Here is a 230686-nt window from a genome sequence, read left to right as displayed (position 1 = left end):
CATTGTGCAAAAAGGGCAGCACGTAATAGCCATAGACCCGCTTATCCTGCGGCGTATAAATCTCCAGCCGATAACGGAAATCGAACAACCGCTCGGTGCGGCTGCGTTCCCAAATCAGTGAATCGAAGGGCGACAGCAAGGCGCTGGCCTCGACCTTGCGCGGGACCTTGGGCTCGGGCAGGCAATAGGCTGGTTGGCGCCAACCCTCGACTTCGCAGGTCAGCAATTCACCAGCCTCGACCAGTTCCGCCAAACGCGGACGGGCATCCCCGGGGCTCAGGCGAAAATAGTCCCGCAGGTCTTTTTCCGTCGCCACACCCAAGGCATTCGCGGCGTGCAGCAACAGCCCGCGCAGGGCTTCGGCTTCCGTGAGCAACGGCTGTTGGAGAACGACCGAAGGAATAACCCGCTCTGGCAAATCGTAAAGCCGTTCAAACCCGCGTCGGCCCGCGACGGTGACTTCACCGGCGGCAAACAACCACTCAAGCGCATGCTTTTCGGCGCTCCAGTCCCACCACGGCCCCGCCCGTTCCTGACGGGTCGACAGACTCCCGGCGCCCAGCGCGCCCAGCTCCTGAACCGAACCCAGGACCCGGCGAATCGTGTCCTGTTGCTCACGACCAAACCGCGCCAATTGTTGATAAATGTCTTCGCCGCGAGTCGCGCGCAGCATGCGCCAGCGCATCAACGGGTACATGGACAGCGGCAATAACGACGCTTCATGACCCCAATATTCAAACAACGTACGGTGCCGACCCTGACTCCAGGCAGCCTGATCGAGAAGGTCGGAAGAGTAGTTACCAAGACGGGAAAACAAGGGGAGGTAGTGCGAGCGCACCAACGCATTGACCGAATCGATCTGCAAAATGCCCAGCCGTTCAATCAACCGATTGAGCTGGACCGCTTTGATCGCCGCTGGCGGCTGGCGCCCGTTGAATCCTTGGGCAGCCAGTGCCAGACGTCGAGCCTGTTTGATGGAAAAGGACAGCGTTGCGGGCATGAGCATCTCCTTGTCTGCTCGCAACCTACCTCACCAGAGAGGGGTTTGTGTAGCAATGGCCTCATCATTTATGCATCGGATCGTCCCAGAACGGCCGGACCGATTCGTGCTCGACATCCGCACGACTGACGCCGATATCTTTCAGCGCTTCATCGCTCAGGCTCGCCAAAAGCTCACGTTCGCGGTGAAGTTCGTACCAGCGACTAAACTTGTGCAGCAAATCGGAAACCGCGTGGATTGAGAATTTTTCTGCCGTTACATGCTCGTGTTGACCTTTCATCATGTCGCCCTCCTTTAGGGATGGCTCAAGTCTCGCCCCGGAGCTAAGATCAATCCAACGAATGTTTCTGATGGTATGCATCTCGGAGATTGATGAATGTCGGCGTTCCCCAGTATCGATACCGATGTACTGCGCACTTTTGTCGCCATCGCCGACTTGGGCGGTTTCACCCGCGCCGGCGAAATGGTCAACCGCACGCAATCGGCGGTGAGCATGCAGATGAAGCGCCTGGAAGAAGACGTGTTGCAGCGCCAGTTGTTCGAGCGCGACGGGCGTCAGGTCAAGTTGACCGCCGAGGGCCAGGTGCTGCTCGGCTATGCGCGGCGCATCCTCAAACTGCACAGCGAAGTCTTCAATACCCTGCGCGAACCGCACATGGTCGGTACCGTGCGCATCGGCACGCCGGATGATTATGTGATGCGGTTTCTGCCGGGGATTTTGTCGCGGTTCGCCAAGTTCTATCCGCTGATCCAGATCGAAGTGCATTGCGAGTCGACCAGGCAGCTGTTGCAGCGCCAGGACCTCGACCTGTCGATCGTCACCCGCGAGCCGGGCACCGAGATCGGCCAGTTGCTGCGCAAGGAGCGTTTTGTCTGGGCCGAGGCGCAATGTTTCAGCGCCCACGAGCAGACGCCGTTGCCGCTGGCGATGTTCAACAGTGATTGTTTCTGCCGGTTATGGGCATGCAATGCCCTCGATGCGATGGGCCGCGATTACCGGATTGCCTACAACAGCTCGAGCCTGTCGGCATTGATGGCCGTGGTCAGCGCCGGCCTGGCGGTGACCGCGCAACTGGAAAGCCTGATCACCCCGGACATGCGCATCCTCGGCGCCGCCGAAGACCTGCCGCTGCTGCCCGAGGCCAGCATCATGCTGGTGCGCAACCTGCACAACCCGTCGCCGATCACCGAGTGCCTGGCCGAGCACATCGTCGAAGGCTTCAAACTTTAAAAGCGAGCATCACCGCGCAGAACACCAGGAAACCGCAGAACAGCCCGCGCAGCAGCCGCTCCGGCATGGCGTGGGCGATTTTCACGCCCCAACTGATGCTCATCAATCCGCCAATGGCCAAGGGCAAACCGATCATCCAGTTCACCTGATGATGCACCGCGTACGTCACCAGGGTGACGCCGGTGCTCGGTAATGCCAGGGCCAGCGATAAACCTTGAGCAACCACCTGGGAAGTACCGAACAGGCTGGTCAGCACCGGCGTCGCCACCACCGCCCCGCCCACGCCAAACAACCCGCCCATGGTCCCGGAAGCCGCGCCAAGCACGCCCAGCCATGGCCAGGAGTAATGCATTTGCGAAGATGCCGGGGCGTTGGCGGTAAACATTCGCACGAGGTTGTAGGTCGAGAGCGCCACCAGGAATGCGACAAATCCCACGCGCATGGTTTGCGCATCGATGCCCACGGCCCAGATCGAACCGATCCAGGCAAAGCAGAATCCCATCGACGCCAGCGGCAGTGCGTGGCGCAATTCGATGCGATTACGCTGGTGATAGCGCCACAGCGCCAGCATCACGTTCGGTACTACCATCACCAACGCCGTGCCTTGGGCGATCTGTTGATCGAGACCACACAACACGCCAAGCAACGGAATGGCAATCAGGCCACCGCCGATGCCAAACAAACCACCCAGGGTGCCCAAGGCAGCGCCAAAGATCAGATACAACAAAAACTCAAGCACAGGCCCATTCCCTCTTGTCAGGCATTTCATCCTACGCAGTCGGCTCTGGCAGGGAAACGCACAGCAACGCACAATGGCTGTGCCGATTTCGCACAAGCGCTGGTAAAACCATGAACCCCAATCAATTGACCGACCAACTCGGGCTGTTCCTCGATGTGCTGGAAACCGGAAGTTTTTCCGCCGCATCCCGGCGCCATCCGCTAACGCCTTCGGCCGTGGCCCGACGGATCGACAGCCTGGAAAGCGCGGTCGGAAGCCAGTTATTCCTGCGCAGCACCCACGCGGTGCGGGCGACGCCAGCCGGTCTGGCGTTTGCCGAGCGGGCGCGGCGGATCGTCGCCGAATTGCGGTTGGCCCGGGCGGAGGCGGTGTCCCTCAGCAGCGCGCCCGAAGGCTTGATCCGGGTGGACGCGCCCGCCGCGTTTGGCCGCCGACATCTGGCGCCGGTCATTGCCGATTTTCTGATGCTGTACCCCGGCCTCGATGTGCAATTGCACCTGATCGACAGTTTTGTCGATATGCAGGGTTTGAACCTGGGCAAGGTCGATCTGGTGCTGCGTGCCGGGCAAATGGCTGATACCCGGCTGGTGGCCACGCCGCTGGCGAACATGGTGCGCATCGCTTGCGCCAGCCCCGCCTATTTGAAGCGTCGGGGCGTGCCGACCGATCCGTCCCAGTTGAGCGAACACGATGGCCTCGACTGGGACGGCCTCGCCCCGCCCTTCGCTTGGCGCTTCGAACAGGATGGGCGCATGCAATTGCACCGGCCGGCGCGGATCCGCATGAGCGCCAACAACGCCGAGGCGTTGGTCTGCGGCGCGCTGGCCGGGCTCGGCATCGCGCATTTGCCGACCTGGCTGGCCAGCGAATACCTGTTGCGCGGCGAACTGCTGCCGCTGTTCTGCGAAAACGGCCTGCCAAAACCGGAAACCGCCGGGATCTACGCCTTGCGCCTGGAGCAGCAGGCCAGTTCCCGCAGTCGCCTGTTGCTGGAATACCTAAAAACTCGCTTCAGCCCGATTGCGCCGTGGGATCTGGCCCTGCAAGGCAATCTAACCGGCTACTGAGCCATAATTATCTGGCGCATTAAAGATTCGCCCGCTAGATTCATGACGATTACTGATCAAGGCTTTGACATGACCACCGACCGCAACACCCCGGACACCTGCGACCACCTGCTGCTGGACAATCAGGTGTGCTTCGCCCTGCATTCCACTTCGCTGCTGATGACCAAGGTCTATAAACCGCTGCTGCAAGCGCTGGGCCTGACCTATCCGCAGTACCTGGCGATGATGGTGTTGTGGGAACGGGATGGTTTGACCGTAGGCGAAATCAGCACAAGGCTGCTGACCGATCCTGGCTCGTTGACGCCGCTGCTCAAACGCCTGGAAGTTGAAGGACTGCTCAGTCGTACTCGTAGCCGTGAAGATGAACGGGTGGTGATCGTCGAGCTGACCGAACAGGGTCGCGCGTTGCGGGACAAGGCTCGGGATATTCCGCAGTGCATCCTGGGGGCCAGCGGGCAGACGATCGAGCAGTTGAAGAAATTGCAAAATGATCTTCAAGCGCTGCGTAGCCATTTGCAGGACAGTCTCTAGGGCATCTGCGAGACCGCGTTATCGTTCTTCGCGGGCAAGCCTCTCCTGCAATTCGCATTCGCAACATCTCTCACAGACCAAACTTTCTCAAAAATTTATCTTGCGCGCTAAATATTAGCGCGATACATTCATCTCGCACTTACTTGGCGCGCAAACATTTAGCGCAAAACACCCAAACCCGAATGAGGCTCACACCATGCAAACTCTCTACACCGCAATCGCAACTTCCACCGGTGGCCGTGATGGTCGCGCGGTTTCCAGCGACAACATCCTCGACGTCAAACTCGCCACCCCAAAAGAACTCGGCGGTGCCGGCGGCGCGGCGACCAACCCTGAGCAACTGTTCGCAGCTGGCTACTCCGCCTGCTTTATCGGCGCGCTGAAGTTCGTTGCGAGCCAGACCAAACGCACCATCCCGAATGATGCGTCGATCACTGCTCATGTCGGCATCGGCCAGATTCCCGGTGGTTTCGGCCTGGACATCGACCTGCACATCAGCCTGCCGGGTCTTGAACAAGCGGATGCGCAAACACTGGTCGATGCGGCTCACCAGGTGTGCCCGTACTCCAACGCCACCCGTGGCAATGTCGAAGTGCGTTTGCACGTGACCGTTTAACGTCAGGCTGCGATCTTTTGATCTTCAAATCCAAGGCGAAAAAAAGCCCGACTCAATGGTCGGGCTTTTTCATTCCTGAAGCTGTGCTTATTTAGCACGGCCTTTGTAGGAACCGCCTTCGCGGGTGTCGATTTCGATGCGGTCACCGATTTCGATGAAGTCAGCAACTTGCAGCTCAGTGCCGTTGCTCAGCTTCGCAGGCTTCATGACTTTGCCGGAAGTGTCGCCGCGAGCGGAACCTTCGGTGTAGTCGACTACGCGCACGATAGTGGTCGGCAGTTCTACGGAAACCAGACGCTCTTCGAAGAAGATCGCTTCGCAAACATCGGTCATGCCTTCTTCAACGAAAGGCAGAACGGCTTCGATGTCTTCAGCGTTCAGTTCGTACATGGTGTAGTCGGTGGTGTCCATGAACGTGTAGGTGTCGCCGCTGATGAAGGACAGGGTCGCTTCTTTGCGGTCGAGGATTACGTCGTCCAGTTTGTCGTCAGCGCTGTAAACGATCTCGGTCTTGTAACCGGTCAGCAGGTTCTTCAGCTTGGTCTTCATGATCGCGCTGTTACGACCGGACTTGGTGAATTCAGCTTTCTGAACCAGCCAAGGATCGTTTTCGAGACGGATCACGGTACCGGGTTTCAGTTCTTTACCAGTTTTCATTGCGAATATCCGAATTTGGATGGGATTTACAAAAATCTAGGCCGCGTATCATATCCAATTTACATAAAACTGTACCAGCGCCGCGGCAAGATCGGCCTGCAAGGCTTGTTCCAGACACCACGTCTCGGCGTGTTTTTCCAGCTCAGGCCAGTGTTTGCGGGTCGCGAGCCACTGGTCGGCCATGTCGTCGCCGGCGTTCCATGCTCGCCAAAGACCGCTGATCGCCGCGCTGGCGGCTGCCGAAAGGCCTTTTGTATAGAGCGCGAGGAAGGCTTCGAGCTTGTCGAGGTGGATGTCTTCGTCCTGCTGGTAGATGTGCCACAGCAGCGGCCGCCCCGCCCATTGAGCCCGGACAAAGGAGTCTTCACCGCGTACAGCATTGAAATCGCAGGACCAGAGCAAGTGGTCATATTGGTCCTGACGGACGAATGGCAGCACCTGAACCGTCAGGGCAGCGCGCACATGCAACGCACCCGCCGCGAGATCACTGACCCCGAGCCAGCGTTCAACGTCACCGAGAATCCGCCCTTCCGGCACCAGCAGATGCGTAAGCGTCGAATCGCTGGCCAAGGTGTCGAGCCAACTCGCCAGCCCGGCGTTTTCATAGGCAAACAGCGAGATCAACTGCGCGCCTTGCGCACGATCGATCCCTAACCCTTGCAGGAATTCACGCTGGGCCTCGGGGCTTTGTTGAAACTGCCGACGCCGCTCCAGCAATTCATGTTCACGCAGCAAGCCGCCAGTGCCCTTCTGGAACCCCGGGAAGAAGAAATACTTCTGCACGTTTTTGTACTTCACCGACGGCAACCCGTGGCAACCGATGACCCAGTCCTCGGCGCTCAGGTAGTCGAGGTTCATCCACAGCGGCGGTTTCTCGCGCTCGGCCATGGCTTCCATATAAGCGCTGGGCAGTTGGCAGGCGAAGGCGGCAATCACCACATCGGCGGCAGCAACGGGTTGCCACTCGGCCGGCCAGTGGCACACCTCGACACCTTGCTGCCATTGCCGGGGCGCGTGGATATCGATCTCCGGGCACAGGCGTTCGAAGGCGCGCAGGTCGTCGACCCACAAGCGAACGTCTACCGAGTGTTCGACCACCAATTGCCGGGCCAGACGCCAGGTCACGCCGATGTCGCCAAAATTGTCGACCACGGTGCAAAAAAGATCCCAGCGGGTGTTCAGTTCAGGCATTCCAGATTCCCGTTGGCAAAGGCGCTGATTGTCCGCATAAATTACCCCGTGCAGAAGAGCCGACGACGATTAATCTTCGTGCGACAATCGCCATCCGCCCGCGACCACCCGCCAGGAGGCAGCCATGCCCTACCGTCCCAACCCGCGCCGTCCGTTGCCGGTCCGCCTCAATGCCCTGCAATTGACCGGCAGCATTGCCTTGGGGCTTTGGCTGGGGTTCCTGGCCATCGCCCTGACGTGCTGGCTCGCCTCGCGCTTTTTGTTCCCCGAGCAATTGGCACCGGTGGCCCAGGCTGTGCAGCAACTGGCGAAACCGCCGGTGGTGGTGCAGCCCGCCCCTGAAAGCCCGATGTTCGAGCAGTACAAGGAAAACCTGCGCAAGAACGAGCAACAGCAAACCCTCGATCAGGCCCGCACCAATAACCGTAACCTGTCGAACCCCAAATGCCAGTTCTGGCTACAACAGGACCAGACCGCACCCAGCGAAAAAAGCCGCGCCAACGTCCTGCAATTCTGCGATTGATCATGAACAAACTCATCGTCCACCAACTGATTCTCGACAAGCTGCGCATCGATCTCGACATCGCCGAACGCGCGGCGCAAACCGCCTATGAAACCGCGACCCACGAAGAGAACATCGCCGAAAACAAGTACGACACGTTGGGGCTGGAGGCTTCTTACCTCGCGGCCGGGCAGGCGAAACGGGTCGAGGAAATCCGCCATTCACTGACGCTGTGCCAGAACCTGGCGTTGCGCCCGTACGACGATCAGCGCGGCATCGAAGTCGGCGCTTTGCTCGGCCTCGAAGACGAAAAGGGTCGGGAACAATGGCTGTTCCTGGCGCCTGATGCGGCGGGTTTGAAGGTCGATGTGGTGGGGCAGATGATCACCGTCATCACCCCCCGCTCGCCGCTGGGCAAAAGCCTGCTGGGCAAGTTCGAAGGGGACGAGGTGGAGATTCTGGTGGCGGGCGCTCGGCAACAGTTTGCTGTCACCGAGGTTGTCTAAAGAAGTTTAGTGGACAGGCAGTTCAACGCCGTCGAACAGCTCTTCCAGTTCCTGCTTGTTGTGGCACTGGATGGCCTTGGCCATGACTTCGCGGGTCAGGTGCGGGGCAAACTTCTCGATGAAGTCGCACATGAAACCGCGCAGGAAGGTGCCGCGACGGAAACCGATTTTGGTGATGCTGGATTCGAACAGATCGCTGGCATCGAGCATCACCAGGTCGCTGTCGAGCTTGGCGTCGACCGCCATTTTGGCGACGATGCCCACGCCCAGACCCAGGCGCACGTAAGTCTTGATTACGTCGGCGTCGGCGGCGGTGAACACCACTTTCGGCGTCAGGCCGCGATGGCTGAACGCTTCGTCGAGTTTCGAACGGCCGGTGAAACCGAACACGTAAGTCACGATCGGGTATTCGGCCAGGGCTTCGAGGGTCAGCTTCGGCAGCTTGGTCAGCGGATGGCCCTGGGGCACGACCACGCAGCGGTTCCAGCGGTAGCACGGCATCATCACCAAGTCACCGAACAGCTCCAGGGCTTCAGTGGCGATGGCGAAATCCACGGTGCCGTCAGCAGCCATTTCGGCGATCTGCATTGGCGAACCCTGGTGCATGTGCAGGGCAACGTCCGGGTACTGCTTGATGAAATTACTGATCACCGGCGGCAACGCATAACGCGCCTGGGTGTGGGTGGTGGCGATCGACAGGGTGCCTTTCTTCTCGTTGGAGAATTCCTGGGCGATCTGCTTGATGCTTTCAACCTTGCGCAGGATTTCGCCGGCGGTGGTGATGATGCGCTCGCCGGCCGGGGTGACGCGGGTCAGGTGCTTGCCGCTGCGGGCGAAGACCTCGACGCCCAATTCGTCTTCCAGCAAACGGATCTGTTTACTGATGCCCGGCTGCGAGGTGTAGAGACTTTGGGCAGTAGCGGAAACGTTGAGGTCGTGGTGCGCCACTTCCCAGATGTAGCGCAGTTGTTGAAGCTTCATATGAATCCCTCAAAGCAGGTAGACGCCACGGGCATCAGCGACGGTATATAACTATATTAATGGTTTGAAGAATAAATCTAGAACTTTTTTGTCAAAACGCCATTAATCGTGTTCTAGCGATCTCCCTGACGCCGACGCTCCACCAGCGGCACCAGATAGACCGGGACCCTGGCCAACTGCAACACCCGCGCGGCCGTGCGGCCCAACGGCGTTTCCGCCCCGGCCCGATGGCTATGACTACCTACGATCAGCAAATCCACGGAGAGTTTCTGCGCCTGGTCGAGAATCACCTGCGACGGATCGCCCTGCAGCACGCGCACCGCCTGAATCCGCTGCAGATCCTGTTCCCCCTCATCCCCCAGTTCTTCACGAAAGCTTTCCAGCACCCGACGCTCGATATTGGCGATCACCGTGTTCAGGCCCTGACTGTGAAACTCGTTCAACGCCTGCTCGTCGAGGTAGCTCTGCAGCACCGATTCGGCAAACAAGCCCATGGGTTCCACTGCGTGCACCACATACAAATCGGCATTGAACGTTCGCGCCAGCGCCAAGGCATGCTGCATCACCAAAGGTGCATACAGGCCGAGGTCGGTGGCATACAGCATGGAACGAATCATATGACCTCCTTGCGTGCCGACATGGCGGAGATTGATTCAGCTTAGCAGTGCCTTGCCGAGTACGACGTGCCGCGTAACACCTTGACGCAGGAGCTTAAACTTTCTGCTCGTTGCTTATGCCGTGGGGCACGTGCCCGGTGGCGACGACTTCGCGCGCCAGTTCGCAATGGCCGGCCTGATCGTCGAAAAACACGTCGGCGGCAAAAGCCTCGAGAAACGCGGCTTTGGTCAGGCCGCCGAGGAACAGCGATTCGTCCAGGCGAATGTCCCACTCGCGCAACGTGCGGATCACGCGTTCATGAGCCGGCGCCGAGCGCGCGGTGACCAGCGCCGTGCGGATCGGGCAAGCGTCGTCGGGGAACTCACGCTGCAACAAATTGAGCGCTGCGAGGAAGCCTTTGAACGGCCCACCGCGCAATGGCTCGCGGGCGGATTCGCGCTCGCTGGCCTGGAACGCTTCCAGCCCGCCGGCCTGATAGACCCGCTCCGACTCATCGGAAAACAGCACCGCGTCACCGTCGAAGGCAATGCGCAATTCGTCACTCGCGGCCCGGCTCGCACCGCCCGAGAGAATGGTCGCCGCAGCAAAACCGGCGTCCAATGCGCTGCGCACATCCTCGGCATGGGTTGAGAGAAACAGGTCGCAACCAAAGGCCTTGAGGTAGGGATACGGACTGCGCCCACCGACAAACGCGGCGCGGGAAATCGCCAGGCCGTAATGGTGAATCGAGTTGAAGACCCGCAGGCCGGTGTCCGCACTGTTGCGCGACACCAGCACCACTTCGACCCGCGCGCGGCCGAGACTGGCATTGAGCTTCAGCAGTTTTTCCACCAGCGGGAAAGCATCACCGGGCTCGAGGATTTCGTCTTCGTGTTCGATCTGGTACTGCCGATAGGCTTCGACGCCGCTCGACAAATACACCTTGTGGCTCTCGCTCAAGTCGAACAACGCGCGCGATGAAATCGCCAGCACCAACTTGTCATCTATGTCTTTCGCCATGCCCTTCCCCTCTGGTGGATCGACTCAAACGTTACGTCGATCGATAAAACCGAGCGCCCGATACAAGGCCTCGATGCGTGGCAATTCACAGCCCGCCGCTTTCGCCGCCGCCAGGGGTCGGGCGTAGATCGCCTGCAGTTCCAGCGGGCGTTTGTGCAGCAAATCATGGTACATGCTCGGCCAATAGTCGGGCATTTTCTCGGTCATCATGAACAGGTAGTCGGCGTAACCGGGTGGTATGGCGTGACCGCAGGCCTGGGCGCCCTGCACCACTTCGGCCATCAACGCCTGGATCAGCGCGCGGCTGTCGGTATCGGCCATCAATGGCGTGGTACTCGCCCCCAGCAGTACCGACAGACCGTTGTAAGGAATATTCCACACCAGTTTTTGCCAGCGCGCCTGATGCAGGTTGGGCATGGCTTGCGAGTCGATGCCGGCCTTGCGGAACAGCCCGGCGCCCTCCTCGACCAGCGCCATGCGCGTCGCCTCGTCGTTGGCCGGGCCACTGTGGTAACCGACATTCACCGCGCCAAGGGCCTGGTGGGTGATCACGCCGGGGCCTTCACGATGGACGCAAATCAGGCACAGGCCACCGAGCAGGTGCAGCGAATCGGGCAGCACCTCACGCAGGCTGTCTTCGACGTCCAGGCCATTTTGCAGCAGCAACACTTTGGCGCCAGGCGCGGCGGCTTCAATGATGATCGGTGCCAGACCCGAACTGGTGCTCTTGGCCGCCACCAGCAGCCAGTCGCACTTGGGCATGTCTTCAGCCGCTGAATAAGCCTGGACCGGGTTCAGGCTCAGTGCGCCATGCACCGCACTGTTCACTTGTAACCCGCGCTCGGCGACGGCGGAAAACTCACTGCGCAGCAGAAAATGCACATCGAAACCGGCGCGCGCCAGCATCACCCCGTAGAAACCTCCGATTGCGCCGGTCCCGATAATGCCGATTGTCGGCTTGGCAACTGCTTGCATCATGGCAACTCCTCAGCAATTCGATTCAGCGCCTGCCCCACCGCTGCATTGAGTTCGGTGCCGGTCAGACGCGACTGTAGCGCCCCGAAGAACTCACCGTCGCGCACCACAAACAGCGCCGGCAAATGAAAGACCTCATAGCGCTCGACCAAGCCACCATTATCGGCGGCGTCGATCCAGCACAGGCGATCGACCGCCAGCTCGATCCTTGGCAACTGCTCGCGGGCAAACCGGCAACTGGCGCAGCCGACGCTGGTGAAAATCACCAGGGAAATGCCGTTCATCGCCAGCAGCCGTTGGTCGGCGTCGAAATCTGTCAGTTCCGATTCGACCACTATACTGGGGGAAACAATGTCAAATGGGCGACACAGGGAGTCCGTGTTCATGGGACGTTTTCTTCCTCATCCTGACGATGTGCCCGTGGAGCTGACGCTACTCAAACATGAGTGCATTTCACGGCAACGGCTGCACACTATCAGCCTCGGCGGCATGGCTTGCAATTACCACCGCGCCTGGCGTCACGGTACGGCGCTGGAAGTGCGCATGCCGACCTTGAACCCCGACTTGCGTTACTTGGGCTATGTGGCCTGGTGCCTGCGCCGCAAGCGCGGCTATCTGGTGGGCATTGCGTTTGTCGACGAGCAGATGCTGTTCAGTGCGCGGATGGGCGAACAGGTGTGCCAGATCGAACGTTATTGCCGCCTGCATGAGGCGCACGAAGACCTGCAGGATATTCAGGCCCTTGCCCTCGAATGGGTCCAGCAGCATGCCGACGAGTTCTCCCACGACACGGTTCGCAAGGCTTTTGCTCAGCCTGTGCTGGATTAAACCCGTGTGTGCCCATTGTCGAACAGGCGCCTAACGCGCTAAGGTTCCGCTCCCCGACGCGCTTAATTTGCTGTGCTCCGCCGCGCGGGTTCGCTGGCGGATGGCACCCGTGACCTGACGAGTAAACGATGGCTGATTTACCGATCAACGACCTAAACGTCGCTTCCAACGAAACCCTGATCACTCCCGATCAGCTCAAGCGTGATATCCCTTTGAGCGACGCTGCCCTGCGCACCGTGACCAAAGGCCGCGAAGTTATTCGCAACATTCTTGATGGCACCGACCACCGCCTGTTCGTGGTGATCGGGCCGTGCTCGATCCACGACATCAAGGCTGCCCACGAATACGCCGAGCGCCTGAAGAACCTGGCCGCCGAAGTGTCCGATACCCTGTATCTGGTGATGCGCGTGTATTTCGAGAAGCCACGGACCACCGTTGGCTGGAAAGGTCTGATCAACGACCCGTACCTGGACGACTCGTTCAAGATCCAAGATGGTTTGCACATCGGTCGCCAGTTGCTGCTGGACCTGGCCGAGATGGGCCTGCCGACCGCCACCGAAGCCCTCGACCCGATCTCCCCGCAATACTTGCAGGACCTGATCAGCTGGTCGGCCATCGGCGCGCGCACCACCGAATCCCAGACTCACCGTGAAATGGCCTCCGGCCTGTCCTCGGCTGTCGGCTTCAAGAACGGCACCGATGGCGGCCTGACCGTGGCGATCAACGCCTTGCAGTCGGTGTCCAGCCCGCACCGTTTCCTGGGCATCAACCAGGAAGGTGGCGTGTCGATCGTCACCACCAAAGGCAACGCCTACGGTCACGTGGTGCTGCGCGGTGGCAACGGCAAACCGAACTATGATTCGGTCAGCGTCGCGCTCTGCGAGCAAGCGCTGAACAAGGCCAAGATCAAGCCGAACATCATGGTCGATTGCAGCCACGCCAACTCCAACAAGGACCCGGCCCTGCAACCGCTGGTGATGGAGAACGTCGCCAACCAGATCCTCGAAGGCAACCAGTCGATCATCGGCCTGATGGTCGAGAGTCACCTGAATTGGGGTTGCCAGGCGATCCCGAAAGACCTCGCCGACCTGCAATACGGCGTGTCGATCACCGATGCCTGCATCGACTGGTCCGCCACCGAAAACACCTTGCGCAGCATGCATGCCAAGCTCAAGGACGTGCTGCCGAAACGCGATCGCAGCTGATTCACCGTCTTCGGAAATAAAAAAATCGGGCACAAAAAAACGCCGGGCTGTTAACCCGGCGTTTTTTTATGCGTTGCGTTTACTGGCTCAGCTTGGCGGCGTGCCGCTGATGACGCTCCATGTAGCGCTCCACGTAGGAGCACGACGGAATCACCGTGTAGCCCATTTCTTCGGCGTACTGCAGCGCCTGCTCGGTCAATGCCGCCGCAATGCCACGGCCGCGCAATGCGTTGGGCACGAACGTGCGATAGATATCCAGGGTCTGTTTCCCCAGATCCATATAGGTCAGGTAGGCACGATGACCGTCCACATTGGTCTCGAACTGATGACCAGCCTGGTCATGGTGGATGGACAACGCCTCGCTCATCACTACTCCTCGCGGGTCTTGGATTCTGACCCCTACCTTACCGATGTTTTTCCGGCGAAGGAACATCTACGCCACCCTGTGCCTGAATGGACACCGAGAAGAGCGACACCGATCTCGCGTAACCTGGCACGTATCAAATAGTAGGCACCATTGGCGAAAATGCTCAAGGTACGCTCGTCATCACGTTGAGGTGGCGGGTGCTGCTCCGGGTTACGCAGGGACGGCTCGACCAAAGATCTTCCCGGGTCGAAGCCTGAACATTGCCGGATATTGAGACTTGAGACGAGCGCCCGTTGTTAAAGTCACCTCAACATGCACAAAGATATGAGAGGCGCTGCGCAAAATCCGAACAAAAGAGTAGACGAAACCATGTAGACAGACTTTAACAAAGACCGGAAATACTGCCGGTGGGATAGGGAACTTTTCGCATGCGGCTCGCTCATCTCGGGCCTTGCAGCTGAGTATTTTTTATACAGTGCAGTTAAAAGTTGCTCGAAAAAGAATCAACGCCTACAATTTTTTTTGCTTCTTGCTTTACGTCAGTTTACTTACGACAAGTAATGGGTAGTATGTACGCCGGCTATTTCCTCACTCTGAGGAGACAGCTACTTAATAGAAAGTCCTTGAAGGGGAACACGATGAACAACGTTCTGAAATTCTCTGCTCTGGCTCTGGCCGCAGTTCTGGCTACCGGTTGCAGCAGCGTATCGAAAGAAACCGAAGCACGTCTGACCGCTACTGAAGACGCAGCTGCTCGCTCCCAGGCTCGTGCAGACGAAGCTTACCGTAAAGCTGATGAAGCTCTGGCTGCTGCTCAAAAAGCACAACAGACTGCTGACGAAGCTAACGAGCGTGCTCTGCGCATGCTGGACAAAGCTAGCCGCAAGTAATAGTCCTTCGGGATTGTTATCAAGCCGATCCATTCATGGGTCGGCTTTTTTTATGACCGGCGTTTAGTACCGGCCATAAAAAAACCCGCCGACGGCCAACGTCGGCGGGTTCTTTTTAGTGCTTACTGCTGCAGGTCGACCGGCACGCTCGACACCATCGGTGCGGAGGTATTCGGTACGGCGATTTCCACCGGCAGGCCATCTTCGGCAGCCACCACGTCACGCACCACATCCCAGTTCATGCGCAGGTTGTTGGTGATGTCTTCACGCTTGAGCATCGCGTTGATCACTGCGGTGTGCTTGTCGACCACCGACGGATTGCCGTTGTCGTCCAGCGGCGTGTGCGCTTCGAGGTAGACCTTGCCGCCACTCACGCCGAACTTGTACGGGTCGTTGATAATCCGCACCGACGTACCGACCGGCACCATGCCCGCCATTTCCAGCACATTGTTGTTGAACATGCGGAAGCAACCGTGGCTGGTGCGCATGCCGATGCCGAATTTCTTGTTCGAGCCGTGAATCAGGTAGCCCGGGGTGCCCAGGTTGAACTTGAACGGCCCCAGCGGGTTGTCCGGGCCGGCCGGCACCACATTCGGCAACGGGTCACCGTCGGCAAGATGCTCGGCCTTGATCGACGCTGGAGGGGTCCAGGTCGGGTTGGGCGTTTTCGCGGTGATAGTGGTGTGGGCGATCGGCGAACCCCAACCCTCACGACCGATGCCCAGCGGGAAGGTGTACACCACGTTCCGGCCTTTCGGGAAATAGTAGAGGCGGTACTCAGCCAGGTTGATGACGATCCCTTCGCGCGGACCCGGCGGCAGGATGAAGCGGGTCGGCAACACGACTTCAGTCCCGGCGCCCGGCAGCCAGGCGTCGACGCCCGGGTTGGCCGCGACCATTTCCGAATAGCCCAGATCGTACGTGGTGCCAAGGTCGGCGAAGGTATCTTCGTACTTGGCCTTGATCACTTGCACCTGACCGATGATGTCTTCACCAGGTGGCGGTAGAGGCAGCTCTAGTGCTGAAACTGGACCGGCTGCACAGAGGGCGGCAAGGGTCAGGCAGCGGGTGACGGCAGGAAAGCGCGGCAACATCCGGAAAATCCTTCGCAGGGTCGACAAGGGTATAAGAACGCGATTGTACACCGACACCCGTAAATTCGGGGAGATCGAGACGCTGCAGGCGATACATGACGTTTTTTTCATGTACAGCCTGTATGGCGAGGGGACTTAAAGCTCGAAACGCAGTTCCGGCCAGATCGGCGAGGTGCCGCGTTTTTGCGACTCCAGGATCGCCCGGCACAACGAACACAAACGCTGATCCTGGAACACCCTGCGGTCCACACTCGACCAACGCGGCTGCGCCGGCAGCAGGCTGCCACACAAGGTCCGGTCCGCCGAGCCGCCGAGCTCCAGCTGACGGGTCACCAGATGCACCCGCACTTCCTGGCAGGCGAACAGATCCAGCTGTTCGTCAGGCTCGATCAGTTGGTAGGCAAAAAGGGACCAGGCAGGACGCGGCATCGGGGGCTCCAAATCGGGGGCGCCACCTTAGCCGAAACACCGCCACTAGAAAAGCGTCAAAGCAGCGGTTTCAGCGTCGGCCAGACATTTTCCAGCAACTTGTCCTGAGCCGCTGCCGCCGGGTGCAGGCCATCGGCTTGCATCAGGTCGGGGTGGCCGCCGATTCCATCGAGTACCAGCGGGATTTTTTCCCGGTGGGTTGGTGTTCGTAGGCCTCGAAATCAGATGGTAGTGGTACGTCTGTCGGATTTAGGAGATAGAAAGCGCCCCGCAACTAATTCCACATTGACATCATGGCCATCCGCCAGTGAGACTCCACAAATACCCACACCAATGATAAGGAAATCCAATAATGAAAAAGCGCTCCTTTCTGGTACCAATGGCAACTCTGGCCGCAGCTGTAGCCACCGAACAGGCTTCTGCCTTAGTCATCCACAAGGTTGTGGAGCCCAGCAAAGACACCACTATCTCATTCCAATCGGCTACTCCGAGCGAGAACCTTTCAGTTCGCGGCGGCAATGATCTCTTTGCGTTTGTCTTGAAACGTGGCGATCAAGGTCAATTCATGGCTTACCACAGCTCCCATAGCTCGCACGCGTCGCATAGCTCACATAGCTCACATCACTCGGGCTCCTGAAATGGAGCGCGCGGCAACGCTCGTCTTTGATGAGCGGCTTTATGACGGACAGGTTCTGCAAAAAGCCGCTTATCGCTCGATGAACTCACTGACAGCCGATATCACATGCGCTGATGGGAAATTTATCTGCGCCTTGTCCTCGAATATTGGCATCGATGAACCTTCGTTTCTGACAGCCATTCAAGAATTCAAGAAGGATGCACTCGATTACCAGCTGCGGCACCGGCTGAACGCTGAGACCCTTCCGATCAGGAATCTGATCCTTGGGCTGGCGTTCTCAAAAACCGGACTGATCAGTGAGTAAATTCCAAGAGCAGGGATTTTATGTACAGCAACGTCCCTACGAGTTGCTTCCATTCAAATTTGATCGACTGAATGACGACGAGTACGTCATCACCAACATGGCGGGCGAGTATCACGTCATACCGACACCGATGCTCGAACCACTGATCAGCAAGACGCTTGCGATCTCGTCCGAACTGATCCCTACACTCAGGTCGAAACAATTCATCCGATTTACCGATGAGCAGGCGCCGCTTCAGCTTTTGGCACTGAAGATTCGCACGCGATTGTCCAGATTGGCCCAATTCACCAACCTGCATATCTTTGTCGTAACCCTTCGCTGCGACCATAGCTGCCCCTATTGCCAGGTATCTCGGCAATCGGAGAGCAAAGGCGAATTCGACATGACGATGGAGATGGCTGAAAAGTCGCTGGACTTCGTTTTCAGGTCCCCCAATCCCGCCATCAAAATAGAATTTCAGGGTGGCGAGCCACTGCTGAACTTCGAGATGGTGAAGTACGTCGTTCTTGAGGCAAAAAAACGCAACCTCAAGGAGGGCCGTGACCTTCAGTTCGTCATTGCAACCACGCTATCGCTACTGACCGACGACGTGCTCGATTTCTGCAAGCAACACAACATTGTGCTTTCGTCTTCTCTCGACGGACCAATGGATCTCCATAATGCGAACCGTCCAAGACCCGGACGAGACAGCCATCAGCGCTTCGAAGAAGGCCTGAAAAAGGCCCGCACAGCCCTTGGCTACGACCAGGTTTCAGCGCTGATGACAACGACGGACAAGAGCTTGCCGCGAGCAAGAGACATCATTGATGAATACTTGCGCCTAGGCTTTGATGGAATCTTTCTCCGTACCCTTTCCCCATACGGCTTTGCAATCAAAACCAAGAAATTCATGTCATATGACACTGAGCGCTGGCTGGAATTTTACAAGGAAGGTCTCGAGTACATCATTGAACTGAACAAGTCCGGCGTACGATTTGTCGAGCAGTATTCCTCGCTCGTACTGACAAAAATGCTGACCTCTGGCGACCCGGGATTTGTTGACTTGATGAACCCTGCTGGCGCTGGCATCGCTGCCATAGTGTTCAATTACGATGGGGCCGTCTATGCCTCGGATGAGAGCCGGATGCTTGCCGAGATGGGCGATCATACGTTCAGGCTGGGCAATGTTCTTGAGCATTCCTATGAGGAGATCATCCTTTCCGACCAGCTTCTGGATGCACTGGAAAACTCCTTCACCTTAAGCGCACCCATGTGCTCTGACTGTGCGTTCGAACCCTATTGTGGTGCAGAGCCCGTTTACCATCACGCCATGCATGGGGATCTGGTCGCGAGAAAACCTGAATCCTCGTTCTGCAAGCGCAACATGGCGATCTTCAAGCACCTCATTGAACTGATGAGCCGCGACGAACATACGAAACGGATTTTTATGGGGTGGGCCAATCGATGCTGAAGCTCAGTGGAAAGGTTATCCGTATCCACGCGGTTAATGTTTATAAAGATCTCACCCTGATCAAGGTTTCCACCAATCGGAATCTGCCTGAAATCCTGCGACGGGAATTGGCTTTTTTGGTTTGCGATCACCAGATCCCCACAGGCTTCGCCCACTATTTACTGACTGAGCAACATCAGGCGCTCGTGGAGGAACTGCCCGTCGGCTCCGACTATTCCATCCTGGCGAATGACTTCAGCTACATTGGCGACAATGACGTTATCCGACTTTCGGCGGATCGTCAGAGCATCCGGGTATTGTTTCGGGCTTCGTCACCGAACAACAGCATCCTGCTCACGGAGCAGTGCAATAACTACTGCCTGATGTGTTCTCAACCACCTAAATCAGCTGATGATTCATGGATACTCGATGAAATCGAGAGCTTGATTCCGTTGATCCCAAAAGAGACCAGAGAGCTGGGGTTTACTGGGGGTGAGCCAACGACCAACAAAGATCGTTTTCTAAAGATCATCAGCCTGACCAAAAGCTATCTGCCTAGAACCGCTATCCACATCCTATCGAACGGTCGAAGCTTCAAAGATCCTACGTTCGCAGAAAAATACGCCGCAATTGAATTGTCCGACGCGATGACCGGAATCCCCGTCTACTCAGACGATCCGACACTGCATGATTACATCGTCCAGGCTCAAGGTGCTTTCGACGAAACCATTCAGGGCATTCTCAACCTCAAGCGTTTGGGCCAGAGGGTTGAGATCAGAGTGGTCATACACAAGCTCTCGGTGCAACGGCTTCCTGAGTTGTGTGAGTTCATTGCCCGCAATCTTCTTTTTGTTGATCAAGTAGCACTGATGGGCCTTGAAATGATGGGCTTCACCCGAGCTAATCTTGACGAGCTATGGATTGACCCCATCGAATACAAGGATACGCTCAGCAAATCGGTTGGCATTCTCGCCAAGTACGGCATGAATGTCTCGGTCTACAACCATCAGCTGTGCCTAGTGAACCCGGATATTCTTCCCTACTACAAAAAATCGATCAGTGATTGGAAGAATGAGTTCGCCCCCGAATGCCAAACCTGCAAAAAGCAGCGCGAGTGCGGGGGCTTTTTCGCATCAGGCGTCAAGTTCGGGTATAGCAAACAACTTTCTCCGTTCTAAGCCCTCCGAGAAAATATTTCAAAGCAGCGGTTTCAGCGTCGGCCAGACATTTTCCAGCAACTTGTCCTGAGCCGCTGCCGCCGGGTGCAGGCCATCGGCTTGCATCAGGTCGGGGTGGCCGCCGATTCCATCGAGGAAAAACGGTACCAGCGGGATTTTTTTCTCCTCGGCCAGCGTGCCATAGACCTTGGCAAAGGCCTCGGTGTAACGGGCACCGTAGTTGGGCGGCAGTTGCATGCCCAGCAACAACACCTTGGCACCGCTGGCCCGGGAGCTGTCGATCATCGCAGCAAGGTTTTGTTGCAATTGCGTTGGCAGCATTCCGCGCAAGCCGTCGTTGCCTCCCAATTCGAGGATCACCAGCTCCGGTTTATGCTCTGCAAGCAGCGCCGGCAGGCGTGCCTGGCCTCCGGCACTGGTGTCGCCGCTGATGGAGGCATTGATCACTTTATCGTCGAAACCTTCGCGCTTGAGCCGTTGCTCAAGCAGCGACACCCACCCCAAGCGGGTATCCAGTCCGAAACCGGCGCTGATACTATCGCCAACGATCAGGACTGTACCCGCCGCTGCGTTCTGGGCCATGCACATCAAGGCCAGGCCAGCACTCAAAAACCAAACACGCATCGGATTCTCCATGGGCGCAAGTATTCTCACCGCGAAGAACCTCAGCAAAGTGGTTCCCAGCGCGGAAGGTGAACTGACTATCCTGCACGAACTCAGCCTGGAACTGAACAAGGGCGACAGTCTGGCCATCGTCGGCGCCTCCGGTTCGGGCAAATCCACCCTCCTCGGTTTGCTGGCCGGCCTCGACCTGCCGAGCAGTGGCGAAGTCACCCTCGCCGGGCAAGCCCTGAGCAATCTCGACGAAGATCAACGGGCGCGCATCCGCGCCGAGCATGTGGGTTTTGTCTTCCAGTCCTTCCAACTGCTCGACAGCCTCAACGCCCTGGAAAACGTCATGCTGCCGCTGGAACTCGACGGCCGCAAAGACGCCCGGGAGCGCGCCACCGAATTACTGCAACGGGTGGGCCTGGGCCAACGCCTGACCCATTCGCCACGCCAACTCTCCGGCGGCGAACAGCAGCGCGTGGCGATTGCCCGGGCGTTTGCCGCCGAGCCCGACGTGCTGTTCGCCGATGAACCCACGGGCAACCTCGACAGCCACACCGGCGAGCGCATCAGCGACCTGCTGTTCGAATTGAACAAGGAGCGCGGCACGACCCTGGTGCTGGTGACCCACGACGAACGCCTGGCACATCGCTGCCGGCGCCTGATCCGCCTTGAAGCCGGCCTGCTGGTCGCCCCTCTGGAGCCTTGATGGCACGCTTGCCGCTGTTGCGCCTGTTCAGCCTCGCCATCCGCCAACTGCTGCGCGACGCCCGCGCCGGTGAGCTGCGGGTGCTGTTCTTCGCCCTGCTGGTGGCTGTGGCGGCGAGTACCGCCATCGGTTATTTCGGCGCCCGCCTCAACGGCGCCATGATGTTGCGCGCTACTGAGTTTCTTGGCGCCGACCTGTTGCTCGAAGGCAGTTCGCCGGCGCGGCCCGAACAGATCAGAAGCGGCACCGAGCTGGGCCTGGAACATGCCCAGGTGGTGGAATTTTCCAGCGTCATCGCCACGGATAACGGCATTCAACTGTCGAGCATCAAAGCCGCCGACGACGTTTATCCCTTGCGCGGCGAACTGAAAAGCGCCCCGGCGCCCTTCGCTGCGGAAGAATCCGGCGGCGGGCCGAAATCCGGCGAAGCCTGGGTCGAAGCGCGCCTGCTGACCGCGCTGGACCTGAAGATCGGCGACAGCATCGACGTTGGCATGAAAACCTTGAAGCTGTCGCGGGTGCTGACCTATGAGCCGGACCGCGCCGGTAATTTCTACAGCCTGACCCCGCGGGTGCTGATCAATCTCAGCGACCTCACGGCGACCGGTGTGGTGCAGCCCGGCAGCCGCGTCAGTTACCGCGAACTCTGGCGGGGCAAGGCTGAAGCGCTGGAAACCTATCGCCAGTTGATCAAGCCAGGTTTGGCCGCCAACCAGCGCATCCAGGATGCGCGGGATGGCAACCGACAGATCGGTGGCGCCCTGGGCAAAGCCGAGCGCTACTTGAACATGGCCAGTCTGGTCGCGGTTTTGCTCTCTGGCGTGGCGGTGGCGCTGTCGGCGACACGCTTTGCCACGCGCCGCTTCGATGCCAGTGCCCTGCTGCGCTGCCTGGGTCTGTCCCGGCGGGAAACCATGGTGCTGTTCAGTTTGCAGCTGACGGTGCTCGGCCTGCTCGCCAGCCTCAGCGGCGCCCTGCTCGGCTGGCTGGCGCAGCTTGGGCTATTTGCGTTGCTGCATGACTTGTTGCCCACCGACGTCCCACCGGGTGGCTTGCTGCCAGCCGTTGCCGGAATCGGCACCGGTCTGGTGGCACTGGCCGGTTTCGCCCTGCCACCGCTGGCCGCTCTCGGGCGGGTACCGCCATTGCGTGTATTGCGTCGGGACATGCTGCCGATCCCGTCCAGCACCTGGATGGTCTATGGCGCCGCGCTGGGCGCGCTCGGGTTGATCATGTGGCGCTTGAGTCTGGACCTGGTCCTGACCTTTGCTCTGCTCGGTGGTGGCGTGATTGCCGCCGTGGTGCTTGGCGGTTTGCTGCTGTTGTTGCTCAAAAGCCTGCGCCGGATGTTGGCTCGTGCCTCGTTGCCGTGGCGTCTGGGCCTGGGTCAACTACTACGTCACCCATTGGCGGCGGCGGGCCAATCCCTGGCCTTCGGTTTGATTCTGCTGTCCATGGCATTGATCGCATTGCTGCGGGGCGAGTTGCTCGACACCTGGCAGAACCAGCTGCCGAAAAACGCGCCGAATTATTTCGCCCTGAACATTCTGCCAGCGGACAAGCAGGCGTTCACCGATCGCCTGATCGAACTGTCGGCGCAATCGGCCCCGCTGTATCCGGTGGTGCCAGGTCGTTTGATCAGTATCAATGGCGAAGCGGTGCAAGACATCGTCAGCAAGGATTCTGCCGGCGACCGGGCGATCCAGCGTGACTTGAGCCTGACCTGGGCGGCGGACCTGCCGGCGGGTAACAAGCTCACCTCGGGCAACTGGTGGAGCGAACAAAGCCCGGATGAGATTCCCGGCGTGTCGGTCGAAGGCAAGGTTGCCGAGAGTCTGAAGCTCAAGCTGGGCGATCACTTGGTGTTCACCGTCGGCGGGGTCAATCGCGAAGCGAAAGTCACCAGCCTGCGGGAGATCAACTGGGACAACTTCCAGCCGAACTTCTTCATGATCTTCCAGCCCGGCACTTTGAAGGATCTGCCGGCGACCTACCTCACCAGCTTCTATCTGGCGGCCGGCCACGATCAGCAGATTGTCGATCTGTCCCGGGCATTCCCGGCGGTGACCATTCTGCAAGTCGAAGCCTTGCTGGAGCAACTGCGCAGCATCCTCGCCCAGGTCACCCTGGCGGTAGAGTACGTGTTGCTGTTCGTGTTGGCGGCGGGGATGGCGGTGCTGTTCTCGGGTCTGCAGGCCACCCTGGATGAACGCATTCGCCAAGGCGCGTTGTTGCGCGCCTTGGGAGCTGAGCGGCAATTGCTGGTCAAGGCCCGGCGCATCGAGTTCGGCTTGCTCGGCGCGGTCAGCGGTTTGCTGGCGGCACTGGGTTCGGAGTTGGTCAGCCTGGTGCTTTACCGCTACGCCTTCGACCTGCCCTGGCATCCGCATCCGTGGCTGCTGGTGCTGCCGCTGATTGGTGCGGTGCTGATCGGTGGTGCCGGTGTGTTCGGCACGCGTCGCGCGTTGAACGCCAGCCCCCTGACAGTCTTGCGCGAGGGTTGATAGACTCAAGCACTCTCTACCACAAGAAGTCACCATGAGCCGTTATCGCCCTCCCCGCACTGCTGGTACCGCGCTGATCACCCCCGAAGGTGAAGCGCGGATGCGTGCCGAGTTTCACGAACTCTGGCACGTGCGCCGACCGCAGGTGACGCAATCGGTCAGCGAAGCGGCGGCCCAGGGTGATCGTTCGGAAAACGCCGAGTACACCTACGGCAAGAAGATGCTGCGCGAGATCGACAGCCGCGTGCGTTTTCTCACCAAACGCCTGGAAGCCCTGAAAGTCGTCAGCGAAAAACCCAGCGATCCGAACAAGGTGTACTTCGGCGCCTGGGTCACGATTGAAGACGAGGACGGCAAAGAGTCGCGCTATCGCATTGTCGGCCCGGATGAACTGGACCTGAAACTGGGACTGATCAGCATTGATTCGCCGCTGGCGCGGGCATTGATTGGAAAGGCGCTGGATGCCGAAGTTCGCGTTCAAACCCCCACCGGCGAACAACTAGTTTATATCGTAGACATCCGCTACCCCTAAACCTTCACTACCAATAATAAAAGCACAATCTATTCATCCAGCAACATTCCGCGAAAGTTATAACCAGCACAAGCTTTGACAACGTCAAAGTCTTGCGCGAGATTAATAGCGCGCCACAACAAGCGCGCAACTTTAATCACATCTATTCACGGATGAATAAAACATGACCAATAACATTCAAGGTCTGGACTGTTGGATGGATAACGTCCCCGACTTGTATAAACTGCGTATTGATGAACTTATTCTGCCAGGGACCCACGACTCCGGCGCAGACAAAAAAGCATCGACCCTCAACTTCCCTCAGGAAATTACACAGGATGTTCCGGCCTCCGAGCAAATCAAGGCGGGCTTCAGGGTCCTGGATCTGCGCGTGAGGTTCCTGCCCGGCAAGGCGGCCAACGATCCCAAGCGCTTCCAGCTGTACCACTGGCATGACCTGAACCGCTTTGTCAGCACAGACATTCTCGACATATTGAACAACTTCTACGACGGTTCTTCGTCCAGAGCAAAAGAACTGATCATCCTGAACTTCCATCAGTTCGACAACTTCACTGAAGCTGCCCATGATGAACTGCGCTTGTTGATTAACGAAAAAATCGGCAAGCGCCTCATTCCATCGAGTTTCAGGTATTCGACCATTGACGACATCTGGAAAACCATTCCCGGTCGAACTGTGGTCATCTCTTACAACAAATACACCAACAACTCTGATTACTGGGATGGCGTCCAGCAACAATGGAGTGGCGAGAACTATATCTCTACCGACAAACTTAAAAAGTTTATGGACGAGGTCTCCCTCGAACCGAAAAGAGCGTATTCACTGCGCTCGATTCAGTGCGCTAAATACACCGGCATCTTTGTCCCGGACGATTTCAGCGACAAAATTGATAAGTGGTTCCACTCAGAGGATGGCAACAGCTACATCCAGCGCTTCCACATCATCAATACCGACTGGTCAACCCGCAGTCGCATTGTGCAAAACTGCCTCCACGCCAACCAGTTCCGGGCAGCAGCCAAGCACTGACGCGGTCTCAGCGCCGCGTAATCAGCCCTTGTCGAGCAACACGAGTCAATTGCCTGATCACCTCGGGCGCGTCTTCGAGGTTCGGCGATTGAATCACCGCCAGGTCAAAACTGTCGTTGGCAAATCGCGCCAGGGACTCGCCGTCTTCGACAAACTGGATCAGGAACGCGGCGGGACCGCCGGTGCGACGTGGCCAGCCATCGAGATAACGCAGGAGCGTCGGCTGATGTTTGCCGCCAAGCAGGATTTTTGGATTGCGCTGGGTGAGGTGTGCCGTGATCGGCGCGGGGCGTACAACGGGGCTTAGTGCGTTCATTGGGTCGTGTCTCTGCCTCAAAAGTCTGCATGGCAGGTGAGAGGCAACACCGAACCAGCGCTTTAGCGGTATTTCGAAGCCTGTTCCAGGCTTCTATCGGCAACTGAATGAGTCACCTGGCGCCCCGCAAGTAGCTGTTTAAATCGGCGCATGGGCAGCATCCTAGAGAACCTGACCGGACAGTGTCAAGAATGACGCGCAACAAAAAAGGCCCGCACAATGCGGGCCTTTTCGTTGAGCCAGAGCGGTCAGCCGGCGATGGCGCGGTCTGCCGAAAGCTTGCCGGCACCTTCGATCAGCACGGCAATGCTGCCACCCAGCAAGGCCAGGGCGAACTCGTAACCGTTGTTAGCCATGAACAGACCGTTAGGCAAGTGCACGGTGAAGATCGCCACCAGCGAGAGGAAGGCTAGCCCCAGAGCGGCCGGACGAACCAGCAAGCCGATGATCAACGCCAGGCCAGCGAAGAACTCGGTGCCACCGGCCAGGATCGCCATCAGGTGACCCGGCGCCAGGCCAAGGCTTTCCATGTACTGCGCGGTGCCGGCGATGCCGTAACCACCAAACATGCCGAAGAGTTTCTGTGAGCCGTGGGCCGCGAAAATGATGCCGACCACGATCCGCAGAACAGTCAGGCCGTAGCCAGCGCGGGTAAACAGGACCTTGTTGATCAGTGAGCTCATGCTGTGTCATCCATTGAGTGTGTGTGTTGGTTGGCCGCTATATTAATCAGTAAATCAAATGTTAAAAGCGCAAATATTTCGCCATAACAATCAGTTTAGTCGATCATTTCCGTGAGGCCACTTTTTGCCCCGGGGGCTCCAACGACTCCCGCTCCCGATCGAACGCCAAGTAATACTTGTTCACGCTATTAACATAGCTGACCGCGCCCATTCCCACCTGCTCCATGGCGATACGCTCGACCTGGAAGAACCACTGGTTCGGATTCAGGCCCCGGCGCCGGGCCTCGGCGCGCATGCCCTGGACCCGCTCCGGCCCCATGTTGTAGGCCGCCAGCACGAACGCCATGCGCTCGCGCTCATTGAGTTTGGGGCTGGAGAAGAATTTGCGGCGGATCATCGCCAGGTACTTGGCCCCGGCCTGCACATTGGCGTCGAGGTTCTGAATATTGTTGACCCCGACCCGCTGGGCTGCGGACGGCGTGATCTGCATCAAACCAGTCGGGCCACTGCCACTGCGGGCCCCGGGTTGCAGCGCCGACTCCTTGAACGCCAGCGCCGCCAGGTTCAGCCAGTCCATGCCTTGGGCGTCCGCGTGTTTCTGCAACACCGGGCGGAGTTTTTCCAGACGCTGTCGGTCGGCCTTGGCCAGTGGATAGTGCACTTGATACAGGCGTCGGTAGATGCGCAGGAACGCCACGTCCTCATCCGACGGCTTTTTGTAGGTGGTGAGGAAGCGATCGATGCTCGCCCGCAGCATCGAGGCATCGCGGCGCACGAACCAATATTCCTCGCCGGGCTCGCTGATCAGCACTTGTCGATCGATTCGCAACTTGGGCAGGATCTTGCCCCAGCGCTCGGCAATCGGTTGCTCGACGATGGTCAGGTGGAAGATGCCACCCTGGACCATCTCCAACACATCTTCGACCGCCAGGCTCGGGTCGACCCACTCGACCTTCACCGGCGCCAGTTTGTGCAGGGCGAGTTTTTGATTGATCTGGCTGACCGCATCCCCGGCGGCACTGCCCGTGGGCAGCGCCAGGGTTTTGCCGGAGAGTTGTTCGAGTTTGGTGTAGCGGCGTTCGCCCTTGATGCCGACCAGAATCAGCGGCACGTTGCTGGCAATCGGTTCACTGGTACTGATGGCGTGCCCCGATTGCGGATCGAGGAGTTCCCCCGGCGCCACCAGATCGCCCTCGCCGCGCTGCAAGGCGCCGAGCAGTTGATCCTTGGCCTTGGGGATGATCTTGAGGGTGATTTCCTGGCCGTCGCGCGCATGGCCGTTGAGGTATTGCTCGAAGGCTCGCAGGCGATGGTATTCGACACCGATGGCCTGGCCCTGGACTTCGCCGGAGCTGTTGCGGCTCTGGTTGACCAGGACTTTCAGCACACGGCTGCTGCGGATGTCCGCCAGGTCGCGCACTTTGGTCGACGGCACGGCTTGCAGCGGTCCGGCCAGACGCGCGACCGCCGGCATCGGCAGCAGCAACGAACAACACAGCAGTAGCAAAACCGAGGGACGTGTCATCCACTCTCCGGAAAGAATACGGGTCGATTTCACGAAAATTCATGACATCGAACGTCGGAAACAGAGCGCCTTGAGCGCTGGCAAAGTGCGAAAGACTGGCACAGTGATGGCATTTTCACCAACCCGACCTGTCTCGCGGCATCAAGAGACAGCTTTAACTCGTTGTAGTTCTTGGCTTTTCTTATAAATCTACAGCTCTGATATGCTTTCCGGCCTTTGGTCCGAGGTAGCACCATGCAACTCATCGATATCGGCGTCAACCTGACCAACCCCAGTTTCGACGATAAACACCAGGCTGTACTCGACCGCGCCTATGCCGCCGGGGTCTGCCAATTGGTGCTCACCGGCACCAGTGTCGAGGGCAGCGAACAGGCCCTGGAGCTGTGCCGGCGACTGGATGAAAGCGCGCAACGGCTGTTCGCCACTGCCGGCATTCACCCCCACTCCGCCAGCGACTGGAACGCTGACAGCGAGCGTAGCCTGCGCAGTTTGCTCCAGGAGCCGAACATGGTGGCCGTGGGCGAATGCGGGCTGGATTTCAATCGCGACTTCTCGCCGCGCCCACAACAGGAAAAAGTCCTCGAGCACCATCTGGCCATGGCGGTCGAACTGCAATTGCCGGTGTTCCTGCATGAGCGCGACGCCAGTCAGCGTCTGCTGGAAATCCTCCGTGACTACCGCGATCAATTGCCGGCCGCCGTGGTGCATTGCTTCACCGGGGAAAAGAAAGCGCTGTTCAGTTACCTCGACCTGGATTTGCACATCGGCATCACCGGCTGGATCTGCGACGAGCGTCGGGGCACGCATTTGCATCCTTTAGTGAAAGAAATCAAACGCGGCCGCTTGATGCTGGAAAGCGATGCGCCTTATCTGCTGCCGCGCAGCCTGCGGCCGAAACCGAAGAACGGGCGCAATGAGCCGGCGTACCTGACCGAGGTCTTGCGCGAAGTGGCGTTGCATCGGGGCGAGAGCGAGGAAGACTTGGCAGCGCATACCACGGCGTGTGCGCGAGCATTCTTTGGGCTGCCTTCAATCGATTGAAACCGTGCCGACGCTATCGCGGGCAAGCCTTGCTCCTACGGATTGATGGCGTCCTTGCGCCAAACCCACACTCAAACTTGACCCATATCAAAACCGCCTGACCTGCATAGCGGCACAATGCTGGCACCTTGCCAATGCTGTTTCCGCTATCAGAGAAGACCTTCCTATGGGTGCCTGGCTTAGCAACATCTCGCTGAAATACAAATTCTGGGCGGTCAACGCGGTCGCCTTCGTCACCACCCTGCTGTTGGTGTTGTACGCCGTGCAGCTCGAACAACAGGCCCGCAGCCACGCGTCCCAGGCGTCGGCCCAGGCCCAGGCGCGCTTGCTCAGCGCCTGGCCCGCCGGGCAACCGCTGCCCAAGGCTGACAACGTGCTGACTTTCAGTCACGGCCAGGCGCCACGGTTGAACGAACAACCGATATTGGAGCTGACAGACACCAACAACGGTTGGGTCGAGATCAACGCCATGCCGCTGTTCGGCGACAACCCGTTGATGGGCGCCGAGGTGTTCAGTCGCGCCGACGGCCAGCAAGTCGCGGTGATCGCTTACGGCCCGAGCCTGAGCCAAGTGTTCAGCGAACGTTTCCTCAACTATGCGATGGCGGTGGCGATCCTGATGCTGGCGATGCTCGGCGCGTCGCAATTGCTGATCCGCTTCCTGCTCAGCCAACTCAACACCTTGAAAGACGTGATGCTGCACGTTGAGAAAACCGGCGACCTGTCGGCCCGCGTGCCTTTGGCGTGCAAAGATGAAGTCGGGCAGATGGCCAATGCCTTCAACGCGATGCAGGCCGGTTATCAGCGGGTGGTCAACACCGTCGCCAACACCGCGCGGCAACTGGACGTCGGCGCGGCACGTTTGGCGGCGAGCATGAATGAGGTGCGTCACGGCATGCTCGGCCAGCAAAGCGAAACCGATCAGGCGGCCACGGCGATCAATGAAATGACCGCCACGGTTTATCACATCGCCCAGCACGCCGGCGCCACCCGCGACCTGTCGCAAAGCGCCGACACCCTGGCTGGCAGTGGCCAGGAAGTGGTCAGTCGGGTGCAGAAGTCGATTGCCGGATTATCCAGCGGCGTGCAGCAGACCGCCGAGATGATCCAGCGCCTGGCCGAGGACAGTCAGAAGATCAACGGCGTGGTCGGTGTGATTCACAGCATCGCCGAGCAAACCAACCTGCTGGCGCTCAATGCCGCCATCGAAGCGGCGCGAGCCGGGGAAATGGGTCGCGGCTTTGCGGTGGTCGCCGACGAGGTGCGCAACCTGGCCAAGCGTGTGCAGGCCTCGACCGATGAAATCACCCTGATGGTGTCGGCCTTGCAGGCCGGGACCCGGGACGCGGTGGACTTCATGCAGGAAAGCTCGTTCAAGGCTGACGATTGCGTGCAGCAGGCTCAGGAAGCCGGCGCGGCGTTAGCGCAAATCACCAGCGCCGTGGCGCAGATGCGGGAAAGCAATACGCAGATCGCCGTCGCCGCCGAACAGCAGAGTCATGTGGCGGAGGAAATGAATCGGTCGGTGGTGAGCATTCGCGACGTGACCGAAAACACCGTGCAGCAGACCGTGGATTCGGCGAACACCAGTAATGAATTGGCGACGTTGGCAGGGGAGTTGAGCAAGGCGATCGGGCAGTTGAAACTCTGAGGGCCTCTTCGCGGGCAAGCCCGGTCAACATCAATCTTGACCATTGCCCCTATCGTTCCGATAGCCAACCTCGATTCGCCGCCCGCCCCCGCCACGCCTATTCTTCAACCATTGTGTTCAACATGGATTGAGGAGTTTCATCATGGGCAAACGTCACCCCAACCTTCCGGCCTGGCAATGGAAGTCCTACCCGAACAATCACCAGCACCCGACCAATCTGGCCTTGCACCTGATTGCCGTGCCGCTGTTCATCATCGGCTTCCTGCTGATTGTCTCCGGGGTGTTCAGCCTGAGCCTGGTGAACATCGTGATTGGCGTCATCGGCGTGATTGCCGGCCTGGGTTTGCAGCGCCACGGTCACAGCCTAGAGGCACAAGCCTCCGAGCCGTTCAGTGATCGCAAGGATGCCATGTCGCGCTTGCTGGTCGAGCAGTTCCTGACCTTTCCGCGGTTCTTCCTCAGCGGCGGCTGGTGGCGCGCCTGGCGCAAGCGCCACCGGCGCTGAGTCAGGCGAATATCGTCACGGTCTGCCGGCTCATGGCGATCAACTGACCGTCGGCGCTCCACAGCTTCGCCGCTGCATGACCGTAGCCGTCCGCGGCGTGTTCGATCTCTACCAGGTACTTGCACCAGTCGAGAGTGCTAAGCGCCAGCAACGGCTGGACGAATTCGATGGTCCAGGTCAGCGTACTGCCCATCGCCGGTTTGTTCAGGTGCGGCAACAGGGCCGGTGGCCAAGCGTCGACCAACGCCAGGATATGCGCCTCGCTCAGCGCCTCTTCCTTCACCTCCCCACGCAAGCGCACCCAACCACCCATATCTCGGGATTTATTGCCGGTGAACGGCAGCCCGCCAACGCTCCAACGCATCGCCAGGTGCTTCATGAATTCCGGGGTCACGCCTTTGATGTAAGGCAGTTCCTGGCAGTCGTCCCAGTGTTTGAACTCGGGCGCCGGTAGCGCCGCAACGGCTACTTCGGAAGGTCGCGAGGCACCGAAACTGCCCTGGATCAACGTCACCACCTGGCCTTTCTGCATCGCCCGGCCCAGCACCTGGCTGACGGCCTTGCCTTCGCGCAACACATCCACTTCAAAACTCACCGGCACACCGGGTTCGACCGGGCCGACAAAGGTGATCGCCAACGAGCGCACCGGACGATCCGCCGGGACTTTCGCGCGCATGGCTTCGTACTGCAACGCGGCGACCAGGCCACCGAAACTGGCGCGGCCCTGACCCCATTCGGCGGGAATGGACAGATCCTGCGGCTGGCTGCGGACAGCGTCGAGCAGATCGGAAAAGCGCATGGAAACCTCAAAGATGCAGGAAAAGGATGAAGGGATGTTAACCAGCCTGCGCGGGCGATACAGCGCTTATTCCGGCCAAATTGACTGACAGATAGGACGCGCTGCTCCCGGAGCTGCCGAAGGCTGCGATCTTTTGATCTTGATCGTTCACTCTGCGTGGGAATGCCGCCATGGACGCTCTGCGTCCGCTTCAAAAGTGACGCGGAGCGTCACGGGATGCATTCCCACGCGGAGCGTGGGAACGATCAATCACAGGGAATCACTGCTGAATTCAGGATTTGAAGCAGGCGGCGCTGAGTTTGTCGAGCACCCGGTCGGCACGACCTTCAGCCTTGGCCATGGTGGTTTTCCAGACCGCGACACAGGGCAGCAAATCCGCTTCCTGTTCGGCCCGCAGCAGCCACTGCCAGCAATCGTGCCAATCGCCCAATGCGGCCTGGGCCGATTTGAGTCGCGGCATCGCTGATTTGGGCAAACGGTCCAGTTCGGGATAAGCCTCGATGCCATAGCGCACGCGCTTGATCAACAATCGCAGCAGATGACGATCATGGGCCGGATCGTGCAGGGTCTGATCCAGTTTCTTCCATTGCTTGGCCAGGCGTTTTTCGATGCGCTGACGCAGGCCCTTGAGCAACCCCTGACGCTGGGAGGCCCGCAGGAAGCGTGGAAACGCGTCGAGGATCATCAGCAATTGAATGACTTCCGGGCTGGTCGCCACGGTCGGATAGGCCACGTCCATTTGCGCCATGCGTCGCTGCGCCGCCTCGGGTTGGCCGTGCTGGAGCAAGTACGCCGCCAACACTTCGCGATCACGCAGCGGAGTGGTCAATTCACCGACCCCGGACGCCGCCACTTCCAGTTGCTCGACTCCAGGCAACCCCCGCAACGGCCGCAACAGACTGCGCAAACGGCGAACCGTGGTGCGCAAATCGTGCAGCGCTTCCGGATCGGTGCGGGCACTCAAGCGTGCCTGACAGGCCAGCAATCGAACTTCAATGCTCAATACCTGAGCCACTAACCGGTCAACCAAGGCAGACATCACTTGCTCCTTGAATCAAATAGGGATGATCCCACTCGACGCCATCGTGCCCGCATCGAAACGCGCAGTCCTTGCGCTACATCATGCGCTTACCGACCGGCGCGGGACTCGCGAATATAGAATCGCGCTTTCTCGGCCTTGCTGGTGCAGCCTTCGTAGGCTTCGAATTGCTGCTGGGTCTTGGCGCCGGTCAACAGCGACAGGGCTTTGGAGTAGCTGACGGTGCCGGCAAAACCTTCGGCCTTGGCCAGGTCGAGCTCATGCCAGGCCGCATCGATCTGGGTGCCGCAGCTATCACGGTACGCAGTTTTCCCGGCACAACCGGCCAACGCCAGGGCAATCAAAGGCACACAGATCCAGGCTTTCATCGATAACACCTCAAAGATAGGTAAACAGTCGTGCAGGTAAGACGGTGCGGCGCGCAAAAAGTGCCTTGCCCCGCCTGCACAAACTATAGCGCTCGCGAGCATACCCATCTGTCGCCATGCAGTGTCGAAAAAACGACGCCCCTGCCTCGGCAAACGACCTTAGCGATTGAAGCGTCACCCTCGATGGGTGCATTGTTGAACCTTGTCAGACGAGGGCGATTCATGAAAAAGCGTGTCGCACTGGTGCTGGGCTCGGGTGGAGCCCGGGGTTATGCCCATATCGGTGTCATTGAAGAGATCGAACGGCGTGGCTACGACATCGCCTGCATCGCCGGTTGCTCCATGGGCGCGGTGGTCGGCGGGATTTATGCCGCCGGCAAACTCGATGAATATCGCAACTGGATCGAAAGCCTGGATTACCTCGATGTGTTGCGTCTGGTGGATGTCAGTTTTCGTTTGGGCGCGATTCGCGGCGAGAAAGTCTTCGGCCAGATCCGCAAGATTGTCGGCGAGATCAACATCGAAGACCTGCGCATTCCCTACACGGCGGTGGCCACCGACCTGACCAACCAGCAGGAAATCTGGTTCCAGGCCGGCTGTCTGCACCAGGCTATTCGCGCCTCGGCGGCGATTCCCAGTTTGTTCACGCCAGTGATGCAGGGCAATCGCATGTTGGTCGATGGCGGTCTGTTGAACCCGTTGCCGATCGTGCCGGTGGTGTCGAGCCATTGCGATTTGATCATCGCGGTCAACCTCAACTCGACCAACCAGCGGCATTACCAATTGCCGGTGATCCAGCGTCCGGCGGCGTTCAAGTCGCGGTTCAACAGCCTGATCAACTCGCTGGGCTCGAAGATGCCGTTCCGCCGCAAACAAGCCGAACAGTTATTGTTGCTGGAACAGGAAGCGCTGAAGGCCGAAGCGGCGGAGATCAACCCGTGGATCGAATCCGCCGAACCTGAAGCCCAGCAACCGGCCGCCGCCCCACTGGGCGAGGGCGCGCCGAAGTCGGCCACCGGTTCGTTCATCATTGATAACGTCGGGCCGGCGTCTTTACTGGACTTGATCAACCAGAGTTTCGAGGTGATGCAGACCTCGCTGGCGCAGTACAAGATTGCCGGGTATCCGCCGGATGTCCTGATCAACGTGCCGAAGCGCGTGTGCCGGTTTTTCGAGTTCTACAAGGCGCCGGAGTTGATCGCGCTGGGACGCGAGATTGCGCGGGATACGATGGATCGGTATGAGAATGAGCAGAATTGAGCATTTGAACGTTACCTGATCGTTCCCACGCTCCGCGTGGGAATGCATCCTGTGACGCTCCGCGTCACGACCTCAAGAGCGGACGCGGAGCGTCCATGGCGGCATTCCCACGCAGAGCGTGGGAACGATCAGCGCGTGGGGACGATCAGAGCCCACCCTCATTCAACAACCGATACCCCACCCCCGCTTCGGTCACGATAAACCGCGGCTGGGTCGGATCGTCCGCCAGTTTCTGGCGCAAATGCCCGACCACAATCCGCAAATAATGACTGTCCTCGGTATGGGTCGGCCCCCAGATGTCCTTGAGCAATTGCTGCTGGGTTATCACCCGCCCCGGATGCCGCGCCAGTTGCGCCAGCACTGCGTATTCCTTGCGGGTCAGCGCGACTTCGGCGCCATCAAGCAACACTCGGCGATAGGCCAGGTCCACGGTCAACGGGCCGAACGTGAGCGCTGCTTGCTGGGCTTCACCGGCCGGCGCCTGGCGCAATAACGCACGCACCCGAGCGAGGAACTCCTGAATACCGAACGGCTTGGTCACGTAATCGTTGGCGCCGCCATCCAGCGCTTCGACCTTCTGCCCTTCACTGGCGCGCACCGACAGCACCAGCACCGGCACCGTCGACCATTCACGAAACTCGCGCAGCACTTGCTGGCCGTCCATGTCCGGCAGGCCGAGGTCGAGCACCAGCAGATCCGGTTTATTCAGTGCCGCTTGCGCCAGGCCTTCAGTGCCGGTGCCGGCCTCCAGCACTTTGTAGCCTTGGGAAGCGAGGCTGATGCGCAGGAACTTGCGGATCTGCGGTTCGTCGTCGATGACCAAAATGGTCGCGGTCTGGCTCATGAATTCACATCAACACAAAGAAGTGGCAAGAGAGTAGCGCAAGCGCGATCAGGCTTCACTTTCAAAACCCGGCTGTTCCTGCAGTGGCAAATGCAGCGTGATGCAGGTACCGCGACCCTCGATGCCATCGCCGACGCTGATCCGCCCGCCATGGGCGCCGACCATGCCCTGACAAATCGCCAGCCCCAGCCCGGTGCCCTGCCCGCCGCGATCACCGCGGGCGGCGGTGTAGAACATGTCGAAAATCTTCGCCCGCTCGTCCTCCGGAATCCCCGGCCCTTCATCGCTCACCGAGAAAAACAGCTCGCTGTCATCGGCACCGGCGCGCACTTGCAATCGTCCGTGAGCCGGGGAAAACCGCGCGGCGTTTTCGATCACGTTGACCAGCGCCTGTTCGATCAACGCCGCATGCACGTACAGCAACGGCAGCTCGGCCGGCACTTCGGTGCTGACCTGCAACGGCGCCAGTACCGCGCGCAGCCGATTGAGCGAACTGCCGACGATATCGGCCGGCGACACCCAGTCTCGCGCCAGTTTCAAGGCGCCGTGGCCGAGGCGGGTCATGTCCAGCAGGTTTTGAATGTAGCGGTCGAGGCGTTCGGCTTCATCGCGGGTGCCTTCGAGCAGCTCGCGGCGATCCTCCAACGGGATTGCTTCGCCGAGGGCCAGCAGGCTGTCGATGCTGCCGCGCATGGAGGTCAGCGGCGTGCGCAAATCGTGGGACACCGAGGCCAGCAAGGCACTGCGCAATTGCTCGGTTTCGCCGTGCAGCCGCGCTGCTTCGAGGTCTTCGGCCAGTTGCGCACGGGCCAGGGCCTGGGCCAGCGGTTGGCTCAGGGCGGTCAACAAGCGCCGGCGCTGGCCGCTCAAGGTCTGGCCTTCTTTGGCGCAGACACCGAGCAAGCCCAGCGGCCCGTCCTCGACCGACAACGGCCACCACCACCAACGCCCGAACGGCAAAGTGCCGGTGCCGGCGCCCGCTGGTTGATCGTGTTGCCAGGCCCAGTCGGCGGCGGCGCGTTCGGCTTCGGAGAATTCCAGCGGGCCACCGGTCTCGACTTTCCAGCCGCCCTGGCCATCCTGGTTGAGCAGGCACAGTTGCAGATCGCTCCAGCCGTTCAAGTGCTGGGCGGCGGCGCTGACCACGGCTTGGCGGTCGGTGGCGGCGGTGAGTTTGCGCGACAGGTCGAGCAGTTCGGTGGTTTCTTCCTGGGTGTCGCGCAACGCCTGCAATTGCCGGCGTTGCCGCGCAGCGAGGTTACCGGTGAGCGCCGCCATCAGCAGGAAGAACAACAAGGTCAGCACGTCTTCTTCGCGCTGGATGCTGAAGGAGAAATTCGGCGGGATGAACAGAAAGTCATAGGTCAGGAACGACAGCGCTGCACAGGCCAGCGCCGGGCCGAGGCTGCTGCGCACCGCCACCAGCAACACGGCGGCGAGGAACACCAGGGAGATATTCGGCAGCGGCAAAACACTCGCCACTGCCCAGGCCAACGCACTGGCCAAAACCGTTGCCACCAGCGCCAACGCGTAGTCGAACCAAACCAGTGAATGAGCTGAACGCTGACGGGGCTGATGCACTTCATGGTCGCTGTCGAGGACGTTGATTTCCAGGCCACGGGCATCGCGCAACAAACGAGACGCGAGACCGCCGCCGAACAAGCGCCGACGCAAACGCTGGCGGGACTGCCCGACCAAAACCAGACTGGCGCGACGTTCGGCGGCGTGCTGGATCAGGGTTTTCGCCACCTCGCCGGCGCGCAGCAACACCACTTCGCCACCGAGGCGTTCGGCCAGTTGCTGGGCGCTTTGCAGGCGCAGGCGAGATTGCTCGTCGCGCACGCTGCCGTTGTCCACATGCACCAGGCTCCACGGCAGATGCCGGCGCTGGGCGACGCGGCTGGCGTGACGCACCAGGCGCTCGGCCTGGGCATCGCCATCAATGCCCACCAACAAGCGACCGCGGACCGCCGGGGCGGATTGACCGAGTTGACGATAACCCTGGGCCAGGTCATCGTCGACCTGGGCCGCAGCGGTTTGCATGGCCATTTCCCGCAGGGCGGTGAGGTTGGTCTGGGTGAAAAACGCATCGATCGCCGCCCGCGCCTGCTCCGGCACGTAGACCTTGCCGTCGCGCAGGCGCTCCAGCAATTCACGCGGTGGCAAGTCGATCAGCAGCAGTTCGTAGGCTTCTTGCAGGACCCAGTCCGGCAACGTTTCGCGGACCTGGACGCCGGTGATGCCGCGCACCTGATCGTTGAGACTTTCCAGGTGCTGGACGTTGACCGTGGTGTACACGTCGATGCCGGCGGCGAGCAGTTCCTGGATGTCTTGCCAGCGCTTGGCGTGACGACTGCCCGGGGCGTTGCTGTGGGCCAGTTCATCGACCAGCACCAGTTTCGGCTTGGCGGCGAGCAGGCCGTCGAGGTCCATTTCTTCGAGCATCACGCCACGGTATTCCGAGCGCACCAGCGGCTGTTGCGGCAGGCCGCCGAGCAGGGCTTCGGTTTCGGCGCGGCCGTGGGTTTCGACCACCCCGGCGATGATTTTCACGCCTTGGCGCAGTTGGGTGTGGGCCGCTTGCAGCATGGCGTAGGTCTTGCCGACACCGGGCGCGGCACCGAGGAACACCTTGAGCCGGCCACGGCCGTCCCGGGGCAGGTCTGCTAACAGCGCATCGGCGCGGCCGGAGTCACTCATGCTTGAAGTTCTCTTGATCGTTCCCACGCTCCGCGTGGGAATGCAGCCCGGGACGCTCTGCGTCCCAACAGCGGACGCAGAGCGTCCATTTGATGCATTCCCACGCAGCGCGTGGGAACCATCTCTTACAATTTTTCCAGCGCCACATTCAACTCAAACACATTCACCACCGGCGGCCCCACCAACGGCTGCTCGATATGCGCATTCATCAGTTGTTCAACCGTTGCCACTGGCAGGTTACGTGCCTGCGCAACACGCGCCAGTTGATAGGCAATCGCCGCCGGAGGCAAGTGGGGATCGAGGCCGCTGCCGGAGGTGGTCAGCATCGCCAACGGCACCGGACCTTGCCCCGGCACTTGCAGTTTATTGGCATCGTCGATCACCCGCGTGGCCAGCGCCGGGTTGCTCGGCGACAGGTTGCTGGCACTGCTCGATACCGTGGCAAACGCACCGGCCGAGGGCCGTGGGTGGAACCAGGCGTCGCCGACGAAATCCTGGGCAATCAGCGACGAACCCCGGACTTTGCCGTCGGCGTCGCGCACCAGGCTGCCGTTGGCCTGGTCCGGGAACGCGACTTGCGCGACGCCGGTGACGACCAGGGGATAGGCGACACCGGTGATCAGCGTCATCAGGACCAGCAGGCTCAGGGCCGGACGTATCATTGTGGACATTTCAAAATCCTCGAATTCAGGGAACAAATAGCGCGTTCAGTCAGGTAAGCCGTGGTGCAATCTTCGCGAGCAAGCTTTGCTCCTACGGTTTTGTGCGACCTGTAGGAGCGAGGCTTGCCCGCGAAGGCGGTGTATCTGACACACCGCCCAGCACGGTCAAACCAAATGCAACGCCGTCAACACCATGTCGATCGCCTTGATGCCCACGAACGGCACCAGAATCCCGCCCAAGCCGTAGATCAGCAGATTGCGCCGCAACAACGCCGCCGCACTCGCCGCCTGTACCCGCACACCGCGCAGCGCCAGGGGAATCAGCACGACGATGATCAAGGCGTTGAACACAATCGCCGAGAGGATCGCGCTCTGTGGGCTGCTCAGGTGCATGACGTTCAGCACGCCGAGTTGCGGGTAGATCGAGGCGAACAGCGCCGGCAGGATCGCGAAGTATTTGGCCACGTCGTTAGCGATGGAAAAGGTCGTCAGCGCGCCGCGGGTTACCAGCAACTCTTTACCAATTTGCACCACGTCCAGCAGCTTGGTCGGGTCGCTGTCGAGGTCGACCATGTTCGCCGCCTCGCGTGCCGCTTGCGTGCCGTCGTTCATCGCCATGCCGACGTCCGCCTGGGCCAGCGCCGGGGCGTCGTTGGCGCCGTCGCCGCACATCGCGACCAGGCGACCGTCGTTCTGCTCGTGGCGAATGCGCGCCAGTTTTTTCTCCGGGGTGGCTTCGGCCAACACGTCATCGACGCCCGCTTCAGCAGCAATCGCGGCAGCAGTCAGCGGGTTGTCGCCGGTGACCATGACCGTGCGAATCCCCAGTTTGCGCAACTCGGCAAAACGTTCGCGAATGCCTGGCTTGACCACGTCCTTGAGGTGGATCGCACCGAGCAATTTACCGTCGGCACAGACCAGCAACGGGGTGCCGCCGCTCTGGGCAATCTTGTCGATTTCCCGGGACAGGGACGGCGCCAGGTCGGCGCGCTTCAGGCCGACGAAGGCCAACAGTGAATCCACCGCGCCTTTGCGGTACACGCGGCCCTGATAGTCGACACCGGACAGGCGCGTCTCGGCGCTGAACGGCACGGCGGTCAGCAGCTCAGGACTTGGTTCTGGTTGCGGATGCAGGCCACGCAGGTATTCGACGATGGACTTGCCTTCAGCCGTGTCATCGGCCAGCGAGGCAAACAACGCACCTTCAGACAGCTCTTTAGCGCTGACACCCGGCGCCGCATACACGGCGGTGCAACGACGGTTGCCGAAGGTGATGGTGCCGGTCTTGTCCAGCAACAGGACGTGCACGTCCCCCGCCGCTTCCACGGCGCGACCGGATTTGGCAATCACGTTCAAGCGCACCAGACGATCCATCCCGGCGATACCGATGGCCGACAACAAGCCGCCAATGGTGGTCGGAATCAGCGTCACCAACAGCGCCACCAGGAACACCAGCGGCAGGCTGCCATTGGCGAAGTGGGCGAACGGTTGCAGGGTCACGACCACCAGCAGGAAGATCAGGGTCAGGCCGATCAGCAGGATGTCGAGCGCCACTTCGTTCGGGGTTTTCTGGCGTTTGGCGCCTTCGACCAGGGCGATCATACGGTCCAGGGTCGACTCGCCCGGGTTGGCGGTGATGCGCACCAGCAGCCAGTCGGACACCAGGCGGGTGTTGCCGGTGACGGCGGAACGGTCGCCACCGGATTCGCGGATCACTGGCGCGGATTCACCGGTAATCGCCGCCTCATTGACCGCCGCAATGCCTTCGATCACCTCGCCGTCACCGGGGATCATTTCCCCGGCTTCGACGCGCACCACATCGTCCTTGCGCAGGCTGGTGGCGGGCACCACCTGGAAGGTGCCATTGGAGGTCCGGCGGCGAGCGCTCAAACCTTCGCTGCCAGCCTTGAGGCTGTCGGCGCGGGCCTTGCCGCGACCTTCGGCCAGGGCTTCGGCGAAGTTGGCGAACAGCACGGTAAACCACAGCCACAGCGCAATCTGCGCCGCGACAAAGGTCGGCACGCTGCCGTCGGGAATGAAGCACAGCACGGTGGTCAGCACGGCGGTCAGTTCGACCACCAGCATCACCGGCGCACGCTGCAATTGCCGTGGGTCGAGCTTGACGAAGGCTTGCACCAGCGCCGGGCGCCACAGGGCCGAGATCGCGGTTTTCGGTTGTTCCGGGGCTTTTACGGTAGCCGGTTTAGTTGCGGGCATATTCATCATCAGATCCTCAGAAGCCCATGCTCAGATGTTCAGCAATCGGGCCCAACGCGAGCGTTGGCAAGAAGGTCAAACCGCCCACGAGCAGAATGGTCACGGTCAACAGAGTCACGAACAGCGGGCCATGGGTCGGGAAACTGTTCTGGCCGATCGGCGCGGTTTTCTTCATCGCCAGGCTGCCGGCCAACGCCAGAACCGGGAGGATGTAACCGAAGCGACCGATCAACATGCCCAGCCCCAGCATCAGGTTGTGGAACGAGGTGTTGGCACTCAGGCCACCGAACGCTGAACCGTTGTTCGCACTGGCCGAGGTGTAGGCATAAAGCAACTGACTGAAACCGTGCGGGCCAGGGTTACTGATCGCCCCGGCAGGGCCAGGCAGGCTGGCAGCAATCGCGCCCAGCACCAGCACGCCGACCGGCATCACCAGCAAGGTCACCACCAGCAGTTGCACTTCTTTCGCTTGCAGCTTCTTGCCGAGGTATTCCGGAGTGCGGCCGATCATCAGCCCGGCGAGGAACACCGCGATCAGCACGTTGAGCAACATGCCGTAGAGCCCGGCCCCGACACCGCCGAAGATCACTTCGCCGACCATCATGTTGACCAGCGCGACCATGCCGCTCAGCGGGTTGAGGCTGTCGTGCATGCCGTTGACCGAACCGTTGGACGCCGCGGTGGTGGTCACCGACCACAGCACGGTGGCGGTGGTGCCGAAGCGTGCTTCCTTGCCTTCCAGCGGTGCGGTCTGTTCGACGGCAGCGTTGGCCAGGGTCGGGTTCGGTTGGTATTCAGCCCAGAGCGATGTCGCGCCGCCGATCAGGAACAGCGCCAACATGCAGGCGATGATCGCGCGGCTCTGACGCAGGTCTTTCACGTAGTGGCCGAAGGTGAACACCAGGGCGACCGGGATCAGGATGATCGACCCGACTTCGAACAGGTTGCTCCACGCGGTCGGGTTCTCGAACGGATGCGCCGAGTTGACGCCGAAGAAGCCGCCACCGTTGGTGCCCAATTGCTTGATCGCAATCTGGCTGGCGGCCGGGCCGAGCGGAATCACTTGATCGACGCCCTGCAGGGTTACCGCATTCACATACTGCGCGAAGGTTTGCGGCACGCCCTGCCAGACCAGGTACAGCGCCAGCAGCAGGCACAGCGGCAGCAGGCCGTAGAGGGTGGCGCGGGTCATGTCGACCCAGAAGTTGCCCAGGGTCTTGGTCGACTTGCGCCCGATACCACGGCACAACGCAACCAATACGGCGAGGCCGGTGGCGGCGCTGACGAAGTTCTGCACGGTGAGGCCGGCCATCTGACTCAGGTAGCTCAGGGACGCTTCACCGCTGTAGGCCTGCCAGTTGGTGTTGGTCATGAAACTGATGGCGGTGTTGAACGCCAGCGTCCACTCCTGGCCCGGCAGGTTTTGCGGGTTGAGCGGCAAGTGGTCCTGGAACAACAGGATCGCGAACAACAGCAAGAAGCCCGCCAGGTTGAAGGCGAGCAAGGCCAGGGTGTATTTCTGCCAGCTCTGTTCATCCTGCGGATTGACGCCGGCCACGCGATAACAGCCACGCTCGACCGGACCGAGGATCGGTGACAGCCAGGTGCGCTGGCCTTCCATCACCTTGTAATAAAAACGCCCCAGGAACGGTGCCGGAATCAGCACCAGGGCGAAGAAGGCCAGGATCAGCCAATAGTCATAACTGTGCATAGCCGCTCCTAGTTCCGGTCCGCGCGCAACAGCGCAACCAACAGATAAATGAACAGCCCCACTGCCAGTAGCAGTGACACCCCGTCCAGAACGCTCATGGAAGTTCTCCGTGTTACGGCGTATTGCCGCTTGTGCAGTCATTGTCGGCAGGGAGGCTGTAAAGGAACGAGAGCGAGGGGGTTGGCTGGGCATAAAGAAAGCGTAAAGAGTGGGTTTATGCGGGCGTTACAGGTGGGTTGGTGGGGTTTGTGCTTGCCCGCGAAGACGGCAGAACAGCCGCCACCGCCCCCAACTGGCGCACAAAAACCGCACATCCGGCAGCGATCATCCCCGATACGACAGCTTTCAGCGCTTTACGACGCGCAAATACAAAATGGCACGCCCGCTGCACGCGCCCTCCCCCGAGCTTTCCAAACCGTTCAGGGAGCAACGCATGAACACACAACTCAAACCCACGCTGGGCACGCTGCACCTGTGGGGCATCGCGGTCGGGCTGGTGATTTCCGGTGAGTACTTCGGCTGGAGTTATGGCTGGGGCGTGGCCGGGACACTGGGCTTTCTGGTGACGTCCTTTATGGTCGCGACCATGTACACCTGCTTTATCTTCAGTTTCACCGAACTGACCACGGCGATTCCCCACGCTGGCGGCCCGTTTGCCTACAGCCGCCGCGCCTTTGGCGAGAAAGGTGGATTGATTGCCGGGCTGGCGACGCTGATCGAATTCGTCTTCGCCCCGCCCGCCATCGCCCTGGCGATTGGTGCGTACCTGAATGTGCAATTTCCGGCGCTTGATCCAAAACACGCGGCGGTCGGCGCCTACATCGTGTTCATGGGCCTGAACATCCTCGGAGTGAAACTCGCCGCAACCTTCGAGTTGATCGTCTGCGTATTGGCCGTGGCCGAACTGCTGGTATTCATGGGTGTGGTCGCTCCGGCATTCAGCTTCAGCAACTTCGCGCTCAATGGCTGGGCCGGTTCCGATGTGTTCGGCGCACCGGCAATTGCCGGGATGTTTGCGGCGATTCCGTTTGCGATCTGGTTTTTCCTCGCCATTGAAGGCGCCGCCATGGCGGCCGAAGAAGCCAAGGATCCGAAGCGGACGATTCCGAAGGCTTATATCAGCGGCATCCTGACCCTGGTGCTGCTGGCCATGGGCGTAATGTTCTTTGCCGGTGGCGTCGGCGACTGGCGCACTTTGTCGAACATCAACGACCCGCTGCCGCAAGCGATGAAAACCGTGGTCGGCGAAAGCTCCGGCTGGTTGCACATGCTGGTGTGGATCGGGTTGTTCGGCCTGGTGGCGAGTTTCCACGGGATCATTCTTGGCTACTCGCGACAGTTCTTCGCCCTCGCCCGGGCCGGATACCTGCCGAAATCGTTGGCCAAGTTGTCGCGTTTCCAGACGCCGCATCGGGCGATCATTGCCGGTGGCTTGATCGGTATCGCAGCGATCTACAGCGACGGTTTGATTAATCTTGGTGGCATGACGCTGACCGCGGCGATGATCACCATGGCGGTGTTCGGCGCGATCGTGATGTACATCATGAGCATGCTCAGCCTGTTCAAACTGCGTAAAACCGAGCCAAACCTGGAGCGCACTTTCCGCGCGCCGTGCTATCCGTTGGTGCCGATGATCGCGCTGGTGCTGGCGGTGGTGTGCCTGGTGGCGATGGCCTGGTTCAACGCCTTGATCGGGCTGATCTTCGTCGGCTTCATGGCGGTGGGTTTCGTGTACTTCATGCTCACCGCGCAATTGCGCGCCGATGCGCCGGCGGATGCGATGTTGACCGGGCTTTAAACAGCACAGGTGCGGCTGTCATAACAGGCATAGAATGGAACCACTGCGAAAACTAATCGCTCAAAGTGGTATGCACGATCGGTTGGCGAAATCCGCCAACCGGCCTGCCCTCAAGGAGAGCCCTATGCCCTGGTATGCCTGGTTGATTCTGGTCGTTGCAATCGGCTCGATCGTTGGCGGTCTGATGATGTTGCGTGACACCGCCACCAAGGTCGATCTGACCGAAGAGCAACGTAAACGCGTCGCCGAACGCAATGCGGAAATGGATGCCAAGGAAGCGCAGGACCGCTAAATAAAAAACCCCATCATTCAACTCGAATGATGGGGTTTTGCGTTTCTATTTCTCCCAATCGGCCTTGGCGATGTGCAAGCCATGCAGCCCTTTGTACGCCGCACGCTCCGGCTGGCTCCAGCCTTCGAGCAATGAATCTTCCAAGCGATAAATCTCCACCCCCAGCGGGCGGCACACGCTCAGCGGATCTTGCGCATCCGGCCCCCACATGGCCAATGACAGGTCGCCGCCGGGGCAGGTCGACAGCGCACACAGCAAATCTATTTCGGCAAAGAATTCCAGGTAATCGCCCTTCTGCGCCGGGCACGCCTTCATGAAGTACATGTCGTCATGGTTCAGGCCGGTGCACTGGAAAATATTCAGTACGTCGTGCACGTCGAACTCGGTCAAGCCATGGGGCAGCACGGCGCGGGTCAGGTTCGAGTGGCAGTGATGATGGAAGTCTTCGCCGGTGAGCATTTTGTTCACGTATGGATCGCAACGCGTGCCGAGCAGATCGTGCAAACGGCCGCCGTGCTCGTCGATGCCATAACCGGCCAGGCTGTCATCGGTGATGGTCACCAGTGGCCGCAGAAACGGCAGGTTCGACCACAGACGGTCATGGGTGCTGACATGGGCGCCCTGCAACTGCCGGGTGCGCGCAGCCCACAGGCGTTCGCGCGGGTCATGGGCATTCCAGACGTTGAAATCCCCGACCTGAGGCCCGACCGGGGTGGTAACTCGAAATACGTGCCCGGCCGGGACGTTCCAGGCACGGCCAGTGCGGATTGGCACTTCGAATTGCTCGATCAGCGTGCGCCCGTCCCTGCTGTCGCGAACCCGTTCATAAAACGCCTTGTCCACCTGCAAGGCCGAGCCTTTGCTGACTTGATAGGCCGCCGGATAGTCTTTGTACATGGCACGAATCCTCGATCAGTGATGGGGAACAGGGGTCAACAGCTGCAACAGCAGTTGCTCGGAATCGTCGAGATACAGGCTCAGCGCATCCAGCGCCCCAGCTTTGTCGCCCTCGGCGAGCAGGTCGTGGATCAACCGGTCGCGGGCCAGCCACGGCGCCTGAAAGCGCGACTCATCCGGCGCGCTGCAAAACACCAGGCGCAGTTGCGCGACAACGTTGGTGAAGAATTCATCGAACAACGGGCTGCGCATCAACCCGACGATATGTTGATGAAACGCCAGGCTATGGGTGCCGACCGCGCGCCAGTCTTCGCGATCCCGCGCCAGTTCCGTGGCTTCCAGGGCTTCGAGCATTCGGTCGGACTGGTATTCGCGCAGCGGCTGGCTGCTGCTGATGGCTTGCAATTCCAGGGTGCGGCGAACCTTGAACAGGTCGCGCACGTCGTCGACACCGACCCTGCGCACCATCACGCCTTTATTGCGCACATAGCGGGTCAGGCCTTCCTGCCCCAGCCGATGCAGCGCTTCGCGAATGGTGTTGCGCGAGGCGTTGTAAGCCGACACCAGATCGTTTTCCACCAGTGCCATGCCCGGCAGCAAACGACCACCGATGATGTCGGCGCGCAACTCCAGGGTGATGTGATCGGCCAGGGACAGTCCGCTGCTCATGGGTATCGCCTCGTGATTGTTCAACAATCGTTAGCGAATGAGTAATCACTATTCATGCCAATTCCAAGCCACGCCGCAACCGAGTTGCACGCATCTGCATGCTTTTTAGAAGTAGAAGTACAGTCACCATCCAACGTTCATTGGTTAATATGGCGCATTGTCGCGGAGATCAGAGATGCGTTACTCGCAAGACCATAAAGCCCAGACCCACCAACGCATCATCAAGGAAGCGTCAGCACGTTTCCGCCGCGACGGAATCGGTGCTACCGGCTTGCAACCACTGATGAAAGCGCTGGGGTTGACCCATGGCGGCTTTTATTCGCACTTCAAATCCAAGGATGAACTGGTGGAAAAGGCCTTGGTGGCCGCGGGCGAAGAAGTTGAAGGGTTGTGCGCCGAGCTGTTCGCTTCCGAGCGTCCGCTGGACGCCTTCATCGACACCTATTTGTCCGAATGGCACCAGACGTCACCCCATCAAGGATGCCCACTGCCGACCATGTCGTCGGAACTTGGGCTGCGCGGGCAACCGAGCCCTACCAGCGATGCGGTGCTCAATGCTCGACTTGAACAAGTGCAAGGCACCCTGGAAGGCGAAAACGCCGCCGAGCGCAGCATCGTCATCATGTCGACGCTGATCGGGGCGCTGCTGTTATCCCGCAGTGTCGAGAACCCTGAGCTGGCTCAGCGGATTCTCGACGTCACTCGTAATCACCTCAAGCAAACCAAAGACTAGCCCTGCCAGCGCTTGAACAGCACACTGGCATTGACCCCGCCAAAGCCGAAGCCGTTGGACAATGCGTATTCGATCGGCATTGACCGCGCCTGGCCGTGAACGATATCCACCCCCTGCGCGGCCGGATCCGGGTTTTCGAAGTTGAGGGTCGCGGGCACGATCTGATCGCGGATCGCCAACAACGTGAAGATCGCCTCAATCCCGCCAGCGGCGCCGAGCAGGTGCCCGGTGGCGGACTTGGTCGACGTCACGGCAATTTTGTTATCCGTGCCAAACAATGACTTGATCGCCGCCAACTCCCCCAGATCTCCAACGGGAGTCGAGGTGGCGTGAGCGTTGAGGTGCTGGACCTGCGCCGCTGAAATACCCGCCTGCGCCAACGCCAGCGACATCGCCCGTCGGGCACCGCTGCCATCTTCCGGACCGGCCGTCAGGTGATAGGCGTCGGCACTGGTGCCGTAGCCGACCAACTCCGCGATGGGCTGGGCACCACGGGCCAAGGCATGTTCCAGGGATTCGATTACCAACAGACCGGAACCCTCGCCCATCACAAAGCCATCGCGATCACTGTCGAACGGCCGCGAGGCGCGCTCCGGGGTTTCGTTGAAACCGCTGGACAAGGCACGGGCAGCCGCAAACCCGGCCAGGCTGACGCGATCGATTGCCGCCTCCGCCCCGCCGCACACGGCAATATCGGCTTCGCCGCAGCGAATCAACCGCGCCGCATCACCAATCGCCTGGACCCCGGCGGCGCAGGCGGTGACCGGCGCACCCAACGGACCTTTAAAGCCATGTTGGATCGACACATGGCCAGCCGCGAGGTTGACCAGAAACGATGGGATGGTGAACGGTGACAAACGTCGCGGCCCGCGGGTATCAGTGGTGCGCACCGCATCGGCTATCGCACCGAAACCACCTACGCCGGAACCGATAATCGTGGCGGTGCGTTCCTGGGCGTTGGCGTCCTGCGCTTGCCAACCGGCCTGCTCCAGCGCCTGGCGTGCAGCCTCCATGGCAAACATGATGAAGCGGTCCATCTTCTTCTGTTCTTTGGGCGGGGTGGCTCGGTCCGGGTCGAAACCTGCTTCGGCATCTTCAGCCAGGCTCGGCACGGCGCCACCGACCTTCGCCGACAAATCGGCGACCACTTCGTCCGGCAACGCCCGCAACCCGGAGCGCCCGGCCAGCAGGCGCGCCCAGACGGCTTCGACGCCACTGCCCAACGGCGACACCAGGCCCATACCCGTAACAACGACTCGACGATCACTCATACCGCTTTCACCTCAAACCGATTCATGGCGCCTCACTTATAGCGTGCGGCGGCTTTGTCTCGAGACAAGTTCGGCGCCATCACATGACGGGCCGCAACAAAGGCTTCCCACTCGGACGCTTCCGGCAACGAAGGAATGGTGACCAGTTCACCCTGGTCCAGACCGGACAACGCCGCGTCGACCATCTCCCCTGCATCCATGATCATTTCCGCCGGGATGCCACTGGCGTCGATGCCGGAGCGCTCCCAGATTTCAGTGCGTGTCACCCCTGGCAACACGGCTTGAACCTGGACCCCGGTGCCGTTCAATTCAGCATCCAACGATTGGGTCAGACTCAGAACATACGCCTTGCTGGCGCTGTACGTCGCGTTGAACCGTTCAGGGAACAGTGCCACCACGGACGCGATGTTAATGATCGTGCCGCGACCGGCCTTGGCAAAACTGGCTGCTGCCGCCGAAGCCAGCCGCGTGACGGTGGTGACGTTGAGCTGAATCAAGCGCTCCAACTGGTCCAGGTCGGCGTTGGCCAACAATCCATCGGCGGCAACGCCTGCGTTGTTGAGCAGCAGGCTGATACTGGAATCGCTGCGCAGACGCTGCTCAAGTTTCAACACTTCTTCTTTTTGCGTCAGGTCAGCCTTGAGCACTTCAACTCGAACGCCATGCTCGGCGCGCAATACGCTCGCCGCCGCCTCCAGCCGCTGCTCGTCGCGAGCAACCAACAACAAATCAAAACCACGGGCCGCCAACCGCTCGGCGTAAACCGCCCCGATACCGGAAGAAGCACCGGTGACGAGGGCTGTACCTTGAGACTGGGTGGAATTCATGACGGTGCTCCTGAGTATGCTTGAAGGAAAGCGAGCGCCAGAGCGCTCCTGTCTTTTATTATAGGCATAATCCTAACGCAATATGATAGCCGTAATTTTTTATGCGCCGACGGAAGGCCTATCAACAAACGCTTGGCCCGAACGTAAAAAAGGCCGGTCAATGACCGGCCTCTTGGCGTTGATCTACAAGCTTAGTTCACTTCGAGCTTGTCGCGATTCCTGTCCAGAATCGCTTTGCCGATCCCTTTCACTTCCAGCAACTCATCCACCGATGCAAACGGCCCATTCGTCTCACGATACGCAACAATCGCCTTAGCCTTGGCTTCACCGACACCCGCCAGTTCACGCTGCAGCGTCGGGGCATCGGCGCCGTTCAGATCGATTTTTTCGCCCTGCGCCTTGGCGGCGACGTCCAGCACCAACGGTGCATTGATCGCTTCAGGCTTGGTTGCAGGTGCAGCAATGGCAGCGATAGAGGCGCTGGTGAGCAGGGCAAAAACCAGGGAGGAGAAATAACCTGTACGCATAAATGAAGCTCCATGACATCGATTGGGAAAGCAGCTTTTCCGAAGCTGCTCTCCAAACTTAGGCGATGGGGTGGAGCTGTCAAAAGTGTGTACGTTACAGAATGTGAAACAATCAGGGTTCGAGACGGCGTTGCTGGTGAATCCAGTCGACGATCTCGCCGTCGGGGTAGCGGCTACTCTCCTCATGAGACGTCGCAATCGGAGGAATTCCCCCTATTTATAGCTGTGAGTTTACAGCTTCCGGCCATATCGATCTCGTGAGCACCCCGTGACCAAAACATGATGTAAGAACCAGCAGAATCTAGTTAAAATGGCACGAAGACTCATTTCTATTTTTATGAGGAGAAAGTCATTCAATCTTCCGATATGCCCCAGACTAGCTACAACAAACAGAATAATGAAGATCGAATTCCGAAAAAAAATACAAACCGAAATATTAAATCGGATACATCTGTGATAAAACGATTTTTGCCTCCACTGCTAATTATTACAGCAACGCTTCACCTTATTACCTCTAATGGCTATGCAGGTGAGGCAGAACACGGATACTCGCTGGAGTTCATCGGTCTCCTACTGTCCTGCATATGTATAACTTTGGCGCCCGGAATTGCAATATCCGCTTGGCTAACTAAATCAAACTCAAACACCATCCTTCCACTTACCATATTACTAACAACTGGAGTACTTGGCTGGATACAGTTCTGGGCGTGGTTTATCAACCCTGCCACTGGATATATTTTTAATCTGACAATATTAACTGCATGCATTTTTTCACTTCTAGCAAGGCCGATAACCCTATTAAGCAATCGGCTTTGGCGGCCCCTCTTGGTTTTTGTGCTGGTTACTACCACCTACGCCACGATAGTAGTGGATCATGGGGCAGTGAATGAAGGGGCGCAGTTAACACAAAAAAGATACTGGCTAACACCAGACAATATGATACCAAAGCTGTTTGCAGACCACTTGCTTAAAGATAGATCCGAGCTTTTATCAGACTTTCAAGGTGATTGGCAATCCAGTGATCGCCCTCCACTGGAAACAGGTATTATTCTGAGTGCATACGGTTTGGTTAAACCAGAGGTTAGAACATTCGCCTACCTCTGCTTGGGAATTATTAGTAACTGCCTGTGGATTTTCGCTTTATGGCCATTACTTCGCGTTCTAAAAATCCCACAAAAAAATATCAGCTTAATAGTTCTAACCATTGCATGTGTTGGAGCGGTTTTTGTAAACTCAGTCTTTGCCTGGCCAAAAATGTTAGCCGGTGCAATGTTACTAGGTGCGATGTCATTTGTAATTCTAAAAAAATATAGAAAAGTTAATCTCAGTTTGACCGCCGCCGGAATAATGGCCGCACTTTCGATGTTATCCCATGGTGCAGCACTGTTTGGATTATTGGGTTTTTCGATCTATCTACTTATTACCAGAACCACACCGAAGCCTTTCACATCACTTATCTGCGTCGTAACTGCGATACTAATTTACTCACCGTGGGTAGCATACCAAAAACTCTACGACCCTCCAGGCGACAGACTATTAAAATGGCAATTGGCCGGCATAATAATAAGGCAAGATACGCTTCCTCCATTGACCGCCATTCTCGATGAGTATGCAAAAATCGGGTGGCAAAAAACAATAAGCAACAAAGTATCCAATATTCGATTGTTTATAGGCGAACCTACGATTGATGTGACCGCAAACTCGGATTTCAACCTTCTAAACAATCTAAACACAGGGTCACTGAGGTGGTTCACCGTATCAAAAATGGGACTGGCTCCATTTATCCTTTTACTTGGAATTCCATTTCTATTTCTAAAGAAATTTCATAAAACAGACTTTGGAAAATTTGCATTAATCAATGTCGGCATTTCCAGTTTGGTTTTCACAATGCTAATATTTGGGACCTATCCAGATTCTAGCGCCTGGTTATTCACCGCGCCTTACTCCATACTTTTGCTTTGGTGCGCTATTTTCCCTGCGGCAATCTCTAACTACAATGGCTCTTGGCTTAACATTTTTGTTGTCATAAACGCTATAGTTTTCACGTTCTTTTGGAGCGTGGACGTACCCAATGGTACGGCCCTTGGCCCAGCATCAAATGAAATACCAAACGGTGAGATTTTAAAAGAGTTCAGAATATGGTCATTAGTACTTATAGCGAGCCTTATTGCTATATCCTTGAACTGGACGAGGATTCCCCGACAGAAAAATGAAATCAGGTAATAAGACCCATCATCTTGTTACCTTTATCAGATCAAGTCACCAGAGTGTTAACATATCTTTTTCTAAGAGACAAAAACGGACGCTCAATAACTCTGTAAGTTAGCATCGAAAAAACCAACACAATGGGGAGAATCACGGCAAAAGTCATAAACATCAGATCCAACTTCGGATCGCCCGTCGGATGAAACACGAGATCTTTTCGAGTCGCAAATAATAGGACAATTGAAAAATGCAATAAATAAATAGAAAAGCTACACTCTCCCACTTTACATAGACCACTTGAGATGAGTGCGGGGAAAATATTCTTACTCCCTACATACCCAACTATGAATACAGCGTAAACGACTCCTTCTATCGTCGGCCACAATATCTTCCACCACTCTTGAGATACCCAACCGCCATGGTGATTTAACCAAAAAAGCATATATATCACCACTCCGGTGCCGCTCAAAAACATGGAGAGCAAAAGATACTTAAACTCACGCAACACCCTAAGTAATACAGCCGCTCCCATACCCAACACGAATTGATCAATACGCCCAATCAACTGCGAATACGACATATCCCTCGCATCTGCCCCCAACCCTATCGCGAGCAACCTGAACGCCAAAGCAACCGCTAGAATACTTACTATAGTTTTTGCTGGGGCCTTATTTAACGCCGACAAGATAAACGGGAAAATCAGATAAAATTGAAACTCCACAGCAACCGCCCAAGACATCCCGACGGCTCCATTTGTTTGCATCAAGCCGACATTAGCTAACGGTAAAACTGTAGAAACAAATTCAGCAAGAACAAACTTCTGAGGACTAATCGATATGCTGAAGAAAATCACCATTAGGTACAACGGATAAATTCTTAATATTCGATTCAGTATAAATTTTGAATAATTTACTTCCTTCCCATATGTACCGTACGCAAAGATAAAACCACTCAACACCATAAATAATGCAACTGCAGAATGCCCTTCGATTATAAATGCGGAAAAGGGTGAAGACGCGACCGGCCAAGCCCCCCCAAACCACTGCCCTGTGAGCATAACCGAACCTACCAGTTGTTGCACATGATACAAAACGATCCAAATAGCCGCGAAAGCTCTCAAGTGGTCGACCTGCGGCAAAAATTTAATATTTGAACTTTGCAACCGAGTAAATCCCTAAATGCAATTTGAGAATCGGAGGGATATAACCAAGTAAGCCCTTTGCGACTTTCTTACTATACCCCTCCCCAAACCAAGCATACTTGTTTGCGAGAGCCTCTATCAATTTCAACTAGCTGGACAAAACGGATAGCATCGCAATTTTGAGAAACAACCCAGACCGTCCATACCTTAAAAAAGCAAAATCAAACATAAACGCAACGGCCATCAGGTTATTTCTTTTGTATCACAAACACCTCAAAACTATCACCATCGATACCTCGAGACGGATCTGGGGAGGCTCGCGTAACGACTTTATATCCACTCCAACTTTCTAACAATGACTCTAGATCCTGCCCCCAATCAAATGTGACCAGAACACGACCATCGCCAATTGGACTGCCATGATAGGCCGGATCTAATAAATGAACGACTGCTCCATTTTCGAGCTTGGCTCGCTGAACACTCTCAGGTAAGTGATGATGTCGGGGAGTAGTGAAGATATACCAACCTCCTGGGCGTAGCGTCCGCATAACTTCCCTCACGGATTCTGCAGGATCAAATACATGCTCTAGTACATCTTGTGCTATAAAAACATCAAGAGACTCCGTTGCGATAGACAAATCCTCTAGATTTTCACTGGTCCCGCCATTCGCTAACGCGGCACCGGACAGTACATCCGGCTCATAAAAAGAATAAGTATAGTTACTGGCAAGCATTTTCAATCGCATGTTACTAGGCGAAGACTCATGTATAAGTTTTTCAGTCCATGCTGGAACCTGTTCGTCTAATGCCCTCATCAGATTTCTCTCGCGAGGCACAGAGCCACATTCCGAGCAGACGTAATGATCTCGAAGCCAGCCGTCTGATGAAGAAAAAACGGCTTGCGATCTGCAGCAATGGCAGTAGCCAGTGCTCCGGGCTATCGTCGTGCCTATAGTTGGCTCCAAACCATGAAAAACCTGCCAATCTTGAGCAGATTTGACGAGCGCTCTTAGCACCCAAGTCTGCTCATCGGGACGCATCACATTCCAATCGATATTCTCTAGCGCTTGAATCAATGAAGCGACCTTGTTGACCTGATCCACATCCATAGAAACACACCTACCCTTTTAAGATAGCTATACCTAACAGAATATGAGAAAAATTTGAATAGCTCACAACTGAAAAAACGTTAAAAAAATCAGAAAATGCGATGCGACCAGCAAGGAAAATAGAAGCATAAGCTCGAAAAATAAAAAAAACTGTTATTCACACACATAGAATTCTGGAAAAACAATATCAAGATGGCATACAATACCAATCTAAAGTAATAGTTGTACAGAACCTAAAATCTCGAATCTAATTTTAAGCGCTGACTTTCTACGGAAATTATTAGACCCAAAGGCCGCGAGTCAAAAAATGAATTCTAATAGCGAAACACATATTCCGTTGGTAGTGGACTTGGATGGCACTTTGCTCAAGTCAGACATGTTGCATGAATGTGGAATGCAATTTATCCGAACGAAACCGCTTAAGACATTAACACTACTATCATGGTTGCGCCTAGGTAAGGCCAAATTCAAAGAGCGCTTGGCTGATAGTGTTGAAATTGATGTATCTGTACTACCTTACGATATTGAAGTAATAAATTTTATTAGTGCTGAGAAGAAAAAAAATCGCAAGATAATCCTTGCCACTGCCACTCATCATTCCTTAGCGCAACTTATTGCAGATCACTTAGGTTTATTCGATCACGTTTTCGCAACAACCACCGACCGCAATTTGAGTTCGCATCGAAAGCGCGACCTCATGGTCGAGACCTTTGGGCACAAAGGTTACGATTACGTAGGCAACTCTCAGGACGACGTTGAAGTGTGGGAAGCCGCAGCCAAAGCCTATGTTGTTAATCCTGAAAGGGGTGTAGTTGCCAAAGCTAAAGCTCTAGGCAATGTAGAAAATATAACATTTTCAAATAAAGCAACATTGAGGGACTGGCTTAAAGGCATTCGGCTCCACCAGTGGATGAAGAACTCGCTAATATTTGTTCCCTTGCTTGCCGCACACCAGGTAACAGACGTTTCACTTCTCGCACAATGTCTTTTAGCTTTTGTTTTCTTTGGATTATGCGCATCCAGTGTGTACATTCTTAACGACCTTCTAGATTTATCAGACGATCGTCACCATCGGACAAAAAAGAATAGGCCATTTGCGTCAGGTAAAATATCAATAGCCGGCGGGTTGTTGTTATTCCCAACTCTTTTGATCATAGCCTTGGGTGGGAGCGCATTCTTGCTTCCGCCAGAGTTCTGCGCAACGCTCCTTCTCTATTACGGCTTGACGCTCACATATTCACTTTGGTTAAAACGTCATATGACGATTGATGTAATCGCGCTGGCGTCACTTTACACACTGCGAATAATCGCAGGAGCGGCGGCACTGCAGCTCAATCTTACTTTCTGGTTATTAGCCTTCTCAATGTTTATATTTTTAAGTCTTGCTCTTGTTAAGCGTTACGCGGAGTTGAATGACGCCAGAGCTAAAGGTCAAACATCCAAAACGCGAGGACGAGGATACTATCCAAGTGACCTAGAGATGGTGTCATCTTTAGGCGCAGCTTCCGGTTATCTCTCCGTAATGGTGTTAGCGTTATATATCCATGACAATACGACCACGACGATGTATTCACACCCACAGATAATCTGGCTCGCCTGCCCCTTGCTGCTGTTTTGGATTACCCGTATGTGGATGTTAACCCACAGAGGGCAAATGAATGACGACCCAGTGCTCTTTGCAGCACGAGACAAGGTTAGTATCATTACTGGGGCTCTTTTCGGCGCTGTTTTCTGGATTGCAGCATGAGCAAAAAAACATTATCTTGGGGGAATTATCCCCACCACCCCCAACAACTTCATAGCGTGTCATGGCGCGATGAGATCCCTCAGTTGATAAATGCAGTCACCGTGTGCAATGGTGGAACGTTGGCTTTCGGTAACGGCAGAAGTTACGGCGATAGTTGCCTCGCCGTTAACTCGCATTTAATTCACACGAGAAACGCCAACCGCTTTATCCATGTCGATTGGAAAACCGGAAGGCTTATAGCAGAAGCAGGTACAACGCTCGCTGAGATTGCGGATTTAGCGATCCCTAATGGATGGTTCTTGAGCGTTACCCCAGGCACAAAGTTTGTAACGCTTGGTGGCGCTGTAGCGAACGATGTTCACGGTAAAAACCACCATATTAGAGGAACCTTCGGAAATCACGTCATTCAATTCAGTCTTGTCAGGAGCGATGGAGAAACGCTCTTATGCTCAAAAGACAATAATTCTGAATATTTTTCTGCAACCATCGGAGGGTTAGGGCTAACGGGAATTATTGAGTGGGTAGAAATACAACTACTCCCCATAAGATCAACTCAAATAAATACTGTTACTGAACGTTTTAATGCAATAGAAGAGTTTTTCAATTTGTCGTTTGAATTGGATCATAAACACGAATATAGCGTTGCCTGGATTGATTGCCTTGCCAAAGGTAAAAATACAGGACGTGGTGTTTTAATTCTAGGTGACCATTCTCAATATGGAAAGTTAACACCGGACAATCGCCGCAGTATTACGTTTCCTGTAACCACGCCGACTTCGCTGGTTAATAAATTTACATTGCGTTTAATGAACGAAACGTATTGGCATAAACAACCCGCCAAACGGACGATTGGCCATTCAGAATATGCACCATTTTTTTACCCTTTAGATGCTATAAATTTTTGGAACCGTGCATATGGGCGACGTGGTTTCCAACAATACCAATGCGTTATTCCAGAAAAAAATGCTGAGATTGCGATAAAAGAACTACTTCGTGTAATCGCTCAATTTGGAAGAGGTTCGTTTTTAGCCGTACTAAAACGTTGTGGCAATATAGCCTCTCCCGGGCTTTTGTCATTCCCGATGGAAGGAACTTCCCTTGCATTGGATTTCCCTCAACATCAGGATTTAGCAGATAAATTATTTCCTGTACTAGACCTTATCGTAAAAGACGCAGGGGGCCGACTCTACCCTGCCAAAGACGCCCATATGAGCGGCGCTGATTTCAGACAGGGTTATCCAGACTGGGAAATCATAGAGAACTATCGAGATAAAAAACTAAACTCTCTCTTTTGGAAACGAGTGACTTCATGAAAAAAATACTGATTGTCGGTGCAACCTCTGCGATTGCCCGAGAATGTGCTCGTCTCTGGGCGAAGGAACGAAGCGAGTTTTTTCTAGTGGCTCGTAATGCCAACCAACTGGAACAGACTTCCAATGATTTAATCGCACGAGGAGCCACAAATACCACTTCCTTGATAATGGATGTCACTGACGTTGATCAACATCAAAGTATGCTGAATAGCTGTATGGACATTCTCAAGCAGATTGATATCGTACTGATCGCTCACGGAACGTTGCCTAATCAAACGGAATGTCAAACAGATGCGCAGGTCGCAATTAAAGAATTCGAAATAAACGGGCTTTCTACTATTGCGTTGATGACAACGATCTCCAACCAATTGGAAGCCCAGCGACATGGATCATTAGCTGTGATCTCTTCCGTAGCCGGCGATAGGGGCCGACCATCAAACTATCTGTACGGAAGCGCGAAGGCCGCTGTTACAACTTTCGCTGAAGGTCTTCAAGCACGACTATTCAAAATTAATGTTAACGTCCTCATTGTCAAACCGGGCTTTGTCAATACCCCCATGACCGCAGGGCTGAATCTACCTCAAGTCTTGGTGGCACAACCAGAAAACGTGGCTAAACAGATAATCAAGGCAATTGAACGTAAGTCAACGTCAATTTATACGCCTAATTTTTGGTTATTGATTATGACAGTGATTAAGTTGATCCCTACGGCCATCTTCAAAAGAATCAATCTATGACTGGAACAGATCAAAAAAAAATCGAAATAGCTCTGCTGTTTGTCGTATTAGGGCTCACGACGGCAATAATAGTTCTTGCTGTTGTAGGTGCGCTTACTAATTATTCCCCAGTTCCTTTCTGGGACATGTGGAACGGCTATCTAGAGTTTTATACTAAGCTAACTAGCGGTGATATAAGTGCAATCTGGGCTCAACACAATGAGCACAGAGTAATTATATCGCACTTATTATTTTGGTTCGACTTGAGTGTATTTGGTGGCCGAGGTGGATTTTTAATTGCGTGCAACTATATTTTAGTCTCCATGAGCGCCTACATATTCTGTCGATGGCTGAGCCTTAATTCCGGCGGTACAAACAAAACTATTAATACACTTGCATGTTCTCTTCTTTGTGCCTGGCTTTTCTTTTGGTGCCAGGAAAACAACCTGACATGGGGATTCCAAAGCCAGTTTTTCCTAGCGCAACTTTTGCCGCTCTGTTCTTTTTTTTGGTGTTATAAAACACACACATCTGATAAACCCAACATCGCATTTGCTATAGCATGTCTATTTGGGGTTGTCTCTGCGGGCACGATGGCAAATGGTATTGTCGCATTGCCGCTGATGTTTTTTTATGCAATCGCGACCAAGATCAGCCTAAAACGAACTGCGGTACTGGCACTACTTTCAATTACAACGCTATCACTTTACTTTACAAACTATCATTCCGTCATCGGTCATGGCTCTCTACAGGAAACCATAAAAACGAATCCAATAGGGCTAATCCACTTTATTCTATTATACGTCGGTAGCCCATTCCATTATTTCACTGAAAGCGGGAGCATTCTTGGCGCGACATTGGCAGGTCTCATTTTAATCCTGAGCACCTTCTATTATTTTTGCTCTAGTATCTTAAAAAGAGATAAAGTGCCATCACAACTCGCACTGGTTTTTTTTATAATTTACATAGGAGCTACAGCATTTGGTACGGCCGGAGGTAGATTACTATTTGGCCTGGAAAGTGCTTTTTCCAGTCGATACACCACCCCGGCTCTGATGGCTTGGGCGGCACTATTCCTTCTTGCCTATCCTCTGCTCTCAAAATATGCCAACAGGTTTAAAGTCACAGCATTAATAGGAACCAGTCTTTTTATATTAGCAATGCTGCCTCAGCAGATGAAAGCTCTTCAGTCACCCGATGATAAGAAGTTTAATCAGGAGGTCGCCGCGCTAGCGCTGGATCTTCGAATTGAAGATCAACTACAGATAGGCGTAATTTTCCCTTCTGCTAAGTGGGCACTCTCTATCTCGGCGATTCCGGTGCAGCAACAACTCTCGGTATTTGGACTTTCATATATGAAAGGATTGTACGAGCAATTGGGGAGCTCGTCCCATCACAGCAACAGTCCTGTTTGTATAGGTGCCATTGACGAGTCAGCCTCATTTGAAGAACCGGGTTACGTACGGGTAAGAGGCTGGATGTTTGATCCAGCCAGTCAGCACTCTCCGAAAAAATTAACCTTTATTGACTCTTCCGACAAAATAGTGGGGTTTGCGTTAAGCGGTCAACCTAGAGATGATGTTGCCAATGCAATATCCCCAAATGCAAAAAAGTCCGGATTCAAAGGCTACATAAAATCTAGCCAAAGGGGTTTCCCGGTGACCATTTTAGGAGATGATGGAGTCTGCATTCTATCTGCTCTTACCCCTCAGACTCCCTTCACCGTTTCTACAGTGTCTCAGGAGGACTATTTACCCGAAACTCTCGCTGGGTTTTCACAACTGAAAAGGTCGCAACCCTACAGTACGATCATCGGCCCAGACACGACCATTACAGTTAAATCCCCGAAAGACGTTCTGCTCACACTCAAACGTGGTCAATCCATCTACTACCGGTCTAGTGCATTAACATCTGGATTAAACTTCAAACTCCCCCTGGATCAGGGCTACTCATTCACTCTCCCCCTGTCAATGGAGTGGACACAGCTTATCTTTGACAATCCATCCCTACCTGATATTTTTGACCTGGAACTCATCAATCAAGAACCTAGCGATACAACATGGTTCGAGATAAAATTGAAAGATAAATGATATTTTTGTACTAGATCCAAAATTAAGGATAGGAAAAAATAATGAAAGATAAAAAAATTGTCCTCCCGGGTGGGGCAGGATTGGTAGGGCAAAACCTGGTTGCCCGCTTGATCGAGAAAGGCTATACAAATATTATCGTGCTCGACAAACATGTAGCTAACATAAAAATATTAAAAGGCGTCCAACCTAGCATTACCGTTGAGTATGCAGACCTTGCAATAGAAGGTGAATGGGCCAAACATTTTATCGGTGCAGACACCGTTGTTATGCTACAGGCGCAAATCGGTGGGACTAATTACGATGAATTCGTTCGCAACAACGTGAACTCAACTTCAGCAATACTAAAGTTAATAAAAGAACTGAATATCCCACAATTGGTCCATATTAGCTCATCAGTAGTTGAGTCAAAATCAAATGACTTCTATACAGTAAGTAAAAAAGCACAAGAAAAGCTTGTGATTGATAGTGGTATACCCTGCCCGATTCTAAGACCTACCCTAATGTTCGGATGGTTTGACCGAAAGCATTTGGGTTGGCTATCTCGCTTTATGAAAAAGGTTCCGGTTTTTCCAATTCCTGGAAACGGCCGTTACATGCGTCAACCACTGTATGTGGGAGATTTCTGCAATGTAATCATCAGCTGCATTGAAAACACAAATCACAATAATATATTTAACATCTCAGGTCATGAGAAAATCGATTACATTGACATAATCAAACAAATCAAAAAAACCAATAAGCTCAGCACCGTCATACTCAATATTCCTTATAGTCTATTCTACGTATTGCTTTGGACATGGTCGCTATTTGATAGAAATCCTCCATTTACCACTCAACAACTTGCGGCCCTAAGTGCTAAAGATGAATTTGAAGTCATCGATTGGCCTACCATTTTCAATGTCAAATCTACTTCCTTTAAAGATGCAATTGACGAAACATACAATCATCCTATTTACGGAAAAATAGTCCTGGAGTTTTAATATGAAATATCGCGTCGCCGTAATCGGCGCCGGTCCTATGGGATTGGCCACTGCTTATCAATTGATAAAAGATGGTCATACTCCAATAGTATTCGAAGGGGATGACCGCGTAGGTGGAATGACCGCGACTTTCGATTTTTCCGGCCAGAGCATAGAGCGATATTATCATTTCCATTGTACTTCTGATCGCGACTTCATCTTGGTATTGAATGAGCTTGGCATTGCTGATCAATTACAATGGACCAAAACGAAGATGGGGTATTGGTATCAAGACCGCCTGCAGTCATGGGGTAACCCACTTGCATTGTTGAAGTTCAAAGGGTTAAGTTTACAAGCGAAATTTCGCTACGGCCTTCATGCCTTCGCCTGCACCAAGAGAAAGAACTGGGCCCCGCTTGATCATGTCGAAGCAACCGGATGGATACGCCGCTGGGTCGGAGAAGAGGCTTACGATGTGTTGTGGCGTCGCTTGTTTGATTTCAAATTCTACAACTATAAAGATAATCTTTCTGCGGCTTGGATATGGAGTCGAATTCGGCGCATAGGCACTTCACGCTACAATATCTTTGAGGAGAAATTGGGATACTTGAACGGAGGCTCAGATACGCTGTTAAACGCGCTTAAAGATTTCATCGAAAAAAATGGTGGTGAAATTCGTCTTTCGACACCGGTGGACAAGGTTGTTGTCGAGCAGGGCCGTGTTCAAGGAATACAGAGCAATAATAAAACTGAATCATTTGACAAAATTATAAGCACGATTCCGTTACCGCTAGTACCAAAAATTATTCCAGACCTACCAAGTTCTGTGCTAGACCAATATAAAAATCTGAAAAACATTGCCGTGGTTTGCGTGATAGTGAAATTAAAAAAACAAGTTTCGGAAAATTTCTGGCTTAATACGAATGATCAGGAAATGGATATACCTGGGCTAGTCGAATATACAAACCTTCGAAAGCTTAAAAATCACATAGTTTACGTACCATTTTATATGCCGCGAGAACATGAGACGTTCCAAGAGCCTAACCAAAATTTCATCAGCAAAGTGAAGTCTTACCTCAAAAAAATAAACCCATCTCTCGTCGATGAAGATTTTCTTGATGTTAAAGCCAGTCGATATCAGTATGCGCAACCCATTTGCGATCCTGGTTATCTGGATAACCTTCCGCCCGCTAAATCTTCGATACAAGGCTTATGGGTTGCTGATACATCTCATTACTACCCAGAGGACAGAGGTATTTCAGAAAGTATTGGCTTCGGTAGAAAACTAGCGAAAGATGCGACGCATTAATGAATGACTTTAAATCAAGGCAGTTTTTACTGTTTCTTCTTACGGGAGGAGCGGCGGCAGCAGTGAACTTTTTTTCCAGAATATTATATAGCCTCTGGCTGGGATTCACTTACGCTGTAATATTGGCCTATTTGACTGGAATGATTACTGCGTTTTTACTCGCAAAGAGGTTTGTATTTAAGAATAGTCAGCAGAAAATTAGTACGTCTATAGTTATGTTTACCGTGGTTAATGGTATCGCAATAGTTCAAACGATAGCGATTAGCACCGGTCTTTATTACTATATCCTTCCTAGCCTTGGGTTAACGACCTTTTCCGCCGAAATATCTCATGGTATCGGAGTGGCAATTCCCGTCTTTACCAGTTACCTCGGGCACAAGTACTGGTCTTTCAAATAGCAACGACGTCTTATTAACGGAGTAGGGCTACTTTTAGCCCTACGACTCTCAGAGCACCGGCACTTTATTATTCTTTGTTTCTGTATTATCTATCTCAGCGCCTGCCAGTTTTAATGAGGTAGTGCTGTATCCTTCAGCCCGCACTATCGGACAAAAAACACGCTCCAATGCATGAGCCAGCGTTCCATCCTGCATTCCATTTTCAGGTACAAAAAACAGTTCACTTATGGGAATTAATTTTAAACGGCTGATGGCTAAAGGAGAAAACCAAAACATTGAACCGGCAAAAAAGCCCAATACCACCTCCTCCTCTTTAGAAACGACCCCCGTTTTCAATAGAAGGTTATTAACTGTTGCTCGGTTAGCCCCCCAGAAATTATCATTGCTTAAATAATATGGGTGTGGCCCCACCAAACCAACATGATCATGCCTTATTAATTGAAGAATCTTCCTAACGGTGAAAGAGTCTTTCATTAACGCATCATAGATACTTTTCCGCCACTCCTCACCTAATTGGCTGTACTTACTTTTCTTGGAGTGAAGCTTGAGAACAGCGTCATAACCGTCTAGAGCACCATTTAAGTACAGAGCCAAAAATGGACCAATATCCCTTCCCCGATTTTCACTGATATGCACGGTGACACTGGCAGCTAGATATGCACAATCATCTATGATTTTATGAACATCACCTTCAAAAGGTGTCGTCACATACAAATCGAAAGGTTCGACAATTGCGCCAAGATACTGCCTAATTTCTTTAAGAAGATCGTAGTAATACAAATGCACCACTACGGCAATCGAGACGCCTTTCTTCTTTGACACTCCAAAGCGCACGGAGCGGTAACTAGGCAATGCTCCCTGAGCATGTACTAGTTCAGATAAACCATCGTCAGTGACTTGGTAATGACGACTGGATCGATTAATAGAAGCTCGTATAGATTCAACACGCTCTAATACTCCCCCCTTCAAAACTAAATCTTTATCGATGCTATGAGGATTTGTCCTTAAGACTTCGGCCTTCACCACCCCATACTGCTGCGCGATTTTTGCCGCGGCAAAGTGGGTCCAATTTATATCTTTAACCCCCCTGAACACCTTTAAGCTCATCCAGTCATAAACGGAGGCGTTTCGTACGATCTTGCTGAACCAATGTTTATATGCAGTTTTCTTTAGTGCAGCATCAGGCTGAAAAAGTACTTTGGGACTTATATCCTCACTCAATATTTTTTGAGAAAGTCCGACCTCATAATTCAATATAACTTCAAATTTCGTATTATGAGGCTGAACATCTCTCATGAATTTTGTAAACCATCCTTTGGCTGAAAGAGCGCCAGAGATCAGCAACAGATACGATTGCACGTGCCATGCGATTTGTTCCGATGAAGTCAACCCGACAACGTCGTATTCACCACCTGCCCGCTGCATTTCAACCAGCAGACTGGTGAACTTAGCATCATCAGTGACAAAATAACTAGAGTTAGTAAATAGGATACTTTCCACAACGAAATTCGTAATAGCGTACTCATATCCAACTCTATAACTGTAAAAATCGTACCCTACGTTAGGTCTTCTAATTAGTTTAACTTTTACAAAGTTAGCGATGTCTTCTTCTGCAATGGCGCTGGTCGTGATCAGCAACACTACATCAAATACCTTTTCCAGGCAGAACAACACCTGAGCAAAATTCTCGTCGATCTTGTCATCCGCATCAAAATGAGCAACAACAACTATATTTTCGCTCATGTCAGCCCCTCAAACGGCGAACTATTCTGTAAAAAAACCTGGCTACCTTATAAAAGAAAGGCCACTTAAGCAAATAAGCTGCCGTCTTATGTGCAAAGTTACCAACGGGCTTATAGTTTCTTAGCTCAACTTCTACCGCATCTATATCGTCCTGATTTGCTCCCTTTTTCGAACGACTCAGAACATCCTTGGCCACCGCGTCGTACAACGCATCTCTGACTCCATCCAAGTCATCAGGTGATCCGTCATAAAAGGAAGATCCCAAGGTCTCCTCAAGATATTTCAGACCCCATTCGTGATCTGGCTCTAAGTGGCAACCCTCACCCCATTCATTCCAGGCATTAATAAAGATAAAATTATCCGACTCACTCTTATGGTTTTTCCTGGTATAAGCACGGAGATACTTTAACCAAATTCCGTACAAGGTTGGGGTTGCGTTAATTATTGTCGTTGGCGTATTTTGCCTTCTAGCCGTGTTATCCCAACTAGGAATAATACCTCTATATAATTTGAAGGGTGGCAATTCACGCTTCGCGCTTTGTGCAATAACTTTTACATAATCCACGATTCCTCCGGAAAAATCCGGATTCGTAAAGGTCGGCATTACAGAGGGAATGCTTTGCGGCCCATTAAATTTGTGCGGAGGAAACTCTACCAGCGCATCAGCTTCCACTTCATTAGGACTGGTAATATCATAAAAATCAACAACTGCGATATGTAACCCCGGGAAGCCATGCTCTACTGCTAAAGCGCGCCATTTAGCAAAAGAAGCTGCAGGATTAGGAATATCTTTTGCTCGATATACAACGAGCATTGGTTTACCGTCCACGAGAATATAGCGCGGATCTTTGAAATACATCAGGAGAGACAGAATAAATTCTTCATCATCTCCTTCTGCATAATTTTGTCCCAACAAAACGCTTTTTTCGTCCCCGGACCACGTACGTGTCCAGTTTTCGTTAGCCCAGCAAAGGCAAAAATTTATATCGATGTCTGATTTTAGAAAGTTTTCAACAGGGCGCTCAAGGATGCGCCGACCACTAAACCAATAGTGATAGAAACAAAAGCCGTGAACACCGTAGAGCTTCGCCAATTCAGCCTGTTCGTACATGACGTCGGGATGTGTCAGGTCATAAAACCCCAATTCACGTGGAATGTGCGGCTGATAGTGCCCGTCAAAGTTTGGTTTACCACGCGCGACGTTGGTCCACTCCGTGAAGCCTGGGCCCCACCACTCAGAGTTCTCTGGAGTCCTATGGTACTGTGGCAAGTAGAAAGTCAGTAACTTACTACTGTCTTTCGATATCTCAGATGTGGTCGTTTTTTGATCTTGACTGCCAGAAAGCGCATCAAAAGAAGCTGCGATTTTAGTCATTTTACTTAACTCAAAAAAATAAAATAAAAAGTTAAATTAAGAAAACCGCTTCTTAAATCCATCAATCATCGTAGCTAATCTCCAAAGCCGGGAACTCTTTATACTTTCGAGCTCATTATTAAGCTTTTCTTTCTCGGCAAGTAAAACGCTTTTTTCAATATCCGCGTCAGATATTTTTGAAAGATACTCAGGAATTAACGTACTTTCAAACTTAGAAATTATGTCTTCTTTTTCGCGCACTATCTGTTGTAACCATAGTCTTTCTGCCAATCTTTCTACCAAGAGGGACACATCTTTTATGCGAATTAACAACGTGCTTTCATGCTGGTAGTCATCGCCAACCAGCAATACGCCCAGACCATTACTGTGTGAAAAATTAAAAGAAGGGAAATTCTTACTAACTTCGCCCCAGAACGTATTAACTCCGAAACCCTCTTTCTCCACGGTAGTATCGTGAAAAAGAATAATTCCTCGGGATGACATTTTTGGAAGCCAAGTCTCAAAATCGAGTTTCACCGCATCATAAGTATGTAACCCATCAATATGAAGCAGATCAACGCTAGCACTTTGAAATGAGGGATTAGCGTCCTCAAATCTCATTCGCAAATAGGTCGAAAACTCTTTAAAGTTCGCATCGTTATAATCAACAAATCCCTGATAAACACTTTCTCCATATCCACCTGTATGGTCGTCACCTTCCCAAGTATCAATCGCAAAGCACTTTGTTTCAGCCTGAGAGGCCAATACAGCTTGGCAGAACGAAAAATAAGAAGTCCCTGAATAGCTACCAAGCTCCACAAACACACCTGGCCGTGCAACCTCTATAAGCCACGCTGCGAACGGTATATGCCCTAACCAGGATAGCGGATAAGATATATAACGCGGGTTGATCGCCAGTTGACTCAACGAGTGCGAATACTCAGAGGAACTCATATTAATTGCCTGTCTTTAAGTTTATATCCAGCATAGGAATACCTACTATGCCTGTCGATAATGGATCGTGATGAGATCTGAACAGTAGAGCATCGTGTATCCACTGGTGATGCACATGATCAGACTGTGTCCCTTCTGCTACAGCTACAGCAATTGAATAGTCTCCTTGCGCTAACCAGGGCATTGGAAACTTAAATTTTGCCGTAAGCTGCTCGCCCTTCTCGGTGGTCACTGGAGATTTCGCATAGTTAATATACGTATTATCACCAAATAGCGTTTGCCCAAGCCTGTCTTTGATGTAGAACCCAACTATCGGGCTTTTTAATTTAGTTAAAGCCAGAGCCACTACCGTTAAGGTCACGGTTTCGCCTCCAACGACCCAATGCAAGGCAGTATCATCAATATCGTTAAGCGTCACTCCGAGCACCTTTACCCCACCATGCCCAAACTCTTCTTCATTTAGGGGGTTAAAACGAAATATTTCAACATCATTACGATGAGCGCTGTTGTTTATAATATCCTGTCTCTGATCTCGCCAGATAACAGGTTCGACACTGCGATGATCGTACTGACTGGTGTCTACTATCTGCTCTTCAGAAGGTTGGTTATCAAATAGCGTCGCCAGATATAACTCTGAAATCGCTTTTGCTGGTCCATAGCCTTTGACTTGCCCCTTGTCCAACCAAATTGCGCGGTCACACAAATTGATAACCGAACTGGTATCGTGACTGACAAACAGCAGCGTTCCCTCTTCTTTAAACTTCCGTAAAAACCTCATGCATTTTTGGGTAAAAAGTGCGTCCCCTACTGCAAGGGCTTCATCAATAATGAGTATATCCGCGTCTACGTTGGCAATAATTGCGAATGCCAACCGAACGAACATACCACTCGAATATGTTTTTACCGGTTGATCAACAAAATCTCCAATATCGGCAAAACGAGTAATTGCCTCAAATTTTTGCTCTACTTCAGCCCTACTCAAGCCATAAAGTGCAGCAGAAAGAAATACGTTTTCTCTTCCTGTAAACTCTGGATTGAAACCCGCCCCCAGCTCCAGCAGCGCTGCAACTTTACCCTTGACCGATATATCGCCTTCCGTTTGATTAAGCGTACCGCATATCATCTGTAACAGGGTCGACTTACCGGAGCCATTTTTCCCGATAATACCGATTGTTTCGCCTTTTTTTAACTCAAACGAAACATCTTTCAACGCCCAAAATTCACGATAGTATTTCTTTCTCGACCCTGTAAACATCTGCAACAATCGTTGGTGCGGGCTATTATAGATGGTAAAACACTTACCGAGGTTATTCACACTAATTGAAATTGGCTCAGATGACATCTGCGAAACCTCTACGTGTTTTTTGAAACCAAGCAAATCCTAACCACGCAATGCACATGCTAATTAGTACACTAATCAGCATATGATACATATTCGGAACCACACCCAGGATAAGGACGTCTCGAGTGTGTTCAATTATCGAGGTCAAGGGATTGAACCTCAAATATAACTGATACTTTTCCGGCAACGAAGAAAGCGGATAAAATACAGGAGACAAAAACATGAGAACGGTCGTAAATATTCCAACCGTTTGTCCCACATCCCTTAGGTAGACACCTAGCGAACTTAAGAACCACGAAAGCCCCATAGACAGGAAAATCAATGGGAGTAATACAATCGGCAAATAAAATGCAGATGAGGTCAGTGAGTGCCCCGTTATCAGAAAAAAGACAATCAAAACGAAAAAACTTATCAATGCATTGAAGATCGCCGTACCTAAAACTATCCAGGGCAATATATGCAAAGGAAACACGACTCGCTTTACATAATTGGGGTTACCCAAGATAAGTGCAGGAGCTCGGTTTATACATTCGGCAAAAATCCCGTAGACGATCATGCCCGTGAATAACATGATGGCAAAATCAGCTTTGTTTTGATCGTCCCCGCCCCCGTGCCATCGGGCCTTGAAAACAACGCTAAAAACAAAGGTATAGACAGCCAGCATCAAGATCGGAGTAAAAAAGGCCCATAAAAGACCAAACACCGAGCCTTTATAGCGACCAATGATCTCTCGGTGCGTCATTTGATAAATCAGTTGCCGATACTTTCTCAAGCTGCGATATATTTCTACGGGTGATAAGCTAAATCTTTCCATTTTTTGACCTTCAAATAAGTGCGTAATTATGATTATCATCCTGCGCTTTAACAGAACGCCGACGACCTCACTTATCAGCTATTAATTCGAAACACATTTTGGTTCCCGGCGAAGATCAGTTGTCTTCGACAGCTGCGCTGCCACAAGCTTTATTACGATTTTTTTACAATCGAATGGAATAACGGCGGGGAAGGAATCACTCAAGAGAGCGTCAAGCAAACAAACACCAATATGATTGCTCGCATCGAATGCTCTGAGGATTAGTTCGCATTGGTTTATTTGAGACGTAGATCTTCGAAGCGATACTTGCGAAGGCAGTCGATTAGCTTTAATGAAAATCACGGAAATCAATAAACCATAGAAAGTTGATTGGTTCTTCGACTGCAATCCAATTTAAACAACACAGCCTTATTCGAAATCGTTGTGATATTCCTGTTCAAGTCATTTTCGATACTTGAGAAACAGAGAAAAACAGACATCCAACGCATGAAAATCACCGGACCTTGAACAAGGTAAAGGAGAGCGTTTAATGCAATATTTTTCATATCAATCCACGATGACTTTGATGCTTTACGATACGCCATGTTGCTAGTCAACAAGGTGAGCCGAGCATACCTCAAAATGCGCAGGAAGAATACCTGCGAGCCCCGCGTGGCGGGCGACTGCGGCATGGCCTATACGGCGCAATTGGTTGTATCGCACGATGAGAAATCTGGACATCGAAGAAATCCGGACCTCATCGCTCATCAAGGCTCAAGCCCGCGTTGCTGGTAGATCCAATCGACGATATCGCCATCAGGCGTGTATCCGCTGACCGTTCCACGGAGCAACTGGCGAACTCGGGAATAATCATCTCTGTCGACTGCGTCCAGGAGCTCCGTAAGTCTCGCCTTGAGCACATCCCAAGGCAGGTGATCCTCGTTCGCACTCATAATCATGGAGTGCTGAGTAGCGGCTACATTGTCACCAATCAGCAATTCTTCGTAGAGCTTCTCCCCTGGACGAAGCCCCGTGAACTCAATTGAAATGTCACCGTGCAAATTTCTTTCCGAGCGAATACTCAAACCGGACAGATGGATCATTTTCTCAGCCAGCTCTACGATTCGCACCGGCTCGCCCATATCCAAGACAAACACTTCCCCTCCTCGCCCCATTGAACCGGCTTGAATCACCAGTTGAGCCGCTTCGGGGATGGTCATGAAATACCGGGTCATTTTGGGATGGGTGACAGTCAGCGGCCCACCTGATTTTATCTGCCGATGAAATAACGGGATGACCGAGCCCGACGAGCCCAATACGTTACCAAAACGAACCATAGTAAATCGGGTTTTATTGACTCTAGATACGTTGGCCTTATCGCCAAACAAAACCGGAGCAACTTCGCCACTTAACGCTTGCAAGACAAGTTCTGCTAAACGCTTAGTGCTACCCATTACATTCGTAGGACGTACAGCTTTATCTGTAGAAATTAGTACAAAATTTGCCACACCTGTTTGCAACGCCGCCTGTGCAGCATTCAGCGTACCTATAACGTTATTTAATACCCCCTCTGCGATATTGTGCTCAACCATGGGCACGTGCTTATAAGCAGCGGCATGGTAAACCGTATCTACACGCCAGGCGCTCATTACATCTAACAGTTTTTCTCGATTGCGGATTGAACCTAATATCGGCAACAAACGCACAGGCAAAGACTCTCGGCATATTCGCTGCTCAAGTTCGGACAGAATGCTGTAAAGATTAAACTCACTATGGTCAAATAGTAAAAGAGTGGTCGGCCCGAGCGAAAATATTTGCCTGCACAATTCTGCACCGATCGAGCCTCCCGCCCCAGTCACCATCACAGTCTTGCCCTTAATACAACGCTCGAGCAGCTCAGGTTGCGCAGGTACCGCGTCCCGCCCTAGCAAATCTGCAATGTCGACTTCCTGAATATCATCAACCTTCACCCTACCGCTTGCCAGATCGGTGAAATTAGGAACGCTCCTCACATGTAAAGGAAAATCTTCAAGCAGATTGAGAATCTCTCTACGCCGAGCACGAGTAGAGGAGGGTAAAGCCAGAAGTATTTCCTGAGCTCCCGTCACATCAATCATCTGCTGTATGTGTTTAGGCTTATAAACCTGCAAACCAGAAATCGAGCGATCCGCAATGCTGGCGTCATCGTCAATAAATGCGACCGGACGCATCACCCGGCCCATCCTGAGCGCCGCGACAAGCTGATTGCCCGCAACACCCGCACCATAGATAGCGACTTTGGTCATACCATCGTCACGGTTGGTGAACGGTACGTGTTGGGCAGCGTTAAACCAGTCACCCATAAAATATTGACGCATGAACAATCTTAGCCCGCCAATAATGACCAGACTTAGCCACCAATAGTTGAAAATGATGGAGCGAGGAACGACCGTCTCGTGATTGCTGTACCAATAGACGATTACCGCGAGAATCAACGACGAGAGGCTAACGGCCTTGATGATTGCAATGAGGGCGTCATTGCCAAAGTAGCGCATAACAGCCCGGTACATTCCAAAGCGGATAAAGAGTGGAATCGCAACCAAAGGAGCGAAGGCAAAAAGCCATAAGTGCACCTTAAGCGGGTTGTACATATCATCGATGCCAAGACGAACGATGAACGCCAACCACAAGGCGACCCACACCAATACAATATCAGTGGCGACTTGCAGCAGCCGCTTTTGGCGACGCGGTAAGCCCAACAAAATCGATCTAACCTTATCCATCGAATCGCCCGAACACAATCTCCACTCCTTGAACTGACTAACCCTTGGCATTGTATCCTCCTTCACGAGGCGATTACGACTCCAGAATCGCTTCAGATTCACCCTGCCCCTGTGCATCAGACTCCAAGCGCCCCGCGCTCGTCAACGAGAGCGCCCCCTGTTAACATCTCTGCTTCTGCATAGATCTGCATCATCATCTCAGAAGCACGATAAAGCCTGATCCTGCAGCCCCCTCCTTTGCGTAAACCCGCTTCAGTATTGGCTTGCAAGAGATCAACATCATGGAAATGCAACACACCGCCGCCTCCAAAGCGACGTCGAGCCTGAATCACATACCTGTTGCCGAAGCGCCAAAAGTGGCGATACTAGTGTGCACGTATAACGGAGATCGTTTTTTAAAGGAACAGCTAGACTCGTTTATCAGACAGACCCATAAAAACTGGATTATTTACGCTTCGGATGATGGATCTAGCGATAAAACGCTTCAGATTTTGCAGCAATATCAAAGCAAACTGGGTGATGATCGATTATCTATTCTAAGAGGCCCACGCAAAGGCTTTGGTAAAAACTTTTTATCTTTAGTTAACAATCCTGACATAGCCGCCGACTTTTTCGCCTTTAGCGACCAAGACGACATTTGGCACGAGGACAAGCTAAAAAGAAGTATAGCCAGCTTAAACCCCTGCGAAACAGAAACTCCATCTCTTTACTGCTCGCGAACACGACTGGTTGATACCAATGGCCGGCCAATAGGTTACTCGCCTCTATTTTTAAAGACACCCGCTTTTCGCAATGCATTGGTACAGAGCATAGCCGGCGCAAATACCATGTTGATAAACAACGCTGCGAGAAAACTTATGCAGCAAGTAAGCAGTCACGCGACCATCGTCGCTCATGACTGGCTGGCTTATCTTTTGGTGAGCGGTTGCGGCGGTGAGGTCATCTATGATGCGGTGCCTACATTGGACTACCGCCAACATGACGGGAATCTCATTGGCGCTAATGCCAACTTAAAAAATCAGATTTCAAGATTCCGCAAAATGCTCACAGGCAGACTCAAGGTATGGACTTCAAAAAACCTGGAAGCTCTGGACTCAATCAAACACCACCTCAGTATTGAAAATGAGCAACGACTCCGCGACTTTGAACTAGCCAGACGAAGTGGATTACTCACTCGATTTCGGCTTATGAAAAAAACTGGAGTCTATCGGCAGACACTCAAGGGAAATATTAGTCTGGTGGTAGCGATTGCCTTTAACCAAATCTGAATAATCAATCTTGCGATCACCTCAAGAGCGCCATGTAACTACCTATTTGGTATTCCCGCCTTGAATTTCCACACCAAAATCATGAGAGGGCAATAAGCGAACAGGACACCCCAAGCACCTGCCAACCAACCCAGCCCTACCAATAAAGCCAAGGGAAGCAAGAACAAAATATTTATCAACACAATACCCAACGTTACCACCGCGTGGCGCTTAAACCGATCGGCGGCATGTTGATAACCATGACTGCGATGGGCCTCATATACCTTGTCTCCGCGTATAAGACGCTGAATTAAAGTCCATGTCGCATCCACAATGAATACACCCAGCAAAATAATCCAACTCCAGAGGAACTCAGGAAAACTCCCAGCCACTTGAATAGTCAAGCCGCCGAGAATAACCCCTAAAAAACCACTCCCCGCATCCCCCATAAAGATCCGCGCCGGAGGAATATTCCACCAAAGGAACCCTGCAACAGCAGCCGCCAAAACCAACGGCAACCATATCAATTCCGTATTCCCACTAAACCAATACACTAGGCACATGCCCATACAGACGCTTATCGCCTCTGCACTGGCTAAACCATCAATGCCGTCCATAAAATTATAGAGATTGAGCATCCAGACCAGATACAGCAGCGCCAGGATGTTACCGAACCATCCCAAATTAACCGCATAGCCAAACAGCTCAATCGGCGCTAGCCCGTTCATCCAATACAACGCCCAAGCTGCGGCGATGAAATGCCCTAATAACCTCCACCTGGCCGCAATATGCCCATGGTCATCGGCGAACCCGATAACCGCAACGAGTAAACCCGAGCCAAACAGCCCAACCAAGACCGGGAGGCTTATCAGATCCAAACTCGCAAGCAGAGGCAGCGCCAGTAGAAAGGACACCACAATGGCTACCCCTCCGCCCCGAGGAGTTGGGATCGAATGGGAACTGCGCTCATTGGGTATGTCCATCAAGCTTTTCGCCAAAGCGTAGCGACGCAAGACGAGAGTCAAGACCCAGGAAACAACGAACACTGCGACCAGAAACCACCAAACACTCATTTCGCCTGTTTATCCAAATAGTGGCCAGCGGTCTGACGCATGGCTTTGTCGATGTTTATGGGTGGCGCCCACCCCAGCAATTCACGATTCTTACTTATATCAACTTGCAGCGAACCACATATGCGCTGCACCGCAGCCTGCCTGCCCAAGCTTGAGGCTGCGAGCTTCAACATCCACTCGGGCACCGGCAGGAGTCGCGCAGGCTTGCCTAACGCACTCGATAAGCGCCGCAGCAGTTGAGTTGTAGACAGGTCTACTCCATCGCTGACCAGAAAGGTCTGATTGGCTGCTGCGGGATGATCAATGCAAATGACTATGAGGCTCGCCAGGTTTCCAATGGCCACCAGGCTACGGTTATTCCGAATCGCCCCAAGAGGCAAAGGAATGCCCTTGTTAAGCCAATTCAACATAGTCAAAAAGTTAGCTTTAACACCAGGTCCATAAACCAGCGGGGGTCGAATGATCACGACTTCCATTCCTGTTTCGCGGCCTAGCAGCTTCAATGCCTCTTCAGCTTCGTATTTGGATAGGCCGTACGGGCCATCTGGTTTGGAAGGATCATCAGCCTTGAAGGGGTTGCCCGGGAGTGTATTTTCGCCATTAACCTTGATCGAGCTAATGAAGATAAAGCGTTTTACCCCCGATTCGGCGGCACGCTGCGCCAATTTGAGAGTGCCTTGCACATTAACCTTACGAAACTCGGCTAACGCGTCCACGGCAACTTCATTCATGACATGCACTCGAGCAGCGGCATGAATGACTACTTGAACGTCATCAAGTATCGGCAAGGTCTTTGTATCGCACAGATCGAGTGGCCGGACCGTGCACAGCCCATGCAATCGCGTGGTGCCTCGTGCAGCGGCGATCGGGCTGAACTTTTTATCCACCAACAGCTTGAAAACCACCGCTTCGCCAACAAATCCACTTGCCCCGGTAACCAATACCTTCAGGGAAGTCATCGAGCCTTATTCCCTATCAGCGCTGTTACCCAGCAAATACAAAAGAAAAACACTTTATCGCGCACCCGACGTCGGCAACGCCAGGCACTAAAGGAAAGTTTCATGAGTTGCCTGCGACGCAACTTCAACCAGGTTAGAACAAAAGAGTTGCTACCCTGCCCTACCAGGTTCGCAATCAACTGCACCTGATGGAACCACCAACCGTCATGTATGGTTTTGTAGCGGGCAATCAACGGACTCAGGCCTTTGTTTGCACCTACCTGGTTACGCTCATGCTGGCGATAGTCCATGGAGGGCCGTGGATCTATATACCAACGAAAACCATGACTTCGGGCGAAGGCGTAGCAATACCAGTCATGCAAGCTGACATCTTGTAGTTGCTGCCAATTATCGAGCATCGAAGTCTTCAGCGGATCCGCTAGACTTTTGCTCATGACGTAAGTACACCCAGGCCCCGCCGCTTCGAACAGGAAATCCCATGCAACCTGAGGTTGTGCCTTGTCCAGCAAATGGGTTCTACCGTCCGACCAAAACGCCGTGACATTGCTTGAATACGCATCGACCTGACGAGATTGAATGGCGAGGAACGCACGCTGGAGTTTATCCGCGTGCCAAACATCATCCTGGTCGGCAAAGGCGATGTAGTCGTAACCGTCGAAATCGACATCACGGATGAGCCGGAAGAAGTTACGAGACGCACCACCAAAACTACCAGCAGCCGGCAGGACCAAAACCTGGGAGTGCTGGGCAGCATATGCCGCGCACCAAGCCTCGGTACCATCAGTGGAGGGGTCGATACTGATGTAAACGGTTACGTCGACAGCTATCTGGCCGAGAATCGAGGCTAACTGCTCCTCGATCCATAGCATGCCATTATAGGCAGCCAGCAAAACCGCAATCTTGGGATGTTTTACTGGCATGCCATTCCTGCTTGAACCGGTTGACGCTTCTACTCGAAAGGATTGAGCGGTCGAATCAGTGGGAAGGCGAGTCCAACAATTTTTGAAGGTACTGACCGTAACCAGTCTTCTTCAAGGCATCGGCTTGAGCGCCCAACTGCTCGGCATTGATCCAGCCGTTGTGGTAGGCGATTTCTTCCAGGCAGGCCACTTTCAGGCCTTGGCGCTGTTCGATGGTGTGCACAAAGTGACTGGCTTCCAGCAGCGAATCATGGGTACCCGTATCCAGCCAGGCGAAGCCACGGCCGAGCATTTCAACGCTCAGCGTCTTGCGCTCGAGGTAGGCACGGTTAACGTCGGTAATTTCCAGCTCTCCACGCTCGGAAGGCTTGATGCTTTTGGCGATCTCGACAACGTCATTGTCGTAGAAGTACAGACCGGTTACCGCGTAGTTGGACTTGGGTTTCAGCGGTTTCTCTTCGATGCTGAGAGCACGGCCAGTAGCGTCGAATTCAACCACGCCAAAACGCTCGGGATCGGAGACGTGATAGCCAAATACTGTCGCTCCGCTCTGCTGATTGGTCGCCGAACGCAAGTTATCCGAGAAGTGCTGACCGTAGAAGATGTTGTCGCCCAGGATCAAGCAGCAAGGATCCTTGCCGATGAACTCTTCGCCGATGATGAACGCTTGTGCCAGGCCGTCCGGGCTTGGCTGCTCAGCGTAGGTCAACTTGATGCCGTAAAGGCTGCCGTCGCCCAGCAACTTGCGAAAGCACGGCAAGTCTTCAGGAGTGGAGATGATCAGAATCTCACGCATACCTGCCAGCATCAGTACCGACAGCGGATAAAAGATCATCGGCTTGTCGTAGATCGGCAGCATCTGCTTGGACACGCCAAGGGTCAACGGGTGCAAGCGCGTACCCGAGCCGCCGGCGAGGATGATGCCTTTACGATTTGTCGTGGTCATTTGTTCAGAACTTCCCTAAGCATTCGGGTTACACCACTTTGCCAATCCGGCAAGTGTAGAGAAAAATTGTCACGTAGCTTCTGAGTGTTCAAACGTGAGTTCAGAGGGCGACGTGCAGGTGTTGGATAAGCGCTGGTTTCGATCGGATTGACAGTCGTTACGGCAAGTTGCTCGCCATTGGCCTGGGCAAATTCGATCACATGACTAGCATAGCCGTGCCAGGAAACTTCGCCGCTGGCAGCCAGGTGATAAAGACCCGTCAGTTCGGGGCGCTGCATGACTTGCTGAATCGCTAATGCAGTCACGTCGGCAATCAGGTCTGCACCCGTCGGGGCTCCGATCTGGTCAGCAATGACACTCAGGGTTTCGCGATCCTTAGCCAGACGCAGCATGGTCTTGGCGAAATTGTTACCGCGAGCGCCATAGACCCAACTGGTGCGAAAGATCAGGTATTTGCAGCCCGAAGCGATAATCGCCTGCTCACCGGCCAGCTTACTGGCGCCGTAGTGATTCACCGGGGCGACTGGATCGGTTTCTTGCCACGCCTTTGAACCCTGCCCACTGAACACGTAGTCGGTCGAGTAGTGAATCAGCCAGGCCCCAAGTAATACGGCCTCTTCAGCCATAACCTGGCTTGCCTGACCATTAACGCGGTCGGCCAGCTCAGTTTCGGACTCGGCCTTATCTACGGCGGTGTAGGCGGCGGCATTGACGATGACGTCCGGCTTGAGCTGACGAATCGTCGTGCGCAAGGCGTCGAGATCGGACAAGTCACCGCCAGTGCTGCGATCCAGGGCAATCAGCTCACCCAGCGGCGCCAAGGAGCGTTGCAACTCCCACCCTACCTGGCCATTTTTTCCCAGCAGTAGGATTTTCATGCCTTACCCGAACGATCCGCGTAGTTCTGGTCAATCCATTGCTGGTAGCTGCCACTCTTCACGTGAGCAACCCACTCAGTGTTATTGAGGTACCACTCGACAGTTTTGCGAATGCCGGTTTCAAATGTTTCTTCCGGCGTCCAACCCAGCTCGCGCTGGATTTTGCTGGCATCAATTGCGTAACGCTGATCGTGGCCTGGGCGATCTTGAACATAGGTGATCAGACTGGCGTGAGGGCGATGCGCAGAATCCGGGCGCAACTCGTCGAGCAGTGCACACAAGGTGTTCACGACTTCGATGTTTTGCTTTTCGTTATGGCCACCAATGTTGTACGTCTCACCGATAACACCTTCGGTGACGACTTTGTACAGTGCGCGAGCGTGGTCTTCGACGTAGAGCCAGTCACGAACTTGGTTGCCCTTGCCATAGACCGGCAATGGCTTGCCTTCCAGCGCATTGAGGATGATCAGTGGGATCAGCTTCTCGGGAAAGTGGCACGGGCCGTAGTTGTTCGAGCAGTTGGTGACCAGGGTCGGCAGACCGTAGGTACGGGTCCAGGCGCGAACCAGGTGATCGGAGCTGGCCTTGCTGGCCGAGTACGGCGAGCTTGGCTGGTAAGGTGTGGTTTCGGTGAAGAGGTCTTCCGGCCCTTCGAGGTCGCCGTAGACTTCATCGGTGGAGATATGGTGAAAACGGAAGTTGGCTTTACGCGCATCATCCAGTGCAGCCCAGTAGTGGCGTGCAGCTTCCAGCAACGTGTAGGTGCCGATGATGTTGGTCTGGATGAACTCGGACGGACCGGAGATCGAACGATCAACGTGGGACTCTGCGGCCAGGTGCATGATGGCATCTGGTTGGTGTTCACGCAGGACACGGTCGATTTGATCGCGATCGCAGATGTCAACGCGCTCAAACGCATAACGCGGGTTCTGACTGACTTCGGCCAGCGACTCCAAGTTACCGGCATAAGTCAGTTTATCGACGTTAACGACAGCGTCAGTAGTGTTTGAGATGATATGACGAATGACTGCGGAGCCGATAAACCCGGCGCCACCGGTTACTAGAATTTTCACGCGAAACTACACCCTTTGAGTTGCTGACAGGGCCGTCGATCGAGCGCTGTCTAATCCATGAATGCAAAAGCCTTCATCTAAGCTAAAGGCTTCTGACAGAGTCAGTCTGACCGATATGGGATTATGCCTTTACCGGACAAGCGCAGCATTTTACAGCTTAATGACGCTTTTACTAATGGATATAGACAAGCTGTGACGCAAATTCAACACGTCCGTTACATCAGCCTCGATCAAACGAGGCGCTTGCGGGATGCTCTGGACGAACGCCCCATAAACCAACCCAGAATTGGCCCGATCAGCATGCCGATCAGCAGCGAAAGCACCATGACCACCGATACCGGTAATTGTGGACCCGCCCAACCAAGAAACAGCAGCGAAACCGATTGCTGATTTTCCAGGACAAACGCAAGAATCGCCAGAACCAGCAACAGGAGAACCAAGCCAAGGAGTACACGCTTGAGGTTACGCATGCGCCGCCCCTTTAGTTGTGGAGGTCAAAACCTTCCTCCTCTTCCTCATTAACCCGATCACGCAGTTCCTTGCCCGGCTTGAAATGCGGGACGAACTTGCCATCGAGGCTGACAGATTGACCGGTTTTCGGATTACGCCCTACGCGCGGTGCGCGGTAGTGCAGGGAGAAGCTGCCGAACCCACGGATCTCGATACGATCGCCGGTGGCCAGACATTGGGACATTTGCTCAAGCATGGTCTTGATGGCCAGCTCCACATCCTTGGATGAGAGCAGCCCTTGATGGGTGACAATTCGTTCGATCAACTCCGACTTCGTCATATTTTTCCCTTCTTTTTCAAGCAGCTAGATCAGCGCTTCAAAGGTTTTAGCATGCCCGGAGGAATTTGAACAGCCCAGGGTTTGACATATATTTACCAAGCGTGTGATGCACATTTACGGAGCACCACAACACGACAAAGGCGTTACGCGCTCACCGACAAATGACCAACATGGTGCGCGTCACGAACCCTGCCGGATTGAAGCCGAATGGAAACTCGTCCTCATCTTTGGCATCGTCAGATCGGGCGACCACCTTGTAACCACCCCCCTTGCACTCCCTGTCAGCTCGCTTGCGGCACTTCTCCCAACCGGAGCCCAGACCAGAACAATCGACCTCGATACCGCTGACGCCACGCACGACGTGAGTCTTGGCGTTAGTGGTACAACCTGCCAGTATCAGTAGCACCGCTACGGCAATGAGCTTGTTCATTCACTTCCTTATATCGGACGCTTGCCCCGACTGTCGCTCGCATCTGGTGTAAGCCTAGCTGCAATTAAACGGTTGATCCTGTTAAAGAAAGAGACAGCAGGTTAAAGGCATTGGTTTCACTGGCGCAGGATTTAGAGCAGCGCTTGGGGAGTTTCACTAAATCGCAGGCACAAAAAAGGGCGACCGAAGTCGCCCTTTTTCTATGGTCTGACAGAACTTAGTTCTGTTTTTCCATTTGTGCACGCAACAGGTCGCCCAGAGTGGTAGGACCAGCAGCAGGTTCCGAAGTCGCTGGCTTGTCGCGCAGGCTTTGGATTGCTTCTTTCTCTTCAGCATCGTCTTTCGACTTGATGGAGAGCTGGATTACGCGGCTCTTGCGGTCAACGCTGATGATCTTGGCTTCTACTTCCTGGCCTTCTTTCAGAACGTTGCGCGCGTCTTCAACGCGGTCACGGCTGATTTCGGAGGCTTTCAGAGTCGCTTCGATATCGTCGGCCAGAGTGATGATGGCGCCTTTAGCGTCAACTTCTTTCACGATGCCTTTAACGATTGCGCCTTTGTCGTTCTCTTGAACGTACTCGGAGAACGGATCGCTTTCCAGTTGCTTGATACCCAGGGAGATGCGCTCGCGCTCTGGGTCAACCGACAGGATAACGGTGTCCAGCTCGTCGCCCTTCTTGAAGCGGCGAACGGCTTCTTCGCCCACTTCGTTCCAGGAGATGTCGGACAGGTGAACCAGACCGTCGATGCCGCCGTCCAGACCAATGAAGATACCGAAATCGGTGATCGACTTGATGGTGCCGGAGATTTTATCGCCCTTGTTGAACTGGCCAGAGAAATCTTCCCATGGGTTAGATTTGCACTGCTTGATGCCGAGGGAAATACGACGACGCTCTTCGTCGATGTCCAGAACCATAACTTCCACTTCGTCGCCGACTTGTACGACTTTCGAAGGGTGGATGTTCTTGTTGGTCCAGTCCATTTCGGAAACGTGTACCAGGCCTTCAACGCCTTCTTCCAGCTCAGCGAAGCAGCCGTAGTCGGTCAGGTTGGTTACACGAGCGGTAACGCGAGTGCTTTCTGGGTAACGGGCTTTGATAGCAACCCATGGATCTTCGCCCAGTTGCTTGAGGCCCAGGGAAACACGATTGCGTTCGCGATCGTACTTCAGAACCTTGACATCAATCTCGTCGCCAACGTTGACGATTTCGGAAGGATGCTTGATACGCTTCCAAGCCATGTCGGTAATGTGCAGCAGGCCATCGACGCCACCCAGATCGACGAATGCGCCGTAATCGGTGAGGTTCTTGACGATACCTTTGACTTGTTGACCTTCCTGCAGGGATTCCAGCAGAGCTTCACGCTCGGCGGAGTTCTCGGCTTCGAGGACGCTACGACGGGAAACGACAACGTTGTTGCGTTTCTGGTCGAGCTTGATGACCTTGAATTCCAGCTCTTTGCCTTCCAGGTGCGTGGTGTCGCGCACTGGACGAACGTCAACCAGAGAACCTGGCAGGAACGCACGGATGCCGTTAACGTCGACAGTGAAGCCGCCTTTAACCTTACCGTTGATAACGCCCTTGACCACTTCTTCGGCTGCGAAGGCTGCTTCCAGAACAATCCAGCATTCAGCGCGCTTGGCTTTTTCACGGGACAGCTTGGTTTCACCAAAGCCGTCTTCAACCGAGTCCAGAGCAACGTGAACTTCGTCACCGACGTTGATAGTCAGTTCGCCAGCATCGTTGTAGAACTGCTCAAGCGGGATGAGTGCTTCAGACTTCAGGCCAGCGTGAACGGTTACCCAGCGAGCTTGGTAATCGATATCAACGATAACACCGGTGATGATGGAGCCTGCCTGAAGGTTCAGGGTTTTTAGGCTTTCTTCAAAGAGTTCCGCAAAGCTTTCGCTCATTTTAATTCCTGTTGAATAAGGGCGAAGGATACGCCCATCTCCACATCCCAGACGACGTGGGTTACGTTCATTAGAAGAAGCATCGCAAGACTATGACTGGTCCCCTGCAAAGCTTCTTGGTCACCCGGCGATATCGCGAATGGCGATTTCACTCATGATGCGTTCCAGCACCTGATCGATGGATAATTCCGTGGAATCCAGCTGTATGGCGTCAGCCGCCGGTTTGAGCGGGGCTACCGCTCGCTGGGTGTCACGCTCATCGCGGACACGTATCTCATCTAGCAGACTCGACAGACTAACACCATCGACTTTGCCCTTCAACTGCAAGTATCGACGGCGCGCACGCTCCTCGGCACTGGCAGTCAGGAATATCTTCAGCGGCGCGTCCGGGAAAACCACAGTACCCATGTCGCGACCATCGGCTACCAGGCCAGGTGGCTCCTGGAACGCCCGCTGGCGCTGCAGCAACGCATCGCGCACCGCCGGCAGCGCGGCGACCTGGGAGGCCCAGGCGCCGACCTGCTCGTTGCGCAGATCGTCGGTGACATCGTCACCTTCAAGAATGATTCGCTGCGGATGCCCTTCCGTCGCGCCGACGAACTGCACGTCCAGATGAGCGGCCAACAGCTTCAACGACTCTTCATTGGTCAGATCGACGCCATGATTACGCGCCGCGAATGCCAGCAAACGATACAGCGCGCCGGAATCCAGCAGGCACCAGCCCAGACGCTTGGCCAGAATCCCGGCAATCGTGCCTTTGCCCGAACCGCTAGGGCCGTCGATGGTGATGACCGGTGGCTTGATGATCACGACTGAGCCTCTTGTGCAACACGGATACCGACCTGCGCGCACAGCGCGAGGAAATTCGGGAACGAAGTCGCGACGTTGGCGCAGTCATGAATGCGGATCGGTGCGGTGGCGCGCAACGAAGCCACGCTGAAAGCCATCGCGATCCGGTGATCGCCGTGACCGTGCACTTCGCCGCCGCCGATCAGGCCGCCGTCGATGATGATGCCGTCCGGGGTCGGCTCGCACTTGACGCCCAACGCCAGCAAGCCATCAGCCATGACCTGGATCCGGTCCGACTCCTTGACTCGCAACTCTTCGGCGCCGCGCAAGATGGTGCGCCCTTCGGCGCAGGCCGCGGCCACGAACAGCACCGGGAACTCGTCGATGGCCAGCGGCACCAGCGCCTCAGGGATCTCGATACCCTTGAGTTTAGCTGCTCGCACGCGCAAGTCAGCCACAGGTTCGCCGCCGACTTCACGCTGGTTTTCCAGGGTGATGTCCGCCCCCATCAAACGCAGGATGTCGATCACGCCGGTACGGGTCGGGTTGATGCCGACGTGTTCCAGCACCAGCTCCGAACCTTCGGCGATCGACGCGGCCACCAGGAAGAACGCCGACGAAGAGATGTCGCCCGGCACTTCGATTTGGGTCGCAGTCAGTTTGTGGCCGGACTCGACCGACGCGGTAGCGCCGTTGACCGTAACCGGATAGCCGAAGCCACGCAGCATGCGCTCAGTGTGGTCGCGGGTCGGTGCCGGCTCGGTGACGGTGGTCTTGCCTTCAGCGTACAGACCGGCCAGCAGCAGGCAGGATTTAACCTGGGCGCTGGCCATCGGCATGGTGTAGGTCAGGCCTTTAAGCTTGTTGCCGCCACGAATGGTCATCGGTGGACGACCTTCTTCAGCGGTCTCGATCACGGCACCCATTTCACGCAGCGGATTGGCCACGCGATTCATCGGACGCTTGGACAGCGAGGCATCACCGGTCAGGGTGCTGTCGAAGCTCTGCGCGGCCAACAGGCCGGACAGCAGACGCATCGACGTGCCAGAGTTGCCCAGATAGATCGGACCTGGCGCAGGCTTCAGGCCATGCAGGCCGACGCCGTGAATGGTCACACGACCGTGGTGCGGACCTTCGATCACGACACCCATGTCGCGGAAGGCTTGCAAGGTCGCCAGGGCATCTTCGCCCTCAAGGAAACCTTCCACTTCGGTGGTGCCTTCGGCCAGGGAGCCGAGCATGATCGAACGGTGGGAAATGGACTTGTCGCCCGGTACACGAATCCGCCCAGTCAGGCGGCCACCAGGTTGTCCCAGGAAAATCAGGTCGTTGGAGTTCATAGCGTCCACATAAGCCCGGCGGGCCAGGATTTTACTGAAATGTTCGCGGGCAACCCGGGCGCGCGTGAACACGCCCAGCAATTGATGCCCATCCCCTGCATCGACCGCGTCGCGCAAGGCGTCGAGGTCGCTGCGAAATGTATCGAGTGTGCGCAGGACAGCTTCGCGATTGGCGAGGAAGATGTCGTGCCACATGACCGGGTCGCTTCCGGCGATTCTTGTGAAATCGCGGAAACCGCCCGCAGCGTAACGGAAGATCTCAAGATTTTCATTGCGCTTGGCCAGTGAATCGACCAAACCGAACGCCAACAGGTGCGGCAAATGGCTGGTCGCCGCCAACACTTCGTCGTGGCGCTCGACCTGCATGTGCTCGACATCGGCGCCCAATTCGCGCCACAAACGGTCGACCACGGCCAGGGCTGCCGGATCGGTTTGATCCAGCGGCGTCAAAATCACTTTATGGCGCCGGAACAACTCGGCATTGGAGGCTTCCACCCCACTCTGCTCGGAACCGGCAATCGGATGCCCCGGCACGAAACGCGCCGGCATGCCGCCGAACGCTACAGTGGCCGCACGCACCACATTGCCTTTGGCACTGCCGACGTCGGTCAGGATCGCTTGCCCCAGGTCCATGCCCGCCAACTGGCCGAGCATTTTTTCCATGGCGAGAATCGGCACGGCCAGTTGAATCACGTCGGCGCCCTGACAAGCAACCGCCAGGTCTTCTTCGCAACGATCCACCACGCCCAGCTCAACCGCCAGTTTGCGCGACTGCGGATCGAGGTCGACCCCGACCACTTCGCGGCACAAGCCGCTTTCGCGCAACCCCTTGGCAAACGAACCACCGATCAACCCCAGACCGACCACCACCAGGCGCCCGATCATAGGTTCAGCAGATTGCAGTGCAGTGACATCAACCACAAGCCAGAACCTTGGTCAGCGCCTCAAGGAAGCGGCTGTTCTCAGCCGGCAGACCGATGGTGATACGCAAGTGGTTGGGCATGCCGTAATTGGCCACCGGACGCACGATCACGCCTTCGCGCAGCAAGCCCTGGAAGACCGGCGCAGCGACCTGCCCCAGGTCGACGCAGATGAAGTTGCCTTTCGACGGAATCCAGCTCAGCCCCAGCTCACGGAAACCTGCTTGCAGTTGCAGCATGCCGGCTTCGTTCAGGCGACGGCTTTCCGCCAGGTATTCGGCGTCCTGCAGCGCAGCGCACGCAGCGGCCAGGGCCAGGCTGTTGACGTTGAACGGCTGGCGCACACGGTTCAGCACATCGGCCACCACCGCGGTCGATAAACCATAACCGACCCGCAGCGCCGCCAGGCCATAGGCCTTGGAGAAGGTGCGCGATACCAGCAGGTTCGGATACGCCGCGAGGAAGTCCAGGCCATCCGGCAAATCGCTGCCTTCGGCGTATTCGATGTAGGCCTCGTCCAGCACCACCAGCACATGGGCCGGGACGTCCTGAAGGAATTCGTCCAGCGCTTCGGCGCCGAACCAGGTCCCGGTCGGGTTGTTCGGGTTGGCGATGAACACCACGCGGGTGTCGGCATCAATCGCGGCCAGCATGGCCGGCAGATCGTGGCCCCAGTCTTTGGCAGGAATCACTTTGGCCTGTGCGCCAACGGCTTGCGTGACGATCGGATAGACCGCAAACGCGTGCTCGCTGAACACCGCATTCAGGCCCGGCGCCAGATAGGCACGCGCGACCAGTTCCAGAATGTCGTTGGAGCCGTTGCCCAGCGTCACCTGATTGAGTTCGACGCGGCACTGCTCGGCCAGCAGGGTCTTGAGCGCAAAGCCGTTGCCGTCGGGATAGCGGGTCAGCTCGGCCAATTCTTCGCGAATCGCGGCCAAGGCCTTCGGACTGGCACCCAGCGGGTTTTCATTGCTGGCCAGTTTGACGATTTTGGCCGGATCGATGTCCAGCTCGCGCGCCAGTTCGTCCACAGGCTTGCCCGGAACGTACGGCGAAAGTTGTTGCACGCCCGGCTGTGCCAGAGCGAGGAAGTCACCACTCATTTGCTACCCCTTATAGAACGGCTTTCGGGTAGGAACCCAGCACTTTGAGTGCTACTGCTTCCTGACTGATCTTTTCCAGTACACCTTTGATCAATGGATCGCGGTGGTGGCCGACGAAGTCGATGAAGAACACGTAGGTCCATTTACCGCTGCGCGACGGACGGGTCTCGATCCGTGTCAGATCGATGCCGTTGTCGTGGAACGGCACCAGCAACTCGTGCAACGCGCCGGGTTTGTTGCTCATGGAAACGATGATCGAAGTCTTGTCGTCGCCGGTCGGCGGCACTTCCTGGCTGCCGATCATCAGGAAGCGCGTGGAGTTGTCCGGGCGATCCTCGATTTTCTCGGCCAGACGGGTCAGCCCGTACAAGCCTGCCGCCATGTCGCCGGCAATCGCCGCCGAGTTCCACTCACCCTTGACCCGCTTGGCCGCTTCGGCGTTGCTGGACACCGCCACGCGCTCGACATTCGGGTAATGGGCGTCCAGCCACTTGCGGCACTGGGCCAGGGACTGAGCGTGGGAATAGATGCGACTGATGCTGTCGGTCTTGGTGTTTTCACCAACCAACAGATGATGGTGGATCCGCAACTCGACTTCGCCACAGATCACCATGTCGTGTTCGAGGAAGCTGTCGAGGGTGTGGTTGACCGCGCCTTCGGTGGAGTTTTCCACCGGGACCACGCCAAAATTTACCGCACCGGCCGCCACTTCACGGAACACTTCGTCGATCGCCGCCATCGGCTTGCTGATTACAGCGTGGCCGAAATGCTTCATGGCTGCGGCCTGGGTGAAGGTACCTTCAGGGCCGAGGTAAGCCACTTTCAGCGGCTGCTCGAGGGCCAGGCACGAGGACATGATTTCGCGAAACAGCCGCGCCATCTCTTCGTTGCCCAGCGGCCCCTGGTTGCGTTCCATCACGCGCTTGAGCACCTGAGCTTCACGCTCAGGACGATAGAACACCGGCACTTCGCCTTCGGCCAGCGAGGCCATCTTTACTCGCGCAACTTCCTGGGCGCAGCGTGCACGCTCGCTGATCAGCTCCAGGACTTTGGTGTCCAGGGCATCAATGCGAACGCGCAGTGCCTTGAGTTCTTGCTCAGACATTAGCCGTGTTCCTTCTCGAACTCTGCCATGTACGAAATCAGTGCGTTGACCGCAACGATATCGACGGCGTTATAGATGGAGGCGCGCATGCCGCCCACGGAACGGTGACCCTTGAGGTTCAGCAGGCCACGTTCGTCGGCACCGGCCAGGAATGGCTTGTCCAGGCGATCGTCGGCCAGACGGAACGGCACGTTCATCCACGAGCGGTCCGACTTGTTGATCGGGTTGCTGTACAGGCCGCTGGCGTCGATGAAATCGTACAGTGTGCGCTGTTTGACTTCATTGAGCTTGCCGATGGCTTCAACCCCACCCTGCTCTTTCAGCCACTCGAATACCAGGCCCGACAAGTACCAGGCCAGGGTCGGCGGCGTGTTGTACATCGAGCCGTTATCGGCTGCGACCTTGTAATTGAGCATGGTCGGGCACAGGGAGCGGGCGTGACCGAGCAGGTCTTCGCGGATGATGTTCACCAGGATGCCGCTCGGGCCGATGTTTTTCTGGGCGCCGGCGTAGATCATGCCGAAACGCGAGATATCCACCGGACGCGAGAGGATGTCCGAAGACATGTCGGCCACCAGCGGAACGTCGCCGGTTTCCGGGATCCAGTTGAATTCCAGGCCGCCGATGGTTTCGTTCGGCGCGTAGTGAACGTAGGCCGCGTCTTTCGACAGGCTCCACTCGTTCTGGCCGGGAATGGCGAAATAGTCGTAAGGCTTGGCGGTAGCGGCAACGTTGACGTGACCGTAACGCGAAGCTTCTTCGATGGCTTTCTGCGACCAGATACCAGTGTCGATATAGTCGGCCGAGCCGCCTTCAGGCAACAGGTTCAGCGGGATCTGGGCAAATTGCTGGCTGGCGCCGCCTTGCAGGAACAGCACTTTATAGTTCGAAGGGATATTCAGCAGATCACGCAGATCCTGCTCGGCCTTGGTCGCGATGGACACGAACTCATCGCTGCGATGGCTCATTTCCATGACCGACAGGCCCTTGCCGTGCCAATCGAGGAGTTCACCCTGAGCGCGCTTCAGGACAGCTTCAGGCAGCGCCGCAGGACCGGCACAGAAGTTATAGGCTCTCTTGCTCACATCCAATCTCGCTCTGATTTGGTGGTATCACGCAATAAATCTGAAAATTCGAAATCCTGAAATCCCGAAATCCTGTAGGAGCTGTCGAGTGAAACGAGGCTGCGATCTTTTCCTGGATCCTACAAAGCAAGATCAAAAGATCGCAGCCTCGTTTCACTCGACAGCTCCTACGGTTCCTACATTCCTACATTTCATATTCAAACAGGAGAAACAAGAAGGGGGCGAATTCTCATCCGCCCCCTGCTTGTCCGCTTATTCCTGCGGCTCTTCGTCGGCTGCGGCGTCGAGTTGCTGGTCTTCGGCAATGTCGTCGATCACGACTTCACCGTCGAACACTGCACCTTCTTCGCCCTCTTCACCTTCCAGCTCTGCGCCTTCGACTTCCGATGGCTCCTGAACCCGTTCCAGACCGACCAGCTTTTCATCGCTGGCCAGTTTGATCAAGGTCACGCCCTGGGTGTTGCGACCCAGGCTGGAGACTTCGTCGACACGCGTACGAACCAGGGTGCCCTGGTCGGAAATCAGCATGATTTCCTCGCCGTCGAGCACCTGGACGGCACCGACCAGTCGGCCGTTACGGTCGTTGCTGACCATGGCGATAACGCCCTGACCGCCACGCTTGTACTCAGGGAACTCGGTGATCGCCGTGCGCTTGCCATAACCACGGGCCGAAGCGGTCAGGATCTGGCTGCCTTCTTCCGGGATCAGCATGGAAATCAGCTTCTGGCCTTCCGGCAGACGCATGCCGCGAACACCGCGAGCCGTACGGCCCATGGCGCGAACGTCCGTTTCCTTGAAGCGAGTCACCTTGCCGCCGTCGGAGAACAGCATGACTTCGCGGCTGCCATCAGTAATGGAAGCAGAAATCAGCACGTCGCCTTCGTCCAGCTCCAGCGCGATCAGGCCTACGCTGCGCTGACGGCTGAAGGATTCCAGCGGGGTCTTCTTCACGGTGCCTTTGGCAGTGGCCATGAAGATGAAGTGACCTTCGGTGTATTCATCGACCGGCAGCATGGTGGTGATGTATTCATCACTGTCCAGCGGCAGCAGGTTGACCAACGGACGACCACGGGCAGCGCGGGAGGCTTCCGGGATTTCGTAGGTTTTCAGCCAGTACACCTTGCCTTTGCTGGAGAACAGCAGCAGCGTGGTGTGGCTGTTGGCGACCAGCAGGTGAGCGATGTAGTCCTCATCCTTGACGCCGGTGGCCGATTTGCCTTTACCGCCACGACGCTGGGCCTGGTACGCAGCCAATGGCTGGGTCTTGGCGTAGCCACCGTGGGAAATGGTCACGACGCGCTCTTCTTCCGGGATCATGTCACCCAGGGTCAGGTCGAGACGGGCATCGAGAATTTCGGTGCGGCGCACGTCGCCGTATTCGGCACGGATCACTTCCAGTTCTTCGCGGATCACTTCCATCAGGCGCGTGGCGCTGCTGAGGATGCGGATCAGCTCGCCGATCTGGTTGAGGATCTCTTGGTACTCGGCCAGCAGCTTCTCGTGTTCCAGACCGGTCAAACGGTGCAGACGCAGTTCCAGAATGGCTTGCGCCTGTTCTGGCGAGAGGAAGTACTTGCCTTCACGCAGGCCGTATTGCGGATCCAGCGTCTCTGGACGGCAGGAATCGGCACCGGCACGCTCAACCATTGCGACCACGGCGGAAGATTCCCACGCGGTCTTGATCAGCGCTTCTTTGGCTTCCGATGGCGTCGGCGAAGCCTTGATCAGGGCGATGACCGGGTCGATGTTCGACAGGGCAACCGCTTGACCTTCCAGGATGTGACCACGTTCGCGGGCTTTACGCAGCTCGAACACGGTACGGCGGGTCACCACTTCGCGACGGTGACGGACGAAGGCTTCCAGCAGGTCCTTGAGGTTCAGGATCCGCGGACGGCCGTCGATCAGCGCAACGATGTTGATACCAAACACTGCTTGCAGCTGGGTCTGGGCGTAGAGGTTGTTGAGGATCACCTCAGGCACTTCGCCACGACGCAGCTCGATCACGACGCGCATACCGTCTTTGTCGGACTCGTCGCGCAGTTCGGTGATGCCTTCCAGCTTTTTCTCTTTTACCAGCTCGGCGATCTTCTCGATCAGACGGGCCTTGTTCAGCTGGTAAGGCAGTTCGGTGATGACGATCTGCTGACGACCACCGACCTTGTCGATGTCTTCAATCATCGAGCGGGCACGCATGTAAATGCGGCCGCGACCGGTACGGTAGGCTTCGATGATGCCGGCGCGACCGTTGATGATCGCGGCGGTCGGGAAGTCCGGACCGGGGATGTATTGCATCAGCTCATCGATGGTCAACTCAGGGTTGTCGATGAGGGCCAGGCAACCGTCGATGACTTCACCGAGGTTGTGCGGCGGGATGTTGGTCGCCATGCCCACGGCGATACCGCTGGAGCCGTTGACCAGCAGGTTGGGAATACGGGTCGGCATGACCGCGGGGATCATTTCGGTGCCGTCGTAGTTCGGCACCCAGTCCACGGTTTCTTTATGCAGGTCAGCCAGCAGCTCGTGCGCCAGCTTGGTCATGCGCACTTCGGTGTATCGCATGGCGGCGGCGTTGTCGCCGTCCACCGAACCGAAGTTGCCCTGACCGTCTACCAGCAGGTAGCGCAAGGAGAATGGCTGCGCCATCCGAACGATGGTGTCGTACACCGCGGTATCACCGTGAGGGTGATACTTACCGATCACGTCACCGACAACACGGGCAGATTTCTTGTACGGCTTGTTGAAGTCGTTGCCCAGCTCGCTCATCGCGAACAGCACACGCCGGTGCACGGGCTTCAAGCCATCGCGCGCATCCGGCAGTGCCCGCCCGACAATTACGCTCATCGCGTAGTCGAGGTAGGACTGCTTCAGCTCGTCTTCGATATTGACCGGGAGGATTTCTTTGGCCAGTTCGCCCATGAGAAGCCTGATTCCTTTTTCTGGTGAAACTTCGTCACATCCATTCGGGACGAACGAAGCTCGCCGATGACGGCTGAGTGCCATGCACCGACTTACGACAAATCAACGAGTTATGCCATGGATCTGCGCAGTAAAGACAACCCCGTGGGACTGCCTCGGAAAACGCCGGATGTTATCACAAGAGCCGCCACGCACCTATCCCCCTGATGCGCATGGAGCATAGTTAGTTGACCGGTGACAGGCTTAACGGGGACGAGAGAGGCTTAGAGCCGGCACAACCCTCTATTCGCTAGCGGAATATGGGGCAGCAGGGAGGAGAGACCGAGTCATCGTTCATCGCGGGCAAGCCTCGCTCCTACAGAAACGGGGAACCTGTAGGAGCGAGGCTTGCCCGCGAAGGCGTTTTAACTGACAACAAATACCGTCAATGCAGACGCTTGCGGCACATCAACTGCGCCATTTTCGCCGTATCCGGCCGCTCGACGATGCCCTTCTCGGTGACGATCGCATCGATCAGGTCCGCCGGGGTCACGTCGAACACCGGGTTGAACGCCTCGACATCCGCCCCCACCCGCTTGCCGCCAACGTCCAGCAGTTCGCTGCCGGCGCGCTCTTCGATGGGAATATCGTCGCCACTGGCCAGGCTCATGTCGATGGTCGAACTCGGCGCCACCACCATGAACCGCACGCCGTGGTGCATGGCGCTGACCGCCAGTTGATAGGTGCCGATCTTGTTGGCCACGTCGCCATTGGCGGTGATCCGGTCGGCGCCGACGATCACCCAGGTGATGCCTTTGGTCTTCATGATGTGCGCGGCGGCGGAGTCAGCGTTGAGCGTTACCGGGATGCCTTCGTTGGCCAGTTCCCACGCAGTCAGCCGCGAACCTTGCAGCCACGGGCGGGTTTCATCGGCGTAGACGCGTTCAACCATGCCTTCGATGAACGCGCCGCGGATCACCCCCAGCGCCGTACCGAAACCGCCAGTCGCCAGGGCGCCGGTGTTGCAGTGAGTGAGGATCGCCTGGGCATTGCCCTGGTGCTTGCGGATCAGGTCCACACCCAGTTGCGCCATGGTCAGGTTAGCTTCGCGATCACTTTCGTGAATGGCCATGGCTTCCGCCTCCAGCGCCGCGAGAGGATCCGCATCGCCCTTGAGACGATCCAGGCGATCACGCATGCGACTCAAGGCCCAGAACAGGTTCACCGCCGTGGGACGGGAATCGGCCAGCAACGCGTAATCCTCTTCCCACGCCGCCTGCCAGTCGCCGCCCTCGGCAATGCGAGCGCGGGCCGATAGCACCATGGCATACGCAGCACTGATGCCAATCGCCGGAGCGCCGCGCACCACCATCGAGCGAATGGCCTCGGCCACACCCGCGGCGCTGGTGTAGGCGATCCAGGTTTCCTCGAATGGCAAAATCCGCTGATCCAGCAGGTACAGGGCGCCATCACGCCAATCGATGGCCTTTACCTTCTCCGCAGCCAACAGTCGATCGCGCATCCCACACCCCGCACTCATGAACAAAAGCCGCCGATTATAGCGAGCCCCCCGCGAAGACGCTCGGGTATACTTCGCCATCCTTTACAAAAGCACTGGAACCGACCCTCGATGCCGAAACCTGCCGTTGCGCTCGACTTATTATTGCTGCCGACCTGGCTGGTACCCGTCGAACCCGCTGGCGTGGTCCTCAAAGAGCACGGCCTGGGCATCCGCGACGGTCGTATCGTGTTTATCGGCCCGCGCGCCGAAGCGCTGAAGTGTAACGCGACTGAAATCCGCGAGCTGCCGGATGTTTTGCTCGCCCCCGGCCTGATCAACGCCCATGGTCACGCGGCGATGACGCTGTTCCGTGGCCTGGCCGATGACCTGCCGCTGATGACCTGGCTGGAAAACCACATCTGGCCGGCCGAGGCCAAGTGGGTCGATGAAGATTTCGTGCGCGATGGCACGGACCTGGCGATCGCCGAGCAGATAAAAGGTGGCATCACCTGCTTCTCTGACATGTATTTCTTCCCCAAGGTTGCCAGCGAACGCGTGCATAACAGCGGGATTCGCGCACAAATCGCCATTCCAATTCTCGATTTCCCGATCCCAGGTGCAGCCACGGCGGACGAAGCCATTCGTCAGGGCGTCGAACTGTTCGGCGATTTGAAACATCACGAGCGGATCAAAATCACCTTCGGCCCCCACGCGCCTTACACCGTGGGCGACGAAAACCTGGAGAAGATCCGGGTGATTGCCGAAGAGCTGGACGCTGCAATCCACATGCACGTCCACGAAACCGCGTTCGAAGTGCAGCAATCGCTGGAACAGCGTGGCGAACGCCCGCTGGCCCGCCTCGGACGCCTGGGCTTGCTCGGGCCGCGCTTCCAGGCGGTTCACATGACCCAGATCAGCGATGAAGACCTTGCCTTGCTGGTAGAAAGCAACACCAATGTGATTCATTGCCCGGAATCGAACCTTAAGCTGGCCAGTGGTTTCTGCCCGGTGGAGCGCCTGTGGCAGGCCGGGGTGAACGTCGCGGTCGGCACCGACGGCGCGGCCAGCAATAATGACCTGGACCTGCTCGGCGAAACCCGCACCGCCGCGTTGCTGGCCAAGGCGGTCGCCGGCTCGGCCACGGCGCTGGACGCCCATCGCGCATTGCGCATGGCGACCCTTAACGGTGCGCGCGCCCTCGGGATCGAAGCAGAAGTCGGTTCGCTTGAAATCGGCAAGGCGGCGGACATCGTTGCCTTTGACCTTTCCGGCCTGGCGCAGCAACCGATCTATGACCCGGTGTCACAACTGATCTACGCCACTGGCCGCGACTGCGTGAAACACCTGTGGGTCGCCGGCAAGCAACTGCTCGACGACAAGCGCCTGACGCGCCTGGATGAAGCACAACTGTGCGCCACGGCCAAGGCCTGGGGCCAGCGCATCAGCGGCCACACCGAATCGTAAGCCCCCCGGGCGCAAACCCGGGGCAACAGGATTTTTCAAGTTTTAGAGGACTTAAACCATGAGCAACGTCGACTACGCCGAAATCGCCAAATTCGAAGCCCTGGCCCATCGCTGGTGGGACCGCGAAAGCGAGTTCAAACCGCTGCACGACATCAACCCGCTGCGGGTCAACTGGATTGACGAACGGGTCAACCTGGCCGGCAAGAAGGTCCTCGACGTCGGTTGCGGTGGCGGCATCCTCAGCGAAGCCATGGCCCAGCGCGGCGCCACCGTCATGGGCATCGACATGGGCGAAGCGCCGCTGGCGGTCGCGCAACTGCATCAGCTGGAATCCGGGGTGACGGTCGAGTATCGCCAGATCACCGCTGAAGCCCTGGCCGAAGAGATGCCCGAGCAGTTCGACGTGGTCACCTGCCTGGAAATGCTCGAGCACGTGCCGGACCCATCCTCGGTGATCCGCGCCTGCTTCCAGATGGTCAAGCCCGGCGGCCAGGTGTTCTTCTCCACGATCAACCGCAACCCGAAGGCGTACCTGTTCGCGATCATCGGCGCCGAATACATCATGAAGCTGCTGCCGCGCGGCACCCACGACTTCAAGAAATTCATTCGCCCGTCCGAGCTGGGGGCCTGGAGCCGCATGGCCGGCCTGACCGTCAAGGACATCATCGGCCTGACGTACAACCCGCTGACCAAGCACTACAAACTGGCGGCCGACGTCGACGTCAACTACATGATCCAGACCCTGCGCGAGGAGTAAGCCGATGCGAATCAGAGCAGTCCTTTTCGACATGGACGGCACCTTGCTCGACACCGCGCCGGACTTCATCGCCATCTGCCAGGCGATGCGTGCCGATCGCGGCTTGCCGCCGATGAATAACCAGCACATTCGCGACGAGATCTCCGGCGGCGCCAAGGCGATGGTCGCGGTGACCTTCTCCATGGACCCGGAGTCACCGGGTTTCGAGGCGCTGCGCCTGGAGTTCCTGGAGCGTTATCTCGTCGGTTGCGCGGTGCACAGCAAACTCTTCGACGGCATGGGCGAACTGCTGGCCGACATCGAGAAAGCCAACCTGATCTGGGGCGTGGTCACCAACAAGCCGCTGCGCTTTGCCGAACCGATCATGCAACAACTGGGGCTGGCCGAGCGCTCGGCGCTGCTGATCTGCCCGGACCATGTGAAAAACAGCAAGCCGGACCCTGAGCCGTTGATCCTGGCGTGCAAGATGCTCGACCTCGATCCGGCCAGCGTGTTGTTTGTCGGCGATGACCTGCGTGATATCGAGTCGGGGCGCGATGCCGGCACCAAGACCGCCGCCGTGACTTATGGCTATATCCATCCGGACGATAACCCGCGGCATTGGGGCGCGGATGTGGTGGTGGATCATCCGCTGGAGTTGCGCAAGGTGTTGGATAGCGCGTTGTGTAGCTGCTAAGCCGCTTTTCGTAGGAGCAAGGCTTGCCGGCGATGACGGTTTTGAAGACGCCATCGTGGGCAAGCCATGCTCCTACAGGGTTCGCTTTCTGATTTGTTGAGGTTTTTTATGTTTGATTATTCCGCCCGCCCTGAATTGCTCAAGGACCGGGTCATCCTGGTCACCGGCGCTGGCCGTGGCATCGGCGCCGCTGCCGCGAAGACCTACGCCGCCCACGGTGCCACTGTGCTGCTGCTGGGCAAGACCGAAGCCAACCTGACTCAGGTCTACGACGAAATCGAAGCCGCCGGGCACCCGCAGCCGGCCGTGATCCCGTTCAATCTGGAAACCGCCCTGCCCCATCAATACGATGAGTTGGCAGCGATGATCGAGACTGAATTCGGGCATCTCGACGGTTTACTGCACAACGCCTCGATCATTGGTCCGCGTACACCGATCGAACAGTTGTCCGGCGAAAACTTCATGCGCGTCATGCACGTCAACGTCAACGCCATGTTCATGCTCACCAGCACCCTGCTGCCGTTGCTGAAGCTGTCGCAGGATGCCTCGGTGGTGTTCACCTCCAGCAGCGTCGGGCGCAAGGGCCGGGCGTACTGGGGCGCGTATGGCGTGTCCAAGTTTGCCACCGAAGGGCTGATGCAAACCTTGGCGGACGAAGTCGACACCGTGGCCCCGGTGCGCTCCAACAGCATCAACCCCGGCGCGACCCGCACCAGCATGCGCGCCCAGGCCTATCCCGGTGAAAACCCGCTGAACAACCCGACGCCCGAGGAGATCATGCCGGTCTACCTGTACCTGATGGGCCCTGACAGCACGGGCATCAACGGCCAGGCGTTCAACGCGCAATAACGCCCGCACGTCGCATTTGTGCCGCGACATTTAACCGTCGCGGCACACCACAACCGCTGCAACTTCTGTCCTTTCCAGTCAAACAAATGCCGCCGATTCCGCCGACATTTTCCCGTAACCGCTCTAATCCAATGATTTAGAACGGCTTTTATTCGAATGAACCGAATGGCACGACTTTCGCTCTAATTTTGTTCAGACACGCAGTGTGAAAGCAGCTGGCAGCCGCGCCTGAGTCGCAAGGTACTTATCTTCGACAAAGCGGACTAAACTCGTACCAGATGTCCTACGGGACTGATGGACCAGTATGACGCGCAGCCCAAAGCCGCTCTCACCCAGCCTGTAAGACAGCCTTACTGCTTAGGGGCTCACGCCATATGAAATCACCTTCCCAGACCAACGCAATTGACTTCGATAGCGCCAAATTGCAACGCCTGGGCTTTGGTCAGCAGCCTCCTCTCCTGGAGCGACCGGTAAGTCTGGCGCAATTGCGCCAGCAACTGGGTCAACAGCTGCAAACCAGTCTTGAGCCGCAACGCATTCTCGGGCTCTTTTTCCGTGAAATTCAGCGTCTTGTCCCTTTGGATGCCTTGAGCTACGAGCACAAGGCCAGTGACTTGCGCCTGGAATTCGGTCAGCGCGGTCACCACTCGGTCAGCTATAGCCTGAGCCATGAAGGTGAACATCTGGGCGAACTGGTGTTCCGGCGCAATCAGCGCTTCAACGAACAGGAACAGGGCAACCTGGAGTCGCTGCTGTCGGCGCTGCTCTATCCGATGCGCAACGCCCTGCTCTACCGTGCGGCGACCCAAAGTGCCCTGCGCGATCCGCTCACCGACACCGGCAACCGCGTCGCCATGGACCAGACCCTGCAGCGGGAAATCGAAATGTCGCGGCGGCATCTGCAGCCGTTGTCGTTGCTGATGCTGGATATCGACCACTTCAAACGCGTCAATGACAGCCACGGGCACAGCGCCGGCGATGAAGTGCTCAAGGCGGTTGCCGCCTCGATCAAAGGCCAGTTGCGCAACGTGGACATGGTGTTCCGGTTTGGCGGCGAGGAGTTTTTGATCCTGCTGTCCAACACCACGCGAGAAGCGGCGGCAATGGTTGGCGAACGTTTGCGGTTTGCGGCACAGGCCCAGGATTATCACGCCGATGGGCAGGTGATTGAATTGACGGTCAGCCTTGGGTGCTCGACCTTGCTGCCCGGCGAGTCTGCCGAGAGCTTGTTGCGTAGAGCCGACAGTGCGCTGTACGTGGCCAAGCGCGAGGGGCGTAATCGCCTGGCAATGGCGGGGTAATACTCGAACAGGCCCGCGTAGGAGCTGCCACAGGCTGCGATCTTTTGATCTTTGGCAGTTTCATGACCTTCAAAGCTCAAAAGATCGCAGCCTGCGGCAGCTCCTACAGGGGTTGACGACTTTTAGCTTTCAGCCAACGCCATCCGTTCACGCGCTACCGGCACCCGTTCCGCGTGTTCCTGCTGCATGCAGCGCTCCAGAAACAGGAACATGTAGTCGTAGCTCTTGCACACGGCCTGGCGCAGTTCCACTTGCAGGGATTTGCTCGGATTCATGCCTGCCAGGGTGCAGATGATTTCCAGCGCTTCCCACGGGTGGGCATCATCGTACTGGGCGTGCATCTTCAGCCACTTCATCGCCCGCTTGCGATCTTCCTCGGGGAACGCGGCCGCGTAGACCCCGCTGGAACAGACCAGCGCCGACCACTCCCCGGTCGCGCCTTCAATGGCGTAGTTGGTGGCGGCAATGGCCACGATCAACGAATCTGCTGAACTTGTGTGCCAGCACCAATGACTCAAGGCGTGCAGTTCCGGGGCAACTTGCTGTGCTTGCAGATCTTCCAGGCTGACACCGTGCGCACGGCTCCAGTGCACCCAGTAATCGGCGTGGTTAAGTTCGACACGAATGTTACGCATCAGCCAGCGCCGCGCCATGTCTTCGCCGGGGTGGCGGGCAAAGCGGGTCTTGGTGAGGTTTTGTGCCATATACAACGCGAACTGCTCGACTACAGGCCAGCCACCTATGAGGTACTGACGCATCGTCTTGGCGCTGAGTTTGTTATCTCGCATGCGCTGATACAGTTCGTGTTCGACAACCCGGCGTTTGCTCTCGCTGCAATCCTGGATCAACTGTTGTGCCCAGGCGGGATAACTTGCAGCTTCCATGAGTGGTCCGGTTCGGTTGAATGTGTCGATCACTGTTCGGCTCCTTTTGATTTGTGATTGTAAGGATCAGCAAGAGATTTCAACGGAACGTGCCAGGCGCCTTGAATAACAGCGGTTGCGGTCTGGCGGGACGACTTTGCAAACTGTCGCAGGTAAACAATTGCGGGCGTTCAATAACATACCCTTGAGCGTAATCCACGCCAATTTCGAGCAATGCCTGCTCGATCTGGGGCGTCTCGACAAACTCGGCAATGGTGCGCTTACCCATGACGTGGCCGATGTGGTTTATCACCTCGACCATCGCGCGGTTAATCGGGTCGTCCAGCATATCCTTTACGAAACTCCCGTCGATCTTCAAGAAGTCTACAGGTAAATGTTTCAAGTACGCGAACGAGGACATCCCGGCGCAAAAGTCATCAAGTGAGAAGTGGCAACCTAAACCTTTGAGTTCATTAATAAATCTGATTGCACTTCCTAAATTGGAAATAGCGCTGGTTTCTGTAATTTCAAAACAAATCATTTCAGGAGGAATAGCGTAAGTAACAAACTGTTCACGCAAGAAGTCCAGGAACGCCTCATCTCCGATAGTAATGCCTGAAAGATTAATCGCACACATGGCCAACGGACCTTTGCGTTGTTCGGCAATACATTGGGCAATGATCTTGAATACATTCTCTACAACCCAGCGATCCAGCGACGTCATCAAGCCATAACGCTCTGCGGCCGGGATGAAACTGTCGGGCAAAATCATTCGTCCGGCCTCGTCGTGCAGACGCAGCAGTATTTCGATGTGCCCGCCCTGTTCGACATGCCCCAGCGGCGCGATTTCCTGCGAGTACAGGCAGAAGCGGTTTTCCTCCAGTGCCATGTGCAAACGCTGGACCCAGGCCATTTCGCCGAAACGCAGGGACAACTCCGAATCGTCGGCATGGTAGACCTGCACCCGGTTGCGACCCTTTTCCTTGGCCATGTAGCAGGCCATATCGGCGGCACGCAGCGAGGTTTCGAGGGTGGTCGGGGTTTGCGCGACATGCACCAGACCAATACTTACGGTGGTCAGGAACGGCCGGCCCTTCCAGACGAAATGCAGGTTCTGCACGGTCTGGCGCAGCACTTCGGCGATTTTTTCCGCATGTTCCGGTGCACAGTTCTCCAACAGGATGCCGAACTCGTCGCCGCCCAGCCGGGCCAGGGTGTCACCTTCGCGCAAGCCGGATTGCAGCAACGCGCAGATATGCCGCAGCAACTCATCGCCCGCCGCATGGCCACAGGTGTCGTTGACCAGTTTGAACTGGTCGAGGTCGAGGAACATCAAGGCATGACGCCCCGGCTGGCGCGTCAGGTTGTGCAACGCCTGCTCCAGGCGATATTCGAACTCGCGGCGGTTGGCCAGGCCGGTCAAGGCATCGTGGGTAGCCTGCCAGGAGAGGTTGGCGATGTATTGCCGCTCCTGGGTCATGTCATGCAGCACCAGCACTGTGCCGCTGACTTTGCCGGCGTTGCGGATCGGCGCGCCGACCAGGGTCACCGACACCGTGCTGCCATCCAGGCGCTGGATCAGCTTGGAGTGTTCGCTGCCGCCACTGAGCTGGCCGCTCAAGATGTGCTCGATCAAGGTAAAGCCGTCGGCCTGGGCGTTCTCGTCCAGCAGATTGAACAGCGCTGCCAGCGGCAACCCGGTGGCCTGCTCGGCTTTCCAGTGGGTCATGGCCTCGGCGGCCGGGTTCATGTAGGCAATCGCCCCTTCGACGTCCGTGGTAATCACACCATCGCCAATCGACTGCAAAGTGATCTGCGCCCGGTCCTTCTCCAGTTGCAGGGCTTCAGCAAAGGCATGCCGCTGCTTGAGCAGCTTATGGGTACGCATCAACGCCAGCACGATCAACCCCAGCGCGGTGGCCAGGTTGGTCACCAGCAGCAGGCGCAGAATCACCCGCGAGCCCTCGCCCAACGCATCGCTGAACGCCTTGGCGGCCGGGGTTACACCGTCGTTGATTGCAAAGATCTGATCCTTCCAGCGTTTGATATCGGCCGAGCTGGCCTGATTGTCGACGACGCCCTGGTGCATCTCTCGGGCGACGTCATCCAGACGCACCAGATAAGAGTCACCCACCGTCCAGAGATCAATGGCTTTTTCCAGGTAACTGAAGTGCCGGAAGTTCAGGTACAGCCAGATCAGGCTGGACACATCGTCCGGATGGTTGCCGCCCTTGAGGATGCCCACCCGCGCGGCTTCAAGGTCCGGCGGTTGCTTGTCCAGCGCCAGGCGCAATTCATGCCCGCCCTGGGGCACGGCGATCGCGTTCTGGTATTTGAGGAAGATCGCCTCGTCGCGGCTGTCGGCGTAGAGGTTGAGGTAATAGATGGCGTCCTTTTGGCCCTTGGACCAAAGGCTTTCCCCGGCCACATAGCCGCGAACGGCCGACAGCACGTACAGGCTGACGCCGCCAAGCAACGCTTGAAATAGCACCACGGCGATAAACGGCCAGACGATGCCCAACAATCGCGGCGTTCCGAGAGTCCGTTTTGGCTTCATGAGGTCCCTTGCATAGGTACTGCCTGATCATCATCCAGATCCGACCACTCCCGCAAGACTAGGAGGCGTTCCCTGTCCCTGCAAGGAGGCACCGGCTCCCAAGTGGACAAGTTTGCACAAATGACGGTTTTTTAGTGCAGATCGGATTAAAAGCACGGTCATTGCACCGCTATAACTATGTACCACCTGAGCTTTCCCTTGATCGCTTGTAATCGAGCCCGATGCCCTCGCCCCGAAGCGATGCGCAGCTCGACCGACAATCAAGAGAAGTACGCTCATGCAAACCATCACGCCCAGTGGCCTGTTCCCGCCCACAAACCCTTCCGAAGCCCAATTACATAAGGGCCAGCTGGAAGACTACGAACGCATGCTGTCGGCCATGAATGAGCCGCCAAATCTGGTTCATCTCTTCAATCCAATACCAATAGGGCCTTTTTCGCCCCTGCACCGGGTGAGTGAGGACGGCCTTAATGCGCTATGGCACTTGTTGCGCGACCGGGATTACATAGACATGTGCACCAAGGACCGCATCAAGCAGGGCGACCTGAGCGTCACACTTGAAGAGGGCCAGTATGTTTATCGAGGCTGGAGTAACGATGGCTACAAAGTCACGCTGGAACTGACGGAACAGGCAAGCTGGCAAACGCTCAAACCCAAAATCGAAAAGGCCGCCACGTTATTAGGCGGGCAGATCAACTCTAACCGTACTGTCAGCCTGGGCAGGATGTGCGGGTTTTACGGCCTCGCCCCGTGGACGCCACGACACCCGCAGGAACATCCCGCCGCGATACAGTCCCTGCAAGAAAAAATCGCCAGTCACCATCTGAGACTGGAGGACGACTTTGACATTCTGGCACTGAGAAGACGCCCCACCGATAAAGATCGCGCCATCTTCCGGGCCCGTCGACGCGACGCCTCCGAACCTTCGCAGATCGACATCCAGAAGATTCACGCGGGGATCATCCGCGCGGAAATCATCGACACCATCAACCGGTTCCTGCCGGATCAAAGTACATCACCGCTGACTTACCTGGCCGATACCCTTCTGGCTGACGCCACCCTTGAGCAAGTTCGGGCGACGCCCACGGTTTATCTTCAGAAAATACTGCAAAGTGCCCAAGCCGAGCAGCTCGGCGTTCTCCTGCTTTCAGCCATGGATTGGTATGGCGGGGAAATCGGCGAACAAACCTCACACTCTATTCGAACCCGGTTGATTGCTCAGGCACTGCAACTGTGGCTGACCGGGCCGACCAATGATCACCCCGAAGAGATTGCCGGTTACGCTTGGCAGGCGCGCTCAAACTGGGGGAAAAGCTACCAGGCTATTCGGGCAGATTTTGAAACCCATTTGCTCACGTCAAAACGCGCCGCATCGGAAAAAGAGGCGATTGTTATCGCCCGGTTGTTTCTGTCGCGATTTCCAACCGAGTTTCGCATCGCGGGCATTGCGGCCGACCTTGCCTATAGAAGCTCAATCGTCTGGATCAACTTTGTCACTGGCGTGAATTTGATCAAGGCCACCGATCCCCGTTCGTTGGAGAGGCTGACCTTCCAGCAACTGGTCAACCTGCCGATCATGCTGACCGAAGAAGCCACGACTGAAACCCTGAAATACATCAGCCTGGCGCGACTGGTGCCAACATTGGACTGGGCGCAAACCTACGACGTCATTACGCAAAAACCGCACGACCAGTACACGCAAATAGAAGTTGAGCGAGCGCTGGCGGCACTGGACACGTTCACCGACCAACTCAATAAAGCCGTCATCCAACTTAACGAAGAGCCTCCTGAACGGCTATCCATTGCTAAAAGGGAAATGGAAAAACTCTTCGGTAAAGACGCCTTTATCGCGGATGGCCGCAAACTGGCGAAGAAACTTTTCCCGCCTATTTCCGTTTCTCGTGACGTCCCGTATCTACCAGGCAAGGACTACGATCACTACTCGTTCCTCGACGTATTGGCTTCCGGCAAGTTTGATGATCAGAACACATGGTTTGTCACGGAAGCCGATGGCACCACCGTCAGCAAACAATGGATCACGATCAATGAGCAGCGAACGATAAAAACCGAGGGCGCCTGGCCGATTTCAGTTCTCTCTGATGGCGGGTACTGGGTCATGTCGCCGCGCGCCAAGATGCCAGACGTAACAGCACTGTTCGACAAAGAGTTCGACCTCTATTTGAAGGACATGACCACCGCTTATGAAACGCTGATCAACAGTCTGATTGCAGCGCTGCCTTACACCGACCGCCGAGCCCTGGAATACGGCGAGGTCAGTCTCTATAGCCTGAGAAAGGAAACGCGCGGCGTCGAGGCACAAAATGAAACGGCTGAAATCATTTTTCCGCTCAGGGCTCGTAATGGTTTGATACTGCGGGCAACCCATGCGGGCGAGACCACCCATTACGAACTGTTGCCCAGGGCGGGCGTCATTCGCCGTATCGAAAAACTCGAGCCGGAACTGTTCGGCGGCGAACTCAAGACTGAGCGTTGGCGTGTCTCCGCAGCCGGAACCGTGGCCGTCTCGGTATTGCGGCATAAGGATCTGCCGTTTGATTGGGACGCTCATTCAAATGGCAGCGCACCGCAAAAGGAAACCCGTTGCCAGGCCATTATCGAACCATTGGGCGACACCCTCGGCGCTCGCCCTCCCACGGAGGAGCAAACTTCCACCGTCGTGCAAACGCTAGCATCAAGGCGCACTACAGAAATCAGTCACGCCATCGCGACCCGGCTGCTGTTTGTAGATCCGAAAGCACTTCGCACCGCTGCCTATGGCCAGACCCAATTTGATCGCGACACCGCCTGGTACGAAAGCGTCGTCGCCCTGACGAAGACCCTGGTCCCGTTCTGGACCAGCATCGAAGACCTGGAATCAGGCGACAGGACACGCTTGATCCACGGCGCGTTCGGCCTGTTCACCGATGTCATTTCATTTGCGGTGCCGGTCGGAAGGTTTGCCTCGGGCTCCATGCGACTGGTCACCCGTGCAAGCCGGTTGACCCTGCGCGCCACGCTGCCGTCGTTCAAATTACTGACGATGGAACTGGTGATGTCGATGGCCGGAGCCTTGAACCCGGCCGATGGTCCCCTGTCCCTGCTGACCGGATTGGGCGCTGCCATGGTGAAAATACGCCGGGCCGGCCGCTTCAGGCTGATGGAGCTGCTGGGCCGAGCCGGTCGCTACAACTTCGTGCGCAGCCACCCCCAAGTGGGCGATGTCGGTCACTGGAAGTCTCTGGTGGACGGTGAGGAATTAGCCCGGGTAAACGGCGTTGACGATGTACTGGTCCGCAATCTGGCAACCGCTGGCAAGTCCGACTATCGCCTGATCGATCCGCTTTCGTCCAAATTGTTTGGTCCAACGCTAGCAACCAAATCCGGCGAACTTTCACCGGGGCGATCGCGCTTCGATTCCCTTGGCGAAATCGACAACCACGCCTTCGTTGAGGTCCCTGAACACACACATGTGCGCGAAGTACTGGAAGTCGATGGCCGTACCACGATGTTTCTCGACGAGGTGCCGTACAGGCTGGACGGCGATACGCTGCGGCGCGCCGACCTGATCGATGACATCCCGTTCAAGGCCATTCCTTGCCGATTGAGTCGCGCGCCAGGTTCAGAGGTCTGCGAGACCGGCTACGTCACTCGCGACCCGGCTCCTACCCCGAGCCTCGGCAGTTACGATGAAAGCAAGGGATGGGCACCCTGGTTCGGCGACATTATCTACACCCCGGCTACCAAGCAGGCGTCAATGCGCGCCGCTGACATCGCCAGGCACGCGAGCCTCGATGCCACCCTGGAGTTCCAGAAAGGGATCTACGGCCGGGTCAAAGTCAGCTTGCCCGTACCGGGCCAACCGCTCATGGATTACCTGAGAGTCGGCGCCATCCTCGTCGAATCCATGGACGAAGCCAGGCACTACATTTATATGCGCCTCAATGCCGGCAACTTTTATGTTGCCGAGCGCCTCAAGGGGCAAAAGGCCGATGAGCTCCTGACCTTCAAAAAAGCCGAAACACTGACCAAGGAGCTGAATGCCGAACTGAAAACGGTCTACACCGGTTCCCTGAATGCCAACAATATGGTGCGAATCCATGGCGTTGGCGCCGTTGAACGCGCCTTGAAAACCATGGAAGAAATCGCCATCCCTATCGGTAGTCACGCCAGGCCACCCGAGACCCTCAACTGGTTGAAAGTCGACACCAGCCCGGGTGAAGCACTGCTGTTCGATCACTCGACACGCATGATCGTTAGTAAATTGCAGGAAGGTGCGACAACCTGGTCTCGCAGCACAGAGGCGCCCGAGGCCTTTCGCTTGAGGACTGCGGAAATCTTCGACACGCTGTTCCTGTCACCGACCATCCCGCCGAAGAATGCCAATTCCGCCCTGCGGATCAACGATTCGATGCAAAAACTGCAGAACTTGTTGCCACGACGTGAACGCCCATTCAATGCCAGGAACATTGCCTACGCCGACGTTACGACGGTAAAAGGCAAGCGGGAAATCTATGTCAGCGTTTCCGGCGCCCACGGCTCCACCAGGCATTTGCCGATATTCCGGCATTTAGGCGCCCACTCTGTCGATATCGGCAAAACGACGTACATCAACATCGACTACAGCCAAACCTTTACCAAGACCTCGCTGGAGGTGACGGACAGCGGAAAGTTGCTGGCCGTGCCGTTGACGATCAAGGATGTGAACAATTACCAGCCGGCGATGACCGCCCGCCCGACATCGCTGGATAGCGAGAGCAAATTGATCAACGTCATACGTGAAAAATACCCGGATTTATCGGAAATCCATTCGGTCGAGGTCGCCACCACAATGCGTCCCTGCGAGTCATGCTCTGTGGTCATGAAAGAGTTCGGGCATGACGGCGGCGCGGAGGCCTTGCAGGTGTTGTGGAACTGATTAAAGCTGCTGCAAATGCCCATAAAGCTTGGCATACAACCCACCATCGGCAATCAGTTGCTGATGGTCGCCATCCTCGGCGATGCGCCCGCCATCGAACACCAGCACCCGGTCGGCCTGCTTCACGGCCGACAATCGGTGGGCAATGATCAGCGTGGTGCGCTCGCTGAGGAACCGCGCCAACGCTTCATGCAGGTTGTATTCGGTGGCGGCGTCCAGCGCCGAGGTGGCCTCGTCGAGGATCACCACTTTCGGTTGGGCCAGGACCATCCGGGCGATGGCCAGGCGTTGGCGCTGGCCTCCGGACAAACGCACACCGGAACGGCCGACGACACTGTCCAGGCCCTGGGGCAAGGCGCGAACGGTGCCGTCGAGCTGAGCGATCTCCAGGGCCTGCCAGCACGCTTCGTCGCTACGCTCGCGGCCCATGGTCAGGTTGGCGCGCACGGTGTCGTTGAACAACGCCGGATGCTGCAGCACCACCGCGACATTTTCCCGAACCGTTTCCAGGCCGATCTCCTGTTGCGTCGCCCCGCCGAAACGAATGGTCCCGGCCAGCGGCGTGTACAAGCCCAGCAGCAACTGCACCAGGGTGCTTTTGCCGCCACCGCTGGCACCGACAATCGCGACTTTTTCGCCGGGGGCGATGGTCAGGTTCATCTGGTCCAGCACCAGATCATCGCCGTAGCTGAAACTCAAGCCCTGCACGTCGATGCCCACGGTGTTACGACCCTGGAACGGATCGGTGCCGCCGGGGTATTGCGGCTCGTCGGCGCGGGCCAGCAATTCGTTGATCCGCGACAGCGCGCCACCGGCGGCATAGTAGGCATATTGAAGGTTCAGCAACTGCTCGACCGGCCCGATCATGAACCACAGGTAGCTGAACACCGCGAGCATCTGGCCAATGGACAGGTCGGAAAACAGCACCGTAAGCATGGCCGCGGCGCGAAAAATATCGATGCCGAACTGGAACAGCAAGCCGCTGGCGCGGTTCGAGGCGTCGGTTTTCCATTGCGAGTTGACCGCGTAATCCCGCACTTCCCGGGCCCGTTGGCCGAGACGGCCGAGGAAGAAGCCCTGGCGATTGCCGGCGCGCACTTCCTGGATCGAATCCAGGGTTTCGGTCAACGCCTGAGTGAAGCGCGAGGTGCTGTCGTTCTCCAGTTTCTTCAGATGCTTGACCCGTTTGCCCAACTGCACCGTGGCGTAGATCACCAGCGGGTTGAACAGCATGATCAGCAGCGCCAGCTTCCAGTGCATCCAGATCAGGATGCTCGCGGTGCCGACCAGGGTCAGCATGGCCACGAGGAAACGGCTGAGGGTTTCGCCGACGAATTTGTCGAGGGTATCGAGGTCGGTGACCAGGTGCGTGGTCACCGTGCCGCTGCCCAGGCTTTCGTATTCGCCCAGGGAGATGCGCTTGAGCCGTTCGATCAGGCGCACGCGGATGCGATAGACGATGTCCTTGGCCAGCGCCGCGAACAACTTGGCCTGCACCACGTTGAACAGCAGCGCGCCACAGCGCAGGACAAAGGTCACCAGCAGCATCAGGCCGATGTAGCCGGCGGCTTTCTGCCAGGCATCCGGCAATGCGTGGTTCATGATTTTCAGCGCGGAATCGCCGTGGCCCAGCAGCACTTCGTCCACCAGCAATGGCAAAAGCAAAGGAATGGGCACACTGCACAAGGTCGCCAGCACGGCCACGCCGTTGGCGATCCACAGGGATTTCTTGTGATGCAGGGCCAAGCGGCGGATTTCTGCCCAGCTCAGTCGATCGACACGCGGGGCTACGGGTACTTCATCGAGCTGATCATGCACAGGCAGCGCGCTCCAGCCAGCGGCCGAGCAGCGGTGACAGTTCACTCAAGGGTTGATAGCCGTTGGTCAGCAACGCCAGTTGACCATCGCGTTCGGCCAGCAAGGTCGGGAACCCGGCAATGCCCAGGTCCTGGACCCAGGTGAAATCGGCCGCGGTGGCGGCGTGCTGATCGGCGCGGTCAAACGCGGCGGCGAACTCGATGCGGGGCAAACCGGCCTGCTCTGCCAACTCCACCAGCACGCTGGCGTGGGTGACATCGCGACCCTCGGCGTAGAACGCGTGTTGAATCAGCCCCATCAGCTTCCACGCACAATCCGGCGCCAGGCTGCGCGCCGTGACCAGGGCCCGGCACGCGGGCTCGGTGTCGTAGACAAAACCGTCGGGCAACGCGCCTTCGCGCCTGAACGGCTGGCCGGTGGCCTCGGTGACCGCCTGCCAGTGCTCAAGAATGTAGCGCCGGGTGGTCGGCTCCAATGCCGCGCCACTGCCGGTGCGCAAGCCGCCCACCACCAGATGCAACTCCACGCCCGCTGCCTGTGCCTGCTCGACCAGCGCTTCAGCCACTGGCGCGAAGCCCCAGCACCAGGAACACATCGGGTCCATCACATAGAGCAGGCGAGCAGACATGGATTTCAAGCCTCGGCAGGGGTTTGCTTGTAGTTGTAACCAATCGGGTGCGGCAGGTTGCGCGCCTTGGCCAATTCGATCTGTTTCTGCCGATCGATGGCGCTGCGACGGGTTTTCTCGCTCAGCTTATCCCAGCAATGCGGGCAACTGATGCCAGCCACATAGTGCTCGGACGCGCGGTCTTCGACGCTGACCGGTGTACGACAGGCATGACATTGATCGTAGTCGCCTTCGCTGAGGTCGTGGCGCACGGTCACACGGTTGTCGAACACGAAGCAGTCGCCCTGCCACTTGGTTTCTTCCTGCGGCACCTCTTCGAGGTACTTCAGAATCCCGCCCTTGAGGTGATAGACCTCGTCGAAACCCTGGCTGAGCATATAGCTCGAAGCCTTCTCACAACGAATGCCACCGGTGCAGAACATCGCGACTTTCTTGTGCACGGCCGGGTCGAAGTGTTCTTTGATGTAGTCGGGGAATTCGCGAAAACTGGTGGTTTTCGGATCGATGGCGCCTTCGAAGGTGCCAATTGCCACTTCGTAGTCGTTGCGGGTGTCGATCAACAGGACTTCCGGGTCGCTGATCAGCGCGTTCCAGTTCTCTGGATCGACGTAGGTGCCGACGGCTTTGTTCGGGTCTACGCCCTCAACGCCGAGGGTGACGATTTCTTTCTTGAGTTTGACTTTGGTGCGGTAGAACGGCTGATCGTCGCAGTACGACTCTTTGTGGTCGATGTCGTCCATGCGCGGGTCGTTCTTGAGCCAGGCCATCAGCCCGTCGATGCCTTCGCGGCTGCCGGAGACGGTGCCATTGATGCCTTCTTCAGCGATCAACAGGGTGCCTTTGATGCCGTTGTCGACCATCGCTTGCAGCAATGGCTCGCGCATGTCGACGTAGTTTTCCAGGGTGACGAACTTATACAGTGCCGCCACAACAATTTGTTGTGTCATGGGTGATTCTCCAGGTGGCTACCCTCGTAAGGGGTGAACCGGATGCGAAAAAAAACGCGCCGGGTAAGCGGCGCGTTGCGGATTCTAGCAAAAACTGTGTGGTTTTAGGACTGCGAGTTGCCTTTGTGGCGAGGGAGCTTGCTCCCGCTCGGCTGCGAAGCAGTCGTAATGCAAGCAACTGCACTCTTTCAGACAGAGCACTGTTGCAGGCTTTGGGACTGCTTCGCAGTCCAGCGGGAGCAAGCTCCCTCGCCACAACAGCCCATCAATCCTTCACATCAATGCGAGCTGCCGCCCGCACAGGTCGGTGAGGCCGGAGCCGCCTCCATCTGTGCCCATTCTTCTGGCGTGTAGGTATGCAGCGCCAACGCATGAAACTCACCCATCAGCTCACCCAGGGTGCCGTAGACCTTCTGGTGGCGCTTGACGCGATTGAGCCCCTCAAACTGCTGGCTGACCACCACGGCCTTGAAGTGGGTTTGCAACCCACGGCTGTGCATGTGGCTTTCATCCAGCACTTGCAGGTGCTCAGGCTGCAACAGCCCCAGCGTCGATTCGATGCGTTGTTGCATGGTCATACCCGACTCCGCTTAAGGCTTTTTCTTGACGGCAGGAGCAGCGGCGCCTTTAGGCTCCAGCTCGGCAGTCATGTCAGCCAGCAGTTTGTTGACCACAGGTACCGCGCTTTCGAGCTTGGCCTGGGTCATCTGGGCCGATTGCTGAGTCAGCTGCGGCATTTTTTCCAGGACTTTTTTACCCAGTGGCGACTGGTAGAACGCAACCAGGTCCTTGAGCTCGGATTCGCTGAAGTTGGTGGTGTAGAGCTTGACCATGTCCGGCTTCAGCTTGTTCCAGCCAATGGCTTGGTCCAGAGCGGCGTTGGCCTTGGCCTGGTAGGTTTCCAGCAGGGCTTTTTTCGATTCAGGGGCTTTGGTCTGTTCAAAGCGCTGAGCGAACATTTGCTGCACTTGCATGTACACCGGAGTGCCCAATTTGTCAGCGTGCGCCAGAGTCAGGAAAGCTTCGGCACTGGCGTTGTGGCTGGCGGTATCGGCAAAAACAGGGCCGCTGGCGCAAACCAGTGCAACCGCGGTACAGATGGCACGAAGACGAGTCATCGAGTTTCCTTTTCTAGCAGGCGAGGTCGTTACCCCAAGGGCGACCATTCTGCACCTAAAAAAGTGTGTCACTCAACCCCAAGCCTTGTCGGGCCTGAATTAGAGGGGTTGAATGGTCAAAAAACAGACTGATGGAACCACGGCCGACGATCACGGCCTAAACTGCGCAATCAGACCTACAGGAGTGTGAGCGATGAGCCGTATCGAAACCGACAGCCTTGGTGAAGTGAACGTCCCGGATGAAGCCTACTGGGGCGCGCAGACCCAACGTTCGCTGATCAACTTCGCCATCGGCCAGGAACGCATGCCCCTGGCGGTGCTGCACGCCCTGGCGCTGATCAAGAAAGCCGCGGCCCGGGTCAATGATCGCAATGGCGACCTGCCTGCCGACATCGCCCGCCTGATCGAGCAAGCCGCCGACGAAGTGCTCGACGGCAGCCATGACGACCAGTTCCCGCTGGTGGTATGGCAGACCGGCAGTGGCACCCAGAGCAACATGAACGTCAACGAAGTGATCGCCGGCCGCGCCAACGAACTGGCCGGCAACGCCCGGGGCGGCAAGTCACCGGTGCACCCCAACGACCACGTCAACCGCTCCCAGAGCTCCAACGATTGCTTCCCCACCGCCATGCATATCGCCACCGTCCAGGCGGTGCAGCAGAACTTGCTGCCGGCGATCAGCGAATTGTCGGGGGGCTTGGCCGAACTGTCGGCGCGCCACATGAAGCTGGTCAAGACCGGTCGCACCCACATGATGGATGCGACGCCGATCACCTTCGGCCAGGAACTGTCGGCGTTTATCGCGCAGCTGGATTACGCCGAACGGGCGATCCGCAGCGCCCTGCCGCAGGTTTGTGAACTGGCCCAGGGCGGCACGGCGGTCGGCACCGGGTTGAACTCACCCCACGGCTTTGGTGAAGCGATTGCTGCCGAATTGGCGGCGCTGTCCGGTTTGCCGTTCGTCACCGCACCGAACAAATTCGCCGCACTCGCCGGTCATGAACCGCTGACCACCCTGTCGGGGGCGCTGAAAACCCTGGCCGTGACCCTGATGAAAATCGCCAACGACCTGCGTCTGCTCGGTTCCGGGCCGCGCGCCGGTTTCGCCGAAGTGAAGCTGCCGGCCAACGAGCCGGGCAGTTCGATCATGCCGGGCAAGGTCAACCCGACCCAGTGCGAAGCGCTGTCGATGCTCGCGTGCCAGGTGCTGGGCAACGACGTCGCGATCGGTTTTGCCGCGAGCCAGGGTCACCTGCAATTGAACGTGTTCAAACCGGTGATCATCCACAACCTGCTGCAATCGATCCGTCTGCTGGCCGATGGTTGCAGCAACTTCCAGCAGCATTGCATCGCCGGGCTGGAACCGGATGCCGAGAAAATGGCGGAACACCTGGAGCGCGGCTTGATGCTGGTGACCGCGTTGAACCCGCACATTGGGTATGACAAGTCGGCGGAGATTGCCAAGAAGGCTTACAGCGAGGGGCTGACCTTGCGCGAGGCGGCGCTGCAATTGGGCTATCTGACCGATGAACAGTTTGATGCCTGGGTGCGGCCGGAGAATATGCTGGAAGCGGGCGCCAAAGGCTGATCCCCCTGAACTGATCGTTCCCATGCTCCGCGTGGGAATGCCTCACCGGACGCTCTGCGTCTGCGTCGAAAGGGACGCGGAGCGTCCCGGGCCGCATTCCCACGCAGAGCGTGGGAACGATCATCGTCACGCCATCCGCAACCGCCGCGCCCGAAGCCCCGCCATCAACGACGGCCCCAACGCCACCAGCGCCGACCCCAGCACCACCAACACCGCCCCGCCATAGCCCAGACCGTTGATCGTCTCGGCGTGCACATATTCCGGCCACGCCCACGCCGCCACGGCCACCGCGACAAACGTCACCAGCGGCGTAATCGCCAGCGTCGCACTGACCCGCGAAGCCTCCCAATGCGCCAGCGCTTCGGCGAACGCGCCATAGGCGATCAGCGTGTTCATGCAGCACGCCAGCAGCAGCCAGCCTTGCCGCGGGCTCAGGCTCAGCGCTTCCAACGGATGCACCCACGGCGTCAGCAGCAGCGCGCAGAACAGGTAGATCACCATCATCACCTGTAACGAATTCCACACCGTCAGCAATTGCTTCTGGCCCAGGGCGTAGAAGGTCCAGACCGTGGACGCCGCCAACACCATCAACACCCCAGCGGTGTAGTCGGTCAAAGAAGTCAGTAATTCACCCAGGCGCTGATTGAAAAACAGGCCGAAACCAATCAGCAGCACCAGCAGGCCAATGCCCTGCCCCACGCTGAAACGCTCCTTGAACACAAACAGACTGGCGATCAGCAACATGATCGGGCCCATCTGCACCACCAGCTGCGCGGTGCCGGGGCTAAGCAGGTTTAAACCCATCAGGTACAGCACGTAGTTGCCCACCAGCCCGAGCACTGCCATCAGCACCAGCCAGCCGCCCTTGGGGCCGAGCACTTGGCGGCTCGGCAGGCGCTTGGTCGCCGCCAGATAAAGGAACAGGCAACCGCCGGACACCAGCAGGCGAAACCAGGTCACCGTCACCGGGTCCATCACCTCCAGCACTTGCTTGAGTTTGATCGGCAAGATTCCCCACAGCAGCGCCGTCAGCAACGCCAGGAACAGTCCATACACCCAGCGACCCGATGAAATATGCATGCTGACCCCGAAGCCCAGTGGCGAGAATTGCCATTCTAGGCCGAGCACCCGGCGGCACACAGGGACAGTTGCGCGCTGGCCGCGAATGAAACTGTGCAGGTCGCAACGCGAAATTGACGCAGTGCCGCCGATCAGGTCGCCAAGCGCTGCAAGTACTTCAGACCTAAGCTCATTTGATCTGCAAACAGGCCCCGACCCTCAGGAGATCGACATGTACGGCATGCGCGCCCAGGACAACGCCCCCGCTACACACTTTCGCAGTGACCGGATGTGTCGTGTGAATGGGGAGTTGTACTTCAGCACCCGGGAAAACACTCTCGAAGGGCCGTTTGATAATCCGGAATCGGCGGCGCGGGAGATTCAGGCGTATATCGAGCGGATGCAGCTTCAGACTCGAAACCGGTAGAACGCGTCGCCCCATTCGCGGGCAAGCCTCGCTCCTACAGGATGTGTGTCGTTCGCCGATGATGGGAACACCGAAAAACCTGTAGGAGCGAGGCTTGCCCGCGAAAGCAATTTAACAGTCGCTACAGATCTCGCGGCTTAACGCACCGCCTCAAACAACCCCGTAGCCCCCATCCCGCCCCCCACGCACATGGTCACCACGCCATAACGCAAGTTGCGCCGCTGCAACTCACGCACGATATGCCCCACCTGCCGCGACCCGGTCATGCCAAACGGGTGACCAATGGAAATCGACCCGCCATTGACGTTGTACTTCGCGTTATCAATTTCCAGTCGATTACGGCTGTACAGGCATTGGGAGGCGAACGCTTCGTTGAGTTCCCACAAGTCGATATCGGCGATCTGCAAACCCTTGGCCTTGAGCAACTTCGGCACCGAGAACACCGGGCCGATGCCCATTTCATCCGGCGCGCAACCGGCCACGGTGAACCCACGGAAGAATGCTTTCGGCTTCAAACCCAACTCCAGCGCTTTCTCCAGGCTCATCACCAGGGTCATCGACGCGCCATCCGACAACTGCGACGAGTTACCGGCCGTCACCGAACCGTCCTCGGCGAACACCGGTTTCAAGCCGGCGAGGCTTTGCAGAGTGGTGTCCGGGCGGTTGCAGTCGTCGTGATCGACCACGCCGTCGAGGATCTGAATCTGGCCGGTGGCCTTGTCTTCGACCCGGTACTTGACCGCCATCGGCACGATTTCATCGTCAAACAAGCCGGCGGCCTGGGCCTGGGCCGTGCGTTGCTGACTCTGCAATGCGTACAGATCCTGTTCTTCCCGACTGACGTTGTAGCGGCGGGCGACGATTTCGGCGGTCTGGCCCATCGGGAAGTAGATGCCCGGCACCTGTTCCTTTAGCAACGGGTTGATCAGGTTGTCGGTGTTGACGCTTTTCATGGTCAGGCTGATGGACTCGACGCCACCGGCGACGATGATGTCGCTGCAACCCGAGGCAATCTGGTTCGCGGCAATCGCAATGGCTTGCAGGCCCGAGGAGCAAAAACGGTTGAGGGTCATGCCGGCGGTGCCGATGCCCAGGTGAGAGAGCACCGCGACGTTGCGCCCGATGTTGTAGCCCTGGGCGCCCTCGTTGGAGCCGGCGCCGACAATGCAATCCTCGACACTGGCCGGGTCGATGTCGTTGCGCGTGAGCAGCGCATTGACGCAGTGAGCCGCCATGTCGTCCGGACGGGTCTGATTGAATTTACCGCGAAAGGATTTGGCCAGGCCGGTCCGTACGCTGTCGACGATCACCACTTCACGCATGGCATACCTCATTGTTGTTGTCGGTTGGGAGTGGATCGAGCATAAGTCCACCCCATTACCGACCGCGACAATCATTCACCTCGCGTATGCGTAACCATCGTTCTACTTCTTGTGCTTCTTGGCCTTCTTGTCGGCCTTTTCAAACGCTTCTTCCAGCGCCCGGTTGATCGTGCGCAACACTTTCACCCGCGCCCAGCGCTTGTCATTGGCTTCCACCAGGGTCCAGGGCGAGATCTCGGTGCTGGTGCGATCGACCATGTCACCGACGGCGGCGCGGTAAGCGTCCCACTTGTCGCGGTTGCGCCAGTCATCTTCGGTAATCTTGAAACGTTTGAAGGGGATTTCTTCCCGGGACTGGAAACGTTCCAATTGGGTCTGCTTGTCGATGGCCAGCCAGAACTTGACCACGATGACGTTCGATTCGGAAATCTGTTCTTCGAAATCGTTGATCTCGCTGTACGCCCGAAGCCAATCCGTCGGTGGGCAGAAACCTTCGATGCGCTCCACCAGTACCCGGCCGTACCAGGAACGGTCGAACACGGTGAATTTGCCCTTGGCCGGAAGGTGCCGCCAGAAACGCCACAGGTACGGTTGCGCCCGCTCCTCTTCGGTCGGTGCGGCAATCGGCACGATGCTGTATTGGCGTGGATCGAGCGCCGCCGCGACCCGGCGAATCGCCCCGCCCTTGCCCGCCGCATCATTGCCTTCGAACACCGCCACCAGGGCGTGCTGGCGCATGCGTTTGTCGCGCATCAGGCCGGAGAAGCGCGCCTGCTCGGTGATCAACTGCTCTTCGTAATCGTCCTTGTCCAGGCGTTGGGTCAAATCCAGGCTGTCGAGCAGGTTCAATTGATCGACATGAATAGGCAGCGGCGCGGCATTGACCTTGTCGGGATGGATCTTGGGACGCTTGAGCGCGTTTTGCAGGCCTTCGAGCAGGATCTGGCCGACCACCAATGAACGGTAATGCGGATCCACGCCTTCGATCACATGCCACGGCGCGTAGTCACGGCTGGTGCGACGCAACACGCGCTCACCGTACTTCACAAATTTGTCGTAGGTTTCAGATTGCTGCCAGTCCAACGGGCTGATGCGCCAGCTGTGCAACGGGTCGTCGGCGAGCGCCTTGAGCCGCGCCTTCATTTGCTTCTTGGAGAGGTGGAACCAGAACTTGAAGATCAGCGCGCCTTCGTCGCAGAGCATTTTTTCGAAACGCTCGGACTGGTTGATCGCCTGATCCAGCACCGCGTCCTTGAACAAGCCATGGACTCGCCCTTGCAGCATCTGGCTGTACCAGTTGCCGAAGAAAATCCCCATGCGTCCCTTGGCCGGGAGCATCCGCCAGTAGCGCCAGGCCGGTGGCCGCGCCAATTCTTCATCGCTTTGCTGGTCGAAAGTGCGCACCTCGATCAGGCGCGGGTCCATCCATTCGTTGAGCAACTTGACCGTCTCGCCCTTGCCGGCGCCTTCGATGCCATTGATCAGAATGATCACCGGGAAGCGTTGCTGCTGCTGAAGTTCGAATTGCGCTTCAAGCAGGGCCTCGCGCAGGGCCGGCACTTCGGCGTCATAGGTTTCTTTGTCGATGGCGTGACCGATTTCGGCAGATTCGAACATGGGCGGCTCCGTTCCAAGATTGAGCAAGACTAGCGGATTGGGCCAGTGGTCAGCGCAGAAGTTCGTCACAAAAAACCGGCTGCGGATTTTCCCTGACCGACTTGCTCTGGACATTGCCATGGATCAAGCAACGGAGCCCTGATCGGATAGAATGCCCGCCTTGCCGTTGCCGAGCCTGCCATGAACCCTGAATTGCCCAACGCCCAGCTCGACTGGGACGACCAGGGACGCCCGTATTCGCGGGTGTTCGATGATGTGTATTTTTCCGACTTGTCCGGGCTGGAGGAAACCCGCTATGTGTTCATCGAACAAAACCGCCTGAAGGAGCGCTTTGCCGCGTTGCCCGCCGACGGTCGACTGGTGATTGGCGAGACCGGTTTCGGCACCGGGTTGAATTTCCTCTGTGCCTGGCAACTGTTCGAAGCGCAGGCGGTGGCCGGTGCGCGACTGCATTTTGTCAGCGTGGAAAAGTACCCGTTGACCGCCCAGGACCTGCAACGGGCGCTGGCGTTGTGGCCGGAACTCAAGCCATTCGCCGATCAATTGCTGGCCCAGTACGTGGCGATCCATCAAGGCTTTCAACGGCTGGTGCTGGATAACGGCCGGGTCACCCTGACGTTGCTGATCGGCGATGCGCTGGAACAATTGCCGCAACTTGATGCGCAGATCGATGCGTGGTTTCTCGACGGTTTCGCCCCGGCGAAAAACCCCGACATGTGGACCGCCGAGCTGTTCGCCGAACTGGCGCGTCTGGCCGCTCCGGATTCGACCATCAGCACCTTTACCAGCACCGGTTGGGTGCGTCGGCTGCTCAACGCCGCGGGCTTCAAGATGAAGCGCACGCCGGGCATCGGCCACAAATGGGAAATCCTGCGCGGTGCTTTTATTGGCTGGCCAGCCGAGGTGGCGGCGCCGACGCCGGCCAAGCCTTGGTTCGTTCGCCCTGCGCCACATAAGGGAGAGCGCCGCGCCCTGGTGATCGGCGCTGGCCTGGCCGGTTGCGCCAGTGCGGCCAGCCTCGCGGCGCGGGGGTGGCAGGTCAGTTTGCTGGAGCGGCATGCCGACATCGCCCAGGAAGCTTCGGGCAATCCGCAAGGCGTGCTGTACCTGAAACTATCGGCCCACGGCACGGCGTTATCGCAACTGATCGTCAGCGGTTTCGGCCATACCCGGCGGGTGATCGAACAGTTGCATCGCGGTGTCGACTGGGACGGCTGCGGCGTGCTGCAACTGGCGTTCAATGCCAAGGAAGCCGAGCGTCAAGCGCAACTGGCGGCAGCGTTTCCTGCGGACTTGCTGCACGTGCTGGATCAACCGCAAGCCGAGGCGCGGGCCGGCATTGCCCTGGCCCATGGCGGGTTGTTCTATCCCGAGGGTGGCTGGGTTCATCCTCCCGCGTTGTGCCAGTGGCAGGCTTCGCAACCCAACATTCAATTGCTGACCCATCGCGATGTACTGGCGCTGCGCAAGGTCGATGACCAGTGGCAAGCCTGGGACGGCGACACCTTGCTCGCCAGCGCCCCGGTTGTCGTGCTGGCCGGCGCCGCCGAGATCAAACGTTTCGCGCAAAGTGCCGATCTGCCGCTCAAACGTATTCGTGGGCAAATCACCCGCCTGGCGCAGACCACCGAAAGCCAGAGCCTGGCCACGGTGGTCTGTGCCGAAGGTTATGTTGCACCGGCACGCCTGGGCGAACACACCCTGGGCGCCAGCTTCGATTTCAACAGCGACGATCTGACGCCGACTACCGCCGAGCACATGGGCAACCTGCAATTGCTGGAAGAAATTTCCAGCGACCTGGTCACTCGCCTGCACGCCGACCAACTGGACGCCGAACACCTGCAAGGCCGCGCGGCGTTCCGTTGCACCAGCCCCGACTACTTGCCTATCGTCGGGCCGCTCGCCGATGGCCAGGCGTTCAACCGGGCCTATGCCGCCCTGAGCAAAGACGCCCGGCAAGTCCCGGACGCCCCGTGCCCTTGGCTCGAAGGTTTGTACGTCAACAGCGGCCACGGCTCACGGGGCTTGATCACCGCGCCACTGTCCGGGGAGTTGCTGGCCGCCTGGCTGGATAACGAACCGTTGCCGCTGCCGCGCAGCGTGGCAGAAGCCTGCCACCCCAACCGTTTTGCCTTGCGCCGGTTGATCCGCGGGACCTGAACCGGTCACATCTCGGGAACGGCGCAAACACCCTGCTCGGCGAGCTTCAAGGCGTCCCGGGTCAAACGCTCCAGAACCGTGTTCTCGCCCGCCACTTGCTCATCCTTGATCACATCGAGTTGTTGGCGGTAATCGGCATCCGTCAGGCTTTCGCGCTGATCGAACACCTTCTGCATCCGCACCTGAAGCGGGTCATTGACCTTGGAAAACTGGCTCGGGTAATAGCGCTTCAGGTAGTCGCTCCAGAACGGTCGCTGCGCCAGGAACTTGAGCAACTGCGGCGACAATTCGGCAGCGGTCACCGCGTTCTGCGCCCTTGTAAGGTCACTGGCGGTCACCCCACTGAGGGAGGCATAGCGCATGTGTCGGGGTTGGCCGGGTAACTCAAAGGCTTCGGCCAGCCCGGTTCGGTAAGCCAGGCTGACTTCCAGCGGGTCTGCTGTCGGGTTGTTGGTGATATGGGTCTGGGCAATCTGATCCAGCTGATCGAGTCGGAACAGGCCTTTGCCCAGCTTCAACAAAGGCGCTGCGGCAGACTGCGCCGAGCCAAACGGGCGGGTTACCTTGTCGATCTCCACCGCGACTTCCAGGTGGCTGAAGTTCAGCGCTGCCGAGTCGGTGCAATTGATCGGGTTCGCCGCCAGGTCAAATATCTGCTCACGTAACGTGGTGTTGCCTTCGGCCTGCTCCAACACCGACCAGACCCGTTGCGTCAGGTCTTCACGCACGTGCTCGGAGTCGGCGGTATTGCCCAGTTCGGCGAGCAACTGGAACAGGCCATCAGCGCCAGGATCATCCTTGAGTGCCGTCCAGATCTCGCCGCGACGGGTAGAGGTGACGCTGGTTTCTTCCGGCAACCAGAGTTTTTTCGCTTCCTGTTCGTTCAACCGGGCGATGTCGTCTTCCAGGTACCCCATGCCCACTCCGACGCTGTCGCGGTATGCCTTGAGCTTGACGCGACTTATCGCGGCCAAGGGATTGTGTCGCAGATTGAGGGTTTCGCTGAAATGCTTGCGGACGCTGAACAGCCATTCCGGCAAAGTGGTGATGTCGTTGTTACGCAAGTCCACATGGTCCAGATTGGGCAAATGGGCCAATCCTTTGGGAAGCTCGGTGGCACGGGTATCGCGCAGTGACAACAGGCGCAGATCAAACATTTTGCTGACATCCGGCGTCGCCCCGAGGGGGTTCTTGCTCAGGTTCAATACCTGCAACCTGCGCATCGACGCCAGTTTCACCAAGGTGTACTCACTGAGCCATAGCTGATTGTCCGCCAGGCTCAATTGCTTGAGGTCGGGCATCAACGACAGTATTTCCGGGAGCAGGGTCAGCTTGTTGCCATCCAGTTCCAGCGACTCCAATGCCTTGAAGCTTTTAAGGAAGTAAGCCAGTTCATTGCCCTGTCCCATGTTCTTCAACGACAAACGCCGCACATGGCTGAAGTCGATATCGGCCGGTATTGTCGCAAGCTTGCCGACCTGCATGCCGTCCAGCGTCAAGCCCGGTACGCTGACACCCTGTTCATCGCGCATCAGCACCAGGCGGCGCCAACTGTTTTCGATGGCATCGGCCACTTGCCGACGGCTTTGCTGGTATTCCCCCAGATCCCCCGGCAGCTTGCGCATTTCAGCGTCATTGCTGCGCCAGGTCTTGAGCAATGCGCGTAACGTCAGCCATTGCTGCTGACGCTGCTTGACCTGGGTTGCCCTGGCCAGATGATCCGCACCCAGGCCATCGAGGAACGTGCTGGCCTGAGCATCCGACATCAGTGGATAAAGTTTTTGCACCTTGCGTATCAGCGCTCTTGGATGAGCGACCGCAGGTGCTGGCGGGTCCGCCAGCACGCACGACATTTGCGCCGAAGCATCGATCAAAGGCTGGTCCGTCAGTAATCGGGCAGCCACTGCTCGCTCCACGATCGCTTCGGCGAGCAATCGATCGCGCAAGCGCCCGGCCTGTTCCGGCAAGGCACTGGCGAACCCCATGGCGGTGCGCTGCGTTTCGGGAATCGCGTGCAGCATGGCCCGGTAGATCCCGTCGGGGCCTTGGCTGGCGTTGGCCAAGGATTTGCCATCGCTGCCGAAGGCCTCAAAACCCGCCGCGGACTTGACGATGATGCGCCGTGCCGCACTGCCCTTCGGCCCGACGCTGTGCAGCACCTTGCCTGCCACCGAACCTTCACGCATTTCCAGCAACAGCGTGCTGTCCCATCCGGGCAAACGAGCCAGCAACGCCAGCGCCAGCTTCTCGCTGTCGGCGCCGGCAATCTGTGGCAGATAGAGACCGCTGATGGCCCTGTCCAGCCGCACATCCTCCATGGCCTCACGGGATTTTTGCGCCAGGCCCATGGGCACGCGTTGGTTCGCCCGCAAACGCAATCGTTCGATGCTGCTGGCCTGATCGAGCAATTCCTGGGCTACGCCGACCGGCAACCGGGCAAACGCCGTTCTCATGATCGCCACATCACCGCCAGCGCTGGTGTCGTGAGCTTCATACAAATGGTTGAACAGTGGCTTGCGATCCGACTTCAATGCCGTCGCCAGCTTCTTTGCCAAAGCATCGCGCTCAGGCTCGGTCACTGACCTGCCACCGAGCAAGGCATCCACTTCGCGTTGGTACAGACCCTCCACCACCGCCTTGAACAGGTCGCCTTGGCGCAAGTGCTCGGCCGTGACGTCCACGGCCAGATCCTCGGCGGTGACGAGTGCGGTTTTCGGGTACACCGCAGTGACTTTTTTCTCCGCATCCAGGACCCGGATGTAACGACCGGCCGGCCAGCCGGGCATCGAGGGCAAGGTCTGCAGATGCTCCGGTGCATGAACGGCGCTGCGTGGATCGCCCTTTTCCAGGGCGGCGATACAGTCATCGATCCGCTGATCCAGGCCAAAGCCTACAACACTATCTTTCACCCGCGCCGGCAGCCGCTGATTCGTTTCGTGGAGCTGATGCAACTGGCTGATTGAAGTGCCGGTGACCTGGCGCAGTTTCTCTACTCGTCTGAGGTCCACCGCTGCCAATTGCGGATCGAGACGTCGCAATGCGTAGCTGCCCTGCTGCCATTGCTGCGGTTGCTCGAACGACAACCGCCAGCCGCCCTGGCCGTTGTGTTCCAGGGTCGGGGAATAGCCATCGGCGCGGGCGGGATGGCGGACCCGCCAAGTCTTTATCCCGGTGTCGTAGTGAATCTCGTAGAGCCCCTCGTCAATCCGGATATGCGGCTTGGCGTTCACCCGGTAAATCCCTTCGGCATCGACAGCCGTTTGCGGCCCCAGAATGCTCAAGGGCCGTTTGTATCGCCCCACGTCGCTCTTCCACAGACGTGGTTTGCCGTGGCTGATCATGGCCTCGAACTGGCTGAAGAATTCCGGATGCTCGCGCACGGTTTTCCTGACCAGTGAACCCGCCACCTTGCCACCGACGGCAAAAGCGCCCAGCAAGGCGATGTTTTCCGCGACGCTGAGCAGGTGGGAAAGCGCCTCCTCTCTATCGCCATGCCGCCAGTCCTGGACGCCGTCGTACACCTCGCCCAAGAGCTGCCCGACCGTCACGCCGATCATCAACTGCCCCAGCACCGGCACAAAAAACGCCGCGACATTGGCCACGGTCAGGCCCAGCTCCAAGTAGTTTTCCAGACGCTTCTTGCGTGTCTCTTCATCGACATCAGCCGTGGGCACCGCAACCTCTCGGGCATCGATTTGCAGCTTGCCGAGGGAACTCTGGATCATGAATTGAAACAGCGGCAGGTTGATCGGCAACGCCTTGAACGTGTCCAGGTTGCTCGACTGTTCGACCGACTTGAAGAACTCGAGCTTACTGTCCTCGTCAATCCCGTGAGCGAAATAGTCCTTGTAGCTTTTCACCTTCAAGTTCAGGCCCAAATACAGCTTGAACTCGGCAAAGGTGTTGTATTCATAAAGTGGCCGGTCAGGCTCGTTGGGCATATACACCACGCACCACTCGGTCGGGTACGTCTCGACCGAACGCTTGGAAAACACCACGACTCCCCACACGCAGGTCTGGAACAGCTCCATGCCCTGGACGATCAGCGGCTCCGTACCGTGGACAATCTTCTGGATCCCCGTCTCGCTGCCTGTGCCGCTATGAGTGTTGAGCGTCAGCAGGGTTTTATAGGCGGCTTCAGTAATGTGCTGTTTGAGAAAGGCCAGGTGCGCGTCTACCTTCAACTTCATGACCTTGAGCCATTTCAAGTCATTAGTCAGACCGTCCGCGGTCGCCGACAAGTTGAATACATCACGCAGATGATCCTGATAGCGCTTGCCCAGATCGAGTTCACGGCAAAGCGTGGCAAATGCCTGCGGGGTCATCCCCGGCAGCCCTTTCGGACTCGACGCCACACTCAGGAAGCTTCCAACAGGAAACCCGGCGGGTATCGTTTCATCGGTGGTGAAGTTTTGCATGGCTGCCTGGAGCAGACTGCGCCTGATCGACGGGACAGCCTCTACCCCTGGAGTTTCAGTAGGTGTGCCTGTGCAACCACAATCGACACCGGGAAGCACCAGCGCATCGTGTTCGACATCGAAGGCGATCGCCCATTTTTTGCTCAGGGCCGCCGACAGGTGCGTCGCACAAAAGGTGTCCATGGGCTGCAGCTTTTGCATCAGTCCATCGACTTTTTGCTGATAGGCCAGCAACTGCCGTGCATCGGTGTCGAGTGCCGAAAGCACCCCGGACGAACCTTTGAGCAACCAGGCGGGAAGAGCCTGCTGCAAGGTCTCGGCGGTATCCAGGTCGCCCGTGGCCTGGAGCAGTGCGGCGAGGGTTTCGGTTTGACTCAATGGCCGGCGCACCGGCACCGGCGCTTGCGGGGTCAGCATCAGCAATGTTCCTTATCGCGGATCAGAAGCCCTTAACGTATCGGCTCCGTGCCCGGAAAAAAAACAGGAAAACTGGTGGCTTCAAGCCCTGGTTCAAACAGTAACTCGCATGCTTCATATATCTATCTACCACCCGGCGCACCGACCGTTGTGCATGCCATCGGCAACACCCCCGCCCCGCTACTTATAACCGATCGATCTAAAACTCCCGCCAATCCAGCAGGTCAGTTTCAGAGTACCCGCTGTTTTGGCGCGGTATCGATTGACCCTCCCCAACGGAAAAACCGGTAAGGACTTTATGTGCGGATTAGCTGGCGAGTTACGCTTTGATCATCAACCTGCGGACCTCGCGGCCGTTGAACGAATCACCCATCACCTGGCCCCTCGTGGCCCGGATGCGTGGGGTTTTCACAGCCAAGGGCCGATTGCCCTGGGCCATCGTCGCCTGAAAATCATGGACCTGTCGGACGGCTCGGCGCAGCCGATGATCGACAACCAACTGGGCTTGTCCCTGGCGTTCAACGGCGCGATCTATAACTTCCCGGAGTTGCGCACCGAGCTTGAAGCGCTCGGTTATGCCTTCTATTCCGGCGGCGACACCGAAGTGCTGCTCAAGGGCTATCACGCCTGGGGCGAAGCGTTGCTGCCCAAGCTCAACGGCATGTTCGCGTTCGCCATTTGGGAACGTGACGCCAAGCGCCTGTTCATCGCCCGTGACCGGCTCGGCGTGAAACCGTTGTACCTGTCGCGCACCGGTCAGCGCCTGCGCTTTGCCTCGGCCTTGCCGGCACTGCTCAAGGGCGGCGACATCAGCCCGATGCTCGACCCGGTGGCGCTCAATCACTACCTGAATTTCCACGCGGTGGTCCCGGCCCCGCGCACTTTGATCGCCGGCATCGAAAAACTGCCGCCCGCGACCTGGATGCGCATCGAGGCGGATGGCAGCACCGAGCAGAAAACCTGGTGGACCCTGCCCTACGGTCCCCACGCCGATGAGCTGAACCTGACCCTGGAAGACTGGCGCGACCGCGTGCTCGACAGCACCCGCGATGCCGTCGCCATCCGTCAACGGGCCGCTGTCGATGTCGGTGTACTGCTTTCGGGCGGTGTCGATTCGAGCATGCTGGTCGGGCTGTTGCGTGAAGTCGGTGTGGAGAACCTGTCAACCTTTTCCATCGGTTTCCAGGACGCCGGCGGCGAGCGCGGCGACGAGTTCCAGTATTCGGACCTGATCGCCAAGCATTACGGCACGCAGCACCATCAACTGCGCATTCAGGAAAGCGAGATTATCGAGCAACTGCCCGCGGCGTTTCGCGCCATGAGCGAACCGATGGTCAGCCATGACTGCATTGCCTTTTATCTGTTGTCCCGTGAAGTGGCCAAGCACTGCAAAGTGGTGCAGAGCGGCCAAGGCGCGGATGAGTTGTTCGCCGGTTATCACTGGTATCCGCAAGTCGACGGCGCGGCCGATCCGTACGCGGCGTATCGCGATGCGTTTTTCGACCGCAGCTACGAAGACTACGCCGCCACCGTGCAGCCGAAATGGCTGACCGCGAATGACGCTGCCGGCGACTTCGTGAAGGAACATTTCGCACAGCCAGGCGCCGATGCTGCTGTCGATAAAGCCCTGCGTCTGGACAGCACGATCATGCTGGTGGACGACCCGGTCAAACGCGTCGACAACATGACCATGGCCTGGGGCCTGGAAGCGCGCACGCCGTTTCTCGACTATCGCCTGGTAGAACTCTCGGCCCGGGTGCCGGGCAAATTCAAACTGCCGGATGGCGGTAAACAAGTGCTGAAAGAAGCCGCACGACTGGTCATTCCAAGCGAAGTGATCGACCGCAAAAAGGGCTACTTCCCGGTGCCCGGCCTCAAGCATTTGCAGGGCGATACGCTGAACTGGGTACGCGAACTGCTGCTCGATCCCAGCCAGGATCGCGGCCTGTTCAACCCGGCCATGCTCGACCGCCTGCTGACCGATCCGCAAGGCCAGTTGACCCCGTTGCGCGGCTCCAAGCTGTGGCAATTGGCGGCACTGAACCTGTGGCTCAGTGAACAAGGAATCTGATCGATGAAACCCCACGCCACGGCTTATAGCCAACGCTTGTTGCGCGGTCAGTCACCCTCCTACGAACGCTTGCAGGCGCGCCTGGCCGAAGACGGCAGCGAACTGCACACCGCGCCGATTGCCGTGCATTGCGGTTGGGGGCGGTTGCTGATCGGGCATACCTTCCCCGATGCCGCGAGCATCGCCCAAGAGTTGCTCAACGAGCAGCCCGGTGAGCGCGACATCGCCTTGTACGTCGCCGCGCCCCAGCAAGTGCTGGGGCTGGAACCGGCGCAGTTGTTCCTTGATCCGTCCGACACCTTGCGCCTGTGGTTCAGCGATTACCGCCAGTCGACCCGAGTGTTTCGTGGCTTCCGCATTCGCCGGGCGCAAAGCGATGCGGACTGGCAGGCGATCAATCAGCTGTATCAGGCCCGCGGCATGTTGCCGATCGATCCGTCGTTGCTGACCCCGCGTCATCAGGGCGGCCCGGTGTATTGGCTGGCCGAAGATGAAGACAGCGGCGCGATCATCGGCAGCGTCATGGGCCTCAATCATCACAAGGCTTATAACGATCCGGAAAACGGCAGCAGTCTCTGGTGCCTGGCCGTTGACCCACATTGCTCGCGGCCGGGTGTCGGTGAAGTGCTGGTGCGGCATTTGATCGAACACTTCATGAGCCGTGGGCTGAGTTACCTGGATCTGTCGGTTTTACACGACAACCGCCAGGCGAAAAGCCTCTACGCCAAACTCGGTTTTCGTAACCTCTCGACCTTCGCCATCAAGCGCAAGAACGGCATCAACCAGCCGTTGTTTCTCGGGCCGGGGCCGGAAGCCGAGTTCAATCCTTATGCGCGGATCATCGTCGAGGAGGCTCATCGGCGTGGCATCGATGTGCAGGTCGATGACGCCGACGCCGGGATGTTTACCCTCAGTCATGGCGGGCGCCGGGTGCGTTGCCGTGAATCCCTGAGCGACCTGACCAGCGCCATCAGCATGAGCCTGTGCCAGGACAAAAGCCTGACCCACAAGGTGCTCAAGGCTGCTGGCCTGAACTTGCCATCGCAACAATTGGCCGGTAACGGCGACGACAACCTGGCGTTTCTCGACGAGCACGAACGGGTGGTGGTCAAGCCGCTGGATGGCGAACAGGGTCAAGGCGTGGCGGTGGATTTGCAGACCATTGAAGAGGTCCAGCAAGCCATCGAAGCAGCGCGCAAGTTCGACTCGCGAGTGTTGCTGGAAAGCTTCCACGAAGGCCTGGATCTGCGAATTGTGGTGATCGGTTTTGAAGTGGTCGCTGCGGCGATTCGGCGGCCGGCGGAAGTGGTCGGTGATGGTCAGCATTCCATCGGTGCGCTGATCGAAGCCCAGAGCCGGCGACGGCAGGCGGCCACCAGTGGCGAAAGCAAGATCCCGCTGGACCACGAAACCCAGCGCACCTTGCAGGCGGCGGGTTACGACTACAACAGCATTCTGCCGGCCGGCGAGCATCTGTTCGTACGGCGCACAGCGAATCTTCATACCGGTGGCGTGCTGGAGGATGTCACCGCGATCCTCCATCCGACGCTGGTGGATGCCGCTGTGCGCGCGGCGCGGGCGCTGGATATCCCGATGGTCGGGCTCGACCTGATGGTGCCGGCCGCCGACCAGCCGGAGTATGTGTTTATCGAAGCCAATGAACGCGCGGGCCTGGCCAACCATGAACCGCAGCCGACGGCGGAGCGGTTTGTGGATTTGTTGTTTCCGCATAGTCAGCCGGCGGTTTAACCCCCCTTCATGATCGTTCCCACGTCGAGGCGTCGAACCGTCTGCGTGGGAATGACTCCTCGGACGCTCCGCGTCCGTCTTGGGACGCATAGCGTCCCTGGCTGCATTCCCACGCAGAGCGTGGGAACGATCAGCGCTCAACTCAACAGGAGTTTCCATGACCAGCAAAATCCCTGAACCGGATCTCAACTACCTGCAAAAAGTCCTGCTGGAAATGCTCGCCATTCCCAGCCCGACCGGTTTTACCGACACCATCGTGCGTTACGTCGCCGAGCGCCTCGAAGAAATGGGCATTCCGTTCGAGATGACCCGGCGCGGCACCATCCGCGCCACGCTCAAGGGCAAGAAAAACAGCCCCGACCGAGCGGTGTCCGCGCACCTGGACACCATCGGCGCGGCGGTTCGTGCGGTGAAGGACAACGGTCGCCTGACCCTGGCCCCGGTCGGCTGCTGGTCCAGCCGTTTTGCCGAGGGTAGCCGGGTCAGCCTGTTTACCGACAACGGCGTGATCCGTGGCAGCGTGTTGCCGTTGATGGCCTCCGGGCACGCGTTCAACACCGCCGTGGATGAAATGCCGATCAGTTGGGACCACATCGAGCTGCGTCTGGACGCCTATTGTGCGACCCGCGCCGATTGCGATTCCCTGGGGATCAGCGTCGGCGATTTCGTCGCGTTCGACCCGTTACCGGAGTTCACCGAAAGCGGCCATATCAGCGCCCGTCACCTCGACGACAAGGCCGGGGTTGCCGCGCTATTGGCGGCGATGAAAGCCATCGTCGACAGCGGCGAAGAACTGATGATCGACTGTCATCCGCTGTTCACCATTACCGAAGAAACCGGCAGTGGCGCGGCGGCGGCATTGCCGTGGGATGTCAGCGAATTCGTCGGCATCGACATTGCACCGGTCGCGCCGGGGCAGCACTCCAGCGAACACGCGGTGAGCGTGGCGATGCAGGATTCCGGCGGGCCTTACGACTATCATCTGTCACGGCATCTGCTGCGCCTGGCCAGCGAAAATGAATTGCCGGTACGCCGCGATCTGTTCCGCTATTACTTCAGCGACGCCCATTCGGCGGTCACTGCCGGGCACGACATCCGCACCGCGCTGCTGGCGTTTGGTTGCGATGCGACTCACGGCTATGAACGCACGCACATCGACAGCCTGGCGGCGTTGAGTCGTCTGCTCGGAGCGTACATCCTCAGCCCGCCGGTGTTCGCCAGCGATGCACAACCGGCCAAGGGTTCGCTGGACCGGTTCAGTCATCAGATCGAACATGACACGCAGATGGAAAGTGATACGCGGGTGCCCTCGGTGGACAGCCTCGTCGGGCAGCGTAACGATAGCTAAGTCCTGCGGTGTTTGAAAAATCGCCTTCGCGGGCAAGCCTCGCGCCTACAGGTCACGGTTGCCTTTGCAGGGGCGAGGCTTGCCCGCGAAGGCGTCAGATCAGACACCCATTTATAACCGGGCTAGCCGCAAAACCGCATTCGCCGTAGCATCGCGCCATTGTTTTAGCCGAGGTGCCTATGCTGATCCCTTACGACCAACTCGAAGTCGACACCCTGACCCGCCTGATCGAAGATTTCGTCACCCGTGACGGCACCGACAATGGTGATGACACGCCGCTGGAAACCCGCGTGCTGCGGGTTCGCCAGGCGCTGACCAAGGGCCAGGCATTGATCGTTTTCGACCCGGACAGCGAGCAATGCCAGTTGATGCTCAAGCACGACGTGCCCAAGCACCTGTTCGACTGAATCGCTCAGCGGCCTTTGTTCTTGGCCTGTTTGGTCTGGATGCGTTCGTAGACTTCAGCCCGATGCACATTGACGTTTTGCGGCGCTTCGACGCCAAAGCGCACGCTGCCGCCGTTGACCGCCAGAATGCGCACGGAAATGTTGTCACCGATGGAAATCAATTCGCCTACAACGCGACTGAGTACAAGCATGGCATTCGTCCTTCAGGGTTACCGGACCCTGAAGATGCCCCGCACGCGACGGGGCTTCAATGCGCTGCAGGCAAATCAGTCCTGCCCTACAGCGCAGGTCGTCGCGACCTACAGACAACTCGTACAAACCCGTTGAATGAAGGACCGTTCCTTCAGGACGCGGAGAAGCGCGGGCCGAAAAGGATGACAGTCGCGCCGATCACGCACAGCGCCACGCCGATCCAGTCCGAGCCCAGCGGACGAATCCGTTCGACCACCGCCAGCCAGCCAATCGACGCGATGATGTAGATGCCCCCGTAGGCGGCATAAGCGCGACCCGCGTAAGTCGCTTCGACCCGGGTCAGCAGCAGCGCGAACAAGGTCAGGCTCAGCAGCGCCGGAATCACCCACCAGGCACTCTTGCCCTGGCGCAGCCACATCCAGAACGCGAAGCAACCGGCGATTTCGAACAGTGCGGCGAGGAAAAACCACAGGTAATTGAGCATGCAGACGTCTCGTTTGGATGGCCGATGGCGGCCACCCTAACGACGCGGTTGCCGGCGGGCAAGATCAGCCGGCGGTTTGTTTGGCCTTGGCGCGCATTTTATCGGCCATGACGGTCATTTCGTTGTAGAGCAGTTGCGGGTTTTTCTGCTTGAGCGCCCAGGCCATGCGCCCTTGTTCATGGGGCAGGATCATAAACTCGCCGGCGGCCACTTGCGTGTAGATGTAGTCGGCAATGTCGGTGGCAGTGATCGGGGAGCTTTCCAGCAACTTGCCGACCTGGGCTTTCATGGCCGGTGTCGGGCCGCGGAAAGAATCCAGCAAGTTGGTCTGGAAGAACGACGGGCAAACCACATGCACGCCAACCTCCTGCTGCGCCAACTCGATCAACAGGCTTTCGGACAACGCCACTACACCGGCCTTGGCCACGTTGTAGTTGCTCATCGCCGGCCCTTGCATCAGCGCCGCCATCGAGGCGATGTTGATGATCTTGCCTTTGCTCTTTTCCAACAATGGCAGGAAGGCTTTGCAGCCCTTGACCACGCCCATCAGGTTGATTGCGATCTGCCAGTCCCAGTCTTCCAGGGACAGTTCACTGAAGAATCCACCCGAGGCGACCCCGGCATTGTTGACGATGACATCGATGCCACCTAGCCGCTCTTCGCAGGCCTGGGCAAACGCGGTCAGTTGGCTGTAATCACGCACATCGCAACGCTGGATAAAACCGTCGCCGCCGGCTTCGCGAACCAGTTTCAACGTTTCTTGCAGGCCGGGTTCGCTGACATCCGACAAGGCCAATTGCCAGCCTTCGCGGGCCCAGCGCAGCGCGATTTCGCGACCCAGGCCGGAGCCTGCGCCAGTGATCATCATGCGATTTTGCATAGCAAACAGCCTTGTTGTTCTGGGGAAGATGCGCCGAGTGTAGCGAAGGATATGGCCCGACCCACGCTCCATCAGATTGCTGAATGGTCCGCGCAAACCCGCGCATGGCGTGAGACCGAGTCGCGGCCTTCGCGGTCCAACTTGCGAACTAGTCTGAGGGGCAAAAAGAAATAAGCCTTCTTTCTAAAAAACATTAAAAAACTTTGAATTTTCTTTCATTCGCGAGAGTCGGATTTTGTAAGCAGCTCGGATTTATCGCATTCCGGCTGACAGTTAAAGCTGCTGGTCAATTCAGAACACTTCCAACAAGGAAATAGACATGGGCACAATTCTTATCGTTATCCTGATCCTGTTGCTGATCGGTGGTTTGCCAGTCTTCCCGCACTCAAGAAGTTGGGGTTATGGTCCATCGGGTATCCTCGGCGTGGTGTTGGTGGTGCTGTTGATTCTGCTCTTGCTTGGCAAGATATAAAGATTTAACCGGCAAAAAAAAGAGGCCCTTGAAGGGCCTCTTTTTTATTGCGTCACCGGTTAGTCCGGCTTGCCGTTAACCACACCGGCAGTGTTATCCAACAGGCTCTTGGTCGCGGTTTGCAGGAACGACTCAAGTTTCTGTTTGAGCGCCGCTTCATCAGCCGACTCTGGAATCACCACACCTTTAGGGTTAGCGCCCAGTTCATATTGATACAGTTTTGGCGGCATCTCTTTAGGCAGTACCAGCACGCGGTCCGCGGTCAGCAACGCCACGGTCTGATCGCTGCCCGATGGCTTGATCACGCCGAAACCTTTATCGCCTTCCGGCAGGTTCAGCAGGTCGCGGCCCCAGCATTGATGAATCACATCGCCACCGACGCGGCCCATGATGGTCGGCACGATGTCGATCTGAGTGCCCACGGTGTGGTCACGCTGACCGAATTTTTCCTGGATACCCGGGGCGATCATCAGCATCGGCACGTTGAAGCGGCCCAGGTCCATTTCGGTGATCTGTTGCTCGTCGCCGAAACCATGGTCGCCAACGACCACGAACAGGGTTTCATTGAAGTAAGGCTCTTTACGCGCCTTCTCGAAGAATTGACCCAGCGCCCAGTCGGAGTAGCGCATGGCGGTCAAGTGTTCGTTCAGGCTGCCGCGATCGGTCACGCGCTCGACCGGCAATGGCGTCGGCAAGGCGTATGGCGTGTGGTTGGACAGGGTCTGCAGCAAGGCATAGAACGGTTTTTTGTCCTTGCCGTCGCGCGCCTTCAGTTCTTCCAGGCCACGGTTGAACATGTCCTGGTCGGACACGCCCCAGGTCGGGTCGGAGAACACCGGGTTGACGAAGTCGTTACGCCCGATGAAGTTGGTCATTCCCTGGTTGCTGAAGAAGCCCGACTGGTTGTCCCAGGCGAAGTCGCCGTTGTAGACGTACACGTCGTCATAGTCACGGGTACTGAGCAACTGCGGCAGGCCGGACAGCTTGTGGCTGCCTTCCGGGGTCTGCATCAGGTATTCGAAACCCGGCAGGTTCGGGAAGCAGGCCATGGTAGCGAACATGCCCTGGTGGGTATGGGTGCCGTTGGAGAAGAAGCGATCGAACAACAGGCCTTCTTTCGACAACTTGTCGAAGGCTGGCGTGATGTTGCCCGGACGACCCAGGGCGCCCACCGAGTGACCGGCGAAGCTTTCCATCAAGATGACGACAACGTTCTTGATCGGCAGGGTCTTGCTGGCGTCCGGCGTGTAGTTACGGCGTACCGCAGCGATGTCTTCGTCGACCAGTTTATCGCTTGGCGTCAACAGCATGTCGCGCACGGTTTGCTGGGCCAGAGGCTGTGGCAGCGTGGCTTTCCAGATGTTGTCGCGATCTTCGGACATCCGCGCCTTGCCTGCCGCAATCAGCGACAGCGTGCCGTTGAGGCCCAACTGGTTGGCGAAATTGGAATCGGTAGTGTAGACGTCACCCCAACGCAGCGGCGGACCTTGACGCAGGGTGCCACGGGCGGCAACCACGCAAACCAGCAGGCACACCACGAACACCGCGATGCGTGCATACCACGGGGCGATCTGGCGCGTGCCGATGCTGCCACCGCTGAACGGACCACGGGGACGGGTGGCGCGGTCGGCGCCCTTGAACGCCAGGGTCAGGATCAACGTGCCTACGGCCCAGGCCAGCAGGTAGCGAACCACCGGGAAACCGTACCAGAGCATGCTCATCACGGTTTTCGGGTCTTCCTTCACATACTGGAAGACCAGACCGTTGAGGCGCTGGTGGAATTCACGGTAGAAGTCCATTTCCATCAGGCCGAGGAACAGCGCGATGCTCGAGGCGATGGTCAGCCAGAAACGGAAGAACCCGCGGGCGGCCATGGCCCGGGCACTGAACAGTGCCAGCAGCAACGGAATACTGAGGTAGACCACCAGGCGCAAGTCGAAACGCAGGCCGTTGGCGAACGCTTCGAGGAAGGTCGAAGCCGGTGTATCGAGGATCATCGCGCGGTTGTAAACCAGCAGCGCAACGCGCAGCAGGCTGAACATGACCATCATGACCAGGGCACACAGCAGCGTGTAGGCCAGATGCGATTTGACGGTCGGTTGCAGCAGGCGACTAGAAGCTCGCTGCTGATTCAGGGCGTCCGGGTTTGCCATGTCGTTTTAGGACCCATTGGAAGTTGAAGTTGCAAAAAATACAGCTGCGCCCTGCCCTCTGTTGGCCACTACTTGGCCCCGGGGCTTGCGCGGTGCGCAAATGTTGCACGATCACTCGCGGCATTGCCATTGATAACTGTCCGCAATGTTGGCGCGGGCGAATTGTCTTGGACACATTGTGAAAATTTCGTACAACGCATATCAGGAAACACAATAAAGCAGCTGCATTCCCCCCAAAGAAAAACGCCCCGAACAAGTCGGGGCGTTATCGAAAGAACGGCGCGATTACTTCTCGGCGCGTTCTTTCAGGGCCTTCAAGGTGTTGAACGGTGCGTCGACCACGAACTTGTTGGCGACCATCGACGGCACGCTGCCGCCCGGCTCGGTGTGCACCTGATAGGTCACTTCGACCTGGTCACCCTTGGGGACGAACTTCCAGAAGCCATCGATTTTGGCGACCCGCACGAAGCCTTTTTCCTCAGGAAGGTACTTCGGCACGCCTTCGAGTTTACGGGTCAGGCTGCCATCGGCGCCTTCGACGGTGGTGATGTGCAACACCGAATCACGCGGGGTGACAGGCCATGGGGTATTGAACTGAGTGTAGGTCCAGCTCTGATCGCCTTCGTGCTTGAGCAGCTTCTGGGCTTTGCACTCGTGAATCCAGGAACAGGCGCCCGCCACGTCTTCCTGCAATGCGCGCAATTTGGCGACGGTGGTCTTCATCAGAGTCACACCCTGATAGGCCTTGTAATCGGAACCGGCCACTTCACTCAGGGACACCTTGATGCCGTCTTCGTTTTTGGCGACTTTCCAGTCTTCAGCGTGAGCGGCCGTGGTGGCCAGCACAACCGTCAAACCACACAGCACAGCCATACGATGCAGCGAACCCATAGTCTTATTCCTTATTGTTGAAGTTCCATTCTTGAACACATCACGCCGCCGTCATCTGCTCCCACCAGCCAATCAGCCGAATGGCTTCTTCACTGCTGTTGCCGCAGACCTCGGCATCGGCTGCGAAAGCCGAACAGACAGCCGGACGCTCGGCCTGGCCGAAAATGTTGCACAGGTTTTCGACCGACAGTTGCACGCAACGTTCTCCGGCGGGTTTGCCTTGCGGCATGCCGGGAATCGGTGAACTGATGGAAGGGGCAATGCAGCAGGCGCCACAGCCTTCACGGCATTTCATGACGACAAACACCTCGCGACGGGCAATGTGTAAAAGGGACGTGGCACAGAGTACCCGCTAAAACGACTGTTTAAAATTACCTGGCCCGCAGTTTTTGCGCTCAGGCGAACGTGACTGACCAGTCTCCGACGAAGTGTCTGGCCCGCGGCTCACCGATGGGAATGATTTAGCGCTTGAACTCGAATTCCAGCGCCGCGCCTTCAACCTCGCGGCGCTCTTCGTTGCGCAGTTGCAACTGCATTTCGTTGCTCAGCAGACGGCCGTTGAGTTGGAAGTCACTGGTCTTGTCGCCGAACATTTGCGGCAACACCCCATCGTGTTTGGGCAACGGCACCGTACCGACGGGCTTGAGTTCTTCGACCATGTGCTGGGGCAAGCTCAAGTCGAGCGTGGCCGGTGGCAGTTTGGTGTTTTTCACCACTTCGCTGGCCGGTTTGGACTTGGAGGCAATGGGAGGACGTTTTTTGATCGGGGCGGCTTTCTTTTTGGCAGGCGTCTTGGCAGGCGTCGCTTTTTTGGCCGCAACCGGTTTCTTCGGGGTTGGCTGGGTACTGCTGGCAGCCGGTTTTTCCTGGACGGCAGCGGCCATCACATCTTCCGGTAACGCAGTCATCACCAGGCAGATCGACAGCCAGGCAGCAGAAAAAATCGTTTTCATGGACCCAACGGCACTAACGGCAGAGGGCCATATGCTCGCTTGTTGGGAGCGACATGACAAGCACGGGCAGCAGATGACCTGCCCGTGGGATCAAAAACCGCCGGCCGTCTCCTGGCAAAGCTGGGTCGCCAACATGCCAAGCGTCATCAATGCCCGCTCGGCCTCACGGTTCCAGGGCGTGCCACAGTTCAGTCGAATGCAGTGATTGAACTGCTCGGTATTACTGAAGATCAGTCCCGGCGCGATGCTGATCCCCTGCTGCAGGGCTCGCACGTGCAGCTCCTGAGTGTTGACCCGCCCCGGCAGACTGACCCACAAAATAAAGCCACCGGTTGGCCGGCTCATCTGCGTGCCTTCGGGGAAATACTGCTGCACCGCCAACTGGAAGGCGCTGAGGTTTTTGCGGTACTCCTGACGGATGTAACGCAAATGCCGGTCATAGCCGCCGTTCTCCAGGTACGCGGCGATGCCCATCTGCGTGACGCTGCAGGCCGAATGGGTGCTGAACGTCTGCAAGCGCTGGATCTCCTGTTGGTATTTACCGGCGATCATCCAGCCGATCCGCACGCCCGGCGACAGGGTCTTGGAGAAACTCGAGCAATAGATCACCCGGTCGAGCCGGTCGTAAGCCTTGAGCGATTTGGTGCGGCCTTGCTCGAACATCAGCTCGCCGTAGATATCGTCTTCGACAATCTGGATATCGAAATCCGAAGCCAGGCGCAGCAACTGCTTCTGGCGTTCTTCGGGCATGGTGCCGCCCAGTGGATTGCTCAGGCGGGTGGTCAGCACCAGCGCTTTGATCGACCATTGGTTGGCGGCCAGTTGCAGCGCTTCCAGGCTCATGCCGGTGGCGGGGTCGCTGGGGATCTCGATGACTTTGAGACCGAGCAAGTCGGCCAATTGCAGCAATCCGTAATAGGTCGGCGACTCGGCGGCGATCAGGTCGCCCGGGCGGGTCAATACGCGAAGCGACATTTGCAAGGCATCGACGCAACCGTGGGTAATCACTACTTCGGACGGGTCGACCACGACGCCGGCATCACGCATGCGGATCGCCACCTGACGGCGCAACGGCTCGAAACCCGGGCTGAACATGTAGCTGAAGGCCCGTGGACTATGGAAGCGAGTGACCTTGGCCAATTGCTGATGCAGTGCCCGCACCGGTAAATAGTCGACGCTCGGCACCGCCGCACCCAGCGGGAACACACCTTCACGGCGGGATTCGACCAATACTTGCTGAATGATGCTGCTGCGCGTGACCAGGCCTGGCCGTTCAACCCGGGCGATGTCCGGGGTCGGCGCGGTCAGGGCCGGGGTCTGGTGCACGTAATAACCGGACTGTGGCCGGGCGCGAATCAAGCCCTGATCCTCAAGGTTGGCGTACGCCTGCAACACCGTCGCATGGCTGACATTGAGCTGCGAGCTCATCTTGCGCACCGAAGGCACGCGCTCCCCCGGTTGATAGACACCCCGACGGATGTCTTCGGCCAGTTGCTGAGCAATACGTTGGTAGAGCAAGAGATTGGTCATGACGCAGTACTCGATTTCACGGGCATTTTATTCTTGTGTGAAACAATACCGGAACAGTTTAGAAGTGTACGGGGACAGTTGCCACAATAGTCGACCGTACAGTGCAGTGTCAGCAAAATCTGTACTGCTTTGCGAGGCAATTCGCAGACGTAAAAAAACCCGGCGCTGACGGGCAGGCCGGGTTTGTAGGAGCTATCGAGTGAAACGAGGCTGCGATCCTCCCAGGCCCACTTGAGTATCGAGAGCAAGATCAAAAGATCGCAGGCTCCGCCAGCGCCTACCGAGCAGCGCCGAGCTGGCCTTTTTCGTCGGAGAACACAATTTCCACTCGACGGTTCTGAGCGCGACCGCGCTCGGAAGCGTTCACGTCCACCGGGTATTCATCGCCATAGCCTTCGACCTGGATGCGTTTGTCTTCGATGCCCAGGTCCATCAGCACGTCAGCCACCGATTGCGCGCGGTCGCGGGACAGTTTGAGGTTGTCCTGCTTGCCGCCGGTGCTGTCGGTGTAGCCCTCGATCCGCACCACGCGTTTCGGGTTGAGCTGCAGGAACTGGACGATCTTCAGCACCACGCGGTTCGCCGAGTTCTTCAACTCTGCTTCGCCGGTATCGAACAGTACATCGCCCAAGGTCATCACCAGCCCGCGATCGGTCTGGGTGGTGGCCAGTGCAACGATTTGTTCTTCGAGCCACTTACCCTGTTGCTGCACGCTGAGCAGCTTGGACTCACGCAGGGCCAGTTGCAGGCGCTGGCGCTCCAGCTCGAGTTTGGCCGCCTGCTCTTCGTTGAGCACCTGGTTGGTGTGTTCCCGGGCAATTTCGCTGTAGCGCTGGCTCAGGTAAGCGTAATGCACCACGTCCGAACCGCTGCCCCAGTAACTGGACAGACGATCGGCGCGGGCCAGGGACTCACCGGCGCGGATCACATCTTTCGGCGCGATACGCAGCACGTTGGAATCTTCCTTGACCTTCTGGAAGTCGGCGCCGGCTTCTTGCAGCGCGGACTCACTGTGTTGGCCGGCACAGCCATACAGGCTGACGCAGCCTGCGAAGAGCAAACCGCCGAGTGCTTTGGTCTTGAGGCTCATTGGGCATCTCCCAGTTGCTTGCGCAGGCGAGTGATGCGGGTATTGAGTACGTTCAACTGCTCCTGGCTCTTGAGGGTCAGGACCCGGGCTTCGGCCAGGCGCGCATCCAGTTCAGCCTGTTCGGCGCGCATGCGGGCGTGCTTGTAGGACTGGTCGGTCATATCGCCCTGGGCGCGGGAGAACTTGTCTTCGGCCAGCTTCAGCTCTGGCACTTCGTCAGCAGTGGCGCCAACGGCCTTGGCTTGTATGAGGGCCTGCTCGGTCAGGCGTATTTGTTCATTCGGCGCCGGATCGGCTGCACAACCCGCCAGAGCCAGAACGGCCAGGGCAGCGAAAAGAGGTCGAATACTCACTAAAAATCCCTACTGTTTTGGGGTACTGGCGGGGTGTTGCTGCAGTTGCTGCTGGGCTTTCCAACGCTCGATGTTGCGTTGCAGCACGGCTTCCGTCAGTCCGGACGCGGGCAATTCTGTCATCTTTTTGGCCAGCTGTCCGCGCAACCACGGATCGTTGCAGGCGGAGTTATGGGAAACCGCGAGGAACAGGCCGGGTTTGTCGACGGGTTGCGGGAAGGCTTGCAGGTCATTGCCCATGCCCAGTGCCTGCGCGGCCGCCATGCCCGAGTAGCGTCCGGCGAGTACATATTCCACCTCGCCCAACAGCAATTTCTGAAAGGCCTGGGTGAGGTTTGGTGTACGGCTCAGGGTTAATTGCTGCTCGGCGAAAGTGCCAAATTCCCGGGTCATTCGAGACTTTTCCGACACGGCGCCCGGGTGCCCGTGCAGGTCTTTTGCTTCACTGTAGGTCAGCGTCGAGCCTATGCGCGTCCAGACCAGGTAATCGTTTTCCAGCAGCGGCGGATGGATGTAATCCAGGGTTTCCAGCTCGCTGAGCGTCAACGGCGCGTCCGCCAGCATGTCCATGCGCCCGCTGCGCACTTCGTCCAGGGCCTGGGAACGTTTACCGGCGTAGAGCATTTCTACCTTGATGCCCAACTCCCCCGCCACGTGCTGCAACAAATCGGCACTGGCGCCGATCAGGTGCTTGGGGTTCTGCGGGTCTTGCCACAGGTACGGCGGTGCATCCGGGCTGCCGGTGACCACCAGGCGTTCGCATTTGCCGGCGGCGCTCGCGAGCCCCGGCAACAGCGTCAACCCCAGCAGCAATGACCAGCCACTTACGCGGCGCAAATCCATGGCAACACTCTCCCACTCAAATCCGAAACAAAAAAAAGCCCGACCAAAAGGTCGGGCTCTTTATAAGTCAGGTCGCTGGATTAGACCAGCTTCTCGAACTCGGGGATTGCTTCGAACAGGTCTGCCACCAGGCCGTAATCGGCCACCTGGAAGATCGGCGCTTCTTCGTCCTTGTTGATCGCGACGATCACTTTGGAGTCTTTCATGCCGGCCAGGTGCTGGATCGCGCCGGAGATGCCGACCGCGATGTACAGCTGTGGAGCAACGATCTTGCCGGTCTGACCGACCTGCATGTCGTTGGGTACGAAACCTGCGTCGACCGCAGCGCGGGAAGCGCCGACAGCAGCGCCCAGCTTGTCAGCCAGGGCGTACAGGTGTTTGAAGTTGTCGCCGTTCTGCATGCCGCGCCCGCCGGAAACGACGATCTTGGCAGCGGTCAGTTCCGGACGATCGGACTTGGCCAGTTCTTCGCCAACGAAGCTCGAAGTGCCAGCGTCATGGGCCGCCGCAACCGCTTCAACAGCCGCCGAACCACCTTCAGCGGCAACCGGGTCGAAACCGGTGGCGCGCACGGTGATCACTTTGACCGCAGCGTTCGACTGAACGGTCGCGATGGCGTTACCGGCGTAGATCGGGCGCTTGAAGGTATCAGCGCTTTCAACCGAGATGATCTCGGAGATCTGGTCAACGTCCAGCGACGCGGCGACGCGCGGCAGGATGTTTTTGCCGTTGGAAGTGGCGGCAGCCAGGATGTGGCTGTAGCCCTTGCCCAACTCTGCAACCAGCGGCGCAACGTTTTCCGGCAACTGGTGAGCGTAGGCGGCGTTGTCGGCCACCAGCACTTTCGCCACGCCAGCGATTTTCGCAGCGGCTTCAGCCACGGCGCCAGCGCCTTGACCGGCAACCAGAACGTGGATGTCACCGCCGATTTTGACGGCAGCGGCCACGGTGTTCAGCGTGGCCGGGGCCAGCACTTTGTTGTCGTGTTCAGCAATAACCAAGATAGTCATTTAGATTACCTTCGCTTCGTTTTTCAGTTTCTCGACCAGTTCAGCCACCGACTTGACCTTGATACCCGCGCTGCGTGCAGCCGGCGCTTCGACTTTCACGGTCTTGTTGGTGGAGGCGGTGGAAACGCCCAAAGCGTCCGGAGTCAGCACTTCGAGAGGCTTCTTCTTGGCTTTCATGATGTTTGGCAGGGACGCGTAGCGCGGCTCGTTCAAACGCAGGTCGGTGGTGACGATGGCCGGCAGTTTCAGGGAAACTGTCTGCGCGCCGCCGTCGATTTCGCGGGTCACGGCAACGGTGTCGCCAGTGACTTCGACTTTCGAAGCGAACGTGCCCTGACCGTAGCCGCTCAATGCAGCGAGCATCTGGCCAGTCTGGTTGTTGTCGCTGTCGATGGCTTGTTTGCCGAGGATCACCAGCTGAGGCTGTTCCTTGTCGACAACAGCCTTCAACAGTTTGGCAACGGCCAGGGAAGTCAGATCTTCAGCGGATTCGACGAGGATGGCGCGGTCGGCACCCAGAGCCAGCGCGGTGCGCAGTTGCTCTTGAGCGGTGGACGGACCGATCGAGACGACGACGATTTCAGTCGCAACACCTTTCTCTTTCAGGCGTACGGCTTCTTCCACTGCGATTTCGCAGAACGGGTTCATCGACATCTTCACGTTAGCGAGGTCGACGCCGGAATTGTCCGCCTTGACGCGAACCTTGACGTTGTAATCCACAACGCGTTTGACAGCTACAAGAACCTTCATGGATTCCTCGTTACTCTCCGGTGAAAAGAAAGTCGCCTAGGCGAACCTGGCGGTTGATGCTCGTGGGCGCAAGGGCACCTCTAAAAACGCTGGCATCTGAACGGGGTGACACGGCTCGCGTTGCTGATGACCGTTCGTCAGTGGTGACCGATGAGTCATTCATTACCGCGGCGTGTAAACTGCGCGCCGAACCTTCGTTGCGCATCACCTTGTACTGCCATCGCCCTGTCTTTAGAGGTGCTCTTGAAACCAACAGTCAGCCTACGGCGAGCGCAAAACCGCCCGTATCTTGACCGGAACACCTATTCCGGTCAATACGGCAAAATGGCCAGTCATAAGCCGCGTGACTTTGATTTCTCTGGCTCAGAGCCAATTCAAACAAACGTTTGTATTGGACGCTAGGAGTGGTGTAGATATAATGCGCCACCCAGAGAGAAAGGTGGTTCATCGATTGTCCTCTTCCGGCATTGCGCCGGAATTCATGGATGCGACACCAAACCTCCAATATTAGAAAAAAAACTGTTGAGCCTTGAGTAGGAGATAACCTGTGGAACGCGAATACATGGAATTCGACGTGGTCATCGTCGGTGCCGGCCCCGCTGGTCTTTCCGCCGCCTGCCGCTTGAAGCAGAAGGCCGCCGAAGCCGGTAAGGAAATCAGCGTCTGCGTGGTCGAAAAAGGCTCCGAAGTCGGTGCTCACATCCTGTCTGGTGCCGTGTTCGAACCACGCGCCCTGAACGAATTGTTCCCGGACTGGAAAGAACTCGGCGCCCCGCTGAACACGCCGGTCACCCGCGATGACATCTTCGTTCTCAAGAACGCTGAAAGCGCGCAGAAGATTCCCGATCTCTTTGTGCCCAAGACCATGCACAACGAAGGCAACTACATCATCTCCTTGGGCAACCTGTGCCGCTGGCTCGCCCAGCAGGCCGAGAACCTGGGCGTGGAAATCTACCCGGGCTTCGCCGCTCAGGAAGCGCTGTTCGACGAAAACGGCGTAGTGCGCGGGATCATCACCGGTGATCTGGGCGTTGACCGCGAAGGCAACCCGAAAGAAGGCCTGTACACCCCCGGCATGGAGTTGCGTGGCAAGTACACGCTGTTCGCCGAAGGTTGCCGTGGCCACATCGGTAAGCAACTGATCAAGCGCTTCAACCTCGACAGCGATGCCGACGCCCAGCACTACGGCATCGGCCTGAAAGAAATCTGGGAAATCGACCCGGCCAAGCATCAGCCAGGCCTGGTGGTCCACACCGCCGGCTGGCCGCTGGACATCATGGGTTCCGAGAACACCGGTGGCTCCTTCCTTTATCACCTGGAAAACAACCAGGTGGTCGTCGGTCTGATCGTCGATCTGTCCTATAGCAACACTTACCTGTCGCCGTTCGACGAGTTCCAGCGCCTCAAGCATCACCCGGTGCTCAAGCAGTACCTGGAAGGCGGCAAGCGCATCAGCTATGGCGCCCGCGCGATCTGCAAGGGTGGCCTGAACTCGCTGCCGAAGATGGTGTTCAAGGGCGGCGCGCTGATCGGTTGCGACCTCGGCACCCTGAACTTCGCCAAAATCAAAGGCAGCCACACCGCGATGAAGTCCGGCATGCTCGCTGCTGAGTCAGTGGCCGAGGCGTTGTTCGCCGAGAAGGATGGCACCGAAGAGCTGACCACTTACGTCGACGCCTTCAAGAAGAGCTGGCTCTACGACGAACTGTTCGCCAGCCGCAACTTCGGCCCGGCGATCCACAAGTTCGGTGCGATCGTTGGCGGTGGTTTCAACTGGCTCGACCAGAACATCTTCGGCGGCAAACTGCCGTTCACCTTGCACGACACCAAGCCGGATTACGCGTGCCTGAAGCTCGCGGCGGACTGCAAGAAGATCGACTACCCGAAACCCGACGGCAAAATCAGCTTCGACAAACTCAGCTCGGTGTTCATCTCCGGTACCAACCACGAAGAAGAACAACCTTGCCACCTGAAGCTGACCGACCCGAGCATCCCGATCAGCAAGAACCTGCCTTTGTACGATGAGCCTGCCCAGCGCTACTGCCCGGCGGGCGTGTACGAAGTGGTGACCAAGGAAGACGGCGAGAAGCGCTTCCAGATCAACGCCCAGAACTGTGTTCACTGCAAGACCTGCGACATCAAGGACCCTACACAGAACATCACCTGGGTGGCGCCGGAAGGCTCCGGCGGCCCGACTTACCCGAACATGTAAGCCGAACGCCTGAACATCAAGGCTCCCGAAACGGGGGCCTTTTTGTTGCCCGGTGAAAGTTGGAGTGGGCGTAATTTTCAAGGACGCCTTCGCTCACGCCGCCCGCTCATCCCCCGGATTACGCTCAAAGTAGCGCTTGTACTCGCGACTGAACTGCGACGTGCTCTGATACCCCACCCGATGCGCCACCTGCGCCACGCCCAAGCCTTCCCCCAGCAACAATTGCTGCGCCTTGAGCAATCGCAAACGCTTCAGATACTGCACCGGCGACAACAACGTGCTGCGCTTGAAATGCTCATGAAAGGTCGACGCACTCATGTTCGCGCAACCGGCCAGGGTCTCCACATTCAAAGGCTCGGTGAAATGCCCGTGCAGATGATTAAGCGACGCCGCAATCCGCGCGAACTGCCCTTGCTGTTCCACCAACGCCCGCAACACATCGGCCTGGGGACCGCGCAAGGCTACGAACAATAATTCACGCACCCGCGCCTGGCCCATGATCTGGCATTCCAGCGGATCGTGCAGGCAGCGCAACAGCCGCTCCACGCAACCGCGCATGCCGTCGTCGAGCACTGTCGAGGTCATGGACTCCAGCGTCTGCGCCGCAATACTGCGCCCCGACACCAGCCCCATGGCCAACACCAATTCACCAAGCAAGATCCGGTCGATGGCGATGGAAATCCCCAGCATCGGCCCCTCCGGCGCGGCAAACGTCTCGCACTCGAACGGCACCGGCAACGCCTGAATCAGATAATGCCCGGCGCCATATTCCAGGGTTCGCGGCCCCAGGTACGCCAGTTTGCTGCCCTGGACGATGATCACCAGGCTCGGCTCGTAGATTTGCGGACCACGGGCCACATCGCAACTGGCGCGCAACACCTGCACACCCGGCAACGCCGTGGGGGCGAAACCGTCGCGGGTGGTCAGCGGCTGGAGCAGTGAAACCAGCGTGGCATTGGCATCTAAATGACGAGTCAACAACATGGGGAAAACTTCACGGAAATCGGGATGAAAGCATCATCGCAGGTCTGGTGGCCAATGCGACCAATCCACGGCACATGCCGGAGGATTAGGCATGACACCCGGAGGAATCGCCATGGCCGACACCCGGTTCAGTGCCCAGAATGGCCCACCTCACCTGTCACTGCTTTTGCGAGGTTCCTTATGTACACCGCTATCGGATACGCCGCCCAGTCGGCCACCACTCCCCTCGCCCCCGTGAAATTCGAACGCCGCAGCCCTCGGGCCGACGACGTTGCGATCGACATTTTGTACTGCGGCGTCTGCCATTCCGACATCCACCAGGCCCGCAACGAGTGGGGCATCGCCGTTTACCCGCTGATGCCCGGCCACGAGATCGTCGGCAAAGTCACCGCCATCGGCACGAACGTCACCAAGCACAAAATCGGCGATCTGGTCGGTGTTGGCTGCATGGTCGACTCCTGCCGCAGCTGCGAAGCCTGTCAGGCCAACCTTGAGCAATATTGCCTCGAAGGTCCGACCATGACTTACGCCACCCCGGACCGGGTCGATGGCAGCAACACCATGGGCGGTTACTCCGACAGCATCGTGGTCAGCGAACATTTCGTGGTGCGCATCCCGGAAAAACTCGACCTGGCCAGCGCCGCGCCGATCCTCTGCGCCGGCATCACCACCTACTCGCCGCTCAAGCACTACGGCGTGAAGGCCGGCGACAAGGTCGGGATCCTCGGCATGGGCGGTCTCGGCCACATGGGCATCAAGTTCGCCAAGGCCATGGGCGCCGAAGTGACGTTGTTCACCCGCTCGGCGAGCAAGGCTGAAGAAGCCCGACGCCAGGGCGCGGACCACGTGATCGTGTCCACCGATGCCGAACAGATGAAGGCCGCCGCCGGTCATTTCGACTTCCTGCTGGACACCATTCCGGTGCAGCACGACCTCAACCCCTACCTCGACACCCTGCGCTTCGACGGCGTGCATATCCTGGTGGGTTTGATCGAACCGGTTGATCCACCGGTCCACGCCGGCAAACTGGTGATGAGCCGCCGCGTGCTGGCCGGTTCGCTGATCGGTGGCGTTGCCGAAACCCAGGAAGTGCTGGATTTCTGCGCCGAGCACAACATCACCTGCGACATCGAAATGCTCAACATCCATCAGATCAACGAAGCGTTCACCCGCATGATTGCCGGTGACGTGAAGTACCGCTTCGTGATCGACATGTCGACGCTGAAGGTCTGATCAGACCTTAGCGCCGAGTTCGGCAGAGAGCCGGGCCGTGACCCCTTTGATCAGGGGAATCAGCTCGGCCATTTTTTCCAGCGGCATGTACGGCACGGTGCTGGCGATGCTGATCCCGGCAACGATGCGCTTGCTGGCATCCCGAATCGGTGCCGCGACACAACGGATCGACGGTTCGTTGTCCTCCAGATCGAACGCGTACCCTCCCGCCACATATTCCACCATGCGCTGCTGAAACTGCTCCCAGGACTGCTCCGGGTGCTGCGGCCAGAACTGATTTTTCCCACCCGCCGGCAGGCTCACTTCGTACAGCCGCTTCCAGTCTTGCTGGGTGTCATCGAGCATCAGCGCCTTGCCGATCCCGGTGCGCGCCAATGGCATGCGATGGCCGACCCGCGAACGCATTTCCGGGCCATTGCGCCCCGGATTCTTGTGCAAGTACAGCACCTCGTCGCCCTCACGAATCGCCAGGTGAATGGTGTCGCCGGTCAACGCCGACAACTCATCCAGATACGGCCCGGCCAACGTCACCAGCGGCAACTCTTCCCGCGCCTGGAAACCCAGTTCGATCAGCTTCGGCCCCAGCAAATAGCCGACTTGCGGCACCACACGCAGGTAACGCTCGTCCACCAGGCAACTGGCCAGACGATGCGTCGTGCTGCGCGTCGTACCGATCAGCCGGGCGATTTCCTTGAGATCGCGGGCGCCACTGGCCACGGCCTGAACCACACCCAAACCACGAAGCAGTGTCTGGGTGCCGGTCGGCGCGGCGTCCTTGGCGATTTTTGGGGCGTCTTCCTGCATATCCAGCCTTTACCGTTGAGCGAGGGAACGGGCGGCATTATGGTCGCCCGACGGCCGGGACTACAACTCGATACGCTCGACCTTGCCCACCAGCAGCACGTAGGACAGTGCACCGATCAGCGCGAGCACCGCGATGTAGGTAATCGCCGGGGCAAACGAATCGCCGGTGGCGAGGAAACCGATGACGATCGGTGTGGTAATCGCCGACAGGTTGCCGATGAAATTGAACACCCCGCCGGTCAATCCGAGCAACCGCGCCGGGGCCAGCGTTGAAACCAGCGACCAGGTAATCGAGGCGAGCCCGTTACCGAAGAACGCCAACGCGAGGAAGGCAATCACCAGCGGCGTCGATTCGACGAAGTTGGCGCCGATGATCGAAGTGGAAATCAGCAGACCACCAATGATCGGCAGCTTGCGGGCGAAACCGACGGTGTAGCCGCGACGAATCAAAAAGTCGGAGAAGAACCCGGAACACAACACACCGACGAACGCCGCGAGAAACGGCAACGATGCAAGCAAGCCGGACTTGATGAAGTCCATGCCGCGATATTTCACCAGGTAAGTCGGGAACCAGGTCAGGAAGAACCACAGCGTAGAATTGAGGCAGAACTGGCCGAGGTAAATGCCCCACAGTTTGCGTTTACTCAGGACAATGCCGAGGTCGGTCCAGCTGAATTTCGCCTTGGCCTTGGCGGTGTCCGCCTGGATATCCACCAACCCGCCGCCCTCGCGGATCAAGTCGATTTCCGCCTCGTTGGCGCCCTTGAAATCTCGCGGCTCGCGATACACCGCGTACCAGATCACCGCCCAGATAATGCCCACCACACCGGTGCTGACGAACACCATGTGCCAGCCAAACTCATGCTGCAACCAGGCCAGTACCGGCGTGAGAAACGCCAGCCCGACAAACTGCCCGGAGGTGTAGAAACCGATGGCCGTGGCGCGCTCACGCTCGGGGAACCATGTGGTGACCACGCGGCTGTTGATCGGATACGCCGGGGCTTCCAGCGCACCGACCGCCATGCGCAGCACGAACAGCGCGATGAAGCTGGCGGCGAAACCGAGCATCACCGTGGCGATCGACCACAACAGCAATGCGACGCTGTATAGAATTCGCGGCGGGACACGATCCACCAGCCAGCAGCCGGGGATCTGCATGGCCGCGTAGGTCCAGCCGAACGCGGAGAAAATCAGGCCGACGTGGATCGGGTCGATCCCCAGTTCACTGGTCAGCGCCGGGGCGGCGATGGAGAGGTTGCTGCGGTCGAGGTAGTTGATCACCACGGTGATAAACAGCAGCACCATGATGAAAAAACGCTTACGGCTGGGCGTCACCAACGACGCCTGCCCGGTGAGGGTTTGCGGTTGCATGAGGGATGCCTCTTCTTATGTTTATTGAGGGCGTAAGTTGTGATCGTTCCCACGCTCAGCGTGGGAACGATCGACGCGGAGCGTGGGAACGATCACCGCGTGGGTATCACCACTCGGCGAAACTGCCATCGGCATGGCGCCAGATCGGGTTGCGCCAGCGATGCCCGACCGCCGCACGTTCGATCACATATTCCTCGTTGATCTCGATGCCCAGGCCCGGGCCATTCGGAATCTTCACGAAGCCTTTGTCGTAATCAAACACCCGCGGATCCTTGACGTAATCCAGCAGGTCGTTGCTCTCGTTGTAGTGAATGCCCAGGCTCTGTTCCTGGATGAACGCGTTGTAGCAAACCGCGTCCAGTTGCAGGCACGCCGCCAGGGCAATCGGGCCCAGCGGGCAGTGCAGCGCCAGCGCCACGTCGTAGGCTTCGGCCATGTTGGCGATCTTGCGGGTTTCGGTGATGCCGCCAGCGTGGGAAGCATCGGGCTGGATGATGTCGACGTAGCCTTCGCTGAGCACGCGCTTGAAATCCCAGCGCGAAAACAAGCGTTCGCCGAGGGCAATCGGCGTGCTGGTCAGCGGCGCCAGTTCCTTCAGCGCTTCGTAGTTTTCGCTGAGCACCGGTTCTTCGATAAACATCAGTTTGTACGGGTCGAGTTCCTTCATCAGCACCTTGGCCATGGGTTTGTGCACCCGGCCATGGAAGTCGACACCGATGCCAACGTTCGGCCCGACCGCGTCACGCACGGCAGCGACGTTGGCCAGGGCCAGGTCGACTTTCTCGAAGGAATCGAGGAATTGCAGCTCTTCGGTGCCGTTCATTTTCACCGCAGTGAAACCACGCTCGACCGCTTCTTTCGCCGCGCGCGCGGTGTCCGCCGGGCGGTCGCCACCGATCCACGAATACACGCGAATCTTGTCCCGCACCTGGCCACCGAGCAAATCGCTGACCGACACGCCCAGCGCCTTGCCCTTGATGTCCCACAACGCCTGATCGATACCGGCCAGTGCGCTCATGTGAATCGCGCCGCCCCGGTAGAAGCCGCCGCGATAGAGCACGGTCCAGATGTCTTCGATGTTGCGTGGGTCTTTGCCGATCAGGTAGTCGGACAATTCTTCAACGGCTGCGGCGACGGTGTGGGCGCGGCCTTCGACCACGGGTTCGCCCCAGCCGGTCACGCCTTCGTCGGTTTCGATCTTGAGGAAGCACCAGCGCGGCGGCACGATGAAGGTGGTGAGTTTGGTGATTTTCATCTTGTTGTCTCTCTTGTTAGATGCAGCGCTCACAGCGCCAAAAAGTCTTAGCTCAGGGCTTTCCAGGCAGTGACGTAAGCCTTGGCATTGGCCGCCACTTGCTCGGGCGTCATGCCCGGTTTGAACAACCCGGAACCCAGGCCGAAACCTTTGACGCCCGCGTCGATAAACACCTGCATGTTGTCCGGCGTGATGCCACCGACCGGCGCCAGAATGGTCCCGGCCGGCAACACCGCGAGCCAGGCTTTCACTACGGCTGGGCCCATCTGCTCGGCGGGAAACATCTTCAGCACATCTGCGCCTTCGGCCAATGCGGCAAAGGCTTCGGTCGGCGTCGCCACGCCCGGCGACAGGAACAACCCCGCCGTCTTCGCCGCGCGCAACACCTTGGGATCGCTGTGGGGCATGACGATCACCTGCCCGCCCGCCGCTTTCACCTGCTCGACCTGTTCCGGTGTCAGCACCGTGCCCGCGCCGATCAGGCAATCGGCAGGCAAGGTACTGCGCAGGATGCGGATACTTTCGTACGGCTCGGGGGAATTGAGCGGCACTTCAATGACGCGAAATCCGGCGCTGTACAGGACTTCGCCGATGGCCGCAGCCTCTGTTGGACGCAGGCCGCGCAGGATCGCGATCAGGCCGTTTTGCGCCAGGGCTTGCTTGAGCATGTCAGACCTCCAGTCAGGTTTAACGGGATGGATGGTGTTTGATCAGTCCGGCGGCAACCGCCAGTTGCCACAACCCGCGCTCGGTGGCCTGTTCGGCCAGGGTCACTTTGGCAAAGCCGCAGGCATCGAGGGCCCGGCTGTAGCGGGCGCAGAGTTGGGTATTACCGATGAGGATGATCGAGGGCAGATGCACGCTGTTACGACGGCGGCGCTGAACGTTGGCCAAAGCCGATAGCTCATGCCCGATCAACAGGCCGGACAAATAGTCCGGTTGCGCGGTGGCGCTGAGTTCGCCGGTCAGCCCGAGGCTGCGAGCGCTAAACAAGGTCGACAACGGCCCGATCTCGCCGTCCGCCGACAACGCCACTTGCACACCGCGATCAAACGCCTGGCCATCGAACGATGTGCCCTGCTGTTGGGTGCGCCCGAGAATGCTGTGTTCGCTGAGCACGGCGAAGACTTCGCCGGTCATGAAGGTGTCGAAATGAACGATGCAGCCGTCGGCCACTTCCACCCATTTCGAATGACTGCCCGGCAAGCCGATCAACAGATCGCCGCTCGCCCCGCTCGGCAGGTTCTGTAACACGCCAAGCACTTGGGTTTCTTCGCCACGCATCACGTTCGGTAGATGCGAACGTTGAATCACACCCGGCACGATGTGCACATCGACACCGCGAAGACTGCGAACGGTTTGTAGGGAGTTTCCGAGATTGGCGACGTTGGCCGGCGTGTCCTGGTAGGACGCTTCTCGCCAGCCCTGGGCGCTGCCGACCATACCGCAGGCAATCACCGGTAAATCGGGTTGCGCGTCGAGCCAGTCACCGCAGGCGTCATCGAAGGCCAGTTCAAAACCGTCGGTGCATTCCTGGCCGTTGATGATTCGCGGCGTGCGCGGCAGCTGCATGATCCCGGACGACAGCGAACGCTGTTCCAGCACCTGGCCACCCGCGGCGAGTTTGTAAGCACGTAATGAGGTTGTCCCCCAATCGAGCGCGATCAATTGCGCCAGCATCGCTTCACCTGTTTTGTTTATTGGCAGTGAGTGAGCTGGACTATAGACCTCCTAGCGGTAAAATCTCAATATGTAATTTATCGTCCCATATTATGGGAATCAACAAACGCTATATCCCAATACCTTCGACATCGTCACCGGACACGAAAAGCTTGAAGGATTCATGCTCATTGGCCCCAAAGATGTGCGTTTTGCCTTGCGCGTCGCTCAACCCTTCCTCCTCCCGCCCGTCAGCACGTCTTATGAAGTAGCTGACATTGGCTCTCGGCTGTTTGGTTTTGCTATCGACAATCTGGAACTGACCTGTAAGCGGCGCAAATGAACTCAACAGTCCGCTGTAGGGCAAACCACTGCATACCCCTCCATGAACGATGATGGTGCCCGCGTAGTAGCGCGTTTCATTAATGCAGATCGGTTCGAACAGCAACCAGGACAACTGCCGATCCTCCGGCGGCAAGATGACATATTCTGGCGCCGTTATTTCTTTCTCGACTTCGGCAATAATCCGCGAAGTCGGAATGTACATAACCTTGGAGTAATACGCCTTATACAAAAAGGCCGTGATGCGCGCCATGCAGGGGATGTATTCCTGCTTTTTCAACAATGACAACAGCACTTCTTTGCGAATGGGACGAGAACTACTTCCCTCGTCTTCATCCTCTTCAAATCTAAACCAGGCCTTGAATTCATAACGACGATCACCCTCAACGATCCGCACCTCATCCACCGGGCCATTCGCCGACAATTGAATGTGATGCAGGATGGAAAAATCAGTGTCTCCATCCAGGGAACAGTTCACCCAGGTACCGACTTGCGCGCTGATGCCGTGCGCGTCGTACAAGTTGACCAGATCCCGGTCGGACCTGAATCGCAAATAATAAGAACCTGAATCATATTCAAGTGAGGTAAATTCGATCCGCGCGGCCGGCACGTCCAAGTGCATGCACGATGAACACAACACACAGAACATCAAAACGGCTAAAAGCCTTGCCATATAAATCCCTTTAAACAAATCAAACAAAAACGCGTACTTATCCCCATCACCGCCCACACGGCGGGTGGGGGATGTACATGAACTTAGGGGGAACTCAGCGGAAGCCTGTTTGCATGGCATATATCGTCCGTGAGCGCGCAAAAGGCGCACAGAGTGCCGGACTAGAGCGATGTCGACAACCGGTTCAGCAGCAGATTGCCATCAGCCCTCAACGCCCCTCGGCAAACTCCCGCAACACCGCCCCATCCATCCGATAACGCACCCACTCTTCCTGTGGCTGCGCGCCGAGGGATTTGTAGAACTCGATGGCGGGTTTGTTCCAGTCCAGCACGCTCCATTCGAAACGCCCGCAATCATTGGCGCAGGCGATTTTGGCCAGGTGGCGCAGCAAGGTTTTGCCGGCGCCGCCGCCGCGTTGTTCGGGGGTGATGTAGAGGTCTTCGAGGTACAGGCAGTTGCTGCCGAGCCAGGTGGAATAGCTGAAGAAGAACACCGCGAAGCCGATCGCCAGACCGTCGCGCAGGCAGATCAGGCCGTGGGCGGTGGCGCCTTCGCTGAACAGGCTGCGCTCGATGTCGGCAACGCTGGCGATGACTTCGTGACGGGCACGTTCGTAGTCGGCCAGCTCAGTGATGAACGCGAGGATTTGCGGTGCATCGCTGGGGGTCGCCGGGCGGATCTCGATCGTCATGGACGTGCCTTGTCAGAAGTGGAAAACGCCATACTAAGGCGGCAATCGATCTGTGGCGAGGGAGCTTGCTCCCGTCCGACTGCGAAGCAGTCGTAAAACTGGCAACCCCGTTCTAACTGAAATACCGTGGCGCCTGAGATTGGGGCTGCTGCGCAGCCCAGCGGGAGCAAGCTCCCTCGCCACAATGGTGATTTGACCCATAAAAGGATGTTTATGACCGCCACCGCTTTCGCCCCCCTGCAAACCCTCGCCGAGACACTCCTGCCCCACGCGCTGGAACCCTCGGAGGACGGCGCCCACGACCTGTCGCACTTGCAGCGCGTCTGGCACAACGTGCGCACGCTTCACGCACAAGAAGGCGGTGATCTGGACGTGTTGTTGGCAGCGGTGCTGTTGCATGATTGCGTGGCGGTGGAGAAGAACTCGCCGTTGCGCTCCCAGGCCTCAAGGCTGGCAGCGGATAAAGCGGCGACGCTGCTGACGACACTGGACTGGCCCGGCGCAAAAATCACCGCCGCCACCCACGCCATCGAGGCTCACAGCTTTTCCGCCAACATCACCCCGACCACCCTCGAAGCGAAAATCATGCAAGACGCTGACCGGCTCGATTCCCTCGGCATGCTCGGCGTGGCGCGAACCTTCTACATCGCCGGGCGCATGGGCAGTGCGTTGTACGACCCGCAGGACCCGGAAGCCAAAGCACGGGACTACGACGACAAGCGCTTTTGCCTCGACCATTTCCAGACCAAGCTGCTGCACCTGGCGGACGGCTTCCAGACCGTCACGGGCCAGCACCTGGCGCAGATTCGCCATCAGCGTTTGAAGGGTTTCATGGAGTTGTTCAAGGAAGAAATCGGTGTTTGCCGGTCGTCTTCCAACTGACCCTGGCGCTGTCGTCAGCCTGAACCGTTCGTCGTTCATCAGGCACCAACCCAACCGAAGGCGGACCAACATCAGGTAAGGACTCTAATAATCTGGAGACGACACCATGATCATGTCCCGGCTGACCGCTCTCGCTCTCGCTGCCCTGCTGTCCTCTACGGCCTTCGCCGCCACCACTGCCACCGGTACCGGCCCCACCGACCCGGTGGAGAAACCCAAAGCCCCCGCCATCCAGAGTGCCCCTGGCATGAACACCGATGGCTCGGGGATCGACAGCAGTCTGCCGCCGTCCACGGGCACCGATCCGCGCCTCAAGGGCAACGACACCGGTCGTCAGGGCGGGACGAGCACGCCGGACGCCCAGACACCCGATAACGCCGGCCCCGGCACGGGCTCGAAAACCACCACCGGTGGTTCGGGCTCCGAAGGTACCGGTCAATAGTTCGCCGACGCGAGCGACGCAACACCCTATCCACATCCATGAAAGAGGTAACCATGAACGTCGATAAAAACCTGGAAAAAGAAGTCCTGACCCGCCTGTTGCACGCCCATCCAAGTGGTTTGGGCAAGGAGGTCCTGGACAATTACCGGGGGGAGAAAGTCGTGGCCAGCACCCTCGCCACCTTGCAGGAACGCGGACTGATCCACCATGGTCATGTGACCTGTAACGAGGCGGGCGAGCACTCGCTGAACCTGCCGATCAAGCTCAGTGCCGCTGGGGTCGAGGCGGCGCGCAAGCTGGATGTTTAACGCCTGAAGATCAAAGATCGCAGCCTTTGGCAGCGCCTGCGGCACTGTGAATTGCTGCGATCTTCACAACACTGAAGCCAGGAGAAATCCCATGCCTCGTGGAAGCAAAGACAAATACACCGCCGAGCAAAAGCGCAAGGCCGAGCACATCGAAGACAGCTACGAACAAAAAGGCATTTCCAAAGACGAAGCCGAAGCCCGGGCCTGGGCGACGGTGAACAAGCAGTCGGGTGGCGGCGAACGGGCCGCTGGCTCGGGGCGCAAGAAACCGGCGAGCGCCAAGTCCGAGGACCGCAAGGAATCATCCCGGCGGGCGGTGGCCAGCCGTGAAGGTCATGCGCGCAACAGCAAGGCTTCGCGCGATACCCAGACCGTCGACAGTTTGATGAAAGAAGCCCGGGCGAAGAAGATTCCGGGGCGGTCAGGGATGCGCAAGCAGGAGTTGATTGAGGCGTTGCGTAAGGCCGGTTGACGCTGGGGATTTGAGTTGGATTTGATGGCCCCTTCGCGGGCCAGCCTCGCGCCTACAGGTGTACGACATCCCCCTGTAGGCGCGAGGCTTGCCCGCGATGGCGTCTGATCAGACGCCAGATATTTTAAAAGTCAGCACTCAGCACATCGGGTAATTGAACCGATTGATCACGTTCGAGTATTTGCTGTTATAGCGTTTGGCCGAGTTGGCGATGTTCGAACTGCTCATGCGCGCCATGACACCGGTTTCTTCACGCTTGAAAACGCCGTCCTTGACGTCTTTGATCATCGAACGGGACTGGCCCAGAAAATCGTTGATCTCCAACATGCCGCCGTTGCAGCTCTTGCCGGACTTGGCAGACTGTTCGGTGACTTTCTTGTTCCAGCCTGTCGCGGCATCCGCCACTTGTGCCAGGGACTTTTCGAAAGCGTCCAGCGCTGCCGGATCATTGGGTGCAGCAAACAAGACGTTGGCATCGGCATTGTTCAGCTTGCCGTAGTAAATCAGCCCCGCGCGATAGTAAGCCGCGGTGTCCTTGGGTGCCTTGTCGAACGCTTCCTTGGTCAGCGCCTGATCACGATCACTCAACCCTTTGTAGAACGCCTGTTCTTTCTGCGCGACCAGGGTCAGCGCCGCCAGGTAATCCTTGCTCAACTCACGCGCCTTGGCGCCATTGTCGGCCAGGTAGCCTTTGGAGTCGGCGTAGTTGTTCAGCTCGTGGCTCAACGGTGACAACGTCTTCAACGCTGCGGAAAAGTCCTTGGCGGCGGCATCGATTTCAACAATCGGGCTGTCGATGGCAGCGGCGGCATCCAGCTTCGTCGCCGAGCGATCAACCAGGATGTCATTCTCGATGCGCATCGAGGTGGGCGCTTCTTTACCCTTTAACAGCGGCATCTGTTGGTTCAGGTAGTTGTCCTGGGCTTCCTGGAACGACGTCGTCAGGCTGTTGGCCACATCGACATACAGGTTGTACTTCTCGATTTGCTGCTGTTCTGCGGCGCTTTGCTTTGGCTGCGCAGCGGCCGTCGCGTCAGGCTTGTCGCCACAACCGGCCAACAGTGCCGAGGTCGCGACCAGTGTCGCGGCAATCATCATCCGGAAATTCATTCTTTCTCTTCCATAAAGAAACGCGGCGGGCCATGCATGGCTTGCCGGGAGGATTCGGGGGGAGGCTTTGCAAACGGGGGACTCTCTCCATGAGTGTACGAAACTGGCCTGACAGGCTGTCAGACACTTCCCCTTCCTGGGGCGCGCATTGTGCAAATTTTGAGACGGGATAGCAAATAGCCTACCGCCGTCTCTGTAGGAACGGGGCTTGCCCGCAAAGGCGACCGATCAGTCGCCCGAATGCTCGCGGACCAACGCATCCACCTCAGCCGACCCAGGCGAAGTCGCCGGCCCCCACCGCGTCACCGCCAAAGCCGCCGCCGCATTCGCCCTTCGCGCCGCCTCGAGCGCCGACAACCCTCGAGCCAACCCGGCCACAAACACCCCGGCATGGGCATCCCCGGCGCCGTTGCTGTCTACCGCGTCGACCTTGAACCCAGGCACGTGCTGGCAGTCACCGCGCTGACGAATCCAGCACCCTTGCGGCCCATCGCGCACCACCATCAACACATCGGCCGGCAGATGATCGACCAACCGATCCAGCGCCTCAGCAATGTCCGCTGCCCCGGTAAACCGCAGCGCCTCGACGCTGTTGCTGGTCCACACATCGATGCGTGGCAGCAACGCATTCATCAACGGTTCATCCGGCGATTCCACCAACGGCCCCGGATCGAAAATCACGTTGATGCCTTTCGGTAATCCCAACACCCAATCCACCAACGCCCGAGCCTTGCCAACGTGCAGCAAGCTGTAACCGCTGACATAGACATAGTCCCCCGCCTCCGCCGGCACGCTCGCCAGGTCCTCGGTGGATACGTCGCCTTCAGCGCCGATGTAGGAAATGAAACTGCGTTCGGCCGAGGCGTCGGTCACCGCGACGCATAACCCGGTATCGCGCTCGGCTTTGTCGGCGATGCCAATCTGAATGCCTTCCGCCTTCATCGCTTCCCGCGCCAGGTCACCGAAACGTCCGGTGCCATGCCGGCCGAGGTAAACCACCGGCAAACCATTGCGCTGGGCCGCGGCCATCACGTTGAAGCCACCGCCGGCTTCGAAACTGGCGGATTGCGCCAACACATCGCCGCCGGCCTGGGGCAGTTTATCCACGGCCATGACCAGGTCGATGATGACCTGGCCGGTGTGCAACAACTTAGGCATGAGCGTTCTCAGTCAGTGCAGCGCGACGATCCTTGGCCCCGCCGAGTACGAAATAAATGCCGCCGGCGACCAGGAAGGTCACGATCCAGCCGAGGCCGTTATGGCCCAGCCACGAATCGGAGAGGAAGCCGCGGAACCAGATGTTTTCGGCCGTGGTGCCGATGGTGGTGAAGCTGAAACCCAGCACAATCGCAATCGCCCAGGCACCGAAGGCACGCCATTCGATACCGCCGCGATACCAATAGGCACTGCTCGGGCTGACGTCCAGCAGGTCTTTGGGGCTGTAGTAATGACGATGGATCAGGTCCACGACGAAGATCCCGACCCACGCGGTGATCGGCACCGCCAGCAGGGAAATGAAGGTGATGAACGGGCCGTAGAAGCTGTCGGCGATCAGCATGAAGTAGATCGAACCGGCGAAGATCGCCACGATGTCCACCACCACTGCGTAGACGCGCGGGACCTTGAGGCCGAGGGTCAGCGTGGTCAAACCGGCGGAGTACACCGACAGGTTGTTCGACAGCAGCAAGCCGCCGAACGCGGTAATCAGGTACGGCACGGCCATCCAGGTCGGCAGCATGTCGCGGATCGCGATGATCGGGTCTGTGGCTTGGGCTAGGTCGTTGTTGCCCACCGACAGCAAGCCGCCGAGGGTGATCAGCAGCACCAGCGGGATCCCCGCACCGAATGCGGCCGAGGCCACCAGGCGCACGGCTTTGACGCTTTTGTGCTGATAACGCGACATGTCCGCGCCAGCGTTGGCCCAACCGATCCCGGTGCCTGCGGCCATGGTGCCGACGCCGATGATCATCGCGCTCAGCGGTGCCGGCGTGGCGTTGAACACCGCGCTCCAGTCGATGGTGGCGCAGAGGAAACCGCCGACCAGAATGTTCAACGCGCCGAACACGTAGGTCGCCCACTTCTGGATCACCAGCAAGGTGGCGTGGCCGAGGCCCGATACCGAAAGCGTCAGCAGCACGAAGATCGCAATGAAGATCAGCGTCAGCACCGGTGCGCTTTTCGCTTCCACCGGCGAACCGAACAGGATCGAGCACAACGACAACAGCACGAAGGCGGCGGTGGTGGTGTTGACGGTTTCCCAACCCAGGCGCGACATCAGCGAAACCACGGTCGGGCCGATATTGCCGCGTACACCGAAGATCGCGCGGGACAAAGTCAGGCTTGGTGCGCGGCCACGACGGCCGGCAATGGAAATGATCCCCACCACCGCGAAAGAACCAGCGGCGCCGAGAATCGCGACGATGATTGCCTGCCAGATCGCCAGGCCGCGAAACGCCACCAGCGTGGCACCCAGGGGCAAGCCGAGGATGGAGATGTTGGCGGCGAACCAGACCCAGAACAGTTGCAGCGGATGACCGTTGCACTCGCTTTCCGGGACCGGTTCGATGCCACGGGTTTCCAGTTGCCCGGCGCTTGGCCCGGCGTTCGATGAACTCATGATGGATGCTCCTGTTGCCATTGTTTTGGTTGTGGGCAGACGGATTTCTAAGTGACCTGCGCAACCCCGTGTAGGCGCTGCCGCAGGCTGCGATCTTTTGATCTTGATTGACAGCTGCCGCAAGACCGCCAGGATCAAAAGATCGCAGCCTTCGGCAGCGCCTACAGGTTTATTGCGTACACCTCAGCGAAGAGTGAGGAGTCCTTTCACAAGGGGTTCCAGCTCCAGGCCATTCACGGCTTTGACCTGCTCGATCAGCGCCACCGGCCAGCTCTCCAGGCCCAGGCAAGCGCCGAGCATGGCGCCGAGAATCGCCGCAATGGTGTCGGTGTCGCCGCCCAGGCTTGCGGCCATGCACACGGCTTCGAAGGCATTCAATTCACCAATCGCCACCTGCTGGGCCAGGGCGAACGACACCACCACCGATTCCTGCGACGCCACCGAAGTACCGATCACGTCGTACAGCAAGTCCGCCAGCAAGGCCTTGTCGCTGTCGATGCTGATGGTCCGTGCCCAGCTGATCCGCGAGGCAACGCGCCCGCCCGCGACCCAGTGACCATGGCTTTCCGCTTGCTGGGCGATTTGCATGCCCAGGTTCAGCGCTTCGCCCAGGTCCATGCCGTTGATCCCGGCCGAGACCACCGCCGCCACTGCCGCCGCGCTGGAGATGCCCAACGTGGTGTTGTGGGTAACCTGGCAGGCCTGCACCACGGCACGGATGAAACGCTCTGGATCAGCAACATCCGCCGCGATCCCGACCGGGGTGATGCGCATCGCCGCGCCGTTGGTGGTGCCGTAGCGCCCCGACTCTTCCGGCGAATGGCCGGCGAGGATCATCTCGATGGCACGTTTGGTCGAAGGGCCGAGCAAATCCTGCGAGCCCTTGGCCTGCATCTCGGCTTCCCATTCGATCAAACGTTGGGCGAGCACGGCCGGTTCGATCCGGCCTTCGCCTTCGATCAGTAATTGGCCGACCAGGATCGCCTGTTCGGTGTCGTCGGTAATCGAGCCCTTGGGCATGTTGGCGGCGATCGGTTGATCGGGGCCAGCGTCTTCCAGGTCGGTGATTTCGCCGAAGCGCGCCTTGATCTCGGCGCGGCTCAGGGATTGGGTCGGCATGCCCAGGGCGTCGCCCAAAGCCAAACCATAGAACGCGCCCAAGGCACGATTGAGCGCGGTCACTTTGACTCTCCAAATTGCAGGTGCAGACGAAAATGCACAGGGTCGAGCAGGCTTTCGACCTGTTCCATGAACCGGCCCTGACGGTCGTACGTGGTGCGCAGGGCCTTGAGGAATACGGTGCCGGTCGGACGACCGAGCAGCTCGGCGTCTTCGGCGTTCAACGGTTCGGCGCCGATCCATTGATCACCGCGTTCGCCGATGTAGCCATAGGCGGCCAGGGTGATGGTCAGCGAGTTATCGATCAGCCCCACTCGCGGCAGGCTTTCCAGGGTGCCGGTGGCGGGAATCAGTGAGCGTTCCAGGGACACCAGTGTGCCGTCGTTGGCGCGGCGGCGACGGTCGAGGGTGATGAATTGGTCGGTGCCGAACCGCGACAGCAAGTCAGGACGACTGACCGCTTCCAGGCGCAACACTTCGGTGTTGATCAGCGCCCCGCTGTCCGCCAGCGCCTGGGCCCAGCCGCTGCGCTGATCGAGCACCACACCGTCGAAGGTGACGATGGAGCCGACGCCGCTTTGCGTGGCGATGTAGTTACGCCGCTTCAGTTCGGCCAGGGCTTCACGCAGCGTGCCGCGGCTGACCTTGAATTCTTCAGCCAACTGATGCTCGCCCGGCAATAGAAAGCCGTCCTCCATGAGGCCGCTTTCGATGCGCCGGATGAGCTCGTCGACCACCCGTTGTTTCTTGTCAAATCGAACCTGTCTAATCATGTACAAAGTGATAACCGAAACAGGGTCGGGCGGGCAAGGGATATTTTTTAGGAGGTGACGGGTGGACTGATCGTTCCCACGCTCTGCGTGGGAATGCAGCCCGGGACGCTCTGCGTCCCAGAAGCGGACGCGGAGCGTCCATTGAGGCATTCCCACGCGGAGCGTGGGAACGATCGGGTAGAGGGGTTAGCGTTGTTTCAGACGGTCAATCACCACCGCCAGCAACAGAATCGAACCCCGAATCACATACTGATAAAACGTATCAATGTTCTTCAGGTTCATCGCATTCTCGATGATCGCCAGAATCAACACCCCGGCAATCACATGCCGGATCATGCCGATCCCGCCGCTCAGCGACACCCCGCCCAACACACAGGCCGAGATCACCGTCAGTTCAAAACCCTGGCCAATCATCGGTTGCCCGGAGGTCATGCGCGAAGCGAGGATCACCCCGGCCAACGCCCCGATCAAACCATGCACGGCGAAGATAATGATCTTGGTCCGGTCAACGTTGACCCCGGCCAGCAACGCCGCTTCCTGGTTGCCACCGATGGCCATGGTGTTGCGCCCGTAGGTGGTGTAGTTCAGCAGCCAGCCGAAAAACAGGAAACACACGATGGTGATCAGGATCGGCACCGGCACGCCAAACAACTGGCCGTTGCCGAAGACGAAGAACTGTTCCTGGGACACGCCGACCGCTTTGCCATTGGCAAAAATGTAGGCCAGCCCACGCACGATTTGCATGGTCGCCAAGGTCGTGATCAAGGCATTGACCCGCAACTTGGCGATCACAATCCCGTTGATCAACCCGACGACCAGCCCCATGAACAGCGCCGCCGCTACGCCGAGAAAGACGCTGTCGGTGTCCCGCATCACCACCGCTGCAACCACGCCGGCGCAGGCAATCACCGAACCCACCGACAAATCGAAATGCCCGGACGCCAGGCAATACAACATGGTGCACGCGGCAATCCCGGTCGTAGAAATCGCCAGGCCAAGGCCACGCATGTTCAGCGGCGAGAGGAAGTTGTCGATCAGCAAAGTGCAAGCCACAAAGATGCCGATGGCCGCCAGCAGCATCACCCAGTCATCGAGAAAACGTCGCAGGTCCAGGGGTTTGCGCAGGGTGGGCAGAGCGTTGTTTTGGATGGTCATCATAATTACCTCTCAGTTCGCCACGCCGTCAGCGCGTTGGCGCGGCAAAGCCAGTTGCAGCAGGTTGGATTCATTGGCCTCGTCGCGGGACAGCTCGCCGCGCATCGCGCCTTCGCACAGCACCAGGATGCGGTCGGAAATGCCCATCACTTCCATCAGATCGCTAGACACTACAATCACCGCGATACCGCTGGCGGCGAGGTTGTGGATGATCTGGTAGATCTCCGCTTTAGCGCCGATGTCGATGCCTCGGGTCGGTTCGTCGAGCAGCAAGACCTTCATCGGCATCGACAGCCAGCGACCAAGAATGGCCTTCTGCTGATTGCCGCCGGACAGGTACATGATTTTTTGCGAGGCGCTGGGCGTCTTCACTTTCAGCGCCGCGATCTGCTTCTCGGCGTTGCCCTTTTCCCATAGGCCGTGCAACAGGCAACCGAAAGTGGAATGGGCGCCGCGCGCACTGATGTTGATGTTCTCGGCGACGCTGGAGAGCGGCATGATGCCCTCCTTCTTGCGGTCCTCGGGACACAGCAAAACCCCGGCGGCAATTGCATCGCGAGGGGAACGCAGTTTCAGTTCATGGCCACGCAGTTCCAGGCGACCCGCCGTGTTGCGCGTCAAGCCGCTGAGCATGCGGAACAGCTCGGTGCGCCCTGCCCCAACCAATCCAAACAACCCGAGAATCTCGCCTTTGTGCACCTCGAAACTCACCGGTTCCCTCAGGCCTGGCCCGAGCAAACCATCGACCTTCAGCGCCACCGCACCGCGCTGACGCGGACGGTAATCGTAGATGTCCTGGATGTCGCGACCGACCATGCAGGTCACTAACTGATCATGGGTCAGTTCACTCATGTTCTCGAACGTGCGCACGAAGCGGCCGTCCTTGAACACCGTCACCGCGTTGCAGATGCGGAACACTTCTTCCATGCGATGGGAGACGTAGAGCACCACTTTGCCTTCGTCGCGCAGGCGACCGATGATCGCCATCAAGCGATCGATCTCCCGCGCTGAAAGGCTGCTGGTCGGTTCATCGAACGCAATCACATGCGCACCACGGGACAAGGCCTTGGCGATTTCCACCAATTGCCGCTGGCCGAGTGACAAGCGCCCGACCTTTTCTTGCGGATCGATTTCATCGGCCAGGCCCTTGAGGCAGGCCAACGCTTGCTGGCGCAACGCACCGCGATTGATCAGGCCGAAACTGGCCGGCAGATGCCCGAGGAACAGGTTTTCCGCGACGGACATTTCCGGAACCAGGTGCAGCTCCTGGTGAATCACCGCGACGCGGCTGGCGATGCTGTCGGCGGTGGACTTGAAGGCCATCGTCTGCTCGCCGATCTGCAGGTCGCCGCTGCTCGGAATGTAGGCGCCGCCGAGGATTTTCAGCAGCGTCGATTTGCCGGCGCCGTTCTCGCCCATCAAGGCATGCACCTGCCCCGGATGCGCGACGAAGCTGATGCCGTCCAGCGCCTTCACCCCGGGAAAGGTCTTGCCAATCCCGTTGAAGCGCAAGCTGCCGCCGCGGTGTTCTTGTGTTTGTGTTTGCGCTTGCATAACCACCTCATCACACAGATCAGACGGCCCCGTCGCCAGGGCCGCCGATGAAATCAACCGGCCTTCAGTTCCACAGGCCGATCTTTTCCAGTTCCTGCTTGAAGTTCTCGCGAGTGATCAGTGTCACTTCATCCATGGCCGTATATTTCGGCGGTTCTTTGCCGGTAGTGACCCACTCGTACATCATCACGGCCGTGTTGTAGCCCTCGATGTGCGGGCTTGGCAGCATCGAGCCGAAGAAGCCGCTGTTGGGCTTTTTCAGTTCGCCGATGGCGTCGGTGCCGTTGATGCCGATGCCGATGACGTTAGCCGCGGTGAACCCGGCGCTTTCGGTGGCGCGCACGCCGCCCAGCACGGTGTTGTCGTTCATGCCGCCGATGATCAGGTTTTTCGCGCCGCTGGGCAGTTTCACCAGCGCCGAGTTGGTGGCGTCCATGCTGCCCGGGACGTCGAGGGTTTTCTGCGCGGTGAAGAGGATATGGTCTTTCGGGAAGCCCGCATCGGTCAGCGCCTTGGCCGAACCGTCGGTGCGTTTCTTGCCGGTGTCGAGTTCATTGAAGGTGTTGATCACCGCGTAGGTTTCTTTCCAGTCCCAACCGCGTTTTTTCGCTTCGGTGGCCATGGCATTGCCCTGTTTCTCGCCGACTTCAAACGCGGCCATGCCGAGGTAAGGCACGTCTTCCATGAACTTGCCGCTGGCATCGACGAAACGGTCATCGACCGCGATCACTTTCAAGCCGTTGGCCTTGGCCTTGGCGACGATGGCCGGGCCGAGGCCGACGTCCGGCGGGCAGATCACGAATCCCTTGGCGCCGTTGGCGGCCAGGCTGTCGATGGCCGAGAGGGTTTTCTCGCCATCAGGCACGGCGATCTTGATCACGGTGAAACCTTTGTCCTTGCCGGCCTTTTCGGCGAAGGCCCATTCGGTCTGGAACCAGGGCTCTTCCGCCTGCTTGACCAGAAAACCGATTTTCACTTGCTCGGCCGCCAGCAGCGAACTGCTCAGGCTGACCGCCGTGACCGCCAAAGCGGCACAGCACAGGGAACGGATCCCACGACGACGATTCATAAGCTGACTCCTTGTTATTTTTTTGAGCGTTATTTGAAAGCCGGTACAGCGGTCAAAACGTGTAGCGAATAGTCATATCGTATGATGATTGGATTACGGACGGAGTTCCGCGCCCGAATCCCACTGTGCTCAGTCGTGGTACATGACCGAGCGACCACCATCGATGGTGATGCACGAGGCGTTGATGAACGGCGCTTCATCACTGGCCAGGAAAACCGTAGTCATCGCCACTTCCATCGGCTGCCCGATGCGCCGCGGCGGATGGAGATCAAAGGCGCGCTGACGCTCGGCGTGAGGGTCGGCGAAACCATTCCAGTAATCGACGTTCAGCTGGGTTTCGATGTAGCCGGGCGCGATGGCGTTGACGCGGATGCCCTTCGGCGCGTATTCGATGCCGAGGGCGCGGGTCAGGCCGAGCAAGCCGTGCTTGGCTACCGGGTACGGGAAGCAGCCGGGAATGATGTGGGAGGAATGGGTCGAGGCGATGTTGATGATGCTGCCGATGCCCTGCTCGATCATCTGCGGCAACACCGCTTTGCAGCCGAACCAGGCGCCGTCGAGGTCGATGGCGAAGCAGCGGCGCCAGTCTTCTTCGGTCATTTGCAGCGGATCGCGGAACACGTTGACGCCGGCGCAGTTGACCAACACGTCGATGCGGCCGTGGCGTTCGACGGCCAATTTGGCCATGGCGTTCAGGTCTTGCTGATTGGAGACGTCAGCCTTGATCGCTTGCACGTCAAACCCTTTGCCCCGCCAGTGAGCCGCGACTTGCTCGACTTTATCGCCCTGGATGTCGCAGATGATCAGCTTCGCTTGCTGGCAGGCGAAGGTCGCGACAATTGCCTCGCCAATGCCTTGGGCCGCGCCAGTGAGCAGCACGACCTTGTTTTTCAGGCGCTCGCCCTTCGGCGGCTCGGGCGCTGGCGGCAAGGAAAGAGGTTCAGCCATGAAGCCAGACTCCCTTTTTCAGGCACGACAAAAACCGGGCATCTGTCGATGTCCGGCCGAAAAACTGTGTGGAAAATCGCTGCATCACTTCACCTGTTTTGTTTTTTTAAGTGTGAGTGCGTGTAACTGATGGAGCCGACTATAAACCCGACCGCCAAATAATCTCAATATATAATTTTACATCCCATATTTTGGGATCTAACCGGCAAACCTCGTACAGGTTTTTCCGGTCACATCGACTCGAATCGATAGCACAGCGCCGTCCAATGGATGGTTGAGCGGGCTCGCGGCGCTGGTGATGTACAAGGTTTGCAAGTCTTCGCCGCCGAATACGCAACTGGTGGGACGACTGACGGGCAGCTCGATCACCCGGTCAACCTGGCCTTCGGGACTCAAGCGGAGCAGGCAGCTGCCGTCCCATCGGGCATTCCACAGATAGCCTTGGGCATCCATCGCCGAACCGTCCGGGCCGCCGCGCTCATGGGGGCCGAACCAGACCTGGGCCGGGTCGAGGCCGCCGTCGGTGCGGATGAAGTGTTGGTAGAGCGTGCTGTCGAGGCTGTCGGCGAAGTAGAGCCGAGTCGAGTCATCGCTCCACAGCAACGTGTTGGGAATGCCCAGGCCCCGGAGCAGCGGCGTGACCCGGGCATCGCGGTCGATGCGGAACAGGCCACCGGAACGGCGCTCGATGGGCAGGTCTTCGCCGTGCTCGCCGATGTTGTTTTGCATGGTGCCGAGCCAGAGACGGCCTTGGGCATCGCAGCGGGCTTCGTTGGGCCGATTTCCGGGTTGCGGATCGGCGACGCAAAGCAAGGTCAGCCGTGGTTCCAAGCCGGGCGAGCCGAGATCCAGCCGATACACGCCGCTGCTCAGGGTCACCAGCGCATCGCCACTTTCGCAGGGGATGAAGGCGGACACATGCTCCGGCATCTGCCAGATCTGCACGTTGGCGCCGATCAGTCGCAGGGCTTGCTTGCCGGCGATGTCGACCCAGTACAGCGCTTGGGTCGGTGCGTCCCAGAAGGGGCCTTCACCGAGCTGGGCGCGGTGTTGGGTAACGGCAGTCCACGTCATGAAACCTCCTTTCTTATTGCTTTTTCAATGTAGGAGCGAGGCTTGCCCGCGAAAGCGATTTCATGATCAACAGAGATGCTGAATGTTAAATCGCTTTCGCGGGCAAGCCTCGCTCCTACATGGGAATTGGTGTTGTCAGCTGGCTTTTTTGTCGGCCATGACTTGCGGGTAGAAGCGTTTGATTGCCAGGTCGGCGTTGTCGATCAGGGTCATGCACGCCCACACACCTCGCGCGGCATCCCGGGCGGCGATGGCGTCGGCCATGTCCTTGTGGATCGGCAATGTGCGGCGCAGTTCATCCGGATCGGCGGCGGACACTTCAAACGATACCGCCAGCAGCGCGCCGAGGGCCGGGACCATTTGTTCGATGAATTGATTGTGGCTGGCGGCAAGGATGCACTCGTGGAAGAACTGATCGGCGCGGTTGTAATCGATGCCGCTGTCGACCGCTCGCTCCAGCGCGTTGCAGGCCTGGAGGATCGCTTGCACCTGTTCGACGGTGGCCCGCTCGCAAGCCCAGCGCACGGCCATGGGTTCGATGGTGCGACGCAGGTCGAGCAAGTCATCGACGAAGTTTTCCGGCAAGCCGCTACGGGACAGCCAGCCGACGACTTGCGGATCAAACAGGTTCCAGCGCTTGATCGGCAGCACCCGCGTCCCGACCTTCGGCCCGACTTCGAGCAGGCCTTTGGCTACAAGGGTTTTGATGGCTTCGCGGATAACGGTGCGACTGACCCCAAGCTGTTCGCCGAGATCAGCTTCGACCTTGATGGTCTCGCCGGGTTTGACCTGGCCGGCAGCAATCCAGCAACCGAGCCAATCGACCGTCGACGCATGAAAACTGCTGGACATGAAAACCTCGAAGCAGGGACGGCAACAAGCCGCTCGTGATGCAGGCCACGCTAATCATCATACGATTGAGTGTCAAATTGATTTTTTCATACGTCTTCGAAACTCAGCGCATTTCATCCGCGGGATTTGAAGCAACCCACTTTGTCACCTACGGTTAGCCCGCGACAGATCAGGCAGTCAAAAGCCTGTGTTCCACCAAAGTCCGCTATCGACAGGTATGAGTATGAACATGGATGCGTCTACGCAATACCCGATTGTATTGGTCCACGGCCTGCTTGGTTTCGACACCATTGGCGGTTACCCGTACTTCTTCGAGATCAAGGAAGCCCTGGAACGGGCTGGCGCCACGGTGTACGCCGTTAATATCCCCGCCGTTAACGGCAACGAGGAGCGCGGCGAAAAACTGCTCGAACACGTCAATCGCATTTTGCGCGAAACGGGAGCGGCCAAGGTCAATCTGATCGGCCATAGCCAGGGCCCACTGGCCGCACGCTATGTCGCCGCGCTGCACCCGGAAAAGGTGGCGTCAGTCACTTCGGTCAGTTGTCCCAATCACGGTTCGGAAATTGCCGATCAGCTGCATAAGGCACTGACGCCCGGAGAGTTGCCGGAAGCGGTGGTGCTGGTGCTACTGGAAGCCGTCGGTGCCTTTATCTCGTTGATCAGTGGCCATCCAGAGAATCCTGAGGATGCTCAAGCGGCCTTTGCGTCGTTGACCAGCACAGGGTTGGCCGCCTTCAACAAGAAATACCCGCAAGGGGTGCCGAAACACTGGGGCGGGGATGGCAACGAAGTTGAAAACGGCGTGTATTACTACTCCTGGAGCGGGATCGTGCAGAACTTCCAGAGCCTGCAACCCCTCGATCCGTCCCATTTGAACTGCATCGTGCTGTCGAAATTATTCTACAAAGAGAAACACGCCAACGATGGGCTGGTCGGCCAGTACAGCTCGCACTTGGGCAAAGTCATTCGCTCGGATTACCCGATGGACCATTTCGACGCGGTCAATCAAATGGCCGGCATTACGAGTTGGAATGTCAGCCCGGTTCATCTCTATCTTGAACACGCCGCGCGGCTCAAGGACAAAGGTTTATAGCGCCCAAAAAAAGGCCCGCTGCACTAGCGGGCCATTTTTCAGAACCAGGGAACATCGCGGGTCAAGGCTCAAGCCCGATCGGGAAGAACTCGCCACTACTCCACACGCCCAACCAGCGTTGGCCGTCGATTTCGCGGCTCACCGCCAGCTCGACCAATTGGTAGAACACGTTGCGATGGATCAGCGCTTCAAGGTTGGTGCGCACATGCACGTAGGGCGCAGGTTCTTGGGTCACGGGATCGATCACCACGCGCATCGGGTGTTCGGCGCCCGCCTCGGCTGTCTCATCGACGTTAGTGGTGAAGCGCAACACCTGGGCTTCGCCCTCGCCTTCAACATCGACGGCAATCGCCACGAACGGCGCGTCGTCGACCTTGATCCCGACTTTCTCGACCGGGGTAATCAGGAAGTAATCATCGCCGTCGCGGCGGATGATGGTGGAGAACAGCTTGACCATCGGCTTACGCCCGATCGGCGTGCCCAGGTAATACCAGGTGCCGTCCCGGGCGATGCGCATGTCGATGTCGCCACAGAAGTCGGGGTTCCACAAGTGGACCGGGGGCAAGCCTTTGGTCTTGGGGATTTGCCCCAGCAGGTCGTTGGCTTTTTGCGGGCCACTCATGGCGTTCTCCTTGGAATTACTGTTCGCTGAGCCCCAACAGGCTGCGCGCGTATTGCTCCAGCGGCGGGCCCAGCAGGTCTTCTGGCTTTTTGTCGTGGAACGTCAGTAAACCGCCACGACTCTTGATCCGTGCAGTATCGATCAAATACTGGGTGCTGGTCTCGATCAACATGATCTGAATTACACCGCTGTCGATGCCGAGGCGGTCCACGGCTTCCTGGTCGAGCCATTCGTCCGAGTTGCCAATGCGATCGTCAGCCTTGGCAAACCGCGTGTACAGCAAGTAATGCGCACCGGCGGCCCGGGCTTCGCCCATGGCCTCATCGAGGCCTTCCGGCGCACGGGCGCGGCGGACCATCGGAAAGTATTCGATAAAGCCGTCGAAAGCGGTTTCGGCGACGACGTTAGGTCGCGGATAGGCACTGCCCGGCGGCGCGAAAGCCCCTTGGGCGATGTAGATGAAGGAGTCCGGCTGGATACGGAAGTTGTTCACGCGCTGACTGTTGCTGTGATCCAGCAGCCCCGCGTCGCTCATGTGGTAGCGAGCACCTTCGCCCATGTCGCTGACATTCATGCAGCCACCAAGCGCCATAACGGCCAGCAGCAAAACCAGGCTACGCATCCTACCCTCCAGAAGCCGGTGACGGAAAACCGGCGAATGGGCGTTGGATGCAGCTTCCGCGCCAGCTCAGGATTATCACCGACTTATAGAATGCAATCGCGGGCAAGCCTTGCTCCTACAGGTTTGAGGTGTCCGCACAGTTGGGTACGACACAAACCTGTAGGAGCGAGGCTTGCCCGCGAAGAGGCCCTGTCAGCCGCCGATAATCTTCATGATGGTCGCGCCACCGGAGAACGCCACTTCCTGCTTGTCCCCCAGGGCTTTCACCAACAACCGCTGCAAGGCAGGCAGTGCCTGATGACGCGGTTTATCCAGCAAGTCGCCGACATAGTGACGATTGCTCGACGACAGGCAACCATGCAGCCAACCGGTGGACGACAGTCGCAACCGCGAACACGTCCGGCAGAACGGCACGCTTTCGTTGGCGATTACGCCGAAGTAGCCCTGCCCCGGAATTTCGTAGCGTACTGCCGTGGCATCCACTGGCGCATTGGCTTGCAGGTATTCGTAGCGCTCGCTAATCAGGCTCAGCAACTGCTGAAGGCTGACGAACTGTTGCAGGAAGGCGTTGTTGTCGCTGGCCAGGTGACCCATGCGCATCAGCTCGATAAAACGCAGCTCGTAGCCACGTTCCAGGCAGTAATCGAGCAGTGGCATCACCTGATCGAGGTTCTGCCCGCGCAACGGCACCATGTTGACCTTGATCTTCATGCCGGCGGCCGAGGCCTGTTCCATGCCATCGAGCACAGTCGCCAGGTCACCGCCACGGGCAATGCTGCGAAACGCGCTGGCGTCGAGGGTATCGAGGGAAACGTTGATGCGCCGGATGCCGGCATCCACCAGCAACGGCAGTTTTTTCGCCAGCAACTGACCGTTGGTGGTCAGACTGATGTCCTCAAGCCCCATCTGGCCGACGGCAGTCATGAAAGCTTCGAGTTTGGGGCTGACCAGCGGCTCGCCACCGGTGATGCGCAACCGCTCAATGCCGGCGGCTTCGATCAGATACGCCACGCCGCGTGCCATGGCCTCGGCCGACAATTCATCCTGCGCAGCCACCAGACGCTTGCCGTTAGGCACGCAATAGGTACACGCGTAATTGCAGGCTGAGGTCAGGCTGATCCGCAAATTGCGAAAACGCCTGCCTTGACGGTCAACGATCATGGATCACTCCGGCGGAAGAAGTTTCGGGACCGCTAAAACTTGACTCACAAATCAAGTTTTAGCAAGTCCTAAGCCTGAGTATATTCCTGCGGTACTGCGCCATGTAGCTAAATCATGGCGCAATAAGCTAACTGAATGGTTCAGCTGCTCGGGGTATCGGTGTCGCGCTTGCGCTTGTTGCCCATGCGCACGCCGATGTCCATCAGGAACTGGAAGAAACCTTCCTGGTCTTCCAGCACATTGCTCCAGAACGGCGAGTGATACAGCGCCACGGCGCCATGCACCAGCGCCCAGGACGCGCAGTAGTGGAAGTACGGCGGCACGTCTTCGAGCTTGCCTTCGCTGATCCGGCCCTTGATCAGCAAGGTCAGGCGTTCGAAGTTCGAGGCACGGATCTTGTGCAGTTCCTCGACCATCTCCGGCACCTGGTTGCCCTTGACCACCTTTTCTTCCAGGCGATCGAACAAGCGATAGCGTTGCGGGTCGCGCATGCGGAATTCGAAGTAGGCCCGGGACAGGGCTTCCTTGTCCTTGTCGACATCGGCCGAATGCAACAGCTCGTTCAAATCGCGCTCGTAATCGAGCATCAGGCGCAGGTAGATCTCGGCCTTGGACTTGAAGTGCTTGTAGATCGTGCCTTTGCCGATACCGACGGCATCAGCAATCATCTCGACGGTGACACTGTCTTCACCCAGTTCGAGGAACAGCTTGAGCGCGGTATCGAGAATTTCTTGCTCGCGGCGACGAAACTCACGGACCTTACGAGGTTCTTTATGCATAAGAAAAGGTCTGTAGGGGTCAAAATTCGAAGCCGCGTATTATGCCTAACTTGCGCCAAAATGCACGGATCATCCGACCATATCTGCGTTTCTTGATCATTTCACGCAAGGCCACCGGTTGATGAGAACTCTTCCGAAGCGCCCGTATTCCAAAATTGTTTAAAAACCGGGGCGGCTAAACTGGACTCGGCGCGATACTGATCAATACTTGAACTGTCGGCGGGGCATCTCCCCCAAGTGTCGCGTCGATATAGGTACCAACGGACCGCGTACCTTTGTTTTACTCCTAATGGTCTTAACCCGGATTCACCCCCCAGAACCCGGGTTTTTTTTGCCTGCGATTTAACCTTTCACATGCGCAAGCGGGAACAATCGCTTGAAGTTTTCCGTGGTTTGCTCGGCAAACCGCTCGTAGGACTCACCCCGCAGCATCGCCAGGAACTCTGCCACTTCCCGCACATATTGCGGCAGGTTCGGTTTGCCGCGATAAGGAATCGGCGCCAGGTACGGCGAATCGGTTTCTACCAGCAAACGGTCGGCCGGCACTTTGCTCGCCACGTCGCGCAACGCATCGGCATTGCGGAACGTGACAATCCCGGACAGGGAAATGTAATAGCCCATGTCCAGCGCGGCCTTGGCCATGTCCCAGTCTTCGGTGAAGCAATGCAGCACACCGGCCTGGGGCAACGCGGCTTCGCGCAATAGCTCCAGCGTATCGGCGCGGGCACCACGGGTGTGGATGATCACTGGTTTACCGGTTTGTTGGGCCGCTTGCAGGTGCAGGCGGAAGGATGCCTGCTGCAGCTCGGCGGCTTCCGGCTCGTAATGGTAATCCAGACCGGTTTCACCGATCGCCACTACGCGCGGGTGATTCAGCTCTTGCAACAGCCAATCGAGCGCGGGCGCGGCACCGGGTTGCACGTCCAGCGGATGCACGCCGACTGAACAATCGACATCGTCATAGCGCTCGGCCAGGGCTTTGACATCGGCGGCATTATCGACGCTGACGCCGATGCACAGAAAGTGCCCTACCCCGCGCTGACGGGCTGCATCGAGTGCGGCATCCAGGGAACCGTCATGGGCGGCGAGGTCGAGGCGATCAAGGTGGCAATGGGAATCTACGAGCATAAAAAGGGCTGCAACTTACATCGTATGAGTGGGACGGTCGGATTTCAGGGCTCCGGCCAGATGGGTTTCGATTCGACTGCGGGCGGTGTTGTCACCGTCATTGAACTGCACGCCTACCCCGGCGGCCCGGTTGCCCTGGGCACCTTTGGGGGTAATCCAGGTGACTTTGCCGGCGACCGGAATCTTCTCCGCTTCGTCCATCAGGTTCAGCAACATGAACACCTCATCGCCCAACTTGTAGCTTTTGTTGGTCGGGATGAACAGGCCACCGTTCTTGATAAACGGCATGTAAGCCGCGTACAGCACGGACTTGTCCTTGATGGTCAGGGACAAAATGCCGTTACGCGGCCCGGTGTTGACGGGTTCATTCATGCTGACCTCCATGGCTGATGCTCAGAGTCTAGTCACTTCTGGCCCGGCAAAGACACCCATTGCACCAGCAGCGCCTCAAGCAACAGCGCCGGATTGAGGTTGGCCTTGCTCATCACCTTCTGGCGCTGGGCGAGGATCCAGTCCTGAATATTCAGCACTTTGCCTTGGGCGGATTTCTGCGCCAGGTATTGGATGACCTTGCGCATGTCCGTCAGGCCCAGGCCTTGTTCATCCTGGGTCAACTGGTAGCGCAGGATCAGGCTCGACCAGTCGCAGAACCAGTCGAACAACAGTAACTGCGGAATGCTTTTCCATTCTTCGGCCAATTGGGTCGGTGACTTCTGTTGCTTGAGCAACTGTTTCACGCCTTCGACCACCAGCAAGCGCTGTTCGCGTACACCCTGGTTCTGCAACTTGACCGCGGCCAATGGCGAACCGGCGGCCAGGGTCAACAATTCGATACGTTCTTCCTGCGAGCAATCCGGCAAGGCCGTCGCCAGCCACGCCAGGCTCATGGCCTCGCTGGGCAATGGACAGGCCTGCTGCTGGCAGCGGCTCTTGATCGTCGGCAGCAAGCGGCTGGTCTGGTGACTGACCAACAGCAACACGGTATCGCCGGACGGTTCCTCAAGGCTTTTGAGCAAGGCGTTGGCGGCGTTGACGTTCATCGACTCGACGGGCTCGATCAGCACCACTTTGCGCCCGCCCATCTGCGAGGTCTGCACCACAAAGCTGACCAAGTCACGCACCTGATCCACCTTGATCGCCTTGTCCGCTTCTTCCGGCTCAAGGATGTAGTTGTCGGGGTGGCTGCCGGCCTTGAGCAGCAGGCAGGATTTGCATTCGCCGCAGGCATCCCGGGCAGTCGGACGCTGACACAGCAAATGCGCCATCAACCGCTCGGCCAACGCACGCTTGCCGATCCCGGCCGGGCCATGCAGCAAATAGGCGTGGGCGTGCTGTTTACGCCCCGCCAGTTGCTGCCAGAGCTCGTCCTGCCACGGATAGGCCTCAGCCACGGGTCAGCTCCAGCAAACGCGGGAGCAACGCATCCAGCGACTGCTGGACCTGCGGCAGCGGTTGGGCCGCGTCCACCAACACATAACGTGCAGGGTCCGCTTCAGCGCGCTTGAGAAAGCCACTGCGCACCGCATCGAAAAAGGCTCGGCCTTCGAGTTCGAAGCGATCCAGCCGACCGCGCGCGCTCGCACGGGCCAGGCCGACTTCTACTGGCAGATCGAAAATCAGGGTCAGGTCCGGGCGCAAGTCGCCCTGGACGAAGGCTTCGAGGGTCGCAATTCGCTCCAGCGACAAACCGCGACCGCCACCCTGATAGGCGTAGGTCGAATCGGTGAAGCGATCACACAAGACCACCGCGCCACGGGCCAGCGCCGGGCGAATCACTTCGGCCAGATGCTGGGCTCGCGCGGCGAACACCAGCAACAGCTCGGTGTCAGGGTTCATGACTTCGTCCACCGGGGCCAGCAGCACTTCGCGAATGCGCTCGGCCAGCGGCGTACCGCCCGGTTCGCGGGTCAGCAGCACTTCGATACCGGCGGCGCGCAGGCGCTCGGCCAGGTATTCGCGATTGGTGCTTTTGCCGGCGCCTTCCGGGCCTTCCAGGGTAATAAACAAGCCAGTCACAGGCAGTCCTTAATCAGAGTCATTGCGGGCTTTGCGGCGACTGCGCATCCGGCTCGGGTGCGAGTGCAGGTTCTTGCGCCGGTGTTGGCGGTACGGCTTCAGGTGCCGTCGTCGGCTCCGGTTCCGGCGCGGGGGCCGGCTCTTGCGCCGGCATCTGCGGCACCGCTTCGGGTGCGGTATCCGGGGACGCTGCGGGAATCGGCGTCTCGGCCTCCGGCGTCACGGGCGCGCTGGCCGGTGCCGGGCTGGAGCGGTAATCGGTGCGGCGCTTGAGCTGGAACTCGCGCACCGCCGAGTTATGGGCATCCAGGTCATCGGAGAACACATGGCTGCCATCACCGCGAGCGACAAAATACAAACTGTTGCCAGCCACCGGGTTGAGCGCCGCATGGATCGCTTCGCGGCCGACCATCGCAATCGGCGTCGGCGGCAATCCGGAAATCATATAGGTGTTATACGGCGTCGCTTCCTTGAGATGGGCGCGGGTCAGCTTGCCGGTGTAGCGATCACCCAGACCGTAGATCACGGTCGGATCGGTCTGCAGCAACATGCCGATCGCCATCCGCCGCACGAACACGCCAGCAATCTGCCCGCGCTCCTGGGGCACGCCGGTTTCCTTTTCCACCAGCGAGGCCATGATCAGCGCCTGATAGGGTTCGGTGTACGGCACATCAGCGGCACGCTTGTCCCATTCCTTGGCGAGCACTTCATCGAGACGCTCATAGGCTTTTTTCAGCAGTTCGGCGTCGGTCATGCCACGCACGAAGCTGTAAGTGTCCGGAAAGAAGCGCCCCTCCGGGAAAATCCCGTTATGGCCGATCTTGTCCATCACTTGCGTGTCGCTCAGGCCGTTCAGGGTTTGCTTGAGTTTGTCATCCTTGGCCAGGGCCGCACGGACCTGGCGGAAATTCCAGCCTTCGACCAGCGTCACGCTGTACTGCACCACTTCGCCGCGCTTCCACAGGTCGATCAGACCGTCGACGGTCATCCCCGGCAGCATGCGGTATTCGCCGCTGTGAATCGGCGTGGCGGCGAGGTTGAAGCGCCAATAGACGCGCAACCAGAAGGCGTCCTTGATGACGCCGTCGGCTTCGAGTCGATAGAAGGTGCGGGTCGGAGTCGTGCCCTTGGGCACTTCCAGCAGTTCTTCCTGGGTGATGTTCAGCGGCTGTTCCAGCGCCGAATGGATTTTCCAGGCCGAAGCGGCCATTAGCAGCCCCGCCAGAACCAGTCCGGTTTCCAGCAGCAGCAAGAATTTACGTCTCACGTATCAAGCATCCAGTAGCGCGCGGGCAATGGTTTGGAGTTTACGGGTGAGCGGGCCAACCGACCAGCTCAGTGCTGCATAGGCGCGCACCGGCCAAACGCCATACACGCTGTTGCAGACGAAGACTTCATCAGCCCATTGCAGTTGATCGAGGCTGATGTCGGTGATTTGTGTGGGGATGCCCAATGACTCAGCCTGAAACAATAATTCGGCGCGCATCACGCCGGCTACGCCGCAGCGTTTGAGATCGGCGGTGATCAGCACTCCGTCGCGTACCAGGAACAGATTGCTGAAGACGCCTTCGATGACGCGACCGACCCGATCGAGCATCAGGCCTTCGGCATGCTCGGTGTCTTGCCATTCGGAACGGGCGATGACCTGTTCCAGGCGATTCAAATGCTTGAGCCCGGCGAGCAATGGTTGGTTGGACAGGCGTGTGGTGCAAGGGAACAGACGGACACCCTGCTCGCCATGGACGACAGGATAAGCCGCCGCAGGATTGCCTTGCAGAATGCGTCGGGCCTGGGCCGAGGGGTCGGGCGCATAACCGCGCAAACCGTCGCCACGGGTGAGGATGAGCTTGAGCACGCCCTCGCCCATGGCAGTGGCATAGGCCAGCAGCTCGCTGCGGACCAGCGCATGATCGGCAGTGATCGCCAGGCGTGAACAACCCTGCGCCAGACGCGACAGATGCCGGTCCAGCAACAACGGTTGCCCGCCTCGCACAGCGATGGTCTCGAACAGACCATCACCGTAAGCCAGGCCGCGATCCTTCAGCGACAAAGTGTCAGCCGGCTGACCGTCGACCCAGCTGTCCATCAGTCAGCGAACCGGCGGAACACCAGCGAGCCGTTGGTCCCGCCAAACCCGAAGGAGTTGGACAGCACCACATCGATATCCATGTTGCGCGCGGTGTGCGGCACAAAATCGAGGTCACAGCCTTCATCCGGCTCATCGAGGTTGATGGTTGGCGGTGCCACCTGGCTGTTGATCGCCAGCACACTGAAGATAGCTTCGACGGCGCCCGCCGCACCCAACAGGTGACCGGTCATGGACTTGGTCGAACTGACTGCCAGTTTGTAGGCGTGATCGCCAAACACCGACTTGATCGCACAGGCTTCGGCGAGGTCGCCGGCCGAGGTCGACGTACCGTGGGCGTTGATGTACTGGACCTGATCGCCATTGATCTTAGCATCGCGCAGGGCGTTGGTGATGCAACGTGCAGCACCGGCGCCATCGGCGGGAGGCGAAGTCATGTGGTAGGCATCGCCACTGGTGCCGAAGCCGATCAGCTCGGCGTAGATGGTCGCGCCGCGGGCCTTGGCGTGTTCCAGCTCTTCGAGCACCAAAGCACCGGCGCCGTCGGACAGGACGAAGCCGTCACGGCCCTTGTCCCATGGACGGCTGGCGCGGGTTGGCTCGTCGTTGCGGGTGGACAGGGCGCGGGAGGCACCGAAGCCGCCCATGCCCAAGCCGCAAGCAGCCATCTCGGCGCCGCCGGCAATCATCACGTCGGCTTCGTCGTACATGATGTTGCGTGCCGCCATGCCGATGCAGTGGGTACCGGTGGTACACGCAGTGGCGATGGCGTAGTTGGGTCCCTGTGCACCGAGGTGGATGGACAGGAAACCGGAAATCATATTGATGATCGAGCCAGGCACGAAGAACGGTGAAATTCGACGAGGGCCGGAATCATGCAGCGTGCGGCTGGTTTCTTCGATATTGGTCAGACCGCCAATACCCGAACCCATGGCCACGCCGATGCGCTCACGGTTGGCGTCAGTGACTTCCAGACCGGAATTGCGCACAGCCTGAAACCCTGCGGCCAGACCATACTGGATGAACAGATCGAGCTTGCGAGCTTCCTTGACCGACAGGTATTCCTCGACATTGAAGCCCTTGACCGAGCCGCCAAAGCGGGTGGAATAGGCAGAAAGGTCGGTGTGTTCGATCAGACCAATGCCACTGCGGCCAGCCAGAATGCCCTGCCAACTGCTCGGCACATCCGTGCCCAGTGGCGACAACATACCCATACCGGTGACTACGACGCGTCTACGCGACACAGCACTCTCCTTTTTCAAATGACGACTTTGCATCAGGCCTAAAGAAAAAACCGCACGCCGTGATGGCAGTGCGGTTTTTCCATGACAGCAAGCAGCGATTACAAGCTATTAAGCCTGATGGTTAGTAACGTAATCGATTGCAGCTTGTACAGTAGTGATCTTCTCAGCTTCTTCGTCAGGGATTTCGGTCTCGAATTCCTCTTCCAGAGCCATCACCAGCTCAACGGTGTCAAGGGAGTCGGCACCCAGGTCTTCAACGAAGGAAGCAGTGTTGACCACTTCTTCTTCTTTAACGCCCAGTTGCTCAGCAACGATTTTCTTGACGCGCTCTTCGATGGTGCTCATACCTTGTTTTCACTCCTAATGGACAAATTCAGGCAGCTGGCCAGTGGGTAAGTGTATAGAAAGACTTTTCAGTTTTTCAACTGAAAGCTTCACTCCTCAAACCCGACGACCCTCTGCCTATAAATAGATTGCAGCTTTATAACGGATTTTAGACAGCTCGTATGACATTTTTTTGAAGCAATCCGTCACATTTAACTCATGTACATCCCGCCGTTCACCGGGATTGTAGCCCCAGTAACGTAAGCCGCACCGTCGGATGCAAGAAAAGCGACCACAGACGCGATCTCTTGAGCTTGTCCCAGACGGCCCAGCGGAATCTGTGTCGCCAAGGATTCACGCTGCGCTTCAGGCAGTTCGCGGGTCATATCAGTATCGATGAACCCAGGGGCCACCGAGTTTACCGTAATCGAACGCGAACCGACTTCACGCGCCAGTGCGCGGCTGAAACCTTCCAGACCGGCCTTGGCGGCAGCGTAGTTTACTTGGCCTGCGTTGCCCATGGCACCCACAACCGAACCAATACTGATAATTCGTCCCCAACGGGCCTTGGTCATGCCGCGCAAAACCCCCTTGGACAGGCGGAACAGACTGTTCAGGTTGGTATCGATGACGTCGTTCCATTCGTCGTCTTTCATGCGCATCATCAGATTATCGCGGGTGATGCCAGCATTGTTGACCAGAATTGCCGGGGCGCCGAACTGCGCAGTGATGCTTGCCAGCACCGCAGCAACCGATTCGTCGCTGGTGACGTTCAGTTCCAGGCCAGTGCCTTGAATAGCGTTTTCTTTCAGGGTAGCCGCGATGCGCTCGGCACCCGAGGCGGAGGTCGCGGTGCCAATGACGATGGCGCCCTGACGACCCAATTCCAGGGCGATGGCCTGGCCGATACCGCGGCTCGCGCCGGTGACCAGTGCAACTTTACCTTGCAGACTCATGCAAGTTTCTCCTGATTCAGACCAGCGCCGCGCGAGCGGCAGCGAAAGCGTCTGGGGTATTGAGGTTGGATGTCGACACGCCTTCGGCGCAGCGTTTGTTCAGGCCGGCAAGCACCTTGCCCGGGCCACATTCGACCAGTTGGGTCGCGCCCTTGGCCGCCAGTGCCTGGACCGATTCGACCCAGCGCACAGGTTTGTAGAGCTGCTCAAGCAGATCGCGCTTGAGGGTCTCCAGATCGGCCGGCACATGGGCGCTGACGTTTTGCACCACCGGGATCTGTGGGGCCTGCCAGTCAATGGCAGCGATGGACTCGGCAAAGCGCTCGGCCGCCGGACGCATCAGCTCGCAGTGGGATGGCACGCTGACCGGCAACGGCATGGCGCGCTTGGCACCACGGGCCTTGCAGCCTTCGATGGCACGCTCGACTGCCGCCTTGGCACCGGCAATTACCACCTGGCCAGGGGAGTTGAAGTTGACCGCGCTGACCACTTCGCCTTGCGCCGCTTCGGCACAGGCTGCCAGCACATCAGCATCTTCCAGACCGAGGATAGCGGCCATGCCGCCCTGCCCGGCCGGAACGGCTTCCTGCATCAACTGGCCACGACGCTCGACCAGTTTCACCGCGTCGCCCAGGCTCAGGCTGCCCGCCGCCACCAAGGCGCTGTACTCACCCAGGCTGTGACCGGCCACGTAAGCCGGACGCGCGCCGCCTTCCGCCAGCCACAGACGCCACAGGGCGATCGAGGCGGTCAGAATGGCCGGCTGGGTTTTATCGGTTTGATTGAGTTGCTCTTCCGGCCCTTGCTGGGTCAGTGCCCACAGGTCGTAACCCAGAGCATCGGAAGCTTCTTTGAATGTTTCGAGGACCACTGGATGTTGCGCGCCCAACTCGGCCAGCATGCCGAGGGACTGCGAACCCTGTCCTGGAAAGACGAATGCGAGGGAAGCAGACATGTAACAAGCCCCTAATGATCTTGTCGTCGGAGAATTGACGCCCCGCTTGGGGGACGCAAGAAACTGACAGTTGGATGGCCAATTGAACTGAGCGGTCACATTTAAGCATTGTCCGACGAAAACGCCTAAGGCAACAAATCCTCCAGACGACCGTGCAGCCGCTGCGGGAGATTTTCCTGGATCTCGATCAGGGCACGCTGGATCGCACTCTGGAAACCCTGCACACCGGCCGAACCGTGGCTTTTCACCACAATCCCCTGCAAGCCGAGAAAGCTCGCACCGTTGTGCCGCGCCGGAGCCAGATCCGCCTGCAAGCGCTTCATCAGCGGCAGCGCCAAGGCACCGACCATTCGAGAGGCGACGCTTTTCTTGAACAAGGCTTCGATGCGCCCGGCGATCATGGTCGCCAAGCCTTCACTGGACTTGAGCAGGATATTGCCGACAAAACCGTCACACACCACCACGTCCGCCTCGCCACGGTACAAACCGTCACCTTCGACAAATCCGATGTAGTTGATGCCGCGAGCAGCCTGCAACAAAGTCGCCGCCAGCTTGACCTGCTGGTTGCCCTTGATGTCTTCGGTACCGATGTTCAGCAACGCCACCCGCGGGCGAACCACGCCGAGGGTTTCCGCCGCCACCGAGCCCATGATCGCGAACTGCAACAGGTGCTCGGCACTGCAATCGACGTTGGCACCGAGGTCGAGCAACTGGCAGTAGCCCTTCTGGGTCGGAATGGCCGCGATCATCGCCGGCCGATCAATGCCCGGCAAGGTCTTGAGCACAAACCGCGACAACGCCATCAACGCACCCGTATTGCCGGCGCTGACACAGGCCTGGACCTTGCCATCACGCAACAACTCAAGGGCCACGCGCATTGACGAATCAGGCTTGCCGCGCAAGGCCTGGGCAGGCTTTTCGTCCATGGCGATGACTTCGGACGCCGGCGTAATCGACAGGCGCGCGCGATCCACGGCCGATTGACCAGAGAGCAATTCTTCTAAAAGGGAGGGTTGACCGACGAGGGTCAGGTGCAGCGAGGGTGTAGCAGACAGGCAAGCAAGGCTGGCCTGAACAATGCTGCGGGGACCGAAGTCCCCGCCCATTGCGTCAATCGCGATGACTTGAGCAGACAAGTGATTACTCGTCAGCGCCCTTGTCGATCACTTTACGGCCACGGTATACGCCTTCTGGCGATACGTGGTGACGCAGGTGAATTTCACCGGTGGTTTTTTCTACAGACAGAGTGCTTGCCGTCAGGGCGTCGTGGGAACGACGCATGTCACGGGCAGAGCGGGATTTTTTGTTCTGCTGAACAGCCATAATTGATTAACTCCTAAACGTTTGGGTCACGCTTTAACTGCGCCAATACACTGAACGGGTTGGACCGCGTTACCTCGTCCTCGCTCGGTTCGGGCTCATCGAGACCCGCCGGCTGCTGGCATTCTTCCGGATGATGAGCAGGCACAATGGGCAAGGCGAGCAAAAGCTCCTCCTCGATCAGTGACTGCAGATCCAATGGATCTTCGCCCAGTTCCAGCACGTCATAACCTTTCGGCAACGACTGGGTATTCGCACCCTCCTTCACCACAGCATAACTGCATTCGCTATGGATCGGCAGGGTGACCAGCTCAAGACAACGCTGGCAAACCATTTTGACTTCGGTGTCGATAAAACTGTGGATTACCACAGACTTACGTTCATCTCGTTCAAAAACGAATTTAGCCTGCACCGTACCGACAGTGTCGGAAAGCGGGTCGCAGAGTCTCTCCAAATCGGCCAGCAGCAGTTCACCTTGAAGGGTGGTGCCACGATCAGCCAATTTGCGCGGGTCAACGTGAGGTGGAATCGGGTCATTCAACATAGGCGCAGCATTATAGGGATGCACCCAGCCATGTCAAAGGAAATTCAGCCCTGTCCGTCACTTGGAAGCCTCGCTAGAATTCGCCCCTGCCTTTTGGAGATGCGCATGCTGCCTTTATTACTCGCTTCAAGCTCGGTTTATCGCCGGGAATTGCTGGCCCGATTGCAGCTTGAGTTTACCTGCAGCTCGCCGGATATCGATGAAAGCCATCGTCCGGACGAGTCCGCAATTAATCTGGTCAAGCGCCTCGCAGAAGAGAAAGCCCGCGCACTGGCCGCCAGCCACCCTGCTCATCTGATCATCGGCTCCGATCAGGTTGCGGTGCTCGGCGAGCGTATTATCGGCAAACCCCATACTTTCGAAAAGGCCCGCGAACAATTGCTGGCCTCCAGCGGCGCCAGTGTGACCTTCCTGACTGGCCTGGCCCTGCTCAACAGCCAGACCGGCGACTGCCAGGTCGACTGCGTACCCTTCACCGTGCACATGCGCACGCTCGATCCTGCGCGCATTGAACGCTACTTGCGCGCAGAGCAGCCCTACGACTGCGCTGGCAGCTTCAAGGCTGAAGGTTTGGGGGTGAGCCTGTTTCAACGCACCGAAGGTCCTGACGCCACCAGCCTGATCGGCCTGCCGCTGATTCGCTTGATTGATATGTTGCTGGCCGAGGGCGTGCAAATCCCCTGAGCACAAAAAACCGGCCACGAAGGCCGGTTTTTTTATACCGCCGCAAATTCAGCGCAGCGATGGACCGTGAAACCCCATCCACATCGCCAATTGCTCGGCGACGCTGGCACCGAGCTTCTTCGAGAAACGATCAAACGTCGATTCCTGAATGGTGAAGTCCACCAACTCTTTCTCGCCGATCACATCACGGGCGACCGAACTGGCATTGCCCAGGCCATCGATCAAGCCCAGCGGCAGCGCCTGCTCACCCGACCAGACCAGCCCGGAGAACAATTCCGGATGCTCTTTGTCCTTGAGACGATCACCACGCCCTTTCTTCACACTGTTGATGAACTGCTGGTGCGTGGTATCGAGCACGCCCTGCCAGAACTGAGTTTCCTCAGGCTTCTGCGGCTGGAACGGGTCGAGGAACGACTTGTGCTCGCCAGAGGTGTAGGTGCGACGTTCGACGCCGAGCTTCTCCATGGTCCCGACAAAACCGTAGCCGGCTGCCGTCACACCAATGGAACCCACCAGGCTCGCCTTGTCGGCGTAGATCTGATCGGCCGCGCTGGCGATGTAATAAGCGCCGGAAGCGCCCAGATCCGAAATCACCGCATACACCTTGGTGTCAGGATGCAGACCACGCAGACGCTTGATTTCGTCGTACACGTAACCCGACTGCACCGGACTGCCGCCCGGGCTGTTGATGCGCAGGATTACGCCCTTGACCTTGGTGTCTTCAAAGGCTGCACGCAGACTGCCAACGATGTTGTCGGCGCTGGCAGATTCCTTGTCGGCAATCACGCCGTTGACGTCGATCAACGCCGTGTAGTTGGAACTGCGGGTCGCGCTTTTTTCCATGTCCATCAGCGGCGTAAACAACAGCAACGCCGCAAACAGGTACACAAAGGTCAGCAACTTGAAGAAAATCCCCCAGCGGCGTGAGCGGCGCTGTTCCTGCACACTGGCCAGCAAGGTCTTTTCCAGCAGCTTCCAGCTCTTCTCGTCACCGCCATCCGCGTCTGCCTTGGCAGGCGCTTTCCATTCGTCGGTCATGCCATCTACCCCAGCAAAAACGTATTAAACCTGACGGAGCCAGGCGTGCAATTCGGAAAAACGATCAATGGACAGCCGCGGCTCGAATAATTTCAGGGCCTCGATGGACTGGGCGCCGTAACTCACCGCGACCGAATCCATGCCGGCGTTGCGCGCCATTTGCAGGTCAAAGGACGAATCCCCGACCATCAGCGCCTGCTGCGCAGAAACGCCGCAATGGGCAAGGATCTCTTCCAGCATCAGAGGATGAGGCTTGCTGGCAGTTTCATCGGCGGCACGGGTGATGTCGAAATAGTCTTCCCAACCGTGAGCCTTGAGCACCCGATCCAGCCCGCGACGGGCCTTGCCGGTAGCGACCGCCAAGTGATAACCCTCATCGCGAAACGCCGCCATCGACTCAACAACGCCTTCGAACAGCGGCGAGGGCACGGCTTCCGCGGCGATGTAGTGATCGGCATAGTGCTGACGGAACGCTATCAGTTCGTCATCGCCAATTTCCGGGTACAAGGTGCGGATCGCCTCGGGCAAGCCCAGGCCGATGATGCCTTTGACGGCAAAGTCGTCGCACAATTGAAAACCGGAGCGCTCGGACGCGACATGCATCGCCTCGACAATCCGACCAATGGAATCGGCCAGCGTGCCGTCCCAATCAAAAATCAGCAGTTTGTAATCAGAGGGGTGCACTCAGGCGCTCCACGGTCTTGGCCCACATCTCATCCACCGGCGCCTGCAACTTCAGCTCGCCACCATCCGGCAACGGCACGGTCAGCATGTAGGCGTGGAGGAACAGGCGTTTACCGCCCAGGTCGCGAATTTCCTTACTGAAATCGTCATCACCGTACTTGGTGTCGCCGGCAATGCAGTGCCCGGCGTGCAAGGTGTGGACGCGAATCTGGTGGGTCCGGCCGGTGATCGGTTTGGCTTCGATCAGGGTGGCAAAGTCGCCGAAACGACGCAGGACCTTGAACACGGTCACCGACTCCTTGCCCTCCTCCTCGTCGACCTCGACCATGCGTTCGCCGGAGCGCAGATTGCTCTTGCCCAGCGATGCACGAACTTGCTTGATCGACGCTGCCCAGTTACCGCGGACCAACGCCATATAGCGTTTATCAACGCCATCGCCGCGCAATGCGGTGTGCAAGTGGCGCAACATGCTGCGCTTCTTGGCGATCATCAGCAGGCCGGAGGTGTCACGGTCGAGCCGGTGAACCAGCTCCAGTTCCTTGCAATCCGGACGCAACTGACGAAAGGCTTCAATCACGCCGTAGGTCAAGCCACTGCCGCCGTGAACCGCGATGCCGCAAGGCTTGTTGATCACGATCAGCGCCTTGTCCTCGAAGATAATCGAGGCTTCGAGGCGCTGGAGCAGGCCTTGTGCCAGCGGTACCGGCTCGTCGCGCTCAGGCACGCGAACCGGCGGCACGCGCACGATATCGCCCGCCTGCAGCTTGTATTCGGGCTTGATCCGGCCTTTGTTCACTCGCACTTCGCCTTTGCGCAAAATGCGGTAAATCAAGGTCTTGGGCACGCCTTTGAGCCGAGCGAGAAGGAAGTTATCAATACGTTGGCCGGCATATTCCGGCGAGACCTCCAGCAGTTGTACGGCTGGGGTCGAAGGGGCAGTAGTCGTCATGGCGCGGATGATAACAATTTTTTATGGAATTGAAGCACTTAATCATTGCTGCTATAGTCGCGAACGCCGCCAAAAGCGGCCTGGACAGCGGACTAACGGTCAAAAACCGGCCCTGACCAACGCAATTCACCAGGACGCGAGGCCGTCCTACGGGGCTTTCGCTACGTAACGGTGGAGTTTGCAGGTGTAACGAGCGCAGGTGACATGAGGCCTGAATCAAGCCGCAAAGCAGAGTTTTCACTCGCCTTGCTCGCCAATATTCATGGCCAGTTCACAAAGTGCAGTCAGCTGCGAATGACCCCGAGCGAACGCTTCGGAAACAACGCCTAAATTAGCCATGATGCGTGACCTCCCCTTTCGGAGCTCACGGTAAATGCCAACCCGCTGCGGATTCTGCGCGCGGCAGCACCCGAATTATCAGGGATACGTGTAGGGTGGAGATGCACAACCGCTGGACTGTGTAGCAATAGGCTTTATCAAGACGCTTCATCTCGTCCACAGCCGCTGGTTGATTCCTCCTCCTGACTGAGTGCTTAAGTAGCCACAGCAAGCAGGACGCGTACGTCGCGACGCCGACCCACATTGGTCGCCATCGCTAGACACTGGAGTGTCCAACCACACTCCTGACGCACCTGACACCGACCGTGAGAAGTCGTGTGTGCCGAACGCCGTTTCCGGCAGCCCGGAAACCGACGGTACTACATGAAAAGAATGCTGATTAACGCAACTCAACCCGAAGAGTTGCGTGTTGCACTGGTAGATGGCCAACGCCTCTACGACCTGGACATCGAATCCGGTGCACGCGAGCAGAAGAAGGCCAACATCTATAAAGGCCGGATTACTCGCATCGAACCAAGCCTTGAGGCTGCCTTTGTCGATTTCGGCTCCGAGCGCCACGGCTTCCTGCCCCTCAAAGAAATCTCCCGCGAATACTTCAAGAAAGCCCCCGAAGGCCGCGTCAACATCAAGGACGTCCTGACCGAAGGCCAGGAAGTCATCGTTCAGGTCGAAAAAGAAGAACGTGGCAACAAGGGCGCAGCCCTGACCACCTTCATCAGCCTGGCCGGTCGCTACCTCGTTCTGATGCCGAACAACCCGCGTGCCGGCGGTATCTCCCGCCGCATCGAAGGTGAAGAGCGCAACGAACTGCGTGAAGCCCTGAACGGCCTGGTTGCCCCGGCTGACATGGGTCTGATAGTGCGCACTGCCGGCCTTGGCCGCAGCAGCGAAGAAATGCAGTGGGACCTCGACTACCTGCTGCAACTGTGGACCGCTATCAAAGAAGCTTCGCTGGATCGCTCCGCGCCATTCCTGATCTATCAGGAAAGCAACGTGATCATCCGCGCCATCCGCGATTACCTGCGCCAGGACATCGGCGAAGTGCTGATCGACAGCGTTGAAGCCCAGGACGAAGCCCTGACCTTCATCCGCCAGGTGATGCCGCAGTACGCCAGCAAGATCAAGCTGTACGAAGACAGCGTTCCGCTGTTCAACCGTTTCCAGATCGAAAGCCAGATCGAGACCGCTTTCCAGCGCGTCGTCGAACTGCCTTCCGGCGGCTCCATCGTCATCGATCCGACCGAAGCCCTGGTGTCTATCGACATCAACTCGGCGCGCGCCACCAAAGGCAGCGACATCGAAGAAACCGCCCTGCAGACCAACCTTGAAGCCGCCGAAGAAATCGCCCGTCAGTTGCGCTTGCGCGACATCGGCGGCCTGATCGTCATCGACTTCATCGACATGACCCCTGCCAAGAACCAGCGCGCCGTGGAAGAGAAAGTCCGCGAATGCCTGGAAGCCGACCGCGCTCGCGTGCAAGTCGGTCGCATCTCGCGCTTCGGCCTGCTGGAAATGTCCCGTCAGCGCCTGCGTCCATCGCTGGGCGAAAGCAGCGGCATCGTTTGCCCGCGTTGCAACGGCACCGGCATCATCCGTGACGTTGAATCGCTGTCGCTGGCGATCCTGCGCCTGATCGAAGAAGAAGCCCTGAAAGATCGCACCGCCGAAGTTCGCGCCCAAGTGCCGATCCCGGTGGCCGCGTTCCTGCTCAACGAAAAACGCAACTCGATCACCAAGATCGAACTGCGCACCCGTGCCCGCATCGTCATTCTGCCGAACGATCATCTCGAAACGCCGCACTTCGAAGTTCAGCGTCTGCGCGATGACAGCCCGGAAGCCCACATCAACCAGTCCAGCTACGAAATCGCTGCTGCCGCTGCCGAAGTGGAAGAAGTCCAGCCAGCCGCTGCGACCCGCACCCTGGTTCGCCAGGAAGCCGCGGTCAAGACTGCGCCGGCCCGCGCCAACGCTCCGGTCCCGACCGAAGTCGTCGCTGCCGCGCCTGTTGCTGCACCGGTTGCCGTGCCAGAGCCAAGCCTGTTCAAAGGCCTGGTGAAGTCGCTGGTCAGCCTGTTCGCCACCAAGGAAGAGCCTGCTGCTCCGGTTGTGGTTGAAAAACCGGCTACCACCGAGCGTCCGGCCCGTAACGAAGAGCGTCGCAACGGTCGTCAACAGAGCCGCAACCGTAACGGTCGCCGCGATGAAGAACGCAAGCCTCGTGAGGAACGTGCACCGCGTGAAGAACGCGCACCACGTGAGCCACGCGAAGAGCGTCAGCCACGCGAAGCCCGTGAAGAGACCACCGCTCCGGTAGTTGCTCGCGAAGAACGCGCACCACGCGCCCCTCGTGAAGAACGTGCACCGCGCGCTCCACGTGAAGATCGCAAGCCACGTGGCGACCGCGAAGAGCGTCCGGTTCGTGAACTGCGTGAACCACTGGATGCCGCGCCTGCTGCGCCAGCCGCTGCCGCTGCCGTTGCTGCGACCGCTGAAGAGCGTCCGGCCCGTCAGCCACGTGAAGAACGCGCGCCACGCCCACCGCGTGAAGAGCGTCAACCACGTGCCGAGCAGGCTGTTGCTGCTGTCGCCGAAGAAGAGCTGTTGACCAACGAAGAGCAACAGGAAGAAGGTCAGGAAGGCGCCGAAGGCGATCGTCCACGCCGCCGTTCCCGTGGCCAGCGTCGTCGCAGCAACCGTCGCGAGCGTCAACGCGATGCCAACGGCAACGTGATCGAAGGTTCGGAAGAATCCGAGTCCGCCGAAGGTAGCGAAGCCAGCGAAACCAACGAAGCACCAAGCGCTGCCGATCTGGCCGCCGGCCTGGCGGTTACCGCAGCCGTTGCCAGCACCGTGATCAGCGCCCCGGCTGAAGCCCAGGCCAACGAGCAAGCCGAACGCGCCACCGCTGCCGTGCAGGAATCTGCGCCGGTAGAAGCGCCGGTCGTTGAAGCGACTACCCCGGTAGAAGCCACAGCCGCTCCGGAAGTTGAAGTAGCGCCGGTTCGCGAAGCACAGCCTGAAGTCCAGGCTGCCGCCGAGCCTGCTTTCGTTGCCGAACCAGTGGTTGTCGCGGAGCCGGTTGTCGAAACGGTCACCGAAGCCGTTCGCGAAGTGCGTGAAGAGCAAACCGCGTTCAACTGGGTTGCCGAGCCGGTAGCCGCCGAGCCAGTCGTCGAAGCGCCAGCGCCAGTCGCTGAAGCCCCGGTTGCTGAAGCGATGGTTTCCGAGCCAGTGGTTGTCGCCGCCGAGCCTGCTCCGGTCGTCGAAGCCCCTGTTGTAGCCGAAGTGGCTGCACCGGTGGTCGAAGCCGCTCCTGTCAGCGCCCTGACCGAAAATGGCCGTGCGCCGAACGACCCGCGTGAAGTGCGTCGCCGCAAGCGTGAAGCCGAGCGTCTGCAGAAAGAAGCCGAACAGGCTGCCGCTGCTGCTCCGGCCGTTGCCGAGCCGGCACCGGTTGTTGCTGAAGTCGTTGAGGCAGCTCCTGCCCCGGTCGCTGAAGCCGCTGCCGAATCGGTTGAATCCGCCATCGACGAAGCCCCGCGCTCCGTTCAGGACGCGGTACAGCAACACGAACAAGCCCTGGAAAAAGAGCACGAGCCTAAACCCCTCGTCTGATTCCATCGGCCACTAAAAAGCCCCGCCTGGTGATCCAGGCGGGGCTTTTTTTATGCTGATCGCCGATCGTTCCTAAGCTCCGCGTGGGAACGATCAACGATCAATGTGGGTAGATCAACTTCTCAGGCACATCCACATCCCACAACACCCCGGGATCATCCACCGCCACTTCAACCATCCGCGCCTGCGCGAATAATGGCTTGGCGCCGCGATCCCCCGCCAACGTCATCAGGTTCGGACCAAAGCTGCGGCCAAAACCCACTGGATGCCCGAACTCACCCTCGTGCACCGGCACACTAATGCAATTGTCGGCAATCCCCGCCACCACCCGCTCAATACTCGACGGCAGGATAAACGGCATATCCCCCAGCACAATCAGCCAGCCACCGAGCTGCGCACAGGCTGCCACCCCGGCAGCAATGCTGTCGCCCATGCCGGTGGACTCGATCAGTACAATCTCGTAGCCATAGGCCTGGGCCATGCGAATCACTTGTGGGCGATCGGCCGTGGTCACCAGCACGCGGTTCTCAAGATCGGCAGGCAGATTCAACAGCGTCTGCTCGATCACCGAACGCACGGCACCGTCGCGCCCGGTGCAGTCGGCCAGCAATTTGTCTTTTTCGACACCGGCAACCTGTCGAAACCGACTGCCCTGCCCCGCTGCCAGCACGATGACACCGATGGGCTCGCTCATACGTCCTCCCGCAACGGCTTCTTCTGCTTAAGTTCGACGCCGTTCTTGATCGCTACAATTTCGGCCAGCAGCGACAAGGCGATTTCCGCCGGGGTATGGCTGCCGATGTGCAGGCCGATCGGGCCGTGCAGCCGCTCGATGGCCTGTTCTGACAAGCCTAGCTGAGCCAGGTTGTCCCGACGTTTCAGGCTGTTGACCCGCGACCCCAACGCCCCCACGTAGAACGCCTTGGAATCTAGCGCTGTGAGCAGCGCCATGTCGTCCAGCCGTGGATCGTGGGTCAGGGCAACAATCGCGGTGCGTTCATCGGTCTGGATGGTCAGCACGGCTTCGTCGGGCATTCCCGGTACGAAGCGGCCGTGCTGTTCTTCCCAGCCGTAGACGAACTCGGTGCGCGGATCGCAGATCAGTACTTCGAAATCCAGTAGCCGGGCCATTTCCGCGACATAGCGCGACAGTTGCCCGGCGCCGATCAGCAACAAACGCCAGCGTGGGCCGTAAATCGCGCGCAAGGTGCTGCCGTCAAAACTCAGCACATCGGTCTTGTTTGCCGATTGCAACACCACTTTACCGGTCGCCAGGTCCAGCGACCGCGCGACAATTTCATGGGCTTCGCAACGGGCCAGCAACTCGGCGACCCATGCCGGATCGTCGACGCGTTCCTCGGTCAGACGCAACGTGCCGCCGCAGGGCAAACCAAACCGCGCCGCCTCCTCACGGGTGACGCCATAGGTGATCAACTGCACGGGCGGCCCGTCGGCCGGGATGCGGCCGTCATGCAGCCGCGCGATCAGATCATCCTCGACACAACCGCCCGACACCGAGCCGATCACCACGCCGTCTTCACGCAAAGCGAGCATGGCGCCAGGCGCCCGGGGCGCCGTGCCCCAGGTCTGGACCACGCTGTACAACACCACTCGCTGACCGGCGCGGCGCCATTCGAGCACGCTGCGCAGGACGTTCAGATCGACGCTGTCCATCAGGCGTCAGCCTTCTGCCAACCCTGCAGCTGATAACGAACCGGCAGGTTGCGGATGCGTTTGCCGGTGGCGGCAAAGATCGCGTTGCACAGCGCCGGCGCAATCGGTGGCACGCCCGGTTCACCGACCCCGCCCAACGGCACTTCGCCCGGTGGCGTGACCAGATGCACGGCGACTTCCTTCGGCGCCAGGGACATGCGCGCCACTTCGTACATGTGGAAATTGTCCTGCTGGACCTTGCCGTCCTTGAAGCTGATTTCGCCGAGTACCGCGTTGCCCAGGCCCATGACGCAGGCGCCTTCGAACTGCGAGCGAATCCGCTCGGGGTTGATCTGCGGACCGCAATCCACGGCGATGTCTGCCTTGTGCACGATCAAGGTGCCGTCGTCTTTGACTTCAACTTCAATCACCGCCGCGACATAGGTGACGAAGCTGTAATGCACCGCCAACCCCAGGCCTCGGCCCTTGGGCAGCGTGCGTCCCCAACCGGCAGCCTTGGCGGCGGTTTCCAGCACCGTGCGCATGCGGGCGGTGTCGATCGGATAACGCTCGGGGGATTCGCCGTAGTTCCACTCTTCACTCAAGGTGCGCGGATCGATCTGACGGTCCGGGCCGAGCAATTTGATCTGGTACTTCAGCGGATCTTGCTTGGCCTTGTGGGCCAATTCGTCGACGAAGGTTTGAATCGCGAAGCCGTGGGGGATGTTCGACACCGAGCGATACCAGCCGACCCGGGTGTGCACCGCCGCTTCCGGGTTTTCCAGGCGCACGTTGGGAATCGCGTACGCCATGTTGGTGAAGCCCATGCCCAACTCGAACGCCGCCTCGTGATTCATGCCCGGCGCGAACAGCGCGGTGATGCTCGGCGCCACGGTGCGGTGCAACCAGCCTGACGGCATGCCGTCCTTATCGAGGCTGGCCTTCAGGTATTCGGCGGATACGGTGTGGAAATAGGAACAATGGATGTCGTCTTCACGGGTCCATTGCACCCGCACCGCTTTGCCGGGGAATTCCTTGGCCAGGATCGCTGCTTCAATGACGAAGTCCGGTTTGGATTTACGCCCGAACCCACCACCGAGCAAGGTGACGTTAAAGGTGACGTTATCGAACGGCAGGCCGAGGCGTTCGCCGATCCGCTCGCGGGTGACTTGTGGCGCCTGGCTTGGGGCCCAGGCTTCGCATACCCCGTCCTTGAAACGGGCGATGGCGACCATCGGTTCCATCGGCGCCTGCGCCAGGTGCGGCAAATAGTAGGACGCTTCGAGGGTGCTGTTGCCTGCGCTGGCCAAGGCCTTGTCGATGTCGCCGGTATTGCGCACCACTTTGCCCGGTTTGAGCGAAGCGGCTTCCAGTTCCTTGCGATAGGCGATCGAGTCGTAACTGGCATTGGGGCCGTCGTCCCACTCGATCTTCAGCGCTTCGCGACCCTTGATCGCAGCCCAGGTATTGCTCGCCACCACGGCCACGCCGCCCAATGGCTGGAACTCCGACGGCAGCGGACGACTTTCGATCTGCAACACCTTGATCACACCGGGGACCTTCAGCGCCGCACTGTCATCCACGGACTTGACCTTGCCGCCATACACCGCAGGACGGGCGATGGTCGCGTAGAGCATGCCGTCGAAATGCACATCGGCGCCGTAGATGGCGCGACCGTTGACGATGTCGGCACCGTCGATGGCGCGCACGCCTTCTTTGCCGATGTAGCGAAATTCCGACGGCTGCTTGAGTCGCAGGCTGTCACGGGCCGGCACCGCCAGCGCACCGGCCGCGGCGGCCAACTCGCCGTAACCGAGTTCGCGTTTAGTGGGTTGGTGAATGACCTTGTGCAGTTGTGCGTGGCATTCGCCGACCGGGACTTTCCATTGGTCGGCGGCGGCCTGTTCCAGCATGGTCCGCGCGGCAGCACCGCAGCGACGCATTGGTTCGAACCAGTGGCGCATGCTGCGCGAGCCGTCGGTGTCCTGGTTGCCGAAGCGCACCTCGTCACCCGGCGCCTGTTGCACCTTGACCAGTGCCCAATCGGCGTCCAGCTCGTCGGCCACCACCATGCTCAGGCTGGTGCGCACGCCCTGGCCCATTTCCGAACGGTTGCAGACCACGGTTACCGTGCCATCGGCGGCGATGCTGACGTAGACCTTCGGATCATCGATCCAGCCGTTGGGCATGCCGTCAGCGCCGAATTTCTTCGGTTTGTCTTCGGCAAACGCATCCTGCCAGCCCCAACTGGCGGCGAGTACCAAGGCACTGGTGGCGCCAACGCCTTTGAGAAAGCCGCGACGGCTGAGGTTGCTCAGGGCGAAATCATTCGGGAGCTGGCTCATGCCTTGGCCTCCTTCAGATGAGTGGACGCCTGACGGATGGCGGTCTTGATCCGGTTGTAGGTGCCGCAGCGGCAAATATTGCCGACCATCGCTTCTTCGATTTGCTCGTCGCTCGGGTTGGGATTGGTCTTGAGCAATGCCGTGGCGGACATGATCTGCCCGCCCTGGCAGAAACCGCACTGGGCCACGGCCGTGTCGAGCCAGGCTTGCTGGACGATTTGCCCGACCGGATCGGCGTGCAGGTTGTCGATAGTGCTGACGTTCTGGCCAACCACCGAGCCAATCGGCGTGATGCAACTGCGCGCCGGCAAACCGTCGATATGGATGGTGCAGGCACCGCACAGGCCCATTCCGCAGCCGAATTTGGTGCCGTTGTAACCGGCGACATCGCGGATAGCCCAAAGCAGCGGCATATCCTCGGTCACATCGAGTGGATGGTCTTGGCCATTAAGTTTCAGGGTAATCATGGGCACGCCCGCATAGGTCAGGGTTATGGGGTCGAGCAATCTGCCGCCGGGGGTTGGCGGGGGGTCACGCAGATCGGCTCAGGCTAATGGGCTCTCTTACGCAGACGACAGCGTCTGCATCGGGCCTTTGGTGGAGCAAATGCTTGCATCGTTAGGGGGCTAAGTTAACCCAGCATTAACAAAAAAGCCCTGCACATTTGAAGTGTGCAGGGCTTCGAAGTCGATCCTGAAAGCGTAGCCTCAATAGCGATTGGGCTCCATTTCCAGCTCAACGCTGAAGCGTTGCGAAATGTCTGCCTGGATCCGTTGCGCCAGCGCCAGCAGTTGCAGACCGGTCGCGCCGCCGTAGTTGACCAGCACCAGCGCCTGCAATTTATGCACACCAGCATCCGCGTCACGGAAACCTTTCCAGCCGGCCTTCTCGATCAGCCAGCCCGCCGCCAGTTTCATCTGCCCGTCCGGTTGCGCATAGGCCACCAGGTCCGGGTATTCAAGCTTGAGCCGGGTCACCAGCGCCGCTGGCACCAACGGATTCTTGAAGAAACTGCCGGCATTGCCGAGCACAGCCGGGTCCGGGAGTTTTTCGCTGCGGATGCTGCAAATTGCCTGGCTGACATCGGTCGGCGTCGGCTGATCGATGCCCTGCTCGGTCAGGCGCTGACGCACCGGACCGTATTCCAGATGCAAATGCGCGGTGCGGTTCAGGGTGAACCGGACCCGCAGGATCAACCAACGTCCCGGCTGCTGTTTGAACAGGCTGTCGCGGTAGGCGAAGTTGCATTCTTCCAGCGTGAAGTCGCGCAGTTCGCCGGTCTGACGATCCAGCGCGGTGAGGCCGGCGAACACGTCCTTGATCTCGACGCCGTAAGCGCCGATGTTCTGCATCGGTGCCGCGCCGACAGTGCCGGGGATCAGGCTGAGGTTTTCCAGCCCCGACAAGCCCTGGGCCAAGGTGTGTTGCACAAACGGATGCCAAGGCTCGCCGGCCTCGGCTTCGATCACCACCTGGCTGCCGTCATCGTTGAGTACGCGAATGCCACGGGTGGCCATGCGCAACACCAAGGCCTGGATATCGGCGGTCAGCAGCAAGTTGCTGCCGCCGCCAATCACCAACAACGGCACGTCATGCGCCACGGCATAGGCCAGCGCTTCACGCACTTCGGCATCGCTGTGGGCTTCGGCAAATAGCTGAGCCCGGACATCCACGCCAAAACTGTTGAACGGTTTGAGCGAAACCTGGGGTTGGACCTGCAAACTCATAAGCGTCCCTTCAGCTCGATCACCAGCAGATCACTGGCGCGCTCGATCAAATCCAATACTTGCTCGAAGCCTTGGTCGCCGTCGTAGTACGGGTCCGGCACTTCGTCGATTTCAGAGGCATAGCGACGCAGGAATAGATCCAGCTCAGCCTTGCCCTTGGCCGGTTGCAGGGCCTTGAGGTTGCGCAGATTGCTGTTGTCCATCGCCAGGATCAGGTCGTAAGTGGCGAAATCCGCACGACTGACTTGCTGCGCACGCTGGGCTGAAAGGTCATAACCACGCAACTTGGCCGCAGCCTGGCTGCGTTTGTCCGGGGCCTTGCCGACGTGCCAGTCGCCAGTGCCGGCGGAAGCCACTTCGATTTGCCCGGCCAGCCCGGCCTCACGCAGTTTGTGCCGCAGCACGCCTTCGGCCGTGGGCGAACGGCAAATATTGCCCAGGCAGACGAACAGAACCCGCATCAGGCCTCCAGCAGGCGACGAACGCGCTCAAGGTCTTCGACGGTGTCGACACCGTGGGGCGGTGCGATCAGCGCGTCGGCGACGTGAATCCGCACGCCGTGCCACAGGGCGCGCAGTTGTTCCAGTGATTCGGTGTTTTCCAGCCAGCACGGGCCCCAACTGACGAAGTCATGCAGGAAACCGGCGCGGTAGGCATAGATGCCGATGTGGCGGCGATACGGCACGCCTTCCGGCAACTGATCGCGGCTCTTGGCCAATGCGTCCCGAGCCCACGGCAAGGTGGCACGACTGAAGGTCAGCGCCAGGCCATTGAGGTCGCTGACGACTTTGACCACGTTGGGATTGAACAGGCTTTCCACGTCTTCGATCGGCTCGGCCAGGGTGGCCATGCGCGCTTCGGTGTGGGCCGCGAGGTTGGCGGCGACCTGATCGATCACGCTTGGCGGGATCAGCGGTTCGTCGCCCTGAACGTTGACCACGATGGCGTCGGGCACCAGGCCCAGTTTCGTCGCAACTTCGGCCAGACGGTCAGTGCCAGAGTTGTGGTCTTCGCGGGTCAGCACCACTTCGGCGCCAAACCCCTTGCAGGCCTCGACGATGCGCGCATCGTCCGTGGCAACCACCACGCGCTCGGCGCTGCTTTTGCTCGCCTGTTCCCAGACGTGCTGGATCATCGGCTTGCCGGCGATCAGCAGCAGCGGTTTGCCCGGCAAACGGGTGGAGGCGTAACGCGAGGGAATGACAACGGTAAAGGCTGTGGTCATTTATCCAGGCGCTCGTCGGTGGTCAGGGTGCGGGCTTCGGTTTCGAGCATCACCGGGATGCCATCGCGAATCGGGTACGCCAGGCCGGCGCCCTTGCTGATCAGCTCGGTCTTGTCGGCGCTGAGCTTGAGCGGGCCTTTGCAGACCGGGCAAGCGAGGATGTCGAGCAATTTGGTGTCCATGAACATTCCCTGGATAAAAACGGTTTTAAGGCAAAAGACGAGCCGGCAACAGGCGCATCAGCTGCGTATCGAACCAGGCCACGAAGGCCGGCGATGGTGCAGCATCGACCGCCAGGTACCACCAATCGGCGGCGGCAAAGGCACGGCACTTCACCGCATCCTTTTCGGTCATCACCAACGGCAATGACGGTGTGAAATTCAAGGCCTGCACGCTGTACTCGGCGTGGTCGGCAAAGGCATGGGGTATTGGCTGCCAGTGTAGCGTTTCGAGGGTGTTGAAGAAACGCTGGGGATTGCCGATCCCGGCCACGGCGTGCAGTGCCTGGCCTTGTGGGAAGTGATCCAGTGGCTTGCGTTCGCCGGTTTTCAGATTGATCAGCGCCGTGGGTTGCAGCTGGAAGGCAAAACCGTCGTCGCGATCGGTGGCGGCGCCGTTGTAGAGGACGGCGTCGACGCTTTGCAGACGCTCGATCGGTTCGCGCAATGGGCCAGCGGGCAGGCAGCGCTTATTGCCCAGGCCCCGGGCGGCGTCGATCAGCACCAGTTCCAGGTCGCGGGCCAACCGATAATGCTGCATGCCGTCGTCGGACAGGATCAGGTCAAGCGGTTCGCTGGCGAACAAGGCTTTGACGGCGCTGCTGCGATCCGGGTCGATCATCAACGGCACGCCGGTACGTTGGACGATCAACAGTGGCTCGTCGCCGGCGATGTCGGCGCCTTGATCGGCCTCGACCCGCCACGGCAATTGCGGCGGTTTGGCGCCGTAACCACGGCTGACCACACCAACGCGCAAACCCTGGCGCTGGCAATGCTCGATCATCCACAGAATCAGCGGCGTCTTGCCCGTACCGCCCACCGTGATGTTGCCGACCACAATCAGCGGCACTGGTGGCTGGTAAATCTCACCCTCGCCCGCCAGGAAACGCTGGCGCTTGCCAACGACCACGCGCCGATACAGCCATTCCAGCGGCTGCAACAGCTTCAGGGCGGGATGACCGGCGTACCACGCGGCGAGCAAACGATCGGACATGGCCATCAGGGAGCGGGCGGCGCCGCCTCGACCGTGGTCATGCGCAGGTGGCTGAAACCGAGCTTGCCGGCCGCGTCCATGGCGGTGATGACGGACTGATGCTGGGTCTTGCCGTCGGCGCTGATGGACAGCGGCAAGTTGGTGTCGCCGTTGGATTCTTTCTGCAAGGCATCCATCAGGCTGGCCAGGTCATTCTTCGGCAACAACTGATTGTTGACCGAAAACACGCCCTCGGCGCTGATGGCGACATCCAGTTGCTTGACCTGCTGGTCTTCAGCCGGCGAGCCGCTGACCGCTTCCGGCAGTTCGACGCGCAACTGGGTTTCCCGGGTAAAAGTGGTGGTCACCACGAAAAACAGCAGCAGGACAAACACCACGTCGATCAGCGACACGAGATTGATGTCTATGTTTTCCCGTTGCTTGCGGCGGAATTTCACGCTTTTTTGCCCTCGGACAGGTCCACGTCACGGTCGCCCTGTACCACCTCAACCAGCTTGATAGCTTCCTGCTCCATCCCCACCACCAGTTCATCGATCCGGCGTTGCAGGAAGCGGTGGAAGAATACCGACGGGATACCGACGATCAGGCCCGAAGCCGTGGTGATCAAGGCTTTGGAAATACCGCCGGCCAACACTGCGGCGTTGGTGGTCATGCCCGTGCCCATGAACGAGCTGAAGATATCGATCATGCCCAGCACCGTCCCGAGCAACCCGAGCAACGGGGCCATGGCGGCGATGGTGCCCAGCGCATTGATGTAGCGCTCCAGCTCGTGGATAACCCGGGCGGCGGCTTCTTCGATGCACTCTTTCATGATCTCGCGACCATGCTTGGAGTTGGCCAGGCCGGCGGCGAGGATTTCGCCCAACGGCGAGTCGGCGCGCAGTTCCTTGAGCTTTTCTTTATTGAGTTGTTTGTCTTTGATCCAGACCCAGACCTGCCCGAGCAAATGCTCCGGGGTCACACGGCTGGCGCGCAGGGTCCACAGGCGTTCGGCAACGATTGCCATGGCTACGATGGAACTCAGAATGATCGGCAGCATCATCCAGCCGCCGGATTTGACCAATTCCCACACAGTGACAGTCCCCTCGAAAAAGTGCGCCACTCTAACATAGGGGGTCGGCGCACCGAAGACCGGGATGTCGCATCCCGTCTGGCAGGTCATTTGTCCGCCGCCGGCGCATCGCGCCAGAAGCGCCGTTGTTGACGCATCGTCCGCGGTGGCTCGAAGCTTCCCAGCAGTAGACGGACGGCACCGTGCTCGGCGCTGTCGTAGATGCGCAGGCCACGCTTGCGATAACGCGCCATCACCGTGGGATGGGGGTGGCCGAAGGAATTGCCGTGGCCGCGGGAGATCAGCACGGCTTTGGGTTGCAACGCGGTGAGCAGCAGCATGGATGAGGAACTGCGGCTGCCGTGGTGCGGCGCTGTCAACCAATCGGTGGGCTGCGCCAAAGGGCTGTCCAGCAGTGCGCGTTCGGCGTGTATGTCGATATCGCCGGTCAGCAGCAAGCGTTCGCCGTTGGCTTCGATCTGCAGGACACAGGACTTTTGATTGCTTTCGCTGGCCGAGGACCATTGCCAGAGCTGGAACGTCACGCCATCCCAGCCCCATTGCCGACCGCTCTCGCAGCCTTCGGCGTGTAATTCGACGGGCAGCGCCAGCGGATCGCCGCTGATCACTCGCGCCACCGGCAACCCCTCATTGATTGCACGAGCCCCGCCAGCATGGTCGGCGTCGGCGTGACTGATCAGCATCAGGTCGAGGCCGTTTATGCCCAGTTTGCGTAATGACGGCAGGACCACTCGCTCGCCAAGATCGAAATCACCGAAGCGCGGGCCGGCGTCATACAGCAGCGTGTGTTGGCGAGTGCGCACCAGGATCGCCAAGCCCTGGCCGACGTCCAGTTGCCAGATCTCGGCCAGGCCTTCGGGCACTTCGTCGCGCGGCGGGAAGACCAGCAGCAACAGCATTGGCCAACCTAATGGGCGCAACGGCACGCCTCGCGGCATCAATAATAGACAGGCGCCCAATACGCCGATGGCTCCGACCCACAATGGCACCGCCACCGGCACCCACGCGGGGAACGGATTCGCCATCAGCGCCAGCCCCTTGAACAGCAAGTCGATCAGACCGCCCGCCAGCCACAGCAACCCTTCCCCTACGTAAGGCACCGGCAACAGCACTGTCCCGACCAAGGCTGGAGGCAATACCAGCAGACTGATCCACGGTACCGCCAGCAGATTGACCAGCGGCCCGCTGACACTGACCGGCAACCCCAACATCAGCAGCAGCGGGCCTAGACCGATAGCGATCAGCCATTGGGCGCGGGTCCAGGTTTGCCACCAGCGCCACGGACCCAGTCGACCGCCGAAGGTGAAAATCAGCACCGCTACAGCAGCAAAGGACAACCAGAAACCCGGTTGCAGACTCGCCAGCGGGTCCAGCAGCAACACGCCATCAAACGCCAGCAACAGCGGCCACCACGCCCCCAGATGACGAAAGCGCAGGCGCCACAACAGCACCAGGGCGATCATCACGCAGGCCCGCCGCACCGGCACTTCGAAACCGGCCAGCAGCCCATAACCGAGGGCTGCCGCGAACGCCAGGCCACATGCCCACGGCAGCCAGGGCCAACGTCTCGGCCACAGGCCATAACGGGCCAGCCCGGCGATCAGCAGGTACACCGAGCCTGCCAGCAAACCGATGTGCTGCCCGGAAATCACCAACAGGTGCACGGTGCCGGTGTCTTGCAACACCTGCCAGTCGTCGCGGCTCAACCCGGCGCCATCGCCCAGCACCAACGCCGCCAATGCCCCGGCTCGCCCTTGGGCATCGACACTGAGCAAACGCTGGCGGATGCCGTCGCGCCAGGCCCAGCGGGCGGGTGAAAGGCGCCGGCCATCCTTCACCGTGCCGGTGGCGCCGATGCCCTGGGCCAGCAGCCAGGCGTCGTAATCGAAGGCATGGGGATTGATCAGCCCGGTCGGGCGCTTCAACTTCACCGCCAGGCGCCAGCGCTCGCCGCTGTTGACCGGCGGTCCGCCGTACCAGGCCAGGCGCATCAGCGACGGCACCGCCCCGTGTCGCGAACGCGCATCCGTCAATTCGAAACGCACCACTGTCTCGTTGTTTTGCGGCAAACCGCTGACCCGGCCTTCCACCCAGCGGGTTTCGCCGTCCAGGCCTGCCGATAGCCGATCATCCAGTGCCGACTGCGCACTCCCGCCGGCCCAACTGAAGCCGAACAGGAAAAACGCCAGCGGATAAGTGCGAAACGGCAGCAGCATCAAACCCACCACCGGCAGCAACAGCCATAACCAGACCGGCGGTAATGCCGGTAAAAAACGCAGCGCCAACAACCCGAGCGCCAGCGCTACCATCCCTGTGCGCATAAGCCCGTCCTTGAGAGTCCCCTTCCAAGGCATAGTCGAGGCGGCGCACGGGCGCGGTTATCAATTGTCACAAAGTCTGAATGGGCGGCTAATAGAATCCAGACATACTTGCCGCCTGAACCGACCGAGAAGCCTTATGCCCCGGCGCTTATTCAAACGCTACATGCCAGACCCGACCAGCATCAGGGAACACAAATCCTTACGCTTTCTCGGCACCCTGCTGCATGACCCCAACCTCTGGCACCTCAATCGTCATTCGGTGGCTCGGGCGATGGCCGTCGGGCTGTTCGCGGCGTTCCTGCCGATTCCGCTGCAAATGCTCCTTGCCGCCATCCTCGCGATCATGGTCCGCGGCAATATGCCGATTGCGGTGAGCCTGGTCTGGCTGACCAACCCGATCACCATGCCTGCCGTTTTCTTCTGTACGTATCAGACCGGGGCCTGGTTGATGGACGTGCCCGCTCGTCATCTGCCGGACGAGTTGACCTGGGAGTGGATCAGCGGCGAACTCTCGACGTTGTGGCAGCCGTTTTTGCTTGGTTCGGTGGTGACGGGGTTGGTGCTTGGGGCGCTGGCGTATTGCCTGACCATGATGTATTGGCGTTGGTGGGTCGGACGGCAATGGAAGCGGCGCAGGAAAAACCGGATGTAGGAATGCAAAACGGCCTCCGCTTGGGAGGCCGTTTTTTTATGCGGTGTCTGGGCTGGCGCCTCGGTCCTGGATCAGGTCCGCATCCCGCGCCCACTCACCAGCAACCGCGCACAACCGATGTACAAGGCCACGGTCGCCACCAGCATGAAGGTGATCGCCACGCTGATCTTGATGTCCGACACGCCAAGGATGCCGTAGCGGAACGCGTTGACCATGTGCAACACCGGGTTGGCCAGGGACACGGTCTGCCAGAACGGCGGCAGCAAGGTGATCGAGTAGAACACCCCGCCCAGGTACGTCAGCGGTGTCAGCACGAAGGTCGGGATGATCGAGATGTCATCGAAGTTGCGCGCAAACACCGCGTTGATGAAGCCCAGCAGCGAGAAGATCGTCGCCGTCAGTACCACCACCAGGATGGTCACGCCCAAGTGATGCACCTGCAAATCGGTGAAGAACAGCGACAGGATGGTCACGATGATCCCGACCATCAACCCGCGCAGCACGCCGCCCAGGGTGTAGCCGATCAGGATCGTGTGCGGCGACACCGGCGACACCATCAATTCCTCGATGGAACGCTGGAACTTGCTGCCGAAGAAACTCGACACCACGTTGCCGTACGAGTTGGTGATCACCGACATCATGATCAGCCCCGGCACGATGTACTCCATATAAGTGAAGCCGCCCATGCCGCCAATCTGCTTGCCGATCAGGTTACCGAAGATCACGAAGTACAGGACCATGGTGATGGCCGGCGGCAGCAGGGTCTGCGGCCAGATCCGAGTGAAGCGCCTTACCTCACGGTAAACGATGGTATTGAGGGCAACGAGGTTAGGTTGCAGCTCGGAACTCATACCGCCACCTTCGACAGATTTTTCTCCACCAGGGACACGAACAACTCCTCGAGGCGATTGGTTTTGTTACGCAGGCTCAGCACTTCGATGTTCTGCTGCGCCAACTGGGTGAACAGCGCGGTGATGCCCATGGCCTTGTCCACCTGTACTTCCAGGGTGTGGCTGTCGAGCAGCTTCGTCGGATAACCGAGCAACTGCGGGACCACGCCCAGGGTGTTCTTGATGTCGAGCAGGAAGGTTTCCACATGCAGTTGGCTGAGCAACTGCTTCATGCTGGTGTTTTCGACGATGGTGCCGTGGTCGATGATCCCGATGTTGCGGCACAACTGCTCAGCCTCTTCCAGGTAATGGGTGGTGAGGATGATGGTGATGCCTTTCTGGTTCAGCTCGGTGAGGAAGGTCCACATCGAGCGACGCAACTCGATGTCCACCCCCGCCGTCGGTTCGTCGAGGATCAGCAGACGCGGTTCGTGAACCAGGGCGCGGGCGATCATCAGGCGCCGCTTCATACCGCCGGACAACGAGCGCGACGGCACATCGCGTTTGTCCCACAGGCCCAGTTGCGTCAGGTATTGCTCGGCGCGTTCCTTGGCGATTTTCGGCGGGATGCCGTAGTAACCGGCCTGGGTCACAACGATGTCGAAAGTCTTTTCGAACTGGTTGAAGTTGAATTCCTGCGGCACCACGCCGATGGAGCGCTTGAGCTGCGCAGGATTCTTGTCCAGGTCGTGACCGAAGATATTCACCGTGCCCGTGGTCTTGTTCACCAGGGTCGAGAGAATGCCGATGGTCGTGGATTTGCCGGCGCCGTTAGGGCCGAGCAAGGCGAAAAAGTCACCTTCGGCGACGTCCAGATCGATACCACTCAAGGCCTGGAAACCGTTGCCGTAGGTTTTGGTTAGCTGCCGGATGGACAGAGCGGAACTCATATCGGGATACGCACCAAGAAGGAAGGAAAGGAATAAATAAGGGCGGGCGGTGATCAATACAACCACGGCGCATGGACGCAATGGTGCTTGTCACCGCCACACAAGTACAGTCAAGTGTGTCGATAGTGAGTATTAAGTCAACGCGGTCATGACGGCTTTCTGATACGCCGGGCGCTGCTTCAGTCGCGCATACCAGGCTTCCAAATGCGGCTGCGGCGCGCGCTCGATCGGCATCTCGAACCAGGCATAAATGAAGCTGCCAAGGGGAATATCGCCCATGCCGATTTCATCGCCGGACAGATATGGCTTGGCAGCCAGCGCCTGATCGGCCATCGCTAGCAAATCGTTGCATTCCTGGATCGCGGCGTTGATGGCAGACCAGTCTTGCTGCTCTTTCGGCGTGCGCAACACGCCCCAGAACACAGTGCGGAATGGGCCGGCGAAGCTCGAAGTGGTCCAGTCCATCCATTTGTCGGCGGATGCCCGCGCCTGAAGATCTTGCGGATACCAGTGTGTTTCGTTGGCATGTCGCGCCATCAGGTAACGCACGATGGCGTTGGATTCCCACAGCACAAAACCATCGTCCTGGATCACCGGAACGCGACCATTGGGATTCATCGCGCGGTACTCCGGCGTGTCCACCACACCGAAGGCGCCACCGGCATCGATGGCTTCATAGGCCAGGCCAAGTTCCTCGGCGGCCCACAGTGGTTTCCTGACATTCGACGAGTTTTTCCGACCCCAGATCTTCAGCATGACCGCCTCTTTATGGATGAATGCGCAGGCAGCATACGCCGGATCAGGCGCGACTCAAATCACTCTGCATGTCCCCCAACAGCACCGGCAATTGTTCGCCGAACAGGTGCGGGTAGCACTTTTCCAGGTGTTCGAAAAAGAACGCTTCGGGCACATCAGGGAACTGGCCGTGGTCCACCAGGTATTCCATCAATTGCTCGCCGTCGCGGTTGAAGGGATGGAACACGCTGTCGTTGACGCCATCGAATTCCAGCGGCGCGACATTGAACAATTCGCACAAGCCTTGATTGAACGCCGGCGTGGCTTTGACCCAGCGTTCGTTCAGGTACAGCTCGGTATAACCGTGCATGGCGAACACATCGCTCTTGAGCAGTTCGAGCAGGCGCGGGGTCGACAGGTGATTGCGAACGTCCGCCAGGCCGATGCGTGCCGGGATCCCGCAATGCCGGGCGCACCCGGCCAGCAACGTGGCCTTGGGCACGCAATAACTTTCGCCGGTCGCCAATGCGTAACTGCCACGCAAGGTGTCTGGGTCGCGGCTGAAGGTGTAAGGGTTATAGCGCACGGCCTCGCGCACCGCGTAATAGAGATTGATCGCCTGCTCGCGCGGATCGCGACTGACACCGCGATGTTTTTCCGCGAACTCCACCACCGCAGGGTGGTCACTATCGATGAAGCGGCCGGGACGCAGATACTCGTGCATGAGGACGATCTCCTGGGGGAGCCTCGAGTCTAACGGCACCTTCAGCACAGAGATAACGACGATTCGGCCAAACATGGGCGCTTTGCCGCTTACCCTGCGAACGATTTCCGAGGCCGGTTGCCAACAGGTCTTACAAAACCCATCCAAGGTTTCCCACGATTTCAATCACATTGCTCTGACCACCCGAAATTACGGATGCCGTCTAAGCTCTGAACGTTGGTTTTGCCCTGGTTTCACGGAGGATTAAATATGCTGTTGTTGTGGATACTGGTTCTGATCGTCGGCATCGCCTGGTTGGCCCACCGCCGCATCGCCCCGCTGCCGGCGTTGACCATCGTTGCGGTCTATGTGGTGGCAATGGGCGCCTTCAGCCATGCGCCGGGTTGGTTGCTGCTGGTGCTCTGGGTGCTGATTGCCGCCGTTGCGGCACCGCTATTGCTGCCTGACCTGCGCCGCAAATACTTCAGCGCGCCGCTGTTCAGCTGGTTCCAGAAAACCCTGCCGCCGATGTCGCAAACCGAGCGCGACGCGATCGATGCCGGCACGGTGTGGTGGGACGGTGAACTGTTCAGCGGCCGTCCGGACTGGGACAAACTGCTGTCCTATCCAAAAGCGCAACTGAGCGAAGAGGAACAGGCCTTTATCGACGGCCCGACCGAAGAGCTGTGCGCCATGGTCAGCGACTGGCAGATCGGCCAGGACATGGACCTCCCGCCAGAAGCCTGGTCGCACATCAAGGAAAACGGCTTCTTTGCGCTGATCATTCCCAAGGAGTTCGGTGGCAAAGGCTTCTCGGCCTATGCTCACTCCCAGGTCGCGATGAAACTGGCGACCCGCAGCGGCGACCTCGCCTCCACCGTGATGGTGCCCAACTCCCTCGGCCCCGCCGAACTGTTGCTGCATTACGGCACCGACGAACAACGCAACCATTACCTGCCACGCCTGGCCCGCGGCGATGACATTCCGTGCTTTGCCTTGACCGGTCCACTGGCCGGTTCCGATGCCGGCGCGATGCCCGACACCGGGGTGATCTGCAAAGGCGAATGGGAAGGCCAGGAAACCCTTGGCCTGCGCCTGAACTGGGAAAAGCGCTACATCACGCTGGGCCCGGTGGCCACCCTGCTCGGCCTGGCCTTCAAGGCTTATGACCCGGATCATCTGTTGGGCGACAAGGAAGACCTGGGCATCAGCCTGGCGCTGATCCCGACCGACACCGCCGGGGTTGAAATCGGTCGTCGTCATCTGCCACTCGGCGCCGCGTTCATGAACGGCCCGAACTCCGGCAAGGACGTGTTCATCCCTCTGGACTTCCTCATCGGCGGCCAGGAAATGCTCGGCAAGGGCTGGATGATGCTGATGAACTGCCTGTCGGTAGGCCGTTCGATTTCTTTGCCTGCGGTGGGTACCGGCGCGGCGAAGTTCACCAGTCTGGTCACCGGCCAGTACGCCCAAGTGCGGGAACAATTCAATGTGCCGCTGTCTGCCTTCGAAGGCATTCAGGAAGCCATGGCCCGTATCGGCGGCAATGCCTGGATGATGGACGCCGCGCGTATGCTCACCGCCAATGCAGTGGACCTGGGCGAGAAGCCGTCGGTGCTGTCGGCGATTCTCAAGTATCACCTCACCGAACGCGGCCGCGAGTGCATCAGCCACGCCATGGACGTGCATGGCGGCAAGGCGATCATCATGGGGCCGAACAACTACCTCGGTCGCAGCTGGAACGGCGCGCCGATCTTCATCACCGTGGAAGGCGCGAACATTCTTTCGCGCAACCTGATGATCTTCGGCCAGGGCGCGATTCGCTGCCATCCGTTCGTGCTCAAGGAAATGGCCCTCGCCGGTCGTGAAGACAAGGATCAGGCGCTTACCGAATTCGATGGCCTGCTGCTCAAGCACATCGGGTTTGCCGTGAGCAACGCCGCCAGCACGTTGGTGCTGAATCTGGGTTTTGGTCATTTCGATCGGGCGCCGGGCAACTCGCTTAGCCAAGGTTACTTCCGCGCCCTCAACCGTCAGGCTGCGGCGTTCGCCATGCTGGCCGACCTGAGCATGATGCTGCTCGGCGGTGAACTGAAACGTCGTGAACGCCTGTCGGCACGCCTGGGAGATGTGCTCAGCAACATGTACCTCGCCTCCGCTGCGCTCAAGCGTTACCACGACCTCGATTCACCGGACCACATGGCACCGCTGTTCAACTGGGCCATGGAAGAAAGCCTCGGTCAGTCCGAGCGTGCGCTGGATGAACTGCTGACCAACTTCCCGAACAAGGTGCTGGGTTGCCTGCTGCGGGTGATCGTGTTCCCGTTCGGTCGTCGTCACAAAGGGCCATCGGACAAACTCGGCGCCGAAGTGGCCGCAGTCATTGGCCGGGCCAAGGGCGATCCGACCCTCGAAGAGTTGCTCGGCGGTTGCTACCGTCCGCAATCGGCCGAGGATGCCGTTGGTGCCCTGCAACACGCCTGCAACCTGCTGAACGCGGCGCAACCGTTGCAGAAGAAGCTGCACGTGGCGCTCAAAAGCGGCCAGGTCAAACCGGCCGCCGGGGAACACGCCATCGATGCCGCACTGGAAGCTGGAGTGTTGCAACCGGGTGAGGCGCAGACCCTGCGCGACGCCGAAGTGGCGCGGCGCAAGGTGATCGATGTCGATGATTTCGACAAGGAAGAGCTGGCGCTGGCCGACGGAAAGGTCCGCTGATCCTGTAAAAACAGGCGTGGGGGCTTTATACTCCCGCGCCCGTTTTGCTCTTGAGGACTTATCTCGTGTCCAATGTCGTTGCCGATCATCTCGTCTTGCTGGACCACTTGCGCAGCATCCTGGTCGCCGTAGGTGAGGCCGAACAGGTTCCCGAAGAAAGCCATGCCTTGTTCCTGGAGCGCTTCGACGAATTGCGTGCGTTGCTGCCGGTCGATCCGATCGAAAGCCAATACCTGGGCCAGGACATTCTCTGCCAGGTCATCACCCGCTACCCGCAAATCGCCCACCTGGTACCGCGCGACCTGTTGTGGTACTTCGCCGGCGACTGCCTGCACTACATGCCCGATGATGAAATCGACTTGTATCAGGCCCTGGAAGAGCGTCGTTTCGAAGCGGAACAGAACGACGAACCGTTCGACTGGAACCAGGAAAAACAATTGCTGGCGATGTCGCAGGACGACAGCAAGCACTGATCCCGGATCAGGAATACAAAAGGCCCGCATGATGATTCATGCGGGCCTTTTTTTTGTGGCGTCAGCGAGGCTTGCCCGCGAATGGGCCGGTCAGAGCAACCCATCACTCTCCGGCAACTCATACTCCGCCGCGACCTTGCCCGGCTTACCCGGTTTACTCAGCGTCGGCTCTTTCTCCAGGCACTCCACCAGATAATCGATAAACACCCGCAGCTTGGGCGGCAGGTAACGCGTCGGCGAGTGCAGCAACCATGCGCCGCCATGGTACGAAGCCAGAAAAGTCCAGTCGGGCAACACCTGCACGATCAACCCTTGCTCCAATGCATACCGAGCGGTGAAGTACGGCAGGCTGCCAATGCCGATGTGCTGCAACACCGCGCCCAATCGCACACCGGTGTGATTGGCGGCATAACGCCCGCGCACGCCGACGGTCACGGCCTTGCTGCCTTTCTTGAATTTCCAGCGCGCATCGCTCGGGGTTTCGCCCAGGTAGATGCAACTGTGATTGAGCAAGTCATGGGGATGCGCCGGCGTTCCGTGTTCCGCCAGGTATTGCGGCGTTGCGCAGAGCAAGTGGTCGATGGTCAGCAACTGTCGTCCAACCAGCCCTGCGGGCGGGCGATCGGTAATGCGGATCGCCAGATCAACGTTGTCATCGATCAAATCCACCTGCCGATCTTCGAGCAACAGTTCCACATCGACTTTGGGATAACGCCGCAGAAATTCCGGCATATGCGGGTGAATCACAAATCGTCCCACGGCCTTGGGCACGCTGACCCGCACCAATCCTTCAGCCTCGTGGGTGAATTGACCGCTGATTTCCATCACCGACTTGGCCGCGCTGACCATCTCCTGGCAACGCTTGAACACCTCTTCGCCGCCGTCGCTCAGGCGCAACTTGCGTGTGGTGCGCTGCAGCAACCGGGTGGCCAGGGCTTTTTCCAGGCGCGAAATGCTGCGGCTGACCGCCGAGGGCGATGAGCCCAGCTGACGTGCCGCTTCGGAAAAGCTGCCGGTCTCGACAACCTTGACGAAAATCGCCATCTCACCCAGCAGCGGCAGCGGTAGATTTATGCTCACAGCGCAACAGTCCTTTGATGTTTGGACGGATTATCACGCAATTCCACGCTTCATATAATAAAAATAGAATCTTTATAAGGGCATGGAATATGACGCTTCGCCTCTTTTTCCATAGTGATGACCTCAAGGCCGATGTGGAAGTCCTGGATTGCACGCCCCACGAGAATGAATTCGCGGTCGTTTTGCGCGCCACCCTGTTTCACCCCCAAGGCGGTGGGCAGCCCTTCGATACCGGCTGGATCGGTGAAAGCCAGGTGCTGCGGGTGGCCCAGGATCCAGACCGGATCGTCCATTACGTCGACCGGCCGGTAAAAATCGGCATGACCCAGATCCGGGTTGATGAACAACGCCGCCAATTCAATACCCGCATGCATTCGGCCGGTCACCTGATCGGCCACTTCGTCCAGGGACTGGGCTGGATGCCGATCAAGGCCCACCACTGGCCGGGCGAAGGTCGCGTGCAGTTCAAACCGACGGATTCGGCCGAAGAGGTCGAGGCCCAGACTCTTCAAGACGGCATCGCACAGTGGATCGCCGACGACCTGCCGCGCCTGACCTCGCTGCGCGAAGGTGCCCGGGAAATCGGTTTCGGCGAATTGCCCGCCTACGGCTGTGGTGGCACCCATGTACGGAGCCTGAAGGATTTGGGCACGGTCACGATCGACTCCCTTTCACAGAAAAAGGGCACGCTGTCCGTCCACTACCACGTGGACTGAGCTTGTTGGCGATGTCGGCACCGTCATCGCCTGACGCCGGGGGAGCGTGCATTCGCGGGCTCCGTTGACTACTCGATAGATGGACCTAAACCATGATGCTTGACGTCGAGCGTCTCGATGAGACGTGCATAAAAAAACTGGCCAACGAAGAAGTCCTCGCCATCCGCGTCAAAGGCTTTTTGCCTCAACCGCTGGCGGTGCAGATTGGCGACAAGATTCTTGCGCCGGGCTTCGAAGGCTATATCAATGCACCGAGCATCGGTCGCATCGGCATGGCGTTCTACGAAGCGGAAAACCAGCCGCTGCTGATCGAAGACTATTTCGAACGCGCCACCCGCAACATCGAGGAACTGCGCAACCGCTGTGCGCCCTACTCGTCCCCGGTCGACACCCTGCGCTGCATGCTCGACGAGTCCTGGCCGGCGGGTGCCCATCTGGAGAACCTCTACGGGCGCAAGATGTATGTCGGGCTATCACGCGTTGTGAAACCTGGCGTGTGCTTTCTCGCCCATCACGACATTTTTGCCAAGGATGCCCCGGACAGTTTTCAGGCCCGCAGCCTGGAGGCGCAATTCGCCTGCAACGTTTACCTGAACATGCCCACCGAGGGCGGTGCGTTGCAGATGTGGGACCACGACATTTCCCCCGACCGTTTCGATGAAATGCGTGGCGACAGCTACGGCATCGATCCGGCCCTGCTTGGCCCTCCGACCCTGGAGATTCGCCCTGATCCGGGCGATTTCATCATGTTCAATTCGCGCTGCATGCACTCGGTGACCCCAGGCGTGGCCGATCCGCGCTTGAGCCTTTCGTTCTTTGTCGGTTATCGCGGCAATGCTTCACCCCTTACCTTTTGGAGTTGAGATGCTTTCGAATTACCTGGGCGAGTTTCTGGCGCTGGCGACCATCCACTTTCTGGCCGTAGTCGCACCCGGACCGGACTTCGCCGTGACCATTCGCCAGTGCGTGCGCTTCGGCCGGCTGGTGGGCATCTGCACCGCGCTGGGCATCGGTGCGGGGATTTCCGTGCATGTGCTTTACACCCTGCTTGGCGTCGGCGCGTTAATGCACACCACGCCGTGGTTATTGACCGTGGCCAAGGTCGTGGGCGGTGCCTACATTCTGTACCTCGGCGTCAGCCTGCTGCGCAGCAAGCCCAAGACTGCACTGGAAGGCGACAAAGCCGCCGACGAACCGGTGGTGGAACAGACGTTGTTGAAGGCGTTTACCACCGGTTTCCTGACCAACGCGACCAACCCGAAAGCCACGCTGTTTTTCCTGGCGATCTTCACCACCATCATCAGCGCCACGACACCGCTGCAGATCCAGGCGCTGTATGGCTTGTGGATGTGCTTCGTCAATGCGCTGTGGTTTGTGATCGTCGCGTTGTTCTTTTCCAGCGCCCGGATTCGGCTGTTGTTCATGCGCATGGGGCACTGGTTCGAACGCACCATGGGGGTGATTCTGATCCTGTTTGCCGGGCGCCTGATTCTGTCGATGTAGCCCCGCGCCCATACAAAAGGCCCGCTCAGTCAGACTGGCGGGCCTTTTTCGTTTCTGCGTCGCTTTTGCGGTTCTGTGCGACAGTTCCCACTTCTGGGGCTCCCCTACTGCTTCCCCGTGGTGTTAGTTTGGAAACCTTTCTGATTCTTCGATCAGAAATCTCCTACTCACTACCTGCGAAGGAATGCCCCCAGCAATGGATTTTTCTCTCAAGCAACTGGCCGCGACTACCCTGATACTGGCGAGCCTGTCGTCGTTCGCCACGCTGGCGCATGCCAACATCACCCCGCAACAGAGCGCGACCCTCCTCAAGTCTTTCAGTGAAACCTCAGTCACGGATTTCAGGCAGTTCCTGGGTGGCGTGGCCAAGAGCGACCTGGCGAAGACCGCCAACCTCGGCCCGGCCATCAGCGCCTTCCTCGGCAACAAAACCCTTTCTGCCGAACAGCAGAACGAGATCACACGCCTGCTGGGGATTTATGCGCGGGTGAAATATGGCAGCGCGGCCACCGAGACCTTGCGCGAACTGGTGGAAATTCCGACCTTCCAGGTCGAAGGAGTCGCCCAGCACGACAACCCTGAATTCATCAAGATCGCCGACAAGATCAAAAGCCTGGCCCAGGCCTTCAACCTGAACTTTCGCAACATCGACAACCGCGTCTATGAAATCTCCCTCGAAGGCAGCGGTGATGAAGTCGTGGGCATTCACGCCCATGCCGACGTGGTGCCCGTGACGCCGGAGAACTGGGTTCTGAAGGACGGCACCAAACTCGATCCGTTCAAAGTCACCCTGATCGGCGACCGCATGTATGGCCGGGGCACCGAAGATGACAAGAACGGCATCGTGGTCGCGATGTACGCGATGAAGATCATTAAGGAAGAGAAGCTGCCGCTGGCCAGGAATTTCAAGCTGCTGGTGGATACCACCGAGGAAACCACCGGCGACGCCATTCCCTATTACTTCGAACATAACCCGACGCCTAACTACAACCTGGCGTTGGATGGCGGTTACCCGGTGGTGATTGCCGAGAAAGGCTACGGCACCGTCATGGCGAAATTCGCCGTACGCAAGGGCGAAGGCAAAGGCGCCGAAATCATCTCAATGACCGGCGGCATGGCGACCAACCAGATTCCTTCGGCTTCCGTCGCTACCCTGGTCACTGACAAACCCGCCGAACTGGCTGCCAGCCTGCAGAAGGCCGGGGCTGATTATGCCAAGCGCAACAGCGGCAACGGCGGTCACTTCGAAGTGAACGCCAAGGTCGACGGCAAGAACGTCAAGCTGACGGTCACCGGCGTTTCCGCTCACTCCTCCGAGCCCGAGTCCGGTGTAAACCCGGTGGCCAGGATGCTCGTTTTCATCAATAGCCTAGATGGCAAAGTCGCGCTCAAGCACAACCACATCACCGACGCCGCCCGCTATGCCGCCGATAACTGGGGCCTGGATTACCTGGGTGGCAAATTGGGGGTCGGCTTCTCCGATGCCTTCATGGGTCCGCTGACCACGTCCCTGACCTTTGTCGGGATGGATGACAAAACCTTCAAGCTTGCGGTCAACCTGCGTGTGCCGAAGGGCGAGTCCCCGGAAGCGCTCAAGGCGAAAATTGCTGAAAAGATCGGCGCCTGGACCAAGAAAACCCAGGTAGCGGCGACCTTCGACTACTCGATCGCCGAGCCGATGTACCGCAATCCTGAGGGTGAATGGGTCAAGGCGCTGCTGGCCGTGTCCACGGAAAACCTGGGCATGGAACACAAGTTCGGCTCGTCTGCCGGCGCTACGTCCGTCCATGAACTGCCCAATGGCGTGCAATTCGGCCTGGCCAGACCTGAGGTCAAATACACCGGCCACACCGACAACGAGTTCAAGACCGTCGACCAGTTCCTGCTGGACCTGCAGATCGTGACCGAGATGATGGGCCGCGTCGGACAGTTGCCAAAACTCTGATCGCACGTTCGGACCCGCTGCTCTGGCGGGTCCGAATCCTTGAGGTTTCAACAAAAAACGCACAAACAAAAACGCCGCTCATCACTGAGCGGCGTTTTTGTTGAATATGGAGCGGGAAACGAGACTCGAACTCGCGACCCCGACCTTGGCAAGGTCGTGCTCTACCAACTGAGCTATTCCCGCAAATGGCGTCCCCTAGGGGACTCGAACCCCTGTTACCGCCGTGAAAGGGCGGTGTCCTAGGCCACTAGACGAAGGGGACACGCTAACTGAAACACATGGTGTGTATTTCAGTGCCCAAATCCGCATCCGAAGATGTCGGTTCTGGTTTCACTCAGCCTTGCCCGAAAGCAACGCTGTTTAAAATTGGAGCGGGAAACGAGACTCGAACTCGCGACCCCGACCTTGGCAAGGTCGTGCTCTACCAACTGAGCTATTCCCGCATATGGCGTCCCCTAGGGGACTCGAACCCCTGTTACCGCCGTGAAAGGGCGGTGTCCTAGGCCACTAGACGAAGGGGACACACGTACAACATTCACTCCCTACCGCGTTTCGCTGTGTGCTTTACGCTGTAAGTGGCGCGCATTCTATGGATGGATTGAGGGGTCGTCAACCCCCTGATATAAATTTATTTAAATCAATGACTTCGCCCTGCTTTGAGCGGCGAATCGGGGTTTTCCGTCGCCCGGTGTTTGACGCCTATATTCCGGCACCCGCCAAGGCGCTATAGTCCACCCACGCCACAATGATGGCAATGTGCACCATGCACGCTGTTACTTATATAAGCAGGGTTACGGCCGATATAAGAAGAGTCGTGGCCGATTCAACTCGTCGAGCGGCCCTATGCGCCTTCCTGCCAAGCCACTACACTCGCACGCGAACCCTATAAAGAGGTCTTACCGGTGACACCACTCATGATCACCCTGCTAGTCGTAGCCGGGATCGCACTATTGATCGCCATTGGCTACATGAACCATGTGGTGGAAAACAATAAGCTGGAAAAGGCCCGTACCAAGGTTGAACTCAACGACCGCCTGCGCCGCTGCGGCGAAATCACCGAGACCTTCCCCGGTCAGTTGATGACACCTGCACTCAAGCTGTTGTTGACCCGTCTGGAGCTGAACGTCTGCCAGCGCCTGCTGCACCTGGAAAAAACCAACGCTTCGGTCAAGGCCCGCATCGCCGAACTGAACACCCTGGTCGCCCAGGGCGAATCGATCCCGGTCAACAACCCGCCGGCACCGATCCAGACCGAAGCCAAGGCCAAGGACGTGCGCTTCCTGCTCGAAGCCCTGCACGGCCAGATCACCCGCGCCGCCCAGGACGGCTTCCTGCCGACCAACGAAGCCAAGCGCTGGATCCGCGAAGTCCGCCACATCCTGGTCCTGCTGCACATCGAGTTCTTCAACAACCTCGGCCAGCACTCCCTGCAACAAAACCAGCCCGGCCAGGCCCGCCTGGCATTCGAACGCGGTGTGCAATACCTGCGCAAGCAACAGGAACCGCAGCTCTACGCCGAACAACTCGAATACCTGGAAAAACTCCTGGCCCGCGCCAACGCCCAAGTCATGGACCAAACCGCCCCGGCAGAAGGCGAAGTCAACCAATTGACCGAAGGGTTGAAGGACGTCGAGGCTGATGCCGACTGGAAAAAGAAAGCGATTTACGACTGATTGAACCAGTCAGGGAAGAAGCCACCGAGAGGTGGTTTTTTTTTTGCTTTGGATTTGGTGGGGGGAGATCAAAAGATCGCAGCCTTCGGCGGCGTCTACGGGGATTGGTACATCCGATGGTAATGGGGTGGCTGTCAGGCCGCCTTCGCGGGCAAGCCTTGCTCCTACAGAGTTTTGGGGGCATCGAGGTAATGCGGTAGACACAAAACCTGTAGGAGCGAGGCTTGCCCGCGAAGAACGGTAACGCCGTCAACCGCAACAACAGAGCGGCGTACACCACTCATTAGGCCGAGCGTTAGCTCGCCTGCTTTTGATCTACCCGCCCCTTCGGGAGGCCGAGTGGAGGTTCTGCGTAGTGGGCAGCCCGGCATGGATGCCGGGCTAGCCGCCCCCGGCCATGGATGGCCGATGGCGGCGGGCCCACGGAGCAGGACCGGAGCGAGGGAACGCCGAGCCTCAGCGAGGGGCCGGACGCCGGGGCGAGGCCTTTTGGTTACTTTTGGGGCGTTTGCCAAAAGTGACCCGCTGTAAGAGCGGAACCGTAAGTGGCCGTAACCGCAGCAACGGATATGTACTCAACCAACAAGAACCTGGTCGGCCCAAAGGCCGCCAAGGAAAAGCGTCAAAGCCGAAAGTGCCCAACCATCCCCTTCAACTCAATCCCCAACTGCGCCAACTCAATACTGGAAGCCGCATTCCCCTGCATCGCCAACGAAGACTGATCCGCACTCGCCCGAATACTCGTCACACTGCGATTAATCTCCTCAGCCACCGAACTCTGCTCCTCAGCCGCCGCCGCAATCTGCTGATTCATCTGCTGAATCAACGACACCGCCGCCGCAATACTCCCCAACGCACTCTCGGTCTGCAGCGCATCACTCACCGCCAACTTCACCAACTCACCACTGTTCTGAATCTGCTGCACCGACGACTGCGCCGCCGAGCGCAAGGCACTGACCAGCCGCTCAATCTCCTCGGTCGACTGCTGAGTACGCTTGGCCAACGCCCGCACTTCATCGGCCACCACCGCAAAACCCCTGCCCTGCTCGCCCGCCCGCGCAGCCTCGATAGCCGCATTAAGCGCCAACAAATTAGTCTGCTCAGCCACGCTCTTGATCACACTGAGCACCGTGCCAATATTCTGGATCTCCGCACTCAGACTCTCGATACTCGAACTGGCCGAAGTCGCCGAATCCGCCAGTTGCTCGATACGCGCCATGCTCTGGCGCACCACCTGCTGACCGCTCTCGACCTTGTCATCCGCCGTCTGCGCCGCCGTAGCGGCCTCTTCGGCATTACGCGCCACGTCGTGCACCGTGGCGGTCATCTGATTCATCGCCGTGGCGACCTGCTCGGTTTCTTCCTTCTGACTGCTGACCTCCAGATTGGTCTGCTCGGTCACCGCCGATAGCGACTGCGCAGAACTGGCCAACTGCTCGATACCTGCCTGCAAACCACTGACAATACTGCTCAGCCCGGCGCCCATCTGTTGCATCGCCAGCATCAACTGGCCGATTTCATCGCGACGGGTCACTTCCACCGTGGCACTCAAATCACCGGCGGCAATCTGCTGGGCAACACGGATCACGCTGCGCAACGGTGCGACGATCAACCGGGTAATCACCCACGCGGCGATCAGCCCGACCAACAACGCCAGCGCCGAAGAGCCAATGATCAACAACGAATTCTTTTTCAGCTCGACCTGCATCGCCCCGTCTTCGGCCCCATAGGCCTGGTCCACCCGCTCCACCACCTGGCCGGCGCGCTGGTGCAGTTGTTCGTAGACAGTTTTTTCCTGGGCCAGCAGCCCGGTGTATTCGGTGAGCTTCTCGCTGAAGCTGGCAATATGACCGGACACCTCATTGAGGACGGTCTGATAGCCCTCATCCTTGACCGTGGTTTTCAGCTGTTCGGCCTGGGTCAGCGCCTGGTCGGCCTGCTCGATCTTGCCCTTGCCGGCGCTGTCGTCATCCCCCTTGCGACTCTGGTCGAGGCGTACCCGGGCCTCGTTCATGGCCTGCAACATCAACCGCGAGACCTGGCTGACCTGATTGGCCTGTTCGATGAATTGCGCACCGTCCTTGCCTTCGGACTCCTTCAAGGCGTAGGCGCCATCGTCGGCGAGGCCCGCCTGCAACACATCGAGGTTATTGGCCACGCTGGACACCGACCAACTGGCCATTTCCAGGGCCAGGTCCTTGGCCTGGGTCAGCGAGACAAATTCGTCGAAGGCCTTGCGATAGGCGCCAAGCGACAGCTCGACATCATTCATGACCGGCACGTTGGCCGCCGATTGCGCCTTCAACTGAGTCGACAGGGCTATCAGCCCATCAACCCCCTGACGCAGCGCATCGGCGGTTTTCGGGTTGCCGTGCAAGGCGTATTCCTGCTCCAGCAAGCGCACTTTGAGCAAACCGCTGTTGAGCGACGACATTTGCTTAAGCCCGTCGAAGCGATGACTGATGGTTTGCAGGGACCATACGCCAATGGCTGCCACCAAGGCGGTCAACAACAGCACCAGGACAAACCCGATGCCCAGTTTCTTTGCCATACCGAGGTTGGCAAAACGTCCTTGCACGGCCGAAATCATTGCTCGTAGTCCCCTGCCATAGTCTGTAGATGGAGATTCGCAACGGGCCTGTGCCAGCACAAGTCTCTGGCGTCGGAATAATGGCAAAAAGCTACGTCCACGTCGTTTTCAGAACGCTTTAGGTCGATCCGAAGCGGTGGCCTGGAAAAACCGCCGGGCCCGCGGATCGCAGGCATACGCCACATTGATGCGCTGCCAGTCATTGACCTCACCGGTCGGGCTGAAGGCCGTCGGGGAGGACAGCAGGACGCCGAAACGTCGGGCCTGTGCTCGCACCTGAGCGTAGTCGGACATTGGCGATCGCGCCCAGATAAACAAGCCTCCGCAGGGCTTGCCGAACACCTCCCATTCGGCATCCTCAAGCGCCTGCAATGCCGCAGTCCTGTCTACGTTCAGGCGCTGGCGCTGGCGCTGTACCAGTTTGCGATAGGCGCCGGTGGCCAACAGGTTGGCCAGCACCGACTCGCAGAACCGCGATCCGCCCATGCTGCTGATCATCTTGACCTCGGCCAGTCGGGCAATGAGCCCGGCGCTGGCCACCACAAACCCCACGCGCAATGAGCTGCTGAGGGTTTTCGAGAAACTGCCGACGTAAATCACCCGGGCCTCGTCATCCAGCGCGGCGAGGCGCGTGCCGGGACCTTTGTGCATATCGGCATAAACGTCGTCTTCGATGACCAGCACGTCATAAGCCTTGCTCAGTTGCAGGACCTGCTGCGCTACCGCCGGTGTCACACAGCTTCCCGTGGGGTTGTGGTGGTAGCTATTGATAAACATCGCCCGCGGGTTGTGCTTGATCAGCAAACGCTCCAGCACCTGCGTGTCGGGACCTTGCGCGGTACGTGGCACCTCGAGCATGCGCAGCCCGCGCAACCTGAGCAGATCGAACAGTTGAGAAAAACCGGGGCTTTCCACCACCACGCAATCGCCTGGCTTTAGCAGCGTGCGCACGATCAGGTCCAGCCCCTGGCTGGCGCCAGCCGTGGTCAGGATGCAACTTTCGTGCGTCTCGATATTGAGTGGTTTCAAGCGCTTGAGGATCTGCTGGCGCAAGGCGAGCAAGCCCAGCGGCGTGCTGTAATTGAACAGCCCCGCCATGTCGGTGCGGGCCACCTGGCGGATCGAATAGCTGAGGTCGTCCGTCTCGCGCCAGCTTTCGGGCAAGCCACCACACCCCAGCATCAGTTCACCCGACAGGTTCTCGGCGAACCCCGTTTGCAGCACCTCTGCGCCTTCGAAACGAGGGAGATCACCCGTGGGCGACACAACCGGCGCCGACGCGGCGACAAAGAACCCCGAACCGGGACGCGATGCCAGGATCCCCTGGGCGACCAGGCGCTCACAGGCTTCAACGACACTGGACTGACTGAGCAAATTGATTCGCGCGATGTGTCGCACGGAAGGCAAGCGTGTGGCGGGCGGTACCTCGCCTTGACGGATCCAACTCGCCATTGCGTCGACGATTTGCTGTACGACCGGCACCATTGCCTGTCGGTCAATTCTCAATTCCATGAGTAAGCAAACTCCTGTCCATTTTGCTGCGAGCAGTTAATCACAGGAGCGCTCGCCAGGCTGTGCGACAACGCCGCCAAAACCGCCGGTTCTAACCATTTGAAACACATTCCCCGGCGTGTTCACGGAACCATAAAAAAACCCGCACAGGTTGCGGGTCTTTTCCTACAAGGACGTTCCGGATTTCAGAAGGCGGTGACCCCGCCATCCACCGCCAGGGAATGCCCGGTGGTGAACGCTGCACCGTCACTGCACAGGTACAACACGGCGCTGGCGATTTCCTCGACTTTGCCGATGCGCCCGACCGGGTGCATCGCATTGGCGAACTCGGCCTTCTTCGGGTCGGCCTCATAGGCACGACGGAACATGTCGGTGTCGATCACCGCTGGGCACACTGCGTTCACGCGGATCTTTTTCTTCGCGTATTCGATCGCGGCCGACTTGGTCAGGCCGATCACCGCGTGCTTGGAAGCCGCATAAATGCTCATTTTCGGCGCCGCGCCGAGGCCAGCTACCGACGCGGTGTTAACGATCGCACCGCCGCCCTGGGCCAGCAGCAACGGCAGTTGATACTTCATGCACAGCCAGACGCCTTTGACGTTGACGCCCATGATCGCGTCGAACTCATCGATCGAGCCGTCGGCAAGTTTGCCTTTTTCGATTTCGATGCCGGCGTTATTGAAGGCATAGTCAAGACGGCCGTAGGTATTGATCACCTCGTCCATCAGATGTTTTACCTCGGCCTCGACAGTAACGTTGCAGCGCACGAAGGTCGCTTCGCCGCCCGCCGTACGAATCAGCGCCACCGTGCCCTCGCCCCCCGCGGTGTCCAGATCGGCCACCACCACCTTCAAGCCTTCGGCCGCGAAGGCTTGGGCGGTGGCGCGGCCAATGCCATTGGCTGCGCCGGTCACAACAGCTACCTGGCCGGAAAACGTCATGCTCATTATTAGGTCCTCGAAGAGAAGATGCGGGGGATCGCGTGCTTGCAGTCTAGCCACGGCGCCTGGCGCACGGCAGCACTATCAAAAGGCCGGTTGAGCGCCCATGCGTCACAGTGATAGAGGCGCCCGATCAACTATCACTGCACTGGATCGACCTGCATTCGCCGCATCAGCCAACCTTGCGGCATCCGCCATGAAGGTCTATCAACAAAGCTTCATTCATCTTGAGTGCCTGTCATGACTACCCAGACCAATCGCCAATTCCTGCTCGCCAAACGTCCGGTGGGTGCGGCGACCCGCGAAACGTTCACCTTTCAAGAAGTACCGGTCGGCGAGCCGGCGGCGGGTCAGATCCTGGTCAAGAACGAATACTTGTCCCTGGACCCGGCCATGCGTGGCTGGATGAACGAGGGCAAGTCCTACATCCCGCCGGTCGGCATCGGCGAGGTGATGCGCGCCTTGGGCGTAGGCAAAGTCGTGGCGTCAAACAACCCTGGGTTTGCGGTCGGCGACTACGTCAATGGCGCCCTGGGCGTGCAGGATTATTACCTCGGCGAGCCGCGGGGCTTCTACAAGGTCGATCCGAAACTGGCACCACTGCCGCGCTACTTGTCCGCGTTGGGCATGACCGGGATGACCGCTTACTTCGCCCTGCTCGACGTTGGCGCGCCGAAGGCTGGCGACACCGTGGTGCTGTCGGGCGCGGCCGGTGCGGTGGGCAGCATTGCCGGGCAGATCGCCAAGATTAAAGGCTGCCGCGTGATCGGCATTGCCGGCGGTGCGGACAAGTGCAAATTCCTGGTGGATGAACTGGGTTTTGACGGGGTCATCGACTACAAAAACGAAGACGTTTCGGCCGGACTGAAGCGCGAATGCCCGAAAGGCGTGGACGTGTATTTCGATAACGTCGGCGGCGATATCCTCGACGCGGTGTTGAGTCGCCTGGCCCTGAAGGCGCGCGTGGTGATTTGTGGCGCGATCAGCCAGTACAACAACAAGGAAGCGGTCAAAGGCCCGGCCAACTACCTGTCACTGCTGGTCAACCGCGCACGGATGGAAGGCTTTGTGGTGATGGACTACGCCGCGCAATTCGCCGCTGCCGGGCAGGAAATGGCCGGCTGGATGGCCAAGGGGCAGTTGCAGAGCCGGGAAGATATCGTCGACGGACTGGAGACGTTCCCGGAGACGCTGATGAAATTGTTCAGCGGCGAGAATTTCGGGAAGTTGGTGTTGAAGGTTTAAAGCGACAGATCAAAAGATCACAGCCTTCGCCAGCTCCTACAGGGGATCGCGTTTCCCTGTAGGGGCTGGCGCAGCCTGCGATCTTTTAAGCGATTTCGGCTACAACCGCTGCCAACGCCTTGGCCGGATCCGCCGCCTGGCTGATCGGGCGGCCGATCACCAGATAGTCGGAACCGGCATCCAATGCCTGACGCGGGGTCAGGATGCGGCGCTGATCATCCTGGGCGCTGCCCGCCGGGCGAATCCCCGGGGTCACCAGTTGCAGCGACGGATGGGCCGTTTTCAGGGCCTGGGCTTCCAGGGCCGAGCACACCAGACCATCCATCCCGGCTTTTTCCGCCAGCGCGGCCAGGCGCAGCACTTGCTCCTGGGGCTCGATATCCAGACCAATACCCGCCAGATCTTCACGCTCCATGCTGGTCAGTACGGTCACGCCAATCAACAACGGCTTGGGGCCGGTACGCTGGTCGAGCACTTCACGGCATGCCGCCATCATGCGCAGACCGCCGGAGCAGTGCACGTTGACCATCCACACGCCCATTTCCGCCGCCGCTTTCACGGCCATGGCGGTGGTGTTCGGGATGTCGTGGAACTTGAGGTCCAGGAACACTTCGAAACCCTTGTCACGCAGGGTGCCGACGATTTCCGCGGCGCAACTGGTGAACAGTTCCTTGCCGACTTTGACCCGGCACAGTTGCGGGTCCAACTGGTCGGCCAGCTTCAGTGCGGCGTCACGGGTGGGGAAATCCAGGGCGACGATGATAGGAGTCTGGCAGACGGACATGTGCGGGCTCTCAGGCAGGACGAAATCGGCGCGCATTGTAGCGGAACCAGCGCCGCTGCGGGACCCGATGATCGGTAAATCGTCCCGCAACCTCCAGCAAGCCTAGACCCTGCGCCAATTGTGTCGAGCCCGATACACACCGGACACGCCCCCAACAAAGGCCGACGCTACCCTCGGCAGCCGCAACACGTCCTTACAGCACTTCCCGCCTTCGGGCCGGACGCCTATGCTGAAGCCACAACCTCGCAGCCCATCTTTGTGGTTGGCAGCCTACCTGGCAGATGAACCCACGCATGCACAGCACTCAAGCCCCTGTGAACGACGATCAAAAAGCGCCCGCTGACGACAAACGCTGGAGCATTCGCGCCCTGATTGTCGACGATGACGTCCCGATCCGCGAATTGATGATCGACTACCTGGCCCGGTTCAATATCCACGCCAGCGGCGTCACCGATGGCGCAGCGATGCGCCAGGCGCTGCAGGCGGAACATTTCGACGTGGTGGTGCTCGACCTCATGCTGCCCGGCGAGGACGGTTTGTCCCTGTGCCGCTGGCTGCGCGCCGAATCGGACATCCCGATCCTGATGCTCACCGCGCGCTGCGAACCCACCGACCGGATCATCGGCCTGGAATTGGGCGCCGACGACTACATGGCCAAGCCGTTCGAACCGCGGGAACTGGTGGCGCGGATTCAGACGATTCTGCGGCGGGTGCGCGACGATCGCACCGAACAGCGGGCGAATATTCGCTTCGACAACTGGCGCCTGAACAGCGTGTTGCGCCAGTTGATCGCCGCCGATGGCCTGGTGGTGCCGCTGTCCAACGCGGAATTCCGCTTGCTCTGGGTATTTATCGAGCGTCCGCGCCGGGTGCTCAGCCGCGAACAATTGCTCGATGCCGCCCGTGGTCGCTCGATCGAAGCCTTTGATCGCAGCATCGACTTGCTGGTGTCGCGCCTGCGGCAGAAGCTTGGCGACGACCCGAAAAACCCACAGCTGATCAAGACCGTTCGCGGTGAGGGTTACCTGTTCGACGCCCGAGACATCGGCTGATGCGTGCGCGCTTCGATACGCTGTTCGGCCGCCTGTTTGGCGTGCTGCTGATCGCGATCATCCTGGCGCACCTGCTGGCGTTTTTCTGGTTTCACCATTACGGCCCGCCGCCCCCTCCGCCACCGCCCGGGTTTTCCGAGAGCTTCGACGGCCAGCGTCCACCGCTGGACCCACGTTTCGCCAATCGGCCGCCTCGACCGTGGTTCGGCGGGCCGTTGGTGCCGCTGACCTTTCAGTTCGTCTCGCTGATCATCGCCGCCTGGTACGGCGCCAAATTGCTGAGCCGACCGATCCAGCGCCTGAGCGATGCCGCCGAGCGCTTGAGCGAAAACCTCGACAGCCCGCCGCTGGACGAATCCGGGCCACGGGAAGCGCGGCAAGCGGCCCACACCTTCAACAAGATGCAGCGGCGGATTATCGAACAGGTACAGCAGCGTTCGCGGATGCTCGGCGCGGTGTCCCATGACCTGCGCACGCCGCTGTCGCGGCTCAAGCTGCGCCTGGAACAGATTGATGACGACAAGCTGCAAGGCCAGATGCGCCAGGATCTGGACGACATGATCCACATGCTCGATGCCACGCTCACCTACCTGCACGAACATCGCACCAGTGAAGCCCCGCAATGGATGGACGTGCAGGCGCTGGTCGAGTCCCTGAGCGAAAACGCCCAGGACCAGGGGTCGGACGTCCAGGCCAGCGGACATTGCGCGCCGCTGCAAGTGCAGCCGATGGCCTTGCGCTCGTGCATCAACAACCTGATCGACAATGCCCTGCGTTATGCCGGGGAGGCATTGATTACCCTCGAAGACAGTCGAGGGCATCTGGTGATTCGGGTAATCGATCACGGCCCGGGGATTGCCGCGGACAAGCGTGAAGCAGTGTTCGAACCGTTCTTCCGGCTGGAAGGTTCGCGCAACCGCAACTCCGGTGGCGTCGGCCTCGGCATGACCATCGCCCGGGAGGCGGCGGAACGCCTGGGCGGGCAATTGAGCCTGGAAGAAACCCCCGGTGGCGGCCTCACTGCCGTCATCCGCCTACCCCGCACCTGATCCCACCGGCTTCGTGTGTACCGAACGGTACAAACGCCACATACCCACGACAACTTGCCCCTTGAGGCTGCATAAGCCGGTGCACTCACCGGTTTTCCGTCCAAAGGAGTGAGCCCAATGATCGGTAGCGTCAGCAGCAACTACACGAGCTATACCAGCGCGAGCACCAGCAGCACGTCGGCCAACGCCGCCCGCCGTGCACAACTCCAGAAAGAACTGTTCACCAAACTCGACAGCAATAGCGATGGCTCGGTGAGTCAGGACGAGCTGAAAACCGCCCAGTCGGATAAACCCGATAATCGCCTGTTGGCGGACCTGAGCAAGAACTTCACCGACCTCGACAGCGATGACAGCGGCAGCCTGAGCAGCGAAGAAATGGCGGCAATGGCCCCACCGCCACCGCCTCAGGACCAGGCACCGAACACCGACCTGGCCGACGCGCTGCTTGGTGCTTTGGACGCGGACGGCGATGGCAACCTCAGCAGCGATGAACTGAGCAACGGCCTGAGCGCCGCCGGCAGCACGGCCGATAGCAAGGAAATCTTCTCGGCTTTGGACAAAAACGAGGACGGCACTGTTAGCAGCGACGAACTCAAAGACGCCCTGCAGGCGGGCCGTGAAAAAAACAGCGACACCTCCACCCTCCATTCGAACGTCAGCGAAGCCATCAACAAAATGATCGCCAACCTGAGCAAGCAGTATTCACTCGATAACGTGGCCAGCACGGGTAAGTACTTGAACGTCTCGACCTGAGGCAAAAGCTTCGCGGGCAAGCCTCGCTCCTACAGATTATGTGTTGCCCGCGAATTTTCCGAACGACGCATGACCTGTAGGAGCAAGGCTTGCCCGCGATGAGGCCATCACAGACACAAAAAACCCACTGACCGCTATGGATTCAGTGGGTTTTTCATTGCCTGTCAGGACGCTATCGCGAGCAAGCTTTGCTCCTACAGAGCAAGATCAGCGGCGGTCTTCGACGCGTGCCTGGCTTTTGCTCCAGTCGGTCAACAAGCTGTAAGCCACCGCCAACAACGTCGGCCCGATGAACAAGCCGATAAACCCGAACGCAATCAATCCGCCAAACACCCCCAGCAACACAATCACCAACGGCAGATTGCCGCCGCGGCTGATCAGGTACGGCTTGAGCACGTTGTCCACGCCGCTGATGATGAACGTGCCCCAGATCCCGAGGAACACCGCCATCCCGTACTCGCCCTTCCACGCCAGCCAGGCCGTGGCCGGAATCCAGATCAGCGGCGGGCCCATCGGGATCAGGCTCAACATGAACGTCACGATCCCCAGCACCAACGCCCCAGGCACCCCGGCAATCAGGAACCCGATCAATGCCAGCACGGCCTGGGCCGCCGCCGTGCCGATCACCCCGTTCACCACCCGTTGCACAGTGCCGGCGACGAGTTCGATGTAATACCCGGCGCGGTCGCCGATCAGGCGGGACAGCAAGCTATGGACAAACGCCGCCAGCCGCGGCCCGTCACGGTAGAAAAAGAACACGAAGACAATGCTCAATGTCAGCTCAAGAATGCCGCCGCCAATTTGCGCACTGCGCGCCAGCAACCAGTTGCCGACCTGCCCGAGATAAGGCTTGATCGCGACCATCATCGCCGCGCCCTGCTCATCGATGCTGTTCCAGATCCCCACCAGCCGTTCGCCGACCAGGGGAATGCTCCCCAGCCAGACCGGCGCTTCCGGCAAGCCATCGACTTGCACATCCTTGATGAACACCGTGGCATCGCGCACGTGATCCGCCAGGTTGAACCCCAACCACACCAGCGGCACCGCCACCAGCAACATCCAGCCCAGGGTCAGCAACGCTGCCGCCAGCGATTCACGGCCGTTGAGCCAGCGGGTCAGCAGGCGCATCAGCGGCCAACTGGCAAACGCCAGCACCGCGCCCCAGAACAATGCTGACCAGAACGGCGCCATCACCCAGAAGCTCGCGCCAAACAGCACCAGGAGCAGTATCTGCACCAACAGCCGATCGTTATTGATCATCGAAATCTCGAAAATAGTCAGACAGCAGAAGATTAGGCGAACGTGAGGATCACGTTCGCCTGATGCAGCTTATCGCAACAGTTCGAAGTGCAGGCCAGAGCCTTCGGCGCTGCCGGTTTCCATGCGCGCCGCGCGTACGCCCTGGGCGATCAGCGATTGGCGCCAGGCTTCGGCCTTGGCCCCGGAAACACTGACTCGCAGCGTGGTGTCCAGGTTCAATCCCCGGGAAATCAAGCGCAACCAGGTATCGTCGGGATCGGCACTCAGTTTCGGGAAATCGAGTTCACCAGTGCTTTTTAGCTGGCGCAGCAAGGTCGCGGAGGTTGGCAGCAAATCCCCCAGCGGCGCGGCGGATTCAAACTGCTCGACGTGCAGGTAGGCTTTGCGATTTCCGCGGGTGATGCTGTAGAGCGCCACCAGCGAATTGTCCTTCGGTGCCGCCAGCCGCAACAGCAGATAGGCCTGCTGCTCGTCCGCGCCATAGAGCTTGGAGTTGCCGAAGACCTCATTGGCCCACAGGCTGCTTTCCCCGCAATCACGGGCCTGGCACCAGAACAACAGTTCCGCGCCCTGCTTCTGCAAGGCTTCGCGCGCGGCGGTAAACGCTTCGGTGGAGGAATGCTCCGGTGGCAACTCGTAGGTCACCGACGTGGTTTGACCACGGGCGCTGACTTGCCCGTCGAAGCGCAACTGGCCGCTGATCTTGCGGATCGAGCCCAGCGGATAGATCCGCTCAAGCTCCACGGTCGGGCGATAGTCGACAATCTGCGCATCGGCCAGGCGCGGCACGATCGGCAGGTCCTGGCTGCCCGGAACATCGGCAGCCAATAACATCGGACTGAAATAACACAACGCCAACAGGCTGAGTGAACGCTTAGGCAGGCTCATCGGATCGGCATGGCCTGGGCGACCCTGAGGCCATTCGGGGTCGCAGCGGTGTAGAGATCGATCATGGTTGTCTCCCTTTTCAACCCGCCCAGCCTCGACAGTTGCCCGTCGCAAGTCAAGGAACGGCGAAGAACCGATTGAAACAGTCTGCGACAAGGTCGGCGCCGGGCTCGTCATTCAGGTGCAAATGATGGCCACCAGGCAGCTGTTCACGGCTAAAGGGTAGACGTTCCAGCAATTCGGGATGTTTGGCGAGCATGCCGTCAGCCGCCACCACCAGCCGCGTAGGACAAGTGATGCGCTGGACGAAGGCCATCGCCTGTTCCTGGGTCAGACGCAGCGGCGAAGGCAGCGTCAAGCGGCTGTCGGTACGCCAGGTGTAACCGCCGGGCACCGGCATCAGGCCCCGTTGCGCCAACAGCTCGGCGGCTTCGCGACTGACCGCCACCAGGCCTTTCATCCGCGCTTCGACAGCGCGATCAAGGGTGGCGTAGACCGGTTTGCGCTTCTCCCGCAGATCCAGTTGCGCTTGCAGGGCCATGCCCATGCGTTCGGCCGCATTTTCGCCTTTGTCTGTAGGAGGGATGACACCGTCGATGAGGGCCAGATGGGTGACCCGCTCCGGCATCGACCCGGCGACGATCAAGGAAGCAATCGCGCCCATGGAGTGTCCCAGCAACGCAAATCTCTTGAGTCCAAGCTGTTCGGCGACTTGCAGCACGTCATGGGCGTAATCCCACATCGCGTAACCGGCGCCGGCCGGACGATGCCCGGAGTGACCGTGGCCGGCCATGTCCAGGGCAATAATCCGCAGGCCTTTGAGCTTGGGCGCCAACCGGGCAAAGCTGTTGGCGTTGTCCAGCCAACCGTGCAAGGCGATCACCGGCAAGCCATCCTCGGGACCCGACAGGTGCGCCGCCAACTCGATGTGCGGCAGGCTCAGACGCACTTCTTCGACGACGCTGCTCATGCGCAATCCCGCTGACGGCGACCTTCCCAGCGGCTGAACAGGTTCTTCAGCAACGTGGCGGTGTCTTGGGGACGCTCAAGGGGAAACATGTGGCCGCCGGGCATGGTCAATGACTCGCCGAACGGCATGCGCCCGACGGAGCTGGCGTGATGGCGCATGACCACGCGGCTATTATTCCCGCGCACCACCGCCAGCGGCACTTTCAGTTGCCGTGCGCGGCCGGGGCTGGTGTGCGGTACGCCGCGGTAGATGCTGATTTCCGTGGCCGGATCGAAACGCAGGCGCAGCTTGTCGCCGACCTTGTGCAAACCGTGTTGCAGGTAGGCGTCGAAGCATTCCGGATCGAAACCGCGAAACAGGGTTTTGCCGGCGAAATAGCGGCGGGCGCTGTCCAGATCGGCAAACTCTTCGCGCCGGCCCAGGGTGCGCCCGGCGGGAGTCAGGCGATCAATGAAACCGAAACGCTTGGCGGCGAGGATCACCCATTGATCGGCGCGGGTCAGCACTGGCGAATCGAGCATCACCACGCCGCGATACAACTCGGGGCAACGCAGCGCCGCATGCAGGTGCAGCACGCCGCCAAAGGAATGGCCGACGCCCCAGACCGGTTCCGGTTGACGTTTCAGGTGATGGATCAACTCGTCCACCAGGTTGCGCCAGTTGTCATCGGCCGGGAAACGCGGGTCGTGGGCGTGCTGCTCCAGATGCGTCACCTGATATTCAGGCGCCAACGCCGTGAACAACTTGCCGTAGGTCCCCGAAGGAAAGCCATTGGCGTGGGCGAAAAAGATCTGCTGCGACATACCGGTCAATCCATGGGCGAGAAACGTGGGGGTGATTGTCCGTAAGAGCGGGGACTACGGCAATGACCGTAACTGACAGGAATGATGACAGTCTGGCCATGGCGATCATGGAGATCCATGTAGCAGCTGGCGAAGCCTGCGTCCGCCTGCGAAGCAGTCGTAAAACCTGAATACGCAGTGCATCAGACACACCGAGCAGCCTGGATTGGCGACTGCTTCGCAGCCGGACGCAGGCTTCGCCAGCTGCTACATGATGGAGTCACGTTAACGGGCCGGCGGATTCTCCCCCAACGGCACCACCGCCATGGTCAACCGCGACACACAACTGGCCTTGCCCTCATCGCTGGTCAAGCGAATATCCCAGACATGGGTGGTGCGGCCGATATGGATCGCCCTGGCCACCGCAGTCACCCGCCCGCTGCGCAAGCCGCGTAAGTGGTTGGCGTTGATTTCCAGGCCCACGCAGTAGAACTTGCTGGCATCGATGCACAAATAACTGGCCATCGAACCAACGGTTTCGGCCAGCACCACCGAGGCGCCGCCATGCAGCAAGCCGTAAGGCTGATGAGTGCGATGGTCGATGACCATGCTCGCGCTCAGGGACTTGTCGTCGCAGGCTTCGAAGCGGATATCCAGCACTTCGCCGATGGTGTTTTTCTGGATCGCGTTCAATTGTTCAATGTTGGGAGCGGTACGCCACAGACTCATCGCTGACTTCCTTTATTGAGGTTGTTCGTCACTCAATCCTGCCACAGCACCGCTTCATTGCGCTCGCTCCATTCTTCGAAGCGCGCCCCGTACGCGGCTTCGATCACGTTGCGCTTGATCTTCAGGGTCGGCGTCAGAAAGCCGTTTTCCACCGCCCAGCTGTCCTTGACCACCACCAGCCGGCGCAAGCGCTCATGCTTGTCGAGGGCGCCGTTGACCTCTTCCAGGAGTTTTTCCAGGCTCGAATGCAAGGCGTTGCGCGCCGAACTGGCGGCATCCTGCAAACCCACCGCCGACAGCACGCACAACCCAAGCGGCGCGCTCAGACCATCGCCCACCACGCAAACCTGTTCGATCCGCGAATGCACCGCCAGACGATTCTCGATCGGCGCCGGAGCCACGTATTTGCCTTTACTTGTCTTGAAGATTTCCTTCAGGCGCCCGGTCAGGCGCAGGTTGCCTTCTGCGTCTTGCTCGCCCTTGTCACCGGTGCACAGGAAGCCGTCCTCGGTGATCGTATCGGCGGTTTTCTCCGGTTCCTTGAAATAGCCGAGCATGGTCGCGCCGCTACGCACCATGACCTCCCCCGTGTCGGCGATCCGCACTTCAACCTCCGGGCAAGGCTTGCCGATCCAGCCCGGTTTGTCATCGCCCGGCCGGCCGATGTGCGAGTAACCGCAGCTTTCGGTCATGCCATACACCTCCAGCACGTCCAGCCCGAGCTTGCGGTACCACAGCAACAAGGTCTGCGGCACCGGCGCGGCACCGGACAAGGCAATGCGCAACGCATCGAGCCCCAGTCCAGCGAGGACTTTGTGCCCGACTCGCCTGCCGATGATCGGCAGCACGAGCAGGAAGTCGAGGCGCTTTGCCGGGATCTTGCTGTACACGCCCATCTGGAATTTGGTCCAGATGCGCGGCACGCCGAACATGGCGGTCGGCCGTGCTCGCTGTAGATCGGTGAGGAAGGTGTCGAGGCTTTCGGCAAAGAACACGGTTTGCCCGGTATAGATCGACGCCAGTTCGACGAACATCCGTTCGGCAACGTGGCACAGCGGCAGATAAGACAGCAGCCGATCCGACTCGTTAAGGCCGAACAGCTGCGTGCCGCGAGTGGTGGCGAAGCCGAGGTTGCCGAAGCTGTGCATCACACCTTTGGGCAGGCCGGTGGTGCCGGAGGTGTAGATGATGGTCGCCAACTGCTCGGCGGCGGGTTTCGGGTCGTCCTGGATCGGCGAGCTTTTCTGCAAGTCGTCCCAGCTGAAATTGAAGGTGCCGGGGGGATGCAACGGCAGGCTGATGGTTGGCAGGTCGGGGCTGACGCCTCGCGACATGCCGGGCCAGTCATCGAGCTTGCCGATGAACGCCAGCGCGGCTTCCGAGTGTTCCAGCACCTGGGCCACGGATTCAGCGGTAAGGTTGGGGTACAGCGGCACCGAGACATGCCCGGCCATCCAGATCGCCAGGTCGGCAATGATCCAGTGCGCACAGTTTTTCGAGATCAGGGCGATGTGGCTGCCTTGGGGCAGTTCCCGGGCGCGCAGCCAATGGGCGGCGCAACGGGCCTGGTGGCCGACGTCGGCCCAACTCAGCGTCTCGACCTGCCCACCGCCCAGCGGCTGGACTAGAAAACGCTGGCGGGGATGGCGGGCTTCACGCTCGTAGAACACGTCCAGCGGCAAACGAAAAGCAGCAGACATGCGACTTGCTCCTTTGTTTTTGGTCTGGAGCAAGCGTAGTCAACCGAGCAAGTGCTTGGTTGATTATTTGTTGGTCATTACAGACGTGTAGGAGCGAGGCTTGCCCGCTCCTACAAAAGCAAAACGCAGCTTAGCCGCTACGGGTGTTTGATGCCGTTGAGCTTCATGCCCCCGGCCAACGGCAAGTCGCCTTCCAGCTCAGCCAGCCCGGCGGTTTTCACCGCTTCCGGATCTTGCACATGTCCGTGCTGCAGGTAACCCAGCAAGTTGCCCACCAGCGGGTTATGGCTGACCAGCAGCGCATGATCGACCGACACCAACTGCTCGGCCACCGCTTGCGGCCGGTTGTCCGGAGTCAGCCATTCGACAGTGCGAATCTCCGGCGCAAACCCCAGCGCTTCACGGACCAGTTGCGCCGTCTCCTGCGCACGCAGGTAAGGACTGGCATAAATGGCCGTAATCGGCCGAC

215 protein-coding genes, 4 tRNA genes and 2 pseudogenes (2 of these 221 only partly in view) are annotated in these 230686 nt (G+C 58.3%); 68 read left to right on the top strand and 153 right to left on the bottom strand.

What is annotated here, in order from left to right:
- Together HKK53_RS30010 and HKK53_RS30005 are read right to left on the bottom strand one after the other, a co-directional pair.
- A protein-coding gene (locus tag HKK53_RS30010; RefSeq protein ID WP_169373748.1) for a winged helix-turn-helix domain-containing protein crosses the window boundary here: on the bottom strand, positions 1–1000 show its 5' portion. 224 nt of this gene lie to the left of the window's left edge; only the first 1000 of its 1224 coding nucleotides appear in the window; its start codon is at positions 998–1000; its stop codon lies off the left edge, out of view.
- Positions 1001–1064: 64 nt separating this feature from the next.
- Entirely contained in the window at positions 1065–1280 is a 216-nt protein-coding gene (locus tag HKK53_RS30005) for a DUF1127 domain-containing protein (RefSeq protein WP_133838411.1), read from the bottom strand.
- Between the two features lie 96 nt (positions 1281–1376).
- On the opposite strand from HKK53_RS30005, the gene HKK53_RS30000 reads away from it, so the two are divergent.
- Positions 1377–2231, top strand: coding sequence for a LysR substrate-binding domain-containing protein (locus HKK53_RS30000; protein WP_169373747.1), 855 nt, complete (start codon positions 1377–1379; stop codon positions 2229–2231).
- On the opposite strand, the gene HKK53_RS29995 is transcribed toward HKK53_RS30000, so the two are convergent.
- Positions 2221–2970, bottom strand: coding sequence for a sulfite exporter TauE/SafE family protein (locus HKK53_RS29995; protein ID WP_169373746.1), 750 nt, complete (start codon positions 2968–2970; stop codon positions 2221–2223). The genes HKK53_RS30000 and HKK53_RS29995 overlap by 11 nt on opposite strands.
- 110 nt (positions 2971–3080) lie before the next feature.
- Here HKK53_RS29995 and HKK53_RS29990 point away from each other — a divergent pair, with 110 nt between their 5' ends.
- From HKK53_RS29990 to HKK53_RS29980, 3 genes are all read left to right on the top strand, one after another.
- Complete coding sequence (locus HKK53_RS29990; protein ID WP_169373745.1) at positions 3081–4037, top strand: LysR family transcriptional regulator; 957 nt, start codon at positions 3081–3083, stop codon at positions 4035–4037.
- A gap of 69 nt (positions 4038–4106) precedes the next feature.
- On the top strand, positions 4107–4568 hold the full coding sequence (locus HKK53_RS29985; RefSeq protein WP_169373744.1) for a MarR family winged helix-turn-helix transcriptional regulator: 462 nt from the start codon (positions 4107–4109) through the stop codon (positions 4566–4568).
- Positions 4569–4764: 196 nt separating this feature from the next.
- Complete coding sequence (locus tag HKK53_RS29980; RefSeq protein ID WP_133838258.1) at positions 4765–5184, top strand: organic hydroperoxide resistance protein; 420 nt, start codon at positions 4765–4767, stop codon at positions 5182–5184.
- 87 nt (positions 5185–5271) lie between these two features.
- On the opposite strand, the gene HKK53_RS29975 is transcribed toward HKK53_RS29980, so the two are convergent.
- A complete protein-coding gene (locus HKK53_RS29975) occupies positions 5272–5841 on the bottom strand; it encodes an elongation factor P (protein WP_032626910.1) in 570 nt (189 codons plus the stop codon).
- A 48-nt stretch (positions 5842–5889) separates the two neighbouring features.
- A complete protein-coding gene (gene earP, locus HKK53_RS29970; RefSeq protein ID WP_169373743.1) occupies positions 5890–7032 on the bottom strand; it encodes an elongation factor P maturation arginine rhamnosyltransferase EarP in 1143 nt (380 codons plus the stop codon).
- Between the two features lie 124 nt (positions 7033–7156).
- Here earP and HKK53_RS29965 point away from each other — a divergent pair, with 124 nt between their 5' ends.
- Both HKK53_RS29965 and HKK53_RS29960 read left to right on the top strand, forming a co-directional pair.
- A complete protein-coding gene (locus tag HKK53_RS29965) occupies positions 7157–7555 on the top strand; it encodes a hypothetical protein (protein WP_169373742.1) in 399 nt (132 codons plus the stop codon).
- Between the two features lie 2 nt (positions 7556–7557).
- Positions 7558–8040 carry a GreA/GreB family elongation factor gene (locus HKK53_RS29960; protein ID WP_169373741.1) on the top strand — a complete coding sequence of 161 codons (483 nt, stop codon included), beginning with the start codon at positions 7558–7560 and terminating at the stop codon, positions 8038–8040.
- Between the two features lie 6 nt (positions 8041–8046).
- Here the strand turns inward: HKK53_RS29960 and cysB are convergent, their stop codons facing one another.
- The 5 genes from cysB to HKK53_RS29935 all read right to left on the bottom strand — a co-directional run bounded on the left by cysB (position 8047) and on the right by HKK53_RS29935 (position 11999).
- Complete coding sequence (gene cysB / locus HKK53_RS29955; protein WP_054052018.1) at positions 8047–9021, bottom strand: HTH-type transcriptional regulator CysB; 975 nt, start codon at positions 9019–9021, stop codon at positions 8047–8049.
- A gap of 113 nt (positions 9022–9134) precedes the next feature.
- Positions 9135–9638 carry a universal stress protein gene (locus tag HKK53_RS29950; RefSeq protein WP_169373740.1) on the bottom strand — a complete coding sequence of 168 codons (504 nt, stop codon included), beginning with the start codon at positions 9636–9638 and terminating at the stop codon, positions 9135–9137.
- 94 nt (positions 9639–9732) lie between these two features.
- Positions 9733–10638, bottom strand: coding sequence for a 5'-nucleotidase (locus HKK53_RS29945; RefSeq protein WP_169373739.1), 906 nt, complete (start codon positions 10636–10638; stop codon positions 9733–9735).
- A gap of 24 nt (positions 10639–10662) precedes the next feature.
- Positions 10663–11616 carry a putative 2-dehydropantoate 2-reductase gene (locus HKK53_RS29940; protein WP_169373738.1) on the bottom strand — a complete coding sequence of 318 codons (954 nt, stop codon included), beginning with the start codon at positions 11614–11616 and terminating at the stop codon, positions 10663–10665.
- The gene (locus tag HKK53_RS29935) at positions 11613–11999 is read right to left on the bottom strand and encodes a thioredoxin family protein (RefSeq protein ID WP_169373737.1); all 387 of its coding nucleotides are present in this window, start codon (positions 11997–11999) and stop codon (positions 11613–11615) included. The genes HKK53_RS29940 and HKK53_RS29935 overlap by 4 nt, the downstream gene beginning before the upstream one ends.
- Between HKK53_RS29935 and HKK53_RS29930 the strand changes: the two genes are divergently transcribed.
- Complete coding sequence (locus HKK53_RS29930; RefSeq protein ID WP_169373736.1) at positions 11998–12441, top strand: PilZ domain-containing protein; 444 nt, start codon at positions 11998–12000, stop codon at positions 12439–12441. The two genes, HKK53_RS29935 and HKK53_RS29930, sit on opposite strands and share 2 nt — an antisense overlap.
- Before the next feature lie 128 nt (positions 12442–12569).
- Positions 12570–13646 carry a 3-deoxy-7-phosphoheptulonate synthase gene (locus tag HKK53_RS29925; RefSeq protein WP_169373735.1) on the top strand — a complete coding sequence of 359 codons (1077 nt, stop codon included), beginning with the start codon at positions 12570–12572 and terminating at the stop codon, positions 13644–13646.
- A gap of 79 nt (positions 13647–13725) precedes the next feature.
- Here HKK53_RS29925 and HKK53_RS29920 read toward each other — a convergent pair whose 3' ends face one another.
- On the bottom strand, positions 13726–14013 hold the full coding sequence (locus HKK53_RS29920) for a GNAT family N-acetyltransferase (RefSeq protein ID WP_020800382.1): 288 nt from the start codon (positions 14011–14013) through the stop codon (positions 13726–13728).
- Between the two features lie 638 nt (positions 14014–14651).
- On the opposite strand from HKK53_RS29920, the gene oprI reads away from it, so the two are divergent.
- Complete coding sequence (gene oprI / locus HKK53_RS29915) at positions 14652–14903, top strand: outer membrane lipoprotei OprI (RefSeq protein WP_002553018.1); 252 nt, start codon at positions 14652–14654, stop codon at positions 14901–14903.
- A gap of 122 nt (positions 14904–15025) precedes the next feature.
- Here the strand turns inward: oprI and HKK53_RS29910 are convergent, their stop codons facing one another.
- The 3 genes and pseudogenes from HKK53_RS29910 to HKK53_RS29900 all read right to left on the bottom strand — a co-directional run.
- The gene (locus HKK53_RS29910; RefSeq protein WP_169373734.1) at positions 15026–15997 is read right to left on the bottom strand and encodes a L,D-transpeptidase family protein; all 972 of its coding nucleotides are present in this window, start codon (positions 15995–15997) and stop codon (positions 15026–15028) included.
- 135 nt (positions 15998–16132) lie between these two features.
- Positions 16133–16426: a hypothetical protein gene (locus tag HKK53_RS29905; protein ID WP_003226812.1), complete on the bottom strand. Its 294-nt coding sequence runs from the start codon at positions 16424–16426 to the stop codon at positions 16133–16135.
- A 56-nt stretch (positions 16427–16482) separates the two neighbouring features.
- Positions 16483–16611, bottom strand: a pseudogene (locus HKK53_RS29900) (arylesterase); the annotation flags it as partial.
- 167 nt (positions 16612–16778) lie between these two features.
- Between HKK53_RS29900 and hxsA2 the strand changes: the two are divergent.
- From hxsA2 to hxsC, 4 genes are read left to right on the top strand one after another with little or no spacing between them, the layout of a single operon-like run.
- Positions 16779–17063 carry a His-Xaa-Ser repeat protein HxsA2 gene (gene hxsA2 / locus HKK53_RS33125; RefSeq protein ID WP_442962274.1) on the top strand — a complete coding sequence of 95 codons (285 nt, stop codon included), beginning with the start codon at positions 16779–16781 and terminating at the stop codon, positions 17061–17063.
- Position 17064: 1 nt separating this feature from the next.
- The gene (locus tag HKK53_RS29895) at positions 17065–17367 is read left to right on the top strand and encodes a His-Xaa-Ser system protein HsxD (protein ID WP_169373733.1); all 303 of its coding nucleotides are present in this window, start codon (positions 17065–17067) and stop codon (positions 17365–17367) included.
- Positions 17360–18817, top strand: a complete 1458-nt coding sequence (gene hxsB / locus HKK53_RS29890) for a His-Xaa-Ser system radical SAM maturase HxsB (RefSeq protein ID WP_169373732.1) — start codon at positions 17360–17362, stop codon at positions 18815–18817. Before HKK53_RS29895 ends, hxsB begins: the two co-directional genes overlap by 8 nt.
- A complete protein-coding gene (gene hxsC, locus HKK53_RS29885) occupies positions 18811–19974 on the top strand; it encodes a His-Xaa-Ser system radical SAM maturase HxsC (RefSeq protein WP_169373731.1) in 1164 nt (387 codons plus the stop codon). The genes hxsB and hxsC overlap by 7 nt, the downstream gene beginning before the upstream one ends.
- An 18-nt stretch (positions 19975–19992) precedes the next feature.
- On the opposite strand, the gene HKK53_RS29880 is transcribed toward hxsC, so the two are convergent.
- Complete coding sequence (locus tag HKK53_RS29880; RefSeq protein WP_169373730.1) at positions 19993–20598, bottom strand: arylesterase; 606 nt, start codon at positions 20596–20598, stop codon at positions 19993–19995.
- Between the two features lie 10 nt (positions 20599–20608).
- Between HKK53_RS29880 and HKK53_RS29875 the strand changes: the two genes are divergently transcribed.
- The 4 genes from HKK53_RS29875 to HKK53_RS29860 all read left to right on the top strand — a co-directional run bounded on the left by HKK53_RS29875 (position 20609) and on the right by HKK53_RS29860 (position 25352).
- A complete protein-coding gene (locus HKK53_RS29875; protein WP_123510220.1) occupies positions 20609–21292 on the top strand; it encodes an ABC transporter ATP-binding protein in 684 nt (227 codons plus the stop codon).
- Positions 21292–23796: an ABC transporter permease gene (locus tag HKK53_RS29870; RefSeq protein WP_169373729.1), complete on the top strand. Its 2505-nt coding sequence runs from the start codon at positions 21292–21294 to the stop codon at positions 23794–23796. Before HKK53_RS29875 ends, HKK53_RS29870 begins: the two co-directional genes overlap by 1 nt.
- A gap of 34 nt (positions 23797–23830) precedes the next feature.
- Positions 23831–24328, top strand: a complete 498-nt coding sequence (greB, locus tag HKK53_RS29865) for a transcription elongation factor GreB (protein ID WP_169373728.1) — start codon at positions 23831–23833, stop codon at positions 24326–24328.
- A gap of 163 nt (positions 24329–24491) precedes the next feature.
- Positions 24492–25352 (top strand): hypothetical protein, encoded by an 861-nt coding sequence (locus tag HKK53_RS29860; protein WP_169373727.1) that lies wholly within the window; start codon positions 24492–24494, stop codon positions 25350–25352.
- A 7-nt stretch (positions 25353–25359) separates the two neighbouring features.
- Here the strand turns inward: HKK53_RS29860 and HKK53_RS29855 are convergent, their stop codons facing one another.
- From HKK53_RS29855 to HKK53_RS29845, 3 genes are all read right to left on the bottom strand, one after another.
- Positions 25360–25668 (bottom strand): class I SAM-dependent methyltransferase, encoded by a 309-nt coding sequence (locus HKK53_RS29855; RefSeq protein ID WP_133838273.1) that lies wholly within the window; start codon positions 25666–25668, stop codon positions 25360–25362.
- A 248-nt stretch (positions 25669–25916) separates the two neighbouring features.
- On the bottom strand, positions 25917–26351 hold the full coding sequence (locus tag HKK53_RS29850; protein WP_169373726.1) for a DoxX family protein: 435 nt from the start codon (positions 26349–26351) through the stop codon (positions 25917–25919).
- A gap of 103 nt (positions 26352–26454) precedes the next feature.
- Complete coding sequence (locus tag HKK53_RS29845; protein ID WP_169373725.1) at positions 26455–27876, bottom strand: transglycosylase SLT domain-containing protein; 1422 nt, start codon at positions 27874–27876, stop codon at positions 26455–26457.
- Between the two features lie 234 nt (positions 27877–28110).
- Between HKK53_RS29845 and HKK53_RS29840 the strand changes: the two genes are divergently transcribed.
- From HKK53_RS29840 to HKK53_RS29830, 3 genes are all read left to right on the top strand, one after another.
- Positions 28111–28917 carry a TatD family hydrolase gene (locus HKK53_RS29840; RefSeq protein WP_169373724.1) on the top strand — a complete coding sequence of 269 codons (807 nt, stop codon included), beginning with the start codon at positions 28111–28113 and terminating at the stop codon, positions 28915–28917.
- A gap of 166 nt (positions 28918–29083) precedes the next feature.
- Complete coding sequence (locus HKK53_RS29835) at positions 29084–30568, top strand: methyl-accepting chemotaxis protein (protein WP_169373723.1); 1485 nt, start codon at positions 29084–29086, stop codon at positions 30566–30568.
- A gap of 142 nt (positions 30569–30710) precedes the next feature.
- Positions 30711–31073, top strand: a complete 363-nt coding sequence (locus tag HKK53_RS29830; protein ID WP_169373722.1) for an Mpo1-like protein — start codon at positions 30711–30713, stop codon at positions 31071–31073.
- Between the two features lies 1 nt (position 31074).
- On the opposite strand, the gene HKK53_RS29825 is transcribed toward HKK53_RS29830, so the two are convergent.
- The 3 genes from HKK53_RS29825 to HKK53_RS29815 all read right to left on the bottom strand — a co-directional run bounded on the left by HKK53_RS29825 (position 31075) and on the right by HKK53_RS29815 (position 33279).
- Positions 31075–31872, bottom strand: a complete 798-nt coding sequence (locus HKK53_RS29825) for an acyl-CoA thioesterase (protein WP_169373721.1) — start codon at positions 31870–31872, stop codon at positions 31075–31077.
- Positions 31873–32143: 271 nt separating this feature from the next.
- The gene (locus HKK53_RS29820) at positions 32144–32911 is read right to left on the bottom strand and encodes a CHAD domain-containing protein (protein WP_169373720.1); all 768 of its coding nucleotides are present in this window, start codon (positions 32909–32911) and stop codon (positions 32144–32146) included.
- 89 nt (positions 32912–33000) lie between these two features.
- Positions 33001–33279: a hypothetical protein gene (locus HKK53_RS29815; protein WP_054051974.1), complete on the bottom strand. Its 279-nt coding sequence runs from the start codon at positions 33277–33279 to the stop codon at positions 33001–33003.
- Positions 33280–33501: 222 nt separating this feature from the next.
- Between HKK53_RS29815 and HKK53_RS29810 the strand changes: the two genes are divergently transcribed.
- On the top strand, positions 33502–34539 hold the full coding sequence (locus HKK53_RS29810; protein WP_169373719.1) for a patatin-like phospholipase family protein: 1038 nt from the start codon (positions 33502–33504) through the stop codon (positions 34537–34539).
- A gap of 145 nt (positions 34540–34684) precedes the next feature.
- Here the strand turns inward: HKK53_RS29810 and HKK53_RS29805 are convergent, their stop codons facing one another.
- From HKK53_RS29805 to kdpF, 6 genes are all read right to left on the bottom strand, one after another.
- Positions 34685–35383, bottom strand: a complete 699-nt coding sequence (locus HKK53_RS29805; protein ID WP_169373718.1) for a response regulator — start codon at positions 35381–35383, stop codon at positions 34685–34687.
- Positions 35384–35431: 48 nt separating this feature from the next.
- Positions 35432–38083: a sensor histidine kinase gene (locus HKK53_RS29800; RefSeq protein ID WP_169373717.1), complete on the bottom strand. Its 2652-nt coding sequence runs from the start codon at positions 38081–38083 to the stop codon at positions 35432–35434.
- Between the two features lie 125 nt (positions 38084–38208).
- Positions 38209–38754, bottom strand: coding sequence for a potassium-transporting ATPase subunit KdpC (gene kdpC, locus HKK53_RS29795; RefSeq protein WP_169373716.1), 546 nt, complete (start codon positions 38752–38754; stop codon positions 38209–38211).
- 156 nt (positions 38755–38910) lie between these two features.
- Positions 38911–40968, bottom strand: a complete 2058-nt coding sequence (gene kdpB, locus HKK53_RS29790) for a potassium-transporting ATPase subunit KdpB (RefSeq protein ID WP_169373715.1) — start codon at positions 40966–40968, stop codon at positions 38911–38913.
- 10 nt (positions 40969–40978) lie between these two features.
- Positions 40979–42673 (bottom strand): potassium-transporting ATPase subunit KdpA, encoded by a 1695-nt coding sequence (gene kdpA, locus HKK53_RS29785; RefSeq protein ID WP_169373714.1) that lies wholly within the window; start codon positions 42671–42673, stop codon positions 40979–40981.
- A gap of 8 nt (positions 42674–42681) precedes the next feature.
- Complete coding sequence (gene kdpF, locus HKK53_RS29780) at positions 42682–42771, bottom strand: K(+)-transporting ATPase subunit F (RefSeq protein WP_007899818.1); 90 nt, start codon at positions 42769–42771, stop codon at positions 42682–42684.
- Positions 42772–43106: 335 nt separating this feature from the next.
- Here kdpF and eat point away from each other — a divergent pair, with 335 nt between their 5' ends.
- Both eat and HKK53_RS29770 read left to right on the top strand, forming a co-directional pair.
- On the top strand, positions 43107–44471 hold the full coding sequence (gene eat / locus HKK53_RS29775) for an ethanolamine permease (RefSeq protein ID WP_133838287.1): 1365 nt from the start codon (positions 43107–43109) through the stop codon (positions 44469–44471).
- A gap of 124 nt (positions 44472–44595) precedes the next feature.
- A complete protein-coding gene (locus HKK53_RS29770) occupies positions 44596–44763 on the top strand; it encodes a DUF2897 family protein (RefSeq protein WP_081744012.1) in 168 nt (55 codons plus the stop codon).
- A gap of 45 nt (positions 44764–44808) precedes the next feature.
- Here the strand turns inward: HKK53_RS29770 and HKK53_RS29765 are convergent, their stop codons facing one another.
- Positions 44809–45660, bottom strand: coding sequence for an urea carboxylase-associated family protein (locus tag HKK53_RS29765; protein WP_169373713.1), 852 nt, complete (start codon positions 45658–45660; stop codon positions 44809–44811).
- A 15-nt stretch (positions 45661–45675) separates the two neighbouring features.
- Positions 45676–46329 (bottom strand): GntR family transcriptional regulator, encoded by a 654-nt coding sequence (locus tag HKK53_RS29760; protein ID WP_169373712.1) that lies wholly within the window; start codon positions 46327–46329, stop codon positions 45676–45678.
- Positions 46330–46504: 175 nt separating this feature from the next.
- Between HKK53_RS29760 and HKK53_RS29755 the strand changes: the two genes are divergently transcribed.
- The gene (locus HKK53_RS29755) at positions 46505–47062 is read left to right on the top strand and encodes a TetR/AcrR family transcriptional regulator (RefSeq protein ID WP_169373711.1); all 558 of its coding nucleotides are present in this window, start codon (positions 46505–46507) and stop codon (positions 47060–47062) included.
- Here the strand turns inward: HKK53_RS29755 and fabF (HKK53_RS29750) are convergent.
- The 3 genes from fabF (HKK53_RS29750) to HKK53_RS29740 form a co-directional block, all read right to left on the bottom strand.
- A complete protein-coding gene (fabF, locus tag HKK53_RS29750; RefSeq protein WP_169373710.1) occupies positions 47059–48333 on the bottom strand; it encodes a beta-ketoacyl-ACP synthase II in 1275 nt (424 codons plus the stop codon). The genes HKK53_RS29755 and fabF (HKK53_RS29750) overlap by 4 nt on opposite strands.
- Positions 48334–48365: 32 nt before the next feature.
- Positions 48366–49160, bottom strand: a complete 795-nt coding sequence (locus HKK53_RS29745; RefSeq protein ID WP_169373709.1) for an SDR family NAD(P)-dependent oxidoreductase — start codon at positions 49158–49160, stop codon at positions 48366–48368.
- A gap of 191 nt (positions 49161–49351) precedes the next feature.
- The gene (locus HKK53_RS29740) at positions 49352–49687 is read right to left on the bottom strand and encodes a ComEA family DNA-binding protein (RefSeq protein ID WP_169373708.1); all 336 of its coding nucleotides are present in this window, start codon (positions 49685–49687) and stop codon (positions 49352–49354) included.
- 453 nt (positions 49688–50140) lie between these two features.
- Here HKK53_RS29740 and HKK53_RS29735 point away from each other — a divergent pair, with 453 nt between their 5' ends.
- Positions 50141–51910 carry a hypothetical protein gene (locus HKK53_RS29735; protein WP_169373707.1) on the top strand — a complete coding sequence of 590 codons (1770 nt, stop codon included), beginning with the start codon at positions 50141–50143 and terminating at the stop codon, positions 51908–51910.
- A 31-nt stretch (positions 51911–51941) separates the two neighbouring features.
- Here the strand turns inward: HKK53_RS29735 and HKK53_RS29730 are convergent, their stop codons facing one another.
- A complete protein-coding gene (locus HKK53_RS29730; RefSeq protein ID WP_169373706.1) occupies positions 51942–53054 on the bottom strand; it encodes an acyltransferase family protein in 1113 nt (370 codons plus the stop codon).
- 227 nt (positions 53055–53281) lie between these two features.
- Positions 53282–54142 (bottom strand): class I SAM-dependent methyltransferase, encoded by an 861-nt coding sequence (locus HKK53_RS29725; protein ID WP_169373705.1) that lies wholly within the window; start codon positions 54140–54142, stop codon positions 53282–53284.
- Positions 54143–54449: 307 nt separating this feature from the next.
- Here HKK53_RS29725 and HKK53_RS29720 point away from each other — a divergent pair, with 307 nt between their 5' ends.
- From HKK53_RS29720 to HKK53_RS29690, 7 genes are read left to right on the top strand one after another with little or no spacing between them, the layout of a single operon-like run.
- On the top strand, positions 54450–55889 hold the full coding sequence (locus HKK53_RS29720; protein ID WP_169373704.1) for a UbiA family prenyltransferase: 1440 nt from the start codon (positions 54450–54452) through the stop codon (positions 55887–55889).
- Positions 55886–57202 (top strand): FAD-binding oxidoreductase, encoded by a 1317-nt coding sequence (locus tag HKK53_RS29715; protein WP_169373703.1) that lies wholly within the window; start codon positions 55886–55888, stop codon positions 57200–57202. Before HKK53_RS29720 ends, HKK53_RS29715 begins: the two co-directional genes overlap by 4 nt.
- Positions 57199–57939, top strand: a complete 741-nt coding sequence (locus HKK53_RS29710) for an SDR family oxidoreductase (protein WP_169373702.1) — start codon at positions 57199–57201, stop codon at positions 57937–57939. The genes HKK53_RS29715 and HKK53_RS29710 overlap by 4 nt, the downstream gene beginning before the upstream one ends.
- Positions 57936–60008: a hypothetical protein gene (locus HKK53_RS29705; RefSeq protein ID WP_169373701.1), complete on the top strand. Its 2073-nt coding sequence runs from the start codon at positions 57936–57938 to the stop codon at positions 60006–60008. Before HKK53_RS29710 ends, HKK53_RS29705 begins: the two co-directional genes overlap by 4 nt.
- A gap of 41 nt (positions 60009–60049) precedes the next feature.
- On the top strand, positions 60050–60988 hold the full coding sequence (locus tag HKK53_RS29700; protein ID WP_169373700.1) for an NAD-dependent epimerase/dehydratase family protein: 939 nt from the start codon (positions 60050–60052) through the stop codon (positions 60986–60988).
- A 1-nt stretch (position 60989) separates the two neighbouring features.
- On the top strand, positions 60990–62276 hold the full coding sequence (locus tag HKK53_RS29695; RefSeq protein ID WP_169373699.1) for an NAD(P)/FAD-dependent oxidoreductase: 1287 nt from the start codon (positions 60990–60992) through the stop codon (positions 62274–62276).
- The gene (locus HKK53_RS29690) at positions 62276–62674 is read left to right on the top strand and encodes a GtrA family protein (protein WP_169373698.1); all 399 of its coding nucleotides are present in this window, start codon (positions 62276–62278) and stop codon (positions 62672–62674) included. The genes HKK53_RS29695 and HKK53_RS29690 overlap by 1 nt, the downstream gene beginning before the upstream one ends.
- Positions 62675–62722: 48 nt before the next feature.
- On the opposite strand, the gene HKK53_RS29685 is transcribed toward HKK53_RS29690, so the two are convergent.
- The 6 genes from HKK53_RS29685 to HKK53_RS29660 all read right to left on the bottom strand — a co-directional run bounded on the left by HKK53_RS29685 (position 62723) and on the right by HKK53_RS29660 (position 71622).
- Positions 62723–64417, bottom strand: coding sequence for a rhamnan synthesis F family protein (locus tag HKK53_RS29685; protein WP_169373697.1), 1695 nt, complete (start codon positions 64415–64417; stop codon positions 62723–62725).
- Position 64418: 1 nt separating this feature from the next.
- Entirely contained in the window at positions 64419–65792 is a 1374-nt protein-coding gene (locus tag HKK53_RS29680; protein ID WP_169373696.1) for a glycosyltransferase WbsX family protein, read from the bottom strand.
- Positions 65793–65828: 36 nt separating this feature from the next.
- A complete protein-coding gene (locus tag HKK53_RS29675) occupies positions 65829–66725 on the bottom strand; it encodes a class I SAM-dependent methyltransferase (RefSeq protein ID WP_169373695.1) in 897 nt (298 codons plus the stop codon).
- 1 nt (position 66726) lies between these two features.
- Positions 66727–68067 (bottom strand): ABC transporter ATP-binding protein, encoded by a 1341-nt coding sequence (locus HKK53_RS29670; RefSeq protein WP_169373694.1) that lies wholly within the window; start codon positions 68065–68067, stop codon positions 66727–66729.
- Positions 68057–68881, bottom strand: coding sequence for an ABC transporter permease (locus HKK53_RS29665; RefSeq protein ID WP_169373693.1), 825 nt, complete (start codon positions 68879–68881; stop codon positions 68057–68059). The genes HKK53_RS29670 and HKK53_RS29665 overlap by 11 nt, the downstream gene beginning before the upstream one ends.
- A 746-nt stretch (positions 68882–69627) precedes the next feature.
- Positions 69628–71622, bottom strand: a complete 1995-nt coding sequence (locus tag HKK53_RS29660; RefSeq protein ID WP_169374311.1) for a polysaccharide biosynthesis protein — start codon at positions 71620–71622, stop codon at positions 69628–69630.
- Between the two features lie 281 nt (positions 71623–71903).
- Here HKK53_RS29660 and HKK53_RS29655 point away from each other — a divergent pair, with 281 nt between their 5' ends.
- Complete coding sequence (locus tag HKK53_RS29655; RefSeq protein WP_237150623.1) at positions 71904–72890, top strand: glycosyltransferase family 2 protein; 987 nt, start codon at positions 71904–71906, stop codon at positions 72888–72890.
- Positions 72891–72928: 38 nt separating this feature from the next.
- Here the strand turns inward: HKK53_RS29655 and HKK53_RS29650 are convergent, their stop codons facing one another.
- The 17 genes from HKK53_RS29650 to mtnA all read right to left on the bottom strand — a co-directional run bounded on the left by HKK53_RS29650 (position 72929) and on the right by mtnA (position 92612).
- Entirely contained in the window at positions 72929–73942 is a 1014-nt protein-coding gene (locus HKK53_RS29650) for an MraY family glycosyltransferase (protein ID WP_169373692.1), read from the bottom strand.
- Positions 73939–74901 (bottom strand): UDP-glucose 4-epimerase family protein, encoded by a 963-nt coding sequence (locus HKK53_RS29645; RefSeq protein WP_169373691.1) that lies wholly within the window; start codon positions 74899–74901, stop codon positions 73939–73941. Before HKK53_RS29645 ends, HKK53_RS29650 begins: the two co-directional genes overlap by 4 nt.
- Positions 74898–75821: a glycosyltransferase gene (locus HKK53_RS29640; RefSeq protein WP_169373690.1), complete on the bottom strand. Its 924-nt coding sequence runs from the start codon at positions 75819–75821 to the stop codon at positions 74898–74900. The genes HKK53_RS29645 and HKK53_RS29640 overlap by 4 nt, the downstream gene beginning before the upstream one ends.
- Positions 75822–75876: 55 nt before the next feature.
- Complete coding sequence (gene rfbA, locus HKK53_RS29635; protein WP_169373689.1) at positions 75877–76767, bottom strand: glucose-1-phosphate thymidylyltransferase RfbA; 891 nt, start codon at positions 76765–76767, stop codon at positions 75877–75879.
- On the bottom strand, positions 76764–77645 hold the full coding sequence (gene rfbD / locus HKK53_RS29630; protein ID WP_169373688.1) for a dTDP-4-dehydrorhamnose reductase: 882 nt from the start codon (positions 77643–77645) through the stop codon (positions 76764–76766). Before rfbD ends, rfbA begins: the two co-directional genes overlap by 4 nt.
- On the bottom strand, positions 77642–78718 hold the full coding sequence (gene rfbB / locus HKK53_RS29625; protein WP_169373687.1) for a dTDP-glucose 4,6-dehydratase: 1077 nt from the start codon (positions 78716–78718) through the stop codon (positions 77642–77644). The genes rfbD and rfbB overlap by 4 nt, the downstream gene beginning before the upstream one ends.
- Before the next feature lie 230 nt (positions 78719–78948).
- Positions 78949–79188: a LapA family protein gene (locus tag HKK53_RS29620; protein WP_169373686.1), complete on the bottom strand. Its 240-nt coding sequence runs from the start codon at positions 79186–79188 to the stop codon at positions 78949–78951.
- Positions 79189–79199: 11 nt separating this feature from the next.
- Positions 79200–79508, bottom strand: a complete 309-nt coding sequence (gene ihfB, locus HKK53_RS29615; protein WP_054051920.1) for an integration host factor subunit beta — start codon at positions 79506–79508, stop codon at positions 79200–79202.
- A gap of 151 nt (positions 79509–79659) precedes the next feature.
- On the bottom strand, positions 79660–79938 hold the full coding sequence (locus tag HKK53_RS29610; protein WP_169373685.1) for a hypothetical protein: 279 nt from the start codon (positions 79936–79938) through the stop codon (positions 79660–79662).
- 217 nt (positions 79939–80155) lie between these two features.
- On the bottom strand, positions 80156–81850 hold the full coding sequence (rpsA, locus tag HKK53_RS29605; RefSeq protein ID WP_123406822.1) for a 30S ribosomal protein S1: 1695 nt from the start codon (positions 81848–81850) through the stop codon (positions 80156–80158).
- Between the two features lie 120 nt (positions 81851–81970).
- The gene (gene cmk, locus HKK53_RS29600; protein ID WP_054051914.1) at positions 81971–82660 is read right to left on the bottom strand and encodes a (d)CMP kinase; all 690 of its coding nucleotides are present in this window, start codon (positions 82658–82660) and stop codon (positions 81971–81973) included.
- The gene (locus tag HKK53_RS29595; RefSeq protein ID WP_237150814.1) at positions 82657–84864 is read right to left on the bottom strand and encodes a bifunctional prephenate dehydrogenase/3-phosphoshikimate 1-carboxyvinyltransferase; all 2208 of its coding nucleotides are present in this window, start codon (positions 84862–84864) and stop codon (positions 82657–82659) included. The genes cmk and HKK53_RS29595 overlap by 4 nt, the downstream gene beginning before the upstream one ends.
- 28 nt (positions 84865–84892) lie before the next feature.
- Entirely contained in the window at positions 84893–86005 is a 1113-nt protein-coding gene (gene hisC / locus HKK53_RS29590) for a histidinol-phosphate transaminase (protein WP_169373683.1), read from the bottom strand.
- Between the two features lie 10 nt (positions 86006–86015).
- Positions 86016–87110: a prephenate dehydratase gene (gene pheA / locus HKK53_RS29585; RefSeq protein ID WP_028620536.1), complete on the bottom strand. Its 1095-nt coding sequence runs from the start codon at positions 87108–87110 to the stop codon at positions 86016–86018.
- Positions 87110–88195, bottom strand: coding sequence for a 3-phosphoserine/phosphohydroxythreonine transaminase (serC, locus tag HKK53_RS29580; protein ID WP_169373682.1), 1086 nt, complete (start codon positions 88193–88195; stop codon positions 87110–87112). The genes pheA and serC overlap by 1 nt, the downstream gene beginning before the upstream one ends.
- 252 nt (positions 88196–88447) lie before the next feature.
- On the bottom strand, positions 88448–91111 hold the full coding sequence (gene gyrA / locus HKK53_RS29575) for a DNA gyrase subunit A (RefSeq protein WP_169373681.1): 2664 nt from the start codon (positions 91109–91111) through the stop codon (positions 88448–88450).
- Positions 91112–91535: 424 nt separating this feature from the next.
- A complete protein-coding gene (gene mtnA, locus HKK53_RS29570; RefSeq protein ID WP_169373680.1) occupies positions 91536–92612 on the bottom strand; it encodes an S-methyl-5-thioribose-1-phosphate isomerase in 1077 nt (358 codons plus the stop codon).
- A gap of 108 nt (positions 92613–92720) precedes the next feature.
- On the opposite strand from mtnA, the gene HKK53_RS29565 reads away from it, so the two are divergent.
- The 5 genes from HKK53_RS29565 to HKK53_RS29545 all read left to right on the top strand — a co-directional run bounded on the left by HKK53_RS29565 (position 92721) and on the right by HKK53_RS29545 (position 97638).
- Positions 92721–94055, top strand: coding sequence for a TRZ/ATZ family hydrolase (locus HKK53_RS29565; RefSeq protein ID WP_169373679.1), 1335 nt, complete (start codon positions 92721–92723; stop codon positions 94053–94055).
- A gap of 58 nt (positions 94056–94113) precedes the next feature.
- The gene (ubiG, locus tag HKK53_RS29560; RefSeq protein WP_123406836.1) at positions 94114–94812 is read left to right on the top strand and encodes a bifunctional 2-polyprenyl-6-hydroxyphenol methylase/3-demethylubiquinol 3-O-methyltransferase UbiG; all 699 of its coding nucleotides are present in this window, start codon (positions 94114–94116) and stop codon (positions 94810–94812) included.
- 4 nt (positions 94813–94816) lie between these two features.
- Positions 94817–95488, top strand: a complete 672-nt coding sequence (gene mupP, locus HKK53_RS29555) for an N-acetylmuramic acid 6-phosphate phosphatase MupP (protein ID WP_169373678.1) — start codon at positions 94817–94819, stop codon at positions 95486–95488.
- A gap of 108 nt (positions 95489–95596) precedes the next feature.
- Positions 95597–96337, top strand: a complete 741-nt coding sequence (locus HKK53_RS29550) for a YciK family oxidoreductase (protein WP_007899713.1) — start codon at positions 95597–95599, stop codon at positions 96335–96337.
- A 374-nt stretch (positions 96338–96711) separates the two neighbouring features.
- The gene (locus HKK53_RS29545) at positions 96712–97638 is read left to right on the top strand and encodes a GGDEF domain-containing protein (RefSeq protein ID WP_169373677.1); all 927 of its coding nucleotides are present in this window, start codon (positions 96712–96714) and stop codon (positions 97636–97638) included.
- A 122-nt stretch (positions 97639–97760) separates the two neighbouring features.
- Here the strand turns inward: HKK53_RS29545 and HKK53_RS29540 are convergent, their stop codons facing one another.
- Together HKK53_RS29540 and HKK53_RS29535 are read right to left on the bottom strand one after the other, a co-directional pair.
- A complete protein-coding gene (locus HKK53_RS29540; protein ID WP_429515700.1) occupies positions 97761–98522 on the bottom strand; it encodes a TenA family transcriptional regulator in 762 nt (253 codons plus the stop codon).
- Positions 98523–98601: 79 nt separating this feature from the next.
- Positions 98602–101058, bottom strand: coding sequence for an EAL domain-containing protein (locus tag HKK53_RS29535; RefSeq protein WP_169373675.1), 2457 nt, complete (start codon positions 101056–101058; stop codon positions 98602–98604).
- Positions 101059–101335: 277 nt separating this feature from the next.
- Here HKK53_RS29535 and HKK53_RS29530 point away from each other — a divergent pair, with 277 nt between their 5' ends.
- A complete protein-coding gene (locus HKK53_RS29530) occupies positions 101336–105973 on the top strand; it encodes a hypothetical protein (protein WP_169373674.1) in 4638 nt (1545 codons plus the stop codon).
- On the opposite strand, the gene HKK53_RS29525 is transcribed toward HKK53_RS29530, so the two are convergent.
- The 5 genes from HKK53_RS29525 to HKK53_RS29505 all read right to left on the bottom strand — a co-directional run bounded on the left by HKK53_RS29525 (position 105974) and on the right by HKK53_RS29505 (position 110484).
- Positions 105974–107791 carry an ABC transporter ATP-binding protein gene (locus tag HKK53_RS29525; RefSeq protein WP_169373673.1) on the bottom strand — a complete coding sequence of 606 codons (1818 nt, stop codon included), beginning with the start codon at positions 107789–107791 and terminating at the stop codon, positions 105974–105976. It abuts the gene before it with no gap.
- Positions 107784–108386 (bottom strand): DsbA family protein, encoded by a 603-nt coding sequence (locus HKK53_RS29520; RefSeq protein ID WP_178117508.1) that lies wholly within the window; start codon positions 108384–108386, stop codon positions 107784–107786. Before HKK53_RS29520 ends, HKK53_RS29525 begins: the two co-directional genes overlap by 8 nt.
- Positions 108387–108424: 38 nt before the next feature.
- On the bottom strand, positions 108425–109366 hold the full coding sequence (gene trhO, locus HKK53_RS29515) for an oxygen-dependent tRNA uridine(34) hydroxylase TrhO (protein WP_169373671.1): 942 nt from the start codon (positions 109364–109366) through the stop codon (positions 108425–108427).
- Positions 109367–109644: 278 nt separating this feature from the next.
- Complete coding sequence (locus HKK53_RS29510) at positions 109645–109944, bottom strand: BolA family protein (RefSeq protein WP_169373670.1); 300 nt, start codon at positions 109942–109944, stop codon at positions 109645–109647.
- 12 nt (positions 109945–109956) lie between these two features.
- On the bottom strand, positions 109957–110484 hold the full coding sequence (locus HKK53_RS29505; RefSeq protein WP_149660046.1) for a DUF2059 domain-containing protein: 528 nt from the start codon (positions 110482–110484) through the stop codon (positions 109957–109959).
- A gap of 193 nt (positions 110485–110677) precedes the next feature.
- Between HKK53_RS29505 and HKK53_RS29500 the strand changes: the two genes are divergently transcribed.
- The gene (locus HKK53_RS29500) at positions 110678–112072 is read left to right on the top strand and encodes a class II fumarate hydratase (RefSeq protein ID WP_169373669.1); all 1395 of its coding nucleotides are present in this window, start codon (positions 110678–110680) and stop codon (positions 112070–112072) included.
- Positions 112073–112198: 126 nt separating this feature from the next.
- Here the strand turns inward: HKK53_RS29500 and HKK53_RS29495 are convergent, their stop codons facing one another.
- Complete coding sequence (locus tag HKK53_RS29495; protein ID WP_169373668.1) at positions 112199–113152, bottom strand: DMT family transporter; 954 nt, start codon at positions 113150–113152, stop codon at positions 112199–112201.
- Between the two features lie 211 nt (positions 113153–113363).
- Between HKK53_RS29495 and HKK53_RS32715 the strand changes: the two genes are divergently transcribed.
- Positions 113364–113558, top strand: coding sequence for a DUF6316 family protein (locus HKK53_RS32715; RefSeq protein ID WP_169373667.1), 195 nt, complete (start codon positions 113364–113366; stop codon positions 113556–113558).
- A gap of 137 nt (positions 113559–113695) precedes the next feature.
- On the opposite strand, the gene HKK53_RS29485 is transcribed toward HKK53_RS32715, so the two are convergent.
- Together HKK53_RS29485 and pap are read right to left on the bottom strand one after the other, a co-directional pair.
- A complete protein-coding gene (locus HKK53_RS29485) occupies positions 113696–114880 on the bottom strand; it encodes a thiolase family protein (RefSeq protein ID WP_169373666.1) in 1185 nt (394 codons plus the stop codon).
- A gap of 102 nt (positions 114881–114982) precedes the next feature.
- Complete coding sequence (pap, locus tag HKK53_RS29480) at positions 114983–116497, bottom strand: polyphosphate:AMP phosphotransferase (protein ID WP_169373665.1); 1515 nt, start codon at positions 116495–116497, stop codon at positions 114983–114985.
- Between the two features lie 180 nt (positions 116498–116677).
- Between pap and mnmC the strand changes: the two genes are divergently transcribed.
- Positions 116678–118657 (top strand): bifunctional tRNA (5-methylaminomethyl-2-thiouridine)(34)-methyltransferase MnmD/FAD-dependent 5-carboxymethylaminomethyl-2-thiouridine(34) oxidoreductase MnmC, encoded by a 1980-nt coding sequence (gene mnmC / locus HKK53_RS29475; protein WP_169373664.1) that lies wholly within the window; start codon positions 116678–116680, stop codon positions 118655–118657.
- A gap of 5 nt (positions 118658–118662) precedes the next feature.
- On the opposite strand, the gene HKK53_RS29470 is transcribed toward mnmC, so the two are convergent.
- Positions 118663–123492, bottom strand: a complete 4830-nt coding sequence (locus HKK53_RS29470) for an NEL-type E3 ubiquitin ligase domain-containing protein (RefSeq protein ID WP_169373663.1) — start codon at positions 123490–123492, stop codon at positions 118663–118665.
- Positions 123493–123790: 298 nt separating this feature from the next.
- Here HKK53_RS29470 and HKK53_RS29465 point away from each other — a divergent pair, with 298 nt between their 5' ends.
- From HKK53_RS29465 to HKK53_RS29450, 4 genes are all read left to right on the top strand, one after another.
- A complete protein-coding gene (locus HKK53_RS29465) occupies positions 123791–125563 on the top strand; it encodes an N-acetylglutaminylglutamine amidotransferase (RefSeq protein ID WP_169373662.1) in 1773 nt (590 codons plus the stop codon).
- Positions 125564–125566: 3 nt separating this feature from the next.
- Positions 125567–127312, top strand: a complete 1746-nt coding sequence (ngg, locus tag HKK53_RS29460) for an N-acetylglutaminylglutamine synthetase (protein ID WP_169373661.1) — start codon at positions 125567–125569, stop codon at positions 127310–127312.
- Positions 127313–127469: 157 nt separating this feature from the next.
- Positions 127470–128660, top strand: coding sequence for an osmoprotectant NAGGN system M42 family peptidase (locus HKK53_RS29455; RefSeq protein WP_169373660.1), 1191 nt, complete (start codon positions 127470–127472; stop codon positions 128658–128660).
- A 179-nt stretch (positions 128661–128839) separates the two neighbouring features.
- Positions 128840–129067 carry a YheU family protein gene (locus HKK53_RS29450; RefSeq protein WP_010461751.1) on the top strand — a complete coding sequence of 76 codons (228 nt, stop codon included), beginning with the start codon at positions 128840–128842 and terminating at the stop codon, positions 129065–129067.
- A gap of 5 nt (positions 129068–129072) precedes the next feature.
- Here HKK53_RS29450 and csrA read toward each other — a convergent pair whose 3' ends face one another.
- The 3 genes from csrA to HKK53_RS29435 all read right to left on the bottom strand — a co-directional run bounded on the left by csrA (position 129073) and on the right by HKK53_RS29435 (position 130623).
- The gene (gene csrA / locus HKK53_RS29445; protein ID WP_169373659.1) at positions 129073–129258 is read right to left on the bottom strand and encodes a carbon storage regulator CsrA; all 186 of its coding nucleotides are present in this window, start codon (positions 129256–129258) and stop codon (positions 129073–129075) included.
- A gap of 152 nt (positions 129259–129410) precedes the next feature.
- A complete protein-coding gene (locus HKK53_RS29440) occupies positions 129411–129743 on the bottom strand; it encodes a YnfA family protein (protein ID WP_169373658.1) in 333 nt (110 codons plus the stop codon).
- A 64-nt stretch (positions 129744–129807) separates the two neighbouring features.
- Positions 129808–130623, bottom strand: coding sequence for an SDR family oxidoreductase (locus HKK53_RS29435; RefSeq protein WP_169373657.1), 816 nt, complete (start codon positions 130621–130623; stop codon positions 129808–129810).
- A gap of 313 nt (positions 130624–130936) precedes the next feature.
- Between HKK53_RS29435 and HKK53_RS29430 the strand changes: the two genes are divergently transcribed.
- Complete coding sequence (locus HKK53_RS29430) at positions 130937–131095, top strand: DUF3309 family protein (protein ID WP_178076589.1); 159 nt, start codon at positions 130937–130939, stop codon at positions 131093–131095.
- 59 nt (positions 131096–131154) lie between these two features.
- Here HKK53_RS29430 and HKK53_RS29425 read toward each other — a convergent pair whose 3' ends face one another.
- From HKK53_RS29425 to HKK53_RS29380, 10 genes are all read right to left on the bottom strand, one after another.
- On the bottom strand, positions 131155–133248 hold the full coding sequence (locus tag HKK53_RS29425; protein WP_169373656.1) for an LTA synthase family protein: 2094 nt from the start codon (positions 133246–133248) through the stop codon (positions 131155–131157).
- A 285-nt stretch (positions 133249–133533) separates the two neighbouring features.
- A complete protein-coding gene (locus HKK53_RS29420; RefSeq protein ID WP_169373655.1) occupies positions 133534–134139 on the bottom strand; it encodes an START domain-containing protein in 606 nt (201 codons plus the stop codon).
- Positions 134140–134179: 40 nt separating this feature from the next.
- The gene (locus HKK53_RS29415) at positions 134180–134434 is read right to left on the bottom strand and encodes a YkgJ family cysteine cluster protein (RefSeq protein ID WP_169373654.1); all 255 of its coding nucleotides are present in this window, start codon (positions 134432–134434) and stop codon (positions 134180–134182) included.
- Between the two features lie 166 nt (positions 134435–134600).
- Positions 134601–135092 carry a translation initiation factor 2 gene (locus HKK53_RS29410; protein WP_169373653.1) on the bottom strand — a complete coding sequence of 164 codons (492 nt, stop codon included), beginning with the start codon at positions 135090–135092 and terminating at the stop codon, positions 134601–134603.
- Between the two features lie 90 nt (positions 135093–135182).
- Positions 135183–136622 (bottom strand): aminotransferase-like domain-containing protein, encoded by a 1440-nt coding sequence (locus tag HKK53_RS29405; RefSeq protein ID WP_169373652.1) that lies wholly within the window; start codon positions 136620–136622, stop codon positions 135183–135185.
- 277 nt (positions 136623–136899) lie between these two features.
- Complete coding sequence (locus HKK53_RS29400) at positions 136900–137712, bottom strand: OmpA family protein (RefSeq protein ID WP_169373651.1); 813 nt, start codon at positions 137710–137712, stop codon at positions 136900–136902.
- A complete protein-coding gene (locus tag HKK53_RS29395; protein ID WP_169373650.1) occupies positions 137709–138065 on the bottom strand; it encodes a DUF4398 domain-containing protein in 357 nt (118 codons plus the stop codon). Before HKK53_RS29395 ends, HKK53_RS29400 begins: the two co-directional genes overlap by 4 nt.
- A gap of 9 nt (positions 138066–138074) precedes the next feature.
- Positions 138075–138908 (bottom strand): substrate-binding periplasmic protein, encoded by an 834-nt coding sequence (locus HKK53_RS29390; RefSeq protein WP_169373649.1) that lies wholly within the window; start codon positions 138906–138908, stop codon positions 138075–138077.
- An 80-nt stretch (positions 138909–138988) separates the two neighbouring features.
- Positions 138989–139918: an electron transfer flavoprotein subunit alpha/FixB family protein gene (locus tag HKK53_RS29385; protein WP_169373648.1), complete on the bottom strand. Its 930-nt coding sequence runs from the start codon at positions 139916–139918 to the stop codon at positions 138989–138991.
- Positions 139919–140668 (bottom strand): electron transfer flavoprotein subunit beta/FixA family protein, encoded by a 750-nt coding sequence (locus HKK53_RS29380; protein WP_123406900.1) that lies wholly within the window; start codon positions 140666–140668, stop codon positions 139919–139921.
- 547 nt (positions 140669–141215) lie between these two features.
- Here HKK53_RS29380 and HKK53_RS29375 point away from each other — a divergent pair.
- Positions 141216–142880 (top strand): electron transfer flavoprotein-ubiquinone oxidoreductase, encoded by a 1665-nt coding sequence (locus HKK53_RS29375; protein WP_169373647.1) that lies wholly within the window; start codon positions 141216–141218, stop codon positions 142878–142880.
- A 93-nt stretch (positions 142881–142973) separates the two neighbouring features.
- Here HKK53_RS29375 and HKK53_RS29370 read toward each other — a convergent pair whose 3' ends face one another.
- On the bottom strand, positions 142974–143864 hold the full coding sequence (locus tag HKK53_RS29370) for an AraC family transcriptional regulator (protein ID WP_169373646.1): 891 nt from the start codon (positions 143862–143864) through the stop codon (positions 142974–142976).
- A gap of 180 nt (positions 143865–144044) precedes the next feature.
- Between HKK53_RS29370 and HKK53_RS29365 the strand changes: the two genes are divergently transcribed.
- Positions 144045–145097, top strand: coding sequence for an NAD(P)-dependent alcohol dehydrogenase (locus HKK53_RS29365; protein WP_169373645.1), 1053 nt, complete (start codon positions 144045–144047; stop codon positions 145095–145097).
- On the opposite strand, the gene HKK53_RS29360 is transcribed toward HKK53_RS29365, so the two are convergent.
- The 7 genes from HKK53_RS29360 to HKK53_RS29330 all read right to left on the bottom strand — a co-directional run bounded on the left by HKK53_RS29360 (position 145098) and on the right by HKK53_RS29330 (position 151892).
- Positions 145098–145901 carry an IclR family transcriptional regulator gene (locus HKK53_RS29360; protein ID WP_054051831.1) on the bottom strand — a complete coding sequence of 268 codons (804 nt, stop codon included), beginning with the start codon at positions 145899–145901 and terminating at the stop codon, positions 145098–145100.
- A 60-nt stretch (positions 145902–145961) separates the two neighbouring features.
- The gene (locus HKK53_RS29355) at positions 145962–147272 is read right to left on the bottom strand and encodes an MFS transporter (protein ID WP_169373644.1); all 1311 of its coding nucleotides are present in this window, start codon (positions 147270–147272) and stop codon (positions 145962–145964) included.
- Between the two features lie 106 nt (positions 147273–147378).
- On the bottom strand, positions 147379–148527 hold the full coding sequence (gene dgoD, locus HKK53_RS29350) for a galactonate dehydratase (RefSeq protein ID WP_090186690.1): 1149 nt from the start codon (positions 148525–148527) through the stop codon (positions 147379–147381).
- Positions 148528–148574: 47 nt separating this feature from the next.
- A complete protein-coding gene (locus HKK53_RS29345) occupies positions 148575–149195 on the bottom strand; it encodes a 2-dehydro-3-deoxy-6-phosphogalactonate aldolase (RefSeq protein WP_169373643.1) in 621 nt (206 codons plus the stop codon).
- 19 nt (positions 149196–149214) lie between these two features.
- Positions 149215–150207 carry a 2-dehydro-3-deoxygalactonokinase gene (locus HKK53_RS29340; RefSeq protein ID WP_169373642.1) on the bottom strand — a complete coding sequence of 331 codons (993 nt, stop codon included), beginning with the start codon at positions 150205–150207 and terminating at the stop codon, positions 149215–149217.
- 109 nt (positions 150208–150316) lie between these two features.
- Positions 150317–151321, bottom strand: coding sequence for a hypothetical protein (locus tag HKK53_RS29335; RefSeq protein WP_169373641.1), 1005 nt, complete (start codon positions 151319–151321; stop codon positions 150317–150319).
- A gap of 88 nt (positions 151322–151409) precedes the next feature.
- On the bottom strand, positions 151410–151892 hold the full coding sequence (locus tag HKK53_RS29330) for a GNAT family N-acetyltransferase (protein WP_133838361.1): 483 nt from the start codon (positions 151890–151892) through the stop codon (positions 151410–151412).
- Positions 151893–152105: 213 nt separating this feature from the next.
- Between HKK53_RS29330 and HKK53_RS29325 the strand changes: the two genes are divergently transcribed.
- The 4 genes from HKK53_RS29325 (at position 152106) to HKK53_RS29310 (ending at position 153996) form a co-directional block, all read left to right on the top strand.
- Positions 152106–152774, top strand: a complete 669-nt coding sequence (locus HKK53_RS29325; protein WP_169373640.1) for an HD domain-containing protein — start codon at positions 152106–152108, stop codon at positions 152772–152774.
- 106 nt (positions 152775–152880) lie between these two features.
- Entirely contained in the window at positions 152881–153216 is a 336-nt protein-coding gene (locus tag HKK53_RS29320) for a hypothetical protein (protein WP_169373639.1), read from the top strand.
- Between the two features lie 53 nt (positions 153217–153269).
- Complete coding sequence (locus tag HKK53_RS29315; RefSeq protein WP_169373638.1) at positions 153270–153524, top strand: hypothetical protein; 255 nt, start codon at positions 153270–153272, stop codon at positions 153522–153524.
- 91 nt (positions 153525–153615) lie between these two features.
- Complete coding sequence (locus HKK53_RS29310; protein WP_169373637.1) at positions 153616–153996, top strand: Rho termination factor N-terminal domain-containing protein; 381 nt, start codon at positions 153616–153618, stop codon at positions 153994–153996.
- A gap of 138 nt (positions 153997–154134) precedes the next feature.
- On the opposite strand, the gene HKK53_RS29305 is transcribed toward HKK53_RS29310, so the two are convergent.
- The 11 genes from HKK53_RS29305 to HKK53_RS29255 all read right to left on the bottom strand — a co-directional run bounded on the left by HKK53_RS29305 (position 154135) and on the right by HKK53_RS29255 (position 166267).
- Positions 154135–155106, bottom strand: a complete 972-nt coding sequence (locus HKK53_RS29305; protein ID WP_169373636.1) for a DUF3829 domain-containing protein — start codon at positions 155104–155106, stop codon at positions 154135–154137.
- Between the two features lie 228 nt (positions 155107–155334).
- Positions 155335–156264: a PfkB family carbohydrate kinase gene (locus tag HKK53_RS29300; RefSeq protein ID WP_169373635.1), complete on the bottom strand. Its 930-nt coding sequence runs from the start codon at positions 156262–156264 to the stop codon at positions 155335–155337.
- Complete coding sequence (locus HKK53_RS29295) at positions 156257–157723, bottom strand: purine-cytosine permease family protein (protein ID WP_169373634.1); 1467 nt, start codon at positions 157721–157723, stop codon at positions 156257–156259. The genes HKK53_RS29300 and HKK53_RS29295 overlap by 8 nt, the downstream gene beginning before the upstream one ends.
- 183 nt (positions 157724–157906) lie before the next feature.
- Positions 157907–158905, bottom strand: coding sequence for an ADP-ribosylglycohydrolase family protein (locus tag HKK53_RS29290; protein ID WP_169373633.1), 999 nt, complete (start codon positions 158903–158905; stop codon positions 157907–157909).
- On the bottom strand, positions 158902–159615 hold the full coding sequence (locus tag HKK53_RS29285) for a GntR family transcriptional regulator (protein ID WP_169373632.1): 714 nt from the start codon (positions 159613–159615) through the stop codon (positions 158902–158904). Before HKK53_RS29285 ends, HKK53_RS29290 begins: the two co-directional genes overlap by 4 nt.
- Positions 159616–159801: 186 nt before the next feature.
- The gene (gene araH / locus HKK53_RS29280) at positions 159802–160770 is read right to left on the bottom strand and encodes an L-arabinose ABC transporter permease AraH (protein WP_169373631.1); all 969 of its coding nucleotides are present in this window, start codon (positions 160768–160770) and stop codon (positions 159802–159804) included.
- A 12-nt stretch (positions 160771–160782) separates the two neighbouring features.
- Positions 160783–162324 carry an L-arabinose ABC transporter ATP-binding protein AraG gene (gene araG, locus HKK53_RS29275; RefSeq protein WP_169373630.1) on the bottom strand — a complete coding sequence of 514 codons (1542 nt, stop codon included), beginning with the start codon at positions 162322–162324 and terminating at the stop codon, positions 160783–160785.
- Positions 162325–162388: 64 nt separating this feature from the next.
- A complete protein-coding gene (locus HKK53_RS29270) occupies positions 162389–163393 on the bottom strand; it encodes a substrate-binding domain-containing protein (protein ID WP_169373629.1) in 1005 nt (334 codons plus the stop codon).
- A gap of 129 nt (positions 163394–163522) precedes the next feature.
- Complete coding sequence (locus HKK53_RS29265; protein WP_169373628.1) at positions 163523–164341, bottom strand: SDR family oxidoreductase; 819 nt, start codon at positions 164339–164341, stop codon at positions 163523–163525.
- A gap of 198 nt (positions 164342–164539) precedes the next feature.
- A complete protein-coding gene (locus HKK53_RS29260) occupies positions 164540–165415 on the bottom strand; it encodes an SMP-30/gluconolactonase/LRE family protein (protein WP_169373627.1) in 876 nt (291 codons plus the stop codon).
- Between the two features lie 135 nt (positions 165416–165550).
- On the bottom strand, positions 165551–166267 hold the full coding sequence (locus HKK53_RS29255) for a FadR/GntR family transcriptional regulator (protein WP_169373626.1): 717 nt from the start codon (positions 166265–166267) through the stop codon (positions 165551–165553).
- A gap of 223 nt (positions 166268–166490) precedes the next feature.
- On the opposite strand from HKK53_RS29255, the gene HKK53_RS29250 reads away from it, so the two are divergent.
- Positions 166491–167363 carry an esterase/lipase family protein gene (locus tag HKK53_RS29250; protein ID WP_169374309.1) on the top strand — a complete coding sequence of 291 codons (873 nt, stop codon included), beginning with the start codon at positions 166491–166493 and terminating at the stop codon, positions 167361–167363.
- 61 nt (positions 167364–167424) lie between these two features.
- Here the strand turns inward: HKK53_RS29250 and HKK53_RS29245 are convergent, their stop codons facing one another.
- From HKK53_RS29245 to HKK53_RS29165, 17 genes are all read right to left on the bottom strand, one after another.
- A complete protein-coding gene (locus HKK53_RS29245; protein WP_169373625.1) occupies positions 167425–167985 on the bottom strand; it encodes a DUF1285 domain-containing protein in 561 nt (186 codons plus the stop codon).
- 16 nt (positions 167986–168001) lie between these two features.
- A complete protein-coding gene (locus HKK53_RS29240) occupies positions 168002–168607 on the bottom strand; it encodes a DUF4823 domain-containing protein (protein WP_169373624.1) in 606 nt (201 codons plus the stop codon).
- Between the two features lie 192 nt (positions 168608–168799).
- Positions 168800–169768: a GTP 3',8-cyclase MoaA gene (locus tag HKK53_RS29235; RefSeq protein ID WP_169373623.1), complete on the bottom strand. Its 969-nt coding sequence runs from the start codon at positions 169766–169768 to the stop codon at positions 168800–168802.
- 140 nt (positions 169769–169908) lie between these two features.
- Positions 169909–170547, bottom strand: coding sequence for a TetR/AcrR family transcriptional regulator (locus tag HKK53_RS29230; RefSeq protein WP_133838378.1), 639 nt, complete (start codon positions 170545–170547; stop codon positions 169909–169911).
- A 342-nt stretch (positions 170548–170889) separates the two neighbouring features.
- Positions 170890–171675: a TatD family hydrolase gene (locus tag HKK53_RS29225; protein ID WP_169373622.1), complete on the bottom strand. Its 786-nt coding sequence runs from the start codon at positions 171673–171675 to the stop codon at positions 170890–170892.
- A gap of 15 nt (positions 171676–171690) precedes the next feature.
- Positions 171691–172047, bottom strand: a complete 357-nt coding sequence (locus tag HKK53_RS29220) for a PilZ domain-containing protein (RefSeq protein ID WP_054051788.1) — start codon at positions 172045–172047, stop codon at positions 171691–171693.
- 32 nt (positions 172048–172079) lie between these two features.
- Positions 172080–173066, bottom strand: a complete 987-nt coding sequence (locus HKK53_RS29215; RefSeq protein WP_169373621.1) for a DNA polymerase III subunit delta' — start codon at positions 173064–173066, stop codon at positions 172080–172082.
- Positions 173059–173691: a dTMP kinase gene (tmk, locus tag HKK53_RS29210; protein WP_169373620.1), complete on the bottom strand. Its 633-nt coding sequence runs from the start codon at positions 173689–173691 to the stop codon at positions 173059–173061. Before tmk ends, HKK53_RS29215 begins: the two co-directional genes overlap by 8 nt.
- Before the next feature lie 19 nt (positions 173692–173710).
- On the bottom strand, positions 173711–174958 hold the full coding sequence (mltG, locus tag HKK53_RS29205; protein WP_169373619.1) for an endolytic transglycosylase MltG: 1248 nt from the start codon (positions 174956–174958) through the stop codon (positions 173711–173713).
- A 3-nt stretch (positions 174959–174961) separates the two neighbouring features.
- Positions 174962–175777 carry an aminodeoxychorismate lyase gene (gene pabC, locus HKK53_RS29200; protein WP_169373618.1) on the bottom strand — a complete coding sequence of 272 codons (816 nt, stop codon included), beginning with the start codon at positions 175775–175777 and terminating at the stop codon, positions 174962–174964.
- Positions 175777–177021 carry a beta-ketoacyl-ACP synthase II gene (gene fabF, locus HKK53_RS29195; protein WP_054613861.1) on the bottom strand — a complete coding sequence of 415 codons (1245 nt, stop codon included), beginning with the start codon at positions 177019–177021 and terminating at the stop codon, positions 175777–175779. Before fabF (HKK53_RS29195) ends, pabC begins: the two co-directional genes overlap by 1 nt.
- Positions 177022–177129: 108 nt before the next feature.
- Positions 177130–177366 carry an acyl carrier protein gene (gene acpP, locus HKK53_RS29190; protein WP_003442511.1) on the bottom strand — a complete coding sequence of 79 codons (237 nt, stop codon included), beginning with the start codon at positions 177364–177366 and terminating at the stop codon, positions 177130–177132.
- A gap of 191 nt (positions 177367–177557) precedes the next feature.
- Positions 177558–178301 (bottom strand): 3-oxoacyl-ACP reductase FabG, encoded by a 744-nt coding sequence (gene fabG / locus HKK53_RS29185; protein WP_169373617.1) that lies wholly within the window; start codon positions 178299–178301, stop codon positions 177558–177560.
- A 16-nt stretch (positions 178302–178317) separates the two neighbouring features.
- Positions 178318–179256 carry an ACP S-malonyltransferase gene (gene fabD, locus HKK53_RS29180; RefSeq protein ID WP_169373616.1) on the bottom strand — a complete coding sequence of 313 codons (939 nt, stop codon included), beginning with the start codon at positions 179254–179256 and terminating at the stop codon, positions 178318–178320.
- A 125-nt stretch (positions 179257–179381) separates the two neighbouring features.
- Positions 179382–180392, bottom strand: a complete 1011-nt coding sequence (gene plsX, locus HKK53_RS29175; protein WP_169373615.1) for a phosphate acyltransferase PlsX — start codon at positions 180390–180392, stop codon at positions 179382–179384.
- A 4-nt stretch (positions 180393–180396) separates the two neighbouring features.
- Positions 180397–180579, bottom strand: coding sequence for a 50S ribosomal protein L32 (rpmF, locus tag HKK53_RS29170; protein ID WP_008152339.1), 183 nt, complete (start codon positions 180577–180579; stop codon positions 180397–180399).
- A gap of 13 nt (positions 180580–180592) precedes the next feature.
- On the bottom strand, positions 180593–181120 hold the full coding sequence (locus HKK53_RS29165; protein WP_004371317.1) for a YceD family protein: 528 nt from the start codon (positions 181118–181120) through the stop codon (positions 180593–180595).
- Positions 181121–181225: 105 nt separating this feature from the next.
- Here HKK53_RS29165 and HKK53_RS29160 point away from each other — a divergent pair, with 105 nt between their 5' ends.
- Complete coding sequence (locus tag HKK53_RS29160; protein ID WP_169373614.1) at positions 181226–181804, top strand: Maf family protein; 579 nt, start codon at positions 181226–181228, stop codon at positions 181802–181804.
- 48 nt (positions 181805–181852) lie between these two features.
- On the opposite strand, the gene sppA is transcribed toward HKK53_RS29160, so the two are convergent.
- The 3 genes from sppA to rluC are packed head-to-tail and all read right to left on the bottom strand — an operon-like array spanning position 181853 to position 184475.
- Complete coding sequence (sppA, locus tag HKK53_RS29155; protein WP_169373613.1) at positions 181853–182842, bottom strand: signal peptide peptidase SppA; 990 nt, start codon at positions 182840–182842, stop codon at positions 181853–181855.
- A gap of 24 nt (positions 182843–182866) precedes the next feature.
- A complete protein-coding gene (locus HKK53_RS29150; protein WP_169373612.1) occupies positions 182867–183526 on the bottom strand; it encodes an HAD-IA family hydrolase in 660 nt (219 codons plus the stop codon).
- Complete coding sequence (gene rluC, locus HKK53_RS29145; RefSeq protein WP_054051763.1) at positions 183513–184475, bottom strand: 23S rRNA pseudouridine(955/2504/2580) synthase RluC; 963 nt, start codon at positions 184473–184475, stop codon at positions 183513–183515. The genes HKK53_RS29150 and rluC overlap by 14 nt, the downstream gene beginning before the upstream one ends.
- A 702-nt stretch (positions 184476–185177) precedes the next feature.
- On the opposite strand from rluC, the gene rne reads away from it, so the two are divergent.
- Positions 185178–188429 carry a ribonuclease E gene (gene rne, locus HKK53_RS29140; protein ID WP_169373611.1) on the top strand — a complete coding sequence of 1084 codons (3252 nt, stop codon included), beginning with the start codon at positions 185178–185180 and terminating at the stop codon, positions 188427–188429.
- A 100-nt stretch (positions 188430–188529) separates the two neighbouring features.
- On the opposite strand, the gene HKK53_RS29135 is transcribed toward rne, so the two are convergent.
- The 12 genes from HKK53_RS29135 to HKK53_RS29080 all read right to left on the bottom strand — a co-directional run bounded on the left by HKK53_RS29135 (position 188530) and on the right by HKK53_RS29080 (position 199984).
- Positions 188530–189123, bottom strand: a complete 594-nt coding sequence (locus tag HKK53_RS29135; protein WP_169373610.1) for a nucleotidyltransferase family protein — start codon at positions 189121–189123, stop codon at positions 188530–188532.
- Complete coding sequence (locus HKK53_RS29130; RefSeq protein WP_169373609.1) at positions 189120–190103, bottom strand: XdhC family protein; 984 nt, start codon at positions 190101–190103, stop codon at positions 189120–189122. The genes HKK53_RS29135 and HKK53_RS29130 overlap by 4 nt, the downstream gene beginning before the upstream one ends.
- Positions 190103–192427 (bottom strand): xanthine dehydrogenase family protein molybdopterin-binding subunit, encoded by a 2325-nt coding sequence (locus HKK53_RS29125; RefSeq protein WP_169373608.1) that lies wholly within the window; start codon positions 192425–192427, stop codon positions 190103–190105. Before HKK53_RS29125 ends, HKK53_RS29130 begins: the two co-directional genes overlap by 1 nt.
- Entirely contained in the window at positions 192424–192894 is a 471-nt protein-coding gene (locus HKK53_RS29120) for a (2Fe-2S)-binding protein (protein ID WP_169373607.1), read from the bottom strand. The genes HKK53_RS29125 and HKK53_RS29120 overlap by 4 nt, the downstream gene beginning before the upstream one ends.
- Positions 192895–193134: 240 nt before the next feature.
- Complete coding sequence (murB, locus tag HKK53_RS29115) at positions 193135–194154, bottom strand: UDP-N-acetylmuramate dehydrogenase (protein ID WP_169373606.1); 1020 nt, start codon at positions 194152–194154, stop codon at positions 193135–193137.
- A complete protein-coding gene (locus HKK53_RS29110; RefSeq protein ID WP_169373605.1) occupies positions 194151–194615 on the bottom strand; it encodes a low molecular weight protein-tyrosine-phosphatase in 465 nt (154 codons plus the stop codon). The genes murB and HKK53_RS29110 overlap by 4 nt, the downstream gene beginning before the upstream one ends.
- Positions 194615–195379: a 3-deoxy-manno-octulosonate cytidylyltransferase gene (kdsB, locus tag HKK53_RS29105; protein ID WP_169373604.1), complete on the bottom strand. Its 765-nt coding sequence runs from the start codon at positions 195377–195379 to the stop codon at positions 194615–194617. Before kdsB ends, HKK53_RS29110 begins: the two co-directional genes overlap by 1 nt.
- Positions 195376–195561, bottom strand: a complete 186-nt coding sequence (locus HKK53_RS29100; RefSeq protein WP_007945752.1) for a Trm112 family protein — start codon at positions 195559–195561, stop codon at positions 195376–195378. The genes kdsB and HKK53_RS29100 overlap by 4 nt, the downstream gene beginning before the upstream one ends.
- Before the next feature lie 25 nt (positions 195562–195586).
- The gene (lpxK, locus tag HKK53_RS29095; RefSeq protein ID WP_169373603.1) at positions 195587–196597 is read right to left on the bottom strand and encodes a tetraacyldisaccharide 4'-kinase; all 1011 of its coding nucleotides are present in this window, start codon (positions 196595–196597) and stop codon (positions 195587–195589) included.
- A complete protein-coding gene (locus HKK53_RS29090; protein WP_169373602.1) occupies positions 196597–197028 on the bottom strand; it encodes an ExbD/TolR family protein in 432 nt (143 codons plus the stop codon). Before HKK53_RS29090 ends, lpxK begins: the two co-directional genes overlap by 1 nt.
- Positions 197025–197663 carry a MotA/TolQ/ExbB proton channel family protein gene (locus tag HKK53_RS29085; RefSeq protein WP_169374308.1) on the bottom strand — a complete coding sequence of 213 codons (639 nt, stop codon included), beginning with the start codon at positions 197661–197663 and terminating at the stop codon, positions 197025–197027. Before HKK53_RS29085 ends, HKK53_RS29090 begins: the two co-directional genes overlap by 4 nt.
- An 86-nt stretch (positions 197664–197749) precedes the next feature.
- On the bottom strand, positions 197750–199984 hold the full coding sequence (locus HKK53_RS29080; RefSeq protein WP_169373601.1) for a DNA internalization-related competence protein ComEC/Rec2: 2235 nt from the start codon (positions 199982–199984) through the stop codon (positions 197750–197752).
- A 136-nt stretch (positions 199985–200120) separates the two neighbouring features.
- Between HKK53_RS29080 and HKK53_RS29075 the strand changes: the two genes are divergently transcribed.
- Positions 200121–200636 (top strand): DUF2062 domain-containing protein, encoded by a 516-nt coding sequence (locus tag HKK53_RS29075; RefSeq protein WP_169373600.1) that lies wholly within the window; start codon positions 200121–200123, stop codon positions 200634–200636.
- A 71-nt stretch (positions 200637–200707) separates the two neighbouring features.
- Here the strand turns inward: HKK53_RS29075 and HKK53_RS29070 are convergent, their stop codons facing one another.
- From HKK53_RS29070 to HKK53_RS29055, 4 genes are all read right to left on the bottom strand, one after another.
- The gene (locus tag HKK53_RS29070; RefSeq protein ID WP_169373599.1) at positions 200708–201487 is read right to left on the bottom strand and encodes an ABC transporter permease; all 780 of its coding nucleotides are present in this window, start codon (positions 201485–201487) and stop codon (positions 200708–200710) included.
- Positions 201484–202416, bottom strand: a complete 933-nt coding sequence (locus HKK53_RS29065; protein ID WP_169373598.1) for an ABC transporter ATP-binding protein — start codon at positions 202414–202416, stop codon at positions 201484–201486. Before HKK53_RS29065 ends, HKK53_RS29070 begins: the two co-directional genes overlap by 4 nt.
- Before the next feature lie 132 nt (positions 202417–202548).
- Positions 202549–203172: a glutathione S-transferase family protein gene (locus tag HKK53_RS29060; RefSeq protein ID WP_169373597.1), complete on the bottom strand. Its 624-nt coding sequence runs from the start codon at positions 203170–203172 to the stop codon at positions 202549–202551.
- A 43-nt stretch (positions 203173–203215) separates the two neighbouring features.
- Positions 203216–203875, bottom strand: coding sequence for a transglutaminase-like domain-containing protein (locus tag HKK53_RS29055; RefSeq protein ID WP_169373596.1), 660 nt, complete (start codon positions 203873–203875; stop codon positions 203216–203218).
- A gap of 249 nt (positions 203876–204124) precedes the next feature.
- Here HKK53_RS29055 and HKK53_RS29050 point away from each other — a divergent pair, with 249 nt between their 5' ends.
- Together HKK53_RS29050 and HKK53_RS29045 are read left to right on the top strand one after the other, a co-directional pair.
- Positions 204125–206572, top strand: coding sequence for an acyl-CoA dehydrogenase (locus HKK53_RS29050; protein WP_169373595.1), 2448 nt, complete (start codon positions 204125–204127; stop codon positions 206570–206572).
- A 65-nt stretch (positions 206573–206637) separates the two neighbouring features.
- Positions 206638–207045, top strand: a complete 408-nt coding sequence (locus HKK53_RS29045) for a PA2817 family protein (RefSeq protein WP_054051726.1) — start codon at positions 206638–206640, stop codon at positions 207043–207045.
- 90 nt (positions 207046–207135) lie between these two features.
- On the opposite strand, the gene HKK53_RS29040 is transcribed toward HKK53_RS29045, so the two are convergent.
- Positions 207136–208125 (bottom strand): LysR family transcriptional regulator, encoded by a 990-nt coding sequence (locus HKK53_RS29040; protein WP_169373594.1) that lies wholly within the window; start codon positions 208123–208125, stop codon positions 207136–207138.
- 89 nt (positions 208126–208214) lie between these two features.
- Here HKK53_RS29040 and HKK53_RS29035 point away from each other — a divergent pair, with 89 nt between their 5' ends.
- From HKK53_RS29035 to HKK53_RS29020, 4 genes are all read left to right on the top strand, one after another.
- On the top strand, positions 208215–208841 hold the full coding sequence (locus HKK53_RS29035) for an alanyl-tRNA editing protein (protein ID WP_169373593.1): 627 nt from the start codon (positions 208215–208217) through the stop codon (positions 208839–208841).
- A 92-nt stretch (positions 208842–208933) separates the two neighbouring features.
- Complete coding sequence (locus HKK53_RS29030; protein ID WP_169373592.1) at positions 208934–209704, top strand: 2OG-Fe(II) oxygenase; 771 nt, start codon at positions 208934–208936, stop codon at positions 209702–209704.
- Between the two features lies 1 nt (position 209705).
- Positions 209706–210344, top strand: a complete 639-nt coding sequence (locus HKK53_RS29025; RefSeq protein ID WP_169373591.1) for a LysE family translocator — start codon at positions 209706–209708, stop codon at positions 210342–210344.
- A gap of 196 nt (positions 210345–210540) precedes the next feature.
- The gene (locus HKK53_RS29020) at positions 210541–212289 is read left to right on the top strand and encodes a dipeptidase (RefSeq protein ID WP_169373590.1); all 1749 of its coding nucleotides are present in this window, start codon (positions 210541–210543) and stop codon (positions 212287–212289) included.
- A 107-nt stretch (positions 212290–212396) separates the two neighbouring features.
- Here the strand turns inward: HKK53_RS29020 and HKK53_RS29015 are convergent.
- The 4 genes from HKK53_RS29015 to HKK53_RS29000 all read right to left on the bottom strand — a co-directional run bounded on the left by HKK53_RS29015 (position 212397) and on the right by HKK53_RS29000 (position 212811).
- A tRNA-Gly gene (locus HKK53_RS29015) sits at positions 212397–212472 on the bottom strand.
- 3 nt (positions 212473–212475) lie between these two features.
- Positions 212476–212551, bottom strand: a tRNA-Glu gene (locus tag HKK53_RS29010).
- 105 nt (positions 212552–212656) lie between these two features.
- A tRNA-Gly gene (locus HKK53_RS29005) sits at positions 212657–212732 on the bottom strand.
- A 3-nt stretch (positions 212733–212735) separates the two neighbouring features.
- Positions 212736–212811, bottom strand: a tRNA-Glu gene (locus HKK53_RS29000).
- 392 nt (positions 212812–213203) lie between these two features.
- Here HKK53_RS29000 and HKK53_RS28995 point away from each other — a divergent pair.
- Entirely contained in the window at positions 213204–213962 is a 759-nt protein-coding gene (locus tag HKK53_RS28995; RefSeq protein ID WP_178117470.1) for a hypothetical protein, read from the top strand.
- Positions 213963–214584: 622 nt separating this feature from the next.
- Here the strand turns inward: HKK53_RS28995 and HKK53_RS33120 are convergent.
- The 4 genes and pseudogenes from HKK53_RS33120 to HKK53_RS28980 all read right to left on the bottom strand — a co-directional run bounded on the left by HKK53_RS33120 (position 214585) and on the right by HKK53_RS28980 (position 219011).
- Positions 214585–215448 (bottom strand): methyl-accepting chemotaxis protein, encoded by an 864-nt coding sequence (locus tag HKK53_RS33120; RefSeq protein WP_375538749.1) that lies wholly within the window; start codon positions 215446–215448, stop codon positions 214585–214587.
- Positions 215446–215670 (bottom strand): annotated as a pseudogene (locus HKK53_RS33115) (HAMP domain-containing protein); the annotation flags it as partial. The pseudogene HKK53_RS33115 and the gene HKK53_RS33120, both read right to left, overlap by 3 nt.
- Positions 215671–216660: 990 nt before the next feature.
- Positions 216661–218064: an aminotransferase-like domain-containing protein gene (locus tag HKK53_RS28985; protein WP_169373587.1), complete on the bottom strand. Its 1404-nt coding sequence runs from the start codon at positions 218062–218064 to the stop codon at positions 216661–216663.
- Between the two features lie 185 nt (positions 218065–218249).
- Positions 218250–219011 (bottom strand): SDR family oxidoreductase, encoded by a 762-nt coding sequence (locus HKK53_RS28980; RefSeq protein ID WP_169373586.1) that lies wholly within the window; start codon positions 219009–219011, stop codon positions 218250–218252.
- Positions 219012–219245: 234 nt separating this feature from the next.
- Here HKK53_RS28980 and HKK53_RS28975 point away from each other — a divergent pair, with 234 nt between their 5' ends.
- On the top strand, positions 219246–220250 hold the full coding sequence (locus HKK53_RS28975; protein ID WP_169373585.1) for an NADP-dependent oxidoreductase: 1005 nt from the start codon (positions 219246–219248) through the stop codon (positions 220248–220250).
- Positions 220251–220335: 85 nt separating this feature from the next.
- Here HKK53_RS28975 and pyrF read toward each other — a convergent pair whose 3' ends face one another.
- Positions 220336–221034 carry an orotidine-5'-phosphate decarboxylase gene (pyrF, locus tag HKK53_RS28970; RefSeq protein ID WP_169373584.1) on the bottom strand — a complete coding sequence of 233 codons (699 nt, stop codon included), beginning with the start codon at positions 221032–221034 and terminating at the stop codon, positions 220336–220338.
- A 293-nt stretch (positions 221035–221327) separates the two neighbouring features.
- Between pyrF and HKK53_RS28965 the strand changes: the two genes are divergently transcribed.
- The 3 genes from HKK53_RS28965 (at position 221328) to xopAW (ending at position 223888) form a co-directional block, all read left to right on the top strand.
- Positions 221328–222086 (top strand): response regulator, encoded by a 759-nt coding sequence (locus HKK53_RS28965; protein WP_169373583.1) that lies wholly within the window; start codon positions 221328–221330, stop codon positions 222084–222086.
- A complete protein-coding gene (locus tag HKK53_RS28960) occupies positions 222086–223135 on the top strand; it encodes a sensor histidine kinase (RefSeq protein WP_169373582.1) in 1050 nt (349 codons plus the stop codon). The genes HKK53_RS28965 and HKK53_RS28960 overlap by 1 nt, the downstream gene beginning before the upstream one ends.
- Before the next feature lie 117 nt (positions 223136–223252).
- On the top strand, positions 223253–223888 hold the full coding sequence (xopAW, locus tag HKK53_RS28955; RefSeq protein ID WP_169373581.1) for an EF-hand domain-containing protein: 636 nt from the start codon (positions 223253–223255) through the stop codon (positions 223886–223888).
- A gap of 207 nt (positions 223889–224095) precedes the next feature.
- Here the strand turns inward: xopAW and HKK53_RS28950 are convergent, their stop codons facing one another.
- From HKK53_RS28950 to sixA, 7 genes are all read right to left on the bottom strand, one after another.
- Positions 224096–225148 (bottom strand): AI-2E family transporter, encoded by a 1053-nt coding sequence (locus HKK53_RS28950; protein WP_169373580.1) that lies wholly within the window; start codon positions 225146–225148, stop codon positions 224096–224098.
- 69 nt (positions 225149–225217) lie between these two features.
- A complete protein-coding gene (locus HKK53_RS28945; protein WP_169373579.1) occupies positions 225218–226036 on the bottom strand; it encodes a DUF4892 domain-containing protein in 819 nt (272 codons plus the stop codon).
- Between the two features lie 115 nt (positions 226037–226151).
- A complete protein-coding gene (locus HKK53_RS28940; RefSeq protein ID WP_169373578.1) occupies positions 226152–227006 on the bottom strand; it encodes an alpha/beta hydrolase in 855 nt (284 codons plus the stop codon).
- Complete coding sequence (locus HKK53_RS28935; RefSeq protein WP_169373577.1) at positions 227003–227809, bottom strand: alpha/beta fold hydrolase; 807 nt, start codon at positions 227807–227809, stop codon at positions 227003–227005. Before HKK53_RS28935 ends, HKK53_RS28940 begins: the two co-directional genes overlap by 4 nt.
- 264 nt (positions 227810–228073) lie before the next feature.
- Positions 228074–228517: a hotdog fold thioesterase gene (locus tag HKK53_RS28930; protein WP_169373576.1), complete on the bottom strand. Its 444-nt coding sequence runs from the start codon at positions 228515–228517 to the stop codon at positions 228074–228076.
- 32 nt (positions 228518–228549) lie between these two features.
- On the bottom strand, positions 228550–230217 hold the full coding sequence (locus HKK53_RS28925; protein ID WP_169373575.1) for an AMP-binding protein: 1668 nt from the start codon (positions 230215–230217) through the stop codon (positions 228550–228552).
- Positions 230218–230354: 137 nt separating this feature from the next.
- A protein-coding gene (gene sixA, locus HKK53_RS28920) for a phosphohistidine phosphatase SixA (RefSeq protein ID WP_133840463.1) crosses the window boundary here: on the bottom strand, positions 230355–230686 show its 3' portion. It continues 121 nt past the right edge of the window; only the last 332 of its 453 coding nucleotides appear in the window; the start codon falls outside the window, past its right edge; the stop codon is at positions 230355–230357.

Origin of the sequence: Pseudomonas sp. ADAK7, assembly GCF_012935675.1 — a bacterium.
Taxonomy (GTDB): domain Bacteria; phylum Pseudomonadota; class Gammaproteobacteria; order Pseudomonadales; family Pseudomonadaceae; genus Aquipseudomonas.
The sequence above is the reverse complement of the archived record's forward strand: the minus strand, read 5'-3'. Positions and strand labels throughout refer to the sequence as shown.

Excerpts from the sequence above, each read along its gene's own strand:
- HKK53_RS29990 (WP_169373745.1), top strand. The coding sequence starts at position 3,081 with ATGAACCCCAATCAATTGACCGACCAACTCGGGCTGTTCCTCGATGTG.
- rpsA (WP_123406822.1), bottom strand. The coding sequence starts at position 81,850 with ATGAGCGAAAGCTTTGCGGAACTCTTTGAAGAAAGCCTAAAAACCCTG.
- csrA (WP_169373659.1), bottom strand. The coding sequence starts at position 129,258 with ATGCTTGTACTCAGTCGCGTTGTAGGCGAATTGATTTCCATCGGTGAC.
- HKK53_RS29310 (WP_169373637.1), top strand. The coding sequence starts at position 153,616 with ATGCCTCGTGGAAGCAAAGACAAATACACCGCCGAGCAAAAGCGCAAG.
- HKK53_RS29985 (WP_169373744.1), top strand. The coding sequence starts at position 4,107 with ATGACCACCGACCGCAACACCCCGGACACCTGCGACCACCTGCTGCTG.
- HKK53_RS29825 (WP_169373721.1), bottom strand. The coding sequence starts at position 31,872 with ATGCGCTTTTCCGATCTGCTCGACGCTGTCCGCAGCCAGCCGCAGGAT.
- HKK53_RS29740 (WP_169373708.1), bottom strand. The coding sequence starts at position 49,687 with ATGCGTACAGGTTATTTCTCCTCCCTGGTTTTTGCCCTGCTCACCAGC.
- kdpB (WP_169373715.1), bottom strand. The coding sequence starts at position 40,968 with ATGAATATGCCCGCAACTAAACCGGCTACCGTAAAAGCCCCGGAACAA.
- HKK53_RS29880 (WP_169373730.1), bottom strand. The coding sequence starts at position 20,598 with ATGCGTGTTTGGTTTTTGAGTGCTGGCCTGGCCTTGATGTGCATGGCC.
- HKK53_RS29125 (WP_169373608.1), bottom strand. The coding sequence starts at position 192,427 with ATGAGCCAGCTCCCGAATGATTTCGCCCTGAGCAACCTCAGCCGTCGC.
- HKK53_RS29060 (WP_169373597.1), bottom strand. The coding sequence starts at position 203,172 with ATGCTGAAGATCTGGGGTCGGAAAAACTCGTCGAATGTCAGGAAACCA.
- HKK53_RS29285 (WP_169373632.1), bottom strand. The coding sequence starts at position 159,615 with ATGATTAGACAGGTTCGATTTGACAAGAAACAACGGGTGGTCGACGAG.
- HKK53_RS29325 (WP_169373640.1), top strand. The coding sequence starts at position 152,106 with ATGACCGCCACCGCTTTCGCCCCCCTGCAAACCCTCGCCGAGACACTC.
- HKK53_RS29545 (WP_169373677.1), top strand. The coding sequence starts at position 96,712 with ATGAAATCACCTTCCCAGACCAACGCAATTGACTTCGATAGCGCCAAA.
- HKK53_RS29550 (WP_007899713.1), top strand. The coding sequence starts at position 95,597 with ATGTTTGATTATTCCGCCCGCCCTGAATTGCTCAAGGACCGGGTCATC.
- HKK53_RS29065 (WP_169373598.1), bottom strand. The coding sequence starts at position 202,416 with ATGAGTTCCGCTCTGTCCATCCGGCAGCTAACCAAAACCTACGGCAAC.
- HKK53_RS29530 (WP_169373674.1), top strand. The coding sequence starts at position 101,336 with ATGCAAACCATCACGCCCAGTGGCCTGTTCCCGCCCACAAACCCTTCC.
- HKK53_RS29340 (WP_169373642.1), bottom strand. The coding sequence starts at position 150,207 with ATGCTGGCGCAATTGATCGCGCTCGATTGGGGGACAACCTCATTACGT.
- HKK53_RS29070 (WP_169373599.1), bottom strand. The coding sequence starts at position 201,487 with ATGAGTTCCGAGCTGCAACCTAACCTCGTTGCCCTCAATACCATCGTT.
- HKK53_RS29500 (WP_169373669.1), top strand. The coding sequence starts at position 110,678 with ATGAGCCGTATCGAAACCGACAGCCTTGGTGAAGTGAACGTCCCGGAT.
- rpmF (WP_008152339.1), bottom strand. The coding sequence starts at position 180,579 with ATGGCTGTTCAGCAGAACAAAAAATCCCGCTCTGCCCGTGACATGCGT.
- HKK53_RS29165 (WP_004371317.1), bottom strand. The coding sequence starts at position 181,120 with ATGTTGAATGACCCGATTCCACCTCACGTTGACCCGCGCAAATTGGCT.
- HKK53_RS29075 (WP_169373600.1), top strand. The coding sequence starts at position 200,121 with ATGCCCCGGCGCTTATTCAAACGCTACATGCCAGACCCGACCAGCATC.
- earP (WP_169373743.1), bottom strand. The coding sequence starts at position 7,032 with ATGCCTGAACTGAACACCCGCTGGGATCTTTTTTGCACCGTGGTCGAC.
- greB (WP_169373728.1), top strand. The coding sequence starts at position 23,831 with ATGAGCCGTTATCGCCCTCCCCGCACTGCTGGTACCGCGCTGATCACC.
- HKK53_RS29410 (WP_169373653.1), bottom strand. The coding sequence starts at position 135,092 with ATGAAAACGATTTTTTCTGCTGCCTGGCTGTCGATCTGCCTGGTGATG.
- HKK53_RS29100 (WP_007945752.1), bottom strand. The coding sequence starts at position 195,561 with ATGGACACCAAATTGCTCGACATCCTCGCTTGCCCGGTCTGCAAAGGC.
- HKK53_RS29850 (WP_169373726.1), bottom strand. The coding sequence starts at position 26,351 with ATGAGCTCACTGATCAACAAGGTCCTGTTTACCCGCGCTGGCTACGGC.
- pabC (WP_169373618.1), bottom strand. The coding sequence starts at position 175,777 with ATGGACAGCTGGGTCGACGGTCAGCCGGCTGACACTTTGTCGCTGAAG.
- rfbD (WP_169373688.1), bottom strand. The coding sequence starts at position 77,645 with ATGAAAATCCTACTGCTGGGAAAAAATGGCCAGGTAGGGTGGGAGTTG.
- HKK53_RS29255 (WP_169373626.1), bottom strand. The coding sequence starts at position 166,267 with ATGTCCAGCAGTTTTCATGCGTCGACGGTCGATTGGCTCGGTTGCTGG.
- HKK53_RS29335 (WP_169373641.1), bottom strand. The coding sequence starts at position 151,321 with ATGCCATGCAAACAGGCTTCCGCTGAGTTCCCCCTAAGTTCATGTACA.
- HKK53_RS29650 (WP_169373692.1), bottom strand. The coding sequence starts at position 73,942 with ATGAGTGTTTGGTGGTTTCTGGTCGCAGTGTTCGTTGTTTCCTGGGTC.
- HKK53_RS29370 (WP_169373646.1), bottom strand. The coding sequence starts at position 143,864 with ATGTTGTTGACTCGTCATTTAGATGCCAATGCCACGCTGGTTTCACTG.
- HKK53_RS29660 (WP_169374311.1), bottom strand. The coding sequence starts at position 71,622 with ATGGATAAGGTTAGATCGATTTTGTTGGGCTTACCGCGTCGCCAAAAG.
- HKK53_RS29405 (WP_169373652.1), bottom strand. The coding sequence starts at position 136,622 with ATGACCAATCTCTTGCTCTACCAACGTATTGCTCAGCAACTGGCCGAA.
- HKK53_RS29365 (WP_169373645.1), top strand. The coding sequence starts at position 144,045 with ATGTACACCGCTATCGGATACGCCGCCCAGTCGGCCACCACTCCCCTC.
- mupP (WP_169373678.1), top strand. The coding sequence starts at position 94,817 with ATGCGAATCAGAGCAGTCCTTTTCGACATGGACGGCACCTTGCTCGAC.
- HKK53_RS29025 (WP_169373591.1), top strand. The coding sequence starts at position 209,706 with ATGCTTTCGAATTACCTGGGCGAGTTTCTGGCGCTGGCGACCATCCAC.
- xopAW (WP_169373581.1), top strand. The coding sequence starts at position 223,253 with ATGATCGGTAGCGTCAGCAGCAACTACACGAGCTATACCAGCGCGAGC.
- HKK53_RS29685 (WP_169373697.1), bottom strand. The coding sequence starts at position 64,417 with ATGAGCGAAAATATAGTTGTTGTTGCTCATTTTGATGCGGATGACAAG.
- hxsC (WP_169373731.1), top strand. The coding sequence starts at position 18,811 with ATGCTGAAGCTCAGTGGAAAGGTTATCCGTATCCACGCGGTTAATGTT.
- HKK53_RS29755 (WP_169373711.1), top strand. The coding sequence starts at position 46,505 with ATGCGTTACTCGCAAGACCATAAAGCCCAGACCCACCAACGCATCATC.
- HKK53_RS29705 (WP_169373701.1), top strand. The coding sequence starts at position 57,936 with ATGACTGGAACAGATCAAAAAAAAATCGAAATAGCTCTGCTGTTTGTC.
- HKK53_RS33120 (WP_375538749.1), bottom strand. The coding sequence starts at position 215,448 with ATGGGCGCCGGGCTGAGCAGTATTGTCAGTGGTTTGCAGGCAGGTATC.
- HKK53_RS29520 (WP_178117508.1), bottom strand. The coding sequence starts at position 108,386 with ATGTGTTCCTGGTGCTGGGGCTTCGCGCCAGTGGCTGAAGCGCTGGTC.
- araG (WP_169373630.1), bottom strand. The coding sequence starts at position 162,324 with ATGCAAGCGCAAACACAAACACAAGAACACCGCGGCGGCAGCTTGCGC.
- pap (WP_169373665.1), bottom strand. The coding sequence starts at position 116,497 with ATGTTCGAATCTGCCGAAATCGGTCACGCCATCGACAAAGAAACCTAT.
- HKK53_RS29465 (WP_169373662.1), top strand. The coding sequence starts at position 123,791 with ATGTGCGGATTAGCTGGCGAGTTACGCTTTGATCATCAACCTGCGGAC.
- HKK53_RS30005 (WP_133838411.1), bottom strand. The coding sequence starts at position 1,280 with ATGAAAGGTCAACACGAGCATGTAACGGCAGAAAAATTCTCAATCCAC.
- rluC (WP_054051763.1), bottom strand. The coding sequence starts at position 184,475 with ATGACGACTACTGCCCCTTCGACCCCAGCCGTACAACTGCTGGAGGTC.
- HKK53_RS28940 (WP_169373578.1), bottom strand. The coding sequence starts at position 227,006 with ATGAGCAGCGTCGTCGAAGAAGTGCGTCTGAGCCTGCCGCACATCGAG.
- HKK53_RS29905 (WP_003226812.1), bottom strand. The coding sequence starts at position 16,426 with ATGCCGCGTCCTGCCTGGTCCCTTTTTGCCTACCAACTGATCGAGCCT.
- HKK53_RS29300 (WP_169373635.1), bottom strand. The coding sequence starts at position 156,264 with ATGCCTAAGTTGTTGCACACCGGCCAGGTCATCATCGACCTGGTCATG.
- lpxK (WP_169373603.1), bottom strand. The coding sequence starts at position 196,597 with ATGGCCATGTCCGATCGTTTGCTCGCCGCGTGGTACGCCGGTCATCCC.
- murB (WP_169373606.1), bottom strand. The coding sequence starts at position 194,154 with ATGAGTTTGCAGGTCCAACCCCAGGTTTCGCTCAAACCGTTCAACAGT.
- HKK53_RS29495 (WP_169373668.1), bottom strand. The coding sequence starts at position 113,152 with ATGCATATTTCATCGGGTCGCTGGGTGTATGGACTGTTCCTGGCGTTG.
- HKK53_RS29510 (WP_169373670.1), bottom strand. The coding sequence starts at position 109,944 with ATGACCATGCAACAACGCATCGAATCGACGCTGGGGCTGTTGCAGCCT.
- kdpF (WP_007899818.1), bottom strand. The coding sequence starts at position 42,771 with ATGAGCGTTCTGGACGGGGTGTCACTGCTACTGGCAGTGGGGCTGTTC.
- HKK53_RS29345 (WP_169373643.1), bottom strand. The coding sequence starts at position 149,195 with ATGCTCAAGCAAGCCCTGGCGCAAAACGGCCTGATCGCGATCCTGCGC.
- HKK53_RS29965 (WP_169373742.1), top strand. The coding sequence starts at position 7,157 with ATGCCCTACCGTCCCAACCCGCGCCGTCCGTTGCCGGTCCGCCTCAAT.
- HKK53_RS29225 (WP_169373622.1), bottom strand. The coding sequence starts at position 171,675 with ATGCTCGTAGATTCCCATTGCCACCTTGATCGCCTCGACCTCGCCGCC.
- ihfB (WP_054051920.1), bottom strand. The coding sequence starts at position 79,508 with ATGACGAAGTCGGAGTTGATCGAACGAATTGTCACCCATCAAGGGCTG.
- HKK53_RS29820 (WP_169373720.1), bottom strand. The coding sequence starts at position 32,911 with ATGTCTGCCTTGGTTGACCGGTTAGTGGCTCAGGTATTGAGCATTGAA.
- HKK53_RS29975 (WP_032626910.1), bottom strand. The coding sequence starts at position 5,841 with ATGAAAACTGGTAAAGAACTGAAACCCGGTACCGTGATCCGTCTCGAA.
- HKK53_RS29505 (WP_149660046.1), bottom strand. The coding sequence starts at position 110,484 with ATGACTCGTCTTCGTGCCATCTGTACCGCGGTTGCACTGGTTTGCGCC.
- HKK53_RS29315 (WP_169373638.1), top strand. The coding sequence starts at position 153,270 with ATGAACGTCGATAAAAACCTGGAAAAAGAAGTCCTGACCCGCCTGTTG.
- HKK53_RS29035 (WP_169373593.1), top strand. The coding sequence starts at position 208,215 with ATGACGCTTCGCCTCTTTTTCCATAGTGATGACCTCAAGGCCGATGTG.
- HKK53_RS29980 (WP_133838258.1), top strand. The coding sequence starts at position 4,765 with ATGCAAACTCTCTACACCGCAATCGCAACTTCCACCGGTGGCCGTGAT.
- HKK53_RS29810 (WP_169373719.1), top strand. The coding sequence starts at position 33,502 with ATGAAAAAGCGTGTCGCACTGGTGCTGGGCTCGGGTGGAGCCCGGGGT.
- HKK53_RS29950 (WP_169373740.1), bottom strand. The coding sequence starts at position 9,638 with ATGATTCGTTCCATGCTGTATGCCACCGACCTCGGCCTGTATGCACCT.
- HKK53_RS29320 (WP_169373639.1), top strand. The coding sequence starts at position 152,881 with ATGATCATGTCCCGGCTGACCGCTCTCGCTCTCGCTGCCCTGCTGTCC.
- HKK53_RS29235 (WP_169373623.1), bottom strand. The coding sequence starts at position 169,768 with ATGATCGTTGACCGTCAAGGCAGGCGTTTTCGCAATTTGCGGATCAGC.
- HKK53_RS29540 (WP_429515700.1), bottom strand. The coding sequence starts at position 98,522 with ATGGAAGCTGCAAGTTATCCCGCCTGGGCACAACAGTTGATCCAGGAT.
- HKK53_RS29835 (WP_169373723.1), top strand. The coding sequence starts at position 29,084 with ATGGGTGCCTGGCTTAGCAACATCTCGCTGAAATACAAATTCTGGGCG.
- rne (WP_169373611.1), top strand. The coding sequence starts at position 185,178 with ATGAAAAGAATGCTGATTAACGCAACTCAACCCGAAGAGTTGCGTGTT.
- HKK53_RS29020 (WP_169373590.1), top strand. The coding sequence starts at position 210,541 with ATGGATTTTTCTCTCAAGCAACTGGCCGCGACTACCCTGATACTGGCG.
- HKK53_RS29700 (WP_169373700.1), top strand. The coding sequence starts at position 60,050 with ATGAAAGATAAAAAAATTGTCCTCCCGGGTGGGGCAGGATTGGTAGGG.
- HKK53_RS29805 (WP_169373718.1), bottom strand. The coding sequence starts at position 35,383 with ATGAGCCAGACCGCGACCATTTTGGTCATCGACGACGAACCGCAGATC.
- HKK53_RS29960 (WP_169373741.1), top strand. The coding sequence starts at position 7,558 with ATGAACAAACTCATCGTCCACCAACTGATTCTCGACAAGCTGCGCATC.
- HKK53_RS29360 (WP_054051831.1), bottom strand. The coding sequence starts at position 145,901 with ATGCAGGAAGACGCCCCAAAAATCGCCAAGGACGCCGCGCCGACCGGC.
- HKK53_RS29695 (WP_169373699.1), top strand. The coding sequence starts at position 60,990 with ATGAAATATCGCGTCGCCGTAATCGGCGCCGGTCCTATGGGATTGGCC.
- HKK53_RS28950 (WP_169373580.1), bottom strand. The coding sequence starts at position 225,148 with ATGATCAATAACGATCGGCTGTTGGTGCAGATACTGCTCCTGGTGCTG.
- HKK53_RS28935 (WP_169373577.1), bottom strand. The coding sequence starts at position 227,809 with ATGTCGCAGCAGATCTTTTTCGCCCACGCCAATGGCTTTCCTTCGGGG.
- HKK53_RS29055 (WP_169373596.1), bottom strand. The coding sequence starts at position 203,875 with ATGCACGAGTATCTGCGTCCCGGCCGCTTCATCGATAGTGACCACCCT.
- HKK53_RS29330 (WP_133838361.1), bottom strand. The coding sequence starts at position 151,892 with ATGACGATCGAGATCCGCCCGGCGACCCCCAGCGATGCACCGCAAATC.
- HKK53_RS29860 (WP_169373727.1), top strand. The coding sequence starts at position 24,492 with ATGACCAATAACATTCAAGGTCTGGACTGTTGGATGGATAACGTCCCC.
- HKK53_RS28945 (WP_169373579.1), bottom strand. The coding sequence starts at position 226,036 with ATGAGCCTGCCTAAGCGTTCACTCAGCCTGTTGGCGTTGTGTTATTTC.
- HKK53_RS29845 (WP_169373725.1), bottom strand. The coding sequence starts at position 27,876 with ATGACACGTCCCTCGGTTTTGCTACTGCTGTGTTGTTCGTTGCTGCTG.
- acpP (WP_003442511.1), bottom strand. The coding sequence starts at position 177,366 with ATGAGCACCATCGAAGAGCGCGTCAAGAAAATCGTTGCTGAGCAACTG.
- cysB (WP_054052018.1), bottom strand. The coding sequence starts at position 9,021 with ATGAAGCTTCAACAACTGCGCTACATCTGGGAAGTGGCGCACCACGAC.
- HKK53_RS29620 (WP_169373686.1), bottom strand. The coding sequence starts at position 79,188 with ATGCGTAACCTCAAGCGTGTACTCCTTGGCTTGGTTCTCCTGTTGCTG.
- HKK53_RS29415 (WP_169373654.1), bottom strand. The coding sequence starts at position 134,434 with ATGAAATGCCGTGAAGGCTGTGGCGCCTGCTGCATTGCCCCTTCCATC.
- HKK53_RS29760 (WP_169373712.1), bottom strand. The coding sequence starts at position 46,329 with ATGAGCAGCGGACTGTCCCTGGCCGATCACATCACCCTGGAGTTGCGC.
- HKK53_RS28995 (WP_178117470.1), top strand. The coding sequence starts at position 213,204 with ATGATCACCCTGCTAGTCGTAGCCGGGATCGCACTATTGATCGCCATT.
- HKK53_RS29830 (WP_169373722.1), top strand. The coding sequence starts at position 30,711 with ATGGGCAAACGTCACCCCAACCTTCCGGCCTGGCAATGGAAGTCCTAC.
- trhO (WP_169373671.1), bottom strand. The coding sequence starts at position 109,366 with ATGACACAACAAATTGTTGTGGCGGCACTGTATAAGTTCGTCACCCTG.
- HKK53_RS29800 (WP_169373717.1), bottom strand. The coding sequence starts at position 38,083 with ATGAGTGACTCCGGCCGCGCCGATGCGCTGTTAGCAGACCTGCCCCGG.
- gyrA (WP_169373681.1), bottom strand. The coding sequence starts at position 91,111 with ATGGGCGAACTGGCCAAAGAAATCCTCCCGGTCAATATCGAAGACGAG.
- HKK53_RS30000 (WP_169373747.1), top strand. The coding sequence starts at position 1,377 with ATGTCGGCGTTCCCCAGTATCGATACCGATGTACTGCGCACTTTTGTC.
- HKK53_RS29925 (WP_169373735.1), top strand. The coding sequence starts at position 12,570 with ATGGCTGATTTACCGATCAACGACCTAAACGTCGCTTCCAACGAAACC.
- HKK53_RS29725 (WP_169373705.1), bottom strand. The coding sequence starts at position 54,142 with ATGGATGTGGATCAGGTCAACAAGGTCGCTTCATTGATTCAAGCGCTA.
- HKK53_RS29595 (WP_237150814.1), bottom strand. The coding sequence starts at position 84,864 with ATGATCGGGCGCCTGGTGGTGGTCGGTCTGGGGTTGATCGGTGGTTCG.
- ubiG (WP_123406836.1), top strand. The coding sequence starts at position 94,114 with ATGAGCAACGTCGACTACGCCGAAATCGCCAAATTCGAAGCCCTGGCC.
- HKK53_RS29425 (WP_169373656.1), bottom strand. The coding sequence starts at position 133,248 with ATGGCAAACCCGGACGCCCTGAATCAGCAGCGAGCTTCTAGTCGCCTG.
- HKK53_RS29080 (WP_169373601.1), bottom strand. The coding sequence starts at position 199,984 with ATGCGCACAGGGATGGTAGCGCTGGCGCTCGGGTTGTTGGCGCTGCGT.
- HKK53_RS29870 (WP_169373729.1), top strand. The coding sequence starts at position 21,292 with ATGGCACGCTTGCCGCTGTTGCGCCTGTTCAGCCTCGCCATCCGCCAA.
- HKK53_RS29380 (WP_123406900.1), bottom strand. The coding sequence starts at position 140,668 with ATGAAGGTTCTTGTAGCTGTCAAACGCGTTGTGGATTACAACGTCAAG.
- HKK53_RS28965 (WP_169373583.1), top strand. The coding sequence starts at position 221,328 with ATGCACAGCACTCAAGCCCCTGTGAACGACGATCAAAAAGCGCCCGCT.
- HKK53_RS29265 (WP_169373628.1), bottom strand. The coding sequence starts at position 164,341 with ATGGCTGAACCTCTTTCCTTGCCGCCAGCGCCCGAGCCGCCGAAGGGC.
- fabD (WP_169373616.1), bottom strand. The coding sequence starts at position 179,256 with ATGTCTGCTTCCCTCGCATTCGTCTTTCCAGGACAGGGTTCGCAGTCC.
- HKK53_RS29875 (WP_123510220.1), top strand. The coding sequence starts at position 20,609 with ATGGGCGCAAGTATTCTCACCGCGAAGAACCTCAGCAAAGTGGTTCCC.
- HKK53_RS29935 (WP_169373737.1), bottom strand. The coding sequence starts at position 11,999 with ATGAACACGGACTCCCTGTGTCGCCCATTTGACATTGTTTCCCCCAGT.
- HKK53_RS29930 (WP_169373736.1), top strand. The coding sequence starts at position 11,998 with ATGGGACGTTTTCTTCCTCATCCTGACGATGTGCCCGTGGAGCTGACG.
- HKK53_RS29440 (WP_169373658.1), bottom strand. The coding sequence starts at position 129,743 with ATGCTCAATTACCTGTGGTTTTTCCTCGCCGCACTGTTCGAAATCGCC.
- HKK53_RS29855 (WP_133838273.1), bottom strand. The coding sequence starts at position 25,668 with ATGAACGCACTAAGCCCCGTTGTACGCCCCGCGCCGATCACGGCACAC.
- eat (WP_133838287.1), top strand. The coding sequence starts at position 43,107 with ATGAACACACAACTCAAACCCACGCTGGGCACGCTGCACCTGTGGGGC.
- HKK53_RS29270 (WP_169373629.1), bottom strand. The coding sequence starts at position 163,393 with ATGAATCGTCGTCGTGGGATCCGTTCCCTGTGCTGTGCCGCTTTGGCG.
- HKK53_RS29675 (WP_169373695.1), bottom strand. The coding sequence starts at position 66,725 with ATGAGTTCCTCTGAGTATTCGCACTCGTTGAGTCAACTGGCGATCAAC.
- HKK53_RS29110 (WP_169373605.1), bottom strand. The coding sequence starts at position 194,615 with ATGCGGGTTCTGTTCGTCTGCCTGGGCAATATTTGCCGTTCGCCCACG.
- sppA (WP_169373613.1), bottom strand. The coding sequence starts at position 182,842 with ATGACCGACGAATGGAAAGCGCCTGCCAAGGCAGACGCGGATGGCGGT.
- HKK53_RS28930 (WP_169373576.1), bottom strand. The coding sequence starts at position 228,517 with ATGAGTCTGTGGCGTACCGCTCCCAACATTGAACAATTGAACGCGATC.
- HKK53_RS29670 (WP_169373694.1), bottom strand. The coding sequence starts at position 68,067 with ATGTCATCTGAGCCAATTTCAATTAGTGTGAATAACCTCGGTAAGTGT.
- HKK53_RS29160 (WP_169373614.1), top strand. The coding sequence starts at position 181,226 with ATGCTGCCTTTATTACTCGCTTCAAGCTCGGTTTATCGCCGGGAATTG.
- HKK53_RS28960 (WP_169373582.1), top strand. The coding sequence starts at position 222,086 with ATGCGTGCGCGCTTCGATACGCTGTTCGGCCGCCTGTTTGGCGTGCTG.
- HKK53_RS29220 (WP_054051788.1), bottom strand. The coding sequence starts at position 172,047 with ATGAATGAACCCGTCAACACCGGGCCGCGTAACGGCATTTTGTCCCTG.
- HKK53_RS29840 (WP_169373724.1), top strand. The coding sequence starts at position 28,111 with ATGCAACTCATCGATATCGGCGTCAACCTGACCAACCCCAGTTTCGAC.
- HKK53_RS29245 (WP_169373625.1), bottom strand. The coding sequence starts at position 167,985 with ATGAGTGGCCCGCAAAAAGCCAACGACCTGCTGGGGCAAATCCCCAAG.
- HKK53_RS29765 (WP_169373713.1), bottom strand. The coding sequence starts at position 45,660 with ATGTACAAAGACTATCCGGCGGCCTATCAAGTCAGCAAAGGCTCGGCC.
- HKK53_RS29240 (WP_169373624.1), bottom strand. The coding sequence starts at position 168,607 with ATGCGTAGCCTGGTTTTGCTGCTGGCCGTTATGGCGCTTGGTGGCTGC.
- HKK53_RS29485 (WP_169373666.1), bottom strand. The coding sequence starts at position 114,880 with ATGCGTGAAGTGGTGATCGTCGACAGCGTACGGACCGGCCTGGCCAAA.
- pyrF (WP_169373584.1), bottom strand. The coding sequence starts at position 221,034 with ATGTCCGTCTGCCAGACTCCTATCATCGTCGCCCTGGATTTCCCCACC.
- mtnA (WP_169373680.1), bottom strand. The coding sequence starts at position 92,612 with ATGCGCGATCGACTGTTGGCTGCGGAGAAGGTAAAGGCCATCGATTGG.
- HKK53_RS29770 (WP_081744012.1), top strand. The coding sequence starts at position 44,596 with ATGCCCTGGTATGCCTGGTTGATTCTGGTCGTTGCAATCGGCTCGATC.
- kdsB (WP_169373604.1), bottom strand. The coding sequence starts at position 195,379 with ATGACCACAGCCTTTACCGTTGTCATTCCCTCGCGTTACGCCTCCACC.
- HKK53_RS29690 (WP_169373698.1), top strand. The coding sequence starts at position 62,276 with ATGAATGACTTTAAATCAAGGCAGTTTTTACTGTTTCTTCTTACGGGA.
- HKK53_RS29665 (WP_169373693.1), bottom strand. The coding sequence starts at position 68,881 with ATGGAAAGATTTAGCTTATCACCCGTAGAAATATATCGCAGCTTGAGA.
- HKK53_RS29645 (WP_169373691.1), bottom strand. The coding sequence starts at position 74,901 with ATGACTTCCCTGAAGGTATTGGTTACCGGGGCAAGTGGATTTGTTGGC.
- mnmC (WP_169373664.1), top strand. The coding sequence starts at position 116,678 with ATGAACCCTGAATTGCCCAACGCCCAGCTCGACTGGGACGACCAGGGA.
- HKK53_RS29815 (WP_054051974.1), bottom strand. The coding sequence starts at position 33,279 with ATGAAAGCCTGGATCTGTGTGCCTTTGATTGCCCTGGCGTTGGCCGGT.
- HKK53_RS29565 (WP_169373679.1), top strand. The coding sequence starts at position 92,721 with ATGCCGAAACCTGCCGTTGCGCTCGACTTATTATTGCTGCCGACCTGG.
- HKK53_RS32715 (WP_169373667.1), top strand. The coding sequence starts at position 113,364 with ATGTACGGCATGCGCGCCCAGGACAACGCCCCCGCTACACACTTTCGC.
- HKK53_RS29655 (WP_237150623.1), top strand. The coding sequence starts at position 71,904 with ATGGAAATGCAACACACCGCCGCCTCCAAAGCGACGTCGAGCCTGAAT.
- HKK53_RS29680 (WP_169373696.1), bottom strand. The coding sequence starts at position 65,792 with ATGACTAAAATCGCAGCTTCTTTTGATGCGCTTTCTGGCAGTCAAGAT.
- HKK53_RS29130 (WP_169373609.1), bottom strand. The coding sequence starts at position 190,103 with ATGGACAGCGTCGATCTGAACGTCCTGCGCAGCGTGCTCGAATGGCGC.
- HKK53_RS29450 (WP_010461751.1), top strand. The coding sequence starts at position 128,840 with ATGCTGATCCCTTACGACCAACTCGAAGTCGACACCCTGACCCGCCTG.
- HKK53_RS29400 (WP_169373651.1), bottom strand. The coding sequence starts at position 137,712 with ATGAGCCTCAAGACCAAAGCACTCGGCGGTTTGCTCTTCGCAGGCTGC.
- HKK53_RS29385 (WP_169373648.1), bottom strand. The coding sequence starts at position 139,918 with ATGACTATCTTGGTTATTGCTGAACACGACAACAAAGTGCTGGCCCCG.
- HKK53_RS29455 (WP_169373660.1), top strand. The coding sequence starts at position 127,470 with ATGACCAGCAAAATCCCTGAACCGGATCTCAACTACCTGCAAAAAGTC.
- pheA (WP_028620536.1), bottom strand. The coding sequence starts at position 87,110 with ATGTCTGAGCAAGAACTCAAGGCACTGCGCGTTCGCATTGATGCCCTG.
- kdpA (WP_169373714.1), bottom strand. The coding sequence starts at position 42,673 with ATGCACAGTTATGACTATTGGCTGATCCTGGCCTTCTTCGCCCTGGTG.
- HKK53_RS29945 (WP_169373739.1), bottom strand. The coding sequence starts at position 10,638 with ATGGCGAAAGACATAGATGACAAGTTGGTGCTGGCGATTTCATCGCGC.
- araH (WP_169373631.1), bottom strand. The coding sequence starts at position 160,770 with ATGACCATCCAAAACAACGCTCTGCCCACCCTGCGCAAACCCCTGGAC.
- HKK53_RS28980 (WP_169373586.1), bottom strand. The coding sequence starts at position 219,011 with ATGAGCATGACGTTTTCCGGCCAGGTAGCTGTTGTGACCGGCGCAGCC.
- HKK53_RS29535 (WP_169373675.1), bottom strand. The coding sequence starts at position 101,058 with ATGAAGCCAAAACGGACTCTCGGAACGCCGCGATTGTTGGGCATCGTC.
- fabF (WP_169373710.1), bottom strand. The coding sequence starts at position 48,333 with ATGAGTGATCGTCGAGTCGTTGTTACGGGTATGGGCCTGGTGTCGCCG.
- HKK53_RS29895 (WP_169373733.1), top strand. The coding sequence starts at position 17,065 with ATGGAGCGCGCGGCAACGCTCGTCTTTGATGAGCGGCTTTATGACGGA.
- ngg (WP_169373661.1), top strand. The coding sequence starts at position 125,567 with ATGAAACCCCACGCCACGGCTTATAGCCAACGCTTGTTGCGCGGTCAG.
- kdpC (WP_169373716.1), bottom strand. The coding sequence starts at position 38,754 with ATGTCCACAATGATACGTCCGGCCCTGAGCCTGCTGGTCCTGATGACG.
- HKK53_RS29640 (WP_169373690.1), bottom strand. The coding sequence starts at position 75,821 with ATGCCAGTAAAACATCCCAAGATTGCGGTTTTGCTGGCTGCCTATAAT.
- oprI (WP_002553018.1), top strand. The coding sequence starts at position 14,652 with ATGAACAACGTTCTGAAATTCTCTGCTCTGGCTCTGGCCGCAGTTCTG.
- HKK53_RS29260 (WP_169373627.1), bottom strand. The coding sequence starts at position 165,415 with ATGACGTGGACTGCCGTTACCCAACACCGCGCCCAGCTCGGTGAAGGC.
- HKK53_RS29470 (WP_169373663.1), bottom strand. The coding sequence starts at position 123,492 with ATGCTGACCCCGCAAGCGCCGGTGCCGGTGCGCCGGCCATTGAGTCAA.
- HKK53_RS29940 (WP_169373738.1), bottom strand. The coding sequence starts at position 11,616 with ATGATGCAAGCAGTTGCCAAGCCGACAATCGGCATTATCGGGACCGGC.
- rfbA (WP_169373689.1), bottom strand. The coding sequence starts at position 76,767 with ATGACCACGACAAATCGTAAAGGCATCATCCTCGCCGGCGGCTCGGGT.
- HKK53_RS29745 (WP_169373709.1), bottom strand. The coding sequence starts at position 49,160 with ATGAATTCCACCCAGTCTCAAGGTACAGCCCTCGTCACCGGTGCTTCT.
- HKK53_RS29305 (WP_169373636.1), bottom strand. The coding sequence starts at position 155,106 with ATGAATTTCCGGATGATGATTGCCGCGACACTGGTCGCGACCTCGGCA.
- HKK53_RS29610 (WP_169373685.1), bottom strand. The coding sequence starts at position 79,938 with ATGAACAAGCTCATTGCCGTAGCGGTGCTACTGATACTGGCAGGTTGT.
- HKK53_RS28925 (WP_169373575.1), bottom strand. The coding sequence starts at position 230,217 with ATGTCTGCTGCTTTTCGTTTGCCGCTGGACGTGTTCTACGAGCGTGAA.
- HKK53_RS29910 (WP_169373734.1), bottom strand. The coding sequence starts at position 15,997 with ATGTTGCCGCGCTTTCCTGCCGTCACCCGCTGCCTGACCCTTGCCGCC.
- HKK53_RS29230 (WP_133838378.1), bottom strand. The coding sequence starts at position 170,547 with ATGCATAAAGAACCTCGTAAGGTCCGTGAGTTTCGTCGCCGCGAGCAA.
- dgoD (WP_090186690.1), bottom strand. The coding sequence starts at position 148,527 with ATGAAAATCACCAAACTCACCACCTTCATCGTGCCGCCGCGCTGGTGC.
- HKK53_RS29435 (WP_169373657.1), bottom strand. The coding sequence starts at position 130,623 with ATGCAAAATCGCATGATGATCACTGGCGCAGGCTCCGGCCTGGGTCGC.
- HKK53_RS29135 (WP_169373610.1), bottom strand. The coding sequence starts at position 189,123 with ATGAGCGAGCCCATCGGTGTCATCGTGCTGGCAGCGGGGCAGGGCAGT.
- HKK53_RS29295 (WP_169373634.1), bottom strand. The coding sequence starts at position 157,723 with ATGAGTTCATCGAACGCCGGGCCAAGCGCCGGGCAACTGGAAACCCGT.
- HKK53_RS29390 (WP_169373649.1), bottom strand. The coding sequence starts at position 138,908 with ATGGATTTGCGCCGCGTAAGTGGCTGGTCATTGCTGCTGGGGTTGACG.
- HKK53_RS29920 (WP_020800382.1), bottom strand. The coding sequence starts at position 14,013 with ATGAGCGAGGCGTTGTCCATCCACCATGACCAGGCTGGTCATCAGTTC.
- HKK53_RS29420 (WP_169373655.1), bottom strand. The coding sequence starts at position 134,139 with ATGGGTTCGCTGCATCGTATGGCTGTGCTGTGTGGTTTGACGGTTGTG.
- HKK53_RS29710 (WP_169373702.1), top strand. The coding sequence starts at position 57,199 with ATGAAAAAAATACTGATTGTCGGTGCAACCTCTGCGATTGCCCGAGAA.
- HKK53_RS28975 (WP_169373585.1), top strand. The coding sequence starts at position 219,246 with ATGACTACCCAGACCAATCGCCAATTCCTGCTCGCCAAACGTCCGGTG.
- HKK53_RS29715 (WP_169373703.1), top strand. The coding sequence starts at position 55,886 with ATGAGCAAAAAAACATTATCTTGGGGGAATTATCCCCACCACCCCCAA.
- HKK53_RS29120 (WP_169373607.1), bottom strand. The coding sequence starts at position 192,894 with ATGATTACCCTGAAACTTAATGGCCAAGACCATCCACTCGATGTGACC.
- hisC (WP_169373683.1), bottom strand. The coding sequence starts at position 86,005 with ATGAGTGGTGACTTCCTCGCTCTGGCACAGCCGGGCGTGCAACAACTT.
- HKK53_RS29250 (WP_169374309.1), top strand. The coding sequence starts at position 166,491 with ATGAACATGGATGCGTCTACGCAATACCCGATTGTATTGGTCCACGGC.
- HKK53_RS28985 (WP_169373587.1), bottom strand. The coding sequence starts at position 218,064 with ATGGAATTGAGAATTGACCGACAGGCAATGGTGCCGGTCGTACAGCAA.
- fabG (WP_169373617.1), bottom strand. The coding sequence starts at position 178,301 with ATGAGTCTGCAAGGTAAAGTTGCACTGGTCACCGGCGCGAGCCGCGGT.
- HKK53_RS29030 (WP_169373592.1), top strand. The coding sequence starts at position 208,934 with ATGATGCTTGACGTCGAGCGTCTCGATGAGACGTGCATAAAAAAACTG.
- HKK53_RS29720 (WP_169373704.1), top strand. The coding sequence starts at position 54,450 with ATGAATTCTAATAGCGAAACACATATTCCGTTGGTAGTGGACTTGGAT.
- hxsA2 (WP_442962274.1), top strand. The coding sequence starts at position 16,779 with ATGAAAAAGCGCTCCTTTCTGGTACCAATGGCAACTCTGGCCGCAGCT.
- HKK53_RS29355 (WP_169373644.1), bottom strand. The coding sequence starts at position 147,272 with ATGCAACCGCAAACCCTCACCGGGCAGGCGTCGTTGGTGACGCCCAGC.
- HKK53_RS29050 (WP_169373595.1), top strand. The coding sequence starts at position 204,125 with ATGCTGTTGTTGTGGATACTGGTTCTGATCGTCGGCATCGCCTGGTTG.